A 230,686-nucleotide genomic window follows, 5' to 3' on the forward strand; every position below is an offset into this window, starting at 1 on the left:
ATTTTGTCGGCGACTTCTTTGGGGTTGGCGGTCATGATTTCGAGGTGCTCAGGTGCAAACGTGTTAGCTAGCTCCGCCATCTCTTGTGGCGTCGTGCATTTGATGATGAAACCGTACGTTTCCAATGATGTTCTAACGATGTCTTCCCGATTTGATTGCGCAACCAGTTTCTCTATCCACAGCTGAACCTCCTCAGCCAGCTTTGCAGAGGTTGCGATTAAGCCGCTTGTGCTATCAGGCGTGTGCTCAGCTTGGCTAATCATGTCCGCCGCAATCGCCTGTGGGTTCGCGGTTTGGTCAGCCAAGACCAACACTTCGCTAGGTCCAGCAGGCATGTCAATGGCTACATCTTGGGAAACCTGCATCTTTGCCATCATCACGTACTTGTTTCCGGGACCCGCAATTTTACGCACTTTGCCTATGGTTTCTGTGCCGTAGGCTAATGCCGCGATTGCCTGTGCCCCGCCCACTTTGTAGATTTCTGTCACCCCACAAAGGTCTGCAGCTACCAACACCAACGGGTTTATGGGGGCTCCTTCTCGGACAGGAGAGCAAACCACAACTCTGGAAACCCCCGCAGCTTTAGCTGGTGTGGCAGTCATAATCACCGAACTTGGGTATGCTGCAAGACCTCCTGGAACGTAGCAGCCGACGCTTTCCAGCGGACAGAGTACCGTCTTAACCGAAATGCCCTCTTGAACCGTTACAAGTTGCTGTTCCCGTTCCCGCGCAATAACCTGCTTTTCTCTCGCTTCCAGCCGCTCCTTCATAACCTTCAACGCGGCAACCTGCTCCTCCGTAACCGCAGTGTAAGCGGCTTGAATTTCCTTGGGAGATACCCGCAAGGTCTGCGCCGTAAGGTTAGCCTTGTCAAATCGCTCCGCGTATTCAAGCAACGCAGCGTCGCCCCGTTTCTGCACTTCAGCAACTATGCCTTTGACCGTGCTCTCCACTGAGGCGGTGTCGCTGTCCGTTGCGGTGTTAGCTCGCTTAAACCAGTCCGCAGGGAGCTCAGCGGGGGAATTGTAGATTACTCGGAGTTGTTTTTGCATCTGTTTTCTTTTCTCCGAGTGATCTCATCCAACGCCAGCACCTGCCGTGGCTCATAAACCACTACGCCCTGCGCGATTTTGCGGATTTTTGGCAGCAACTGGATAAGCAGGTCCTTTTCGATAACGGTGTTTACACCAACCCACGCCTCGTCAGCCAGCGGTGAAATTGTCGGGTTCTTGAGGGCAGGCAATTCGCTGAGCAGCTTTTGCAGGTTCGCCTTTTCCACATTTACAAAAATGTGTATCCGTTTGGAGCCGTCCACAACGCCTTTGAGCAGTGAGAGGATGTCAAAGATTTTCTCCTCTTTTTCGGGGTCTTCAAGCGCTTTCTTGTTCGCGATTAGGGCAGCGGAGGAGGTCATGACGGTGTCGATGATTTTCAGGTTGTTTGCCTCTATGGTGGAGCCTGTTTCAGTTACATCGATGATGCAGTCGCTGTTTTCTGGCGGCTTAGCTTCCGTGGCGCCAAAGCTGAGGAATATCTTCGCGCGTGGATTATCGCCTTTGCGCCACCAAGGCGTCACAATCATCGGGTCAACATCGCCAAAACGCTTCTGATAAGCGGGGATGCCTTTGAGGTACTCTGTGGCTATGTTGAGGTATTCGGTGCTTACACGGAAGTTTTTACCTTGGCTCCAAATTTCCTCCATGAATTCGCCCATGCTTTTGGTTTCGCCGATGACTTTGGGTACCGCCACGACAAGGCGGATTTTGCCGTACTCCAAGTTCTGCAAAATTTCAACGTCAGCGCGGTTTTCCCGCACCCAATCCTGTCCTGTAATGCCAAGGTCTTGTAGGCCTTCGCTGACAAACACGGGGATTTCTTGGGGACGCAGAACCTTCATTTCGATTTGGGGGTCGTTTATTTTTGGGCGGTAGGTGCGGTCGGTGCCCGAGATTTTGTATCCTGAACGGGCAAAGAATTCGGAGGTTGCTTTGGCTAAGGAGCCTGCGGGTATTGCAAATTTCACTTTATCCAATTTTGGTCACCTAAATTTTTCATTAACTTAACCTTTAGCCTGTTGGCTACACGATTTTTTGTTGCGTTTAAAAGTTCAGTGGCTTTAAGGGTGAGGGAGATGCGGACGGTGAAATAGCTTTTTGGTCTTAAACGGGTGGGGTTTTGGCTGTATTTACGTTGGATGAACGCAATCGCCTTTGATGAACGCAATCCCTCATCTTGGGTCACTCACCGCACCATAACCTAGTCAATCTTATAAACATATCTTAGCAGTTGAATCACGATTTAAGGCTTAACCCCTCAAGCCCGTTTATGGTTGCGGGTTAGGCGCTTTGCGTACTTCAAAAACCAGCGGCGGAACCGAATTCTTCAAGTCCAACTCCACCCCTAAAAGCCCCTCCAAGACACCCGCCAAAATTTCCGCCTCATTAATGAAGGGGGTTTTTGCCAAAAGGTACTTGTCTTTGGTGTAGAAGTCTCCAAAGCCTTGAACCCGAAGCCGTTTAAACACGCTTTCCCAGTTCTCGCGGGTTATTTGAGGCAAGTCCAAGGTGGTCTCCATGGACACCTTTAACCCGCAGCCCATTTGCCTGCCGATTTCACGCCACTTCTCTTGAGGGATGTTGTGGATAAGTATGTTAAGTAGTTCTACGTTGATGAAGGCGATTCGACTGATGCCGCAGTAGTATTCTCCTGGGAAGCGCCAGTCGTAGATCATCATGCTGCGGTAGACGTCCAGCATTTTGCTGATGAGCGGTTTGATGCCGGGTTCTTTACCTTCCCGAATGAGGCTGTCGATGTATTCGCGTTCGTCTTTTTCTAGAATGATGGTTGTGCGTTTTGCTCCGGTTTCGTCTTTTGGTAAGCTTTCTCGGGGGTTTCTTTTTCCGCCGCTCTGCATACCGAGTATGTTTGCAAGCATACGTTATATGCTTTGTTGATTAAACATCCTGTGGCGCAATCTGTATACAGAACCTCCATGCTTGATGGAGCATCTAAAAACCCTGTTGAAGTGAACAAATTTAAAAGCTGCCCTGCAACTTTAAAGTTGCCGATGACGAATCTTTAAAAGCTGATTGGTGATGCACCCTGGGGTATCCGAGGCAAAAGGTTAGGTGACTGCTTTCTTTTGCACCAAATACCGCATCATAACCAACCCCACAGCAAAGAGAACAAACCCAACCGCAAAGGAGGCGGCAAGATCCACCTTTATGACCACGGCAAGTCCATAGACAATGTAGGTTGGACCTGCAAAAATCAGGAAAACCGACACTATAGTGAGCAGTAATTTACCGAACTTTGAGCTGACAAAACTGTTATCCATGGTTTGGGTTTCTTCGGTTTGGGTCATGCAGTTCCTTCCGCTGTTTTGCTTTCGGCTAAAGTGTTTCTGGTAATCCTTCTTTTATCTCTTTTCCTAACGCCTTCATCAGAAACTTGAACGCAAGCAAACCAGCATTCTTATCTGACTTAAACCCTGTGGTTGCCCCTAACAGGCAGATGCCCGGCAAACCGCGCTCTTTAGCCAACGCCAGTGTTAAGCCTGTGCCGCCCACGATTTTGCCTCGGCTGTATAGTGCGGCGCCTTTGTTTTTGAATTCGTCGGCGAGTTTGGGGTTAGTTGCGGCGACGTAGACTTGGGCTTTTTCTTCGGTTTGGGGGACGCCGCCGATGGTTATGAGGAATTGGCAGCCGAGAGTTTGAGTGTAGTTGAGGATTTCGCCGCAGACGCTATAGTGTGCTAAGGTGTCGTCGAAACTGGGTTGGGTTTCGCCAGTCATGATAACTAAGTTTGTGTCTTCAAGTGAGGCCGTGTAGAATTGGTAGTGAGGGAGGCTGGCGGTGCCTTTGGTGTTCACGGCGACGTAGTCGGGGAAGGTGGGGGAGTAGAGTTGGGCGAAGGGTTTGGCGTTGACGTATTTGATGAGGAGTTGGGCGGCAATTTTGCCGACGTTGCCAAACCCAGGCAGTCCCTGAACGAAAATCGGGTCTTGCAGGGTAGGAGTTGTGGTTTGGCGTAAGATTGGTTTGTCCATGGTTGTGCCCGTGCTTGTATTGTCGAGGGGGTAATTAATGGTTTTGTGTTTTGAAAAAAGAAACTATTAATAATCGGCAGACAGGTAGTATCAAGAATCCCCTAAGCAAAGGCACACGCTTAGGCACAGGCTGTAGCGGGGTGGGGTAGCCAGGATTAACCCGCTGGGCTCATAACCCAGAGATCGGTAGTTCAAATCTACTCCCCGCTACCACACACAACTTCTCCCGTTTTGTGGCTTACACGTAGGTCAGCTAAGTTTTGACCGACCCCTACCCCTCTATAGGTTCTGCAATGAATTTCTAATAGCATCCAAATAGACCCCATAGTTTCGCAGTTTACCAGTTGCCCTTGGTACTTTCCCCAAATATCCAAAACAAACTATCACCAAGAAACAGCAAAAACCATCTACATCAAAAAGAGGGACGCCCTTTTGAAGCCTTTTCTCTTTTGAAGTGTTTTGGGTAAAAGGTAATATGTTCAGTGTGGGTTAGTGTTTTGTTGGTGGGTGCCCTTTGAAGCTTGAGGTGTTTAAGGTTAAATTGGCGTCTCTTAAGCCTGTTCTTGCTGAAAAGTACAATGTGGCAACTATTGGTTTCTTTGGGTCTTATGTGAGGGGGGAACAGAAGAGGGAAAGTGATTTGGATGTGCTGGTTGAGTTTTCTGAGCCCATTAGCCTGTTCAAATTCATCGAGTTGGAAGATTTTCTTAGCAGTAATCTCGGCGTAAAGGTAGATTTGGTGATGCGTGCTTCTTTAAAGCCCAGGATTAAAGACCGAATTTTGAATGAGGCGATTTACGTTTGAAGAAAGATTGCAGACTTTACATTGATGATATTCTGGAAGCCTCTAACAAAATAGGAGAGTACACCAAACGGTTGAATTTTAGCGCGTTTTCTAATGATTCCAAAACTGTGGATGCTGTGGTTAGGAATTTTGAGATTATCGGCGAAGCAACAAAACGACTGCCTGCTGAAGTTAAAGCCCGAAATCCTCAGGTGCCTTGGCGCATGATGACGGGAACCCGCGATAAACTCATCCATGACTACTCTGGAGTCAATCTGGATGTTCTTTGGAAAGCGGTCAAAGAAGATATCCCTGCACTGAAACCTGTTTATCGAGCAATTGCTGGCAAAGATGGATCAAGAATCGGCAGAAACTTGCTAAGTAGCCGAAGCTAAACTTAAAATTAAAATAAGAAAAAATTGTTGGTTTAGGCTTTGCCTTTTTCTTCTTTTCCGAAGTAGGTAGTCCACTTCAGCTTACGTGCGTCACGTTTGAACTTGAGCGAGCTTTTCTTGCATTTGTTTGAGTCAAACCACAAGATGGTGCCGTCGTTCTTAACGTACATCATGCCAGTGCCAGCGGGAAATTCGGCACCGCAAAATGAACATTTTCTTGGTTTCGGCATAGTTCAGGACTCCCCTTTTATCGGTTGATTTTCTTGGCTTCACGTTCAGTCTCGCGCAGCATCAAGATATCCTGAGCACGCACCGGACCCTTCACGTTGCGGGTGATGATGCGGCCCTTGTCGCGGCCATCCAAGATGCGCACCCGCGCCTGCGTAATTTCACCCGTCACGCCTGTACGGGCGATGACTTGGATGACTTCCGCCGGCGTAAGCTGATCGGATGCCTGCGTTTTCTCTTCTTTGCTCATTTTACTGCGAGCCTCTTATCTGCTCAAGACGTGAAATTATTTCCTTAATTAAACCTGTGGCTTCGCCTTCTTTAAGTATGCATGCCGACGCAGCGGGAACATCGATGCCGATGGCTTTGCCGATTTCTTCTTTGCTGGGCACAAACACGTACGGAATTTTGCGTTCGTCACACAGCAAGGGCAGATGTGCGATGACCTCTGGGGGCTCCACATCTTCCGCGATGACAACCAGTTTAGCTATGGCACGTTCCACAGCTTTGGTGGCTTCGTTGGTTCCTTTTCGGACTACGCCTGATTTTGAAGCTATGTTGAGGGCTTCATAGGCTGCATCTACTACTTCTTTTGGTGCTTCATATTTTACATAGAATGGTTTGGACATTTTCTTGGCCTCACCCTATTAAGGCACAAACTAAACGCTGCTTCTCAAATATGAACGTTTCTGCTGGAAAAACGTTCAACTAAACAAGCTGCCCTCGGTTTTTGTCGAAAGCTTTATAAGGCGTATCACGTTGACGTTGTTGTTTTTCGAGAGGGGAACGTGTTGCAAAGATTAGGAAAAGTTCTCAACGTGACGCCGTCACAAAACCTTGTCGTGAAAACCGAAAACCCCCCCAAACTAGGCGCCGCAGTAGTTGATGAGAATCTAAACCTTGTCGGAAAAATCTTCGACATCATTGGCCCAGTGTCTTCTCCGTACGTCGTGGTTAAACCCTCCCTTAAGAACCCTGAAAAAATGGCAAACAAGCAACTGTATGTTTCTCCCCCAAAGAAAAACCGGAGATAGATGAATGAGTGGGAATAATGGGTTGCATGAGAAAACCGATGTGTCCTCGTCGCCACAAAAAACCGCCGTGAAAGTTCAATCCTGCCCCGAATGTGGCAGCACCCGGCTAATGCGCGACTACGAATGCGCCGAAATCGTCTGCATGGACTGCGGCTTTGTGGTCGCCGCCAAAATCGCCGACCGCGGCCCCGAATGGCGCGCATTTGACGAAGACCAACGGTCAAAACGCACAAGGGTTGGTGCCCCTTTAACTTACACCATCCACGACAAAGGTTTATCCACAACCATCGACTGGCATGACCGGGACGTCTACGGCAAAAGCCTCAGCCCTGGCCAGAAGGCGCAAGTTTACCGCCTGCGCAAATGGCAGCGCCGCATCCGCGTTAGCGACGCCACCGAACGCAACCTCGCCTTTGCCCTTTCCGAAATCACAAAGATTTCCAACAACCTCAACTTGCCCAAAAACATCTTGGAAACCGCCTCCGTTATTTACCGCAAAGCCGTCAAGGAACGGCTTATCCGCGGACGCAGTATCCAAGGCGTCACCTCCGCTGCCCTCTACTTGGCGTGTAGGCAGTGTGGGCTTCCTCGAACGCTTGACGAGATTGCCCAAGCCTCCAACGTGAACAAGAAAGAGGTCGGACGCAGCTACCGCTTCTTGATTAAGGAGTTGAATTATTCGATTCCGCCGCTTCGCCCAGGACAATACATAACTAAATTCAGCAACCAACTTACAATGCAGGGCAAAGTGGAGGAAATCGCCCACAAAATCCTCGCCTCAGCCAAAGAACTCAAGCTCACTTCAGGGCGTGGTCCAACAGGCATCGCAGCCGCCGCCAGCTACATCGCCTCCGTCCTCACCGGAGAACGTAAGACGCAGCGGGAAATCGCCGAAATCGCGCAAGTCACCGAAGTCACCATCCGCAACCGCTACAAAGAACTTGTTGAGCGACTCATGTTCCAAATCAGCATCTAAAAGCTCTTTCTTTTTTGTATCCTTTGTTAGCGGGTTCTTGTTGAGATTAAGCTTAATAGTTGGTCTTGTGTAATCCCTTAGGAAAAGGTGCAGACTTATGGACGGATATGGAATTCAAACTCCCTCACAGTCACAAGCCCAAGGCACGACATGGGTGCCTGGAGCCACCACTTTAGGTCTCGTATGCAAAGACGGCGTGATTCTGGCTTCTGAAAAACGCGTCTCCTACGGCTACTTCATCGCCAGCAAAGGCGGCAAAAAAGTCTTCAAAATCACCGATAAAATCGGCGCCGCCTGTGCCGGCTTAGTCAGTGACATGCAGGTCTTAGTCCGTGATGTAGCGGCGAACGCGAACCTGTTTAGCATGGACGTAGGCAGAGCCATCAGCGTGCGCGCCGCTGCTAAACTCATGAGCAACATCCTCTTTAACCGTCGTATGGCACCGCTTATCACGCAGACCATCGTGGGCGGCATTGACGACGAAGGACCCAGCCTGTGGGTGCTGGACGTGTTGGGCTCTGTTTTGCCCGACGACTATGCGGTGGTGGGTTCAGGAACCGAAATCGCTATGGCAGTCATCGAAGAAGGCTACAACAAGGATTTGACGGTTGCCGAAGCCAAACCGTTGGTTGCCCGCGCCATAAAGTCCGCCATCAGCCGAGACGCCATGAGCGGCGACGGCATCGACCTCTTGGTCATCACCAAGGAAGGCGTAACTGAAGAAACCACAAAATTCTAACCTCCCTTCTTTTCAACTAACCTGCGAGCCAGCGTGTAGCTGTGCCATTGGAGATGAACCCTGTGCCGTTTGAACTGACCGATGCCGAAGGAAAATTCTTAATTGCGCTTGCCCGAAACACCGCGAAGACCTTTCTGGACACAGGTGAAACCCTAAAGCCGCCCGCGGACACGCCTAAGAAACTTTTTGAGAACTGTGGCGTCTTTGTCACCATAAACAAGGTGCAGCGTGGCGGGAACGCCCTGCGTGGCTGCATCGGTTACCCCTACCCCACGAGCCCCCTTGTCAACGCGGTAATTGACAACGCCATACATGCAGCAACACAAGACCCCCGATTTGAACCGATGCACAAAGAGGAGCTTGACCATGTGGTCTTTGAAGTCAGCGTGCTCACGCCGCCTGAGTCTGTGCAGGTGGATAAGCCTGAGGAATATGTGAAGCAAATCAAGGTGGGCGAACACGGGTTAATCATGGAGCGAGGTTTCTATCGGGGGCTGCTGTTGCCGCAGGTGCCTGTGGAGTGGGGTTGGTGCGAAGAAGAATTCCTGTGTCAATGCTGTGTGAAAGCGGGGTTGCCGCCTGACAGTTGGCTAACCAAAGGCACAAAGGTCTACCGTTTTGGCGCTATCGTTTTCGAAGAAGAAACCCCCAACGGAGAAGTCAAACGCAAAAGCCTAACCGACGCCTAATGGCGCGGGACTTTTTCGATGATTTCGACGGCTCGAGTTAAACCGCTGTATTGGTTCGAAGCCCTGTTTAGAGTTTGCATGTTTGTTTTGTATTTGCTGTAGTTGTCTTCGATGCTTCGAACTGCCGCTGCCAGTTGCGTCTTATTTTTTGCCACTATTGAACACTGCATATTCTGTAGTTTTGCGGCGTTTGCCAACTGTTCCGGTTGTGTAGGAACGCATATAGTGGGTTTAGTGTATTTGACAGCTTCAAAGCAGGTTATGTGTCCCCCACTGAAAACCACAATGGATGCATTTTGCATTGCTTCGGCGCGTTCCTGAGCCGAAAGCCACGAATGAATTTCACAGTTACCCCGTTTGACCACTTTTCTCTCCTCCCCCATGGCGCCTAAGCTGACGATGCTTTTAGCTTCTAGACGTTCAAACGTGGGAACCAGTATGTTTAGAAGTCGGGCGCGGGTTCCAAACGGTCCGCTTACAGGGGCAAAGATATGTTGCTCCGATACTTTGGTTGGTTTGGTGTCGAAGAAGCTGCCCACAAATTCGGTTTTGTCCCCGATTCCGACACTTCCGAGGTTGCCAATGTTGTATTCGCAGATGGTGTGGGGCGGTTTATTGTCGGGGATTATGATGCGTTTGCAGCTTTTGACATATCGCTCGATTATTCTTTCGCCGGGGCTAAGCAGGGAGGAGAAGCCTTGGCTTGGTCTGACAAGGTTGGTTATGTAAACGTCGGGGATTTTCCACCGTTGCGCCATGCGCAGCGCGTTGAGGTCGCCGTCGGCTATGAGGACGTCGGGGGCGATTTCGTAAATGAGCCTGCGCAGGTCGTAGTAGCGGTGGATGATTTCCATGGCGATAGACGATTTGATTTCGTATTTGTCGGTTTCAGCGTTGTAAACAGGCAGCGAAAAAAGGATGTTGATGAGTGATGCCGACATAATTATGCCGCTGCTGTTCTCATACCACGCTACGGGCGTGACGGGATAGACGTGTTTGAATTCTTTTTTGAGCAGCTGGTATGCTCTTGCGCCTGAAAAAAAGAAAACCTCATGCCCGCGTTGCTCCAGCTGTTTACCCAGCGTCGCTGTGCGGGCGGCGTGTCCTAAACCTAGCTCGGAGCAAGCATACAACAGTCTCATAAAAGACATTGTGGGATAGCTTTATTTTAATTCTCCCCCAAATCGCGCCCAGCATGCCGAAGAAATCACAAGAAGGGATTTAAAGTCTAAACGTCAAAATACCAGTTATGTTTGTTCCCCGCAAGATTCTGGAAGAGAAACTGGCAAAACTCCTCGCTGAAGACGTCGGTCAAGGCGACGTAACCAGCGCTGCAATCCTCCCCGTTGAAACCACGGCGGAAGCCCAAGTCATAGCCAAAGCCGAAGGCACCCTTGCAGGCATCGAGGAAGCGGCGGTTTTAGCGGAGTCACTGGGGCTGCAGGTCGAAGTGAATGTTGACGACGGAAACCAAGTCCAGAAAGGGCAGGTTTTGATGAGTCTTTGGGGGGACGCAGCCACCATCCTCTCCGTGGAGCGGACACTTCTGAATTTGCTCTCACGCATGAGCGGCATAGCCACAGCCACACACAACCTAACCCAGAAAATCGAGAAAGCAAACTTGAAGACACGCATCACGGCAACCCGCAAATCTGCGCCGGGCTTGCTGTATTTTGATAAGAAAGCGGTCATAGTTGGCGGCGGAGAACCCCACAGGCTTCACTTAGACGACATGCTTCTGATTAAAGACAACCATCTCGCGTTGGCGGGCGGCCTCCAAGAAGCCCTCAAGCTTGCCAAGCAGTATGCGTCGTTTAGCAAGAAAATCGAGGTCGAAGTCACTAACGCCGTAGACGCTGTGAAGGCTGCTGAGTTGGGCGCTGACATTGTGATGCTGGACAACTTTACGCCTGCCCAAATTGTTGAAGCGGTTGCCCAATTCAAGAAGGCGGGCTATTTTGGGCGGGTGCTGCTGGAGGCAAGTGGAAGAATCTCAGCTGAGAACTTGCTGGATTACGCACAGACGGGTGTGAATTTGATTAGTTTGGGAGAGTTGACTCACAGCGTCAAAGCCTTAGACATTAGCTTAGAAGTCGTTTCCCTCTCCTGACCCGACTATGCGACAATACAACTTACCACAAAACTTGACAACATGCACTGCAAGAGGCATATCCCTAAACGGCAAAAGCCTCTTTCTGAAAGAGCCTACCCTTTGGGTTTGTTAAATAAAAGGGGCTGAAGTTTAGTTTGTGGGTTTTTTGCGTTTTCTAATCGCCACCGTAGCTGCCAGTGCCGCTATGCATGCAGTAGTGCGCCCATAGCCCCAAACGGGTACTCAGGCAAAACAAACCCACCAAACCCAAACAGCGGGTCAGGAGCGGTCTTGGTCAACCAAAAATCGCCAAAACCAGCACCAAAAGATTCCGTGGTGCCTGACAGTGCGTATCCTCCATCATTAGTTTGAATCAAACACTCTGCCCGATCATTGCCTGTTCCGCCGTAGGTTTGACTCCACTGTACTGTACCTGCCTCATCCGTCTTAACCAACAAAAAATCACTTCCGTCACCCAAATATCTGTGGCCTGCTATTGCGTATCCGTCGTCGCTAGTCTGAATCACGCATTTTGCGCCGTCATAGCCTGTGTTCCTCCGTAGGTCTGATTCCATTGGGTCGTCGGTGCATCTGATGCGGCGGCGAACCCAAAACCAGCCGCAGCCAAAAGCAAGCCCGAAAAAAGCAGCCCAACCAAAACAGCAGCCCTAAACAGCCTTCTCCATGGCGGTAAATCATTCAGTTTAGCTCTTAAAAAATGTTGATTCATGCCTTTTCCTCTCTCCTTTCTCACATTACAATCATGAAGACCTGTCCTGCTTAATAAAATTGGGGGGTGACCTGATTCGTGTTATATGCCCAGCATGAGAAGAGCCAAGACAATGAGGTTCATGCCGCCATGCGCCGTCGCAGAAGCCACATAACCCCAACGATGGTAAATGTAGCCTAAGGCAAGTCCACTAACGAAGGCGGCAATTGTGTACACTCCTGCGGGGTCAAAATGGAACAGCCCAAACACCACAGCCGAAACCGTAACTGCCACGGCAAAGGCGTATTTGGGGTTTGTGCGGTTTAGGTTTTTGAAGAGTGAGTTCTGTAGAAAACCCCGAAACGCAAATTCCTCGCAGACGCCCGCTAAACCCAGCGACAGAGCCACGGCAATTAGCCCTGTTGGGGTGGCGCTGAGCCCTGTGAGCAGCTCATTGGACTGCTGGACGGCTGCGCTTTCACCAAAAACGGCGGTTAACACGTTGGTGGATGCAACGTCGATTAGGAGCAGGATAAGTGCACAGCCCAAACCTATGGTTAGCAGTTTTGGGTTGAAGTGTATACGAGCGTAGCTTTTGATGTCTATCCGCTTCATCAGCAGATACGTGAGGGGCACGGCAAGAATGGCCAACTCACCAACAATGAGGGCGATTTCGGAGCCCACCGTAAGTTGAAGTGCAGCACTCAAAAACACAGAAACAAAAAAGGTCGCAAAAATAACTAAAGCAGCCTCAAAGTTGGGCACGGCGGTAAGTTTTTGGGTTTCCACAGAGCTACCTCTCATAAGTCTGCTTGTTTGCAAACTAAAAGGGTTTCCCCAACTCCCCTTCCAACAGCCGCCTATGCTTGTTTAAGATACCACTGTGCAAATTTGCTGACGGCTTGCGCACGATGCGAAACTGCATTCTTCTCTTCAGGAGTCATCTCGGCAAATGTTTTGCTGCTTGCGTTGGGCTGAAAAATGGGGTCAAACCCAAACGCCGACTTAACATCCACTGCCCGTTCTTGTGTGGTTATTTCTCCTTGAGCTTCACCAGTAAAACATGTTATCTGACCTGTTTCGCTGTCACAATACGCGATGGCGGAGCGGAAAGTGGCTTTTCTGTCCTGCACGTTTTCCAGAAGTTTTAGTAGTCCCCGGTTTCCGACGGTTTTGTACACGTACGCTGCGTATGGTCCTGGGAACCCCTTCAGGGCGTCCACAAACAGCCCTGCATCCTCAACAATTATGGGCAGATGGCAACGTTTGTAGGCGTCTATGGCGCTTGCAGTGGCAATTTCTGTTAAGCTGTCACTTTGAATTTCAACTGCTTTGGCTCGAAGCATGCCTGCGGCTAAGCCGTGTTTTGCCAGCACGACTCGTGCTTCGTTAAATTTGTGTATGTTTCCTGTGGCAAAGAAAACCACTTTTCCTTTTAATTTAAAACTCACATTCCCACCTGCTCTGCCTCTTGTTGCCTGTCAGCTATATAGCGGCCTCTTTTTTCTATTTCCCTTATCTTATCTAAAACCCTTGCTGTTCCATCCGCCCCCAACACAGCTTCATAGCCTTCAAGAACCGCCCAAAAGCAAGCATCCGCGACTTGGAAGTGGGTGCTCTGCAGCGCCCGCCTAAACAGATGCAAATCCACCCCGCGAGCTTCCAACTCCACGTTTTTTTCGCCTAACCCAAAGTCCACCAAGAAAACCCTGCCTGCCTCGGTTAAAATCATGTTGGAGGTTGTTAGGTCGCCGTGAATTACGCCGTGGCTGTGGAGTTTGCCGATTAACGTGCCGATGTCCACGCACAACTGGTGCCTGCTGGCGTCTGAAGTCGTGTCCAGCATCTGCTTGACCTGCTGCCCCGCAACGTACTCCATCACTACCGTCGCGTTCTCTACATCAACCAAGAAAATCGTCGGTGTTGAGACTCCTGCGCGTTTTGCCTCATGCATCAACTGCGGTTCATGGACGGTGCGGTAGCGGCGAATCGTCAAATCCAACTGTTCGGGACGGTACTGTTTGGGTAGCCGCATTTTGATGACCACTTGCCTGCCGTGCCAGTTGGCGAGGTAGAGGCTGGCTTCGGCGCCCTTCTTGATAAGCTGCTTCTGCTGGGTCATGGCTGCTTCACCCATGGAACATCCACCTTGTCAACTCGCCAACGCACCCGCACAAAACTCTCCTCCACCGGAACCGACAAACCATGCGTATAAGCCAGCACCCCAGCCCAAGCAATCATGGCACCATTGTCAGAGGCAAACCTCTGCGGAACCACACTAAACGAAGCATCATGCTCCCCCGCGATGATGTCGAGCATAGCCTGCAGGCGCCTGTTCGCGGCAACCCCGCCCGTCAACAGAACCTCCCGTTTTTCGGTGTGCGCCAGCGCCCGCTCCGTAACCTCAGTCACCATCGAAAATGCGTGCTCCTGCAGGCTATAACAGACATCCTCAAGGCTAAAGGCTCCCTTTTGCAAGGCAGTCACGGCAGCCGTCAATAATCCACTTAGCGACAAATCCATCCCCTTCACCACGTAGGGCAGCGGAACCAGCCGTTTGCCTTTTGCGGCAAGCTGCTCCACCGCGGCACCCAAAGGCAGCCCTTTCTGGTTTTTGAGCCCGGCTTCCCGCGCAAAAACATCCAAGCAGTTGCCCAACGCAATGTCGAGGGTTTCGCCGAAAACGCGGTACCTGCCCGACGCAAAGGCGGTGACCATGGTGTTGCCTCCTGAAACATAAAGCGTCAGCGGGTCTTTTGCGCCGGTTTGGAGTTTGCCGATTTCGATGTGCCCCACCGAATGGTTAACCCCCACCAACGGAACCCCCAGATACGACGCCAACGCCCGTGCCACCGTAGCTCCTGTTCGCAGGCAAGGCCCCAACCCGGGTCCCTGAGCGAAAGCTATAGCGGTGAGGTCTTTGGGTTTCATTTTGGCTTGGCTAAGGGCTTGCGCGAGGACACTGTCGGCGACTTCTGCGTGGTGCCGTGCGGCTTCTCGTGGGTGAATTCCGCCTGTTTCCGGTATGTAGCCGTCTGAAACGTTGGCGAGGATGTCGCCTTGAAAGGTTGCGATGCCCACGCCAAAGTCGTCTGCTGTGGATTCGATGCCTAAACAGAAGCCTTCCCTGCTTTTGCCTGCGGTCATGTTTGTCTTTTCCTTATGTTAATTTGCCGTGTTTTTGGGGTACTCTTTTTATCTGGCAACTAGTGCTTATATAGTGTATTCACTGGATTGACCAAGATGCCAAAACGTAACGACTTAGAGCAGAAAGCCCTCCATTTTGTCATGAACACTGGCTACCAAGGCGTGTTGCAGTCTGAGCTGTGGCGAGAGTTGGGCGCCAGCAGCCGCGAGGGCAGTCGCGTCGCCATCAAACTGGAGGAGAAGGGGCTTATCCGCCGCGAAAAAGAACTTGAAGGCGGCAGATGGACCTACAGGCTTTTCCCCAAACGCATGCCCGCCAGCATCGAAACCATCGTGGACTGCCCCTGCCTTATGTGTCCTGACAACGCACGATGCGACCCTACCACGACGATTTCACCAAAAAGCTGCGAGCGGCTAACCGACTGGATTATACGGTTAGACCAACCTCCCGAAGTAGACCCCGCTTAACAACTAATTGAGGCTTTTTCTGTGGGCAAGACCAAGACCTGGATTAAAGAGCGTAAACAAGAATACTACTACAAAAAAGCCAAAGCCGAAAACTACCGCAGCCGCGCCACCTACAAACTTGCCCAAACCATCCAAAAATACCACTTCATAAAATACGGCGACATCGTCGTCGATTTGGGTGCGGCGCCAGGCGGCTGGATTCAGGCAGCCCGCAAAGTCGCAGGCAAGAAGGGCTTTGTTTTAGGCGTCGACTTAAAGCCTATTGAGCCTTTTGAGCAGCCCTACATTCGTACCATCGTTTTGGACATGACCGAACCCGACGCCGTAAATCAGATTCTGAGTTTCTTACCAACCAAAGCCGACGTGGTCATTTCCGACATGTCGCCCAACATTTCGGGCGTTTGGGAAGTGGACCAAGCACGCCAAATTGACCTTGCAACCAAGGCGCTTCATGTTGCCCAACAAATTTTGGGTGCCCACGGGAACTTTTTCACCAAAGTTTTTGAAGGCGACCTCTTCAAGGAGTACATGGATAAAGTCAAGGAGAGTTTTGAGGAGGTTAAGCTGATTAAGCCTAAGGCAAGCCGCGCTAAAAGCAGCGAAATGTACATCTTAGGGTTAGGCTTAAAATCTCCCGAAGCCCCAGAAGAAGGGTAAACCTAAATTCTTTAACACTCTTTCCTTGGTGGTGCTTGCTTTGAGGATTGTTGCAGCCGACTCCGCAGCCGCCTTACTGGACGAAAAATTCAACCCCACCCATCTGGTTGCTTCGGTGGCGGTGCTCGTTGAAGAGCCCTACAGGGAAGCCCACAACCGTCTATCCCAGCCCCTCTTCAAAGAAGTCGACGAAACCTACGACGTAATCGTAACCGAGGCGCATCTTTGCCAAGCTCTGCTCGAAACCACCAAAGCCGACGTGGTGCATTTGGATTCGACGTTGGGCGGCGTTCCCGTGGACGAGTTGTCCCCCGTGGAGCTGATAAACATGCGGCTCTCCAACAAGGCGCGGGCAAACCTGCTCAAAATCCTGCCCAAACTGCGGCGCACGGCAGGAGAAATCCGCCGAAAACACAACATTGAAACACTGGCTATAGGCAAAGAAAGCGTGGCGGTTCGAGTTGCAGAACTGACAGCAGGCTCCGAAGCCATCCTATATGCCGCCACAAAATCTGTGGAAGAGAAAAAGTCGCTATTGCTTGGGTTGCCTATCAAATGTACTCACAGCATCGCAGATGGCAAAGTTTACCTCCACTCCCTCATCGAGGCAGAGCATGATGTTAGAGGGTATGCGAACGATTTGGCTGGTGTTTTGGAGGAAGTGACGTTGATAGAGATGCTTAATCCAGTCGCAAGAGGCTTTCGAACATTAAAAATCAAACCCAAAACGTAAGACCCTATCCAGTTAGTTGTGGTCTTCAGTTGAATTTGCTCCCAAAAGCCATCAATAAACGAAAATGTTATTCGTTCCTGTTTCCAATTTGTTTCTGTAACCTTGCAATCCGAGTAGTTTTCTCGGGTTGGGTACAGTTATTCTTAAATATGCGTTTTATGTGGGTTAAGGTGCGATAAGTAAGGTAATTGACATGCCAAAGCAGGAAAAAGGAAAGTCACACAGTATTCGCCCAGTAAGCCGCAGACCGCCAAGCTGGTGCAAATACGAGCCAGAAGAAGTAGAAGCCTTCATCATTAAACTGGCAAAAGAAGGTCACAGCCTAAGCAGCATAGGCACCGTCCTGCGGGATCAATATGCCATTCCGCTGGTTAAACCCATCACGGGCAAAAGCATAAGCCAAACCCTCAAAGAAGCAGGTTTAGCTCCCGCAATGCCCGAGGACCTTAGCAACTTGGTCAAGAAAGCTCAACGTATGGCAGTTCACATGGAACGCAACAAAAAGGACTCCCACAACAAACGCAGCATGGTTATGATTGAAGCCAAAATCCACAAGCTCAGCCGCTACTACAAACGCAAAGGCGTGGTCCAAAAGAACTGGAAATACGTGGCAAAAATCGCCTCCATCGCCTAAACATATCCCTTTTCCCACGCGTAAAGCATATTTGCCGCCGCGCAAACTTCTCTTTTCCAAACTCAAAACCCGTAAGTGTGAACCATGCAGCAAAACCCTCACGCAGTTGAAGCCTTTTTGGCAGACGCCCAAGCAGCAGCCGAAGTCATTCGCCAAACTATCCAAAACGACGGCTTCATACACGTTTTTAGCCATCTGGACGCTGACGGCATCGCCGCAGCAGGCGTAATCGGCAGAGCACTTTTCAGGTTTGATGCACGGTTCCGCATCCGCATTACACAGTGGGTAGACGAAAAAATCATAAACGAAATCGTCGCCGACAAACCCGAACTGGTCATCCTCACCGATTTTGGCAGCGGCTACCTTGACCTGCTTAACGAAAAAATCCCCAACTTCAAAGTCGTCATCCTAGACCATCACCAAGCCGCAGGAACCAACCAAAACCCAAACTTCACCCAAGTCAACCCCCACATGCACGGCATGGACGGCGCAACCGAAGTAAGCGGCTCAGGCGTGGCATACTTTGCGGCACGGGCGCTGGATAAACGCAACACCGACTTAGCCCCCATTGCGTTGGTGGGCGCGTTGGGGGACATGCAAGACCGTTATGGACAGCGTGAGTTGGGCAGTTTGAACGCGCTCATCGTGGAAGATGCTTTAGCTGCCAAGCTGATAAAAGTCGAGAAAGACCTCACCTTCTTTGGCAGAGAAACCCGTCCCATCCACAGAACCTTAGCTTCCACAACCAACCCGTTTCTGCCCGGCATAAGCGGCGAAGAAGACAAAAGCCTTGCTTTCCTGTCAGCCCTCAAAATCCCCCTCAAGAACGGCGAACGCTGGCGCGCCCTAAGGGATTTAACGGAGGAGGAAAAGAAACGGCTCTGCTCAGCACTGGCAGAGTACTTGTTGTCTAAGGGGTTGCATTACGAAATTACTAACTTGATTGGTAACATTTACGTTTTAAGCACAGAGGAGCCCTGGACGCCTTTGCGGGATGCCCGCGAATTCGCCGTTCTCCTCAACTCCACTGGACGCATGGAAAGACCCAGCTTGGGCATTGCGGTTTGTATGGGTGACCGTGGGGCAGGCTTGGAGGAAGCCAACAAGGCGTTGGAGGATTACCGCAAAAGCATCAACAAATACCTGATTTGGGTTTGGGAAAAACCTGAAAGGCTGCGGGAACTCGAAAACATCTACGTGGTTAACGGTGAGGACTTTGTTAGCGAAAAAATCATCGGCACCATCTCCTCCATCCTTGTTAGCGGCTTGCCCAACGTGGAAAAACCCCTCATAGCCTACGCCAACGTGCCCGGCGAGGGACTGGCAAAGCTTTCTTCCCGAACCACCGACGTCGCCGTCCACAAAGGCGTCAACTTGGGCGTGGTGATGCGGCTGGCAGCGGAACCGCTGGAGGGCAAAGGCGGCGGACACAACATCGCAGCAGGCGGACAGGTGCCTTTGGAGAAGGCTGAGGAGTTTGTGAAAGCCGCCAACGAGTTGGTTGGGCGGCAGTTGCGGGGCGAAAACGTTGAAGGCGACAATTCGGCTTAACTACGCGGACGCAAAGTTGGCTTTGGCGGTTGCTGACGCGGTTGGTCCTGACAACTATGTGTCGCCCCCGGGGCTGACGGTGCAAACTCAACTTGACGGGGCAAGCGTGGTCACGGAGATTTGTTTGAAGGGCAAGCTCTCAACGTTACTATCCACCATTGATGATTTGCTGGAGAGTGCGTCTACCGCAGAGAAAACTTTGCGGACAGTACGAAAGGAGAGTTAGCCGTCTCTTTTTGTTTTTTGTGTTGTTTTTTTGTTTCTGGGGGTGCTTTGGGTTTTGCTTACGTCTTTTGCTGTGGCTAAATGTTTCTGTTTGACATGTTTGGTCATGGATTTGCTGGGAAAGGTATATCAGAAAACGCCCCTATTTTGCAGAAGGGTTTCATTATGCAGTTGAAGGTTTTGGAAGAGAAGTACCTGCTGCGCACAAGCGTCAACGAATCCGCCGAGCTCATCGAGAAAGCCCTAACCGAAGTTGGCTTACAAAACGTCACCGTCAAAAAGTTTGTGCCTCCCCGTTACCTGCTAATTCAGTACAGCCCCAGCTGGGTCGGCAAATCACTGGAAGTTGAGTTCCTGTTTACCCCAATTGAAGGTGGAACTGAATTGGCAATCAAATGGCCCTACACGCGTGATCTTCCTGAAACCGACGAAGCACCTTATGCGTTTCTCAAAGAGCAAGAGCAGGCTCGGCAAAAAATCGAGCAGTTGCTTGCGGATTTTAAGAAAAAAATCGGCGCCGAAGACCTGCCACGTCAAAACCAAAATTAAACCACAGCAAACTCCAACTGACCCTTCTTCCAGAAAGGGGGGCGGTGGACAACAGGCGCTGCACATCTCGCTCATCAGTCGCTTTCAAGGTTCGTGTCCTCAGGCATCCACTCTGGCCAGCCCTTAAGCCACTCTGGGATGTGAGCTTCCTTTACCCTGTCACAGACTGGAAAATACGCTTTCAGGTCCAACACCGGTGTTCCGTTGTAGGCGTCCATCCATGGCACTTTAATTATTCCTTTCTTTTCGTCTACTTCGAGAATTCTGCAGGTTGTTAGCGCGATGGGGTTGGGGCGGTATTCGGCTCGGCAAGCAAACACGCCTGTTAGTTTGTCGGCGTATGGGGGTGTGGTTGTGGTTTTGCTGCGGCTTTCTTTGTTGTCGTGTTTGTCTGCCCACCAAACTACGATTAGGTGGCTGAAGTGTTCGAGTTGGCGGAGTGCTGGGCGGAAGGGTTCGTTGACTTGGATGTTGAAGCCTTCTTTGGTTTTGCGTACTGACCCGATTGGGTTGACTTCGTATTTGGGTGTTTTTTCGGTCATTTTTATTCCTCAGTCGGGCTAGGTTTGGCACCATATTTAAATATACCTAAAAATATAGGTTTTATTCCTAATAAAAGTGAATAACCATGGAGCTTCAAGTCACAATCACCCCCGAACTAACCCTACAACTACTAGGATGCGTATACTACGGCGACCCCTTCCACCAAGCAAAAGAATGGGCAATCGAAAACGAAATCGGCAAACTCTGGCAACGATTCATGAACCTATGCCAAAAATACTCAAACCTCCTTGCTGGAATAAGCAGCCAACCCAACATCGGCTACGAAGTCCACATAGAACCAGAGGAATACTTAGCAACCCGAAAGTACTACGTGTTTGCAGGCGTCCAAGTCACAAGCATCCAAGAAATCCCTCTGGAAATGTTTGTCAAAGTCCTCCCCAAAACACGATACGCCACCTTCACCACCAAAGTCGCTGATGAAAAAACAGGGCTCTACGTGCTAAAAGAATGGCTGCCTCAAAACGGGCTGGAGCAAGCTTACCCCTACATCATCGAAGCATACAACGCAGAACGGTTTAGAGGCGTTGATGACCCGCAATCCGAAGTTGACTGGTACATACCCGTAAAGGAGAAGCCGCAACATGTCTTATGAAAAATCATCAACTGCGTTGGTGGAGTCCCTCAAAGCCTCCTTTTACGACATACTAAATATAACCAAAGCTCTGGGTAACGACAAACGCCTGCAAATCATAATATCCTTACTGCTGGGACCCAAATCGTTTGAAGCGCTCAAAGACGAAACCCTGCTGGAGAAAACCGCACTATCCAACCATCTGACCCTGCTGCTTAGGCACGGTCTTATTGAGAAACCTGAACACGGCAAATACCAAACCACCGCAGACGGGAAACTGTTTGTTAGAGCCATCGACATGGCTTACCTACAATCGGGGCATTGGAAGACGAAGCAATTGCAGACTTCGCAGGAGGGGCACTTCTCGGACCTGTTCATGGACACATTCTTTAACAGACGACGCTAACTGCAGCCAACCCCTATAGCTGATTACAATGCGGCTCTCGCCTTGGCTGGAAAGTCAACTTCTTTGGCTATCCAAAACCGCGACGTTTTTAACCCAGAAAGGTTAATTAGCCAAAATAATGTGTATTGTTGCGGCGCTTAAGCCATAAGCGACAAAAGCTTGCCCAGGTAGTATAGTTCGGTCTAGTATATGCGGCTGTCGCCCGCAGGACCCGGGTCCGAATCCCGGCCTGGGCGCCACTTCTCTTTATCTTGTCTTTAATGATTTTCGTTTCAATTGGAATTCCACGTAGTTGTCCTTTAATTTCCGTCAATTCCTTAAGGAAACTGAAAGCATCGCTTCACGGAGGCGTCTAAGTCACTTGAAGTACTTGTTGTATCTATTTTCACAGAACTGCCGATAATCCCCATATTTTTGGAAATGAGCGTAGTCGATGCTCTTTGTTGTGTCTCTTAGGTTTTTGAAGTTGTCGTTGGTTTCAAGCTGTTGACCAACCATTTTTGACTGCGCGTGCGTTATTTCTGATATAACCGACGCGAAGTGTATCGCATAAATGGTGTCTTCTTCGATTTCCATGTCCTGTGGGGTGAAAACGTTGAATAGTTGTAGTTTGAAACCTGAACCCGAGTATTCAGCATGAACCGAATCGTTTTCTTTTTTCAGTTTCACTGGAAGAAGCATGTGCCCCACAAACCACGATGCTGCATCAGTGATGGGTGTGCTTACTCCTTTTGGGCAGGCTGCCATCGTGTCGGCATTGAATTTCCAGTGAAAACCGCTACAAAAGTGCCTGATGACATCTTCTTTGTTTATTATCATTTCATCCAAATCGGTTTTATAATAAAAACAACAGTCTCGCAGCCTTCGAAATGCTGTGTCTAGCTTTGCCCCGCCAGCAAGGTCAATCATTTTCTGAAAATTCAGCGAGGGGCGGCGTTGCTGAGATGCGAAGTAGTGTGTTATCTTTTCTTCAGCTTCTTTGGTGATTGGGCATTGACAGCTGAGAAGTATTCGTAGTAATGCTTTGGCTGCTTCGGTTTCAATTTCTAAGGTCAACTTGCCAACAATCCTCCTAAACGTTTTTGCCGCAAACCCATATATAGGTGTTACTTTTTTTAAAAAAAGTAACACTGGGGATGTGTGGGCTATGACAAACAACGTTAAAGAACAATTCCATCTCAAACCCTTTGACTTAGCGCTAACTGCAATTATGGCAGCAACCAACTTTGTAATCTGTGCAACCGTTGCCCCTGCACTAAAAGTTGTAATACCCCAAGTCTTTCTTGGAGCATTAATCATGGTTCCTTTGGACCTCTTTTTCGCCTACACTACGTGGGCAATCACGCGCAAGAACATTTTCGTCCTGTACTTTCTCATCTTCGGCTTGCTCACTGTACCCACCACAATCTGGGGCAACACCCCCGGTATATTCAAACCCTTTCTCGGTTTAGCCATTGGATTATTACTGGACTTGCTGATAATGCGGCTAAACCCCCAAACTAGGCTGGCAAAGGTTACCCTGGCGGTCGTGTTTCCCTGCATTTTTTGGAGTTTAACCGCCATCGTTTGGTCGATTGCGGGGTTGCCCATCGTGCAGATTTTTCAAACTATGGTCACAAGTGCGCCCTTTCTTAATTCAATCGTGCCAGCAGGGTTCATTTCAACCTTTTTGACTCTGGCTTTGTTAACTATGCCTTCTTCTTTTGTTGCAATTACGGCAGCCGTTTCTACATCAAAAAGAGTTGAAAAGATTGTTCCCGTATCCACAAAACAGAGTTAGGGTTCGCCCTGCAGTTTTTCTGGTCAAGTGGGGCTGTTTTGTTGTGTGTTGCTGTTTTTGGGGTTTTGTGTTGATTTAGCGCAGCAACGCTAAAATAGTGCTACTAATTTTAAAAATAGTAACACCATGGCGAGTGAGTGCATGCAGGTAACTATCAACAAAAAAATAGTTCAAGTATCTAGTAACCTTTCAATCTTTGAAGCCATTCAATCTGCAAACGAAACTGTTTTAACGCCGCAGTTGGGCGACGCAAAAGACTGGATACCTAACAAGTCCTGCCCTTTGCTTGGACTTGCTGAAGTCGATGGGCAACTTGTTTCTTTATCTGCCCTGAAGAAACGTACCGCTCAGGACGGAATGTCAATCAATACCAATACGCCGCTAATCCAGCAGGAACTTGCAGGTCGGGCAGATTTACTTACTGACCAGCATGAATGCTTTTTCATGCGGGAATGGCAAAAAAAGATAGCCGTTGAAGGCATCAACGCTGGGTTAATCACTCAAGAAGAGTATGACGGTTTTTCTTTCTCGACGCGAGGCGCTACCCCCTCGATTGTTCATGACCCCAATCGATGCATCCGTTGTAAATCCTGCGTGCAAACCTGCAGGCTACAAGGTGTAGAAGCGTTAACATTTGATGAAGAAAAAGGCGTAATAGTCGACGAAGAACGTTGCGTTAGATGCGGACAATGCATCCTTCACTGCCCCATGGGCGCATTAGCCACCAGAAACGTACTGGCTGACTTCTTACAATGCGAAAACTGCGCCTTCACTGAACCACTAAGTGCCATGCGCGAGTCCGATGACACCTTTGAAGCGTGGACCCTGCTGAAAAATCCCCAAACCTTCTGTGTTGCACAATTTGCACCCGCCATCCGCGCTTCTCTCGGGGAAGAGTTTGATTTTCCTCCAGGAGAATTGGTTACTGGAAAAATTTATGCGGCTCTTCGCCGATTAGGTTTCAAAAAAATCTGGGATACAAACTTCGCTGCAGATTTAACCATCATGGAGGAAGGCAGCGAATTCATTGACCGTTTAACCAACGGAGGCGTCCTGCCGCTTTTCACCTCTTGTTGTCCAGCGTGGATTCGGTTTGCCGAAAGATTCTATCCAGAATTATTGCCTCATTTGTCTACTGCAAAAAGCCCACAGCAGATGTTTGGCGCGGTAGCTAAATCATTTGGCGCAAAAACACTGGGCGTCAATCCCCAAGACATGAGGGTAGTTTCCATTATGCCCTGCACTTCAAAGAAGACTGAAGCAAAGCGCCAAGAAATGACTGACGCCTCAGGGTATTGGAACGAGCACGGGGAACAAAGCGTTGAAGAAACATTCCAAGATGTCGATTTGGTGCTTACGGCAAGAGAATTGGCGCGTCTCCTCAAGATAGCGGGAATTGATTTGCGTCAGATGCCTGAAGAAAACGCTGATTCCCTTTTGGGTAGCTACACCGGTGCCGCTCCAATCTTTGGCAGAACCGGCGGCGTTATGGAAGCAGCACTTAGAACCGCCCTTACTTTGCTTACCGGAAAAACCCCCGCTGCTCTTGAGTTTGATGATTTAGCCACCATGGATGGGATAAAGCGCGGTGAACTTTCGGTCGGCGGCAAAGTTGTGAAAGTTGCGGTTGCTCATGGTCTGGAGAATGTGCGCAAAGTTTGTGAATCAGTTCTTTCGGGCGGAGAGTTCTCGAAGTATCACTTTATTGAGTTCATGGCGTGTCCTGGGGGATGCATCGGCGGCGGAGGGCAACCGTTACCCACAAATGTATGCACCCGAAAAGCGCGTACAGCTGGATTGAACCGCGATGACAGAGAAGTGTGCGAGTTGCGGATGAGCCATGAGAACCCCGAGATTAAAGCGTTATATCAGACATTTCTAAGAAAGCCTCTCAGCCACACTGCACATCATCTGCTGCACACAAGTTACTCTGCGGTCAAACTAGCACCAAAGACAAATAACAGTTAACCAAGACCCGAAGGAAAACCTTTTCACCCTTTTTTTGACCGAAAGACTTAACAAACTCCCAAAAACCCCCGTTCTTGTTTGGCGGTTAAATGACGGATACCCACAGTGCTGTTACATGCGACAACTTGGTTAAGGTTTACAAAGATAGCAAAACCCGTGCGCTGGACTCCGTGAGCTTTTCTGTTCCTTCCAAGGGTATATTTGTTCTCATCGGCAGGAACGGTTCAGGCAAAACCACCTTGGTGCGGATTTTAGCCACCGAACTTGAACCCACCTCAGGAGCAGCCTTTGTCAACGGCATTGATGTCATGAAACAGGCGCAGCAGCTTCGAGAGAAAATCGCCATCGTACCCCAAGAGGCACGCCCCGTGCCTTGGATGACCCCCTACCAGACGGTGCTTTCCTACCTGCTTTGGCGCGGATTTGGGTATGGCGAGGCAAAACAGCGGGCACGGGAATGGTTGCAGCGGCTGGGGCTTGGCGAGTGCAGCAACACTTTGAGCCGTTCGCTTTCGGGTGGAATGAAGAGAAAGGTTTCGGTTGCGACGGTTCTTGCTTCTGAGGCAGAAATTGTTTTCCTTGACGAGCCAACTACGGGGCTTGACCCGATTTCCCGAAGAGCCCTCTGGGACCTCCTCAAAGAAACCGGAAAAGAGCGTTTTACCTTTCTTACCACGCATTATCTTGAGGAAGCCGAGGCACTTGCCGACTACATTGGCGTGTTAGACAAGGGCAGGCTCATCCGCATCGGAACTTTAGAGCAGCTTAGGCAAAGCGTGAAGTACAATTACAGCATAAAACTCCTCTTTCAGCCCCCGCAAGGTTTTCTTGGGCAATTCAGCGGAGAAATGTTAACCGAAGATGGGTTTGTGCGAATTCTAACCCACGAAGAAGAAGCGTTCCGCATCGCACGGGCACTCTCCAAAGGCACAGGCAAATTCACCATCAACCCGATTTCGCTTGATGACATCTTCTTTTATCTAATCAGCCAACAAGAAGGAGAAGAATAACAGGTGCCAAACACCGCGCAGGGTTCAACGCAGAAGCGAAGCAAGTTCAGTCAGATTCTTGCAGGCGTGCTTGTAAACTCCATTTATGAAATGAAAAATTACCCCGTGGTTTTGATTAACACGGTTTTGGCTCCCTTCTCGTTTCTGTTTTTAATTGTGCTGGTGAGCCGCGGAAGCCTGATTGGACCAGCAGTGCAAGGCGCATTCATCATGACCGTTTTCCAGAGCGGCATGTCAATCCAAACCGACTTGGCACATCTAAAAAACGACTTCAAACTTCAGGACATGGTGGTTAGCTCTCCGACTTCTTGGGTTACTTACATGTTTGGAATTGCCTTGGCAGAAATCGTCTACTCACTTCCCGCTTTAATCGTGCTGAGTGTGCTGGCGTATTTCTTTCTAACCCTGAGTTTGGCGGGAATTCTGCAGTTCGTCGCGGTGCTGGGTTTGATGTTTCTGGTTTCCATCGCAATCGGCTACACGCTCTCCACCTTCTCCAGCGACATCGTGCAAAGCTTTGCCTTCTCAAGGCTTATCTCTACGCTTTTCTCAACAATACCCCCAGTGTATTACCCCATCACCTACATTCCGCTGCCCTTCCGGTACCTTGCATACTTTTCCCCCACGACGTATGTCGCTGAGATTGCTCAAAACGCCGCGGGGTTTTTGCAGGTGCCTTCTTGGAACATTATTTTGGACTGGATAGTGCTGGTTGTTTTGGCGGTGACGCTTTTTTTGGTTGCCAAAACTAAGGCGCGGTGGAGAGAAATCTGACACGAAAAACCATAAAGGCAATTCTTGCTGATTGTTACTTGTGGTGACAAAAATGAGTGAAGTAGTTAAAGTTGTGGGTTTAACTCCTGAAAACTATCGTGAACTCGGGTGCCCTTGTTTTTTAAATCCAAAACATCCCGCGCATCTAACTAAGCTGGAGTGGCTTAAAGACCGTTTTGCGGAAGGCTTCACCATCAAGTCGCTTTACGCCGAAAACCAAAAGCGTCCCATAGGCTTCATTGAGTATGTTCCGGGCGAGTTTGCGTGGCGCGCCGTTGACGCCCCAGACTACCTGTTTATTCACTGCATTTGGATTAGTCCCAACAAGTACAAAGAACAAGGCAACGGTTCACTGCTGGTTCAGGAATGCATCAACGATGCCGCGGCACAGGGAAAAGCAGGCGTTGCTGTGGTGACAAGTGAAGGACCGTTTATGGCGTCTAAGGCTTTGTTTTTGAAAAACGGCTTTGAACAGGTGGCACAAGATGACCATTTCGAGTTGATGGCAAAAAACTTGAAAGCTGATTGTGGTTTGCCCAAGTTTAAGGATTGGCGAACAGAGCTAGCCAAGTACATGGGATTAAATATCGTATACTCCAACCAATGCCCTTGGGTAGCAAGGTCAATAGATGAAACAGTTGAGATTGCAAAAGAAAAACGCTTGGACCTCAAAGTAACCGAGCTTAAAACCGCCCAAGACGCTCAAAATGCGCCCTCCATTTACGCCACCTTCACCTTGATTTATGACGGAAAAATCTTAGCCGACCACTACATTTCCAGCACACGTCTCTTAAGCGTCCTAAAGAAAGAGCTGAAACTGATTTAGCAGCCTTGAAAAATTGTTGACGAAAAGAAAAGAAGAGTGGGTTAGTGGATTTTCTGCTTTTTCCCTTTAGTGTAGATTACGAAGGCTGCGGCGAAGGCTGTGACTGCGCTGAGGGCACCCAGAATGGATTCTGGAACCACGGTTATGTATCCGAGTATGCAAATGTTGGTGGATGTTGTCAGCTGGAAGCATGGTGTAACTGCTATTAGGTCTTGGTTGTTTTCACTGGTTAGATCTAAGAATTTTTGAACCCAGACGCCCTGTGTTGAGGCTTTGACTTCGATGGTTGAACCTAGTTGAGTGTCTGCGGGGACGGTGACGGCTACCTGAACTCTGCCTTGGCTGTCAGTGAAGGCTTCTGCGGGTGTGACGTAGGTTGAGTTTAGCTCTGTGTTTGATGCTCCATTGTTGAGTGTGACTGTGAACTGCATCTTAACGTTGGGGCGTGGGACACCTGTTGAGTCTTCAAGCTGCGCTGTGAACACTATGGTTTGTCCTGCATTGCCCTGAACGGACCCGCCGTCAGTGGGTATCGGGGAGATCCAGTTGAGTACGTCGCCTTGTCTTACCCCATCTTTGCCTGTGGCGGCGGTTGCTTGAGCTTCACCTGCGCTGTATATGCTTAAGTCCATCCATGATGGTGGCGTGTAGCTTGGGTCAAGTAGTTTCCAGATGGAAATCTGATTTGTGGCGGCGGCGTTGTCGGTTGAGGGAGTGTTCCATGAGAGTATGTAGCTGATTGCCCTCCATGTTGCCGTGTCTGGTGCCATTGTTGCCGTGGCAGAGTAGGTGCTGCCTATATCGACCGTCCGGTCAGGGTGCATGCAGTATGACATGGTTGACTCGGTTTGAGCGCCTAATGTCACGTCGATTGGGATTTGGCCTACCCAGTGACCACTAGATGAAACGCCCAATGCGCCGTTTGCACTGTTATTTGGGTCTTTTATGTGGACTGAATATGGTGCAACGGCGAAGGCGAAGGTGCTCATCATCAAGACAAGCAACCCCAACAATAATGCTGAAAGCATTACTTTATTTTTCATTTTAATACATCTACCTGCGGTTTGGAATCACAAGTCTCAAAAATTGATATAAGTAAAACTTCCAAATTCACAATGCGTCCAACCTCGACATATCCACATATGCACAACGGTAATTGGCATGGTTGGTTTTGGTTTTTTGTGCGGAAAGAATATGAGAACACACCCAACTATCATTTGTAGGCATGACTTTGCTTCAGAAACCCCGTAGTGCATCCGCTTCTTCGAACGCAAACAATTGGTTACTGGATGTCATACGGCAAGTTAATCACTCCGCGTTGGATAACAACCAAATCGCCACATCAACCCGCCAAAGCAGCCTATGCGTCTTGTGCAAAGGCGCACGGAACCTATGCGGCAAAAGCCGATGCCCCCTCATGGTCAAAGTTAACTCTTACCTCAAAAGCGTCCCCCTGCTGGGCAGCGAAGACATCGACGGCGCCTCCCCACCCAGCGTATTCATTGGCAGAATCGGCTACCCCAACGTCTACGTCGGACCCCTCGTGCCCCCCATTCACGAAGACACCCGCCTCTTTGACTTGCCAGAGCATTGGTTTGGCAAATCCATAGACGAAATCGTCGGGTTCCGCAGCCTGCTGGTCCGCGGCAAACACCGCGTCCACGTACAAGAATTCTCCACGGCGGGCAAAATCATGGAGCAGACCCGCGAGTTGGCGTTAGCCGACAACAGTGTCGATTTGGAGCTTAACCTCACCAAGAAACCGCGCGGCAACATTACCTTGGATGATGATGTGCAGCCGTTTGGTCCCTCCGCGCCCATCCGCGACCTGCATGTGGGCAACTCCCGTTTCAATCAACATGTGGAAAAAGCCTTCTACGACACCGACCTGAAATCCACAACGGCAGTACAGGAACTTTACCGCCGCGGCGTGTTGGTGAGCCAAATCCAAAAAGCCTTCAGCGTCGGCGCATTTGGGGTGGAGAAGAACCGGCGGTTGGTGCCTACCCGATGGAGCATAACTGCCGTAGACGACATCATTGGTAAGAGCCTTGTGGCGCAGGTGAAGACTTTCCCCGAAATCAACGAGTACCGCGTCTACGAATCCGTCTATTTGGATAATGTGTTTGAGATTTTGATGTTGCCTGCCGCTTGGAGCTACGAATCCATGGAGGCATGGTACCCTGGAACCACTTGGAACCCTAACGGCGCCAACGTGGTTGTCTACAGCGACGCGGAAGGCAACAACGGACGAACCACCTATGCGCAGATTGGCGGATGCTACTACAGCGCGCGGCTAGCCACCTGCGAGCAACTCATCAAGGAACGCCGCCAAGCCACCGTCGTGGTCCTGCGGGAAGCCCGCCCCGGCTACATCATGCCCATGGGAGTGTGGCAAGTCCGCGAAAACGTGCGAAATGCTATGCGGCAAAAACCCCTCAAATTCAACACCCTTGCGCAGTCGCTTCAACATGTTAGTGGCAAGTTGGAGATTCCGATGCAGCAGTGGATTGCTCAGGGCAAGCTGCTGCGGCAGGAGCTGTTTCAGAAGCGCATAAGTGACTTCTTCGGCAGCAACTGATGGTCAGCTTGTTTGGCTGAAAAAGGTTTTTCGACCTCCCCTCTATAGGTTCTGCATAGATATGCTATTAGCATCCAAATAGGTCGATGGCGGTACTTCTCTATAGCGTAATTCTGGTTCTTTGGCAGCAACTGAAAGGGCTTAACAAACGTACACACAACCTTTTTTTAAAAAAGGAGGGTGTTCCCTCATGTAGCCACATAGCCTTAAATGCCAAGGGGAGTCACCTAGCGTAGGTTTTAGAGGCTGTGCTTCTTTGAGTGGATGTTTTTGAGGCTAGGTGACCATGGAATAATTGGAAATCTCAACACTTGTGCGATAATAAATCGAGACGGGAATGTTGATTGGTGCTGTTTTCCCAACCTTGAATCGCCCAGTGTTTTCGCTGGAATTCTTGACAGCGAGAAGGGTGGGCGCTTTGTTATTCAGCCCAATCATATGTTTCAGTCAGCCCAGAAATATCTGAAGAATAGCAATGTTTTGCAAACCTACTTTTTTTCGTGGTTTGGAAACGCAAAACTAACCGATTTCATGCCCATCCAGACTGCAAGGGCTGAGAAACACCTGCGTCAAGCGATATATAGAAAGTTGGAGTGCCTTTCAGGGGGCACGGTTTTCAAAGTAGAGTTTTCACCCAAATTTGATTACGGCAGGGGACAAACAAATCTGAGATTACTTGAAAATGGCGCTGAAGCCTCTTACAACTCGCACGATGAACATATCTTCCTTTATTCGCCATACCGTTTGTCGTTATTTGGGGATATGGCGGTTACTCAATTTCGTCTTAAACGTGGGGAAAGCGTCTGGTTCTTGCTCAGATACAATTTTGACCACAGAGACGACGATGCTGAATGCGCTCAGGCGTTTGATGAAACTCTTACCTACTGGCGAACTTGGGCGCGTGAACGTGAAAGTTCTGCTGAGGTTCTTTTTCATGGCAGATGGCGGCAGGCGGCTATTCGTTCTGGCTTGATTTTGAAATTGTTAATGAATGATGAAACGGGGTCTATTGCTGCAGCGGCAACCACCTCTATTCCTGAAGAGATTGGCGGGACTCGTAATTGGGACTACCGATTCAATTGGGTCCGAGATGCATCTTTCACGATTCAAGCTCTTTACCATCTGGGGCATCCAGAAGAGGCAAAAAAACACCTATTATGGTTCACTAACGTCTGTAAACAGCATGAAGACCCTGCTGATATTCAGCCCTTGTATGCACTAAACAATCAAAAAGGTCTAACGGAAGAGGAAATCTACTCTTTAGCTGGGTATAGAAACTCCCGTCCAGTGCGTGTTGGCAACAAAGCCTCACACCAGATACAACTGGACGTATACGGAGAGTTAGTCAACGCTTTCTATGAAACTACCCGTTACGGAATGACCCTGTCAGAAGACGATTGGGCTTTCGTAAAAAAGATAGTTGAACATGTACGCAAAAACTGGAACACAAAAGACTCAGGCATATGGGAAGCTAGATCTGAGCCCAGACACTACGTTTACTCCAAGGTGATGTGTTGGGTAGCTTTGGATAGAGGCGTACGCATAGCTGTGGCACACAATTTTGAAGCTCCACTTGACGATTGGAGAGCAACAATGGATGAAATAAAAACGGCGGTTCTGCAGAATGGCTTTAGTGAACAATTGAACAGTTTTGTTCAATCGTTTGGCTCACAAGACCTTGATGCAACTGGGTTGCTTTTGCCAATAGTGGGTTTTCTGCCAATTGATGATCCAAAAATTCAAGGAACCATAAAAACAATCATCGAAAAATTAGGGGGAACAGACAACTTGCTTTACCGATATCTCAACGATGACGGGTTACATGGTAGGGAAGGTAAATTCTTTTTATGCTCTTTTTGGCTGGTGCAAGCGTTGTCTCTTTCTGGCAGAGAATTAGAAGCTGAGAAAGTCCTCTTCAGCATGCTAAAGTACGTGAGCCCAACTGGCTTGATATCTGAAGAAGTTGAAACCGACACAGGAGAACTTCTCGGAAACTTTCCTCAAGCGTTTAGCCATATTGGCCTGATTAACAGTTTAATCTATTTGTACCGAGCCCAAGGGGCGTCGCATAAATTAAGCCTCATCGGCACAGAAGAATTTAACACTCTGCTAATTTAGTGAATGTTTCCGAAGTACTCTAAGAAACTTGTACGCTTCAGAATTTATCATCGTATCCGCAGCGTGTTATTTGACCTGCTTTTCGGGGGCTTGTATGTTTCGTTCGCGGTACTTCTCCATGGCGTAATTGACGATTTCCTTGGCTTCTTTGGCGTTTTTCCAGTCCCGCGTTTTTGCCCACTTGTGCGGTTCCAGCCGCTTGTAGGTTTCAAAGAACTCCTGAATCTCCACCAACTGATGCTGGTGCACATCGTCGATGTCGTGGTAACCTTCAAATCGTCGGTCGCTAACCAGCACTGACAGAATCTTGGCGTCTAAGCCTGCTTCATCCTCGATTATAAGCGCGCCGATAACCCGCACCTTCACAACACAACCCACGTTAAGCGACGCGAAGCTGAGCACCATGATGTCGAGGGGGTCGCCGTCGTCAAACCATGTCTGGGGCACAAACCCGTATTCCACGGGGAAAACCACCGACGACGGAATAATCCTGTCCAAAACAAAGGCTTCCCATTCTTTGCTGTATTCGTATTTGTCTCTGCTTCCGCTGGTTACTTCGATGACCATGTTTAGCAGTTCGGGCGGTTTGTCGCCGGCTGGCAAATCCTTCCAGAAGTTCATATGTATCCTCTGAAGGAAAAAGAGGCGACAGGGTAATTAAATTTTCTCGGCTGAAACCTGCGGCTTTTTAGGCGCAAAAAAGCTTTCCAGCTTGGTTGTGCCTGTTTTTTTGAGAACTTCCGCACAGGTTTTGGGGTCCAATGGTTTGTACTCGAGCCCCAATGTGACCAGCATGCGTTGCACATCTTTGCCCAGACTGGGCGCAACCAGCACAGCACGCACTTCACGGTTCACCTTCGCCTTGATGGGTTCAATGTACTTTGCGAGTTGCAGGGCGGCGTCTTTAGAGGCGTTTTTACGTTTAACTTCCACGATGACGAGTTTACCGTTTTTGTCCTCGCCATAGATGTCCACAAACCCTGGCTCCACATGTTTTTCCCAGCTAATCGGCTTAAACCCCTCCTCAAACAATTCAGGCTTAAGCAGGATGGCGCGGTGCATGTCGTCTTCGGTTGCGTGCAGCAAGAAATCTCCTGCGTCCTCCAAGTTGAGGGCGGAAACCATGAAGATGGAGGTGAATTTTACGCGGACGTTTTCGCGGGGTTTTTGGCGTACACCGTGAACTTCGAGTTCGCCGTCTTTTTGTTGGACGTGAAAGACGCTGCCGGCGGGTTGCCAGTTGACGGGTTCGTAGCCGACGGGGCGATGCACCAGCAGGGAACCATCTGATTTGATAATGACAAGACGCTCGCCGGGTTCCAGTGTGGATTTGGCGCGTCCACTGTAATGTACATTGCAGTTGCCTGCAACCACGAGGGTACGCCTCTGGGCAAGTGCCTTCTCGATTGTGGCTGAAGCTTCGGCAAGGGTGGGGTTTACTTGTACGTCTGCGTTGGAGGGTTGCATTTGTTTGACCAAACAGTTTTAGAAGCGGCTATTGTACATAAGACTTCTGAAGGTTTCGCTGTGAACAGTTGGAGACAGAAACGTTCGGTCATGCGGCGCTACAACCTCACTATCCAGATGTACGATGACCGCTACCGCCAAGAGCAAGAAGCCAAATACCACGCCGCCCTTCAAGACCTAACCCTCCAAAGCGATAGTTGGTTTCTGGATGTCGGTTGCGGCTCAGGCCTATTTTTCCGTTATGTTGCTGGCTTCGCTAAAGAAGTGGTTGGGGTGGATATTTCCCGTCAACTGCTGCTTCAAGCCCAACAACGCGCCAAACCCTACGGAAACGTTGCCGTGGTTTTGGCTGACGCAGACCATTTGCCTTTCAAGGCGGACGTTTTTGGTTTCGTGTTTGCGTTTACGGTTCTCCAAAACATGCCTAAACCTGTGAATACGCTTAAGCATCTGCAGTCTGTGGCGGCAAAAGGTGCCTGTTATGTGGTCACGGGGCTTAAGGGGGCGATGTCTTTGGAGGTTTTTGGGGGTTTTTTGGAGGCGGCAGGTTTAACAGCCGTCGGTCTTCGGGACGATGATGTGCTTCGTTGTCATGTGGTTAGATGCGTCCAACGTTCTGTTTGAGCCGTTCTGTTTTTCTGTGCATCTTCCTTTTTTCCTGATGTATCGTGCGAATGCGGTTGTTTTTCAAGCAATATTTATATCATCAGACCCCCACTCAAGCCTTCTAATAGACAGCTTAGAGCGTAGAACAAGCTCTGTTCGGGCGCATCTCGTCTATGATGGTGGAACAAGATATATGCCGTTCAAAACTCAAAAACTCGACACGGCAGATGCTCTTACGCTAGAGTGGATTTTGCAAGTTAAAAACTACAAATTAACCCTTGACAAGAACCTCTGTGTAGGCTGCCAAATCTGCAGTTTAGCCTGCCCAAAGGGCGCTATAACCGTCACCAAACAGCCCAAGGTTGCAGGCGAAGCGGCAAAGAAAGCTAAAGTGGACATTGACCTTTCTAAATGTAACTTCTGCGGCATATGCGCTGTAACTTGCCCCTACGGAGCCATAAATGTCACTTTAAACGGCAACTCCAATCTCCCCGTCGTGGACAAAGAAGGTTATCCAGAGCTTATTCGCGACATCAAAATTGGCAATCACAACTGCCCCAAAGACTGCGTTGCATGTGTCGAAGCGTGTCCACTGGGGCAAATCAAAGTTTCCAAAGTTACCTACGACGGAAAACCCGTGGAAAACTTAGATGACCTCCCCCCCAACCAAAGACGCCACGTGCAGGTAATTGTTGACCTCCCCAAAGATAAATGCCCAACCTGCCGCGTCTGCGAGTACAAGTGCCCCGAGGGCGTCATCAAGATGCGAAAAACTTTCGAAGGCAAAATCGCCATCGACACAGAAAAATGCCCTGAAGGCTGCCACGACTGTGTGGACGTCTGCCCAATAACAGGCACTCTGACGGTTGGAGACGACGGCAAAGTCATAGTCAACGAAGCCACCTGCACCTACTGTGGTGCCTGCAAGGTGGTTTGCCCAGTGGATGAAGCATTGTCGCTTAAACGCACCAAAGTTTTACACAAACCCATTCACTCAGGGGCTTGGAACAAAGCGCTTGAACGCCTCACCTCACCCGTGGACTGCGTCAAAGAACTCAAGGCAACTAGCGGAAGAAACGCCCAAAAAATGATATGCAGACGTTTCACTACCGAAGAGGTCATCAGATAAGCAAACAAAAACCCCCCACCCCAAGTGCCTGCGTAGCCGCCCTCGTGCACTGGTGCTACGGCGGTTTACATCGCTGGTACTACGCATGTTCCTACTGTTATTGAATGTCCAAAACCGTCGTCTTTCTCAAGGAAAACCGCTACAATAATGCTTTCCATGTTTTTTATGCAGCATTTTTCCATTAAGTTTTAATTTCAAACTGGTGCACTTTTCAAGCAATGCTTTTATATATCGCACGACGCTAAAGCCATTGTTTCCCAGATAAGGGAAGAGTATAAACAAGAATGGTTATCGAGAAGGTTGTATAATGAGCAATCCAGAAACACAAAAACCATCTGAAGCCTCCAAACTTGCGGAAACCCCGCGTGTGGGAGTCTTCGTCTGCCACTGCGGTTTAAACATCGCTGGAACGGTAGACGTTAAACAGGTAGTTGAATACGCTAAAACAATACCTGACGTTGTCCTCGTAAAAGAGAGCCGATACACCTGCGCTGACCCCGGACAAGAAGAAATCAGAAAATCCATAAAAGAACACAACTTGAACCGCGTGGTTGTTGCCGCTTGCAGCCCAAGGATGCATGAGCCGACATTTCGGAAAACCGTAAGTGAAGCAGGGTTAAACCCCTTTGTGTTCGAAATGGCGAACATACGTGAGTTCGCTTCGTGGTGCCATCCTAATACTCCCGAAGAAGCCACAGCAAAAGCAAAAGATACGGTGCGAATGGCTGTGGCAAAAGCGCGGTTACTTAAGCCTCTCGCAACCATGGAGGTTCCTGTAACTAAAAACGCCTTGGTTATCGGCGGAGGCATCGCCGGCATCAACTCCGCTTTAGATTTGGCAAATATGGGTTTCAAAGTTTACCTTGTCGAGAAGAACTCAAGCATAGGAGGTCACATGGCTCAACTCGACAAGACTTTCCCAACTCTGGATTGCAGCATATGAATTGAAGGCCCTAGGATGGTCGAGGTATTACGCCATCCTAAGGTCGAAGTAATCTCAAACGCTGACGTCCTCAGCGTAGAAGGTTTCGTAGGCAACTTCAGAGTTAAAGTTCGCAAGAATCCACGATACGTCATTGAAGACAGATGCACCGGCTGCGGAGAATGCAAAGACGTCTGCCCAATCGAGTACCCCAACGAGTGGGACCTCAACTTAGGTGTCAGAAAAGCCATTTCCATTCCGTTTGACCAAGCAGTGCCTCTTGTCTACTCGATAAACAAGGATTACTGCATCGAGTGCTTCAAATGTATAGATGCCTGCGGTACACGCCGAGCCATTAACTTTGACCAAGAACCCGAAGAAATCGACTTGGACATTGGGGCAATCATTGTAACAACTGGTTGCGATATTTATCAGCCTGTGGAGGACGCTAGGTACGGCTATGGAAGATACGATAACGTACTTACAGCTTTAGAGTTTGAGCGCCTCATCACCGCTGGCGGTCCAACAACTGGTCACGTAGTCCGCACATCTGATGGGAAAAGACCCAAAAGCGTTGCCCTCATTCAATGCGTTGGTTCAAGGGACGTAAACAAGTTCGAGTACTGTTCTGGTTTCTGCTGCATGTATGGGCTAAAAGAAGCCATCCTCCTGAAAGAACACTACCATGATGACGTGGACGTCTACATTTTCTACATGGACATACGCACTCCCTCCAAAGGCTACGAAGAATTTTACCGAAAGGCTCGCGAAATGGGCATCACTTTCATCAGAGGAAAGCCGTCCCAAATACTGGAAGACCCCAAGACCAAAAACTTGGTTATACGCGCAGAAGACACAGAGCTGGGACAACCCATCGAAGTCGAAACGGAAATGGTCGTGCTTAGCACTGCAGCCATACCTAGCAAGGGCGCTGGAGAGTTGGCTAACATCCTTCACATAACGCGAGGACCCGACGGCTTCTTCATGGAGAGCCACCCCAAACTCAAACCAATGGATACACCCATGGACGGCGTGTTCCTAGCGGGTGCCTGCCAAGGGCCAAAGGACATACCTTACAGCGTAGCGCAAGGAAGCGGCGCGGCAGCAAGAGCGGCAACAATCCTTTCTCAACCGAAATGGATGATTGAACCGATTGTCGCGATAGTTGACCCCGCCAAATGCAGAAACGTGAAAGCAAAATGTGGAGTTTGCGTTAAAAGCTGTCCCTTTGGAGCCATAACTGCAGCTGAAGGGCAAGCAGCCCAAGTTAACGCTGCCCAGTGCCATGGATGCGGAACATGCGTTGCAGACTGCCCACAAGACGCCATAACCCAGATGCACTTCACAGACGAACAGATCTTCTCCCAAATCCGAGCGGCTCTAGAAAAAGACCCTGGGGAGAAGATACTAACGTTTATGTGTAATTGGTGAGGCTACGCCGGCGCGGACCGAGCGGGGACGAGCCGGCTTGAATACCCTCCAACGACACGAGCCATAAGGGTGATGTGTACTGGACGAGTAGATCGGGACTTCGTTATTGAAGCATTTAGGCTGGGCGCTGGAGGAGTGCTGATTACCGCCTGCCATCTTCCCAGTGACTGCCACTACATCTCTGGAAACGCAAAGATGAAAGTGCGTATGGATGCCTTGGCTGGTATGCTTCAGAAGCTTGGATTGAGTCCCGAAAGACTCAGGGTTGATTACGTGTCGTCAGCTGAAGGAGAAAAATTCGTCAATATCGTGAAGGAAATGACTGACCAACTGAAGACGATAGGAAAAGAGAAGATATTAGCAGAGAACGCAAAGCTTTATCCAACCTTGGATAACATGCTGAAACGCAAAGCTGCAGCAAAACCTTCAGCTTCAGAAGCCAAAGCAACTGCCGACGCAAAAACAACCAAATAACAACCCTTTCATTTTTGTTTTTTTGCATTTTTGTTGTTAGTGCTATTGTGCACCAGTAAGATTCGTGTTTTTTGAAGAATGTTAGCGTAAAAAACTGAACAGGTGACTGAATTTTTTTTCCGTGAGAATTGTTGGTTGCTGCAAGTAATGTTTATATTTCCATCAAAAAAGCTAATATGTCTAATTAAAAAAACTGATGCCGCTGCCGCCCAAGAACGGGACAGGGTTGAAAGAAGAATGGTCTTTGAGGTTGTATAATGAGCAATCCACAAACACAGAAACCAAACGAAGGCGATAAACAACTCGAACCTTTACGGATTGGAGTTTTTGTTTGCCACTGCGGTTTAAACATCGCTGGAACCGTAGACATTAAGCAAGTAGTTGAATACGCCAAGACCATCCCCGATGTGGTCTTCGTTAAAGAAAACCGATACACCTGCGCTGACCCCGGACAAGAAGAAATCAGAAAAGCCATCAGAGAACAGAAACTCAACCGAGTAGTCATCGCAGCGTGCTCTCCAAGAATGCATGAACCCACTTTTAGACGTACCGTCAACGAAGCAGGTCTAAACCCCTTCTATTACGAGATGGCTAACATTCGAGAGTTCGCTTCATGGTGCCACCAAAACACACCACAGGAAGCAACGGAGCGGGCAAAAGACACCGTTCGTATGGCAGTTGCAAAAGCACGCTTTTTGATGCCGCTTCAAACAATAGAAGTTCCCGTAACCAAAAAGGCACTTGTCATCGGCGGAGGCATTGCAGGTATGAACGCCGCCTTAGACCTTGCAGAAATGGACTTCAAAGTGTATATGCTTGAGAACACCCAAAGCATCGGCGGGCACATGGCGGCTTTAGACAAAACCTTCCCAACCCTTGACTGCAGCATCTGCATTGAAGGACCAAAAATGGTGGATTGCGTCAGGCACCCTAACATCACGATTTTCGCTTATTCCGACTTGGTTAAAGTTGACGGTTACATAGGTAACTTTAAAGTGAAACTTCGTAAGAGAGCCCGATACATTCTTGATGACCGCTGCACGGGATGTGGACAATGCAAAGACGTCTGCCCAATCGAGTACCCCAACGAGTGGGACCTGAACCTTGGCACCCGAAAAGCAATTTCAGTTCCCCTTGACCAAGCAGTGCCCCTAATTTACGCCATCAACAAGGATTACTGCGTGGAATGCTTCAAATGTGTAGACGCTTGTGGACCACGAGAGGCTATAGATTTCACTCAAAAGGATGAAGAAGTAGAAATCGATGTAGGCGCAATCATAGTCTCCACCGGCTTTGACGTTTATGAACCATACGACATGCCCCTCTTAGGCTACGGGAAATACCCCAACGTCATCACCTCCATGGAGTTTGAACGACTCATCCTTGCTGCGGGACCCACTGGTGGCAAAGTCATCAGGCAATCTGACGGACAAAAACCCCACAAAATCGCCTTCATCCAATGCGTAGGCAGCCGAGACAAAAACAAGTATCCCTACTGCAGCAACTTCTGCTGCATGTACACGCTTAAGCATGTTGTACAGTTAAAGGAGAAGTACAAAGAAGACATAGAAGTCTACGTCTTCTACATGGACATTCGAAGCCCAAGCAAAGGCTACGAAGAGTTCTATGACCGCGCAAGAGACCGCGGCGTGAACTTTATCCGTGGGCGCGTCAGCCGAATCGATGAAGACCCAAAAACCCACAACATGGTCATTCACTCTGAAGATTCTAACCTTGGGGCACCTATCGAAGTGGAAGCTGACATAGTGGTCTTAGCAACTGCCGCTATCCCCAAGAAAGGCTCAGCGGACATTGCACGCATAATTAACCTGTCCCGAGGCGCGGACGGCTTCTTCATGGAGAGCCACCCCAAACTCAAACCCATGGATGCACCCACTGACGGGGTCTTCTACGCGGGCGCCTGCCAAGGCTTAAAAGATATTCCCTCAAGCGTCTCCCAAGGAAGCGGCGCAGCAGCCCGCGCAGCAACCGTGCTCTCCAAATCCAAATGGAAGATTGAACCCATCATCTCCGTTGTCGACGAAACTAAGTGCAAGAAATGCGGCATCTGCGTTGACAAATGCCCCTATGGCGCCATCAAAATCGAAAAAGGCAAGACCCCCGCTCGAATCATCACCGCCAGCTGCCACGGATGCGGAACCTGCGTTGCAGAATGTCCCCAGCACGCAATTACTCAAATGCACTTTACCGACGCCCAAATTTTGGCTCAAGTTCGGGCTGCGCTTGAAGAAAAACCTGAAGAAAAAATCATGGCTTTTCTGTGCAACTGGTGCAGTTATGCAGGTGCAGATTTGGCTGGCATCAGCCGATGTGAGTACCCTGCAAGCGTAAGAGTTGTTCGTGTCATGTGCTCTGGAAGAGTTGACAAAAACTTCATCCTGGAAGCGCTCAGGTTGGGGGCGGGTATGGTGCTGGTTGGTGCTTGCCACTTACCCTACGACTGCCACTACATAAGCGGCAACTATAAGATGAAAGCACGAACCGACGCACTCAAAACAATGCTAATCAAGCTAGGCATGACTCCAGAACGGTTCCGGGTAGAATACGTTTCAGCCGCCGAAGGAATACGCTACGCCGAAGTCATCAAGGAAATAGACACCGACATGAAGACGCTGGGTAAAGAGAAAATTCTGGCAGAAACTGAGAAGCTGCGACCAACCCTGGAAAAAATGCTCAAACGCAACCCCTAAGCCCCAGTGGGACTTCAACTAAACCTGTGAACCAGCAGCGACAAAGAAACAAGCTTTTTTCTTGAGGCTTGTGGTAAGGCAGTTCCGAGTGATTTAGGGTTAACTCTGTTTCTGTGCTGCTTCTGGTTTGGCTCATGAGGCGATTTCTATATTCATAAAACAAATTATATATCTCCCAACACGAGAGCAATCAATGTATGGCGTCCTACAGCAAGGTGGTCCTGGCACCGGACTTCAAATCCGGGGAGTCCGATAAGGACTCGGGGTTCAATTCCCCTTGGACGCCGCCACTACGCTACTGTCCTCAAAACAGTGTCTAACCTCTCAGTTGCCCACCTGATTTCTTTCTTTTGTATTCCTATGCTGGCGTCAAAGTTGATGTACGATGAGACATACTGGGGGCAGCACACTCCAAAATCAGTTTTTTCTAACGCTCTTGCCCCACAGACCCTTGCCGTGTACAAGGCTTTACCTATTTTTTTGGCGTTTCTTTCCTCCAGTGTCATAGCCACGGAAATGGGGTTGTAAGTATCCAGTATTCTTTGTGAATGCTTCTCTGCAACCTCCTTTAAGGATGATTCAAGAAACTTTCGGTTTTCCTCTTGCTGGTTTCTTAGCTCCTCGTAGCCTCCTACGCCTATCGAAAGTATCGCCGCAAGGAACTGCACTATGGGCGCCGCTGTTGCCCTCCCTGCATACGCTTCAGACACGTTGTTGAGGAATTCTTCGTTGGGTGAAGCAACTATTGCTCCTCCGACTGGGGTGAGAAAATTCTTGTCGGTGCTCTGGATTATTGCGTCCACGCGTCCTGCGTCGACAGCCCCTCTTACGAGCTTCATGATTTCGCGGCTCTGTACCCCAAAAGAGTTGTTGATGATGTGCGGTACATTTTTTTCCTGTGCGATTCTTGCGATGTCTTTGATTTTGTCGGGTTCTCTGGGCTGGAAGAATGTGGTTGTTGACAGAATCGCGGCGGTGTTTTCATTGACTGCTTTTTCAATTTCCTCCGCGGGAACGTTCACTGCGTCTCCGTAGACTTGGCCTTCAATTATTTTTTCTTGCAGACCTGCAAGCTGAATCGCCTTCAACGGTGTTTTGTGGTCAAGCTGTGGGTAAACAACCTCTTTTCCTTTGGTGAGGTTTCTTGCGGCGCACAAGGCAAGCGCAAGCGTCATTCCCGTTGCCATAGGAAACACCACTGCCTTCTTGATGTTGGGAACTCCGAACCTTTTCATGGCGTCATTTGCCAATTTGTTGGCGAAGAAGTACATAAGCGACCCGCCTGCTGCCTTGGGTTGGGCTTTGGTTAGGTCACCTGAACGTCCTACTCCATGGTGAAATCCCGCTGCCAGCTTTGAAACCGCTGGAGAGGCAACCCTGCCCTCTCTTTCGCCTACCCACGCTGCTTTACTGTCCTTGTCCAAATCCATTGTCGACAGCAAATCCAGCAATGTTTCAATTTGGCGGTCTTTCCAGCCTTCTTGGGGTACTCTTCTTTGCTCAAAAAGCAGTTTTATCGGTCGGGACTCGGTGCCTAACACTGTCAGGCCTCTATCCAGTATGTTTTTGGGGATTGTATCATTTAATTTATCAAGGGGTAACATGAACTGTGCCTCTAGTGTTCTGGGGCTTCTTGGCTGCTGCCCGTCTGCAAGTTTTGAGTGCTGCCCTTAACGTGTTACGATATTGATTTCATGCCTGCGAACTTATGAGCGGTCTTGATTTGTTTGTTGTCTTCAGTGCTTAACTGCTTAGCTGTTCTTTTATTGCTTTGTATGCGTGTTTGTTTCTTTTGATAGGCAGATTGTTGCGGTAACCTGTTATTATGGAATCAGTCAAAGTTTTCGGAAATATATATAGCCTATTAGAATAACTAAACGGCTGAACTCAAAGTCTGATGTTTGACAGACAGAATTATAAACCGAAGACAGTAAAGACAACAGGGGAACATGGTGTCGCAGAATTATCCTTATCTACTTATACTATGCGGGTTGCCTGCTTCAGGAAAAACCACCATCAGCAAAACCGTTGCCTCCGTGCTTGAGGACAAGCATGGCGTATCCACCATGGTGGTTAGCTCTGACGATTTTCGAGACATGCTCTCGTATTCCTCCAACGGGTTCAAACCTGAGCGAGAAACATCAGTGAAGACTCTTTATGAGAAGGCAATTGCAACTGGTCTAGAGCAGGGTTTTCTGGTCATCAGTGACGACCTAAACTACTACAAGTCCATGAGAAGCGACCTACGGCATATTGCTAAACGGTTAGACTCTGACTATGACCTAATCTTTGTTGACACCCCCGTTGAACAAGCCCTTAAATGGAACCAAAACCGCGAATCGCCCCTCCCGCAAGCTCTTATTGAGGAACTTAATCAGAAACTTGACCCACCAAAGGGCGATTACAAATGGGACACCCCCCTTGTAACGGTTGACCCCAGTAAACAAAGCTCCGAAGAAATCGCCAACCTCATTGTAGCCGCGGTTCTCAAAAGGCTGGAAAATCCCAAACGGTCCAAGCCCAAAAAGATGGTGGAAAACGAGAAGGCACTAAGAGCCCGAGGTATCGAAAGGGAAACCCGCAAGTCCATGATGGAGGTTATGACGCGGTACAAGAATCCGGACTTGGGCATTTCGCTTTCAAAAATAAGAAAAGCTGTGGTTAAGAAGGCGCTGGCAGACGGCTCCAAACCCTTGGACGCGGTTGAATTATTCCTCAGAGAAGCCAACGCGGTCGCTAAAAGCTACAGCTTGGCTGAGGGTGCGGGTCTTATTCCCGTGCATGTCGGTCTCTTTGGGCATGTTGACCACGGCAAGACCATGATAGCAAAACAGCTAACTGAAAAGCCTTCGACGGCTTCGCTGGACAAGGCACCCGACTCCGTCAGGCGAGGAATGACCCTAGACATGGGTTTCTCCGCTTTCACCTTGGGTCAGTATTTGGTTACTCTGGTCGATTTGCCGGGGCACTTCAGTTTGGTTAGACATGCGGTGGCGGGTGCCAACATAATTGACGCTGCAGTGCTAATTGTCGCCGCTGATCTTGGTCTTCAGGTTCAGAGTGTGGAGCATTTCTCGATAATTAAAAACCTTGGAATAAAGGATCTTGTGGTCGCGTTAAACAAGGTTGATTTGGCTTCTCCCCAGAGAATTGCTGAAGTCAAAAACAAAATTATGCTTCTCCTGAACGGAACTCCCTATGAGCAGGCAAAGATTGTGGAGGTCTCAGGCTTAACGGGCAAAGGAATTGACGAACTTAAAAACACCCTGCAGGATTCGCTTAGTCCACCTATTCGTCAATGGAATGGTCCGTTTAAGATGCCCATAGACCACGCCTTCACCATAGCCGGCGTGGGAACTGTCTTAACTGGCACGATCCACCGTGGGAAAGTGAAAGTGAAAGACCTTGTTGAAATAAAACCTGTCGACAAGAAAGGTCAAGTGCGTTCGCTGCGGTCCTTTGGCGAAGATAAGGAGGAGGCTATAGCTGGAGACAGGGTGGGGGTCGCGGTCAAAGACATAAAACCTGATGACGCTCACAGGGGTTACATCGCTGTTTCTCCTGGCTCCATCACTTCCACTTGCCGTGTAATAGCCGAATTGGAAGTAGACAAATACTACCGACGTTCGTTGACGCCGTATAGTTATGTGGACGTGTTTGTGGGCTCTTATGAAGTGCTGGGGAATGTTGTGCCCGGCGTCATCGAAGACGGTAGGTTTGTTGTGAAATCCTCGGTTACGGCTGCTGAAAAATGTATAGTTTACATTGAACTCAGACAGCAAGTCATGGCGGAAAGGGGTGACCATGTTCTTTTGATGAACCCTGGGCTCCAAGCCCGCGAATTCCGAATAATCGGAGGAGGAAGAATCACCGAAACAGACAGCAAATTAGATTTCTTCTCAAAAAAGACAAAAGAAGGCACGGTAAGCCAAAAAAGAGAAGCCAACGAGTACTCAGTGACTGGCTTCTTCAACTCATCGGAAGCTGCCTCAAAATTTGTGGGACAACAAGTTGTCACTACATCCGGAATTAGAGGCGAAATCAGGGTTGCGCTGTCATCGGGCGAAGTCTTAGTCAAGTTCAAAGAGGCAGTGCCTGAAGGCGAAAAAGCATTTCTTTACGCCTACAAAAAGTTAAGAAGCAACTAGTTTGGTTTCAAGCAGAAAACACTCAACCTATGTCTGCGCAGACTTTGTCGGAGGATTTTTGGGCAAAATGTGCATAGGTATGTTTCTAGTCGAGAAAGAATAGAAGGAAAATGGTTGGCAATTAGAAGCCGAACATGGTTTTTTGTTCTGCGCCTGTGTTTTCATTGCCGTGGCTGTGTTCATGTTCGTTTTCTTCGGAGATGTGATGTGCTACGTGGAACCCTAGACCTGTTGCGGCGCCTGCGGAGAGTCCCAGCAGAAGGTTGGTGAGCCAGGTGAATTGTGAAGCGCCCACAAGCGCTATGATGAAAAGTACGTCAAAGCCAACCGCTATGGCGAGGTAGCCGGCGCACCAGGTTTTCATGCTCATGCCTCTTGGCTTGTTTATGCCTATGCCTACCAGAATGCCAAACATTATTGCGAAGCCAATTACAGCGTAAATCCAGTCGTAGGTCAAATTCATTACCCCTTCGGTACCTTATTTCTTGTTAACCCGCTTTTATACGTTATCTGCCTGTTATGAATTAATTTCACGGTAAAACCCAGTTTAACTCGCATTTTATTCACCGTTAACCTTTTTTACCCAACCTGTTATGTATTTAACTCATTGGCTGGTGGACTAGGTCATACAAACAAACTTTGACGAAAAACAATGCCACAAATGGGCATCACTCCTACTTTTAAGGCACCAAAAACTCCTCAACATCCAAACCAAAATCGCCCAACAAGACTACCCGGGCGCAACAGCGCTTTTTCAAGAAATCTTTTACGGCGTACCCAAAGGCAAAGCCGCCGAACCCGGCATGGCAGGCTCCCTGCTTTACCACATGGCAATGGTCACCAAAATGGAGACCGAAACCAGCATCCTGCTCCAAGAACTCAAAGCGCCGCCACCAGAAGTGCAAAAGCAACTCATGCGATTCTACAAAGAATTCGCCTCCGACGCACAGACCCTATTGGAACCCACCATCCCCCTGGGCATCGACGTCCAAAAAGCCGCGTCTAACCCCAGCTTAACCACTGACCAAAAAATCCGTCTCTTCATGAACCTGCAAAAGAAAACCCAAACCACAGCTGCTATGCTCCGCAACAAAAACCCCCAAGCTTCCCAACCCCTCAACGAGCTCTTCCAAGATTGGTCGCGGCACGTGACGGAAATCCGCCTCATGCAGGAGTACCACACAATCAAAGGGCTGCTGACCTTAGCGGCGTTGACAAAACAGTTTGGCATTGAACGATTAAGTGCGGCTATGCAGCAGGTTCAGGCAGAGTTTGGCAAACAAACCGTCAACATCGCCCTTGAAGTCACCTTGAAGGTGGGCATGCGCCGCGAAAAGCTGCAGTCCATCATGCTCAGCGACCACTTCATCAACTACACCATGAATATGGGCACTTTAGATGGGAACATGCAGTTTCTTAACTGCCCCATCTACGGCGGACACAAACACCTCGGTGAACAACTCGGAATACCCGACGAGGTTGCCTCGCTTTTCTGTAATCATTTCTGTTTTGCCCACGCCAAGGCCATGTTGGAAACCGTGATGCCCTTCACCTTTGATTTGACTCAGCCTGAACGCATGGCAACCCATGGCAAATGTGATTTTTACATGCGCTTGGGGCATTCTCCTGGCTCAAAGGTTCCCGACAAGCATATTCCCCTTGTTGTATCCTATAATGTGACCCGTAAATGCAACCTCAAATGCGGTCACTGCTACATCAACGCCACCACCGAGGAACTCAAAGGGCAACTAACAACCGAGGAATCCAAACAGCTTATTGACCAAATTGCCGAAGTCAGCCGACCCCTCCTTATCTTAAGCGGCGGGGAACCTCTTCTCCGCGAAGACATCTATGAACTGATTCGTTACGGCACCCAGAAAGGGCTACGTATGGGGCTGGGAAGCAACGGCTGCCTAATCGACTCCACAGCAGCACGGAAACTCAAAGAAGCAGGTATAAAAACCGTATCAATCAGCTTAGATTCACCCATCCCCCAGCAGCATGACGAGTTCCGTGGCGTAGCAGGGTCTTGGCAAAAAGCTGTAGACGCCATAAAACTGCTGCGGCAAAACGATGTTTTGGTTCAAGTGAACACAACCCTCACGCAAGAGAACTATGACCAAATTGACGACATCATGACCCTCTCAGAACAAATCGGTGTAGAAAACTTCCATCTCTTCTTCTTGGTGCCGACTGGACGAGGCGCCAAAATCGCCGACATATCCCCCCAAATGTACGAAGACATGATAACCAACACCTTCGCCAAAACCTCCCGCCACAAACTCAACGTGCGACCCTCATGTGCACCTCAGTTCATGCGCATAGCCAAAGACATGAACCTTGACATGCGGCAGTGGATACGCGGCTGCATCGCAGGCTTATACTACTGCCGAATCTATCCTAACGGCGACGTAACCCCCTGCCCCTATCTGCCCATCAAGTTGGGTAACATCCGAGAGACAACCTTCAAAGACATCTGGTTCAATTCCCCCCTCTTTAAGGCGCTACGCAACCCTGACTCGCTAAAAGGTAAATGCGGCGCCTGCGAATACAAAGTCATCTGCGGCGGATGTCGAGCCCGCGCTTACGGATTATCCAGCGACTTCATTGATTACTGCGGGGACCTTCGTGAACCAACCGCGTTAAACGGTGACTACCTTGCAGAGGACCCTTGGTGCGTCTATCAACCCCCGAAAAAACCTAACTAAGCAAGCTTTGATGTTTGTTTAACAAAAACGGAAATCGGCGTTAATCTGTTAATTTAACGCCAACATTTTGTTTTTCATTTTAGAAACCTATTTAAACAATGTCCATCCACCAGAATAGAATTCAAGGCGTCCATTAGTGGCGCTTCGTAAAAGGGCACGAACATCAATGCGTAACAAACCAAAACCGTCGCTCTCCAAGGAGGCAAAAAGGAATGTCACACGCAGGCCACTTAGGTTTCTCAAAAGCCTTACAAGAGACTTTCATAGCGTACGCATTCGACCTTCTCGGTTTGGCAGCCGGCTTTTTGCTTGCATACCAACTTGGCGTGTTCAGGTTCACCCCTTGGGCTATAGCGCTTTACCCCGCCGTTTTGGGCGCTAAAGGCGTAATCGAAGGTTTACTTAGTGGACGTTTAAGCACCGCCTTGCACTTGGGCACTGTTCATCCACGCTTCTCTAAAAACACCCCAAGCTTCTACAACCTAATTGAAGCCGTAATCATTTTAACTTTAATAACCAGCGTCGCCATGAGCGCCATATCCTTGGTTTTCGGGAACCTGTTTTGGGGCATAACTTTCTTTGATTTCCCCGCCATTCTCGGAGTTGTCACTGCCACCATGACTTTAGGTCTTGGTCTTCTGGTTGTAACCGCCAAAATTGCTTTTTTCTCCTTCAAACGCGGTTTAGACCCTGACATAATGGTTTACCCCGTTATGTCCGCTTTTGCGGCAATCTTTATCACACTTTGCTACTTTGTCACCCTACACTTGTTTTCCAGCAGTTGGGGCATCTGGGTAATCGCGGCTTTAGGCGTGGCTGACCTGCTTGCCGTCTTGTACATTTTCCCCAAGAAAATGCACGAACCCGAATTCATCAAAACCATAAAACAATCCCTAGCAGCACTCATGATTGTCGCCATAATTGTAAACATAACTGGAACCCTGCTCAAAGGCATCGACGACCGCTTTGTTCGAACAACTGGACGCATCGATGTATTCCTTGTTTACCCAGCAGCAATTGGGCTAATTAGCGATGTGGGCTCCGTTGTCGGTTCAACAGCAACCACCAAACTAGCCTTAGGTCTACTTAGACCCAAACTTTCCTCCATCCTTAAACATGCCAAAAGCATTTTCACATCTTGGATTGTTTCCGTCGTGATGTTTACTGTTTTAGCTACAATTGCTTTTCTCATGCATGGGGTAACCACTGGAACGTTCACTTTAGAATTCTTCTTGAGCAGGCTATCTTTGCTGCTTACCGCCAACCTCATTGCCGTCACGCTGATTGTGATTCTATCCTTTGCAGTTTCAATCGTAACCTTCCAAAAAGGACTTGACCCCGGAAACTTTGTTATTCCCATCACCAACTCCTTTGCCGCAAGCATAACAACCATGGCTTTCCTGACTGCTTTGATATTGTTGAAATTCGCTGCGATTATATAGCATGATTAAAATATTCCTAGACTAATACTTATCGACGGAGCGCTTCTAACCGTATGCCCCGCTTTGATCGAATAGAGTATAAACCTATACCTGTCCGAGACCTTCTTATAGAAATGAAAAACCTTTCCCAACTCATGATTGATTTAGCCTATTCAGCAGCGTTGTTTAACGACAAAGAACTGGCTGAAGACGTTTTGACCTTGGAAAGCCACGTTGACACCATGAGCTACCTGCTGGATATGGAGATTATGGTGGCTGCCCGCGGCGACCCAAGCGACGCCGAAGACCTCATCGGAGTCTCCACCGTCGCGGCTGCTGCAGACAAGATTTCTGACGCCGCCGCTGATATTGCTGGAATTGTGACCCGCGATATTGGCATTCATCCAATTGTGGGCGAAATATTTGAAAACGTTCAAGAACGCCTCATGAAGGCAACCGTAAATGAAAAGTCGGTTATCGTGGGAAAACAGCTAGACGAGCTGGATTTAGCCGCCCGCATGGGCGTGGACGTGATTGCCATCCGCAGAAACAAGGATTGGCTAATTAACCCCGAAGACACCGAGCGCATCCTGTCGGGGGACACGCTGATTACCCGAGGAGCACCTCAAGGTACCAAAGAATTCAAGGGCCTTGCTGAAGGAACACTCACAACACTTGAGGACTAACCATGAACCAACAACAGAGATTTGAGGAAATCGTTGACCAATTCGTGGAGCTCAAAGACACCTCTGAACTGATGGTTGAACTTGCTTACTCGGCATTGTTTTTGAACAGTAAAGAACTAGCCGAAGAAGTAGCAAGTCTGGAACACACCATAGATAAACTTCACACCGACTTCGAGCTGCTGGCTTTAACCAGCGATTTCACCGAGGAAGAAGCCTCCGGTTTTCTGGGCTTAATCAGATTAGGGTTAGCAACAGAAAAAATTGCCGATGCCGCTTTGGAGATGGCTGAAGTCGTCCTGCGAGGCATTGAGCCTCATCCAGTGCTCAAACTCAGCATCAAAGAAGCCGAAGAAACAGTTATGCAAACCTGTGTAACTGAGAATTCGCCTCTTATCAACAAAACTTTGAAGGAAGCGCGGGTTCCTGAAGAAACAGGTATGTCTATTCTGGCCATCAAACGTGCCAATAAAACGTTGCGCCCTAAGGCGGATTCAACAATTCAGTTAGGCGATATCTTGATTGCTTCAGGTTACGCTGAAGGGGCTGAGGACTTACAGAAATTGGCTTCGCCTCAAAAAAACTGTGACTTAGCCTAAGCTAAGCAGCCTGTAAGGGTTATGAATTTAGAATTCATCACCACTATAAACCCCTGTTATATTTTCCCCGTGGAGGCTTGCTTATTTCAGCCGAACAAGAATCAACAACTAAGCGCGGCTTTATCTGCCCAAATGCTTCCTGCGGCAGAATCTTTACTCACCCCTGCGGGCAATCCATGAAGGCGTCTCAATGGAACCTTGCAATGCCTGCCCCTGCTACCTGTCCAAGCTTCCAAGCGATGCTGCCCCAACCGAGTTAGTCCAACCCAAAACAGAACAAACAGAAACCGAACGTCCACATACCGAAGAACAATCCTCCCTGAACAAATCGTCCCACTGCAAAACCTATTTGGGCTTTCTTAGCCAAAGACCCCCAAAAGCCCCATCGCCGATGAGTACCTTTCCTGCAAAGTCGTGCAATGTATACTTAATGAAGAGCCGTTTTCTATCCGTAGTTAATTAGACACACATTTTCTTTTAAGCCAACAACGAATTATAGATTCAGATAGGCGATGCACAGTTGTCGGAAAACGTCCAAGAGAACGTTTCAGGCGTTCTCACTTCTGCCGTTCCCGAAATGAAGGAGTTGAACGCTGAAGCAGTGACCGCTATGTCCGCGATTTTTCTTAAACGCATCGGACACAAAGATGGCTTAAAACCTAAACGTGTCTCCTTAGAAGGCGACCTGTTCACTGTTGAAGTGGAGCTGAAAAAATTCACTGCAACCGTCAAAGTGGACTCGGCGACGCGGAAAATAACCGAATACGACGTGCAGCCCAAAAGTGAAGAGAGCGCTTTATCTTCGTTTTCTCCTAAAACCCTGCTCATAATGGTGGTGGTTTCCTCAATTGTTAACGTGGGGCTATTTTTTGCTTTCAAGCTCTTCGGGTTTTAGCTAAAAACAAGTTCTTCCTTGAAGATTTTGTGGCGGAAAGAAATGCGGAAAAGAAAAACTGTGAAATGATAGAAATGGAAAAGAGGTTAATTAGTTGGTCTTTTTCTTCTTTTCTGAAGCTGCACTTGTAGAGTCTGCTGCTGGTTCCTCTCTCTTTTCTTCCATCTCGGTTGTGATTTCTTCAATCGGTTTTGGCGGAGGAGTTGTTGCCATTGTCCAGCCTATCCATGCGCCAATCAACAGAATAGCAACGAACGCTACAAGCACTGGAACTGCAATAAGCCAGTATCTGACCGCTTCTAAGGAGCCTATGTTCAGCCATGGCTGGATAAGTTGTTCATAACCGAAGAGTGCGACTAAGTAACCTACTGCTACGACTGCGCAGACGACGAGTATAGCTCCACCTATTGCTTGGTCTTTACTCATTTGTGATTCACCACTATAGGAGCATGTTTATGCTCATTGTCCTTTTAAAGTTTGTCGTGAAAATCGACTGGTGCTCTTTCAATTTATGTCGTTCCCATTTCCCACGTTGACAGGTATTTCTGTTGCTCCTCAGTTAAAGTGTCGATGTTGATGCCCATTGATTTTAGTTTAAGCTCCGCCACGTTTTCATCAATCTGTTTAGGCACAGTGTAAACTTTGGGTTCCATCTTGCCCGTTTTGACAATGTTTTCAGCGCACAAAGCTTGGTTAGCAAATGACAAATCCATAACTTCAGAGGGGTGCCCTTCTGCAGCGGACAAATTAACTAATCTTCCTTCAGCCAGCAAGTAAAGTCTTCTGCCATCTTGCAGCGTGTATTCTTCCATGTTGGGGCGGATGGTTCTTTTAGCTTTAGAAAGCGCCTCCAAGTCTTTGATGCATATCTCCACGTTAAAATGCCCACTGTTCGCAATAATGGCGCCGTCCTTCATTTTTTGCATGTGCTCGCCTCGAATGACGCTTATGTCGCCTGTTGCCGTCACAAATATGTCCCCTATTTCAGCTGCTTGGCTCATGGGCATAACCCGCAGACCCTCCATGGCTGCTTCCAACGCTTTTGTGGGGATAACTTCAGTCACGATGACGTTGGCCCCTAAGCCGCGTGCGCGCATGGCGATGCCCCTGCTGCACCAACCGTAGCCTCCAACCACAAAGTTTTTGCCTGCCAACAGGACGCTGGTGGCTCTCAGAACGCCGTCTATGGTGCTTTGTCCAGTGCCGTAGCGGTTGTCAAACAGGTACTTAGTGTACGCGTCGTTAACGGCTATGATGGCGTATTTGAGGCTGCCATCGTTCTCCATGGCTCGGAGCCTCACCACGCCTGTGGTTGTCTCTTCCGTGCCCCCCTTCACCTTGCTAATCTGCTGGGGCCGTTTGCTGTGCAATGTGCCGACAAGGTCTGCGCCGTCGTCTAACGTTATTTCTGGCTGGTAGTCAAGTACTTTGTCAATGCAGTCATAATATTCTTGGGTGTTTTGTCCTCGCCAAGCAAAAACATGCACACCTTCATCTGCAAGAGCGGCTGCAACGTCGTCTTGGGTGGAGAGAGGGTTTGACCCGCAAAGAACTACGTTGGCTCCGCCTGCAAGTAGGGTTTCCATGAGCACGGCAGTTTCCTTAGTTACGTGCAGGCACGCTCCTAAAGTGAGTCCGGTGAATGGTTTTTCTTTTAGGAACCGAGCTTTAATTTGGCTAAGCACCGGCATGTGCGCTGCTGCCCACTCAATTTGCAGTTTACCTTGAGGCGCTAATGATTTATCTTTAACTTTGAATTCTTCCATTTTGTTGCCCTTCTTTACACACAAATCGTGAAACACCCTATTTAGAATTTACTTCAGGACCTGAAGACGCCAAGCAAGCTCCAATTCTTTGCTGATGACTATTTGGCTTTGAAAACGCCCGCTTGGAAAAACTTAATTATACAGCCTTCTCATAGCCAGATGGGGTTAAGAATTGAAGGAAACTTTCGCTGAATACGTCAAATTCCACCTTGACCCAAACACGTTACTTATCACATGCGGTTTGCCTGCAAGCGGCAAAACCGTAGTCGCTCAGGATATCGCCAAAATCAAGGGTTACACTGTTCTGCGTAGTGACCTGATTAGGTTGGAAGTTCTAAAAAACCAAGACATAATGGACACCAAAGTCGCAGGCGACATGAACAAACGACTATCCGTCTACGATGAACTTTTCCGACGCGCTGATACACTTGCCAAAAAACATGAGAGCGGAATCATTTTGGACGCCACGTTTGTGACACAGGAGCTACGGCGGCGAGCAGCGGAGATTGCAGCAAAAAACAATTTGAACTTCGTCATCATGCACACCACCTGTTCGCAAGAGATTTCTCTTTGCCGGATTGGAAAACGAACTGCAGAAAAATATGAATCCAACGCCCTCACTGAAGAGGCTTATCTCGCCAACAAGAACACGTTTGAACCCGTAGATTTGGATGACCTGAAAAACCTGTACCACCTGCTGCAGGTAACGCATGTGCTGGTTGATACTTGCTGCGACAAAAAAGACCAATGGGTCATCATCAGGGTAGATAAACGATAATTGGGCGCACGCGTATGATAATTGACTTGCATGTTCACTCCAAATGTTCCGACGGCAAATTCAGCGTAAACGAAATCATGGCTGAAGCCAAACGACTGGGCATCGGGTTTTTGTCGATTACAGACCACGACTCGATTGCCTGCCAAGCCCACGCCGTAAACGCCGCCAAAAACGTTGGCATCCGCTACATGTGTGGCGTCGAGTTAAACGTGACGTTTTCGCATCCCAAATTCCGCGAAGGCAAATCCGTTTCACTGGACTTCTTAGGCTACAACTGTGACCTCAACGACGAAGCCTTAACGGGCAAGCTGGCTTTGATGGCTAAGTATCGGCAGGAACGCGCCTCCAAAATCCTGAAAAACCTAAATGATGAATTCGAAAAAGAAGGCACCGCGAAGCTAACTGAGGGGGATTTTGCGGAGATTGAGGCTTCGGTTGACGGCGTTTTGGGGCGGCCTCATATTGCCGATTATTTAGTGACAAAGCGGGTTGTTCAGTCTCGGCAGGAAGCCTTCGATAAGTACCTTGTGAAGTGCGATGTTCCCAAGTACCCTTTGTATCTTGAGGATGCTTCCAAGTTGGTGCGGGATGCTGGTGGCAGGCTGGTTTTGGCACACCCCAACGACCCCCATGGCACTTCACTGACGGCTTTGACCAAGCAGCTGCCTGAACAGACCGCCATAATCGCCGACTCACTGCTGCCCTTCCTTGATGGCGTGGAGTGCTGGCACTCTCGAAACGAACCCTCTACAACAAAACACTACGTCGAATTTGCTAAGGCGCATGGTTTATTGATGACGGGGGGAAGTGACTGCCACCAAGAACCCCTAGTCATGGGGACGGTTCAGATTCCTGATTGGGTTGCTACTCAATTCCCTGAGTAACTACATTTTTTGGGCGTAGCGGACGGCTAGTTGGAAGTAGGCTTGGGCTTCTTTTGTAGCTTGCTGTTTTTCTTTTTCGCCTATGTTGGGGTCGCTAAGGCGGAAACCCACGACCTTACCGCGCACATATGCCCTGTAGCATTTGTAGAACGCCAAAAGCTCAAGCAGTTCTTCATCGCCCGAGTACTCCACGTACTTCTGAACGAAAAAGTCCGAAAGGTCACTTCTCCCCTTAAAATCCAGATCCATAGCCAAAAACGCCATGTCCGTCGCTACATCACTGTACCTGAAGCGTTCATTAAACTCTATGGCGTCAAAAATGTAGATGCGGTCAGCCACGAAAATGTTTCCCGAATGCAAATCCCCATGACAATCCCGAACTTTGCCTTCCCGGCTTCTTTTTTCAAACAGCCCTCTCTTTCCCTGTATGAACTGCTCCACTTTACTGCGAATCAACCCAAAATCTGCAGACGAAATGGTTTTGCCTATGACGTTTTGGGTTTGTTCAAAGTTTTCGTCCCAGTTGACTTTCACGGTCGCCACGGAGCCGATTTCGCTAATTTTTGGGTTGGTTTCTGCGTTTACGTGGAATTGGGCGATTATTTTTGCGATGTTGTCGATGAGTTGGGTGTCAACTTGGTTTTCTTCGAGGAGTTTGGTCATGATTTTTTCTTGAGGAATCCGCTTCATTTTCAACGCGTACTCCACGGTTTCGCCGTCGCCCTTGATTTTGATGGCGCCTGAGGAAGATTTGGTTATTGGGGCAACTTCGATGTACATGTCTTGGCAGAGGCGCCTGTTCAGCTGCAGTTCCTTTTCGCAGAAGAAACGCCTTTTCTCCAAAGTCTCAAAATCCAAAAACCCAAAGTTTACTGGTTTTTTTATTTTGTAGGCGAAGTTTTCGGTTAAGAACACGTAGGATATGTGGGTTTGGATTAGTTGGATCTGATGGGGGTTTTCTGGGTAGGCTTGGGGGTTTTGTAGCGCTTCGATAACTTGTTTTTGGGGGTTTGCTTGCATGTTTTCTGCTTCCTTGGCGTTATTTTGTGTTTCACATACGTTTTTGGCGAATATAGGGTTATCTGAAACGGTGTTTGCCTTTTTTTGGGTGGGATTTTAATCGAGTAAACTGTTAAATACCCTTCAGGGTTTAAGTATTGGTTGCTGGGAGAACTGGATGGAACCCGAAGAAATCGCCAAATTGAAAACGCTTCTTGAAGAATCAGGCTACTCTTCAAAAATAGCGGACTTAATCATCGCATATTACCTAAAACCCGCTATCGCCTAATGTAGGCAGAAACTGACTCCGCCTGCGCTGGCGTGATGTACCCGGATTTTCCCAGTGCGTTGACAACTTCAGAGATTTTCGCTAACGCATGCACCTCAAAACCCCGCTTCTCCAAATTTTCTTTCCCGCCCTGCTCACGGTTCACCACCACAAGCAGATGCTTCACGGTTGCACCCAACTCCTGCAGCGGCTTCACACCCTCGATTTTGGACAAGCCCTCGCTGACCACGTCGTCGAAAAACAGAATGTTATCTTTTTCTGTCACGTCGGCGCCTGCGGTTCTGCCCGTGACGCCGTAGGCTTTGACTTCTTTTCGGACGATGACGCAAGGCAAGTCCAGTTTGCAGGCGATGCTGGGTACAATCAACGCGCCCTTCAGCTCGATGGAGGCAAGCTTGTTTATCTGCTCAGAGGCGAGGAGGGGTCGGATTTTTTCTGCCGCAGACTCCGCAATGATGCAGAGGTCTTTGGGTGACGCCAGCAGGCGTGCCATGTCAATGTAGTAGGGGCTAATTGCTCCGGACTTGATTTTGAATTCGCCAAACTTTATGCACCCTGAACGGAAAAGGGCACCCGCAACTTTCTCTGCCACTGCATTCATGCTGTTCCCAGAGTGGAATATGCCCCCACAGATTTAACCATTTACCGCGCTTTTCAAAATACATATTTTGACTATAGCGAAACAGTTTCTCTAATTTCGATATAAGCAAAACATCAAACGCCCTCTATGCCCTGCTCAAAATCTCTCTACGCTTCTCCCAACACCGCAGCCAGCTTCGAAAGATAGCTCTTCATCTTCAGTATCTGAAGTTCCAACGTGGGTGATTCTTTCCCTAATCTTGAAGTAACATAAGTGGCAACGATGATGCTTAACCAGAGGCGTGATAGTTGGAACCTTTCCGCACCCAACATACCCTCACCTCTAAAAATCGCTGGTCGAATCAGGAAATAGGTCGTGAAATTATTCAACTCCTTTTTTTACTTATCTAAAGAAATTATGTTTGTTGTTGTGCGTCGGAGCATTTTTCTTTACACAAGTTTTCTTTACAAACACTTTTTTTAGGAAAGTTCAATCCATACTTATGTGATTGCCATGAATCGCCAAAACTTCTTGGCAGTAATCGCAATCTTGATGCTTGGTGTGTCATTTTTAACTGTGGAGCTGTCTGTTAAGAGGGTAGACTCGAACTTTTTTCCCACAGACCTGACAATAACAATCACGTCTCCAGAAAACAAAACCTACACCTCCCCTTCACTTTTCTTCGACCTATCCTCCAGCGCTCTTGACCCCCTCTGGAATGACAAGACCTCGTGGATTGGCTACAGTTTGGATGGACAAGCAAACCAGTCAACCACCCACTCTTTTTTCCAGAAAATTGTGGCTGTTTCTGAGGGGTATCACAAGCTGGAAGTTTATGCCCAAACCAACTATACTGACCCCAATCATGGCATCGTGACTCTAAATGCGTACTCCATTGTCTACTTCACCATAGATACGGCTTTCCCAAATATCCACCTCAATTCACCCAGCAACGACACCTATAATTCAAACAGCGTACCGTTGAGCTTTTTTATAGATAAACCAGCGTCAAATTTCTCATACAGCCTAGACTCCCCGACAAAACAAACCATACCTGGCAACGTGACATTAACAGATTTAGCCGAGGGCTCGCATTGCATAACTGTTTACGCTGACACTGACACAGGAAAAACAGGCGCCTCAAAAACAGTATACTTTAGCATAAAAAACACGTCTCCGTCACCGACGCCGACGGCGGTTAGCACGGGTGTTCCGCTTGAAGTGGTTGCCGCGATTGAGATGGGGCCTTCTCCTACGGGTGTGGTTTATGATTCTGGCAAAGGCGAAATTTTTGTAGCCAACGGCGGCGGCAGGGTTTCAGTCATCTCCGAGGAAAACAACAGGATTGTAGTAAACATAAGCGTCGGAGTCAACCCTACGGGGATGGCTTACGATTCAGTTCACGGAAGAGTCTTCGTGTCCAACACAGGAGACAACACCGTCTCAGTCATATCCGACAGTAACTACTTTGTGGTTGCCACCGTGCCTGTATTAGGGTTACAACCCAAAGGCCTAGCCTACGACCCCGTCAGGGACTTGCTGTTTGTGGCAAATTATGGCTCCAACACAGTTTCAGTCATATCCGGCTTCAACAACACCGTGATTGCCACCATAACTGTAGGAGACAAACCGGTAGGTGTAGCCTACGATTCTGGCAAAGACCTAATTTTTGTCGCTAACTCTCATTCCCCTGCTGGCGACAGTGGTCCAGGCACAGTCACGGTTATCTCCTGTAGCAAGGTGGTTGCGTCTAATCCAGAAACGCCCACCGATGTCCCTGTGGTTGAAACCATAGCTGTTCAGGGGCGCCCCACAGAAATCGCGTACGATTCGGGGCGAGGTGAAATTTTTGCGGGTGGACTCGTTATATCAGACGAAAACAACAGCGTTGTTGCCTCCCTTTTTGCACCTCACGTCAGCCCACACAGTGTGGCTTATGCTTCTGGTAAGGGTACCGTTTTCTTTGCTGTACCTGGTGATGGGCTTAATCTTACGGTTTGGGCAGTGTCAGACGAAACCCACGAGGTCACTGCAACCTTAAACTTGGGTTATCGAGGGGGCTCCAGCGGAATGGCATACAGCCCTACAACGGAAGTGTTGTACGTAGCCCGAGGGTGGCAACCTTTAGGCTCTCCTGGTGTTGTGTTTGCGATATCGGCTTCTTCTTTTCACTCCGTGTCCCCTACCCCAACCCCAACGGCGTCTGCCCCGCTGGTCTCCGCTTCTCCGTCGGATTCGTTGCCAAATCTGTCGCCGTCGGTGCCTGAACTCGCGCCATTAGCCTTGTTAGTTTTGATGGCGGCAGTTAGCTTTGCCGTTATTGCCCGAGGTAAACGTTGCAAGGTGGCTTCAGGATGAAAAAAACCCTTTTTCTCACAATTGCCGGGAACAAATTCCCATGTAAGACTGAATTGGGTTCATCACAGCTAAAGGCAGGAGGCTAACCATGAAAATTTTAGCTTGGCTTTTTGTAGCTTTATCCTTGGTTTTGGTTGCTGGATTGCCAGTAGTCAGCATGGTCAAACCGCTAAAGCCGTGCCGTCGATTGTTTGGAGCCAATCCTATTCGGGTTTTGGCGCTAGAGCGCTTGACGTTATCCAAACCACTGACGGAGGATATCTCTTGCTCTGCTTAGATTGGACCCCTCACAATGTAGATTATAGTGGCGTTTTTTACCTTGTTAAAGTCAACTCCGAGGGAACTGAGCTTTGGAACCAAAGCTACTCTGGAACAATATTTAGCATTGATAGTGGGCAATACCTCGTTCAAGCCTCAGACGGGGGCTATGCGTTTGCGGCTGAGTATCATCATAAGCTTCTTCTCATAAAGACTGATCAGTTGGGTAATGTGGTTTGGAACCAAACTTATGCTGGAGAGGGGACATGTGCAGCATGCGCCCTTATTCAAACTAGCGACGGAGGTTACGCGCTTGTCGCACGCTCAAATTATGACCCAAAATATGGAAAGAACAATAAAGTTTGGCTTGTCAAAACTGACTCGGATGGCAATGCTCAGTGGAACCAAACTTACGGTGGAGGTAATGCAAATTCGCTCATTCAAACCGCAGACGGCGGCTTTGCAATCGCAGGGCAAACTTTAGGTCCCAACTCTGACTATATGCTATTCAAAGTGGACTCAGAGGGAGAACTGCAGTGGGACAAATACTTTTATCATCAGGATAAGAATTTTCTTTGTTCTGTTGTTCAAACCTCTGATGGCGGTTACGCCTTGGGAGGATGGATATGGCTGCGCTCTAATGGCGGGGGACCAAACATTGCCATAATAAAGACGGATGCAAATGGCACTGAGCTATGGACTCAATATTATGGCGCCAGTATCGCTCGCGAGATGGTCAAGACAAGCGACGGTGGCTTCGCAATAGCCACTTCCTCTGGCATAGTAAAGGTGGATGATACTGGCAGTGAGCAATGGACAATAAGCAATTTCCCCGCGAGCATCACATGCTTAACTCAAATGCAAGATGGCGGATATGCAGTTGCCGGGAACGGGCTATCGTTAAACAAAATCGACGTTGTCAACCCAGAGCAGACAGCTCAGCCTTCTGGGACGCGGTCATCCCCACCAACTATGACGACCGCGTCTCCCTCTCCAACAGTGCCTGAATTTCCTCCTGTAGTGGGTTTTGCTTTGATGGTTGTAGTTTGTGTGTTGATGCTTGTTTTTAGGAAGAGCTGTTTGAACTCTGCCTGAGTGGTTAGTTTGAAAATTTTTCTTTACACAGTTTTTCTTTACAAACACCCTTTTTACGCGGGCTAAACCAAGGTTACCTGATGGTGGCGATGGGTGACCAAAAATTTATAGCAACAATTTTGCCCCTGACCGTTTTAACCTCCAAAGTCGGCAAACTCCTCGGTTTGGCGGTGGTTGTATTTGCTTTGACAGGAGGATTGGGTGAATGAAAAAACGGTTACTCTTCTGTGGTCTATTGCTATGGTTGCTGGTTTTTTCGTGTTCCCTTAGTGCAGTTAAGGCGCTTAATAACCCTCAAATACCAAATTTTACCCTTAGTCTTGTAGATCGCTCCTTTGATGTGCCTCCAGTGTACGACGTGAACTCCTTCACTGGCCAAAACGAAACCATACAACCCGGATATCACGTTGAGAAAAAACTCATAGAAGTAAAAATAGAAAACCAGTACTCTTACTCTGATTATGGCTTCATAAACAGTAGCCAAGTCAAAGTGTACTACGACGTCCGCTACAAAGGACACTTTGATAACACGTGGATAGAGTCCAGCTCCATAAGCAACCTTGCTCCCTCAGAAGGCTACTACACAACCGTAGACTTTGGTTACGGAAGCAACAATCCTGGCGGCTTCCTTATTTGGCTCGGTTACGTTCCTCCAGATGGGCAAGTGGATTTTCAAGTTCAAGCCTTCTTAGGCTACTACAGAACAACCACGGTTCAAACGGGTAGTGCGGGCTGTTGGCGAAACGAAACCACATCAGTTTTTGAAAAGACTGGACTAAGCGGATGGAGTGCAACGCAAACAATCACCGTTGACCCTGCATCCACAAGCCAAACTAATGAAACTCTGCCTCCTACTTCGCCCGCCCCAACCGCAGGCATCGTAAACAACACCACCCCGGTTCCTACCCAAAACTGGACCCCGACACAAACAAACCTCCCAACGCAAACTATTATACCCGCTGCCGATACTTCCCCCGCAGAAACCCCCACTCCGTCCGTACCTCTAATCCTTCAAGTGGTCATCGGCTTTGCAGCAATCTCCATTATCGCTGTTATCGCATTACTCATAGCTAGCAGAAGAGCCCAGAAAAAATCTGCCCCCAAAGGCAACCTGACCAAAACGGACACATAACACGTTATTGACGAAAAAGGCAGTTCATGGCTACCTCCCCTACATCTTTTTCAAGGTAACAACAACGTTCCCGATTTGAAAACCCTTACTTACTGCACGACACCAAAGAAACATAGTTGCCTTTTTTACCCGAAACCACCGAAAAAGGCTATCGCGGTTTTTTGTCTGACCAAAACAAACGTTTTTCATAGGCAGATTTAGGTTTGAAGCCCTTACCTGAACTGTACCCTGCGTTACGTTGCCGCTCTGCATTCAAAATCCGCGCATACAATTTGGAAACTTTCGTTTTGGATGGCAGGTTCTTTTTGGTGGAACGGACAGGAACAGGCGTGAAGGGTCTGGTTATTTCATTTGAAACCTTTTTTTTGCGTCCTCGAGGCGGTCGAGGGAGCTGGCGGACTTTCCTAAAAACCACCGTGCCCTCTTGCAAGTTAACTTTCTGCACTTCCCAACCCGCATCCAGCCAGCCTTTAGCATGGGCGCTGGATTTAGCGTTACTCCACCATGACTCGTTACGGTAAGCCGCCATAGGCAGATTAGTGCCGATTAAGCCGTCAATACGCGCAAAGCTGAGTGTGACTATGCTTGTGAAGGCGGCGCGGAACTTCAGATGCTTTGTTAAGCCTTCATATTTTGAGGTCGTTCGGGGTGAGACAACTCGGCGGGCGCAGTTTAGGCAAAGAAGGGCGGTGGGGTCGCCTGTGGATACGTCGGCAACCATGCAGTCACGGCAGTACAGCTTCTTGCAACGTTCACACTTATGCAGTCGACTGTAAGAAAGAACCCTTTTGCAGATGCCGCATTCATCTTTCACGGCGCCAACCTCAAACAGCACTTCTGCCGCTTTGTTACCTACCAATTGGCTCGGTATTAACTTAATCCAAAAAACAAACAAAACCGATGAAGAATCTGCCTACAGTGTCAACTCACGGCTTTTTATCCTTCGTAGCAGAAAGTTTGCGATTAGCCATACAGCAGCAACGCCGATTATCCACTCCAAAAAATCAATGATTCTGAAGAACAGAAGCAAAAACAGCACTACGATAAGTGCTATGGAAACCACGCCGATTGTTCTTTTGCTTCCTCGTGAGGGGTCATTTTGGGAGGCGTTTTGTTGCGTCATGTCCAATCTATCCTTTGACTACGGCTAGGGGAATCATCCGTGCCACTTTGGTTGCGATGCCTGCCCCGTCGCTAACTTCTGCGACGACATCTACGTTCTTGTAGGCGGGGTCAGCTTCTTCAGCCAGAACCATCGCGCTTGCACTACGCACGACGATGCCGCGTTTCTCCAAACTCGTTTTGATGTCGCCGCCCCAGAACTTTCGCTTCGCTGCTGCTCTGCTCATCATTCTTCCTGCGCCGTGGGCGGTGCTGCCAAAACTCAAATCCAAAGCTTTCTCCGTGCCAACAAGCACCCACGAGCTGGTGCCCATGCTGCCTGGGATAAGCACTGGTTGGCCGTAGGTGCGGTAGTCTTGGGGGATTTCTTCGCGCCCCGCGGGGAAGGCTCGGGTGGCGCCTTTGCGGTGAACCCAGACCTTCTTGGTTTTGCCTTTGTCGTTTATTTTGTGGTTTTCAGCTTTGGCGATGTTGTGGGCTACGTCGTAGACGAGTTTTAGTCCGAACTTTTCGGGGTCTTGTTTGTAGACTTGTTGAAAACTTTGCCGTACCCAATGCATGATTGCTTGGCGGTTACAGAAGGCGTAGTTTACGGCGCAAGCCATCGTTTGCACGTAATCGGTTGCTTCTTTGCTGTTGCCTGGCGCACAGGCAAGTTCTCGGTCAGGCAATGTTATGTGATACTTCTGCACGGCGTGTTCCATGACGCGTAGGTAGTCGCTGCAGACCTGATGCCCGTAGCCTCGGCTACCGCAGTGAATCATAACGGTAACTTGTCCTTCTTCGTTGATGCCAAACGCTTTGGCGGTTTGGGGGTTGTAGATTTTGTCGACTTTTTGGATTTCTAGAAAGTGGTTGCCTGAGCCCAAGGTGCCCATTTGGCTTAGTCCTCGGCTTTTCGCTGTGGAGGAGACTTTGTCAGGGTTGGCGTTTTGCATTTGTCCCTGCTCTTCACAGTGTTGGGTATCTTCGGTCCAACCCAAGCCCTTGTTTATGAGCCACTGAACGCCTTCGGTGACGAGTTGGTCTAAGTCGCGGGAGCTAACGCTGAAATCCTTTCGGCGACTTCCCAGCCCAGAGGGAACATTGTCAAATATTGTGCCTGCTAACTCCACCAGTTTGGGGCGGACGTCTTGTTCGGTTAGGTTGGTGCTCAGTAAGCGGACGCCGCAGTTTATGTCGTAGCCTACGCCGCCGGGGCTTATGACGCCTTCTTCGTAGTCGGTTGCAGCCACGCCGCCTATGGGGAACCCGTAGCCTTCGTGGCCGTCGGGAAGGGTGATTGCGTTTTTATAGATGCCTGGGAGGTGGGCGACGTTAGCACACTGTTCTAAAGTGCGGTCGGTCTTCATTTTTTCCATGAGGGCGTCGTTGGCGAAAACTAAGCCTGGAACTTGCATGCCTTCTTTGTATTTGGGGATACGCCATGTGTAGGCGTCAATTTTTTCCACGGGGATTTTGGTGTGTGACCGACTTGAATCTGCGCCCATTGTTGTTCACCTACAGGTTAAAGAGGCTCTTGGATATAAAACGGTTATCCACTTTGGGTTTATTGCTGTTTGGAATGGGTGGTTTGTGTGGTTTTAGTTGTGTTTTTGTGTAGTACACTAAGGCAATAGTGTTTATTAATACGTAATATACAAGACGATTGTTGGGGGAAAACATTGGCTATTAAAAATCAATCAGCCACGAAAAAGAAACCTTTACTTATTGTAGCGTCGTTGGCTACAGTTGCCATAGTGTTAACTTTAGTCACGTCTGCAGCCATAAATGTAACTAGCACTTTTCGTGCGATACCCTCGGCGGGGTCTATTACTGCGGTTTCGTCAGGGGGCGGTGGTGGAGGAACCCCTGTTGGTGAAAACGTTACTGTTGCAGAGTTAGGCATCTACGTTGACAGTGACTGCACCTTGAACTTGACTTCGATTGATTGGGGTGACATTGAGCCCGGAGAAGAAGTGAGCTATATTGCTTACATTAAGAACTTGGGTAATGCCAGCGTCACCTTGAACTTAACCACAACTAACTGGATTCCTCAAGAAGCCTCTTCGTCCTTTGATTTAAGTTGGGACATCGACAGCAGCTATGTCTTAGCACCCGACCAAACCGTCCAAGCACTGCTCACCTTAGCTGTAGCCGAAGGCATCGACCCTGAAATAACAAGCTTCAACTTCGACATACAAGTGCTCTACACCACCGTGGACAGCTAAACAACCCTCCTCTTCTTTTTGTTTCATTCCCTTCTTTTAAAAAAATAACAAAAAAGACCACACTTGGCGTTTTCAAGCTTGCACTTTTCTGGCAAAGTTCACAAACCCTGCCAAGCTGTTTTCAATGAGCGTTTTTTTGTGAACCGGATTTGCCTTAAGCGCCAAAACAACTTCCTCTCGGATTGTCGAGTCCTTTTTCAGTACTGTTTCCCTGATGTCCTCCTCCGACTTGCCCTGCCCCAGTTCTTGCTGCACAATGCTTAGCCACCGCGTTATCTGCTTCTGATAGTCCCTCAGACGCCTAACCGCATCAGAAGCACTTCCGAAATGGCTATAGTACAAAACTTTGGGGTCAAGGCTGACAAGTTTATCCAGCGAAACCAAGGCGATGTCAGGACGAAACGGCGGCGGCGTAGTTGGAACCACAGTGTCAAATTCCGCCAGATATGCCCCCGCAGAGTCGCCAGCAAAAACTCCTCCACTTATAGGTTCATAAAAGCTCAAGTTATGAGCGGCATGACCTGCCGTCTCCAACGCCTGCACCGTGACGCCTTCTCCGATGTCAAAGGTTTGGGATTCAGAAGCCACAATTATGCGGTCTTGGGGTACAGGTTGAGGTTCGCCAAACATCTCCGCTACTTGACCCAGTGTTTGTTTGGAGGCTGCCCAAAGTTTGGCGGGGTCTTGAAGGTGGGGTACGCCTTTGCGGTGAACGATGACTTTGGCGTTGGGCAAAGTCTGCAGTAGACTGCCTGCGCCTCCTCCGTGGTCAATGTGGATGTGGGTGAGCGCAACATACGCAACAGATTCTGGTTCCACTTGTATCTCTTTAAGTCCAGAAAGTAAATTGGGAATAGACGAGGTTGGTCCAGTTTCTACTATGAGCGTTTTTTCTCCTTTAAGAACGTAGCTTGCTATGAGGTTTCTGAACCCGCCCGTCTGCAGGTCTACTTGGAACAGGTTGTTCCCAATTTGTTTTGTGTGAATTTTTTGCATCCCCTTTTGATTCTGCGTTTTTTAGGGTTCAAGGTGGCGACTTATAAGTCTCTTTTCAGAATAAGTAAGGTAAACACATAAGACTTAATTACACCAGTTTTCTCCTCATAGGAGAAGACCTTTAGAGGCTGCTATGCAAAAAATGAATGCAATCATTTTCGGCGCCCCCGGCTCTGGAAAAGGAACATACTCCGCAAGACTTCGAGACCGACTTGGGATCGAAGTGATTTCAATGGGCGACATCTTTCGGGGTATGATGCAGGAAAACAGCATTCTCGGCAGGATAATCAAACGTTACGTTGAGGCAGGGCTTTTGGTGCCTGACCCCATCGTTATAGAGGTGCTGGCAGACCGTATCTCAAACATGCAACAAGGAAGCGGCTTTATTTTAGATGGGTTTCCTCGTACCTTGGCGCAGGCAGAAGTTCTGGAGAAAACTGCTAAAATTGATGTTGTTATTGAATTGGCTGTGCCTGACTGGATAATTATCGAACGGTTGTCCTCGCGTCGGATATGCAAAAACTGCGGTGCCGCCTATAACCTGCGTTTCATGAAGCCAAAAGTGGAAGGGGTCTGTGACCGATGCGGTGGCCAACTGTATCAGCGGTCCGATGATAACCCCGCAGTGATTAAAATGCGGCTTGAGCTTTATGAATGTGAAACCAGCCCAATACTGAGGTTCTACCAAACTTCCAATGTTCCTGTAATAAAACACACAACAGACGTTTTAGAGGCACCGCCAGAAAAAGTGGTTGACTACATCGTAAGCGAACTCAAAAAACTCAAGCTTGCCTAAATATCCAGCAAAAACATCAACGTAACTTTTTCTTCTTCCTTAATGAACTCCATCTGATGGTAAGTTGCCGCTTTGACGCCGACTTTCTGCGGGTGCTTTTGGGGGTTAAAGTTTTCTCCGTAAATTGCGGCTTTAAGCTTGAATCCGTCGTTGCTCTGCTCAATGCTGTGGACATCGAATTTTGAAAAAACCTTGCCTTCTACTTCAAATTTTACCAGCAATGCTTCCAACCAGTTGTAGAGCAGAGCGTATTCGTCTTCTGCTTCAACTTCAACTTCCTCTCTTGTTGCGGGGCTGATTTTTTGTGTGTCAGTCATGACTTCAAACATGGCAAGAGCAGCGTTTCCCATGGCTTCCTCCATGGTTGCTCCATAAGCGGCGATGTAGGCGTCTGCTGTGTGCTCCAGAAACTCAAATTTGCCTTCTTTTCCGTCTGTTTTTTCCAAGCTTAACCCCACTGGTAGCATTGGTGAATGCGGTATAAACAGTTTCGCTAAACAAAGAGAAGGAAAAGTTAGAATTGTTCTTGGATTTTTTGTACTGCAGCTGCGGTCAGTTTTGCACAGTTTTCTACGTCCGCGAGGTTGACTATGCCAACGGGACTGTGGATGTAGCGTGCGGGAACGGATATGGTTCCGCTTGGTACTCCTTGTCGGGTTAACGCGATGCGGGCGGCGTCGGTGGTGCCCATAAGCCCCGTTTCAAGTTGGTAGCTGATGTTGTTTGCGGTTGCGGTGTCGATGAGCCAACGCAGAATTTTGGGGTGAACAATCAAGCCTGAATCCGTTACGGTCAAGGCGGGTCCTTTGCCCATTTTCACGGAGGTGTCAAATTCTCTCACCCCCGGCGTGTCGCCCGCGATGGTCACGTCTAAAGCTAAGCCTGCGTCAGGGTCAACGCCGAACGCGGCTGTAGCTACGCCCCTCAACCCTACTTCTTCCTGAATGGTGCCCACCGCGTAAACAGTGCATTCTAATTCGGTTATCTGTTTGAGGGCTTCCACCATGACCGCACAGCCCGCCCTGTTGTCAAATGCCTTTCCCATCGCGTTATCGTTGCCTAACTTTTCAAACTGCACATCAAAGGCCACGGGGTCGCCTACCCTAACACCCATGGCTTTGGCGTCGTCGCGGTTCTGGGCGCCTATGTCAAGAAACATTTCGTCGTAGGGCACGATTTTTTTGCGTTCCTCCTCTTTTTGGATGTGTGGCGGTTTAGAGCCAACTACAGCGGGTAGGGTTCCTTTTTCGGTGAGGACTTTGACTTTTTGCCCCAGAAGAATGCGGTCGTCTATGCCTCCCATCTTAGTGAATTTGAGAAAGCCATCCTTGGTTATGTTTTTTACCAGTAACCCGACCTCGTCCATGTGGGCGGCAAGCATGATTTTGGGCGCGTCTGTTTTGCCTTTTTTTATGGCGATGACGTTCTCCATGCGGTCCACAGTGACTTGGTCTGTGTAGGGCTTAAGCAGGTCAATCATGAGGTTTCTGACTTCATTTTCTCTGCCCGCGACACCGCAGGCGTTGGAAAGCTTTTCTAAATTCTCAACAAGCGACATACAAGCGACTTCCCGAGTTAGAGAGAATTGGTTGGCAAACTAATAAACCAATTGTGGCATTCCAATCACGTCCTGAACCCCTCATTTTCTGGTCAATGCTTCTCTTTTTTATTTTGGTTTGAGCTTAGTTTCGCCCTGTGTAACGTCGCTGTAGCGATTAATGCTACAATTAAAAAAGATACAATTATTGTAGTGGGGAACTCGGGGATTGTAGGCGAAGGACTAGGTGTTGCTGTTGGTTGTTGCATCGGTGAATTAGTTTCTGTTGTGAAGTGCCAGGTTCTAGTGGTTGTTGGTTTAGAGCCTTCTGGAGCAGTTTCTTGTCCATAAGTCGCTGTTACAGTGTATGTTGTTTTTGGCTGTAGTTGTTCAGATAAATAAAAAATGAATGTTGCATCAATGCCTTCCGCTCTGAAAACTCTCTCCTTTATGGCTATATTTGGTGATATGGACATGTTACAAATTGAGGGGCGTCTACTAAATGAAATAGAAATTGTTGTGTTAAGAGAAACATTTGTAGAGTTAGGCAATGGGTAAAAGTTTCCTGCAGCATAGGGCAATTCCATTAGGCTTTGAGTGGGACTAGGAGTAGGTAGTTTAGACGGTTTAGCTGTTGGAGCTATATTTGTAGTTGGCTTTGCTGTTTCTACTAAGAATGTGACTGAAGCGTTAAATTTTTTGTCGAATGTTGTTTCTCCCTGGATACGTAAACTGTGATTCCCCTCAGATAAGCTCCATAGTGTGCCATTTCCAGTTACAAGACAACTTGGACTTACCGGACCCTTCGTGTATGTTTCAGTCTGTATTGGTACTGCTTCTTGTTTGTCTAAGCTATAATTTAGCCACTTGAGCTGTTCCACATCTATGAAGGTCCAATCGAATAACTCAACTTTAACATCAAAAGGAACATCGCTTGTGTTATATTTGCCCAATTGAATCGGAGAAAAAATTGTTACCTCAGGTGGAAGAGGCGGACCCATAAAATTAGCTCTAGTTTCCTCAACAGTTAGTATGTCTTGCATTCCTGCTAGTATTGAGATGAGAATGAGTGAGGTTGTGATTGCTGCTATGAATGCCTTTTTGCTCATAGCCATCAGCAGGTAATTATGGGTTCAACTTAGCTAAAAGAGTGTTTGTAAAGGTTTGTTGTGTAAAGAAAAACTGTCTGTTGCAAAGTTTCTTGCGGGACCTCAAAGGTGGCTATTACCGGAATTTGAGTCCAAAACCTTGTTAAAACCAGAAAGCATAGATGGGATAGGGCTATCAAAAAGGTAGTCACCCTACTAACCCAGAGCAACCTAAGGCAAAACAAGTAGATGACCCATAAGCGACTTTTGCATGTTTCCAGTTACCGATGCTGCGGGGGTTCGGGGGCTGGTGGTAATTCTTAAATGCGTCAACCGCTTCACTCTGCTTATTCAGGTGTGAACTTAAAATGGCACAACCAAGTTTCAAAACAGTTTTCGTTTTCCTAGACACAGACAAATACTGCAGCCCCTTTGACATGCTCGTCGCCATCGACGCTTTTCCCGACTCCATGATTTTCAAGTACGAAAACGTCAATGACCAAGAAGCACCAAAAATCGTCTACGACCTGCTTTTCCCCCGTGGACCCATGGGTGCGGCACACACAAAAATCTTCATCAACGGCAGCAACTTTGACATGGTGGAAAAAGTTGTTGAAGCCACCCAGAAATGCATGGCTTCCGCGCCGTGGGGCAACAGCATCATCGTAGACCCCCGAGGCGGCTACTCAACCGCCGCTGCAGCCGTAGCAAAAACCCTTGGCGCATCCCTCGAGAAAGGGTTTGGTACGCTGGAAGGCAAAAACGTCACCGTCCTCGCAGGCACAGGCCCTGTCGGACAAACCGCAGCCCGAATCTACGCCGCCGAGAAAGCCAACGTAACAATCACTTCTCGCACGATGGCGAAAGGTCAAGCGGTCGCGGAAAAAATCAACAAAGAAGCAGGCGCGGAACGTGTCAAAGTAATCGAAGTTAGCAAACCTGAGCAGACAGCTGAGGCAGTGAAGGACGCCGAAATTATTCTGGCGGCAGGTGCCGGAGGTATCCAGCTGCTTAGCGCCGCTGACCTCAAGAGCGCAACAAAATGCAAGATAGTTGCTGACATTAACGCGATTAAGCCTTTGGGCGTTGAAGGCTTAGGCTCAAACGACGACAGCAAAGAGATTGCTGCTGGCGTGTTTGGTATTGGTGCACTTGCCATTGGTAAGCTTAAAATCAAAATCGAAACCAACATGATTAAACGCGCCACTGAAGCCGCATCGGGACTGTTTGACTACTCCATCGCCTACGACATCGGCAAAGCCCAGATTCTTAAAAAGCTCGAGAAAGACAAAGCCGCCAAACAGTAAACTCCAAAATTGAGTCTCACTCAATTCTTTTTTTATTTGTAGGTTTGATGGTGAACTGTATACGGTGCTTTTAGAGTAACCTGCCAAGTTGCGTTTAATTCCATAAAATTAATTGAAACTCCTGAGCCCTCAACATGCCCTCTAATTTCTTGGCTTTCACTTGCAATAAGCGTTGGAAGCTGAACAACACCCCTGATTAATTGACCGTTACTGATCATCAAGTTAACTTCAAGAATTCCATTGCTTACATTATTTTTACCGTAGTTCTCAATTTGGGCGGTGTAATCCCATGCTGTCCAACCAAAAACAACAGAGATTGGACCACTATGCGAGAATGATGTAATTTTCAGTTCCGCAGTGCTCTGTATATCACTTATTGATTTGTTAAGCTCGTCAAGTTGGTTTTTGAGTTCAGAATTATAACTTAAGAGGGCAGCATTCTGGCTTTGAAGAGCACTGTTTTGTTTTTGAATTTCTATGTTCTGATTAAAAGAAAACCACGTAACAATGAAAATGTGGTGGCACCTATCAAAAAGACAATCAATAGACCCTTCGTGGCTGCTGAAAGCTTGACCATACTCATCAAATACATGAAACGCCCGCCATCTAATAGCTCTCCCCCGAGAACACCTTGTTCTCCAAAAAGAACAGCGACTGCCTGCTCTTTTCGCAAAAATCAAGCGAAATTTGTTGTTAGAGGGCTTTGGCTTGCTTTTCCAACTCTATCAAGTTAGCGGGGTCACCAAAAACCAGCAACGTGTCGTCTTCCTGAATCCTGAAGTTCGGGTCAAACAAGTTCTGAATAACGTCCCCCCGACGCAGAACCCCAATAATGGTGGCTGCTTTAGAAATTTCCTGCATGCCCTTTCCGATAAGCTTTGAGGATTTGAAAACCGAAAACTCGGCAATCTCGTGTGCCCCAATTCTTTCAGAGAAAACCACGCCCACAATGTTTTTGGTCACCGCGGAAAGCGCCAGCAGATGCCCCACTGTTACCGAGGAGGGGATGACCATGTCGGCGCCTGCGTTTTTGGCGGTTTCGGTGAGGCTGGGGTTGTGAATGACGCTGACTATTCGGATGTCGTGACGCATTTTTCTGGCGCTGAGAATGGAGAGCATATTGTCGGGGTCTTTTTCGTGAGCCACGACAATCATGGAGGCCTGTTTTATCCCCGCTGTGGTTAATGCTTCCAAGGGTTGATTTTCTGATTCTAGCACAGCAAAAAAGTTGCGTTTTACCATCTCGTCGTATTTGGTTGGGTTCTTGGTTATCACAACGTAGTCTAAGCCTATTTCATCCAGCTTATCCGTAACGTATCTGCCCAGATGGGTGTATCCGAAAACGATAACGTGCCCCTTAAGTTTCTTCATCAACCGTTTTCCAACCTGCCCCTTAGCTAAGTCCCCTTTCGCAAGCGTGTTCACGCTACTTTGGAGTATCGACGCCACTGAACCTACAGAAATCACAATCATAGTAATTAAGAGCGCGGATTCCGTTGGGTCCATCGTGTACAGGTTTCCTCCGTTTGGCGAATAGAACCCCAGCGTAGTCACCGTGGAAACCGCCGCAAGAATTGCCCCCATAAGCGGAAGCTGCTCATAATAAGAGTAAATCACTGCGCCCCCAACAATCATCAACGCCAAAAGAATGAGTTGGCGGTAGATGGCTCGGAAAAACACGAAGGGCCCGTAGAGCGCTTGATAAAAAACAAACGTGAATCTGCGGCTCTGCTTTTTTAGTCTCCGCTTCATCGGTATACGACTGAAAATTTCTTTTCGGCTCATCGGAAGCGCTCGAAGAACTGCAACAAAAAAAGCTTTTATAGGTTTCGGAGCCGTATTTCAGCGTTTCAAGCAAAAAACGTGAATTCAACACAAACTTTGGTTCTTGCCTAATTTATCAAAAGAAAAAAGAAAAAGTTACTTGAAAAGCCCGCGGATTCTTTCGCAGGCTTCCCGTATGCGTTCAGCTGGCTGCGTAAACGTAATTCGAACGTAGCCTTCTCCGTGTTCGCCAAACCCAACGCCCGGGGTTACAGCTACTCCTGCGTCGAGCAGTTTGGCGGCAAACTTCATGGAGTCGCCCTTGCAGTTGGCCCAGACATAGAAGGTTGCCTTAGGTTTTTCGCATTCAAAGCCTATGTCGTGGAGGTTTTTCACCAGCAGGTCGCGGCGTTCTTGCAGAATCTGGTTTGTTTGGCGCAGAAACTCTGGCTGCTCTGGACCGTTGTAGGTGTTGAGGGCTTTGACGGCGACTTTTTGAGTGTACACCGGTGGACCTGAATCAATTTGTGCTTTCACTTTCGCTAAGCCTGCCACCAAGTCTTTGTTGCCTACTGCAAAGCCGATGCGATCTCCCGTCACGTTGAAGGTTTTGGAGAGCGAGTTGAATTCGATGGCGCATTCCATGGCGCCGTCAATTTCCAAAATGCTAGGCGCACGGTAGTCGTCGTAGGTTATTTCTGAGTATGCGTTGTCGTAGCAGAGGATGATGTTGTTGTCTTTGGCAAAATCAACCGCCTCCTTCAGAAACGCCTTGTCTACGGTGGCGGCTGTGGGGTTGTTGGGGTAATTGAGAAACATCATTTTAACCCCCTCGGTTGGCAACGTTTCAAAGTTTGGTTTGAATCCGTTTTCTTCCATCAACGGCATCGCCACTGGGGTTCCGTCGCAGAGGATGGTGCTGCCGTTGGCGTACACGGGGTACGCGGGGTCAGGACACAAAACCTTGTCGTCTGGGTTCACAAACGCCCTTGCGACGTTGGCTATGCCTTCTTTGCTGCCCAAAAGCGCAACCACTTGTTCCTGAGCAACGTCAACGCCGAAACGCTTCTTGTACCATGATTTGACGGCGGCGCGAAAATCAGTTTCGCCTTGGCTGAAGCTGTAGTTGTGGTTTTTGGGGTTGGCTGCCTCTTCTTGCAGGGCGTCAATGACGACCTGTGGCGGGGGAAGGTCGGGGTCGCCTATGCTCAGAGAAATAAGGTCCACGCCTGCGGCTTTCTTGTCTTTGATTTGTTTTTCGATTTCTGCAAATAGGTAAGGGGGAAGTCTCTTAATTCGGTCAGCGAACTCTACATTCATTTCGGTCACGTGCCTACTTAGAAGAGTCTTCCTTCAAAAACCTTCTCCGCGGCTCCCTTCAAAAACAGAGTTTTCCCTACTTCTACCTGCAGGTCGCCGCCCAACACGTGTACGGTAACTTTGTCTTTGACTTTTCCCAGCTTGTTTGCTGCTGCAACCGCCGCGCAGGTTCCCGTGCCGCATGCAAGGGTTTCGCCGCAGCCTCGCTCCCAAACCCGCACGTTCAACTCGTTCTTGCCCACTACTTGGACAAAGCCGACGTTGGTTCGTTTGGGAAATGCTTTGTGGGTTTCAATCATGGGTCCAATGTATTCGACGGGAAACTCGTCGGTGTTTTCGACGAATATGACGCAGTGGGGGTTGCCCATGGAAAGACAGGTTACGCTGTAGGTTTCATCGTCTACCAGTAGGTCATCGTTTATGCATGTGCCCTCACCCATCATCGGCAGGGTTTGGCGATTCCAATCAGGTGCACCCATATCCACCTTAACCAACTTGACCTCCCCGTCTTGAAGGGTTAACCAGACAGGCTTCACACCCGCCAAAGTTTCTACTTCAAACTCGGTTTTCGTGACGATGTTGTTTTCGTAGCAGAATTTGGCAAAGCATCGGATGCCGTTGCCGCACATTTCAGCTTCACTGCCGTCCGCGTTAAAGATACGCATCCGCACGTCCGCCTTGGTTGAGGGGTAAACGAGCAAAAGTCCGTCGGCGCCGACGTTGAATCGGCGTTCACAAAGCTTCTTGGCAAAGACGGATGTGTCTTTGTCGGCGATTTTTCCGTCGCGGTTATCGATGACGACGTAGTCGTTGCCTAACCCATGCATCTTCCAAAAGTTCATCCTTTCCACTCCGTCGTCTGATACTGTCCCCGCATGAGGTCATCTAGCTGTTCCCGTTCCCGAATCAGGCGGTACTTGCCTTCCTTGACCAGGACTTCAGCGGCTCGGGGACGCGAGTTGTATTGGCTGCTCATGCTGTATCCGTATGCTCCAGCGTTCTGCACCGCTAGCAGGTCGCCTTCTTCAACTCTGGGCAGACTTCGGTCTTTAGCAAGCAGGTCGCCTGACTCACATATGGGTCCAGCTACGTCGTATTTGTCTTCGTCGGTAGCAACCAGCTTGTTGGCTACCAAGACATGGTGATAGCTTCCGTACATTGCAGGGCGAACCAACGTGTTGAAGCCTGCATCTACGCCTACAAACTTGCGGTAAGGCGTAACCTTGACGGTGTTCACCGAGGTTAACAGGACACACGCATCCGCGACCAAATACCTGCCTGGTTCTACGTGTAAATATGGTTCCCCAAGCTCGTACTGGCTGGTCTTCGCTTTGAATAGGGTGAGAACATTGTCAGAGAACACCTGCAAATCCAGCGTCTTATCTTCAGGCTTGTACGGTATGCCTAAGCCTCCGCCGATGTCTATGAACTCAAAATCCATGCCTACCTGTTCGTGAACTCGCTTTGCTACAGAGAGAAACTTGTCCAGCGCCCCCAGAAACGGCTTCACATCAAGAATACCTGAGCCAATGTGCATGTGGATGCCGAAACGCTCCACACCTGCTTCTTTTGCGGTTGTGTAGGCGCGGACGGCGTCTTGCTCCCAAACTCCAAATTTGGATTGCTTGCCCGCGGTTATGCAGTGGTCGTGGTGTCCTGCACCGATTTCGGGGTTCACTCGAACTGACAAGATTTTTGGAACCGTGATTTTCAGCAGCCTGTCCAGTTGGGATTGGCTGTCGATGTTTATGGTGACGTTAGCGTCTGCCAAAAACTTGAGCTCGTCGGTGCGTACGCTTGTTCCCGTGAACAGAATGCGGTCTGGGGTAAAGCCGCTGGTCAAAGCCGTGAAGACTTCGCCTGGACTAACCGCATCCAAGTTGGCGCCTTCCGTTTCCAGAATCTTTAACACCGAAAGATTCGAGTTTGCCTTCATTGCATAGAAAATCTTTGTCTTCTTATAATTCTGAGTCAACGCTTCCTGCAGGCGGTGATAGTTGTTTCGGATTCGGCATTCGCTAACAACGTAAAGGGGAGTGTCAAACTTTTCAGCAAGCGTCTTCGCTTGGACCCCGTCGATGAAAAGCTGCCCATTTCGGTTCTCTAAGGGTTCGTTAAGAGTATTCACTCAATCTCACCAGTATCGTCTCTCTTCAGATAATGATATGGAATTAGCTTTTAAGCTAATCCTTTGGCGACTGCAAGCTCCGCGCTTAGTATTCCTGCGCCAGCGCCGCCCCTAATGGTGTTATGACCCAGACACATATACTTGAGGGTCATGATGGGGTCTTTTCGGATTCTGCCCACTGAAACCGACATGCCTTTGCCTGCGTCTCGGTCAAATCTGGGTTGGGGACGATTCGCCTCTTCTCTGACAATGATGGGGTTTTCGGGGGCTGAAGGCAACTTGAGCGCTTGAGGTTCGCCTTTGAAGCTCCGAAATGCCTCGGCAACTTCCTCTGCAGCCGGGCTTTTGTCCAGCTTCACAAAAACCGACTCCAAGTGGCCGTCTATAACTTGGACGCGGTTACAGCTGGAGCTCACCACGAATTGGGCGTTTTGTACTGCTTTGCCGTTGAAGGTGCCCAGTATCTTGTTGGACTCGGACTCCATTTTGTCTTCTTCTTTGCCGATGTAGGGCACCACGTTGTCGATGATGTCCAATGAGGGAACACCTGGGTAGCCTGCGCCGCTAAGCGCCTGCATAGTTGTAACCATAACTTGCTGAAGCCCAAACTGCATAAGCGGCTTAAGCGTCAAAGCCATCTGGATGGTGCTACAGTTAGGGTCAGTGGTTATGAAGCCCTTCCAGCCACGGTTCTTCTGCTGAACAGCAACAAGAGCAAGGTGCTCAGGATTCACTTCAGGAATCAACAGGGGAACATCGGTTTCCATACGGTGCGCAGATGCCTTGCTAAACACAGGGTACTGCGCCGCGAATTCTTCCTCGACGGGTCCAGCAGGGTCTCCAGGCAACGAACTGAAGACCAAGTCTACTTTGCCTGCCTTTTGTACGGCTTCAAGGTTAGCGTCAGCGACGGTTAAGTTTGCGATTTCTTTGGGTAATTCGGATTCCATTGTCCAGTTGCAGGCGTTGCGGTATTTTTTGCCTGCTGACCGCTCTGAGGCTGCTAAAACTTCAATTTGGAACCATGGGTGCCCTTGGAGAAGTTGGATGTATCTTTGACCGATGGCTCCAGTGGCGCCCAATATTGCTACTTTACGTTTTGAGGACATTTCTATCGATTCCTCTGTTTTGTGGGGTTTTCTTGGATAAAAACTTTGGTGGTTAAAGCCCCAACACGGTTGCCATGCTGTAGATGCCGGGGGTTTGTTGTTTGCTTATCCACTCTGCCGCAACAACCGCACCCTGCGACAGCACGTTTCGGTTAAAGGCTGTGTGTTCGATGCGAAGCATCTCGTTGGGTCCCGCCACAATCAGGTCATGGATGCCTGGAACGCCGCCTGCACGCATCGCCACCACTTCAAGTTCCTCTGGTTTTCGGACGCTGATGCCTTCTCTGCCGTGGACGGTTGTGGTGTAGCCTCGTATGCCTGAAACAATTTCGGCGAGTTTTACGGCGGTTCCGCTGGGGGCGTCCTTTTTGGCGGTGTGGTGAATTTCGCTTATGCTAAAGGTGTAGTCGGGGGGTAATGCCTTGAGCACTTCGGCTAACTTGAAGAGTATGTTAATGCCTACGCTGTAGTTGGGAGAGAACACGGCGGGAACCTTGGTTTCGACGGCAGCACGGATTATCTGGTTCTGCTCCGCAGTCAAGCCCGTGGTGCCTAAAACTATTCTTTTGCCCATCTTTGCGACGGCGGGCAGGTTGAGCACTTCTGCGGCGGGCGACGTGAAGGTTATGTAGACGTCGGCGTCGGCGACGGCGTCGCAGAGGTTGTCGGGTCCCATGAGGGAGGTGTCTGAGTTGACGATGCCCAGTTCTCTAAGGCTTTTGCCTATGGCTGGGTGATTTGCGGCTTCGACGGCCCCCACAATCTGGTGTCCCTTTGCCGTGGCTTCCCCAATAATTGCCTGACCCATTCTGCCGGCGGCGCCTGCGATACAGAGCTTAAGCATAGAATAAGCCCTCCAAGTAACGTTCATTGTTGAGTCTGTCGGAGAGGTCAACGCCAAAGAACTGTTCTATGGGTGTGAAAACTTCGGGGTGTTCTTGGTGGACTTTGCGTGCGGTGGATAGCACAACTTCCAGTCCTGTATGGGTCATCTTGCCTATCGGTTGCCTGCAGGGGCCTGAAGGTATGCCTAAAATGTTCATGAGGGTCTTTGCTGGAAGAGGATTGCGTGCCCTAACAGTGACGGGGCCGTAGGGGGTTGGTTCTTGGGTCTTAACGGTGACTAGACTGAAGAGGGGTTGCAGCGTTTCGTAGAGTTGCTTTGCCTGCTCCAAGTTTCCGTCTAAGATGTGGCGCATCATGTCGCTGACTGCCTTGGGGGCGTAGTTGCTGGTCACGGAGATGGCTCCTGTCGCTGCCATATCTGGGGACGACATCATGGCAAAGGTTTTGTCGTCGTCGCCTGAGAGAATGTCAAAGTCGCTTCCGCAGACTTGGCGGGTTAAGCGGGCATTGTCCAAGTTGCCTGTGGCTTCCTTGACGCAACGCACGTTGGGGTAGGTAGCGTGGAGTATGGCGAGGTCTTGGGGAAGAAGCTGGGTGCCTGTTCTCCCAGGGATGACGTAGGGGATGACTTGCATGTCGGGGAACTGCTTGGCGACGGGTTCGATGTATTCGCGGCGAATTTCGAGGCTGCTGGGGCCGTTGTAGTAGGGGTCAACGAGGAGCACGGCGGGGATGCCTAGGTGTTGGGCGTGGACGGTGCCTTCGATGGCTTCTTGGGTGCTGTTGCTGCCTGCGCCTGCGATGGTTGTGCCTTTTTGGTGGGTGTATTCGTGGATGCGTTCTGTGACTTTGTTATGTTCATTCCAGTCTAGGGTGGCGCTTTCGCCTGTGGTGCCGCAAGCTAGGATGCCGCTGACACCGTTTGCTAGTTGGAATTCTACAATTCTTTGTAACCCTTCGTAGTCTACTTCGCGGTTTGCGCGGAAGGGGGTGATGAGGGCGGTGTAACAACCGCTAAATAGCGTCATGTGTTTTAACCTCTTGCGGAGAATTATTCTTGCAGGGGCTTATTTAAGCCTTTCCGAATTCAATACTTTATTTACGTAATCCGTATCTTTAAGGCAATTAAAATGCATACAACACAAAAAAATGACGATTTCCGCACTCAGCAGTAGAAAAACGGTTGCCCGAAAACAGCCCCGAACCCCTAACCCGCGCCTAGTAAGACACATAAATACCATAAACGTTTTGGAAGACGAACAACCGTGCCCCACAAACCCCAACCCCCCCGCCAACCAACCCTAAAAGCAGGCGCCCCCATCTGCCCCATATGTCTCGTAGAACTCCTCGAGGCTGAAGTGGACGTAGAAATCAACGGCACCATACTACGCAAACTCAAAGTGCTCCGATGCCCCATCTGCCTAGAAGAACAATTCACCGAGCAACAGCAAAAAGCCCTCGAACAACAACTCCGCCAAACTGAAACCAAACCTTAACCTGCCAACTGCCCTTTTACACGGAAACCTTTAACCTCTTCTCTTCCCTCATGTCCTGAAGATGAATCCATGGCTCCCTTAAGCCAAACCCGCAAAGCCGACCTCACAACCCTTGCCTTCGCCGTAATCTACATTGCCGTAGGAGCCTTGCTAATCTACTGGAACTTCACCGGCGCCATCTCAAGCACCTTTTTTGCCATAGGCATCTTTTTGCTCATCGCCGTAAGCTTACTTTTCAAGTTTGCAACAGATTTTTCCCGAAAAAGAAAACGCCCCTTATTATAATCAATTGTTTAACTTCGGAAGGCTTTTAAGAACAAGCCCTCTAACCTAAAGAAAGCACCTTGGTGGTTTAAATGGCACGATTAATCGTAACCGCTATAACTGAAGACACGGTAGCCGCGCCCGGAAACCGGCTGTCAAACTATATCTGCGTTTCAGTCACCGACACTGAAGGCAACCCCCTCTCAGGGTTAACGCAAGATGACGTGAAGGTTGACCCCATGATTTCCGCGCCCGGCGGCGTACCCGTTTACATAGCAACATTCTTTGAAGGCAGACTGCCCGGCTTCTACTACATCAACGTTATCCCAACCGAAATGCACACCTGGAAACACGGCGTCTACATCTTTGCAATAACAGTACAGAAGGGCGATGACAAAGGGCAGACGCTAGCGTCAGTGCTGATGGACTAGTCATAAACTAATGTATCATTTTTTTAACCAAGCCTTTTTCCTACAGCTGACAAACCTGTAGTGTCCACGACCGTGCTTGGTCAAGAAACCTTGACCTGACATTAGGCAGCAGCGGGGTGTTTTTAGTCAAGAAACCCTGACAAAAACCCTCTTAGGCAATCAAACCTGTGCTTTTCTAGATGGTAATGTCCCAAAAGCCTCTCGTGTTGACCGTTTCATTGGCAGCCTTTGTGCTGTTAGGCTTTGTCCAAATCCAAATGGTCAAGGAGGCTGACGCTAACCCCGTAATACCCTACCGATTCTCTGTCCAGTCCCCCGTCAACGGAACCGAGTATGCCTCGGCTTGTGTTCCTTTGGATGTGGTAATAAAAACTCCTGACTCCCACTTCTACAACAAATCCATCTCCGCCGCAGTCTACAGCTTAGACGGAAACGCCAACGTTTCCCTTGTAGGCGTAGGCGAAGGCTTAGATGACGAGAAATGGTTTGTCACCTCCGCAAACACAATCCTCCATAATCTGTCCGAGGGTACCCACGAGCTAAAAGTAACCACCAACGACAGCTGGACAAACCATGTCTCAAGCACCGTTTTCTTCACCGTAAACACCCCGTCAAGTTCCTCCTCAAGTTCCACGGTTTTCCCTACTGTTCGAGTTTCCTTCGTTGATGCTTCTGCCTTTGGGGGCTGCGGTTTTTGCGTTTTTCTTGGTTTTAAAACGTGGAGGGCAACCCGATGAATAAACCTGCTTCTGTGGTTTTGTCTGTGGCTTGTTTGGTTGCGTCATGTTTCTTTCTTGTGCCTTTGGGTGCAGGCGCCACGATAATTGTTGTGCCCGACGATTACGCTTCCCTTCAGGCTGCCCTTGACCACGCCGCTTCAGGCGACACGGTGCTCATCAAAGAGGGCGTCTACACCGAGCAGACTTTGCAGGTAAGCAAGCCTCTTACCCTCATAAGCTCAACCATTGGTGGCGCTACGGTGAATCTCCATCCGCCCCAACACCAAGTGAACTATTTCGGCTCAATCCTGATGGTCTACAACCACTCCATCCAAATCAACGCTGACAACGTCAACCTCATCGGCTTGAACATAGTCAGCGACGGCGGCGACATCTCTGCAAACGGCAACAACCTCAAAATCGCCGACAACAGCTTTCAAACTCAAACAGCCCAACTCGGATTCTACTTCACAGGTAACGCAAGCAAAATAATCAACAACACACTAAGCTCCCTTGCTGTCGTGGGCTCCAACAACACCCTAACAGGCAACCGCGCCACTTCCATGTCTGTTACGGGCACCTTCAACTTCATCAATCAAAACGGCGCTGGCGGCATCACGTTAACGGGCTCCAAAAACGCCGTGACAGGAAACTCTTTCATCGGCGGGGAAGGCGTGGGTATTCATCTGCTTGGAGCCGACTACAACATAGTCACTAACAACAAAGAAAGCGGCAGTGGCGTAGGCATTGCCATCGGCTACACAGGAACTGGTGGTTCCTGCAACCTGTTTGCGGGTAACACTGTGGAGGACGCGGGTTTGTGGGGGATTCTGTTGGGCAACGGCTCCTACAACGTGTTTTACGGTAACCAAATCGCCAACAATCTCGGGTATGGTCATGATGGGTATGGGTTGGCGATGGGTGGAACCCACAGTCAAGTAGATAACAACCTGTTTTTTGGTAACCTTTTTGAGAACAACGCCAAAAACTTTGGCACTAACTGGGAGGTGCTTGGCTCTAACTCGTTTGACAACTGCACAGTGGGCAACTACTGGGACGACTACTTGACGCTGTATCCTAACGCCAGCGAATTAGCGGATTTGGGCACGGGGGATACGCCCTACTTGGTTTACCCTAACCACACAGACAACCATCCCTTAATGAGCAAGCCTCCAGTTTCCAGCGTAATTCCCCCTTTACCCAACCCCTGGGCAGAACTCATACCCCTAACCTCCCCTGAAGACCTCCTCCCAAACGTTTTTCCAACGCCGCCTCCAACGCTACCTCCCATTCCAATGCCTTCCCCAACCCCCAGCCCCATCCCCTACATCTGGTCCACTGGACCCGATTCATGGGCTGCGATGACGCCGTTGCAACCCAAATTCTACGGCACCTTAGGCGCGGCAGTGGTTGATGGTAAAATCTACTTTGTGGGCAGCAACGTTAACATGCAATATGACCCGCAGACAGACACTTGGATTGAGAAAACGCCCAGCCCCTCCTTTGTCTATGGCGGGAACGGTGGAGTCGCTGAATGCGGCGGAAAAATCTATGTGATAGGCAGCAAAACCACCGAAATGTACAGCCCCTCAACAGACACTTGGGAAAACCGAACCGCCATGCCAACCGAGCGGGCTGGATTTACCCCTTGTGTGGTTGACGGCAAAATCTATGTCATAGGTGGAGCAAAACCCGCCCCTTACGGCGTGACAGCCACCACTGACGTGAATGAGGTTTACGACCCCAAAACCGATTCTTGGACGCAAATGGCTCTGTTGCCCTCAGCAGTCACAGGTTACTCTTCTGTGGTTTTAGACGGCAAAATCTACATAATGGGCGGATACGCTGGTGACCTTCACCAGTCTGCCCTTACGCAAGTACAGGTTTATGACCTCCAGACTAACCAGTGGACGCAGGGCACGCCTCTCCAGGAGGCTGTCAGAGGAGGCGCCGCAGCCATAACCACAGGAGCTATAGCGCCTAAACGCATATACGTCATCGGCGGAAACATCGTGAGCGCGGGATGGTATATCCGCTTCTGCGACCACGTCCAAATCTACAACCCCGAAACGGACAGTTGGTCGTTTGGGCGTCAAATGCCTACAGGGCGTTCCGATTTAGCCTTAGTCAACATCAACGACACGCTGTATGCTCTTGGCGGAACCAATTCAAGCGTAACCGTTACCGTCCCCGGTGGAGCGTCTCAAGAAGAGTGGGATGCTGCATGGGACAAAATTGCATCCATGCGGTGCCACGCAAACGAAAAATACTTGCCACTTGGACACGGCACATTGCCAACCACAACTGCTACGCCTTCACCCACGCAGACGCAAACTCTACCCAGTCCAACTTCATCCGTCCCAGAGTTTCCCATCGAAATTATCCCTTTGGTTATGGTTGTGATGTTTGCGTTTGCCGTTGTTTACAGACGGAGAGTGAATGTTAAATGATAAAGTGTCCGGTCATTGTAGTTTTGCTGGTTACTTTTGCTGCTTTTGGGTTAATTGAGGTTGCGCCTGCCTTGGCGCAGATTCATTGGGCATCCACACCACCAATAAGCATCAATATCCTGTCAGACGGTAGCGTCGAAGGAACAGCCAACATCAAGCAGGAAGGCAACTTGTACACGTTAACGGCTGACATTGACATTTCACGGGATGAAACCAACTTTTTTGCGGGAATCGCTGTGCAAAAAGACAACGTCGTAATTGACGGTGCAGGTCACCGTATTCGAGCTTACGGCTATATCGACAGAGGCGTAGACCTTACCGAAAGGAAAAACGTCACCGTCAAAAACCTAATCATCGACGGCTTTGTCCACAGCATCTATCTGCAGGACTCCAAAAGCAACACCATACTAAACAACACGCTGGTGGCTCCAAGCGACGAAGGCTACCAGACTGGGTTTTGGGTCAGCAATTCCCAACACAACCGCATAGAGGGCAACAGTGTAACGGGCTTTAACGAGTACGGCATGCTCTTCCAATCCTCCTCAACCAACAACCAAATCATCCACAACACCTTCACCGACAACAAAATCGACCTCTACCTCGGCTACTGCGGAAGCAACGTCCTCACGGGAAACCAACTCAGCAGCCCAAGCAACAACTTGGAAATCCGCTACCACTCCTACGATGATTTTTTCCAAGAAATCGACACCTCCAACACAATCCGCGGCAAACCCATCTACTACTGGATTGGCATGCACGACAGGGCTGTTCCTTTGGATGCGGGGTTTGTGGGGCTGGGGAACTGCACCAACATCACCGTGCAAAACCTCAAAATCTCGGGCAACAGCGAGGCGATAATTCTGCACTCAACAAGCAATGTCACAATCACAAAAAACCTGTTGAGCAATAACTCTGAAGGCGTTTCCTTGAATGCCTGCACAGACGTCACCATAACCGAAAACGCAGTTATAAGCAACAGTGGCAGCTGCGTAACCCTTGTGGGGTCAAGTAACGTGTCTGTTACCCGAAACCTTCTTTCAGGCTTTACCTCCCCAGATTTACCCTCCATGGGCCTTAGCTTATCCTCCGCCAACAACTGCCTGGTTAAAGCTAATAACATCACCCGCCTCGACCAAGGGATAAGCCTTGCAACCTCCACGGACAACCTTGTTGTAGACAACTACCTTGCCCAAAACGGTTTAGGCATCTACATCTACATGGGCGGCAAAAACATCATCTTCCAAAACACCCTCAAACAAAACAGCATGTGGGCTATGCAGCTTAGCAGTTCCCCCGCCCAAACAAACAACAACCTGATTTACTGCAACAGCTTCCTCGACAACACTTCTGTGGAAGGGGGCACTGAGGGGAACTTGCAGGTTTCTAACCCGTGGTATTTTGGTCCAGAAACCAACCGTTGGGACAACGGCACAGTGGGCAACTACTGGAGCGACTACCACACACGGTACCCCAACGCCTCCGAAATCGGCAACTCCGGCATAGGCGACACCTACTTTGAAGTAAACCCCAACAGCATCGACCACCACCCCCTCCTCAACCCTGTACCCCTTCCAGAAGTTCCCGCCTCGCATACTTCTTCTCAACCCACCCAAACACCCACCACAACCACAGAGCCTTCCCTAAGCCCAACGCCCTCCCCTTCCATCCCCGAATTTCCCACATGGGCGATTCTCGGAGTGCTTTTGGTCGCCGCCGTGGTGTTGCTTGTTAGAAAAAGGCGACGTTGCTTCTATTTGCCAAGAAAAAGGAACGCATTAACGGCAGGGTAACCCGAAAACTACACGTTCGCTTCGCCACTCCGCAACGTTCAAAAATTCCAGAAACGCGGAAAGCACCCAAGAATGCCCTTTAAGCTGCATGGTCTGTCACGAAAACTCTTAAATCATACCAGACACAACACAATTCAAGGTCTCACTCATGTCAAGCGACAATATCAAGCTGGAAATTCTCGGTTACGACGACAAAGAGAAAGTCTTCAATGTTAAATCGCCCGCAGGAAACACGGTGAAAATCCAAGACACTTTCGCCGAAATGTTTGGTCTTTGGGCGGGAAGAGTTCTCATAACCGCTCAAAACGAGAAATGGGCGCAAATCGCCGCAAGCCTGACCACAGGTTTTGCCACAAGCGTAATTGAGGCTACTGCGGAAGCCGCAATCGAACGAGCCGTTCCAGCAGACCAGACACCTGACAAGCGTCCAGGTGTGCTTATTCAAATTTATAACCGTGACCGATTCGAACTTAAAGAGCAACTTATGCAGCGTATCGGTCAATGTACCCTAACTTGCCCCACGACCGCAGCCTTCAACGGGCTTGTAGGCAAACGCACCCTCACTGTTGGTAGCAGTCTCCGATACTTTGGTGACGGCTTCCAAAAGAAAGCTATGGTCGGCGGTAGAAGATGCTGGAAAATCCCCGTTATGGAAGGCAACTTTATCGTCGAAGAAGGTTTTGGCGCCACCCAAGCAGTTGCAGGCGGTAACTTTATGATTTTTGCCCAAACCCAAGAGGCAGGACTCAAAGCCGCAGAAGCAGCCGCCGACGCCATCCGTGCAAATGCGCCTGACGTAATCATGCAGTTCCCCGGCGGAGTTTGTCGCGCAGGCAGCAAAGCAGGCAGCCTTAAATACAAACTGAAAGCTTCAACCAACCATCCCTACTGCCCCACGCTGCGAACGTTGGTTCCCGACACGGTGGTTCCTGAAGGTGTGCAGTGCGTCTACGAAATCGTCATGAACGGCTTAACCCTTGATGCAGTGAAGAACGGCATGAAGCAAGGCGTAACCGCCGCTGCGTGTCAGCCTGGTGTGGTAAAAATCAGTTCAGGCAACTACGGTGGAAAGCTGGGTCCCTTCAAGGCTTTCCTCAAAGACGCCATCGGCGCCACCTAACTTTCCCTTCTTTTCTCAACGGAACTTTTAGTTTAACCGCAAGTACTTTATGGACTTTAAACAGAAAAATTGTGAAAAAATTTGAGCACCGCAAAAAAATCCTCCCTTGAACTGTTTCGCCTACGCAAGACTCTGAGTGTGTTAGCCAACAAGGAAGGCAGCCACACCGAGCTCATTACCCTTTATCTGCCCCCGGGCAAACAAATCAGCGACGCCGTCAACATGCTGCGCGACGAATACGGAACCGCAAGCAACATCAAATCCAACGTTACCCGTAAAAACGTCCTAGACGCCATCATTAAAGTTCAACAAAAACTCAAACTCTTCAAAGACCCCGGCGAAAAAGGCATCGTGATTTTTGCAGGTGCACTCCCTCAAGAAGGCGGCGGACCAGGAACCGAACGTATGGAAACCTACGTTATTACCCCGCCTGAACCCATCAAGATTTTCCTTTACCGATGCGACAGCCGCTTCCACACTGAGCACCTGCAGGAGATGCTGCGGGAAAAAGAAACCTACGGCATCCTGCTGGTGGACGCAACCGACGCCACCATTGCGACGTTGCAGGGTAAAAGCCTCAACATCGTGATGCAGATGTACTCAGGGGTTACCGGCAAGACCCGCGCTGGAGGGCAGTCTTCGCGCCGTTACGAACGACTGCGGGACATGCAGCTTAACGAGTACTTCCATCGTGTCGCTGACCACGCAGACGAGGTTTTCTTGCCAATCGAAACTTTGAAGGGCATAATTTTGGCTGGTCCCGGACCCACCAAATACGACTTCCAAAAAGGCGAATACCTCAACTACCAACTCAAAAACAAAATCCTTGAAGTAGTCGACACCGCCTACGTGGAGGAGCAAGGCGTCAAAGAAGTGGTCGACAAAGCCCCTGAAATCATGCGCAAAGTCCGCTACATCGAAGAAAAAGAGCTCATGCAGAAATTCCTCTACGAAGTCGGCCACGACACAGGCCTGATAACCTACGGCGAAATGGAAGTCCGCCAAGCTCTGCAAGCAGGCGCAGTAAAAACGCTGTTGCTTTCCGAAAGCTTGGATCTTTCTCGGGTCACAATCAAATGTAGCGCCTGCGGCTACACCGAGCAGCAAACCGTCAAAAACGTGCAAATGGCAACTTTTGAGCAAGAGCTCTCGGAAAAGCCGTGTCCAAAATGTGAAGCGCCTTCTTTGGGCGTAGCCGAGAAGGTTGACATCGTGGATGACCTTGCCCAGCTTGCTGAGTACTCCAACACGGATGTGGAGGTTATTTCGGCTGAGACTGAGGAGGGGCAGATGCTGAAGAACGCGTTTGGTGGAATCGGCGCGGTGTTGCGGTTCAAACAGCAAAGCTAACCGCCCGCAGAGCAAGCATCAACATGTCGTACGCCTAATCCGAATTAGACCTGGCTGCTGCTTACCGGGCTTGGCAAAACCTTTTTACACATTTTTCAGTATTTTACTTGATGGCTGAGATGAAGAAACCGTTCCAGCTCTCACCTTTTCCGCTTATCCTACTCTTGGTGTTGTCCAGTTTTTTGCCGTCAGCCGTCGCAGCTACTTTTGAGGTGACTGGCACGCTTTTTTTGGAAAATCCCGGCGGCTACTATGGTTTGGCTTATGATTCTGCTGACGGCGAGGTATACATAACCAACGTGGATTTCGATTCAGTGGTTGTGATATCTGACAGCACCAACACAGCGGTTGCCGACATACCCGTCGGAAGCCAGCCGGTGGGAATAGCTTACGATTCTGCCACGGAGGAATTATTTGTGACCAACCACGCTTCTGACGCCGTCGCCGTGATATCTGCCCGGACTCATGTGGTGGTTGCAGAGATTCCTGTGGGGCGTCAGCCCTTTGGTGTAGTTTACGATTCAGGAATGGGCGAAGTCTACGTAGCCAACTACAATTCCAGTTCCGTCTCGGTGATTTCCGACGCCTCCAAAGCGGTGGTTGCCACAGTCCCTGTAGGAAGCCAACCCTGCGCCTTAGCCTACGATTCGGATAAGGGTGAAGTTTATGTGGGGCACGCTAACTGCAGTCAAGTCCTGGTGATTTCTGACCTTACCCACACCGTGGTTGCAAATATAACTGTGGAAGGTGAACCGTTGAGTTTGGTTTACGCTTGGGGCAGAGACATGGTTTTTGTGGCTAACTACAACGCCAGCTCCGTCTCAGTCATATCCAGTGCCACACACAGCGTTGTAGCAACCATCAACGTAGGCGTCAACCCTTTTGGTCTTGCGTATGACCCGAATGTTGGTCAAGTTTTTGTGGCGAACTATAATTCAAGCTCAATTTCCGTAATATCCGACGCAACCCACACCGTGACCCAAACTGTCCCCATCGAAAACCAGCCCCAAGGTATAACATACGCATCAGGTGCAAAAAAGGTCTTTGTGACCTATTCCGAAAGCAGGCGGGTTTCCGTGATTTCCGACCCCTCCGACACCCACGACTCGCCAAATCCGTCTGCTGTCCTGCCTTCGCCTTCTGTTCCAGAATTACCCCTCTGGGTAGCTATCACGTTTGCTGCCGTGGGAACAGCTGCATCAATAATGGTTGTCACAATAAGCATTAAACGGCGAAAACAGGCATCCGCAACTTAAGGCAGAATCAAAACGAACTCTCCTCTCCAAACAAACACTGTTAGGTTGTTTGGTTTGGTAGTTCAGCTATGCGGGGGACGACCTCTATCCCTCTACCTGTTTTTTGGTTTTGGCTACTACCCCAAATTTTTCGCCTTATCCAGTTTTAGGATAATCCTGTTTCTGGATAATCTGCAGAAAAAACAGCTAAGTGCTTTGTTCACGCAGGATGCGTTCCACGTCGTCACTTTTGGCATTCTTTATCAGGAGCTTTTTTTGCCTTGAAGTTGCCCCCGACGCCAACTCAACTTCTGCGTGGAACATTTTAGAAAACGCCTTCAGCAGCTTCTTGTTCACTTTGCCCCTCTCTGGCTCCTCGGTGCATCGAACCACAACTTCCTCTTCCTCACCCTCCACGGTGATGACGAACTTAGGGGAGTTGGGCTTCACAAACACCTCCATCAGTGTGCCCTCTTTGGTTTGGGTGAGTTTCATACTGTGACGCACTCGGAGTCCGCCGACGATTTCCTGCTGCTGTTTAGCGCCCAACTGAACTTTTTCTGCAGCGTCGTGGGGTAGAATTTGTTTATGTCAAATTTGACTTTTTTCGCCCACTTCGCATACGCCGTCGGGTCAATGTAGGATTTTAGTGAGGTGCCTAAGTTGTACTCTTTGGCTTCTCGGGTGAGTTTGAGGTCCAGTTCGGCTTTTTTGATGCGTTTCTCAAGGGATTCGGTTTTTTTGCCCTCCGTCTTCTTTGCCTCCAACTGCGTCCGCATCTCTTTGAGCCGTTCCTCCTTTTTCGATAGCCGGTCCTCAAACGTGGCGGGAACTTTACGTTTGTGGTTAGCAACTTCAGCGACTTTTAGGTTCGCTCTTTTAGCTGCATATTTTTTGAGGTATTCAGGGTCATCTTTGGTTACGCCGCTGTTTTCCAGTTCTTCCCTCACGGTTTTTGTGCATCGCCACGTACGGAAAACCTTCGCTGTCAGCTTGGGCATTTTTTCCGAGAGGAAACGGGACACTTTTTTGCTGTCGATTCCCTCGAAAAGGTATTCTTTGCTGTTGTTGCCGAAGTATTCGATGTTACGGATAACGGCAGGGGGCGCTTGTACTTCTTTGACCCACCGCACCGAGTCCTTGCCCAAAAAGTCAAAATGCAAGCTGTCGCCTTGGATAGTTATGTGCTCTTTTCGGAGCGTTATGGCGCCCACGGTGTCGGCTTCATCAGGGTCTTTTTCGTCACCTACCCTCATGTTCGGACGCAAAATCAGCCAGCAAACCGTGGCAACTTTGCGGCGGTTCTCATCTTTCGCGTCCAGATTGCGCATGATGTGGTCTTCAATTTTCTTAATCTGCTTACCCAAGGTTTCGGCTTTTAGGAATTTCTCTTTCTCACGGTTTTGCTTCAGAAACGCGGTGTCGCTAAACCACACGTACTTGATTTTGCCCGTCAGTTTGTCTTCCCACTTCGCCACATACATCTTCTGTGGCTCCCAAACCACGGCTTTCCAATTCCCCGGCGGCACGGGAACATCTTTGGGCAAATTCAGTATGATGTCTTCTTCACTTGGGCCATCCTTCCACCTGCCCCGCTGCGGATGGTCTCCACGTCCAGCAAACAGGCACGAAGGCTCGGCGGTCCAGTTGGCAATTTCCAGCTTCTGCCCATCCACTTCCGCCACGGCGTACTTGGCTTTGAGCTCTTCACGTTTGACTTTGCGTTCCGCCGCCAACTGCTTCTTCTCTTCTTTGGTCATTTCTTCTTTTTTCTGTTTTTCCGCAGCCACAAAGTCAGCTACCTGCGAGAAATCAATTTCTGCATGAATTGCGGCATCGGGGATGCCGATGTCGTCTGCCGTGTTTTCTATCTTCTGGAGGTATTCCTCACTGAAGGCGTCGAGGAAACCTACGGTTGGATTATTCTCCTTTTTTAGCTGTTCGAGAAATTCGCGCATGAAATTCTTCATGAAAACCTTGTCAGGCGGAGACGCGGCGGACTGCCGCTTTTTTATCCACGCGACCGCCATCTGCTCACTTTTTGGGGTCAGCTTGAGTGGTGTGCCTCGAATTTTGATGGTGAAGCCTTTGAAGTCGTATTGGGGGACATATATGCCGTTGTGTTGGAGGGTTTGCAGAACGTGCTTCATGTTTGCCACACTTCTCTATAGTTGCTTGTTAGAGCGGAAACTTTGCCGATTTTCCATTAAACCCTATGGAATCTGGCTTATTAACTTTCACTAAATCTCGGCGCCTTCGTTTATAAGGGCAACTTGGACTTTTTCGCCGCCCGCGCCTTCTTCAACTTAGCATAAACTTCGTCCACCATCTTTCGTTCTACGTAGCCTTTGTGGGGTCGGAAGCCGCCGCCGAAGCCGCCGGGGATGTGCATGAGTTCGTGGACTAAGGTTTTTTCTTGGTCTTCGGGGGGCATTTTGTCATAGATTTCGGAGACGACTTCGATGGTGTAGGCGGGGGGCATGTTTAGGACGCCTTGCCAGAGTTTGCCTAAGCCGTGGATGCGGGCGATGGTGCGTTTGGCTTTGCTGCCTCTGCTGCGGACGCAGTAGACGAATTGGGGGACGACGTGGAAGAATTCGCATTCGGCGGCTAGTTGGTCGACTTGTTTTTTGATTTCGGGGGCGTCGTAGTATTTGATTGGCATGTTGTGTCCTTCTTCTGGTTAGGCATGTATAGTGTGTTTGGGTTTAAACTTTTTTCGTTGTGTTTGTTTTTTGTGGTGGTTGTTCAACCTTGAGTTAAGTTTGGGTTAAGATAGGTTTATATTATTTTGTTGGTTGGATAATCCAACCATAAAGGAGATTGCGAACCGTGCATCCAAAAACCCAATTCTCTCCCCAATCACCAAACCCCCAATCCACTCAAAGACTTTGGGAGGCACCTAACTTTTGAAAACAGACGTCAAAGTACTCGCATTAATTTTAGCCATAATAATTGTTGCCCTCTCCGCATACGGCGCTTACAAATGGCTTAGCATTTCCCCCTCAGAAGAGACCTCTCCCCCATCACCCTCCCCGACACCAACCACCACACCTTCAACCCCTCCTCCAACCTCCGCACCAGCCTCCCCCAGTCCCACCTTGCAACCCACCTCTTCCCCAACCGCTTCACCCATGCAAACATCAAACCCCTCTGCTTCACCAACCCAAACCCCTACCCAAACACCAGCCTCCACAAACACCCCCACCCCGACCTCTTCCCCAACTGCGTCTCCCACTGCTGAACCAGAAAACCGTACCCTAACGGTTGTGGATGGAACAGGCGCCGAAGTGACAGTTAATCTTCCTGTAACACGCATTGTTAGCCTTAATCCCGGCTTAACTGAGCTTCTTTACGCGTTGGACTGCGGAGACCAAATTGTGGGCCGCGACGAAAGCTCCTTTTTCCCTGAAGATGTCCTCTCTGCACCTATAGTGGCTTCCAGTTCCTACAACCCCAACTTGGAACTGGTGCTGGAGCAGAAACCCGACTTACTCATAGCCGACACCATGCTCTCTTACGCCAAAGATTCCCTAACTGCACTTCAAAATGCAGGTATACCCGTCATGATTGAATTAACCAACAACCTCACCCAAATAAGGCAATGCGTCACCAGCTTTGGCGAAATTTTCGACAAACAAGCAAAAGCCGCAGAAATAGTTGACTACATAACCTCCTACGAAAACCTCGTAAACGAACGTGTCGCAACTTTGTCCGACTCCGAAAAGCCCCTTGTGTATATCGAGTGGGACACTGTGTGGCGCAGTTTCGGCTCAGGCAGCGGCGCGGACCTTAACATCATCAGTGCAGGCGGCGTAAACATCGCTGCAGGCGTTTCAGGGTCTTCGCCCACTTTAAGTCCAGAGTATGTTGTGGAGCAGAATCCTGAGGTTGCGGTTCTGATGATAAATAAGGAAGCAAAAGGCAACTTGACTGCCTTTAAGGCTACTCGCGATGAATTCATGAGCCGAAGCGTACTGCAGGATGTTTCTGCCATCCAGAACAACCGCGTCTACACCTATGACTCGGTGGTTTTCCAGGGGTTGCGGTATCCTGTGGGTTTGCTGTACTGGGCGAAATGGTTCCATCCGGACTTGTTTGCCGACATTGACCCCTCTGCCGTGAATCAGGAGTTGCTTGAAAAGTACTTCAGTGTAACCACCGAAGGAGTTTACGCCTACCCTGACATAGTTACGGTAGTTGATGGTTTAGGGAACAACGTAACCGTCACTTTGCCCGTTAACCGAATCGTCAGCATCAACTATGGCATCACCGAGATGCTTTGCGGCTTAGGCGCACAAGACTTGCTTGTTGGACGGGATGAGTTGTCCATCTCGCCCCCATCGGTTCAGGACATACCCATCGTGGCAGGCACCTCTTATTCGCCAAACATGGAGCTGCTGCTGGGAGCCAAACCCGATTTGGTGGTTGCTGACACCATGTTAAGGTCCAAAACGCAGGAAATCGCCGCCATGAAAGCTTCCGGCATCGCCGTTTACATCGAAAGCACAGGAAACTTCACCCGCATTAAAGAATGCATAACCAACATGGGTAAAGTGTTAGATGAAGAGCAGACCGCTGAATCGTTACGTGACTTTCTCACTGGATACCAGAATCTTGCCGCTGAACGTGTAGCCAACCTGACGGACAGCCAAAAACCCGCCGTCTACTTGGAGTGGACGGACGACTGGCAGACCGCCATCACTTCCTCAATTGCGGGAACACTGGTTGCGGCTGGCGGAATCAACATCGCAGAGCAGGCAGGGCTATCCTCCAGCATGGGCTACATAAGCCCTGAGTTTGTGGTGGAACAAAACCCCGACATCATCATTCGAGTGGTAGCAGGCACAAATGAGGGTCTTGAGCCGCTTCAAGCCCAACGAAACGCAATGCTTAACCGCGCCGTGCTAGGTGACACAACCGCAGTCCAAGAAGGCAGAGTCTACACCTACTACAACATAATCACGCAGGGCATACGCTACCCAATAGGTTTACTGTACTACGAGACGTGGCTTCACCCCGACCTGTTTGCCGACATTGACCCCGCCGCAGTGCAAGCTGAAATGTACCAGAAATTCTTCGGAATAACCGTAGACAACGTGTTCGCATACCCCTAAACGACCGCCGCAACTCTCTGGAAGCAACACATATGCAACGAGCAAAAAGCGATCTTCCCTCGCTTTCCTTCCTTTTTTTATTAACTCTTCCACCCGAAGCGTTTTGTTCCACGCCTAACTGGGCTTCTCCACTGTTTGTGCCCGTGGGCTACCCTGTTTCTTCACACCGCTTTGAACAATCCCTGAGGCAAGAATAATGAAACCACTTAAAATCGCCTTCACCTCTACAACCCAAGTAGATACCCTGCCGTTTCTCTCCGCACTCAAATCGGTCAACGCCCGCTTCGGCGAAGTTGTTACCGCTCGGTTCTGGTTTGACACTGACTTTGATAAGAGAAATCCTGACAACACTGGCTTTGACGGGTTTCTGCATTTCGCCAAAACCTCCCACGTAACCATAGTGCACCTAATGGGAGAACCCCAAAAATTCAATGAACTCGTGGTTTCGCTAAAAACCGCGGGGGTTCCCCTTTTTGTTGCGGGGTCTTTTTTTGAGCAGAACCCCAACTACCGCAGCCTCTCAACAGTGGAGCCTGAGGATTTTGAGAAGATTTTTGTTTACCTTAACCACGGAGGCAAAACTAACTTTGAAAATTTGCTACTGTTTTTGGCGAACCGTTTTGTGGGCGCCAACTTTGAAGTCCATGCACCTGTGCCTGCGAAGTGGGAAGGCATCTACCACCCCGACTTCGACTACGTTCCCAGTTTAGAGGAGTACCTGGAAAAGAAAGTTGACCCTTCCAGGCCAACTGTGGGCGTCTGGTTTCACCACGGCTACTGGCAAGGCAGCAACACCGCCTTCATTGACTGTTTAGTGCGGGAAATTGAACGGCAAGGCGCTAACGCTCTGCCAGTGTTTGTGAGCGGAAAAAAAGACCCCACCATAGACATCCATGGCTTTGACTGGATGCTTGAACACTGCTTCACAAAAGACGGCAAACCGCGAGTTGACGTAGTTATCAGCACTTTGGCGTTTTCATGGTTTGCATCCGCGCCTACTGGACTAGAAAATTTGGCTGCCCTGAAAAAAATCGGAGTCCCCGTAATCAAAGCCCTTTTGACGTTTAACACGTTTGAAGAGTGGCACAACTCCCCACACGGATTAGGCGTGGTGGATATACCTTTACATGTGGCTCTGCCCGAGTTCGACGGCTTCTTAATCTCCGTGCCCATCGCCACAACCGACTTTGCAGTTGACCCTGAAACAGGAACCCAAGTAACCACGTACAACCCCATTGCTGAACGGGTCACAAAACTGGTTCGTTCAAGCTTAAAATGGGGCAACCTGCGCCGAATTCCAAACAGCCAAAAACGGGTGGCAGTGATTTTTCACAGTTACCCACCCCGAAACGACACCGTCGGCAAAGCTTTTGGGCTGGACAGTTCCGCTTCAGTCATGAACATCCTGCAAGGGCTCAAAGCGCAAGGCTACACCGTGGATTCTCTGCCTCAAACCAGCAAGGACTTGATGGATACCGTCTTAAACGGGTTAACAAATGACCGCCGATGGCTAAGCACCCAAGAACTTGCCAGCCGCGCGTTAGCCAAAACCCCCAACAAACAATACGCCCAATGGTTTAACGAGTTGCCCAGCGAGGTGTCTGCCAAAGTTGCAAAAGACTGGGGCGTGCCGCCGGGCAAGTTGTTTAGCTACAATGGGCGTCTGCTTGTGGGCGGGGTGGTTTATGGTAATGTGTTTGTTGGGTTGCAGCCTCCGCGTGGGTTTTTGGAGAACCCTGCCGCCATCTATCACAGTCCCGACCTGTCCGTGCCTCACCATTACTACGCGTATTATCGTTGGATACGGGACGTTTTCAAGGCGGATGTTATTTTGCATATTGGCAAGCATGGCACGTTGGAGTGGTTGCCGGGCAAGTCGGTGGGGCTTTCGGCGTCTTGTTTTCCTGACATAATGATTTCGGATTTGCCCAACATCTACCCCTACATCATTAACAACCCCGGCGAAGGCACGCAGGCCAAGCGGCGAGGCTACTGTTGCATCATCGACCATCTGGTTCCCGTCATGACCAACGCTGACGCTTACGAGGATTTAGCCAGCATCGAAGTTCAATTGCAAGAGTACTACCATGCTAAAACCTCTGACCCCAAAAAACTTAAAGTTCTGCAGAAGCTAATCTGGGAAACGGTTGTCCAAGCGAACCTTGACCGCGACCTCGAAGTTACCGAGGAAGGCGCGTTGTCGGATTTTGACGCGTTTCTGGAACGCCTACACGGCTACCTAAGCGAGCTTTCAGACACGCAGATTCGAGACGGGCTTCACATTTTCGGCGAGCCCCCACAAAATTCGCGTCTGGATGAATTTCTGGTCACCTTAACGCGGCTAAACAATGGCAGTGTGCCTTCTTTGCGGCAGTCTCTGGCAGAATGGAAGGGCTACAATTTTGAGGAGTTGTTGGCGAATCGGGGCAAACTGCGTTCGGACGGCAAAACCAACGGGGATGTAATTAACGAGTTGAACGGTGTTGCGTTGGAGTTGATGCAGCGATTCCATGAGCAAAGCTTCAACGCCGTTTATATCGAGGAGTTGATGCAGACCGTGTTGGGCACAAGTAACTCCAACGTTAGGCGATGCTTAACTTACGTTTCAAGTTTTCTGGTTCCAGCCCTGCAGGCAACCACCGACGAGTTAACCAACACCTTCGCTGCTTGTGGGGGCAACTACGTTTCGGCGGGTCCTTCAGGTCCCCCCACGCGGGGCATGGCGGACATTTTGCCTACTGGGCGCAACTTTTACTCAGTGGACCCGCGGTCGGTGCCCTCCGCTGCAGCATGGCGAGTGGGGGTCGCGTTGGGCGACTCGTTGCTGGAACGCTACCTTGAGCAGGAAGGCAAATACCCCCAGAGCATCGGGATTGTGGTTTGGGCAACGGACTGCATGCGCACAAAAGGGGACGATGTGGCGGAGATTTTGTATTTGATGGGTGTGAAGCCCGTGTGGGAACAATCCACCGGACGCGTCGCGGGCGTGGAAGCGATTCCGCTTGACGAGCTTAAGCATCCCCGCATTGATGTGACGCTTCGGATTAGTGGGCTTTTCCGTGACACCTTCCCAAACCTTGTTCACCTCATCGACGACGCCGTCGCCTTGGTAGCAAGTCTTAAGGAGCGTTCTGAAGACAACTATTTAGCCGCGCATGTAGAAGCCGAAGTTGCCAGCCGCGTTGCTGCAGGAGGAGACGCCCAGAGCGCCCAGGAAGAAGCCTGCTACAGGGTTTTTGGTGACCAACCCGGAAGCTACGGGGCAGGCGTAAGCCAAGCCATAGACTCCAAAAACTGGAAAGACCAATCCGACTTAGGCGCCCTCTACGTCACTTGGGGCGGGTACGCTTACAGCCGCAAAACCTACGGACGCGCAGTGCCCGAACAGTTCAAATTGCGGCTTAGCCAAATCAACCTAACCGTGAAAAACGGCGATTCCCGTGAATGCGACATACTTTGCTGTGATGACTGGTACGATTTTCACGGCGGCATGATTGTCGCAGTCAAAACCCTAAGCGGCAAGGCACCCGCGTCATTCTGCGGCGACAGCTCCGACCCTGACCGCGTCAAAGTCCGAAGCACCCAAGAAGAAACCTGCCACGTTTTCCGCAGCCGCCTCCTCAACCCTAAATACATTCAGGGGCTGCAGCGTCACGGCTACCATGGCGCCGCGGAGCTGTCACGGGCAATTGACTACATTTTTGGCTGGGACGCCACAGTTGAAGCGGTTGAGGACTGGATGTATGAGGATTTAGCGGAGAAGTACGTGTTGGACCCCAAGATGCAGCAGTGGCTCAAAGAGGTCAATCCGCACGCGTTGCAGAACATGACTGAGCGGCTGCTGGAAGCCATAGCGCGGGGGATGTGGCAGGCAACCGACGAACTGAAAAAGACCCTGCAAAAACTCTACCTGACTGTTGAGGGCATCTTGGAGGGCGCCGAAAAAAAGCCCTCGGCTTAGCTGTAGCTGGTTTTTCTTTCCAGCAGTTTCTTGGCTTCCATCCAGAACGTTGCCACAAACGCCACCACAACCACAACCGCCCAGTTTTCCCAGCTTAAGCTGGTGATTTTCAGGGCGTCATGTATAAACGACAGGCTGGTTCCCGCAACCAACGTGACGGCAACCACAAGCCCCCACAGCAGCATAAGCTTGTTAGAAAGCAACCCCAGCTTCACAAGTGGTTCGTGGTCAGAGCGTAAGTTCAGGGCAAGGAATATGTGGCCAATCATCCATGCGGCAAACGCCATCGTCTGCGCCAGCAACAGGTCGCCCGTTGTGTACCACGTGTAGAGGTAACTGGTGGAGACCGCCGCGAACAGGCTCAGGGCACCCAAAGCCATCGAGGTCATCATGGGGTTGTTAAGGAACTTCTCTTTGGGGTCTAGCGGGGGTTTTTGCATGGCGCCTGCTTCTTGAGGCTCTGCCACAAATGTTGCCGACGCTGCCAAATCCATGAATAACTCCAATACGATAATCTGGATGGGCGCAAACGGCAAAGGCACCCCCAACGTGAGGGGTAGCAGGAAGCTGGCGACGAGGGCGATTTTGCAGGCGAGGTAGTAGCGGACGCCTTTTTTGAGGTTAGCAAAGATTTTTCGTCCCTCCTTAACTGACGTTGTTATCGTCGCAAAGTTGTCATCCGCTAAAACCATGTCGGCAGCTTCCTTGGCGACGTCGGTTCCGCGGATACCCATCGCTATGCCAATATGCGCTTCCTTTAGGGCAGGGGCATCGTTGACGCCATCGCCAGTGACTGCGACGATTTCGCCGTTTTGCCGCAGCATTCGCACCAGCCGCAGCTTATCCTCAGGCGTGGTGCGCGCGAAAACAAACGTTCCCCGAAGCTCGCCGCGTAGTTCGTCGTCGGTTAGTTTGGCGAGGTCGTTTCCGGTTAGAACGCGGGCGTTGTGTATGCCGACTTGCATGGCTATGGCTCGGGCGGTGTCAGGGTGGTCGCCTGTAATCATGACTACTCTTATGCCTGCCTGCTGGCACTGCAAAATCGCCTCACGCACTTCCTTACGTGGCGGGTCTACAAAGCCCACGACGCCCACAAACACGAGGTTCTCCTCTAATCCCTGCATTTCTTGCCGCTGGGTGGGAGTTATTCGGTGGTAGCTAAACGCCAGCAGCCGTTGGCCCTGCTTTGCCATATCGGAAACCGCCGCGGCGACCCTGCTGCGTAGCTCGTCAGTCAAGGGGGTTTCTTGTCCTCGGAGGAGCAGTTTGGCGGAGTTGGCGAGGATGTTTTCGGGTGCACCGCTGGAGAGCACGATGAAGGCGTTGCCGACTTGGTAAATGTAGGAGGCGAGTTTGCGGTTGTTGTCAAAGCTGACTTCGTCTTTGAGAACCCATATTTTCTGCAGCGCCGACACATCCGCGCCGAATTGTTTGTTTGCCTCCAGAATTGCCCTAGACATCGGATTAGCTATCAGGGCGTTGTCTGAGAGGTCTGGGGCGGCGTCGGCGGCTAGCAGGGCGGTTTTGAGGGCTTCTTTCTGGTTTAACCCAAACTCCTGTCTGCGGCTTATTTGTCCGTCGTAGTAGAGGGCTTCAAGACGCATGTGGTTTTCGGTTAGGGTGCCGGTTTTGTCGGTGGCGATGACGGTGGTGCTGCCCAGTGTTTCTGCGGCGCGTAGCCGTTTGACGATGGCGTTTTTCTTGCTTAGCGAGTAGGCTCCAACGCCCAGAACCATGGTGATTATGATGGGTAACTCTTCGGGTATGGTGGCAAAGGACAGGGAAAGCCCGTAGAGGATGGCGTCGGGTGCGGATAAGCCCTGCAGAAAAGCCACGATGGGGATGACTATGCTAAAGAAGAGGGCAATCCAAATGAGTGTTTTGGCAAGCTGCTTCATGGCTAACTGCAGGGGGGTTTTGGGTTCTTTGGCGGCTTGAGTTATCCCTGCAACCCTACCCAACTCGGTGGAGGCGCCTGTGGCTGTGACCTCAGCTTTGGCGTGTCCCTTGGTGATGATGGTTCCCGCGAAAACCATGTTCGGCTTAAACCGTGTCTCCTCCAGCGCATGGGCGTTGGGGTCTTTGGCGACAGGGAACGACTCACCCGTTAAAGTGGACTCATCCACCTCCAACCCAACTGACTCAAGCAGGACTGCGTCTGCAGGGACACGTTCGCCCTGACGAAGAAGCAGAATGTCGCCTGGAACCACCTGCTCGGCAGGCACCTGCACCGCCTTTCCGTCTCGCAGAACCGTGGTTGTGGGCGCGGCGAGCTTGCGCAGGGCAGTTATGGATTTTTTGGCGCGAAACTCATTCCAAACCTCCACCAAAACCAAAACCACCACAACGGAAACTATGGTGAGGGCGTCGGTGAGGTTGCCTTGGTTGATGAAGCCGTAGAGCACGCCGATGGCGATAAGCAGCAGAATCATGGGTTCGGTGATTTCTTCGCGCAGAATCGCCCAGAAACGGGTTTCATGCTCCTCCACCAGCCTGTTCGCGCCGTATTTGGCTTGGCGCGCTTTGGCTTCGCTGCTGGACAGACCCTTCTCTGGGTTTGAAGAGGCGGAAGCTTGAGGCTGGTCTGGGTTTAGACTCATTTCTGTGTGCACCTAAAGTGTTAGTTACTTCATTAGGGTACGGATGGCTTTAGAGTTTTGCTCTACTTGCTGTTGGTCAAACTGCCTATATAGGTGCACATGAGGCGGCGATTTTTGGCAAAAGCATGGAAACTTTAGGCTCGTAGGGTTCTCAAAATTTTGGCGGGACAGCTTATTCTGTAACTCAAACTGTTATGCACCGCAACAGTTGGGCCTATGGCGATTTTTAGGGTGCCGCCCAAATCGTCAACTATCGCTGGGTCGAGGGGGGTTTGGGTTTTGAGGGTGAAGAAGCTGCGGCTAAACTCCGAAACTTCAAACTTCCAGCCGCGGGCATCAAAGTATGAAGCCAGTTCGGCAAGGGAAAGCTTCCAGTTCTTGCCAGAAATAAAGCAGTAAACATTCTCTTGTGGGGAGGACATAGTTTTCAAGGTTAAAAGTTGAGTCGAAGCATTTGACTGTAACGGTTCAAGATTAATCAAGACAAGGCGGCTACTGCCGTAACCAACGTTACCTTGTGCTAGGCTGTCCTCATGACTTGTGAGTTCAGGGTCGTTAAATTATGAAAATATGTTCCCAAAAATAACGCCTTGACTACTCGAAGGTCCGTGTGGTATGTAAGCCCAAAATGCAAACTGCGAACCAGACGGATCAGATAGCCAGTAATAAACAGTGTCTGTGTTTGTTGGAATGCCCCAAAGACGTATCCATTCTTGGAAATCACTAAACGAAGAGAAAATAGCAAAGTTACCTTGATTGGTGTAAGCTATGCCAGAATCAATAGTTTCAACTGTTAGTTGGGTCCTGATAAGCTTAAACGGCCAAGGCGTGGTATTTCTTTGTAGACTATCCATGTCAGAAGAGAATTCTTTGGAGCTGGAGAATGGCGGGATGGGCGATGAATTGCCGTAGTGTAAGTGATAGGAACTAAAGGGGTATTCAGTGTCAGGATTCGTACCCACGACACTTGCCCATTCGCCAAAAGTCTGTAAAGTGGAAAACTCAAAGGTTAACATAAAACTAACATTCGCGTTACTTTCATTCGCACTTATGGTTCCATTTTCTAAAGGAACAGCTTCCCCTGTGAACCCGCAATAGTACTTTGCTGCTGCATCGGGATGATCAATGTCTATCAGAGTTATTATGTCCATGTAAAATGAGTTGTAGTTCAGAGTCAATGGGGAAGCTGAAATGTTTGTGGCATTTATTGATATTTCAATTCTTGTATCATTACCGATATTTTCTCTGCTTTCTTCATAATAAGTCATTGAAACCGCACCATCCTGTATTGAGGGAGTTGGTTGTGGAGTAGTCGAAGGTGGAGTAGATAGTGAGGGTTGGGTTGTTGTGGGTATTGGTGGAGTTTGTGTCGGGCTATGATTTTGGGTTGTTTGTCCAGTTGGTTGAGGCGAAGGAGAAATCTGTGGACTAAAAGGTGGCTCACCAACAAGGTAATACCCAAAGATACCTCCAATAACAATTAAGAGGACAGCAAAAACTGCTGCTATGAACGCTTTCTTACTCATAGCCCATCATTTAACCATTGGTCCAACTTGCCTAAAAACTTGCTTGTAAAGATTTCTTATGTCAAGAAAAACTTACAAATCGAGCAGAAAGGAAAAAGATGCAACCAGTATAAAAAGGGGGAGATGTTTGAGTATATGGATTAAGTCCCTATGGGTGCGCAGTGGGCTGGAACAAATTTGTTTGCAGCAGTTTATCCGAGGACACAAGGTCATTATAGAGAAAACCGCTTCCATAACTGCTAAGCTGCACCATATCTTTGGGAGTACTGTTTAATGGGTCTGCAAAGACGAAAACCGAACCGTTTGTTATCGTTACGTAACCAATTCTGTAGATAGTAATTGAGACGGCATTTGGTTCTCCTGCACTGAGCAGCCCCAAGGCACTGCTGGACGAACCGATATATGACGTAATTGAACCAAGAGTGTTAGTTAAAAGCGGAGTTTCGTCGCTCCAATTCAATTTGAAGTTGCCTGCAACGGTGCTATATAGACTAAAGTTGACTAAGTCGGCTACAGATTGAACTAACGTCGATTGGGAAGTATTTGAAAAAGAAGGACTGTAGTTGGTTCCTACAAAGTATGCATGATGTTCTGTAGGGCCTTTGTCTGTGGCAATTTTAATTCCGTAAACCTCGACAGCAGCATCGCATCCACCGATTTGAATGCCTGAAATGGAGTTGATATTTAATCGTATCACAGATGGATACTGGCTGGCTAAATGCATTGCCGTATTAGTTGCGCTGTCGACGTATACGCTTACGTTAGAAGGAGTTGGTCCAACATACGCGTATGCTACGTGAATTTGAAACTGTGTATTGGAAGATGCAAGCCCAATAGGCGCAGCGATCGGCAAATCGGTCTGAGCAGAAAACTGGACAGAAGTCATGGCGAAAGCGAGTGTGATTGGAACAGCAAGCAGGACTGTTGCAATCAAGCATAGTGCAATCCTTCGGCCGTTCTTATTGAGAAAGGGAGAGCTACTTAGCAAATTCTTTCGTTTTGACATTACCAATCCCCACCATTGGCATAATTGTGTGCCGTTAAGAAAGCAAATGGATCTATACCGCCTGGAATATAGCGACCTGGAGGAAGCTGAGTGTAGGCCCAATAATAATAGTAGGTTGTAGATGCGTCGTTATAGTAGAATTGTCCTTCCGTTATTCCTGCGATGGAAGTCCGATCATCAAGATTGGAGTTGTATACCTGCATGCTGACAACACTGCAATAGCCATTCAAAGATTCCCATGTTGCAGTATCTTCATGTGGTAAATAGTAATAGTAACCATTTGTCCACGTTGGGCCAGAATAAATGTTGTAGTTGTTGTAATACTGACTGCCAAGGCCGTAATCAAGACAGTAAGTACCAATCAGCGGTAGCTGTATTGACACTGGGGCGTCGTAGGACGTACTAGTGGAATTTCCAGCAAATCCCATGAAATGCCAGTTTCCGTAATTGTACACAGGGGTTTGACTATTAGTGTCGTAGTAAGCATAAGCACCAAGAGTGACACACATATCTTCGTTGGTGTTGAGGTTAGAATGCACACACTGGGAATATGCGGGAGTATTGCTAGTATCGCTTATATAAGACTCCCTGCTCCAACTGCGACCATAGATGTGGCTTACATCTGCTACTGCAACATGAAATGTCATTGGCAAAGCCATCATCAACATTATGAACGCAACCGCAAATACTGTTATAGTGAATTTCTGCATTTTTTATCACCCGTTTTATTGTTCTTCGGTTCTCTTTCTGTCCTTCGATTAGGGCAAGGCGGTGACACGCCTCCGAACAGTATAGTTCGGGCTGGTTGGCGTGTATGGGCAGAATTCGATTATAGGGTTTCTTGTGTAATAATATTATTAATAATATTATTACTTTTATTCTGAAACCGAACAGTTAAGTTGTGTTTGTGTTAAACAAATGCTTCAAAAGATAATTTCTGCAAAAGGCTTTAATCATTCAACCAACAATTAAATTCAAATCAGCCAAATCAATTTGGAACGCTGGGGGTGTTATTGAATAGAATCTAAAAGCGATATTTTGGAGCGGAGCCTTAAAGCCTTCTTAGATCTGGTCATTTTACGCCTTTTATCTCAACATTGTATGAGTAGCTACGAAATAAACAAAGCACTCACAAAAGAATTCCACGTCATGATTGGCCCAAGCACCATCTACTCCAAACTGTACACACTAGAAAAACAGGGACAAATCCAACGCGTTGAGGGCAGGGTAGGGAAGGTCTACGAGTTAACCGAGCAAGGACAACAAACCATAAGCAACATGCCCCTGATAATTGAGGAAATCTGCGATTCCGCCCAAATACTACTAACCAACCAAACCATCGCATACAGAAAAAACAAAAAGGCAGAAAGTTTAATCCTCTGGGAACGGCGCAGCCTTCTCAAGCTGCAGCAACAGGAAAGTGAGTTTTCAACTTCACATGCCTAACCCTGGCGACTTTGAAAGGAGCGGTGAAACAGAGAAATGCAATACTTTTTCGTGGTGCAACGTTTTTACGCAAAACTTTATTATGTCGCCCAACGTTTTGCATGGTAAATAAGGTGCAAAAGATGAAATTAGGCACATACGTGTTCCTACCCGAGAAGGCTGAAGGTTTTGACTTTCACCTATTCCGCGTTAAACCCGAAGTGGGCAGGCGCATGCCGCCAATGGAAGACATGTACAGTAACATTGCCATCTTCGGAGACAACGTTACCGCACGCAACCACCCCGACTGGATCAGCCAGTCTCCCTTAGGTCCTGCGTGGCGCACAAACAACAACTTTAACGTCCGCTGGGACATCCTCTGCCACACACAACCTGAACACCGCGCTGAACAACTTGACTACATCGAAGATGTCGCACGCCACAGCCCCGGTGTTTGGCTTAACAGCATCCACTTTGCTGAACACGGACACTGCACATGCCCCCGATGCAACGAACTTTGGAAGAAAAGCGGTTTAAGCTGGCTGGAATGGCGACGCAAAGAAGTCACCGATTACATGGCTCAAGTCAGCGAACGCGTCCGCGACCGCGCCAAAAAGAAATTCGTCATCGGCGTTCTGCCCGACCCCGTCACTAGCTACGAACGTTTCGGCATAAACTTTGACGACCTCGCACCCCTAACCGACGAGTTCCTCGTGGTCATGTTCAGCAAGAACTACGCCACTCCATGGTACTGGGAAATGCTCACCCGCTCCTTCAAGAAACTGTTCAGGGAAGTGCCCCTTAACATTTCACTGTACGTTTTCGGTCCAGGCGACGACCCACGCGAAGTAGCTACCCCAAGCGAGTTGCTCACGGTTTCCACCCGCATGACCCGCGCCGGCGTAGACAACATACTCTACCTCACCGAGAAAGCCTCCCAAATGCAGGACTTCCAAAAGGCAGCAGTCGGACTGAAGGACCTTCGCGAACGACTCCGAAGCTACGGCGGTCAACGCGTCCAAGAGTACCAAGACTTGGTTCAGGGCTGGGAAAAAGTAGTCTCGTAAACCCGCAGCACCAAAAAGAAAAACAGGCAGCCCCCTGCCTTTATTTTTTTGTTCTCATTATTGTTTGACCGTTAATGTGGGCGTTGAGCCCTGCAAAACAATTTCCGTGTTATCCAACTTTAACTGCGGCGCAGGTAAATCGGTAAAGGTAGCCTTTGCGTTTTCCGCTTTCAGAGTGTAGGTCAACAAATAGCTTCCGCCAAAACCCTTTTGCTCTTGAAGACTGTTGCTTCCGTCCACCAGCACAAAAGCCTCGGGAATGGGGTCCACAATTTTGACTTCCCGCCCAAACTCCGGAACCACATACCCATGCCAATAAACCATAACCTGCACCTCGACTGTGTCGCCGACGTTTAGTTTGGTGCTGTTGGTTGTTTTCTGGAAGTAGCAGGTAGTCACGTCCGATGCTGGGTTGCTGTAGCGCAGGTAAGTTCTGGCTGCAAAGAAGCTGGCTCCTGCAAGAAGAACCACAACTGCGACGGCTGCAAACGCTTTCAGGTACGGCTTAGGCTTTGGCTTTGGCGTTTGATGTTGGTATGCGTTGCTGGGTTTTTTGGGTAACCAACCCCGAAGGTGCTTAGTTAATCTTTGTTTTGTGTTAATGAGTTAACTCTCCACGTTTTCTTTTGCCTTAAAATGCCTATACAGCAGAAAATTGACCAACACAACTGTGGGAATAAAGACTGCCCAGAAAACCGCCGACACTTCCGAGCTTCTGGTGTACCGGTCCACTAGCCAATGCGCCCCCAAGAAAGTGCCAACCATAACCGCATTTACCACGGCGGTTAGTTGGACAGCTTTGATTTCCTTTTCGGTTCGAGCTTTGGGCGTGAACCAGTCTCCGCGGTACCTTAGCCACTTGGAGCCCTCAACGTTAAGCCTTAAACCCCACAGAGTAAAAACAAAAAGAGACGCCACAATGAGTGCCAACGCCGCCGCCAACATAACCCCGCCTTCAACCGTGATTGGCGACGTGTAACCCCAAACTGGGTTGGCTTTAGGCGAGTAGAACTGGGGAAAAACGTAGTACGGAACCACCAACAAAAGCAATCCTGCAAAAAGGGTTCCAAACGCGGAGGCGCCCAGAACCTGTGTGGGTACGGCTCGGGGTTTGGGCTTGGGGTTAACTTGGGTGGCACGGGTTTTTTGTATTTCTGGGCGGGTCGGCTCTTTGGGCAGCCAACCTCTGAGTCGATTCTTTAAGCGATTCTTTGACTTCACCTACACTCCTCCATACCTGTTTGCTTCTTGAATTCCCTCAACAGTAAATTGTTAACCAAAAACAGTGCCAACAAAAGAATAATCCACAAGCCCAGCTTTACCTCGCCGCTTTTGATGATTGGGTTAATCAGGAAATATGTTCCCAAGAGAACGCTCACCATAGCTACGTTAGCCCCCGCAATTATTCCGGCTGCTCTTCTTCCCTTTTCCGTCAAAGGTTTGTTTTGAATAGGCTTTCTGAACAATACATTAACAACAATTGCTGTCAAAACTCCAATCGGCGCCGCCACAAGAGTAACGTAATCATTCCCCAACCCTAAACCATACATCACGGCAACGGCAGCAAACACTGCGACGAAACTAGCCATGAAAAGGATGTAGCCTCTTTTTGGCTGCTGGCTTGCTTGGGCGAGGACAGGTTTTGCGCGCGCAGGCTCTTGGGGAAGCCAGCTACGACAGAACTCTTCCAACCGTTTCCTCAAACTTCTACCCCTCCAACCTCAAGCTGATCCCTCCACAGGTTCCCAAAAACGGGGTCCGCAAATCCCGCTTCCACCGCGACGTTTATGGCGAAATGGGCGTCTTGGGGGACCCACAAGTCAGTTGAGAACGTTTCGGCTTTTTGGGGGTTAAGCGTTGACTCTGCCCAGCTGATGTTAGTTTTTGTATCATAATTTGTTTGTATTGTTTCAGGGTTTCCAATGTACAGGGTTGCTATGCCTAACCCTATCGCAAACGGGGATGCAGGATTGGAGTGTGGTAGCCACCCGTTTGTCGTGGATTCATTTGGGGCATTTGTCGATACGTTTACGGCTGCGTAGTTGAAGTTTGTTTCTGGACAGCGCAGGGTTATTTCTAGATAGTAGTAGTCTTTTTTGGGGTCAAGGTCACTGTACTGGTACACTTTGGTAGTGACGACAAATCCGTCGTTGTTGCTTGTTTGGGTGTGGTTTTGCATTAACGTTTTGGAGGGGTTGATTGTCTGGGCATTCACGATGGCGATTGCTGGCGCAAAGGTGGCAACACACAAAACCACCAGCAGTAGCGCTGCTGGAACCGCCTTAACTGCTTGGGGCGTTTTGCCTTCGCGAAGAATAACCAAGTACGCAATTAACACAACCTCCAGTGGCCACGCTGCTCTTAGCGGAAGCACATAGAACACAACAAGCGACGCTGCCAAGAACACAATGGCTATGTTTATCCACCGTTTTTGGTTGGTAAGCAAGCCTGCGCCCACCACAAACAAGCCCGCCCCGTCAACGACCGCAACTGCAGCCATCACAAACCTCAAGTCAAACGGCAAATATCCCAACTGCGCGGTCTGCTGGCTTAGGGCGAGTATGGCGCCAACCCCGAATACCCAAAGCAGACCCACAACAATTTTCAAACCCAACGGCGTTTGAGTGAACAAAGTGCGAGGCGTTTTCTTGTTTGGTGAGTTTGGGGAACTCGCTTTTCGGGGCAACGCGGGTTCTTGGGGCAGCCACCCTCGAACACGCGCCTCTACACGTTTTTTATTGTCCCTGTTTTCACACGTTTTCTTCAAAGTGTTTTTTCCCCAGTTTTTTTAAGACTTGGTCGCTTGCAAATGCTCCGATGGCAAAAAGCAGAATGAGCGATACCCAGACGTAAACGGACAGCAATGGACCAAAAAGCAATCTGAATGTGACTCCAACTGCCAATGCAGTGACCAGCCCCGAACAAATTATAATCCTTATTCTGTGCTCTTTTGGATGCCGCCTGTAGTACTCTCGACCGAAGGCAAAATACAAGGCGATGGCTACTCCCGCGTAGACTATTGTCAGAACATGGCGGTACCCAGAGTTTTCTGCGATAAACGGTACATAGAACAAGATTACTGCGGCAACAATAAGCGTTAAAACTGTAATCACTCCTACGTACCGCAAACCTTTCATCACTTTGCTTGGCGCTTCAGCCACATTTACATTATCCTTTCGCTGTTTTCGTCCTTCTCTTAGCCAGTTACGGTTAACGTTTCGTCGCGCCTTTAACGTACCCCTGTTCCTGTCATCTTCTGCTGCTTTTCTTTGTGTACCGCCCAACCTTAAACCCCTACCATATTCCAAATTACTCCACAAACAGCCACAGGCCAAATGTAAACGCCAATCCCGTTGGTCCCGCTTTCTTGTCTTCATTTCCTCACTCTAAGCCCCTTTTTTTAATTCTTTCCTCTGTTAACCAACCAACGGAAAAACTAGCAGTAAACAGCAAGGCCTCAAAGATGTGCGTGTAAACATACGTCATGCCTGAATGGATTCCACTGGGTCCACTGTAACCGATAAGAAAGTAACTAAGCGCCCTTAAAGAAACAAAAACGGTGCCGCCCGCTCCTAAGCCAGCTAAGGCGGCGTAACTTCTGCGTTGGGTGTTGAGTTGGTGTGGGTTTTGTTGTCCTTTGGGGAACCATCCGTGGATTCGGTTTTTCAAGTTAACCTTTAAGGTTCCCACAGTTTTGCCTCCTTCTGTTTTTCCCTTTGGTATATCCAGGTGAAAATCAGGGCGCCTCCAATGCCGACAGCCATGCTGGTAATTAAATTCCAGTAAACGCCATACTGCGAGGTCAAATTCAGAAAACTTCCCAGCATCCAGAGCAGACCCCCAGCGAGGGCGCCTCCTAAAATGAGTGCGATGTATGCCGCCATAGCTTTGCGGGTGGGGAAAAACCTGTAATGCACCTTTTGCTGGGTGATTGATACGTTAGCCTCTTTAGGAAGCCAGCCACGTACTTGTCTTTTCACGTTTTCTAAGTGTTTGAGTTGCTTCATGGGAGCAACCTCGGGTCTGTTGTATTTTGGTTCCTCTTGGGGTATCTGTAGAGCAGAAAATTTACTGAACTCAAAGACACCAAGAAAACACTCCACGAACCAGCGGCGTATTCCATGTTTTTGTTATGGGGGTCAATCAGCAAGTGGGCAAGCAAGAACAGGTTCACAATGACTGCGTTAGCCACTGTGCTGCGTTTGAAGATTTTTCTCTGTGCATCGCTCTCGGTTGCAGTTTTTTGACCTTTCATGACTGTTTTCGATTCTTGTCCGTCACACAGAGAAGGTGCCTTAGGCAGCCAGCCTTGAATGCGGTTTTGCAGACTTTTCAACAGGCTCATGTTTGTTTTCTCCTTTGGTGCTCTTCTTTGCGTTTAACCAGAAACGGAACTGTCGCCACTACACCCCAGACTGAGCCTTCCACAGTTGCATACCAGAGATAGGAGCCTATGCCGTGGGTTAAACCTGCGATGTCTCCGAAGACTAAAAGCGTTGCACTTACCCCCGCACCTGCAACAATCGCTCTCGCGGTCCATCGAATCATGGCGGGATACTTTTCTGCGGGGTTTTGGGGTGGTGATGCGACATACTCTTTGGGGAGCCAACCTTGGATTCGACTCTGAAGATGCTTTTTTTGGTTCATTTTATTCTCCCTTTTGGGCTTGTTTTTTGAAGTGCCAGTACACTACTAAGTTAACAAAAAACAGCGACGGTATGAAAATTGCCCAGAAGACCGCTGAAACCTCAGAGCTCCGAGTGTACGCATCCGCCGTCCAATGAGCAGCCAAGAAGGTTCCCAGCATGGCTCCGTCTGCGACCATGGTGATTTTGAAGGCGCGCCTTTCCCACGACGGCATCTCTTTACGCGTTGGTTCCGCGGCTTTGCGTTGGGGACTGGGCAAACAGGGCTCTTTGGGGAGCCAGCCTCTAAGGCGGTTTTCGAGGGCTTTTAGAGCATTCATTTTTAGTGCTCCTTTTTAGTGTGCCTCAAAACTGCCGTAAACGCCGCAGCCGCTACACAGGCAACCACGATGAATAGTGAAACGTACCCTCCGAGCCCTGAAAAAAGACCTAACCCCAAAGCGGCATCCGCTGCACCTAAAAAGGCGCCTGCAAAGCCTAGTCCCAGAATCGAAGTCCCCAATCGAATGTTTGCTGTTGATGTCTTGTGGCTGTTTGTCTGCTGGAGGCTGGGTATTTTTTGCTCTTTAGGAAGCCAACCGCGGAGCAAACTCTCAATACGGCGTAGGTCCTTTCGAGCAGTCATGTTTTCAACTCCGGTATTAGTTGACCAAAGATTTGGGTTGCCAGCTTGGCGGGGTGCATTTCTTGGGCGCCCTCGATTTGGATGCCTCTTTCTTTGGCTACCTGTAGCAGGTATTCGCGGGTTTGCTGTAGAAAGTCTTCGCTGAGGGTTTCTTCTTCGGGGTTGTCGTGCCAGTACCAGACTTTGATGCCGTGGCTGGTGGTGTAGGTGACGACGGCTTTGCGGTTGAGGGCGGGGTGGTAGCCGAGGAGCACGGCGTTTTGGGCGTTTAGGCGGGTGACTTGGAGTTCGTTGACTTGGGCAACTTCGAGGAGGGCTTTGCTGATTTTTGCTTCTGCCGCCAGCCTTGTTTGGTTGATGTATTGGCGGCTGGTTTTGAGTTTTTCTGCTATGGCGGCGATGGAGTTCCCTGCGCTGGTTAGCGACCAGACTGCCATCTGTTTGGGGCTGAGGGGTGAGGCGAAGGAGTAATTGGGCTTCATAACCAACACACTGTAAATAGTCAAATGTTTACAATTATTTAAGGTTACCGAAACAAACTCCACAAACCCAAACAAACCCGAATCTATTTGCCGCCTATTAGCATCCAAATAACAATTCTATGCAGAACCTATAGAGGGGAGGGTCGACACAGACATTTTCCCAGCCAACCATGTCAAAAACGAAAAGCATAGAGGGATAGGGGTACGTAAAGGTAGCTAACCTACCTGTATACCTTGAAGGATGAAGCAGGCAATAACGGGAGACGCAACGGCAAGCAACTGAACCTTAACCTTTTCGCCCGCCTCTAGCTGGCAAAGACCATCAAACAAGACCTTTGCTGCCCCCGGCGATTTGGATACATTAAATTTATTAGTGTACACCCCAATGCATATGCTAAAGGCGAACACAAGTGCAAGTTGCATCAAAGCTCAAAACCCAACCAAAAACCACACTGGCAAGCATAGCATTCTACGGCATCGCAGGCATAATCCTGCTTATCCTGTTGCCCCTCAGCGGTTTCCCACCCCACATCGGCTTAACTGGCATCGCAAGCCTCGCAGCCGCATACGGACTCTTCATGGACCGCAAATGGGCAAAATGGCTTGTTGTAATCCTGTTCTTTGTCGCAACAACCTTCACCTTCTACACGCTATACTACATCATAGCCATAGACACCGTTGCATCCGCAGGCATGATTGCCTACACCGCACTAACCTGGATATTTACGGTTCTGGTGCTCAGAAAACAACCCCAATTCTAACTTTTCAGGTTCTTTCCTTAAACAACCAAACCCGAACTTCCTCATCAGCATCAATAAACTGCTGATTATCCGGAATCTCCAAAAAACCATCCGCCTTCGTCAACGTCGTTATTGCACCAGAACCACCTGACTCCACAGGCTTAGCCACCCAACCCTTTACGCCGTCCGAAACAAGCGAAACCGTAACAAACGTGCGTCTACCCTTCGCTGCAAACATTCGCCGCCAAGCAACCGCCCTCACCGAAGGCACATCACCCGGCAACCTGCCGCACATAACCTGCAGAATTGGTCTAGCTAACAAATGGAAAACCAGCAACGCCGAAGTCGGATGACCCGGAAAAGAAAACACTGGCTTATCCCCAATTAACGCCACCGTCACTGGCTTGCCTGGCTTAATTGCAACGCCCGAAAGAAAAACCCCCGGTTCCCCCAACGAATCCACCATCGACGGAACAAGGTCTTTAGGACCCACCGAAACACCACCCGACGTCAAAACCATATCCGCCAACAACAAAGCCTTCTTCAAACCCCGACGCAAAGGCATCTTCTCGTCAGGAACCACACCCGCATAAACCGCATCGGCGCCACATTCCCGAACCGCCGTGCACAAACTGTAAGCGTTTATGTCGTAGATTTTGGCTGGCGGCAACGGCTTTCCCGGTTCGGTGACTTCTCCGCCTGTGGAAAGAACCGCCACTGTGGGAACCTTAAAAACTCTGACTTTAGCGTTGCCTAAAGCCGCTAACGCGCCGATTTCGCGGCTGCCCAAAACCACCCCTGCCCCAAGCACGGTTGCACCCTGTTTTATGTCGGAGCCTTTTTTCATAACATTCTCGTTTGGGGTTACACTGCGAAAAACCAAAAGCGTATCCTTTTCTTTTTGGGTTTCTTCAACCATGACCACCGCATCGGCGCCTTCAGGGATGGGCGCGCCCGTGACGATTTCGGCGGCTTCACCCTCTGAAACCTTAACTTGAGGTGGTTCGCCGATGCCCACAAAACCGCACACCTTAAGCTGCACAGGCTGGTTTTCGTCTGCACCAAACGTGTTTTGGGCTTTAACCGCGTAGCCGTCAACGGTTGAACGGTTAAACGGCGGAATATCCAGCTTGCTGGTCATGTCTTCGGCTAACACGCGGCTGTAAGCTTGCAGCAGCGAAATTTTTTGGGTGCCCAACGGTTTAGGCTGCAGCTTCTGCCAGAGAATCTGTTTTGCTTCGTTGAAGGTGACCAGTTTCCTAAACATGCCGCTTCACCTATACCTCGTCAAACAAGTGCACCGTGACTTTTTCGCCTTCCGCCAAGCCCTCACGGTTTTCGGAAACAATCACGTAGCCGTTGGCTTTGGTCATGGTGCTCAGGTTTCCTGAACCCTTCGCGCTGACGGGCTCCGCAACATAGTCCCCGTTTTGCGTAACGACATGAACCCGCACAAAACTTTTCCTGCCCAAGGCAGTGGCGATTCTTCGGGTCATGACCGCTTTCAGGGTTGGTCGGGGCTCTTCCTTCTTCAAACCTGACAACTTGCAAATTAGTGGCCTAGCAAACACTTCAAAGCCTGTGATTGCCGCAACGGGGTTGCCGCTGAGAACCATCACGGGTTTGCCCTCCAAGATAGCAAGGGCGGTGGGCATTGCGGGACGCATGGCAACTCCATGAACCACTATGCCTGGCGCGCCTACTTTGTTCACGGCTTCGGGCACCAGGTCTAATCCGCCAACGCTGGTTCCGCCCGTGGTTATGACGGCATCCGCGATTTTGAGCCCAATGGTTATGGCTTGTGCGATTTCGTCCACGTTGTCTTTTGATAAACCTAAATCGAGAGGTTCAGCATCTAATTCGTAGCACATGCTTGTGAGCATGATGCGGTTGGATTCCCAAACCTGTTTTGCGCCGCGTTTGTCCCCGCTTTTGGCAAGTTCGTTTCCTGTGGCTACGATGGCGATTTTGGGTTTTTCAATCACTTTAACTTCACTATTCCCCAGCGCGGCAAGAAACGCCAAATGATAAGGTCTGAGTCTGGTGCCTGCTTCCACGGCAACTTTGCCTTTTTTGATGTCTTCGCCTTGACGCATAACATTGTCAAAAGGGGCTGCTTGAGTCCACACCTCGATTTTAGCGTTCACAGGCTTGGTTTTCTCCACCATGACCACTGCGTTAGCGCCTTTTGGAAGGGGGTTTCCTGTCCAAACCTGCTTGCCCTGACGATGCGCAGTGTCGGTTAATGCGTCTTCTTCAGTTAAACGGAAAAGAAGCGGTTTGGTTTCGGATGCGCCAGTGGTGTCTTCAGCTCGAACTGCGTAGCCGTCAACAGCTGAACGGTTAAATCTGGGCAGGTCTTCGGCTGCAATTATGTCTTCGGCTAACACGCGGTTGTAGGCTTCAGTTAAGGGAATGGTGGTTTCTCTGCAGGGTTTGGGCTGCAAGGCGTCAAACCACGTTTGTAACGCTTCATAGGTAAATGTAAGTTTTTGGAATCCCTTCGTTTTCGACAAACCAGCTCACACACAAGCCATTAGCAAGTTTCACATAAAAAAGTGTATCGCAACAAAACCGAATCCCCATAGCCGCTTAGACGTTGTCCCCCCTAATGCTTGAAAAAGGCTACATGCCCCCTTTATGTAGAGACGGTGTTACTGTCTGGTTTGAGGCGACTTCTTTGTTTTCGATGTTTGCCAAGATTCTTTTCATTTTGGCGGCATCAGCATCCTGCACGGCAGTTTCACAAATCACCACAGGACGCAGCTTAAACTCCGAGATAACCTCAGCGAGATTTTCAAATTCAGGTCCGTATCCCGATTCGTCAAGAATGTGATGACGCTTTTCGCCTGACTTGTAAGTGAACTCTATTTTACTAAAGTGACAATGCATGTTCCGCACCACCTCGGTGCCCAGCTTCTCCTCGGCTTCGACAACAATTTTGCGGAAATCCTCCACCGACCGCAATCCGCCGCCCGTCCGAGCATGCAAATGTGACCAGTCAATCACCAACTGCGTCCCCTCGACCTGCTGGCAGACCGCCAAAATTTCGTCTAAGCTGCCAAACTGGCTGTGGCGCCCCATCGTTTCAGGACCCAACTTCACCTTCGTGATGCCCCTGCTTTTGAGGGTTTCCGAAACCTCCGTCACTGCTTGGACACATTTCTTGAGCGATTCCGCTTTGCCGTTGTTGCCGTAGTAACCCGCATGAAAAACCACCACGTACGCGTCCATCCATTGGGCTGCTTGGGCACACGCGATTAGCCGCCGTTTGCTGGCTTCTGCAACATCCTTTTCGCCCAGCAGGTTGATGAAGTAGGACCCATGCAAACTTAGCTGTACATCATACCGTTTTGCCTCTTCGCCTAAGGCTTGGGCGTCTTGCTGTTTCATCTGCGGCACTTGCCCCCACCGCACCGCGGCGTACTCAAAAGCATCCAGTTCTTCAACACTCAGCAGCTTAGGTACGTCGACGAGTTTGGCACCCATCTCCCTGAAAATGCGGGGTACACCTGCGGGTCCAAAACGGGTGTGGTCAGCCATGCCGGTTCCTTCTTGAGTGTTAGCCCAAGAATGGTTTGCCTCCTAAAAGATGTATTCCCCATTGATTTTCCAAAACTTTGCTTGGTTGACTTTCTATGTTCTTCTTTTCACGGGCTTTTTTGCGTAATATTGATTTAAACACAGTTAAAATTAAAAGTAACGTTATCGTGAAACATAGTTGAATGGGGATCGGTTCGGGGAAAATGGGCAAAGCTGAGACAAAGGGCTCCAGTAAACCAAACGAAGACTACGATGAGCAAGCTTTGTTAAGTAAATTTTTAAGTGGCGACCTCAAAACCCTTGACCCCACCTACGACCCAAGCACGGGATATCATTATCCGCCTGTGGAAGCTGCCGTCGGTGATTCTGCTAAAGTGCAGTCTCTTTTAGAAAAATTAACAGAAGAGGGGACGCTTGAGCGGAAACTCTTTGACAAAGTCATCTTCTGCCCTCATTGTGGGTCTTCAGGTATAAACTTCCGTTACTGCTGTCCCTTCTGCAAGTCTTTTAATATCAAAAAGAGCAGCCTTATCGAGCACGTCAAATGTGGCTACATGGACTTAGAAGAGAACTTCCTCAAAGATACCAACAAAATGATTTGCCCCAAATGCGGCGAAGAACTTGTTAAGTTGGATGTCGATTTCCGAAAAGCTGGCATGTGGTGTGCTTGTAAGGAATGTGGCAAAAACTTTGACATACCCGTTCCTGAGCATTACTGTACTACTTGCCATTCGACCAGTAATTTTGAGCAGTCACCCATAAAAGACGTTTACTCATACACCCTAAGTGCGGCGGCGAAGGAAAAAATGTCTTCAGACATGTTTCTGGTTGCCCCCACACGGGACTTGCTCATAAAAGAAGGCTTCCAAGTTGAAAGCCCCGCGTACCTAACGGGAAAATCAGGTGCCAAACACAGCTTCAATTTGGCGGCGTACAGCCAAGACAAATCCAAAATCATAGTGGTTGACTTGGCTTTTTCGGATGGAGGCTTAGTTTCCGAGCAGCCAGTCATTGCTTTGTTTGCAAAAACCTTTGATGTTTCCCCAACCAAGGCTTTTCTGCTGGCAATTCCCAAACTCAACGAAAACGCCCGAAAAATGGCTGACCTCTACAGCATCCAAGCCATCGACGCAAGCAGCCAAGCTGAAGCCGTTGCCGCCCTAAAACAGAAACTTGAAAACTAGTTTCCGGCGTAAACGAATACGTTTCCTCTTTCTGTAACCAATTTCACCACAAACTTCTCGGAAGGCAACGCTATATCCTCCAGCAAATTGGTCATTGCTTCTCCCGAATTGAAGTAAACATTTCTTGCGTACCGTGTGTGAACGGTCGCGGTGTCTACCCATAAGGCTACTACGTGCACGGTTTGTGGGCTGGTGTTTATTATTTCAAGTTGAAACTCGCTGCTCAAAACTGTGGTTACAGCGAAATAATCTATCGAACAGTCTGTTTGATCCGTGCCTAAGCCGCCACTGAAAAACCTGACTTGGACCTCGCCTGTGGCTGAGTGCACATAAGTGGTTGGCACCTCCAAAACGTAGTCATTCCACGCTCCAGCGGTGGCAGGCTCATTTCCGTTTGCGTTGTCAAAGCCGCTGCTGCTCCATGTTGAAGTAGCCCAATCGTAGGCTTGGATGTACCATGTTTCGCCGACGCTGGACACGTTGTATCTGAGTTGGATTTGAATTGTTTCCATCTGGCTTAACGGGTACGTTTGTAAATCCACAAGGAAACTGTTCCTTATGTCAAGCGAGTACAAACTTGCAACGGAGTATGTGGCTTCAATTCGTATCCAATCAACTTTCACGGCGCCACTGGCGCTATGTACATGGGTCAATCTGGCTGCGATGTCATTTACCTCCTCAGAAGTCCATGTAGTCCATGCCGTAACGTCCACTGTATATGTTGTTTCTTCTTGTGTTAACGAAAACACTTCCGCTTGACCGATAAAGCTGGAGCCTCCGTTGATAGAAACTTCAACTTGCATGTCATCGTTTTTTGTCTGATTCGCATCCACCAATATCAACACTTGAGTTACTGTAACTCCAGTAGGTAACGTGAAGCCGAATCCGCCGTAGACCTGCTGCTCGTCTTTGTCGGTAGAGCTAGTGTAGCCGCCTCCATCTGTGTACGCTTCAGTGGGGCTAACCCATGTTCCTGAAGTTGAACTTGGACTCTTAACGTTCGTTACTTCTTGACTGCCCGTTCCCGATTCCTGCCTGAACGTTTCAAATCCTGCACCCAACGACTGAGTATCCGAGTAATCTCCACTTTGAACTTCACCAGCCATAAGCGTAAAATCCTTTTGAACTGTGAACGGCGAAGACGTTTGAGTGGTTTCTTGAACTCTGCTCAGAGTGAGTGTTTCCCGCATTCTCTCCATGTCCAGTTGGTTCATCTGAAAACTTGCCAAAAAAACGTTACCAACAATAATAATTATCAGGACAAGGCTAAGCATGACTGTAATGACCGTGCTGATTGCCCGCTTGTCTTTTCGGAAGCGGTTTAACCGGTTAAGGTGCTTGGTAATAGTCTGCAATGTGCAGCCCCCTTGATGTAACTATATCTATGTAGTAGAGTTCTCCCGGCGTCCAATTGTACTCGATGGTTAATGCATAACTTCGGTCTACTTCCAGTGCAGGCAACTCCTCAAAATCGGTGTTGGCGTTGTTAATGTAAACTCGGGCAAAGTTCACGTCTACTTTGCCCACGTTGTGCACGTAAACCGAAATTGAGGTTGCAGAGTTAAACCAAACATCCTCGGTTATGACGCGTTCACTCATGTTTTCCCGCATGCTAGAGGTAATCACGTAAGTTGCTGAGGTTGCGATGGACATGGCTGAGACCGCAATAACCACCAACAGCAGTTCGCTTAGAATCGGCGTGATGCCCCGTTTATCGTGAAGAAACCTTCTGAGCGTTTTTCTCGTCTTAGGTTCCTCCCATAAACATCCGCAACGCCAAGTAGCCCAACAGCATCATAATCAGGCTGTGCTTTAACCCTGCGCCTATGGAGCCTTCCCCCATTTTTCCCGCTGCCAACCCTCCAAAGAAGCCCTGAACAAGCGTCATGTGCAGGAAAATCCGCGCCATCTCGTCAGGTGAACCTGTGGGCGCCGACATTAGGGCCATGCCTTGGGTTGTGGCAAAGAACGTGTTGAAAAGCAGAATAATGGTGAAGAGGAACACGAACAGCGCGACGTAGATGATGAGGATGTAGGGTCGGGTTTGGGTTCGGCGCTCCTTCTCCATCAGGTTGTTGGTGTTTATGAATTTGCCCATGGGGTCAAAGACTTTTTCGGCGTTTCCTCCTGAATGGCTGGCTTCGATAATAAGCGGCAAGATACGCTGCACAAGGGTGGTGCCGACGCGTTTTCCGAATGCTGTTAGGGCTTCTTCAAAACTGTAGCCCCATGACATTTGTACGGTCATCTTCTTTAGCTCCGCCGTCAGTGGACCATAATTGCGTTGAGACGCTTGCTCCACTGCCTGAGGCAAAGTCATGCCCACTTCTTGCGCCTGCACGATGCTGCTAAACAGGTTTGGCAACTGCTGGTCGATGCCGTTTTGCCATTGTGCATTAATAAAATGTACAACTGCCAGCGGCGCCATAGCTGCCATTAACCCAAAAATGACGAAGTCATCCAACGCTGCGTTAAAGCCCACCATGAAGAAACCAAACAGGATTATGGCTCCCGCTGCTAAACCTGAACCTGCCGCGATTATCTTTTGGGTTTTCTTTTCAATTTTGGGCATGTTGTGTTACCATTTTGGAGCGGTTGAATCCACGATGATTAGGAAGATGACTGCCGCAAAGGGGAGGACGATGTAAGTGATTAGTTTGAGCAGCATATCTGAGTCAAATCCGCCTAAGGCTCCTCCGCCCATGACAGAAACCACCGACAGCATAATAACAAACAGCAACGGGCCAGTCAACAGTATCGTCACGTAAACCTCCGCCAGCATTGACAATGTGTCCCCGTACTTTTTCAGACCCAGCTTTCTCACTCTTATGTATGTTCTGAATTGGGTTCTTAGATAAACCTCCAGCGAGCCGCCGCTGTGAATGGTGGATATGATGCCTTCAAGGATTTCCTTAAGCTTCTCGGAGGCGGTCTGGTTAGCCGTTTTTTCCAAAGCTGAGATTATGTCCATGCCGAACAGGTTGATGCTTCGAATGATGGCTTTTGCTTCTTTGGATGCGGCTAAGGGCTGTTTTAGGGTGGCGATGGAGGTGAAGATTTTTTCTGGAGAAACCCCTGCACTTGCCAGAATTGACATGTAGCCTGTGGTGAAGGGGAGTTCATCGTCTACTTCGCGTTTGTGTTTGTCGGCAAGGTAAACGGGGTAAAAGTAGAACCCGATGACGGTGCCTGCCCCCGCCAGCAACGCAGAGCTTAACCCAAACAGCAACAGCGCCAGCGTGGATACGTCAAGGAGGACCATCAGAATCATGGGCAGGGCGACTCCTGCGGCGACGGTTGCGACCAAAGCGGTGAAAACCGTTAAGCTTACGTAAGCGCGAAAGCTTATCTTGACTTCTGCCTTCTGGAGGTTCGCATCTAAATCCCGGAAAATTGGCAAGTACCGCCCGATTCTACCGCTTAGCAGACGGTATGCGGTTCTGTTAAGTTTCTCAAATTCTGTCTCAGACTCCTTTTGCGCCTTGTCCTTTTTGGGTTTTTTTTGTTTGTCAACGCGTCGCAGTTTGTTTTTGAGTTTTTCTGAGACTTTTATTTTAATCCCACCTTGGCTTTCTGCACAACTCGGGTTGGATTAGCGTAGAATTCTCTGATGACCTGCGCTACGTCGGTGTATCGGCGGATGTTCTGCTGCACCATCCACTCCAAGACGGCTTTGCGGTACTGGATTTCTCGGCTGACTTCTTCAGGCTCCATCCCCATCTTTACCATGTGCTTATGCAAAAAGGGGCTGTGTTGTCGCATGATGAATTTGTCAAACTTGGGGTTCCACTGAAAAACTGTCTCTGTTTCCACTTCTTTGGAGTCTGCCGTGAAGTCTTTAAGTTCGGAAAGGATGGTTGCTCGACGGGCAGGTTTACCGTTAACTTCAGTTCGCGCCATCACTAAGATGACGTTGGTCATAGCGACGAGGGTTTTGGGGATGTTCATAGGTTCTGATTCAAGGCGGTTGATGACACTTTCCACCGATTCAGCGTGAAAGGTGCACATACCCAAGTGTCCCGTTGCCATAGCTTGAAATAGGGTGTAGGCTTCTTCACCGCGGACTTCCCCCACAATGATGTAGTCGGGGCGTTGCCGCATAGCCGCCTTGAGCAGGTCAAAGAGGGTTATGCTGTTAGCGCTTTTGGTGCCTCCCTTAAAGTCTGAACGGACAACTGAGGGAATCCAGTTTTCATGCGCCAAATTCAACTCCTGCGTGTCTTCGACGCTGATGATTTTCATTTCGGGCTTGATGAACATGGATAAGCAGTTGAGTATGGTTGTTTTTCCGCAGGCGACTCCACCTGCAACCAGCACTGACGCGCGGTTCTCGATGATGTACCACAGGTAAGCCGCCATTTCAGAGCTTAACGTGTTAAATGCAATTAGGTCGGAGATGGTTAAGGGGTCGGCTTTGAAGCGTCGGATGGTGAAGGTTGAGCCTCGGCGCGTGATTTCCTTGCCAAACGTCAGCTGAATTCGGCTGCCTTCAGGGAGGGATGCGTCTAAAATGGGTTGGGCGACGGAAACATTTTTTCCCGCCAAGTACGCCAGTCGAACTATGAAGGAGTCAAGTTCTGTGGCGTCAGCGAATTTTATGTTGGTTGGTATGGATTCGTATTGTCGATGCCAAACGTATAGGGGAACGTTGATGCCGTCGGCGGATATGTCTTCAATAAGGTGGTCCCGCATGAGGGCGTCAATTTTGCCGTACCCAATGAAGTCTCGCACAATGTAGTACGCCAGTTTATCGACGGCTTCAGGCAAAATTTTTAGGCGGTAACGCTTCACCGTTTCCGCAATTTTCCGTTTAAGGTACTGTTCAGCTTTTTCTTGGCTTTCAATTTCTTTAAAGTTGACATCCAATTCATCCATCAAAAACGTTTTCAACTCTGAAAGCCGCGCTGTTTCCTCCTCAGACAAGGTGGGCTCGATGACTTTGTAGCTGGTTTTCTGAGTTTCAGGGTCCTTTGCGATGGCGGCGTAAACGTACGGTTCCTGAATAGGGTAAACTTCTTTAAACGTAACCGGCTTGGCAGACTCGTTGATGCTCACCGCTGCAACGGGCTGCTCTATAACATCCATTGGCTTGACGGTTCGCTTGTTTGACGTTTGGCACTTCCCCTTTCGTCAGGTGGCGCTTCTTGTTAAGAATTTGGTGTGTAGTGAATATTAATAAACTGAATGAATTAGTACTATTGAATCAGAATTCATCAAACAACCCTAAAAGAAAGGTTTAACCGTTTTTTCCTTACGAAAACAAGCCCAACTACGGTAGCCACAATTACGCCGACAATTGCTGCATAAAGGTAGTTTGAGGGTGTCATGCTGTCTGCTGCCGGCTTAGTTGTAGACGTGGGCTGCTCTGATGGGGCGGGCGTGGTGGTTGGCTGCTTGGTGGGCGATGGGCTTGGGCTGTGGTTTGGGGTTGATGTTGGTTGAGGCGTTGCTGTTGGCGTAGGCGTTGATGATGGGGTTATGGGTACTTGTGGCCAGTCAGGCGGTATGAGGCGTGAGTCGTCCCAATGGACAACGGTGCCGTATCCAAGTGAATCAAGGGGATACTGCTGGTCGGGGTAAATAATATCTAAGTCATTTCCGCAGACCTGCAATAGGCTGCTGACGCTCATGCTGATGTCGGTTGCAACTGCGTCGGCTTCCCAGAGCCCCCAGATTTTGTCTTCTGGTCCCCTAAACCCGTATGCGTAATCTTCAGGAAGAACATATGCGGTTCTTTCGCTGACTGGGCTGATGGTCCGGGGGTTCTCTTGAACGTACTGCCAAAACTGTTGCATCGCATCAAAGTGTTCCTGTTGCAGGATGCTTTCGGTGTAGTTTTCGTTGGTGTCAAACACGATTATGTATTTGGCGCCGCTTTCGTAGGCTGTAACCATGTCTTTGAAAAGTTCAGGGCCTGACTCGATGTAGGGCGGCTGGAGGTATGTCCATGTTATCATAGCGCCCCAATCTCTGTTCTGGGCTGTGGCTGCGCCTCTGCAGAGTGCCACGTTTATCTGTCGACTGTAGTTCCATCCGAACTCTGCAAAAACTGCGTCATACCCTGCTTTATAGTCGTACCAGTAAAGCGCATAGTCTGAGGTGAACATTTGGAATTCATTAGGGTGTTCAAAGTTAATTTTAAATGCCCCCTGCAGCCACCAACTCGTGTAGTTGATATACTTGTTTGCAGCGTCGCTGTAGTTTTCGGCGCTTCGAACTGACATGAAAATTTCAGATTGGTCTAACTGTCTTCCGCCGGTTTCGTCTGCAACATACAATCCTAAGAAACTATTGCCCCACTGGCTTCTGGCAAGGTTAAACCATTCCTTGGAGGGATATCGTGGGTCATCTGTGTAAACAATGAAGCACATATTTTTGTCGTACACGTACTGACTGATACTGGTAAGCCTTGTTTCATTTCTATCACCCAAACACCCTACAACAAAAAGGTTGGTGTAGCTGCTAACTGTGTCAATTAGCTGTTTTGTGGCTGTCAAGTCTTCGTAGGCGACATCTACTCCCACATATAAGTCGAGGGGTGTTTTAGTATCCGAAGACTGCGCTTGTGCTTCAACAAAAGTACCGAGCGTCAGAAGTGGCTGAAAAACCAGAAGCGCAACGAATAAAACCACCGCTACCTTGATTCGCATTAATAAATAGTAGGAAAACCGACGGTTTATAACAATTTCCCAGAATTCATTCCAGAAAACAAAAACCCTTTGAGGGCAAATTGTTGTTTTCTAAGCGAATCCTATGAGGCTTCGAATGGTCGGTATGGGCACGTAGATGAAGGCGTAAGCCGTCACCGCTAACATTCCGATGATTATAGCCAGCAACACGTAGTCGCCCCTACGCAGCTTTAACTCGTAGAGGTTGGTGCGTTTTTTGGCGGCGCCCCACGCTCGGCTCTCCATGGCTTCTGCCAGTTCTAAACTGCGGCGGATGGCACTCACGATAAGCGGGATAAGCACAGGTACATAGTTGCGGATACGCTTCAGAATGTTTCCTTTCTCCAGTTCTAAGCCTCGAGCTTTCTGTGCGTCCATGATGGTTTGGGCTTCCTCAGCCAAGACTGGGACGAAGCGGACAGCGGTTGTGAAGGCGAAGCTGAACTCGTAGGGCACGTGGCTTTGTTCCAGCGCTAACCCCAAATGGTCAGGCGATGTGGTGAGGAAGAACACGCTAAACGACTCAACCAGCACGACGAAACGTAAGGTCATGGCGAAGGCGTTTTCCAAGTCTGCAGGCGTTACCGTGAAGCCGTGGGTGAAAAAGTTGCCCGCGATGTTCACCACAAAGATGAAGACCGCCAAGAAAAGGGCACCTCGAAGCGAGCGGAGCCACTGCTTTTGCACTTTTGCTAGCAGCACAAACGGTATCTGCAACAGGAAAAGAATTGTTAACGGTATTACTGAGCCGAAAAGGATGGCCGCTAAAAAGACCGCGATTACGTAGATGAATTTCATGCGGGGGTCAAGACTGTGAATGGGAGAGTAGACCTTACGGAACTTTAAGCCGTCAAAAACACTCATGGTAGCCGCCTCTTTTGAAGCGCATCAAGCAGCAGCGCTTTTGCCTCGTATATATCGATGACGTTTTTAGGTAAATCAGGAATTTTCAGGCTCATGAAGACCTGAGCAATCTGCGGCAGAACAATCGAGCTCTGCTCCAGCGCCTCAGGGTCAGTGAGTATGTCGTTGCCTTTACCGTCAGCAACAACTTTGCCTTCCCGCATCAGCACCACGCGGGGATTGCATTCCGCCACAAACTCCACATCATGCGTGACGGTGACTATGGTTCTGCCCTGCGTCTGCATCTGCATGATGAACTGGCGCAGGTTCTCCTTCTGCTGATGGTCTTGCCCGATGGTGGGTTCATCTAAAACCAGCACCTGCGGGTCCCACGCTAACACGCTGGCTAAAGCGACCCGTTTGCGTTCGCCGCCGCTAAGCATGAACGGTGAGGTTTTGCGGTATTGGTTAACCCCCAGTAGGTTAACCGCCCATGTGACACGGGACTCTATGGTTTCGGCGGTGTAGCCGAAGTTTTTGAGGGCAAACGAAATCTCATCCTCCACCGTTTCGCTGAAAAGCTGGTGGTCGGGGTTCTGGAAGACAAAGCCGACTTTGCGCGCCAGCGCCGCCACACTGGACTTGGTTGTGTCCACATCGTCAACAAGGACTCGGCCGCTGGTAGGTTTAAGCAGCCCATTGAATTGTTTAACGAGGGTGGTTTTGCCTGCGCCGTTTTGTCCCATGATTGCCACGAACTCGCCGTCTTTGACGGTTAAGGAGACGCCTTTGAGGGCTTCAACTCCGCTGGCATAGCTGAAATGAACATCTTCCACGGTTAACATTAGTTGCCCATTGCCTCCGTAATCATTTTAGCTAACTCAGCTGAGGACAAGGGGGTGACGCCGCTAAGGTTTGCGCCTTCTTTTTGTAGCAGCTCGTAGAGTAGGGTGGCTTTGGGGATGCCTACGCCGATGAGGCGGGTTTCTTCGCTGCTAAGAATGCTGCGGGTTTCGCCATCAAAGCGCACCTTGCCTTGATCCATGATTATGATGTGGTTAGCGTACTTTGCTGTGAGGTCAAGGCGGTGTTCGACCAGAACGACGGTTAAGCCCAACTTTTGGTTAAGGTCATAAATAACTTCAAAAATCTTCTCGGCGCTCAACGGGTCCAAAAAGCTCGTTGGTTCATCAAGCACGATGATTTCGGGCTGCATCGCCAGTACCGCCGCTAAAGCGACGCGTTGTTGCTGTCCACCTGACATTTCGTGGGGAGAACGCTCCCGCAGGTCATAGATGCCCGTCAAGTCTAGTGCCCAGTTAACTCGTTGCTGCATCTCTTTTCTGTCAAACCCCAAATTCTCCAAACCAAATGCGACATCTTTTTCGACGCTTAACGCGAACAGCTGGTTTTCGGGGTTTTGGAAGACTAATCCGACAGATTTTGCCATCTCGTAGGTAGGGTGCTTGTCGGCTTCTAAACCGGCAACTTGGATTTCGCCGGTGAGTTCGCCTTGGTAAAATTGTGGAATTAAGCCATTGAAGGTTCGGCACAAAGTGGTTTTTCCGCAGCCGCTGGGTCCAGTGATGAGAACGAATTCGCCTTTCTCCACTTTCACAGAGACATCACTAATGGAAGGCTTGGTGGCGCCTGGGTACGTGTAAGTTAAGCCTTGGGTTTGGATGACAGCCATGTTTTGTGCCCGCCTAATTACGCACACTGTTGTCTCATTTAAGAGTAACTACTCGGTTTTGGCTAAGTTTACCGAAGTTTCAATCAAATCCTTGGCTGTTGTTCAGAACCATCGGCACATCTTCTTTTCTTGCCAAAGAGTGCGCCGAGAAGTTTGTTATCTTCCTCTATTTCCTGTTGCGTATTTTCTTTCGTTTTCGTTGCATAATCTCTGCCTTTCGCAATTAACGTCTGAGTTTTTTGTGTGTAGCCTTGACCTGGTTACGGGGCTTATTCAGTTGTGGATTTGAGGTTTTCTTTCAAAAGTCGCAAGCAACGCTTCAACCCCGTTTTCACGTCGCCTTTCGCGTTGACGCCTGCCGCCATCGCGTGCCCTCCACCTTGCCCCTGCATTGATGCCCCCAACGGCTTAGCAATATCCCTGCCTAAGTGGATTCCAGTTTTCTCCGTGAACTCTCGACTGCATCGCATGCTGATTTCGACGCTTTCCCCTTTTTCCCCTGCAACCGCCGCCATATGCACCCCCAAATCGGTCAAGGCTCGGGCGGCAGACGCTTGGAAGGCGCTGACGTGGCTGAGGGCAATTATCCAGTTGTCAATGCGGAAAATTTTGGCTCGGCGGCAAGCTTTGACTCGGGCAACCCGCTCGGAAAAATCCATGGGTATGGCAAGCATGGCGAGGGCTTCTTGCGCGTTTACGCCGCTGTCCACCAAATCTGCAACTGCCTTAAACGTGGAGGAATTAGCTAAAACAAAGTGTCGCGTGTCAAATGCCATGCCCAGAAAGAGTGCTTTGGCGTAGTCTGGTTTGGGTTTGAGGTTTTGTTGTTTGTAGAAGTCGTAGACTATGTCGCAGGTGCTGGCGGCGTCTTCGTTGGTTATGCAGAGCCTGCAGAGTTTCTGTGTTTCAGGATGTGCAATGTGATGGTCAATGAGGATGATGGGCGCCGTGGAACCTGTAACTTTTTCTGCCAAGTTGTCAAGTTGCTGTACGGTGTTTGTGTCCAGCAGGAAGATGGCTTGGGCTTTCTCCACGTTCGGCGCTAAATTCACTTTTATGGGCAAGTAACGGAACAAGTTTTTGGTGAGCTTGCTTACGCCTCCTCCTGAACCGATGACAACCGTCAAGTTTGGTCGGACACTTTTAAGCAGCCCCATAAAAGCGTAGGCGCTGCAAACGGCATCAGGGTCGCTGTTGTGGTGACATAACAAAAGCACATTCTCAGCGCCCGTTTCGTCCAACAGTTTGACTACGTCGTTGAAGGAGGTCATGTTAGTTTTCTCAGGCTGCTTTCTATCGCTTCAAAGGCTTTCTTTAGAGCTTCATCCGCCAACGCCTTCTCCCCTACGTCTTTGGCTTCAGGCGCCAAAACCAAGTTGATTTCGACGGCGAAATTTACGGGTTTAATGCCTTCCGCCTCAACGCTAATGTCTAAGGTGTTGACAAGTTTTTGGGTTACTTTGGAAAAAATGTATTTTCTGGCGGCGTTCTCGGCAGCCTCGCTGACGACTTCAACCTGCTCGTCCGTCAATTCAGGTATACCAAGGTCCACCAGACTTCTCACCACACGCGGCTCAGTTTAGGCTGGCGGCGGCGAAGAAGCAGGGCTAAGGTCCGACTGCAACTGCGTCTGGATGTCTTTAAGTTGGCTGCGCATGCGTTCTTCTTGGCGTGCCAGCACCGTTTGCCTCGTAGCGAGGAGGTCTTTGCGTTCATTTAGGTCGGTGTTGACTTTAGCTTTCTCAGATTTGACCAGGATGCTGCCAGCGGCTTTGTAGATTACAGCGTCGTCAGCGGTTTTGCCTAGTTCGGCGAGAGTTTGGTCAATTTCGGCAACTTCCATGTCAACTTGCTGTTTCTGTTGCAAAATGGTTTGTAAGGTTTGCTGGAGCTGCTGGAGCCTCATAAGACGTTCTTGGACTTGAGGAGGTAACTTGGATAGTTCATCACTCATAACTTGATTCCTTCCGTTTTCTGTCAAGGAAAAGCGTAACCAATTAAATAAGCCTTATCCACCTGCCCCCCATTTTGTTCTTTTCAACAGCGGAGTTTTTTCATCTGTTTGGTACAATTATGGTCGATATGTTTTTATGTTCACGTCGAAGACTCTTCCCGCAGGCGAACGTTTAATGTCTCATAAAATACTGGATAGAAAAGCTGTAAGCAAACTACAAGCCATAATTTTAATCCTTGTTGTAGCAGTTTGCGCAGTCGGCGGCACAGCTGCCTACTACTTAACCCTCCCCGAATCCGATACGTCTACCCCCACTCCCTCTCCGACCTCTACGCCAACCCCAACTGCTGCTCCGACTCCAACTGCGTCTCCCAGCTTAACGGTCGTTGACTATGCTGGGCGAACCGTAACCTTTGATGGACCCATCGAAAGCATCGCTTCCAACTACCCCATCTCCACTGAAGCAATCCTGTTCTTAGGCGGCGAAGACAAAATCATCGGCTGCGACGGGTCTAACTACGCTAACGCGTTCATGACTTCTCTTTACCCCAAAATTGCTCAGGCAACGGACATCGGCTACCCTTGGAACCTTAACATGGAACAAGTTGTCGCTTTGGAACCCAGCGTCTTCGTAACCGCGGGCAACAACAAAGACGCCGCTGACCAACTGGCTACCCTGGGTGTGCCAACAGTTTGCTTAAGCTTTGAAACCCCCGAAGACTTCAATAACGCTTTGACCATAATAGGCGAACTCTTAGGCAACGAAGAAGAAGCTGCAACCGCTGTCCAGTACTTCACCTCCATGACCCAGTCAATCACCGACCAAACCCAAAACTTAGCCGACTCAAGCAAACCCACCGTGATGTTTGCCAGCTACGGCGCTCAAAAGAAGTACGCGCTTCAAACCCCTGGTGAAGGCATGCTGCAAAATAACATGATAGAAATGAGCGGCGGAATCTCTGTTTCAGCCGACCAACCCGGCGGATGGAACCAGATATCCATGGAGCAAGTTGCCGCTTGGAACCCCGACATCGTAATTGTCACCAGCTACGCCTCCAACGTCTCCACAACCGACCTCAAAAGCCAGATAATGTCTGATGATGCATGGAACGTCACCAACGCCAAACTTGACGGGAAAGTTTACGCCTTCGCGCAAGACTGGGAAGCCTGGGATTCCCCAACACCGAAATGGATCCTTGGTTTATGCTGGCTTGGTACGCACATTCAGCCTGACTTGTTTGCTTCAATGGACCTCACCAACGCAGCAAGCAGCTTCTATCAGAATTTCTACGGCATCAGCTACGCAGACGCAGGAGTCCAAGGAGACGTATAGATGAAGAACCTTAAAGCCGCAATTCTGCTGGCTTCCTTGCCCTTCATCTTTTTTTTATCATGACCTTTACGGGAAGGTACTTCATAAACCCGCTAAGCATCATGACAGGAAATTTCCCCCAAAAAGAATGGATAATAATAACCTCAATTCGACTCCCAAGAATCATCGTGGTCATGTTCGCAGGCGCCGCGCTGTCAATCTCGGGGGCAACACTGCAGGGCGTATCCCGTAACCCCCTTGTGGGACCGGAAACTTTGGCGGTTTGTTCAGGCGCTGGATTCGGTGCGGCTTTTGCCATTATCTTTCTGGACGGAACAGGCGTAATTCAAGCATGCTCCTTTCTGTTTGGCTTAGCCGCAGTACTTGTAACCTACCTAATCAGCGCCTCATTCAAAAACTACGGCAACTCCATTCTAACCCTGATTTTAGCTGGCATTTCCGTCTCAGCAATTTTCTCCGCCTTAATCGGCATACTGAAGTACATGGCTGACCCATACGAAAAGTTGCCCTCCATTGTTTTCTGGTTGCTGGGCAGTTTCTCGGCAATCACCTGGTCCGATGTGCCCAACTTGATTCCCATGTTTCTTGGCATCTTCATCATAGTGCTGCTACGCTGGCGCGTGAACATAATGTCTCTTGGTGAAGAAGAAGCAAAAACCTTAGGCGTCAACTACGGCTTAACCCGCGCTGTTCTGATTTTAGCTGCAACTTTGGCGACTGCATCCGCCGTTGCCATAAGCGGCATAATCGCTTGGGTAGGCCTGATTGTCCCCCACATCACCAGAAGAATCGTAGGAACAGACCACAAAATCCTCCTACCCGCCACGATTTCAGTTGGCGCCATCTTTATGGTTGTCTGTGATACTCTTGCACGGACGCTCTACTCATTTGAAGTCCCCATAGGCATTGTCACTTCGCTTGTGGGCGCGCCTCTTTTCATTCTTCTACTTCGGGTTGGTGCAAAGAAAAAATGGTGACCCTCCAAGTAAAAGACGTGAACTTCTCGTACGAAAACGGCTTCTGCTTAAAAGATATCTCGTTTTCGGCAGATGCTGGTCAACTTTGCGCATTTTTTGGCCCCAACGCTTGCGGAAAAACAACTTTGCTTAAATGTTTGTGCGGTGTTTTCAGACTGAAACATGGCGCCATCCTTTTCAACAACGTTGATTTAACCACATTGAAGTCCACAGCTGTTTCCAAGATTCTTTCGTATGTGCCTCAAATTCATGAAGCCTCTTTCTCCTACAGCGTCATGGAAATGGTGCTCATGGGAAGAAACCCCTACGTGAACCATTTTTCCACTCCCCGCAAGGCAGACGTAACCAAAAGCTTGAATGCACTTGCCGCCTTAAACCTGCATCACCTGCGAAATGAGTCCTTCACCGAAATTAGCGGTGGACAACAAAAGCTGGTTTTGATTGCCCGCGCCTTAGCACAGGAAACGCCCATTATGCTGCTTGACGAACCCACAGCCCATTTGGACTTTAAAAATAAGCTTTTGGTGCTCAAAGGCATCAAGAAACTGGTTAAAGAACAAGAGCTGATTGTTCTGATGTCTTTGCATGACCCTAACGAAGTTCTGTTGGTCGCCGACCAAGTCATCATGATGAATGATGGAAAAATCCTTTTACAGGGAACCACCGATGAAGTCCTCACAGTTGATGCTATAAGAACAATTTATGGCGTGGACACCGAAATCTGGAGTTCTGGCACCCAAAAAGTGTTTGTGCCTTCTATGAATTTCCAAACAGGTGACTTTACTTGAAAACCACAAAAAACCTTCTAACTTTAGCAAACCAAGCCTGCACTTTTCAGGCTGTCAAAAAAACCCGTGGAGTAAGAATAACCAACAAATGCGCCCGCGTCCCAATATGCTATTACTGTAACTACATGAATGAACCCGTCTACACCATGACCATCCAAGAAACCATAGACCGCGTAACGGAGCTTAGAAAAGTGGGCGTAAACAGAATCACTTTGGTTTCAGGCTGGCTGGGCTACCAAAACACCATGTCGGTTCCTTACCTAAAAGCGCTAAGAAACGAATTTGCCGATTTAGAAATCAGCGCCGCCGCGGGCCCCATTTCAAAAAGCAGCCTGAAAGCACTAAAAGACGCTGGATTAAACCAGTATGGATGCAACCTTGAAGCAACCCCTGAGATTCTTGTTAAAATCAAAGGCTTTAACGACATTCCCGAACGGATTGAAACCCTCAGATACGCCAAGGATGTTGGCTTAAAAGTGTCCTCAGGCTACATCATCGGGATAGGCGAAACCCCCGAGCAGCTCACCCGACTGCTTGAAATAATCGGAACCGTTGACCCTGACAATGTTTTCATGACCCCCTTTGAACCCTACCCAGACACGCCCATGAGCGACGCATCCGCCCCCACCATTAAGCAAATAGCGGAAACTGTAGCCAAAACCCGGTTGATGTTTAAAGAAAAAGTGTTGGGGCTTAGGATAATCCGTCAAGGTAACTTTATTCCTGTGGAGTTTTTGAGTTTGATGGTGTACGCGGGGATTAACTTGGTGGCGCCCGCACCAGAAATCAAAGACATGTCGGTTGAGCATTTCCGAAATGAACTCAAAGCCAGCATCCAAGACCCCGCAAGAACCGAGCAAAACCTGCGTAGCAAGGGCATAAGCCAAAACGAAATAACGGAGTTCAACGAAATTGCCGCTTCCTTGAATTTATGAGCTTAGTGCCCAATTTTTTATAGCACCTGTACGTAACATAGCTTCAAACATCTTAAAAAGTAGCCAGAGGTTGCCACAGGTTACACGTTTTGTTTATGTTGCAAACTTTTGTTCAATATGAACTAACGTTTACTACATGTTCAGCGGTGCCGTTCCTGTTCGTATTTAAAAGGAAAGGTTTTTAGTGTGGCTTACCCATCTGATTTTGCGAATAGCGAAAAGAGTTAAACGAGGTTAAAATTATGTCCGTATTTGCAGCACCAGGAGCATACGACCGCGCGATTACAGTTTTTTCACCTGACGGAAGGCTTTTCCAAGTTGAGTACGCCATGGAACTCGTCAACCGGGGCGCAACCATCCTCGGCATCCAAAGCCCAGAAGGCACCGTCCTTGGCGCAGAAGAATCAATCGAACCCCTCGAAGAAGCAGGGTACAGCTGGAAAATCTTCCGCGTCGATGAACACATCGGCGCCGCCATCGTGGGCCTCGCAAGTGACGCCCGCATACTCATCGACCAAGCCCGCATATATGCACAAAGCAACAAACTAACCTACGACGAACCCATCGACACCGAAATCGTCACCAAACGCATCGTCGACATCCAACAAATGTACACCCAACACGCAGGTGTCCGACCCTTCGGCGTCAGTCTAATCTTTGGCGGAGTTGACAAAACAGGACCGCGCGTCTTCGGAACTCACCCAAGCGGAACCTACCGCGGCTACAAAGCCACAGCCTTAGGTGCAGGTCGCGAAACCGTCCTAAACATTTTCAAAGAAGAATACAAAGATGGGCTTTCACTGGAAGATACCAAAAAGCTCGCCGTGAAATGCTTAGTCAAAGCTCTCGAAGCCCGAACCCTGCCGCCCAGAATCAAACTTGCCGTCATCTCAAACGAAACCAAAAAGCTAGAAATGCTCTCGGACGAAGCTGTGGACGTATACATCAAACAGTTCAGTTCGGGCAAGTGAAACCCTGATGAGCGGAAAGTTCACCATCGCTAGGTACACAAAAGACAACACCCACTTTGAAGTCTTGGTGAAACCCGAAAAAGCCCTTGACTACCGCAACGGCAAAATTTCAGGCATCACTGAGGTTTTAGCAGCTGAAACTATATTCAGTGACGCAAACAAAGGCACCCGCATACCCGACGATGACTTAAAGAAAGCCTTCGGCACAACCGACCCTCTTAAAATCGCCGACAGCATCATCAAAAAAGGTCAACTGCAGCTTACCACCGAGCAGCGGCGAAAGATGGTGGAGGAAAAACGCCGGCAAGTCATCGACTACATCAGCCGCCAAGCCGTTGACCCTAAAACTAACCTGCCGCATCCGCCGATGCGTATTGAAAACGCGATGGAACAAATCCGCTATCCTATTGACCCATACAAAAGTATTGAAGAACAAGCTCGTGACATAATTAAGCTTCTCAGACCAATTTTGCCGCTTAAAGTTGAGCAAATCTCAGTTGGCACCCGCATACCTGCACAGTACGCCCAACGCGCCTACGGAGCTATCAAAGCTTTTGGTCCCATCAAAAAGGAGGAATGGCGCAGTGACGGTTCCTGGTTTGGCGTAATCGAAATGCCCGCGGGCAGCTATGCTTCTTTTCTCAACAAGTTAGGCGACATGACCAAAGGTAGCGGAGAAGCAAAAATAATCAGTTAACAAACTTGACTACAAGTAATGGAGGAAAAAATCATGCCAACCTATTTTGAAGCAAAACAGCTGGTCACGCCCGGAGAATTCTTGGCGGAAGGCGAATACCAGACTGGGGAAAACACGTATCTTGAGGCAGGAAAAATATACGCCTCGCGAATCGGACTCGTAGACTTAGACAACAAAAAAGTGAATGTCGTTGCCCTGCGCTCTTTTTATGTTCCTAAAGTGGGCGACATAATTATAGGATCAGTCAAAGAAGTCGGATTCAACGGCTGGACCATCGACATAAAAGCTCCCTACGACGCGCTTCTACGCGCTTCTGATGTGCTCAGTCGACCGTTTAAACCCCAAAACGATGAACTTTGCCAGTTCCTTGACCAAGGCGACTTAATTGTCGCAAAAATTGCATCCTACGACCGAGCCCACGACCCACAACTCACTGTAGGTGAACCTGGGTTAGGGAAAATCACTCGGGGTCAACTTATGCATGTAACCCCCACCAAAATTCCGCGGGTTATCGGCAGAAAAGGCTCCATGATTTCCATGATAAAGCAGGAAACCAACTGTCAAATCATTTTGGGCTTAAATGGCGTAATTTTGGTCACTGGAAAGACCATTGAAGATGAAGAGCTCGCCATGAGAGCAATTAAGAAAATCGAGGATGAATCCCACACAACTGGTTTGACTGACCGAATCACCCAGCTGCTTAAAGAAGAGAAAGCTAATCGGGAGGAAAACAAACATGAGTGAAAAACACGAAAAACTAATCGACAAAAAAGGTATCCGCCTCGACGGTCGAAAAGCTGACGAATTGAGGTCGCTGAAACTTGAAGTTGGCGTCATACCCAATGCTGACGGCTCAGCATACATTGAGCACGGAAAAAACAAGATTTTAGTTGGAGTTTTTGGCCCCCGCGAAGTCCATCCTAAACATTTGTCGCGTCCTGACCGAATGGTCCTAAAATGCCGATATCACATGGCTCCTTTCAGTGTTCAGGAGCGGAAATCTCCAGCACCCTCACGTCGGGAAGTTGAACTTAGCAAAGTTATCCGTGAATCTTTGGAACCCGCCTTGTTTCTGGAACTTTACCCCCGCACAGGCATAGACGTGTTCGTGGAGGTTTTGCAGGCTGACGGCGGAACCCGTTGTGCTAGCATCACCGCTGCGGCACTTGCACTTGCAGACTCGGGAATTCCGATGCGTGACTTGGTGGTTGCGTGTGCTGCAGGTAAAGTGGAAGACACCGTTGTTTTGGACCTCTACGACGCTGAGGACAAATTAGGTTCAGCAGATGTTCCAGTGGCGTACATGCCCAATCTTAACGCGGTCACTTTGTTGCAGATGGATGGCATTTTGTCCCCTGACGAATTTGAAAAAGCCGTAAATATGGCTATGGACGGCTGCAAGCATATTTATGCTTTGCAGAAAGAAGCCTTAAAGAACAAGTACATGAAAATCAAAGACGAAAACAAAGAGGAGGCCGAAGAGTAATGTCAAGTCTAATAACCAAAGTCCGACAAAGACAAATCTCACAGATGATTGACGAGGCAAAACGCGTTGATGGCAGAGGGCTCACTGAATTCCGCGAATTCAAAGTTGAACAAGGTGTAATTGAGAAAGCTGAAGGTTCCGCCCGTGTCTGGCTGGGCAACAGCGATGTTCTGGTGGGTGTCAAGGTTGAAACAGGCGAGCCGTTTTCCGATACACCCAACGAAGGTGTAATGACGGTTAACGCGGAACTTGTACCGTTAGCTTCCCCAACGTTTGAGCCTGGACCACCCGATGAAAGCAGCATTGAATTAGCCCGCATAGTTGACCGTGGCATCCGCGAATCTAAAGCTATCGACAATCAAAAACTGTGCATTGAGGCAGGCAAAAAAGTGTTTGTGGTCTTTGTGGACGTTTACGTACTCAACCACAGTGGGAATTTAATTGATACTTCTGCTTTAGCCGCTATGTCTGCTTTGTTGAACACCAAGATGCCCAACTACGAGGTCAAAGACGGTGAAGTTACGCTTAAGCAGGGTTACACACAGTTGCCGATTAAGAGCCGCCCAATCACTGTCACCGTGGCTAAGATCAATGATAAACTGTTGGTGGATCCAAGCTTGGAAGAAGAACAGGTTATGGACGCAAGGATTACTTTTGCCGTTAACGAGGAAGGTAACATTTGTGCCATACAGAAGGGTTTAGCAGGTTACTTTACACCGCAACAGATAATAGAAGCTTCGAAGCTTGCTCAAGAAAAAGCAGCAGAGTTGCGCAAGAAACTTAAGTGGTGAAAATAGTTGCCTAAAACAAAGAAAGTTGGTCCAACTCGCGGTTTCGGAACACGTTACGGTTCCACCGTTCGCAAGCGATACATCAAAGTCATTGAGGGACTTAAGAAAGCACACAGGTGTCCCCAATGCGGTTTCGTCAGAGTTAAACGCAAGAGTGTCGGCATTTGGCAATGTAGCAAATGTAACTTCACTTTTACCGGTGGAGCGTACATGCCCACAACGAAGCTGGGTACAATTGCGAAACGTGCCTCCAAGCGTGAAAGCGACTTTGTAGCTGCTCCAGCAAAACCCGCTGGAACTAGCGCATAACCTTTTCTTTCTTAGTTCCTTTTTTGTTAATCAAACCTTTTTAGGTTGCAGTACGGTTTTTTCGTTGGGATTTGCGTGAATGCTACTGCCGTGATTCATCTTCCTTTTGAATCAGAAAAACAACTGAAAGCCTTGTTGGACGCGTTAACTCCTGAAGTTCATCGACAAATTGGGGGTCGTTCCAAAACCAAAGTGGTAGCAGAAGCACAAACCCTTGTTCTTGAAGTTGAAGCTGAGGACACTGTTGCATTGCGGGCGGCGTTGAATGCCTATTTAAGGTGGATTAACTCAATGGCAAATGTGCTTGACGCGATTGCTTTGAGCTCTTAGTTCCAGTGTGTGTTCCCTGTAGGTAAACATCCACCTTAGGGGCGCCGTCTTTCTGTGTGTCTTTTTATTCTTTTGCTGTGGCTTCTCTGAGCTTTGCGTGGTCACCCGTTAGGTTACGGTGTGGTTGTACATCCCATTTATTATGTACACACAGCTATAGGTGAACCTTTGAGTTTGTAGTCCACAACAAAGCTCAACAAACTGAACGGAAGAAAACCTTACCCTAAGAGGCAGAAAACCGCATGAACGTTGTCGCTTTCATATCACTCGTTTCAAGCATGATCTGCGCTTTCTTAGGGTTATTTGTTTTTTTCATGAACCGCAAATCCCTTTTGAATAAGCTTTTCATGCTTGTTCTTTTTGCAAACGCCTACTGGGCATTTTCTGAATCCATGATTTGTCAAGCTCCAAACCTTGAAACCGCCGTTCTATGGAACAAAATTCTCTCCTTTTGGCCTTTAATCGTGCCTTTGATGTTTCATGCTTCGCTGGTTTTTGTAGAAAGCGACTTGGCAAAGAAAAAGGTCACTTACCTGCTTTTGTATGTTCCCGCTTTGGCTTTCTCTGTAATTGATTTGACAACCGACCTTATCTCTACAGATCCAGTACCGCAATTTTGGGGGTACGCGGGGTCTATGAGTCTTGGGTCCTGGCTGAGTTATTTGGATGCGGTTTGGGCAGCCACCCTTTCACTGCTGGCTGTTTTCCTGTTAGTAGTCTACTACAACAGGGTTTCGGACACAACCAGAAGACAGCAAACAAAATATGTCTGCATGGGCATGGCAACTGCAGTTTTTCTTTCGATAATTACAGATTCCTTTTTCCCTCTTCTGGGAATCAACTTTCCCGGGTTAGGCAGCATATCCGGGGCTGCCCTAAGCATCTTTGTTGTCTATGCCATCTTGAAATACGACCTTTTCACTGTAAATCCCGCCATCGCGGCGCAAACCGTTTTCTCCACCATGCATGACTCGTTGGTTTTGGCAGACCAGCAAGGCAAAATTCTAAGTGTCAATAAACCTCTTTTAGACTTTTTTGGCTACACAGAAAACGAGTTAATAGGTAAATCGCTCACCGAGATTCAATTTGAAAAGGACACTTATGCAAAAATTCACCTTCAGCTCCGAGAAAAAGACGAGGTTGAAAACCTTGAAACAAAATGTTTCACCAAGGCGGGTGTTGAGAAAACTGTGATCCTTTCAGGTTCGAAAATTAAGAACAAGAGCGGGCAGGATGTTGGGTTCAACTGCATTTTTCGTGACATCACTCATCAGAAACAGATGGAAAAGCAACTGATTGAGGCACAAAAATACGCTGCCATTGGTGAGTTAGCTGGGATGGTGGGTCATGACCTGCGTAATCCGCTGACTAGCATGCGTGGTGCAGTTTACTACCTGAAGGCTAAGCATAACTCCCAGCTTGATGATAAAGACAAACTTATGTTTGAAACCATCGAGAAAAGCATTGACTACTCCAACAAAATCATAAACGACCTGCTTGACTACTCCCGTGAGATCAAACTTAACCCTGAATCTGCCACCCCAAAATCTCTTATAGCAAACACTTTGCTTCTGGTTCAGAACTCACAGAACGTAAACATCATTGATTCCTCCGAAGACACCTACATGGTGCGGGTGGACAAAACCCACATGGTTAGGGTGTTTGTGAACCTTGTGACTAACGCGTTTGACGCCATGCCCAACGGCGGCACACTTACAATTAAAAGCCAGAATCTGGGCGATAAGGTTTCCTTAAGCTTTGAAGACACTGGCTCGGGAATGACCACCGAGACCCTCAGTAAACTTTGGATTCCGCTTTTCACAACCAAAGCCAAGGGCATGGGATTTGGTATGGCAATTTGCAAACGCATTGTGGAAGCTCACGGCGGCAGAATCTGGGCAAAAAGCGCCGTGGGTGAAGGAACCACAATCAACATAGACCTTCCTTCATGCACAAAATCCACCCTACAATAATGGTTCCTTAGGTTGATAGTAAAAATCTAAAAAGTGGGATAGTAACTATTTTTCCCTTAACGCTTTGGGTATGTATGCGCATTGGGGGTCGGGTCCCAGTATGTCTCCTGTGAGGAAATACGCTGAGGTTCGGCAGCCACCGCAGATGTCTTTGTATTCACAGACGCCGCATTTGCCCTTCAGGTTGAGTTTGTTGCGGGCTTTTTCAAAGAACTCGCTGTTTTGCATGCCGTCCCAGATGCTTTGGAGACTCTGGGTTTGGACGTTGCCAAAGCGGTACACGTCGTTGTAGCTGCAGGGGATGGCGTCGCCGTTTTCGGCTATGCTCATGAATTTGCCAAAGAAGCATCGTCCAAGGAAGAAGTGATTAAACCAGTGGTCCCAGTCTGCGATGCCCCGCTGCTTGGCAACCCGCGCAAACGACGGATAATACACGTTAATGTCTGGTTTGCCCTTGTACTCAACCCGCAGGTCATAGAGTTTGTTCCATGCCCACTCGTTCTGCTCGGCGGAGGGACACGCTTTGAGGGTCTGGGGGTCTTTGCTGTAGGGAATCATGCCGTGATAGATGACCCATCTGGCGCCGTATTGCTCGGCTAAATCCAGAACGGCTCGGAAGTCGGCTTCGTTAACATTGGTGACGGTGTCAGATACGTTGGCGAGGGTATAGACGAGGCAGTTGAGCAGTTTTTCTTGTGAGAGCCGCTTGGTGGCTTTGACGGATGCTGTGTAGGCGTCTTTGCCCCGGACAAGGTCGTTGGTGACTGGTCCGCCGTCAATGCTGACGGAGACTTTGACTTCGTTTTTGACGATTTGGTCAAACGCCTTGTCGTCCATGAGGCGTCCGTCGGTTATGATGCTGGCACTCATGCCGACCTTCCGCGCGTAGGCTATCACTTCAAAGAGGTCTTTGCGCAAAAGCGCCTCGCCGCCTGTTACGCCAAAAAAGGTTGCCCCAAACTCGTAAGCTTGGTCAACTAGCCGTTTTGCAGCGTCGGTGCTGATTTCGTCGGGCACGGGAGGTTTGCCTGCGGAGGTGCAGTGGACACAGTTAAAGTTGCAGCCAAAAGTGCATCGCCAAGGCAGAATGTAAAGAGGTCCCTTTCGTTGCATTTTTAATCAAGGCTCCAAATGTTATTTTTTAACTTTTCATAAAAACGCTTCATTTCATGTCATACCTCGTATAGGTTTCCTACGCTGTTCCAGACAAACGCTTCAGGCAACGCGTCGGCGATGGTGCACATGGCTCTCCACCCTGTGCAGTGGCAAGGCACAATCAGTTTGGGGTTTATCTGCTTGAGCTCGCTGATGGTGGGTTGGATACGTTTTTCGTTTTCTTTTCCCGCCAAATGAAAACCCCCCAAAACCGCGTAAACCTCGCCTACGCCCGTGATTTGTTTAGCGTAGTTTATGGTGTTGATTATGCCTGCGTGGGCGCAGCCTGAAACCACCACCAACCCCTTGCCTTTGACGTTGATGACAACGGCGCGTTCATCCACAATCAGCGGGTCAGGCTTCCATGTGCCCTCTTTTAAGCAGCGGTGCTGCAGGTAGCCTTGCTCAAAGCTGGTTTCCCGCGGGATTTCCCCTGTGACCAAAACTTCGTCATCCACAATGGCAAACGGCTGCTTGGTCTCAATTAATTGGGCATCGTTTAGTTGCTCTTTGGAGGGAAACGACGCGTACTTTCGGACGGAGCCGTCGGGGTTGGCTGACCCGCGGGTGGTGAACATTTCTTCATGAATAACTATGGGTAGGTTTTTTTTGCTGATTGCTTTCAAAGCTGTCCGCAATCCACCAGTGTGGTCCCAGTGTCCATGAGACAAAACAATACATTCAATCTCGGTTAAATCAACGCCCATCCGAGACGCATTCTCAACAATCCCCTCTCCACTACAGCCCGTGTCAAAAAGAACGCTGTGGCGCCTTCCCTTGTTTAGGGTATGTATAAGCATTGAGAATCCGTGTTCCCCTTTGGGCAGTCGGGGGTGGGTGTGCATCCAGTCTTCACCATAACGTTTTTTGGTCCACTGCCTTAATGGGTACGCTCCATCTTTGTAGGTGGGGGACAGAAAATCCACAGAATTGTCGACCATGCTGAATATTTCTACAGCATCCACTTCTTTGAATACGAGGTTTTCCTGTTTAGTTGACTCCATACGTCACTTCTCCTAAAGGGGTCCTCTGTACTTGGTTGTGGTTGGGCAACCTACACATTTTTCTTTTACGTAGCGGACGCAGGGGTTGCAGTCCACTTTGCAAGGCGAGAGTTTTCTCTCTTTGTGCGCCATGTTCTCGCGGATTTGTAGAAACGGCGAGAAATAGATGTCACTTATGGGGTAGAATTCTGAACGGCGGATTCCTTTGCTGCATCGCAGCGAACATTTCTCCATCGATATGCTTTCGAGGGTTTCAGGAGTTTCCGCTACGACCACCGCGATGAGGTTGAAGCCGCCGACGGTTTTGAATATCTGGATTACTCGGGGGCATTCTTCGAATCGGTCAAGCAGGTTCTGCATGGCTTCGGCGCTTTCCATTTCAAGCATGACGATTGCGGGGTGAAGCTTGAGGGCGCTGGGGTTGATGAGGGCTGAAACTTTGATGGTGCCGTTTTTGAATAGGCGTTCGACCCGTTTTTTGGTGCCCATGCTGGTGAACCCGATGGTTTTGGAGAGTTCTTCTAGGGTTGCTCTGCCGTTTTCTTGAAGGTGTGCTACTATTTTTTTGTCGATTGCATCCAACCTGCTTCACCGTTTATTTTATCAACATAAATTATTAATAAAGTTTATCTGCTAAACTCCTTCTACAGGGGGCGGATGGTTTTCTTGTAAAAACAGCCTAACAACACAAGAACCAAAAACAAAGTCACCCCTCAGCCGCCCAAACATCCAGTCTCAAAACAGAAAACCTCAATTCAAGCCCAATAATGCCGTTTTATTTCACTATTAGCACAGGGCAGTTGGCTTCGTCGGCGACTGAAGCACTAACGCTCCCCAGACCATACCCTCTGTGACCTAACCCCCGGCTCCCCATCACAATGAGGTCAAAACATCCATTTTTTGCCTCTTCCAAAATTTTCTGGTCGGGGTCCCCTTTCTCAAGTATAGTTGATATCTTCACGTTTTTTAGCTTCCCTTTTTTCTCAGCGTTGCAAAGAGTCTCTCTAAAAATGTCTTCTAATTGCAGGTTGGCGTTAACCATTGCCTCTGTCTTCACCACATTAAACGAGTGTGCAGGTAGGAAAACAGGTGGAACGACAGTTAACAGGTGAATTTCTGCTGAGTAATGTTGTGCTAAGTCAAGAGCAAAGTTTAACGCGTGTTCCGCAGGTTCAGATCCGTCTGTTGCCAAAAGAATTTTTCGGATCAAACTTAACCCATTAGAAACAAGGGGTTTGCAAAGATTTAGCTCTTCAGGTTCTCATATTTCTGGTGCGCCGCAAAGTTTGTTGGCGCACTGAGTGAGGCGTAAACAATTTTATTGCGTTCGCCCATATAATACATGCGTTCTAAGCGCGTGAGGAGTTGCTCTTCTTGGCTACGGGTTGTACTGAAACCAAAGACCCCCTGCGTGTTGTACCAAACAATGAGGGCTTCCATTTTTACACCGCCATAGGGCATCCTTGCGGAATATCCTGCACCAGTTTAGGCGAGTTCGCAAATGCTTTGCAATATTTATGTTCGGAAGCCATAATTTTCCATTTCACCCGCGGCGATTTCCAAAAGTGGATACACGAAGTAATCGGTGACGAGGAACTGGCTCGGCGATTGGATGAGATAAGGCTTTGTTCGCGTCAGTTGGAGGCAGACTGCTGCCGAAAGGAGCTTGTGGAGACAATACGGATTCGGATTCTCCAGTTGGAAGTGGACCGTGGTCCACCTTGTTTTGGGGCAGAAACAAAATAACAACTTGCACGCCTCCGAGTTTTGGGGCGCCTTTGATGTTGCTCAACAAAACGGGGAAAGGAATCTGGTTTTTTTGATTTTGGGCTGCATTTATCATGGCTTTACTTGTTGGCGTAGCGAAAAATCAATATTAGCGGGTTATCTTTGATGTCCCTTCAAGTTTGCGGTTGAGTGCGATGGTCTGCAAGTTGTTCATTTTCAGGCATGCCGAAACATTAGACAACAGTCATGGTGTGTTCTCGGGCTGGCGTGATTCAAACCTCACTCCCAAAGGAGTTGGGCAAGCGCAAGAAATCGCTAAACAACTAAACCCCTACCCAATTGATTATGCTTTTACTTCTCATTTGATGCGCGCCCGAAAAACCCTTGAAATTGTCCTTGAAGGGCGGGCTTCTACTTCCGTCTTTGTTGATGACAGGCTTATTGAGCGCTGTTACGGTTTGTTTCAGGGAAAAGATAAATGGCAAATGGAGCGTGATGACCCTGAATGGTATGCTAAGATTCATCGGGGTTATAGCTTTGTTCCGCCGGGTGGTGAAAGTTTGGAAATGGTGGAACGAAGGGTTACTTCTTTTTTGGAGCAGCTTCGAGAGTGGCTTAAGGTTAACCCGGGTAACGTGGCGATTTCTTGCCATAATAATTCTATTCGTCCTCTTAGGCGAGTTTTTGATAATTTGAGTGTTGCCCAGATGTGTAGTCTTGAGAGTTCGCAGGACTGTGCCCTTGTTTATGAGGTTGAAGGCGGAGATTTTGCGGTTCGGGGTATGGGTGAGGCGGTTGGCAAGCCTTCTTGGAAGGGGGTTTTGGTGCCTGAAGCGGTTGAGTTGGCTTGGGATGTTTTGAATCCATTGCGTGTCTATTATAAGTAGGCTGCCAAACGGTAGTTTGTTTATTATGTAAACATAAAGTATTAATATGGTTTATCTATTAAACTGCCGCTGGGAACGGTGAAAAAAATGGTCAACCCACCACAAACCAACGCATCCCAAGACTGCAGTGGAACATGCGACTCCTGCTCCACCTCCGACGGATGCAACGACCAAAAGAAACAACAATACGAACTAAACCTCAAACTAACCAAAATCAAGCATAAAATTGCCGTCATGAGCGGCAAAGGCGGCGTAGGCAAAAGCACAGTAACTGCGAACCTTGCTGCGGCGTTTGCCCTGAACGGTCACAAAGGAAAAGTTGGCGTACTGGACGCAGATATCCACGGTCCATGTATCCCCAAAATGCTTGGTCTGAAAGGAAACGTCCTGAAGGGTGGAGCCGACGGCAAAATCGTGCCCGTAAGCGGCAGCCTCGGCGTGAAAGTGGCTTCAGTGGACTTTCTGCTCCCCAACGATGATGCCCCTGTCATCTGGCGTGGCCCATTAAAAATGCAGCTTATCCGCCAGTTCCTTTCCGACATTGCATGGGGCGAGCTTGATTACTTGTTTATTGATTTGCCTCCGGGCACAGGTGACGAACCACTAAGCGTTGTGCAGTTAATTCCTGACTTGGATGGTGTTGTGATTGTGACTATGCCCTCCGAGGTTTCCGAAGCAGTTGTCAAAAAATCCGTTTCATTTGCCAAACAAGCAAACCTCCCCATAATTGGCATCGTGGAAAACATGAGCGGCTTTGTTTGTCCTGACTGTGGAGCTAAAATTGACATATTCAAAACTGGCGCTGGACAGCGAATCGCCCGCGACCCCTCAGTGCCGTTCTTAGGCAGCATACCCCTTGACCCCCAGATATGCATGGACTCTGACAGCGGCGAATCATTCCTTAAAAATTCCTCCTCCGCGTCGGCAACGGTGTTCAAAGAAATTGTCCACAAACTCGAACAGTTCACCGAAAACAACAAACCCCGAGGCGCACAGCAATGAAGGTCTGTGTCTCCGCAGTCTCCGACAGCTTAGATGCACAACTGGACCCCCGTTTCGGCAGATGCGCCTACTTCATAATCCTTGACGCCGAAACCTCACAGTTTGAAGCCGTCCCCAACGTCTCCCAAGGGGCTTCAGGCGGCGCAGGAATTCAAGCCTCTCAAACAATCGCAAACAAAGGCGCAAAGGTTCTAATCACAGGCAATGTTGGTCCAAACGCTTTTGAGGCTTTATCCGCCGCGGGCATACAAATCATAACGGGCGCCTCGGGAACCGTTCGTGAGGTTGTGGAGCAGTTCAAGAAGGGCGAATTCAAGACCACCGATGCACCCACCGTCGGCGAGTTTTCAGGCAAAACCCCCAACTAAACCCAAGCATGCGAAGGGGCATTTGCCCTTTGCGTGCCGTTTAAGCGTCTGATGTAATTGCGAGGTAACTGTATGATTGTAACTGTAGCAAGCGGAAAAGGTGGAACAGGCAAAACCTCTGTAGCCGTGAACATGGCTCTTTCATTGGAGAACGTTCAGCTTTTAGACTGCGATGTTGAGGAACCCAACGCTTATCTGTTTCTGGATGCGGATTTGCAGCACACCGAACCCGTTTACACTTCTATCCCGCTTGTGGACCAGCAAAAATGCGTTTACTGCGGCGAATGCTCCCGTGCCTGCCAATTTAACGCCTTGTTTGTTGCCCCTCAGAAACTTCTTGTTTTTCCCGAATTATGCCACAGCTGCGGCGGATGCGCCATGGTTTGTCCGCAAGCGGCGATTTCTTGGGAAAAACACCGCATAGGCGCAGTTAAAGTTGGGTTTGCGGATGATTTGCAGCTTGTTTATGGGGAATTAGAGGTTGGCAAGCCACTGGCAGTTCCGATAATCAAAGCCGTTAAAAACAAAATGGTGGCTAGCAAAAACGTGATTCTGGACTCTCCGCCAGGAGCATCTTGTCCTTTTGTGGAGACGGTGCGGGGAAGTGACTTTTGCGTTCTTGTCACGGAACCAACCCCGTTTGGTTTACATGACCTCAAAATCGCCGTCCAAGCCCTTGAGAAACTCAAGGTTCCGTTAGGTGTAGTGGTTAACCGCGCGGGGATAGGCGACCGCCAAGTCTACGATTACTGCCAAACCCAAAACATCCCCCTACTCCTAGAGATCCCCTACCAAAGACGCATCGCCGAACTATACTCCAAAGGCATCCCCTTCAGCACAGAGATGCCCGAATGGAGGGAAAAATTCCAAACTCTTTTCAGCAAAATTGAGGAGTTGACTAAAAAATGAAGCAGCTGACAATTTTAAGCGGCAAAGGCGGCACCGGAAAAACAAGCATAACCGCCTCGTTAGCGGTTCTGGCAAAAAAAGCAGTTGTCGCCGACTGCGATGTGGACGCACCCGACCTTCACATGCTTCTGCAACCTGAGGTTTTGGAGAAACGCGAGTTTTCCGCCTCAAAAGTTGCCGCCATCGACAAAACAAAATGTACCCAATGCGGTTTGTGCAAAGAAAACTGCGCTTTCGACGCCATAAGTGACGATTTGACTGTTGAGGCTGCCACTTGTGAAGGCTGCGGCGTATGCAAACTGGTCTGCCCCTCAGAAGCAGTCACCTTGGTCACTCGCGTTTCAGGAGAAACTTATCTCTCAAAAACCGCCTACGGCTTCATGTCTCACGCTCAACTCTACCCTGGTGAGGCAAACTCGGGTAAGCTTGTCACGTTGGTTCGGCAGAATGCTAAAATCTTGGCGGGCAAAGAGCATCTGGACTTAATTCTCATTGACGGCTCTCCGGGCATTGGTTGCCCAGTTATCGCTTCCATCACAGGCGCCGACGCTGCATTGGTTGTTACCGAACCCACCCTCTCGGGGATTCATGACCTCGAACGGGTGCTCAAACTGCTAGACCACTTTCATGTTGCATCCTTTGTCTGCATAAACATGTACGACATAAATACGGCTAACACAAACAAGCTTTTGGACTTCTGCAAAGCAAACAGCGCTGAGGTTGTGGGTATTCTTCCTTACGCACCGGAAGTGACCCAAGCAATGATTAAAGGCAAAACCGTGGTTGAATACGCCCCTGAAAGTGGAATCGCCCAAGAAATCAGCTCTATGTGGAGCAAAATTTCCGCCTCCCTTTGAGGTATCGCGTGGATTTTGTGAGTTTGCCCTTGAAAATTTGGGTTGGATGGAAAAACCCTTTAAACCTGCGGAGCTAACTTTAAGTTACAATTAGGAGTCGATGTGTTTGCTGTCAAAAATCCCCATAAACTTGGAAAAAATAGCCAAAGAAAACCTTGACAAAGAAATTCTGCGAGCCGCAATAATCGCTGAACTCGATGCAATCAACCTCTACGAACAAATGGCTGCCTTAGCTCAAAATAACGACATTAAATTAATTCTGCTGGACGTAGCCAAAGAGGAAAAAACCCACGTGGGCGAATTCCAAGCTCTGCTGTTAGCAAATGACGCCGAGCAAGTGAAGGAACTTGAAGCTGGCAAAGAAGAAGTCGAAGAAGAACTGAAAAAATAAGCAACAAAAAGCCTGCTGGCTTTCTTCTTTTCTTTACTATCAGCCGCTTGAAAAAGCTGAAAAAAGATTTTTAAAAAAAGAGTTGGTTACTGGATTGCGTTTTCTCCAGTTTTGGAAAGCTTGTACTTGTCCCCTGCTTCCTCAACGAACCCTGCGTTTTTAAGTTCTCGAAGTCCGCTTCTAACGCGGAACAGGGGCTGACCGGTTTTGCCTGCCACTTCTTCAGGGGTTAGCTCGCCATCTTTTAGCGACTTCAGTGTAACCATGCCTGTTGAGGTGGGTTTTCCATCAGCGGAAATGCACGGCATGCGCTCAACTCTCAGGGAGTTTCTTTCTGCAGAGATACCAGTCTTTGCATTCGTAGCCTTCTTTGAGTCTCTCTTCGGCTCCTTCGATGGTGGCTGGTGGTGGAACAACAACTGGTTCGCCTGGCTTCCAGTTTGCGGGGGTGGCGACTTTGTATTTGTCAGTTGTTTGCAGGGCATCAATTATTCGGAGGATTTCTTGCATGTTTCTGCCTGTGGTCAGGGGGTAGTAGAGCATGGTGCGGATTTTGCTTTCAGGGTCTATGATGAAGACGCATCGGACGGTTTCGGTTTTGCTCTGCTCTGGGTGTATCATGCCGTAGGCTTTGGCGACTTCTTTGTTGAGGTCGGCGATTATGGGGAAGGGGATTTTGACGCCCATTTTTTCTTCGCAGTTTCTTATCCAGGCGATGTGTGACGACACGCTGTCAACACTTAAACCTAGAAGCTCTACGTTTCTTTTTTTGAGTTCTTCGTAAATTTCTGTGAACCCTATGAATTCGGTTGTGCACACGGGCGTGAAATCTGCGGGGTGCGAGAATAGGATGAGCCATGTTCCTTTGTAATCTGAGAGTCTGAGTGTTCCTTGTGTTGTCACTGCTTCAAAATCTGGTGCTTTTTGCCCCAACACGGGGAAAGTTGGTTCTTGTTTTTCAATTTCTGTCATTTGTTTTCACCTTAGTTTTCCTAAAAAGAACAGTATGTGTTATACTGTGTGTTTCATAAAAATATTTTTGTTTTTGAGTTTAGGAACTAAACTCGCTGTTTTTGGGGTTTCATGTCGGTTTTTGATATAAAAAAAGTGTGGGTTTATTTGTTGAGTTCTTTTAGCCGCTCTTGGATTTGGTCGAGCCTTTCTTGCATGGCTTTGAGTTGCTCTTCGATGAGTATTTTTTGTTCCTTCAGTATGGCGACTTCGTTTTCGGGTAGGGTGGCTGAAGTGGCTGGTTGTGTTTGTGGTCCGTATAGGTACCAGCAGGCGCCTCTGCCGTAGTTCCATCCGGGGCGTTGCCATGGTGGCAGGTTGCTGTATGGTCCGGCTCCTGGCCAGTTTCCGCGGTTTCTGTATCCCCAAGGCATGTGTTTTTCACCTCTTGATTAATTTTGTGCGTATGCACATATTCAATTATGGGAATAAGCACAAAAATATATAAAAGTTGCGCCGCCAAACAATACCTGATCACTATGGGCTGGCGACATAGATGCAGGCGAGGGCAAAGAGGCCGTTTCCCAAAACCAATAACCGTACAACAACCCACAATAATCAGCTCATTCACTCCCAATCCGCAAACAAACTCAGCCCCAATCTTCATTGAACCCGCCGAAATAGAAGCAATGCGGCTTGTAGATTTGGAAGGGCTCTCGCAGGAAGAAGCCGGCGAAATTGTGGGTGTCTCTAGGGGAACTATCTGGCGGCTGTTGCAGGAGGCGCGAAAAAAAACTGCCCAGGCTTTAACGGAAGGGCGGCCCTTGTTGGTTTCGGGTTCTTTGGATGCTTCTGAGGAGTCTAAGCCAAGTTAGGATGTTTGTTTTATAAACGCAAAGTATTAATATTGTTTAGTACTTAAACTGTGCCGTTGCAATCAACATAAAAGCAAAAGGTTATGAAACCATGACTCAAAGAATCGTAATCCCCACAGAAGAAAACACTGGTTTAGACGCAACATTAGCACAACACTTTGGAAAAGCTCCATACTTCACCGTCGTCGACCTTGACGACAACCGAACCATTTTAGGTCTAAAAACCGAATTAAACCACGGCGAACACGTCGGCGGCACAGGTCTTCCCCACGAACATCTGCTGTCTCTCAAACCAGACGTGTTCATCGTGCAAGGCATGGGTCCAGGCTGCCTGAGAAGTCTACAAGACTCCGGAGTCACCGTCCTGAAAGCTTCTGGAAACACAGTCAAAGAAATAACTGACTTGTTTAAAGAAGGCAAACTGGGCGTATTGACTGGCGGATGCGAACACGCTCATCACCACTAAACTCCCTTCAACATAGCGGGCAGAAACAGCAATCTTAAATCCGAAACCACCAGCTAGTAAACTGGTGAATATTTTGCCCAAAGTTAAAGCAAAAGCAACATGGGTCGAAAATGTCTGTTCCATAACAGACAACCAACGAACCCACAGTGTAGTCTGTGACTTGTCAACAGCCGCAGGTGGAACCGACAGCGGACCAACCGCGTTGGAGCTTTCCTTGATGGCCTTGGCAGATTGTGCCGTAACAATATTTGCCGATGTCTGCAAAAAAAGCAATATAGAACTTAGCAAAGCTGAAGTCACGGCGGAAGCAGAAAAGTCCCCAGACTCCCCCAAACTAACGGGGGTCTCCATGAAAGTTCAAGTGTCTTCAAAAGCTCGTCCGGAACTTGTTGGTGCTGCTTGGTGCCGAACCGAAGCCAACTGCCCCGTGCTGCTAGTGTTCAAAGAACCGACGCCAGTTACCGTTGAGTTCGAGAGCAAAACTGAGTAGCAAAACAGTCTGGTCAAACCAGCAGACCTTAAGGTAATGAAGGTGAATGATGTGAAAACAGCTTTAGTCCTTTACTCTTCAAACACTGGAAACACCGAGAAAGTAGCCCAAGCCATAACTGCAGGGCTCAAGGAAGCCGGGCTTCAAGTGACTGTGAAAAAGCCTCAAGAAGCCGCCGACGTGGACTACTTCGACTACGACCTTGTATGTGTTGGTTCGCCCGCTATCCAGTGGCATCCAACCAAGCAGATGGATGATTTGCTGAAAAGCAAAATGTCTGCCTACCGCAAAGACGGAAAAATTAAGCCCACCGCGCCTCGCGTAGAAGGCAAAAACGTTCTGGTGTTTGTCACCTACAGTGGACCCCACACCGGGTTAGATGAAGCAACTCCTGCAGGCAAATACATGGCGCAGTTTTTTGCGCACGTAGGCTTTAGCGTCCTTGACGAATGGTATGTACTCAGTGAATTCTGCGGCAACGAAGAACACAGCACCAAAGGCAGAATGGGTGACATCCGAGGGAAACCCACCGCTGAAGAGTTAGCTAAAATCCAAAGTGATGCAAAAACGTTAGCACGCAGCCTCTAACCTTTTTTTCACTCCATTTTATTTAAGAAAACAGGTTCATTGTGTTTTTCTCTATCAACAACTAATCTGCCGTTTGTTATAACTTTGTCAACCAAGTTTACGCCCAGACTGTAACCTAAGAACCGGTAGTTGGGCGCGTTCAGGACGGCCACGTCGGCTCTTTTTCCAACCTCTATGCTTCCCACTTCTTTTGCGCGGTGTACTGCGTGGGCGGCGTTTATTGTGGCGGCGGTTATGGCTTCCGCGGGGGTCATACGCATGAAGTGGCATGCCATGGCTATAACTAACTGCTGATTTAGCGTCCAGTTTCCTGCGTTAAAGTCAGTGCCTAACGCCACTGGAACCCCTATGTCAATCATCTGTCGGGCGTTGGCAAACTGTGTCATCATCATGCTAAAAGTTGCTGCTGGAAGCAGAACAGCCACCACTCCTTTTTCCGCCATCCTCTTCATGCCTTCTGCCGAAGCGAAATTCAGATGTTCCGCCGAAACTACTCCTATGTCCGCGCCAACTTCGGTTCCGCCAAGCATGCTCAGGTGGTCGGCGTGGATTTTAGTTTTTAACCCTACGCTTTTTGCTTTCACCAAGATGCGTTTGGTTTGCTCCAGATTGAAAATGCCCCTTTCGCAGAAGACATCGCAAAATTCCGCCATCCCTGACTGCGCCACTTTGGGTAATGCTTCTTCGATGAGTATGTCAACGTATTCCTCGGTGTTGTTTTTAAATTCAAACGGAACCACGTGGGCGCCCATGAATGTGGCTGTGATGCCCATGCTGTGAAGCCTGTTTATACGTCGGATGACTTGTAAGATGCGGAGTTCATCTTCGGTGTTTAATCCGTAGCCGCTTTTGATTTCCACTGTGGTTGTGCCGTGGGTAAGCATGGTGTCCATTCTTTCGATGCCCAACTCCACTAGCTTTTCAAATCTTGTTCGGCGTGTGTCCTTTGCCGTTTTATAGACCGCCTCTCCCCTGTCAAGTAATTGGGTAAAGGAGGTGCCTTCGAGAAGCATTTGAAATTCGTCTTCACGGGAGCCTGAAAAAACTAGGTGCGTGTGGGGGTCAACAAAGCCTGGGAGAACTGTTTTGCCTTTGGCGTTGAGTATGTATTCTCCTCGGAAGGCTTTGGTCACCTCGTTTGTTTTTCCTACTGCCACGATTCTGCCTTCGTGGATGGCTACGGCTCCATCATGGATGATTCCCAACTCCCGCATCCACTTGCCCGTGCGGGGTGTTTGGCTGCTTCCCTGTAAGGTAAGCATTTCTTGGGCGTTTATGATGAGTATGTCGACGACTTCTCGTTTTCTGATTTTAGGTGTTTTATGTAAAACCATCCTTTTTTCCTCGTTTTTTGTGGCATGCTGTTGAGGTTGGTTTTTTCGTCGTTGAGGTGGAGCCGATTTGGTTGTGTGCCCGTTGCCGTTATAACTTGAGTTTTCAGCTCCTGAAAACATGAAGTATAGCTCTACATCTTACATAGTAATATACGTTACCTATTTCCACGGTAACGAGAAACGCACGCTACGCCAACCTTAAACCATAAGTTCCCCATACTTATCCCGCATTGTAGTGAAGTGAAACCTTTGACTGGCAAAGTCTGCTTTGAGGCGCCAACTTGGAACCACATCTATCGTTTACTGCTCCAGCAAAGCCGGGCAATTTGCAGAAGCGATTTTCAACCTGACCTTCTTGTGGGGGTTTCGCGGGGCGGATGGGTTTCTGCCCGCATCCTTTCAGATTTGCTCGAAAACGCCAACTTGGTGAACGTAAAAGTTGAATGCTACTTGGGCATAGGTGAAACGTTGGCTGCTCCCCGTTTGACACAGTGCCTCTCCGCGGATGTGGCGGGTAAACGGGTGCTTATCGTTGATGAGGTTGCTGATTCAGGCAAAAGCCTTCAGCTTGTTGTTGGTCACGTCCGTGAAAAAGGCGCCCAGCAAATCAAGACCGCCGTTTTGTACTTGAAACCCTGCTGCTCTTTTAAGCCTGACTTTTGGGCGGCAACAACGGCGTGCTGGCTGGTGTTTCCGTGGGAAATTAAGGAAACGCTGCGCAAAATCACGCAAGCCCACAAAACCGACGCTTCTCAGGCTGAGGCAGAGCTTGCCGAGTTAGTCAAAGCGGGTGTTTCCAAAAGCCTAATTGCCCGGTTTTTGAGAGAGTTTTCTGAGGCTAAATCATGCTAAACGCTATTGTGGAGTTTGGGAAGTGGGTTGCGGTTGGAGGTTTTAAAGGCGCCAAGATTTCCGACGCCAAAGCCTTCGCAGATAGCATTCGTGGGTGTTTGCCTTCTGGGGTGGAGGTGCAGTTGTTTGATGCGGATTTGGTGGCTTCTTGGCGGCACCTCTACTTTGCAGCATTGAATGCGCTCATGGCTTTCCAAAACCGCTGCAACCTCTCCAAAAGTCTTGCCGTTGAAACCGCCTTGTATGCTTCGGCGCAGCGGCAAATCAAAAAAGCCCTGCCCCTAATCGGGCTAAAACCCGCCTGCTCCCACGTCGCAGTCTTGGTTGTCGGCGATGATGCGGATGCGGTTGAGGCGGGCTTTTCTGCGGTTGCAGCCCAAATCCAAGCTGAACGTGACGACGCGGTGTTGGAGCTTTCCGCCGCCAAAATCAAGCGGATTCGGGAGGCGTTTGACGTTTCTGACGCGGAGCTGACCGCGGTGTCTTCCTCTGGAGGCGCGGCTGAGGCTTTGGTGGCTCTTGTTTTGGAGCGGGTGGCGCTGCTTTCCACACGCCTCTAACTGGCGTTAGAGCATTTTTTCTTTAAGCACCGAGATGGCATCGGTGGGTTTTATCAGTGAGATGCCAGTGTAGCCGCCCAAAACCTCGATGAGCAGGATTTTGTCGGGGTTTTCGAGGTCCACACGGTTTTTGATGTTGGGGGCGACTGCATCGATGATTTCGCGGCTGTGCGTGCTGGTGAAGCGTTTCTCCACGGTCATGCGAAAAGACTCCCCCTCCGCCAAACCCGACGCCAACTCCAACGCCGCCGCCTTAATCTCTTCAATGTCGGTGTGGACCACTTTTTGGATGGGTAAAATCCGCAGGGCGTAGCGGAACTCAAAGGGACGCTCCTGCAGCAGGGTGTGGAGTTTTTGGAGGGCTTCGATGGGGTCCAACGCGGTTTTCGCCACCACCAAGCCCCTGATGCCTGCCTTGTCAGTTTTGGGTTCAGGGTCGCCGGCTTCTTTGAGCAGGAAGGCAAGTTCGTAGCGCATTTGGCGTTCGTTTCCCCGCATGGTTGAAGCTAACAGGTTAAAGTCTGAGAGCAAAGTGTAAATCTCCGTTTAGGTGTGGTGCAGCGCGGCTTATTTCTATTTTTTCCCCGCCGCGGGTGGGCTTGTGTTGTTTGTTTGCTGCTTTGGGTAGGTAGCCTACTTTAGATAGACCTCTATCCCCTCTACGTTTTCTGGTTCTGATGCTCCGACCCCCTCCCCTCTATAGGTTCTGCATCGATATGCTAATAGCATCCAAATAGACGCCAAACAGGCTGGTCTCTGCCAAGTTTTGCCAGTTGCAATGTGCACTCTCCCAGAAAAGCCCAACCAAACGCTCCGCTACACCAACAACACCAACCACGCAGCATATGTGCCAACACCAAACTACACAACGTAAAACTCCGATGGCGCCCCAAGCAACTGCCTTATCCCTTAAGAGAACTTAGCGGAACAACGAACGTCTTTTCATGTTTAAAAGTTTTTAGAAAAAAAATCGTTCAAGTGGTAACCTTCATGGGCGTTAAACTTTTAACAAATTCTGATTTGGTGCTAAACAAATTGTTTAAAAGTTCGAAAAGAAACAATTTTCGCAGAAAACTCACTTCTTAAATGTTTCTTCCAAAGTCTGTTCTATAGTCGCTTTCAGACCTTCTCCTAGGTCTGATGCGCCCACAATCGAATTCTTGTAAACAACGCATCTGTAATGCTTTAAATCGAAGGGCGCATCCTCTATTTTTTGTGTTATCAGAATTACTTTTTTATATAGAGCATGTGCCAAGCCTAGCTCGTAGAAGACATTTGCGTTTCTATCTGTAAGGTCCGCAATGAGAAAACGTGCTTTTTTGATGTATTCTATTATGTCGTCCATAATTGGTCTTGTTCCAAAAATTTCATTAGCCCTTTTACAGTTCAGGTGAACTTCATTTGCTGTCTTCTTGATAACATCTTTGTAAATAGCGTCAAAATTTTCATTAAATGGCATCAAAACAAAGCAAAGTTTATCATCAATGGAGATCATGGCTGTTTTTTCAACTTTTCTCTGCTCAGCTTTTGAGATGACCTTTTCTGAAGTATACGACAAAAACTCAAGCTCTTCTTCCTTAAAACCCAAATCAAGAAGCGATTTTTTAATTAAAGTTAGGTCCTTTTCTTCTTTGCTCCAATGAATAAAATCAACGATTATTTTGCTAAGTATTTCAATGAACACTTCCCGCCCTTTGTTATAGATTGTATTAAGTAACAGTCCTAATGCGTCTTCTGCATACCCAGTAAACCCTGGAACAATAATCAAGCCACTGCTCTGATTCACGACGTACCGTATGTAGTCTTTCCACAACTCGTCCATATTCAACTCAATACTGAGATGGCTGAAGCTATTCGAAATTAGGTATTGCCCAAAATCGACTCTAAGCAAGTTTGAGTATAAGGGCTTCAGCAAAGGCATTGTTTTCTGACTCATGAGTGGGGTTTTATGCTCTCTATATATAAAAGATTTTACAACCCCATCCAAAGGTGTGTACGCTTAGTTTTTTTAGGAAAAGCTGGCTTTCGGGTCAGTTGTTGGTTTGGCTTATTTTCACTGCCCGTGTGGGCTCCTAGCCGTCGCCTCACATCATCCCTAATGGAGGGGGTGCGCAGGGGATTTAATCATTTGGGTGTTTGTGGAATTGTTTTGGAGAAGAACCTGCGCCGAAAACCTTTCTGTTCCGTACCGACGTTTCGGAATTTACGTCATTTGACGAATAATAACGTTTAAACCAGCGCTGGGCAAGGTAACGTATGCCGCAGAAAAGCGGAGGTGAAAAGACTCATGATATTCTACTACGATGAAGATGAAGAATGGGAAGAAGGCGAAGAAGAAGAATGGGAAGAAGAAGAATGGTAACCTAGCCCACGCGTTTTGTGTCCCATAACGTCTTTTCTTTATTACTTTCCGTTTTGCGCTTCTTAACTCACTTCTTGGAGTACTTTCAAAAATTGCGGTTTCAACTAACCAGCGTCTGCGTTGTTTTCCAAATGGCGTCCACGTTTCTGCTAAAATATTCATGGGTAAGGTCAGTTCGCATATCCGCAAGTGACGTGTAGGGAATGTGGAAACGGTAAAACAGTTCTTTGATGTTTCGGTGTTTAGCTAAGATTCTAACCGCCTCGCCTTTGTTTCGTATGTTAGCGTCCACAGCATCAATGGTTCGTGCATCTTTGACGAAATCATCATACGCCATGCCTTTAGTGTAGTTTTGGATTATTCCTATGAACTCTACAATTTCATTCAGGTAAAGCTTGGGGCTTCGATTTATATGGTTCTTTTTCAAACTGGAATGGCTTCCTCTAAAACTTGCTCCTTGATGTGTTTGTTCAAGAATTTTTTAGAGACAACATCTACTTTCCTGCCCAGCTTTCGTCTAAGGTACCTTCTCAAAGATGCTATCATAAGCAAGTCAACCATGTCCGAATAAGTGACCAAAAGGTCCAAATCGCTTTTCTCCGTTTGTTCTCCCCGCGCAAAGGACCCAAATATTTCTATAGTCTCCACTTTGAAACGTTTTTTCAGGGTCGGCTTCATTTCCTGAAGCTGCACTCTTACTTCTTCAAGCGAACTCTGCATACAGAACGCTCCAAAAGCAGTGTACCTTATATTCGGTAGCTTTCTTAAGCTTTTCACCTGCTTCCATCCTTTTCTTGGTTGCGTGGTTAAAGAACAACACATCTTGATAAACAGTGTTTCAAATGGCTCCCTGCAATTGTGGGTTATGATTTATTACGTACCTTTAGCCTTTCATACGGCGAACAGTTATGACCCGTATTGCCGTTATGGACTACGACCGCTGCAAACCCAAAAAATGCAACCAGCTGTGCATAAAATTCTGCCCCATGGTTCGCAGCCGAGTAGAAGCCGTCCGATTCGAAGACAACAAAATCACAATCAGCGAGAAGCTTTGCAGCGGATGCGGCATATGCGTCAAAAAATGCCCCTTCAAAGCCATAAGCATCGTTAACCTGCCCGACGAGCTGGACAAGGACTGCAGCCACCGCTTCGGCGCCAACGCCTTCAAACTCTTCCGCCTCCCCATGCCCTCCCCCGGAACCGTACTAGGGTTACTGGGGCAAAACGGCATCGGCAAAAGCACCACCCTCAAAGTACTCTCAGGCGAAATCAAACCCAACCTCGGAAACTTCCAAAAACCCCCAGAATGGGAAACCATCATCCAATTTTACCGCGGCTCCTCACTGCAGGAATACTTCCAGAAAGTCAGCGCAGGCAACCTCAAAGTCAGCCACAAACCCCAATACGTCGACCGCATCCCCAAAGCCATCCACGGCAAAGTCAGCGAACTCCTCGAAAAGGTCGACCAACGCAAAGTTCTTGACGGCTTGGTTGAGGAGTTGGAGTTGAAGAAAATTTGGGACCGCAACCTTGATGTGCTTAGCGGCGGGGAACTGCAGCGGGTTGCTGTGACGGCGGCGTTGTGCCGTGAGGCAGATGTTTACCTTTTTGATGAGCCCAGCAGCTACCTTGACGTGAAGCAGCGATTGGAGGTTGCTAAAGCCATCCGAGGGCTTAAAGAGCAGCAGAAAACAGTGGTGGTTGCCGAGCATGACTTGGCAATTATCGATTACTTGTCTGACCAGATTTGCGTGTTCTACGGGGAACCCAGCGTCTACGGTGTGGTTAGCCACGTGCATGGCGTCCGCACGGGCATTAACATTTACTTGCAGGGCTACATCCCCGACGAGAACATCATGTTCCGCAAAGAAGCCATCATATTCCACGAAAAACCCCCCTCCGCCACGGTGCTTAGCGAAGAGGTTCCGCTCCGATGGGGCGCCCTGGACAAAACGTTTAAGGGCTTTAAGCTCTCCGCCCAGGCAGGCGAAATTCACAAAGGCGAAATCATCGGCATCCTTGGCCCCAACGGCATCGGCAAAACCACCTTCGTGAAAATCTTGGCGGGGCTCGAAAAGGCGGATGTTGACCAAGGCTTTGACAAGTTAACGGTCAGCTATAAACCTCAATACATCGCCCCCGACTACCCCGGCTCAGTCATGGAGCTGCTCATGAACGTGGCGAAAGAAAACTACACCAGCAGCTGGTACAAAACCGAAATCCTACAGCCCCTGCACGTAGAGCCCCTTCTGGACCACAACGTCATGGAACTCAGCGGTGGGGAACTGCAGAAAGTCGCCATAGCAGCCGCCTTAAGCCGCAAAGCAGACCTGCTGCTGCTTGACGAGCCCAGCGCGTATTTGGACGTGGAAGAACGCCTCAACACCGCCAAAGCCCTGCGACGCGTGGTGGAAGCTCACGGTATCCCAGCGTTTGTGGTGGAACACGATGTGGTCACCCAAGACTTCATCGCGGACAGGGTTATGGTTTTCAGCGGTGAACCCGGCGTGCAAGGCACGGCGAATCCGCCCACGAAGCTGCGCAGAGGAATGAACATGTTCCTCAAAGAGATGGATGTCACTTTCCGACGTGACTCCGTTACCCGCCGACCCCGAGTCAACAAGGAAGGCAGCCGCCTTGATGTTATGCAAAAGGAACTGGGCGAGTACTACTATACGCGGGTGCGTTCCCAAAGTGAACCTGAAAAGAAGGGCAAATCCCATTCCTGATAACAACCGCTCTTCCTTTTTTAAGCGACAAAACTGTGGTTCTTGGCGTCTAGGTTAAACCAGAGGTGCCTTTTTGGTTTTCTACCAAATCCAAATCAAAGTTATCGTGGCAAAAGTGCAAGGGAATAACTTGCTGTTTGTCATTGTATGAGTTAAAACTTTGAGGCTGCTTGTGCGGTTCCTAACGAAACTTGGCTTATTTTTGCTTTAAAAGTGTAGGTAACTTAAATTATGGGCACTAACACATTTTATGGAAATTGACTCCCACAAGGACTATTGGTGGCGCTAGTGGCACAAACATTCGAAGAGATTTCGTCTTCTGACTTTTTCTACCGCAACCGAGACATCGCTGGATTTTCCAACCCATCCCGCGCCATCTTTGTTGCCATCCGCGAAATCGTGGAGAACTCACTTGACGCAGCGGAAAGCCTAAAAATTCCCCCAGACATTTTTGTGCGCTTAAGCTTCGAATCCCAAGCCACCAAAGAAACCCAAGTCTACAAGCTCCGCGTCGAAGACAACGGATGCGGCATCCCCCCAAGATTTATCCCGTCCGCGTTTGGGCAGATTCTCTACGGCTCAAAATACAAGCTTAAACAGACCCGCGGCACTTTCGGGCTCGGCGGCAAAATGTCGCTGCTTTATGGGCAAATCACCACCCACCAAGCAGCCAGCGTCACCTCAAGCACCGGCGAAACCAACAAGATTTACTCGTTTAAGCTGATGATTGACATACAGCGCAACCGCCCCATCATTTTAGACCGCAAAGTCACGATAAACAAGGACAATTGGCGGGGCACTATCGTGGAGTTTTCGTTGGAAGGCGACTACTTGCGGTCTATGCCAAAAATTTTGGAGTACTTTAAGCAGACCGCTATGGTGAACCCTTACGCCAACTTGACCTTCATCGACCCCAAAGGTAGGCTCTACAAGTTTTCGCGGGTCACCACCGAAATGCCTGAACCCCCCAAAGAAACCCTACCTCACCCCTACGGCGTTGACGTAGAACTTCTCCAAAGATTAATCACCCTAACCGACTGCGCTAACCTGCAGGAATTTCTCAAACATCACTTTCTGCGTGTCGGCGACATCACAGCCCAAAAGTTTCTTGTTTCCAGCGGCTTAAGTTATGTTTCTTGTCCTGAGCATGGTAAATTGCTGCCTGAAAAAGTCAACTGGGTGGACGGCAAAGTTCGCTGTTCCCTGTGTGGGCAAGAAGCTAAATTTGCAAAACTTAAAAACCCCAAAAAGCTGACCCATGAGGAAATTGTCAAGTTAACCCAGAACCTTAAGAAATTCAAAGATTTCCTCCCCCCAGATGCCAACTGCCTTTCCCCTCTGGGCGAAGACTTGCTCCGTGCAGGAGTCCAGAAGGAGCTGAACCCAGAGTATTTGGTTGTTCATCAACGTAAACCTTCCACCTACGCGGGGCACCCCTTCATTGTGGAGTTAGGCATAGCCTACGGCGGTGGGGTTCCCAAAACAGGCGGCTTTGGGCTCTACCGCTTCGCTAACCGTATTCCCCTGCTTTACGACGAAGCCAGCGACGTTTCGTTCCGCGTAATCAACAGCATGAACTGGCGACGATACAAAGTCAGCACTGACATGCCCATCGCCATCGTGGTGCACCTTTGCAGTACCAAAGTTCCCTACAAAACCGTGGGCAAAGAATTCATAGCCGACCGCGCTGAAGTCCGCCGCGAAATCGCAAACGCCCTGCGTGAAGTCGCACGTCAACTCGGCCACTTCTTAACCCGTAAGGAGCACGTGAACACCGAGAAAAAACGGTTATCCGTTTTCTCAAAGTATCTGCCCAAAATTGCCCAGTTCTCAGCTAAACTGGCGGGGCAGGAGCGGGTTCCTGAAATAGACAGATTATTGAAGAGTGTTCAAAAGTATGGCACAGAAGAAACCTAAGATAACTGAAAAAAAGCAAGAGGTCCTTAACGGACTTAAAGCCTTTGGCGCTTCGGTTTGCCGCCAACTCGACGAAGGCGTCTTCCCAACAGTTAACATGCCCAGCCGTTCAACCGAAAACATAACCTACGACCCCAACGTGCGCCAATACATCTTAGGCGAGAAATGTGTGGGCAGAAGCACCCGAAACATCCGTCACATTAAACCGTTTACTCAACTTGCGTGGGTCGCATTGTTTAGCAATGAACTCACCAGTCAACGTAAAACCTCCACGTTAAGAGATGTCTACTACTCCGCGCAAGCCTACGAGATGACTTTTTCAGACCAGCAAGAGTCAAACAACATCATCACCGACCTAGAAACCCTCACAGGGTTTGCACGAGAAGACTTTAGCATATTTCCTGAAGAACGCAGCGCAATTTTTGGCGACTTAGACATCGGCTACACCGTGCCCGGCTATGAAGGAAAAACGGTGAATTTAACCAGCCACCCAGACGGCGTACTTATTGGACCCGCAGTCACTTCTTCAGAGTTCATAAAAACCAGCGCTGACAAAGTTATAGCCATCGAAAAAGGTGCGCTTTTCACGCGTTTCATCGAAGAAAACGTCCACAACAAACACAAATCCCTCCTGATTTCTTGCGGAGGACAAGCACCAAGACAAACCCGTAGCTTCATTCGCCGCCTCCACACCGAACTCGGCTTGCCCGTTTTTATATTAACCGACGGTGACCCTTGGGGTATGCACATCGCTCAGGTTATCATCTCAGGCTCCGCCAACGCTGCCCATCTGCGTGAGCTTAATACGCCTGACGCGGTTTGGAGTGGCGTGTGGGCAAGTGACATCATCGATTACAAGCTGCCTACTGATCCGCTGGATGAAGTAGACGTTAAACGCCTCTATGAACTGCAAAAGGACCCGCGATACCAAAATGACCCCATCTGGCAACGTGAAATCAAGACGTTTCTTAAGATTAGGCGTAAGACGGAACTTGAAGCTTTCAGCCGCTATGGGTTAACTTACATTGTGGATGAGTATTTGCCTGCAAAACTGGATGGCAAGAAATAAACTTTTTAAAACAAATGCAGTGAATTAAAAGATTCATCTTCTCTTTATAATTGAGGTGTGCCTGTTGAAGATTGGTGTAACCGTTCATAAAGAAGGAAAATGGTATGTTGCAGTAGATTCAGTAATGGGAGTTGCGAGCCAAGGCAAGAGTTGTGATGAAGCCTTAAAGAATTTCCAAGAAGCCTTCGAGCTTTGGTTTGAGTGTGCTGAAGACTGGGAGAAAGAACGTGCAGTTAAAGGCGAACCAGTCGCTACACTGGTTTTGGACATACCTGTTTAACTCTTTTCTAGTACTCTGTCAAATTCTTCAATAGTTATCCCTTGCCCCAATATGCTCATTAGGGTGCCTACGGCGATTTCTCCGTGTTTTGGAACAACAACCGTTCTTTCTCTTCCATTGGTAAAGCCTTTGAAAATCATATGACTGCCCCGTTGCCTATCCATTTGAAAACCTATTTTCCAAAGCCTTGGCTACTTTTCGATATGAGTATGGGCTTATGTGTTTTGGCATTTCTGATTCGTGTTATCTGTCTCAGCTTATAAAATACGTGCAATGAACTGTATAATCGCATTACATAAAAAACTCGAAAATTATAAAAAAACTAATTTTGTTTGGTGAACCTGAGGATGCTGTATTTTTTGTAAGGCTGCATCTCCACAAGCCTAAACCCTGCCGCTTCAATTTCAGCCTTCAACTTTTCAGGGTCCTGCACGGGTGCCCCATGAACAGAGCCCTCCTTGATGACCTCAACAATAATCAATTTGCCGTCAGGTTTGAGAATTCGGCGGAATTGCCTCAAAACCGTCTCGTTATCCCCCACCTCATGATACACTGTCACCAACAAAATCAGATCCACCTTGCCGTTCTCCAGCTGAAAGCTTGTGCCGTTGCTCTGCAGAAACCTGATGTTTTGAGCTCCTGCCTTGGCGGCTTTGTTTTTGGCTTTCTGAAGCATCTTGGCTGAGAGGTCTATGGCGATTACAGTTTGGGCTCTGCGGGCAAGTTCCAGTGTGAAGAAGCCTGGTCCACAGCCATAATCGACCACAACATCAGTGGGGTGAATTGCAAGTTTTCCTATGAGTTCCAAGGGTGGCTGTCTCCACCTTCTGATTGGGTTGTCTAAGAAAAAAGCCTTTGAAGCCGAGTGCGCTTCCCCTTTATGTGACACGTCCTGTATTCCCCTTGTTTGTTTAACGGAAGGCTTCTTGAAATTATGTTTTGCTGTTCGAGGCACACAGGGTTTGTGAAACCGCAATTCATAAACTCCTCCCAACGCATGGTTCCTTGGGGATGAGATGAAGAAGCCTGCTTCGGTTGCGCTCTTTTTAGTCCTGACGGTTTATTTTTTCGTCTCCGCCGCTTCCGTTAATTTTGTCTCTGCCCAAAATCTTTCGGTTCCCCATTCCCCTTCCGTGATAGCGGACACAAATTCGGTCTACAGCTTGGAGCTTGTGCATCAAGCCGTCACGCAGTTACCCAACGGAACCTTAGCAGCCGCTTTTTCAACCAATCTGCAGGGCGAAAACAACTACGCGGTTTATGTGGCTTCCAGTTGCGACGGAGGCTCTAGTTGGGGAACTCCCGTTAAGGTTTCTACGGGGCAGGGCATGGACGGCTGGGCTTGCGGTCAAGGCATTTACGGCTGCGTAATTGCCGCTGACTCCCAAAACCGCGTCTATGTGGCGTGGACAGGGGTCAATGATAGCTCCACGTATTTTCAGGTTTGGTGTGCTCGATGGAACGGGTTAGTGTGGGAAACTCCCCTGCAGGTTAGTCAAGGCGCCGAGGCTGGGGTGCAGGCGTTTTACACCAGCATAGCCGTGGACGGAAACGACAAGGTGCATTTGGTTTGGCAAGCCAACATGGACGGCTATGGCAGCTCAAAAATCTTCTATTCCCAATTCGATGGTGTCTGGTCTTCTCCTGTGGTGGTGTCGTCTGTGGGGGTCTTTGACCGGTATCCTTCAATAGCCATCGATTCCCACAACAACCTGCATGTGGTCTACACTAGCGGTTCAGGGTCCTACGGCACTTCAGGCGGCATCTATTACGCCAAATTCAACGGCACATGGCAGTATTCTCTTCTCGTCTCAAGTGGGCCTGACTACACAAATCTTGGCGGTTCCTGCATCGCCATAGACGGAAACAATAATCTGCACGTTGTCTGGGAAGGCACAAGAAGCGACGTTTCCTCAAACCAGCAAATCTGGTATGCCCGCTTCACTGATTCTTGGAGTACGCCCGTTCGAATCAGCACCACAGCAAGCATGACGTCCTCTACCCAATCCAACCCCTCTGTGGCTGTTGACTCCAACAACAGAATCCACGCAGCATGGACCAGCGAAAAAGAAAACGCAGTCTTCTACGCAGAATGCACAACAAATTGGAGCTTGCCCGTCCAGCTGGAAAATGCCCCTTCTGCTTGCCCCGTGTTCCGGTGGAGTTTTTATCCATCCAGCAACGCGATAACAAATAAACTGGACTACCTTTTCCTAAAAAAATCAGTGCTGACGTTCAACAGTGGGTTGCCGTCGATGATGAAAAATGTTTCCACATCAATCACTCCGCTTCAGTTGTCCGCTAGCGTTGGGCAATCTGTAATGTTTTCGTCAGAAGCAATGGGCGGTGTTTCTCCCTACACTTATCAGTGGTACCTGAACGGGGCACCAGCTGCAGGCGCCACCTTGCCCTACTGGTTTTTTAAGCCTACCGCGTCAGGAACCTACCGTGTGTGGGTGGCGGTTACTGACTCTTCAGGCTTCACGGTACAATCTGAAACTGCAACCCTGCAGGCTGCTTCGCAGGGGACGTCGGGAATTTTTGGTTACTCGTCTCCCAGTAGCCAAGCAGGCGGCAGCGGCGCATTATATGACGCACACGGAGCACGATTCACCTTGGACGTTGAAGCCAACGTAGCCTCTATCTCCTGCTTAATGGAAGCATTCACAGACTCCAATCAACCCTATGCCAGCTACAACTTCTGCTTCGCCATCTACAGCGACAACAACGGTGCCGTGGGAAACTTGGTTGCCCAAACCGCGACAGGAAAAATTTCCCCTAACCAAACAATATTCACCTCCAACTCCACCTCGTCTGCCCTTCCCTCTGGCGGTGCTTGGGAAACCCTCAACTTCTCCTCGCCCGTACACTTGATTCCTGGCGCGTATTGGCTTATGGCAGTTCATGACGGCAGACAATTTGTCCTCATACACAACGACGTTCCAAACGACAGCAATAAATCAGCTTCCAGCGTCATCGGCAGCCTAAATTTCCCCAGCTACCTGAACACTCCGATTTACACTTATGGCTACGTGTACTGCATTTACGCTTCATGGTCTTACGAATCTAACCCTTCATCGCCGTCGCCGACTCCAACGTTGACTCCCACCCCCTCATCCTCTCTCACACTCCAACCAATCCCTTCCCCGTCCGTTACACCTCCACCAACTTTAACACACCCTTCTCCGAGCCCAACCGCTTCTTCTCTCCCAATAGCAAGCCCCACCCCAACGCCAACCGCTAGCCTTTATCCCCTAAATCCAACCCCGACCCCAACAATTGAACAAATCACCTCTGGGCAAGATTCAGGCAAGAACAACATTCCAACTGTAACGTTGGTTGTGGCTGGGGTTGCTTTGGCGTGCGCGTTTTTCGCTTTGGTTATGCTTTATAAGCTTCGGCAAAAGGGTGACGCATAAGATTCAGTAGAGTTCATAGGCTAAAAAACAGTTGACTGGAGAGCAACAGGTTTAGCAAAGAAAAAGGTAGGTTAGTTTTTTGTGTTGAGGCTAGCGCGAGGTTATGGCGTGTAGGTCCAAACTGGCGTGATTGTCCAGCTTCCTAGTCCGTCAGCGGAATACGCGACGTACGTGTCCACTTTTGCTGAGCCGCCTGGGTATATGACTCCGCCGTTGCCGATGTCGACGTACGTGTCCATTGCTTCGCCTCCAGTTGTGTACACCCCAACCACATGAATTTGTGTGCGGTAGGCTGTTTCTACGCCGACGTTGCACACGTAGCCGCTGATGTGTAGGGTATGCTGGTTTGGCAGGTCGTAGCCGCCCATGCCTACGTTTACCAGTCTTGCTGGTCGATTGCTATTCATCGTCGGAATGACGTTGGTTGCCAACAGAATCACGAGAACCGCCAGAACAATACATAAAATTCCCAATGCACCGGCAATTTTTTTTGTTCCTGACTTGTTTTCACTCATGTCCTGAACCCTGCCTTTTTTGTGGTTCAATTAGGATATATTCCTTTCTGAATCGTAGTTTAGTCAAAAAAAGCCTTTTTCGCGTTGATTACAAATCAATCTCTGTATGCGGCAGCAACAGTTGTTCCCAAAGTGGCGGTGTCTCTTTTTTCTGTGCAGCACGTACAAACGGGTGATACAAGCTTTGGTAAGCGAAATTTAAAATACTCTGTTGTTTAATGTAGCATTGCAACAGTGCAAGAGGACAGGTTGACATGAGCGAAGAAGGAATCTCGTTCTGGGCTACGTTAGTCGAGAAAGCAGTAGGCATAACCCTTGTTATCCTTAGCATCATATTGTTCTATTTCACATCAATCAGCACCGCCACCCTCAACCAGTTTGCTGGGCTCTTTGTTTTTGTGGGTGTGGTGGTTCTGATTGGCGGCGGTTTCTTGATTATAACAAAACCGCGCGAGTAACCACTGTTACTCTCTTCTTTCAACCTCTATACGACAGTTTGTTGCTAAAGCCGCGACCACACCCAAAGCCGCCAGCCACGGTGCAATAACCGTGCCAATAACCCCCACTGTGGCAGGAATCTCAAGCAAAATGCCGCCTTTTTCGTCTTTCACAATAACTCTTGTGACGTTTCCTTCATGTAGAAGTTCTTTCACTCGTTCAGTGACGTTGCTGGCTGACACAGTGTACTCTTCGCGGGTTACCTTGGCGGTAGCCTCGCCGCATACTAGACAAAACTTGTCCCCTTCTTTGAGGGGTGCTCCACATTTAGTGCAGTAAACCAAATTTTCCACTCTGCCTCTCTGAAAACGGAGAGTGCTGGCTGCTTAAAAGCGTTCTCCGCAGCCGATATTTTTAAGTTATTTGTCACGACTTTTTTGCATGTCTTTTCTAGTGCAAATCCTTAAAACTCCTTGGCAACAACAACGATAGTTAAACAGAGGCTTGGTTGATGTTTAGAACAGGCGTTGACACTATTGCACTTGAAAAAGAGTATACCCCTTTAGAAGCTTTCGCAAATAATTTTAAGGAAACTGGCGAAAAGAAAAATAATATCAATGACGGAACAGAAGTTTCAACAGTAAACGCTAGCGTACCTCAAACGATTGTTGCAAAAGCCTTACTAGGAGCATCCGTTACAACTCACGATCCAGACTTTGATAGAAAATACAAAGAGGCAATAAAAGAGAGTCTAGAGAAGTACGGCATAAGGCAAACTAAGCAAATATACAAGGCAGCGCATCTCTTAAAACAGGCTACAGCCAAGTTTGACGATATTTTTACAGAAATCCTTAACGTTATGGAACCATCCATAGACCATATTGACCTTTACCACGCAACCTATCATCATGATAACCCTTTGGAAGATTATGTTTCCGTATTTGGAAAAGCTCAAGGGCAGAGATTATCCCCTCATGAATATATTGAAAAAAATAGGAACGGTTTCGACCAAGCATGTACATGGTGGCATTGGCGAATGCATTCAAAACAAGAACCTGACCATCAATACTGCATTGATAAGTTTGATAGTAAAATGACTCCTTCATGGGGGCAACTGGAAAGCAACATGGTATCTATGAAAGTTTACTATAGTGGATGTGAATGTAATTGTTTAATTTCTTTTGCAGACTTAATATTAAAAGAGATAGAATCATATCATTTTGGACCTATCGATTATATGAGTATTGTTCAACCGATTCATCGAAGAGCAAAGACTTACTGGTTAGGTAAAAAAATAAAGAGTTATAATCTATCAATGACTGACAAAATAATAAGAGAAACAGTCCCTGATTCACCTTTTGATATTCACCTTACGCCCTACATAAAGCACCCTATTTATTTCATAGCATGGACACCAAAAAATGATTTACCAAGAAAAACAGTGAAACCTGCCTTTGAATGGAGTAAGTTTTACAATTCAATTATTAAAAAAGCTCTTGAAATGGACGGTTGCGTTAAGTTTCTCGACTTCGATAGAGATAATAATTTATGGGAAGAATGTGACTTCATCGTTCCGTGGGAAAGCGAAGACTTGGAACATGTCAGGCAATTACAAGCTATGGGGTTTGATTATATGCCAAAAGTACTTAACGCTACCGACCTAACAACTTAACACTTTCAATGCGCCACATTATTGCGCCATGGAGCATTACCCTTTGGACTTAGAGTACGCCAATAATTACCGAATACAGAAGTTGTATATATAATTTGTTACAAAAAAATTCACAGTGCTAAAGAAGCCCTATATGGATACTTTAGATGTTAACGTGTCCTTTGAAAACTTCTTTCCCATTCCGCTTGTGAAGGGAGGGTAAAACTTGTGGGCGTAAGGTGTCTTGACTGCCCCAGCCTCAAACATCCAAAAATAAACGAACGCTACTGGAACCAATGCGAGATTTCAGGGAAGATTCTAACAATTAATGAATTATGCGCATGGAGAAAGTGCGATTGCCACCCTTCCCAGTTTCTCTCTACCAAGCTGTGACAAATAACTTAACAGTATCCGTAGAACTCTTGGATTTCCTTTAATTACTTCGCTGTGCATTGACGATGTAATTTAAACGTGAACCTTATGTATGCAATTGGACACTTTGCAGTGGGCTACCTCATCGGCAAAGGCTCCTCGAAGCTGCTGAAGACCAAAATAAGTCTGCCGTTGGTGTTGATGGCTTCCATTCTGCCCGACATAGACCTGCTTTTGCAGCAAATAAATGAAGGAGTGTTCATGCATCGAGGGGCAACGCATTCAATAATCACTATGACCGTGCTTATGATTCCTTTTTTTGTGTATTACCGAAAAAAGGCAATCCCTTACTATGCTGTATTGCTTTCGCATTCCCTTATCGGGGACCTACTCACAGGCGGCATGGAAATGCTCTGGCCTCTTTCTAACGCGTGGTTTGTCGCCTTAGACCTTTCCGTTAACGGCATAATCAATGTCTCGGCGGAGCTTACCTTATTCTTCATTTCCTTGGCAATAATGTACAAGGCAAAAGACCTCCAAACCTTGATGCAGCCTAACCACCAAAACTACGCCCTGATAATTGCCGGGGGTGCAGCTTTAGGTCCTCTGCTTTCCACAAACGGCGGATTTGAATCTATGCTTCCTCTGCCCTTGGTGTTTCCCAGCGTGTTTTGGATTGCTCTGTTTGTTTACTCTTTGTATATTCAGGTGCGTTTTGACGTTCGAAAACATCTGTTAGGTGGGGTTCCTGAGAAACCTGCAATCAAAGGCGCTGGAAGGCAGAAAAGAATATTTAGCCGCAACCGACACTGATGCTTGGTGTTTTCATGAGCAAATCTGGTTACCAGATTTTTCAAGAAGAATCCCCCGAAGTAGCCGCTGCCTTCAACAAGCTTATTGAGGCAGTCGCCAAGCCCTCTGCGCTTGACGCAAAAACCAAACACCTGCTTTACATCGCCATGAAAATCGTAACTGACGATGTGGGCGCCGCCTTGATGCATGTGCCCTTTGCCAAGAAGCTTGGGGCAAGCCGCGAGGAAATTCGTGAAACGGTTCTTTTAACGTTGACGGTTGTGGGGCTAAAAGGTGTCAATGTGGCTTTGGCGGCTGCGTTGGAAGCCTACGATAAAGTCTAATGGTTGCTTTGCCGGGTTGCAGGTGCGTGTTTATTAACCGTTACCCTTATTATTTTTAGAACACTCACCCCTTGTTCATTCACTTAGCAAACGGAAACTAGGAGCCTATTCAATATGCCCATTCGTCAACCCATCGTATGCGTTTTAGGTCACGTGGACAGCGGCAAAACTTTGTTGCTGGACCGCATCCGCAAAACCAGCGTGCAAGCTCGAGAAGCCGGAGGCATCACTCAGCACATTGGAGCCAGCTTCTTTCCTGTAGAAACCCTTCAGACGCTCATTGGTCCTCAGCTTTCAGCCACCATGAAGAGCGGTATACAAATTCCTGGGTTGCTGGTTATTGACACGCCGGGGCATGAGGCTTTCACGAATCTGCGTCGCAGAGGCGGAAGCGTCGCCGACATAGCCATCCTAGTTATTGACGCGTTGCGAGGGTTTGAAGCGCAAACTTACGAGTGCATAGAAATTCTCAAAGCACGCAAAACTCCCTTCATTGTGGCGGTTAACAAAATTGACCGCATTGCAGGCTGGAAGTCGCAGCCTTCCTCGCCTTTTCTTAAGGTTTACGCTAAGCAGGATGCTTACGTGCGGGAAGAGTTAGATAACAAGCTTTACGAAATAATGGGCACCTTCTCCCGTGAGAAACTCAACACCGACCGCTTTGACCGCATCCGCGACTTCACCTCCACTGTTGCGCTTGTGCCGGTCAGCGCTAAAACCGGCGAAGGTATCCCTGAACTGCTTATGGTTCTTATCGGTTTGACGCAGCAGTACCTCAAAAAGCAGCTGCAGACAACGGAGGGCGCAGCAAAGGGCTCTGTGCTGGAGATTAAAGAGGAGCCTGGGTTAGGCTTAACTCTTAACGCCATCATATACGATGGTACCCTAAACAAAGACGACATAATCGTCATCGGCGGCAAACAAGCCCCAATCACTACACGCATCCGCGCGATTCTGGTGCCCAAACCGCTGGACGAAATGCGTGACCCCCGAGACAAATTCTCGTCGGTGGAAAACGTATTTGCCGCCGCAGGAGTAAAAATCGTGGCCTCCGATTTGGAAGGTGCCCTCGCCGGAGCGCCCCTTTACGCGGTGGCTCCCGGTGAAACCCCTGAAACGTATATGAAGATAATTGCGGATGAAATCAAGAAAATCCGCATTGACACGCAGGTGGATGGCGTGATTCTTAAGGCGGACACGTTGGGTTCTTTGGAGGCAACCGCCGAGATGCTTAAACAAAATAACATGCAAATCCGCATCGCCGACGTAGGAGACGTGTCAAAACGGGATGTGATTGAAGCTTCTGCAGTGAAAAGCCACAACCCGCTACAGGGCGTTATTCTGGCGTTTGGCGTGCGAATCCTGCCTGACGCGGAAGAAGAAGCCACAATGCGTGGGGTTAGAATTTTCAAAGAACAAATCGTCTACCACATGATTGAAAACTACGTGGACTGGGTGAAATCCAAAAACGAAGCTAAACTGGAAGCGGAGCTGGAAAAACTTGTTCGCCCCGCCAAAATCTCGGTCATTCCGGGGTACGTTTTTCGCCGAGCCAAACCCGCAATCTTCGGCGTGGATGTAGCAGTGGGGATTCTTAAACCTAAAACTAACCTTGTTCGGGCTGACGACGGTGAAGATGTGGGTGAGCTTCAGCAGATTCAAGACAAAGGCAAAGCGGTTTCTCAAGCCACACAGGGCATGCAGGTTGCGGTTTCCATGGATAAACCCACAGTGGGCAGGCACATTTTCGAGAAGGATGTGCTGTTTGTGAAGGTTCCCGAACCTGATGTGCGAGCTTTTCAGGGTGCATTTGCAGACCAGCTTAACGAGGAAGAACAGGAAGTCCTAAAGCAGTATGTGGTGGCTATGCGCAAGAAGTCGCCCTTCTTTGCCTTCTAATCTTCTTTGCAACATAACGTGAGCAAGCCGTCAATGCACAGAACCGAGAGTTTGCCCTCCGTTTTCTCTTGGACGCAGAGGTTTTTTAGGTCGCATTTTGGGCAAATCTTCGCAGTTACCTGCTTGATGTCCATGTCTAAGAGGTTTTGCTCTTCTAAAACTTCATACGCGAACTTTAGGTATTTGCCTTCGGCGATGCGTGGGACTTCGTTTTTGCCTTTTTTTAAGCCGCGTTGAATGACCCAGTATTCATAGAGCCTTTTGGAGCCCTTCTTGGAGTTGCATGTCCTGCACACCCAAACCACATTTTTTTCGCTGTTGGGTCCATTGAAACAGCGTGGTAGCAGATGCTCCAATGTTAAACCCGTTTTGGCGCCGCAGTAGATGCATTCGCCGTTTAGGTCTTTCTCTTTGATGTACTCGCGGATTTCGTTCCACTCAATTTCCCCCGTGCGTAGCTGCTTGAGCTTCTTGGTCACGAATCCGTAGTCGTCTTTGCAGAAGCCTGCTGAAACCGCAATTATTTTTGCGTACTGCCAAAAAAGTAGGTCTCGAACATTCTTCACAGTTGCCGGAGGCAAACTCGTTTATCCCCCAAATGAGGATTCGATGTTTGAGCTTAAAGAACTTCGGGTCGAAACATCCTATCCGCCGCCGACGGGGGGCACAATCGCCAAAACATCCTCCTCATGCAACTTGCTGTCTAAGCCTTTCACGGCTGCGGTGCTTTGTCCGTTTATGAAAAACTGTAGGAACCCTTTGACTTTGCCGTTTTGGTCGTAGACGTATTCGGTGAAAGGTTCTCCGTAGCGTTGGGCTAAGGTTTGGAGGGCGGTGTCGATGGTGGCATCTTGGGGGAGTTGGAGGGTTTCTTCTTTTTTGTCGGTGATTTCTCTGAGTACGGTGAAGAAGCGGACTGAGATTTGCACGTTTTTCGCCGGTGGATTATGGGTTGTTGGGTGGATTAATTTGTTGTGGGCTGGTTTGTGGTTTTGTGGTTTTGTGGTGGGTTTTGTTTTTTGAAATCGGAATGCCTATAAGAAAGATGGAATATATATTCTAATATTAGAATATTGGTGTGACGGAATTTGGTAACCCAAAAAACACCCAAACTAACCATCACCCTAACACAAACCTCAACCAACCCACACCAACCAAGAGCACATTGGAGGTGAAAAAATGAAAACATGGAAACTCATAACCGTCCTCGCATTAACCCTAACCATCGCGGGAGTCGCAGGGGCTTCCGCTTACGCATTCTGCTGGTGGGGCACACCAACCCCCAACACCAACGGCGTAACCACCCCAACCACAGCCCTGCCAACCCCCGAAACCACAAACACCCCACCAACCCTCTACACACCCCAAACCCAAACATACGCAGACGGATACGGCGGACGCTGCTGGGGCGGCTGCAGAGGTAACTGGGGCTACGGATACGGCTCAGCAACCAACACCGCAACAACCCCAATAACAATAGAGGAAGCAACCCAAATTGCCCAAACCTACATAGCCTCCCTCAACAACCCCGACTTAGAAGTCACACACGTAGAACAGTACACCGCCAACTTTTACGTCCAAGTAAGCGAGAAAAGCACAGGGTATGGCGCCTTTGAACTGCTCATAAACCCAACCACCGGCGTAGTAACCGCGGAACCTGGACCCAACATGATGTGGAACACCAAATACAGCTTCAAGGCAGGCTTCTGCAGCTGGATAGACGCCGCAAATGCCAATGGTCAACCCACAGTCACAGTTGAGCAAGCCCAAGCCAACGCACAGCAATACCTCGACACCTACCTACAAGGCACAACAACCGGTGACATAACAGCATTCTACGGCTACTACACCGTTGAAGTCCTCAACGGCGGCACTCATTACGGTATGCTCAGCGTAAACGCATACACAGGTCAGGTTTGGTACCACACATGGCATGGCACCTTCGTTGAAGAAGCCACAACAGCCTAAACCCAAAACCCCTTTCTTTTCTTTTTGTTTTTGATAAACCTTAAGAGTTGTAGCAATGTTAGAATATTAAGGAACAACCATGTCTAACGCGAAACTCGACATGACAATCTACGAGCTGCAAGCAGAAATCTCAAAAACCCTCTCCCATCCCGTTCGGCTGGCAATTCTCCACTTCCTCAAGGAAGGTGAAAAAACAGTCAACGAAATCGCCGAACACGTCGGGGTCAGCCAATCCAACGTCTCCCAGCATCTGGCGTTTATGCGGCAGCGGCAAATCGTGAAAACCCGCAAAACTGGGACCAACATCTACTACAGAGTAACCAACCCAAAAATAAGCGATGCCTGCGACTTGATGCGCGAGGTTCTGCTGGAGCAACTTCGAAGCAAACAGAAATTGGCGGAAAACTACTCGGGAGCAAGCAGCGATTAAACCTGTTTGGTTGCCTGAAGTTCTTCGAGTTTTTTGTTTGTCTTCATGATGGCTTTGCGCAGGGACCGAACTGAAATCCCTGAAAGAATCAAAAGCACTCCAAACCCTGCAACTCCTGCAGTGGCGGCAAGCAACGCCGTTTTGGCTTGGTTGAAGTAGCCGGGAATTACGTCGTTGGTTTCCTCGATTGTCCTTTTGATTTCGTCGAGGCGCACACGTAGCGCCGAAAGCTGAGTGTTTAGGTTCTCAAGGTCTTGGGGCAAATTGGTTACCCGCTGAGTGATGTTGGTTATGCTGTTGCTGATTTCCCGTATGTCGCTGCTTGCGTTTTCTATGGGCGTCTGAATTGACCTCAACATGTCCGCTAAACCTTCAAACGGGTACCAGTCCAGCGCCTCAATTCCTATGCCTGAAAGCGTGTCCGCCATGCCCGAGATGGTGGGTCCAATTCCCTCAGCTGCTTCCGCTATATCCTCCGCCAGTCCAGCGCCCCTCTCCAAAGCAGGCGAAGCCTGCCCCACCGCGTCGCTTGCATCCGCCACGGTTCCCTGAGCGTCACCAACAATTTCTTGGGCATCGGACAAGGCAGCGCTTACTTGCGTAAGCGAATTTGAAACCCTCACTTGAACATCATCAAGAGTTGCCGTCAAAAACGGAAAAACCACAACCGCACCTATACTAACAAGTAACCCTGCGATAATCAAGAAAACGCTTGTAACCACAACAATCTTGAGTGGTCTTCCTTGGTGCCTTGCCTTGACGGTGGTTTGGGGCTGTTTCTCAGCTGGTTGCAAAGATGCCTCAGGGTCAAACGCTGCTGGTTGAGCGCCGCCTTGACTGGTCCTCCGCTTAAGAAGTTGTTTAGCAAAAGTAGTTTGCAAAGTGGTCACCCCTAAAAAACTGTTAACGGGTGTTCTTTTGTGTGTTGAAGCTCTGTTTTACCTTTAAACCCTTGTGACTGCCTCGGGGCTACAACAATGCAAAGTCTACGCTTTTTGTTTGGTCTTTGTGGTGTTCTTAATTTTTCTCAAAATTGTGGCTACAGCCTCCTTGTTGAAAACCCTAAAATACCTAAACTCCGCTTTGTAGAGTGGAGGCAAACCATTTTGCTAAAAAAACATTTTTTGCTTCTGTCAAGTGCTTCTCCAAATCCATCACAGGCAAACTCGAAGGGTCAGTCTTACAAGAAACTCTACTTCACCGTAGCAGGTACCTTAACCGTTTTAATTCTAATAGCTGCACTTTTCATTCCCCCAAGCTCCGCCGTAATCCCCCTCGAAGTTAACTACACGGTTGGCGAGCAAATGGTCTACGACGTGAATCTGGCGGTTTCCATGGAGGCTCCCGACATAGACCTGTCCCCGATTTTGGGGGCTGACTCGGGCAACGTAACCGTAAACGGAACCCTCACCACGGACGTGCTTGATTTTGACGGCGAATTCTACACCTTAAACCAAACCATGCAAATAACCTTGGACGATGAGCCCTACAGTTTCTCTTACCTTGAAAAGATGAACAAAACCGGGTACTCCACGGGCTTTTTGAACATGGAGCAGCAGCTAACTTCTTTGAATGCAAGCATGGGCAGTCCATATTTGGCTCAGCTTCTAAACCAAACTGAAGTCCAAGTGGGCGACAAAATCAGCGTACCCATCGGCGAAGTCTTGGGCAGCATGGGCGACAGCCTCATAGAGTACTTCCCAGACGCAAACTTTACGGGCAACATGACCCTCACGTTTGGAGGCGAACAGGAACTCACAGTGCCTGCAGGAACCTACAATGTGTTCCAAATTGACATGGCAACCGACAACGTCACCTACCACATGGAAACACCCAGCATAGGCAACTACAGCTTGATTATCGATTTGGGGCTTGACATGACCGGGCAAACCTACATCGAATACGGAACCATGCGGCCAATCCAGTACACCATGCAAGAAACCCTCACCATGCAATCCATGGGCATGGAATATACGATGAGCATGGACATGAACATGACACTGGTAGAACACAACATGCCGTAGCGAACCTGCAATTCTCCTTTTTTCTATTTTTAACCACAGGCTTCAAATTTTAAGCGGTTTGTTTTCTTTTTTTAAGGAGTACGCCTGCTGTGGTGTTGCCGCGATTATTGTGGTTAGGCGGCTAGGAGTGTTGTTTCTGAAGGACGAAGTTTATGCGATTAGACGGCGCATTTGTGCCTAGGGTCCAGCTGTCACTTTTGGGGTTGTATCTTCTGTTAGGCATTGTTTCTTGGTCTTTGTAGTATTTTAACCCTAAAACGTAGCTTCGTATAGGTGCAAATGCGCCACTTGTCGCGATTAAAGGCATCCTAAAATGGGCGTTACTTGTCGCACAGTTTTTTAAGTCATTCTGAGCCGAATTTTGCCTTCTTGCGCCCTTTCCCGCCATATTACGCCGCAACAAAACCCCAAAAAGGACGCAGAATCAAAAAAACAACCAAAAATAAGACCTTCCGAAAGAGAGGGAGTATATTGGATTTTAAGCAACAAGGTGCCCGCAAAGGCAAGCGCCAAAGTATCCGAAAGGACAACTTTCCTTTACTCAAAACCAAAAAAGTCGCCGCCTTAACCGTCGAAGCTTCGCCGTTAAGGTTAAAGTTTATATTGCCGTTTGGTTTTTGCATAAATCCGATAAAACAGGTTCTATACAGGAAAAAGAGAGGTTAATGGTATGGCATACTTGACAACAACAGGTTCAGGGCAACCAGTCCTGGTCCTCAAAGAAGGCACAACAAGAAGCAGAGGCAAAGAAGCCCAACGAAACAACATCATGGCAGCACGCGTAGTCGGAGAAGTCCTCAAAACAACCCTTGGACCACGCGGCATGGACAAAATGCTCATCGACAACCTCGGCGACATCACAATAACAAACGACGGCGCAACCATCCTCAACGAAATCGAAGTTGAGCATCCAGCAGCAAAAATGATGGTTGAAATCGCCAAAACCCAAGACGATATGGTTGGAGACGGAACAACCACTGCAGTCGTATTGGCAAGCGAATTACTCAAAAAAGCCGAAGAACTCCTTGACCAAAACATTCACCCAACCATTCTGGTCAGCGGCTACCGCAAAGCCGCCCAAAAAGCCATTGAGGTAGTCGGTCAAAACGGTGTCCCCATTGACGTGAAAGACAAACAAGCCATGCTTAAAGTTGCCTTAACATCCATGGGCAGCAAAGCCGTAGGCAGCGCCAAAGAGCACCTCGCCGAAATCGCCATCGACGCAGTCACCGAAGTAGCCGAAAAACGCGGAGAAAAAACCATCGCCGACATCGACAACATCCAAATCATCAAGAAAACAGGCAAAAGTCTGCTTGAAACCCAACTCGTCCAAGGCATCATCGTGGACAAAGAAATCGTTCACCCCGGCATGCCCCGCAAAAAAGAAAACGCAAAAATCGCCCTCATCGACTCTGCACTGGAAATCGAAAAAACCGAAATAAGCGCCGAAATCCGCATCCGTGACCCCACCCAAATGAAAGCTTTTCTTGACCAAGAAAACGACATGCTGGAAAAGATGGCAAACAACATTAAAGCCTCAGGCGCAGACGTGGTTTTCTGCCAAAAAGGCATCGACGACATGGTCCAGCACTACCTCGCTAAAGCAGGCATCTTGGCAGCACGCCGCGTAAAAGAATCTGACATGCAAAAACTCGCACGCGCCACAGGCGGCAAAGTCACCAGCAACATCGAAGACATCAAACCCGAAGACCTCGGCACCGCAGGCATGGTGGACGAACGCAAAATCGGCGACGACAAAATGATTTTCGTCGAAAAATGCAAAGACCCCCACAGCGTAGCCATTCTCGTCCGCGCGGGACTTGAACGCATGGTCGACGAAGCTGAACGCGCCATGACAGACTCCCTTTCAGTCGTCTCAGACGTGGTTGAAAACAGCAAAATCGTCGCAGGCGGCGGCGCAATTGAAATCGAGGTCGCCAAAGAACTGCGCAACTTCGCCAACAAAGTCGGCGGCAGAGAACAACTCGCCATTGAAGCCTTCGCCGACGCCATGGAAGTTATCCCCCGCTCACTCGCGGAAAACGCGGGACTTGAACCCATCGACATCCTCGTCTCCCTCAGGTCAGCTCACGACAACGCCGACTCCAAATACCAAGGCATCAACGTATTCACCGGCAAAATCCAAAACAGCATCGACAACGGCGTCATCGAACCCATCGTCGTTAAAGAACAAGCCATCAAATCCGCAGCTGAATCCGCAAGCATGATTCTACGCATCGACGACGTTATTTCCAGCTCCAAACCAAAAGGCGGAGCCCCTGGCGGTCCAGGCGGCATGCCTGGCGGCATGGACATGGAGTAAACTTCCACCCTTTTCCTTTTTGTAAACGCTATTTTTATTAAACCAGGCACATACTTTACCCTCCGCTTCAGGCTCCGGTAGTATAGTTCGGTCAAGTATGGTGGCCTCTCGAGCCACAGACCCGGGTTCGAATCCCGGCCGGAGCACCAAACTCCTTGTTACTCCTTAATCCATCCTCATGAAAAGAATGAGCCTGTCCTTGTTGGTGTGTACTCTCATGGTTTGTTCAACTTGGATTTAACGTATGTTAACAGAGAGTTTATATAGCATCTGGATGGATAATCCATCCGTCTGGGATGTGGGAAGTTGCAACCAAGAAAAAACCCTTTAAACCGTTTGGCGCCCCCGCTCTATCCAAACAGGATAAAACAAGCGCTACTTTATCAAGTTTTAGAATATCCCGTTACCTTTCGTTTTACCGCTGGGGGTGTATTAGGCTGAAGCACAATTACACAATTATAGCTGTCGTTCTCGCTGTATTGATTATCGGGGCTTCGGCTTACGGAGCCTACAACGTACTTTACTCTGCCTCGCCGTCACCCTCCCCTTCGCCCTCTCCAACAACACCCCAAACGCCGCCCCCCTCTTCTACACCAACTTCAAGCCCAAGCCCCACGTCAACCTCTACAGCTTCGCTGTCCCCTTCTGCGTCTGCGTCTCCGACTCCAACTGAAACTCCAAGTTCCAGCCCTGCCCAAACTTCAACACCTGCCCCTACCGCTTCACTCAAACCAACACCTTCACTGGCACCTACCCCCACTTCTGAACCCCCGAAGACCGTCACAATTGTGGACGACAGAGGCGATGAAGTGGTTGTGGCTGTTCCTGCAACACGTGTTGTCAGCTTGGCAAATGGTTTAACAGAAATTATTTGTGCTTTAGGCTGCGATGACTCGATTGTGGGACGTGATTCGTACACCATTTTCCCTCCTTCAGTTTTAGATGTGCCTGTTGTGGCTGAAAGCACCCTCAACTTGGAGTTGCTGCTAGAGTTAGAGCCCACTTTGGTTGTGGCTGATACGCGTCATTCTGTTGAAACGGTTCAGAAAATCAGGGATGCCGGAATAGCCGTTATTATCGGCAGTCCTTCTAAATCGGAACGGGTTAAGGATATTATAACGAATTTTGGCTTAATTTTCGAAAAAGATGCTGAGGCTATCGAGCTTGTTGATTACATGGCGCACTATGAGAATCTTGTCCAAGAGCGCCTCGCGAACGTGACTGAAGCTGAGAAGCCTGTAGTTTATTATGAGTGGACTAAGGCTTGGTACAGTTGCTCAAATGGAAGTTTACCTCATCAGATGATGCTTGACGCTGGTGCAATAAACGCCGCTGATGGGTCATCTGTTCTTTATCCTTCGTTGAGCGCTGAGTTCGTAGTGGAACAGAACCCTGACATCATTGTTAGGGTGATAGGGCAATACGATGGTAATGTGTCAGCTTTTCAAAGTATGCGTGAAGAGATAATGAGCAGAGTCGGTTTAAGCGAGGTGAAGGCAGTTCAAAACGGCAAAGTTTACGTTATGGACGGCGTGTTCCGAACTGGTATTCGCCAGCCTTTAGGGCTGCTTTGTTTGGCAAAGTGGTTCCATCCCGCCTTATTTACCGACATCGACATTGATGCTGTGCATTCGGAACTTCTCGAAAAATTCTTCGGAATGGCATTGAGCGGAACTTACTCGTATCCCCCAGTCGTAACAGTAGTTGATACGACTAATCTGCCCGTCACTTTGAATCTTCCTATAAACCGTGTTGTTTGCCTTAACGATGGCATAACTGGAGTGATATGTGCCCTAGACTGCGAGGACAAAATCGTGGGGCGCCCCGATTCATATGAAGGTGCTTACCCACGTTCCGTTTTAGAAGCAACCGACGTAGGAAATTCACTGACTCCCAACCTAGAACTAATCTTTGAGTTGAAGCCTGACTTGGTAATCGTTGACACCGCCATATACTATTATGGGGATGAAACACTCAACAAAATCAAAGACGCTGGTTTACAGGTGATGGTGCAAGACTCCGGTACCCCATCGCGATTAACCACAATCATATCCAATTTCGGTCAAATACTAAACAAAACCGAAAGAGCCACAGAAATCATCGATACCCTCGACCAATACACCTCTATTATCACAACGCGCCTTGAGAATTTAACTGACAACGAGAGACCAACTTTCTACTTAGCAATCATGGACTACGGTTGGCTTACAATGACTAACGGAAGTAACGCAAATGACAGGCTGTACGTTTGTGGAGGAATAAACATCGCCGCTGACTCTACAGTTATGTATCCTGAACTGAGCGCTGAATTCGTCATCGAAGCGAATCCCGACGTAATAATCGTCAATGCCTATGGCGGAAGCGACCTGCAAACCCATCAGTACGCACGAAACCAGATAATGGACAATCCAGTATTGAGTGGTGTCAAAGCTGTCCAAGATGGACGTGTCTACACCTACAATGACTGTATTGCCACGGGCGTGCAGTATCCCGCAGGGTATCTCTATTTTGCGAAATGCTTCCACCCAGACTTATTCGCGGATATAGACCCTGCTGCAGTACATGCAGAGTTGATTCAGGATTTCTTTGGCGAAGAAGTCGAAGGAGTGTTTACGTACCCATGAGTACAGCTCAGTGGGAACCTTCCTCCCCTTTAAGGGCGCGGCATGAACTTTGTGTTCTGCTTTTTCTTTTTTTACATCAAGAACTCTCAACATCGGTTCTTTTAGGTGGCGATTAGTGTTCACAGGACACTTTTTGCATTTACCAATTTTGACGATAAGGAGGATTATTGATGAAACAGCTTAGAATAGCCTTTGCTACAACAAACCCTGCAGAGTCAGCTCCTTTCTCTTTTGCCTTCACATCGGTAAACGACCGCTTCGGCAAAATAGTAAATGCCTATCTTTGGTCAGGTAAAGACTTTGAAGACGGCAGCCGTGAAGATTTTGAAAACCTATCCCAGTTCGTAAAGTTTGCGATTACCTCTCACGTGACAATCATACGGTTATTGAATAAATGTTCTGAATTTGATGATGTCATAGCTGACTTGCAAAACGCGGGGGTTCCTGTTTTTGTTATCCGTTCAGATAAAGACGATTTCCAGTCTCTTTCTACGGTGGAACAAGAAGATTACCGAAAAATTTTTGATTACCTTAGGTATGGGGACAAAAAGAACTTTGAAAATCTCCTATTGTACTTAGCAAACCGTTTCACGGGTTCCTGCTACGAGTTCGGAGCTCCAGTGAAGCCTCAATACGAAGGCATCTATCACCCAGATTTTGAATATGCTCCCACATTAGAAGAGTATGTGGAAACGAAGTTGCAGCCAGACAGGGTTACTGTTGGCATATGGTTTCATCATAATCATGTGCATAGCGGCGACACTGCTTTTGTTGACCGTTTGATTAAGGAAATAGAGGTTCACGACGCGAACGTTCTGCCCGTGTTTTTCAGCGGCTTAGTCGATGCAACTTTGAGCACGCACGGCTTAGAGTGGATTGTGGATACATACTTCTTGAAGGAGGGGAAGCCTTTGGTTGATGTAGTCATCAGCGGCTTGATGCTTTCTGTATGCATGTCCCCGACTGGTTCTGAAGCCTTAGACGCCCTCAAACGGCTAAATGTTCCAGTTATAAAAGCAGTTTTAACCTGTAACTCTTATGAAAACTGGCGAAACACCGTCTTGGGGCTTAGTGTGGTGGACATACCTATGCAGGTTGCCCTACCCGAGTTCGACGGGTCCCTAATCACGGTGCCCATTGCTACGATGGATACCACCCAAATTAACCCGTTGACAGGAAACCAAATAATCAAATACGAACCTATCCCCGAAAGAATCAACAAAGTCGTCCGTCTGAGCTTAAACTGGGGTAAACTGCATCGTCTTCCTCACAGTCAAAGAAAAGTCGCCATAATTCTTCACAATTATCCTCCCCGAAATGACACCATCGGCTACGCTTTTGGGCTTGACACTTCCATTGCAGCAATAAGCATCTTAGAGAGCATGAAAGAACAAGGCTACACGATAGATTTTATTCCCGAAAGCGGCCAGAAGCTGATTGAAGACGTAATTAATGGTTTAACAAACGACCGCCGCTGGTTAAGCCCAAAAGAGCTTGTGGAACGGGCAGTTACCAAGATTCCTAAAAAACAGTACAAAAAATGGTTTGACGACCTTACGGTCACTTCCCAGAACCTTATGATTAAAGACTGGGGCAAGCCGCCAGGCAAACTGTTCTACTACAACGGTGAATTACTGGTGGCGGGAATACTCAACGCCAACGTTTTCATTGCGCTGCAGCCAACCCGCGGTTTTATGGAGAACCCCGCTGCAATCTATCACAGCCCCGACTTAGCCATGTCCCACCACTACTATGCCTATTACCGTTGGCTTCGGGACGTGTTTAAGGCAGATGTCGTGATTCACCTTGGAGCGCATGGCAGTTTAGAGTGGATGCCGGGAAAATCTGTGGGGCTCACTGAGTCATGTTTTCCTGACATAGCCATTTCTGATTTGCCCAACGTTTACCCCTACATCATTACGAATCCGGCAGAGGGTGCGCAAGCAAAAAGACGCAGTTACTGCTGCATTATCGACCATTTGATTCCTGTTATGCATAACGCGGACACGTATGAAGAGATGGCTGAGCTGGAAGTGCAGTTGCAGGAGTATTACCACGCGAAAATTGGTGACGCCAATAAGCTTCCAGTTATGCAAAAGATGATTTGGGAAAACGTAACTCAAGCCAAACTGGGCTGTGACCTTAAAGTCACCGAAGCGGAGGCGTTGTCTGATTTTGACGGGTTCTTGGAAAAACTGCATGCTTATCTGCATGAAGTGTCTGACACGCAGATTCGCGACGGGCTTCATTTATTTGGGGTGCCTCCGTCGGGTTCACGTCTAGAAGAATTCTTGTTCACTTTGACGAGGCTCAATAACGGCTCAGTGCCTTCGCTGCGTGAGTCGCTTGCAGAGTTGGAAGGGTATGATTATGAAGACCTGCTTGCGAATAGGGGCAAACTGCGGTCTGAAGGCATAACCAACGGCGACGTAATTAAGAATCTGAATGAAACTTCTCGCGAATTAATGAGGCATCTGAACGCGGTGCATTTTGATGAACAACATATTGAACCGATATTACGGGAGGTAGTTAATGGTGGTAGCCCTAAGGTCGCGGCGTGTTTGTCGTATGTGTGCAGTTTTCTTGTTCCCGCTTTGGAGGCTTCAACTGACGAGTTAACAAACACGTTGTCCGCATGCAGAGGCGCCTTCGTCCCTCCTGGGCCTTCGGGTTCTATGACGCGGGGAATGGCTGATATTCTGCCGACGGGCAGGAACTTTTACTCGGTTGACCCCCGTGCCATACCCACGCCTGCTGCTTGGAAAGTAGGCGTTTCTTTGGGTGACGCTCTGCTGAAGCGGTATTTAATTGAAGAAGGGAAGTACCCCGAGAATATCGGTATTATCCTGTGGGCTCTCCCAACCATGAAGACCAAAGGCGACGACGTAGCTGAGATACTCTATTTGATGGGCGTCAAACCTGTATGGGAGGAAAGCAGCGGACGCGTAACTGGACTTGAAGTTATCCCGGTTGAAACGCTTAAACGCCCCCGGATAGACGTAACCACCAGAATTAGCGGAATGTTCCGTGATGCTTTTCCAAATATTGTTCACCTGATTGATGACGCTGTGGCTTTGGTTGCCTCCCTTAAAGAATCGGGCGAAGAAAACTATCTTGCCAAGCATGTGGAATCTGAAATCGATGAACGTACTGCGCAAGGCATTGATGCAGAAAAAGCACGTGACGAAGCTTTGTATAGGATTTTTGGTGATTTCCCGGGCGCTTACGGCTGCGGCGTCAGTGACGCGGTGGACACGAAGAACTGGAAGGACCAAAAAGACCTTTGCGACATCTATCTCCTGTGGGGCAGCTTCGTTTATAGCAAAAAAATCTACGGCGTTGCAGTTCCTGAGCAGTTCAAACGCCGCCTAAGCAAAATCAACCTGACAGTGAAGAATGAGGATGCCCGCGAAATTGACATTTTAGACGGCGACGACTGCTACGATTATCACGGCGGCATGATTACTTCTGTGAAAATTCTGGGCGGAAAAATTCCGCGGTCGTATTGTGGTGACACCTCAGATCCTGACAGGGTGAAGATTAAGAGCACCGCAGAGGAAACCTGCCACGTTTTCCGTGCACGCATCCTAAATCCTAAATATATTCAGGGCTTAAAGCGCCACGGCTATCAAGGCGCTGCGGAGCTTTCCCGAGTGATGGACTACGTTTTAGGCTGGGACGCCACTGTGGAAGTCGTTGAAGACTGGATGTATGAAAAACTTGCAGAAAAATATGTTTTAGACGCTGAAATGCAGCAGTGGCTCAAAGAAGTCAGTCCCTTTGCACTGCAGAACATTACTGAACGGTTACTGGAGACCATCCAGCGTGGTTTTTGGGAGCCAACTGAGGAAATGAAGAAAGAATTAGAGCGAATATACCTTGACATTGAAGGGTTTTTGGAAGGTGCAAGTGAAAAAAGCAAGGAGGCATCAAATGAAACAAAATAAACCAAAGAAAAAACTAGGCAAAGAGATAATTCAAAAACGAATAAACCTGACGTTAGAAGGGGTCAACGCTAAGGTGATGTACCTTAACTTTGACGGGTTTGACCTCAACACGTTACTTGTGTCGTTTAACCGGAAACATCGGATTCTTTCAACATGGGATGGCTTCCGAAAAGTCAAGTATGTAGCCAACAATTACATTCCAACTAAACTTTCCGCGCTAACTATGGAGCGTTATGAAGATTTTGAAAAACGATTCCCTTTAACGTTTGGGGTGAAACCTGAAGAAATCTCTTTGCTGAGTACCGGCGTAAACATGGATAATCTTGCCTTCTGCGAGAAATCCTGCGAAGAACTAAACGTGTGCTGTTTTGCTACTGCTGGAGCAAAAGGAAACGCTCAAAGAAGCGGCGTGGATGTGGGCAACTATTTTGAGCGTGACGGAAAATTCGTGCTCGCCTCTGGAACTATCAACATAATTATTTTAACCAATGCAGTTCTCAGTGACGGCGCCATGGCTCGGGCTATAGTTACAGCTACGGAAGCTAAAACTGCGGCTATGGAGGATTTGAAAGTTAAAAGCAGTTACACGCCTCAAAACCAAGCCACAGGCACCGGCAGCGACAACATCGTTATTGTTTCCGGAAATGGGTCTGGGATACCTTTGCGGGTGACCAGTGGGCACACAAAGATTGGTGAACTGATTGGGTTTTTGACAAAGTCGGCAGTTACTGAGGCGCTGAAGAAAAACGACGGTTAATTCCGTCTATTTCCAAAATGGGGGCACGGAAGGGTTGCAGCATAAGGATTCAATTGTTTCGGTGATGTGGATTATTGCAATAGCTGTACAGGTTCTGCTTCCCGTAGTTTTCTTTAATTCTCTTGGGCTTTCTGTGCTTCTGTATCTGGGCTGCTTCTGCATAGCCGCATTTTTTGTTACGAGTTTGATAGCCCGAAACGAGTTCAACAAACATGGGGGCATACCTGAGGGCAAGAACTGCATGTACACCACAAACCTGGTAAACGGAGGCATTTATTCGGTTGTGCGGCATCCGATGTATGCAAGCTGGATTTTGCTGGTTCTCACGCTTCCCTTGTTTTCACAGCATTGGCTTGGTGTACTTCTTGGGGTGACCACTGCCGCATTAATTTACAACTATGCTGTGAATGAGGATAAACGGCTTATCCGAAAATTCGGAGACACTTACCGCGAATACATGAAAACTGTTCCCAGAGTAAACATGGTAAGAGGCATCTATGGTTACCTTCGCAAAAGGAATCACAACGCAGTTTCTAAAACCTCTCATAAACGAGTTCTGGAGGGGTCTCATGCACCTGCCGATTTCACAAACAGGTGACCGCTAATGTTAACTGTTCTAGGTGATGCTTACTCGGTTTTGTGGGCGGATTTGCAGGATTTAAGGCATCGGTGGCGTTCAATCATTGCCACTAGTGTTGTTCAGCCGTTGCTGTATCTGGTGGCTTTCGGTTACGGTTTGGGACGCGGCGTCAGTTTTGGTGGTGTAAGTTACTTGGAGTTTGTCATTCCCGGCATCGTGGCGGTAGCGTCGTTTTCTAACAGTTTTAATGGTGTTGCGTCAAAGCTTCAGGTGGACCGGTTTTTTTATAAAAGCTTTGATGAATTGCTGCTTTCACCCGTAAGTTTGTTTTCAATTGTTTTTGGGAAAGCTTTGGTTGGTGCCCTGCGGGGTCTGATTAGCTCTGTTGCAATAGTGTTAGTTGGAGTAGTTCTTTCGCCTTCCCTTATTGTGAGCCCTTTGTTTATGCTGACTTTGGTTGTCTCCTGTTTTGTGTTTGCCCTGTTTGGCGTGCTGATTGCATTCGTAATAACTTCACATGAGGACACGAACACTTTCAACGGGTTTGTTATGCTGCCCATGACGTTTTTGTGTGGCACTTTCTTTTCTCTGGGTGCTCTGCCTGATGTGGCGAAGGCGGTGCTGTTTGCTTTGCCCCTCACGCATTCTAGTCAGGCGTTGCGTGCGGCGGCTTTAGGCGAGGTTTTTCCGTGGCTATCTTTGTTGGCGTTATTGGGTTTTGGCGTGGCTTTTTTTGTTGCAAGCATACTCGTCCTTAAAAGAACCAGCCTATGAAGTTCATGCAACAGAAGCACTTGCGGAGAGCGGTCAATTTAACGCGTTAAAAGTTGGAGAATTGCCTTAAAGGATTGGAAAGCTTAAAAAGCGGCTTCTGTGACACCTTCTCCAATATCGTGCTTGGGGGTTAACCTTTGGACGACTTCGCTTTTCTGGTTTTAGCAATCACCTCAATCCTGTCAGTTATGGAACCTTTCAGCACAATCGCAGTTTACGCAACACTAACCAAAAACATGCCCCTTAAGGAAAAACGGGCTACTATAACAAAAGCCATGAAGATATCTTTTATAGTCTTATCTTTCTTTGCTGTAAGCGGTCAAGTCATATTTCAGGTTTTTAACATAACCGCTTCTGCGTTTCAGATTGCTGGAGGCATCTTGCTGATTATCGTTGCTTTGCAGATGCTTTACCCTGAAAGAATCACCTCCCAAAAAGAGGCCAGCGATGATATTGCCATTGTTCCTTTGGCTTTTCCACTAACTGCCGGTCCGGGCACAATTACCGCCGTAATCTTGCTGGCGTCCAAATCGCAAAGCTTCTTCCAAATTTTCTCGGTGTTTATAGGCATATTTTTGGGTGTGTTTGTTTCGTTTATCAGCATGCGGTATTCTTCTCGCTTTTTTAAGTATTTAGGCGACGAAGGGCTCCGAGTTGTGACTGCCATAATGGCGATTTTGGTTTTGGCAATTGCAGTTCAGTTTATAATTGACGGCGTCGGGACTGCATTTCCGAATCTGTGACTTTCCCTATGCCCCTTTCTTAAAAGAATAGCTGACACGGCAGCAAGCAGGGACAAGAGGGTCCATGCGGGGAACTCTGGCACTTCAGCCGAAGCTGTACCCGTCGGAGTTGGGTTGGCTGTTTGCGTCGGCGTGGGTTGGGCTATAGGTAACTCCAATTGAAAAGGAGCCCTGAGTGGAAAGTGGTCAACGGCTGTTCCCAAAACTGCAATACCCGTTTCGACGGTGCCGTTGGCGTCTTCAATTTCGTATGGTATTGTGTCTTGGATAAAGTAAGGTGTGTTCCAAACTTTTGAATCGCCAAGTTGCGAAGCGTTAGGATAAATCTGCTGGTAGTTACTCCAGTAGTTGCCTATGGTGCCGTTGTCCCAGTATCCTGCGGGGAAAATTTCTGGTCCCTTGCCTCCGAATATAGGTGTTGGTACGTGGAGAGCTTCGGTGTTGCTTACAAAATTGTTTTGATAGAACGTGTGGTTTCCGCTTTCGCGCCCTTGGAGGGTTATGACGCCTAACGTAAGGATGACAGAGTTGTTTGTTACGTTGTTTTGGGTGAGGATGGTTCCGTTGCTGCCCGTGATGTCAAAAGCCGCCTGGTTCTCCACGATTTGGTTTCTGGTGATGAGGTTGTTGTTGCCTTGGGGTCGGGCTGCGCCGGTGTGGATGAACACCGCATTGGTGCTTTGAGTTATGTTATTTTGGCTCACCACGTAGTCGTAGGCGTATATGGCGATGGCGTGGTAGTTGCCGATGAAGGCGTTGTTTGTTATGGTGTTATTGTCGTAGGCTCCGTAGACGCCTGCCTTCCAGCCTGTTATCTGCATGTTTTGAATGGTAACGTTGCTTGCCATGATTGTTATGGCAATTCGGTTTTGGTCAGTGCCTGATTCACGCAGGGTATAGCTGGCGCCATCAACTACGATGTTTCCTCTTTGGATAGTTATGGCTGAATTGTTCAGGTTAGCGGTTAAGCGGTAGACCTCGCCCTGCCTTTGTATGAGGACGTTTGGCGGGTCAATTGTGCCATTGGGTTGTATGGTTATGTCTTGAGTTTGGTTCTGTTGGGATTCTGCTTTTGTTGCTTGTGTTCCGAAAAACGTCGTTGCTGACAAGGCTAACACGAGCACTATGCTAAGTGCAAGGATTTTTTGCATTGATGAGCCTCATTAGCACTAACGGTGGAAATTACTTATTTTTCGCTGAGGAACAAAACGTTCCACCAGTGGAACAGTAAAGACGGGGTCGGACTGCAAAAACGTAGAGGGGATAGGGGTAGCTCAAAAAGTAGCCTACCTACCCCGATAGCAGTTAGTAAATCCAGTTTTCGTCTGCCCGCTTATAACTCAAAATCTCCTCGGGCGCAAAGAAAATTCCCATTTCACACTTGGCGTTCTCAACTGAATCCGATGCATGGACAGCGTTTTTCTGGTTGCTCAACGCCAAGTCGCCTCTGACGGTTCCCGGTTCAGCTTCTTTGGCGTTGGTTGCACCGATGAGTTTACGCATAACCCGCACTGCGTCGTCGCCTTCAACAACCATGGCAACAATCGGTCCCGAAGTGATGAACGCCACCAAAGCATCATAGAAGGGTTTTCCCTTGTGAACCGCGTAGAGTGTTGCGGCTTTTTCCTGCGTAATCCATGTCAGTTTCATGGCAACAATTTTGAGTCCTTTGTCTTCAATTCTACCGATGACCCTTCCCGCCATTGCTCTGGCAACGGTTGAGGGTTTAAGCATAACAAACGTTTTTTCCAAACCCATCTTTATCTGCCTTCACCGTTTTTCTTGCGGCTTAGACTTAATAGGTTCTTCTCTGAATAACCCCGCAACCTCTATCGAATCAGCAATTTACTCCGCGAGTATTGGCTGTTTTTTTAGAAACCGTTTTAAGAACGATACACGTATGCTTGATAGTTCAGAGCGCAGATGCATGATGCAAGAAGGCGAAACCATCCATGTCAAACGGCAACGGCTACACCAGTGGTTCTGGCGAAAACGCCCCCAAAACGCAGCCGATGCTAAGCGTCGAAGAACTCCTCACCCTGCCCGCTGAGCAACTCTATACCCGTCTAGAAACCTCACAGGCTGGTCTTTCTGCAGAAGAAGCCGAAGAACGCTTGGAGCTTTATGGACCAAACGAGCTTGCCCACGGACAAAAACACTCAGCGATTAAGCAGTTTTTTTTGAACTTCAAAAGTCCCCTTGTCATCATTTTGATGGTTGCAGGCGCAATTTCTGGGCTCCTGCAGATTTTGGGGTTAACCTCGGATGGGTTAGCCAACTTCGTTATCATTTACATAATTGTGTTCATCAGCGTAATCTTGGATTTCTATCAAGAATCCAAGGCTGAACACGCAGCGGAAACGCTTAAAGAAAAAGTAACCACCACCGCTACCGCCTTAAGAAACGGCATCCGCACTGAAGTGAAACTTCACGACGTTGTTCCCGGGGATGTTATTTATCTTTCTGCTGGTGACATAACCCCCGCGGACGCCCGAGTCATAACCGCCAAAGACCTCTTCGTCAACCAGTCGTCGTTGACTGGCGAATCTTTTCCCGTAGAAAAAACTCCCACCTTGGTTACCATTAAGGACGCTTCCCTCAGCGAATGGAACAACTACCTTTTCATGGGAACCTCCATCGTAAGCGGCACCGCAACTGCCGTGGTTGTCCGCACAGGTACAACAACCGAATACGGCAGAATCGCCAAAAAACTCGTGGAACGACCCCCAGAAACAGAGTTTGAACGAGGCGTCAAAAGCTTTGGCTTTCTCATCATGCAGGTAACTCTGCTTCTGGTTCTGTTTGTGTTCCTAATTAACGCGTTGCTTCACCCTGACACAAACGGCATCCTTAACGCCTTGCTCTTCTCCGTCGCCCTCGCAGTTGGGTTGACCCCTGAGCTTTTACCCATGATTATCACGGTGAATCTTTCCCGCGGCGCATTAGCCATGTCAAAAAAAGGCGTCATCGTGAAGCGTCTTGCCTCAATCGAGAACTTTGGCAGCATGAACGTGCTTTGTACTGACAAAACAGGCACCCTCACTGAAAACAAGATAACGCTTGTGCTGCATGTTGATCCTGAGGGCAAAGACGATGACAAAGTTCTGTTGTACTCTTACCTTAACAGTTTCTACCAGACCGGCTTAAAAAGCCCTCTTGACGAAGCCATATTGGTCCACGAAGAACACAACTTAGCAGGTTACCAAAAAATCGATGAAGTCCCCTTCGACTTTGTCCGTCGCCGCGTAAGCGTAGTTGTCGAAAAAGACCGCCAACGCTTCTTCATAGCTAAAGGCGCCCCCGAAGAAATCCTCAAAGTCTGCGCCTTCTGCGAAACCAGCGAACTGGTGACGGATCTTGCTGAGGAAATTCGCAAGAAAGCTGAGCAGAAATATTTAGATTTAAGCTCGGAAGGTTTCCGCGTTTTAGGTGTGGCTTACAAGAAACTCAAAGAGGAAAAAGCCACCTACTCAGTCAACGACGAAAGCAACATGGTCTTCTTAGGGTTTGTGGCTTTTCTTGACCCGCCCAAAGAAACCGCCAAACAATCCTTGAAGCTGTTAAGCGACGCAGGAATTGAACTTAAAATTTTGACTGGCGACAACGAGTTGGTTGCCCGAAAAACCTGCGAGCAGCTTGGTTTTGAAGTTAAAGGGGTTGCTTTGGGAAGCGAAATTGTGCAGATGCATGATGACGCTTTGGCCCGCGTAGTGGAAGACGCCAACGTTTTTGCACGAGTGACTCCCGTTCAGAAAGACCGCATAATTAACCTGCTCAAAGGCAACGGTCACGTTGTCGGCTTTATGGGAGACGGCATAAACGACGCGCCCTCGCTGAAAACCTCTGACGTGGGGGTTTCGGTTGACAACGCCGTCGACGTAGCCAAAGAATCCGCCGACATCATCCTTCTCAAAAACGATTTAACCGTGCTAGCCAAAGGAGTGCTGGAGGGCAGAAAAACCTTCGGCAACACCATGAAATACGTCATGATGGGCGTCAGCAGCAACTTTGGCAACATGTTCAGCGTCGCGGGGGCTTCCCTTATTTTGCCGCTTTTGGGCTTCGATTTTTTGCCCATGCTCCCCATTCAGATTCTTCTCAACAACCTGCTCTATGACCTATCGCAGTCCACCATAACCACCGACAACGTGGACCCCGAGTACGTGGAGAAACCCAAACGTTGGGACATCGGTTTCATACGCAACTTCATGTTATACCTTGGACCCGTAAGCTCCGTCTTTGACTTCTTAACCTTCTTCGTAATGCTGTTCATATTCTTCCCCTTGTTCCCCGGCATGCCTCAGGAACCCCTGTTCCAGACAGCTTGGTTCCTCGAATCCTTGGCTACCCAGACCTTCATTATCTTTGCAATTCGCACTCGAAAATCGCCTTTCTGGACCAGCAAACCAGGCAAGTTTATGGTTCTGAGCAGCATAGTCATCGTTGCGTTTGCCATTGCAATTCCCTACACGGCTCTTGGTGACCAGTACTTCAGCTTCGTGCCTCCTCCCCCGCTCTTCTACGGCTTTTTAGTACTGCTCATAGGCGCATATCTGGGTCTCGCTGAAGTTGTTAAACGATGGTTCTACAAACGGCATTCCTACCGCATTGAACAAGTGCTGATTCCCAAACGCAGAATCGCCTACCTGAGCCGAAACGCCCGTTTAGTGCAGGATATTGCAGCCGCAATATGCCTCCATGCCGAACACGAAATAACTTTCGACGACCTCCTTGAGGACTTATCCAGCAGCGTCAGCTTCCCTGTCGACTCCGACCAAATGCTTCAGAACTTGCAGCATCTGCGCCGCGGCGGCTTAATTAGCGTGGACTGGCATAAACGTATCATCAAACGGGAAGGGCCAATGAAAGAATATGTGGCGAAGCGGGTTGTAGCCAGCGATATGTGGCCCATCCTTCTTGAAGACTGGCTTAAGATAAATCAAACGCTCAAAGAGAAACACGGGGAAGTAAACCCTGACTTCCAAGAGTTTCTGTTGCCCAGACAGCGGCGCTAAGCCCTTTGTTGTTCTTTTTCGATTTTCTCATAGGCTTCTTTTTTCTTCTCAGAGATGCGTCCATTAATGGCTTTAAGTTTATCTTGCAAGCTATGAATCATGTTTTTAACTTCTTTTTGTTGCTTTTCCAGGCTTGCTATGTCCTTTTCTATTGTTGATTCTTCAAGGAAAAGTGAGAACGGTGTATGCATGGCTGGTAAATTAACGGTGGGTTCTACGTTGAGTATGGTTCGGGAAAACTCTTCAAAAAGAATATTCATGTTGTTGGCAATTTCCGTCTGCTTAATTAGAATCTGCCTCAACATTTGCTGCCCAGCAAGCGTGATTTTGTAGCTTTTCAGTTTGCGGTTATTGACACTTTGCCATGTGCCTTCAATGTATTTGTCTTTCTCCAGATTCCTGAGGATAGGGTAAACTCCACCTGCAGTGGGTTTCCAGTAACCTTGGGTTTTGCCCCTAATTTCCTTCATAATTTCGTAGCCGTGAGACGGCTTTCGATTAAGGAGAATAAGTATAGCGACGCGTATGTAGCCTTTTTGGGCTTCTTTCATCCAACTCTCCGCCGTTTGCTTGTGCACTTCTGAGGACATATGCATCTTTCAATAGTAAATGAAGTTGGGTAATACTTATATTTTGCCACGATATATTGCAACGCGTTATATTCAGATGGTGCCAAGAATGCAAAACGACCCAATAATCGAAGTCAAGAACCTAACAAAAACGTTCAACAAATTCACCGCGGTTGACAATATAAGCTTTGACGTCAAGAAAGGCGAAATCTTTGGGTTACTAGGCCCCAACGGCGCAGGAAAAAGCACAACCCTACGCATGCTCTCCACCTTGGCAAAACCCACAAGTGGAACTGCCCTAATCGGCGGCTACGATATAGTCAAGAACGACAACGAAGTGCGCAAACTCATCGGCATCGTTTCAGAAAAGATGATTATGTACAACCGTTTAACCGCCAAAGAAAACCTCTGGTTTTTCGGTAACCTCTTCAACATCCCCAAAGGCGAGCTCAAAGAACGCATCGACGAATTGCTTGAGCTTGTTAACCTAACCAAATTCAAGGACGCCCAAGTCGGAACTTTCTCTACGGGCATGCGGCAACGAATAAACGTGGTTCGGGCGTTGCTGAACAGACCCAAGGTGTTGTATTTAGATGAACCCACACTTGGATTAGACCCCCAATCGTCAGTGGAGATTAGGGAGTTTGTTAAAAAACTCAACCGCGAAAACGGAACAACAGTCATCGTAACCACACACATGATGGTAGACGCGGATTTAATGTGTGACCGAATAGCCATCGTTGACCACGGAAAAATCGTGGCGCTTGACACTTCCCAAAACTTGAAAAAACAAATTTCAGGAGCGAATACAACCATAATAAAACTAGAAATCGGAAACCTTACACCCGAGATTTTAACGGCAATTACAAAGCTTCACTGTTCCGATTCCGTAATTCAGGAAGACGCAACACACTTGAAGATGATTGTTCACGGCGAAGAAGCGTTTGATTCTATAATCGACGTCATAAGAGCCAAGGGCGGAAAAATAAACTCCATGGTAAACCTTCAACCAACCCTTGAAGACGTGTTCCTGCACATAACTGGGCATCAAGTTCGCGACAGCGCTGACCAAAAGATGTCATCGACGCGGCGTCATGGACCGATTGCTCGTCCACAGGAAAGGATAAGATGAGGTGATAAACATGGGCGTAAAAACTCTTCTCTCCCACAGCTTCCGCATCGCTAAGAAAGACCTAACTGAACTGTTCCGAAATCGACTGGGGCTAGTCATGCTGATAGTGATGCCTCTGTTCATGATGGCCATGATTGGCTTCATTTACCCCTCCAACGGCGCAACCGTTACCGACCTGCCTGTTGCCTTGGTAAATGAGGATGCAGGTTTTGGTAACTCAACAATTCCCAGCCAAGCATTCCTGATGGGTTTGCAGCAGATTAACGACCAAACCCACATGCTAAAGCTCTCAGACGCAGCAAGCATTGACGAAATTCGCGATAAAGTGCAGAAAGGAGAGCTAAACGGGGGAATTGTGGTACCTAGCAATTTCTCTACATGTATCATGACGGGTGAACAGGGAACCATAATCATAATAACCGATCAGTCCAACCCAACAATCTCCGCTACAATGCAAGCGGCGTTGACAGCAACCTTTGACCAAATGGGAACCTTGCTTGCTCAGCAAAAAGTTCAACTGCTAAACTCCACAGTCACCGCTGATAACTCCCTTGCAGTCGTGAAACCCTACAACGTCCAAACCGAAGGCGTGGTTCCAGGAAACCCCAGCTACTTTGACTTCATAGCCCCTGGTATCATGGCAATGACTGTTATGATGAGTGTCATGACTGGGCTGCCCGTTGCCATTTCTCAAGAAAAAGAAATCGGAACAATGGACGGCATGATGGTTGCCCCAATTAGCCGCCTTTCCATAATCTTGGGCAAAACTTTAGCTCAGACTGCTCGCGGCTTGCTGCAAGGCGCCATTATTTTAGCATTAGCTGTAGGCTTATTCGGGGTCACTATACACGGGAACATTTTCCTAGTGTTTGGCTTGCTCCTGTTGGGAGTGTTTGCCTTCGTAGGCTTAGGCGTTGTAATCACCTCCTTTGCTAAGGACCAAGAAACCGCGCAGATGATGATGACAACGTTAATGTTCCCAATGATGTTCCTCAGCGGAGTGCTCTTCCCCATACAGCAGATGCCCTGGTACATGCAGACCATTTCACATTTCCTACCGCTCACATACGCCGCAGATGCTCTCAGAAAAGTAATGGTGCTCGGCGCAGGCATACCTGCAATCGCAAACGAACTGATAATCCTAATCGCATTCGGAGTAGTCATGACTTCCATAGCAGTACCCGTGTTCAGGCGACTGATGACAAGATAGAAATACCACATCAAACGAAATAAGACAAAGTCGTGGTCGTATTGACAAACCCCTCCATCGAAGCCGTGAACCTTTCCAAAACCTTCGGCCCTTTCCCCGCCGTAACAAATCTAAACCTGAAAATTGAGGGCTCAAAATGCGTTGGCTTTCTGGGCCCCAACGGCGCGGGAAAAACGACCACGCTTAAAATGTTCACCGACCTAATTCAGCCTTCAGCGGGGCAAACTCTGATAAACGGGTTTAACGTGCGTCTCAACAAAAAAGAGGCGTTGGCTTCCGTTGGTACTTTGATTGAAACCCCTGAGGTTTACCCTTCTTTGACGCCTCGAGAAGCGCTTATGATGATTGCTGAGCTCAGAGGTGTACCCGCAAGCGAACGCAGCCAGAAAATTGAAACTGCCCTTTCAGAAGTTCACATGGAAGAGTGGATTGACAAACGGGTCGGCAAGTTCTCCAAAGGCATGAAACAACGCATATGCATCGCCTCGGCGCTTCTCAGCAACCCTACTATCCTGTTGTTAGATGAACCGACCACTGGGTTGGACCCGCGTGGAATGAGTGAAGTTAGAGAAATCGTGAAATCCCTCAAAAGCAAAAGACGCCTCATTTTCATGAGTTCTCACCTCTTAAGCGAAGTCTCGGAGGTCTGTGACGAAGTTGCCATGATTGACCACGGGAAACTAATCATCTACGACACAATCCCCAATGTGGCAGCCAAGTTTGCTGGAGGAGGCAACGTCGTTGAAGTTGAGTTGCAGCGTTCGATTGACCAAAATGTGCTGGACCAGACTATCGCTGGTTTTCCCGATGTTATGGGCGTCGATAAAAAAGATGACACAACGCTTCGAATAAAGTTCAGCGGTGGCTTAGCGGTTCAAGAGCGGCTTCTTGCGGATTTAGTCAAGCTGAACATTGGTGTTATCAGCTACAAGCCTTCTTCGTCGGAGCTTGAAGACGCCTACCTTAAACTGATAAAGAATACGGTGTGATAAACATGAGCAACCTAAATGGAGTTGCAGAAAACGTGGTGCCCAGTAGCATCAAACAAGTCGGCATAATCACCAAATACACTTTTCTGGATTACTTCCGCTCACGCAGGTTCCTCATACTCGCTGTCATCACGTTGCTGATTGGTTTCTTGCTCACTTTCGCAGTAGGCTACTACGACCCTCCTATCTTCAAGTCGAGTGCACTTAATTTTTACTCCAACTGGTGGGGCAGTGTAACCACCTTCGTTGTTATCCTCTCTGGCATCTTTTTTGGAGGAGACGCCATCTCAGGCGAGTTCCAAAACAAAACAGGCTACTTCAGCATTCCCAACCCCATCAGACGCTCCTCAATTTACATCGGAAAATGGTTAGCGGCTTTCACTGCTTCCTCAGTCATTTTGGGCATATTTACCGTGATAACCCTTGGCAACGGGTTGTTCTATTTCGGATTTGATATTCCAGTTCAGTTCTGGGAGTCTCTTCTCTTCACGTGGATATACTTAGTGTCTGTTCTTGGCTTCACCTTCTTCTTTAGCGCTTTATTCAAAAGCAGCTCCATTGCGATTTTAACAACCGTTATTCTGTTTCTTTTCGCCTTCAACATCATCGAATTAGTCGTAACCGTCTTTGCCCAAGTAGAACCCTGGTTCATACTTACTTATGGCGCCGGGATAATCTCAAACGTGTTCTCAGTGCCCTACCCTCCGCACATCACCGTAATCGACGCTGGTCCTCTGAATATAACCACGTTTGTCGCAACAATACCCGAAGGAATTGCAATCATGTCGGCGTATTTCCTCGTCACCTTCATACTGGGGTTGCTGCTGTTCCAGAGAAAGGAATTTACATAAGGATAACTCAGAGACATAAGAGCACCGGCTGTTTCATCAAAACCCAAAATTTATGGGAGTGAACCTGTGCAGTATCGAACCGTTACAACCACTGTTTCTAATTTTCTGAGGAATCGAGGCGAAGTAAAATTTGCCTTTATCCAAGTGACAACTAGGTGTAATGCTCGTTGCTTGGACCGCTGTAACATTTGGGCTCAAGAACCCTACGACATGCCCTTGGAAGATATAAAGTTCGCCATAGACGTTTTGGCGCAAAACAAGTTTACTGTACTGTACTTGACCGGTGGAGAAACTGGTTTATACCCCCACCTTGCTGAAGCATTGGAGTACGCGAAAAGTAAGGGCATGATAACCTCCCTAACCTCCAACGGCAGCATCTCCACCATAGACATCAAGCGGCTCAGCAAAAGCCTAGATTTCCTGTCACTCTCTGTGGACCACTACGACGAAAGCCGCTGGGATAACGCTAAACACATCCCCGGGATATCTAACAAAGTGAAAAACGTAATCCGCACGGCAAAGGCTTGCGGGATGAATCTTTACGCCATCACTTTTCTTAATCCTGCATGGAGCATTGACGACGTGAAACGTGTTGTGCATTACGTTAACGACGAACTTGGCGTGTCTTTTGCCTTGTCTTACCCATATGTTTCCTCCAACGACAGCACTTTTGTGGTTGGTGGAGACATGCGTGAAGATCAACGCAAGACTGCCCGGCATGTTAGAAACATGGTGGCTCAGGTTCTGCAGCTGAAGCTTGAAGGCTCCGATGTGGCTAATGTTTCAGGCTACATGAAAGATGTGCTAAGAACTCACGACGGAGCAGCAATGAAGTACCCGTGCAAAGCCGGCAGGTCCATAATCACAATTGACTGCAACTTGAACGTTTACCCCTGCTATCGGCAGCGAAAACTCTTCAACCTCAAAGACCGGCAAGACCTAAACTTGCCGGCTGTGGACAACTCGGTATGCGACGGCAAAAACTGCCTCATCAACTGTTTCAAAGAGGCTTCTCTTGCTTCCTCGCGTAGTGTTTTGCTGGCTGCAGCAGCTGAAGAATTAGCCTCTAACCCAAAATTCTACCTCAAAATTATCCGTTGAGCTTGAATCATTAGCGGTAACGGCTGGTGCCGAGAATGCGTGGTGAAAGGTTAAGGGGTAGGTAGGTATGGTTAGAAAAAACAGTGGAGCTGTTTTTCTTGATGCCGCATTTTCCATGTTGAAGTCAAAGTTTTTTACGCATACGCCGTTTTTCTTGGCTCATGCAATAACCTATGGGTGTAACTCCAAATGTAAGACCTGTTCTTATTGGCGGATGTCGAAAAGAACAAAGGAGGATATGTCAACAGAGGCGGTGTTTAGGCTTCTTGACCAAGCCTACGCTTGTGGAATGCGAGGCTACTACCTTTTCGGCGGTGAACCCACCACCCGCAGCGACATCGGGCAAGTGGTGGATTACGCCAAGGCAAAAGGTTACGTGACAACCATGAACACTAACGGGTCCCTTTTGGCAGAAAAAGCGGGGGCCCTTCAGAACCTTGACTTCGTTTTTATCTCTTTAGACTACTTCAATGATTACCACGATTTCATCAGAGGCAGACGCGGCTCCTTCAAAGAAGTCCTCGACAGTATTGACCAACTTCGCAGAGTCGCAAATACAAGAGTCACCTTAGTTACGACCATAAGTAACCTAAATTTTGACGCCATCGAACCCATGGCTAAGCTTGCCCGTGACCTGCGGGTGGGCATCTCCTACAACTCGGTTGAACCTACAGTGCAGTCAAGTTTTGAGGCGGGCAGAACATCAATGCCGATAAGGGATTACGGGTTAACACCGGCTCAACTGCAACTTTTTTACAAGAAACTGCTCTGGCTCAAACGGGAAGGCTACCCGCTGATGGAAACTGATTACGTTCTTAAGCATTTTATTGAGGGCAGACGTTGGAAATGTATTTTTCCACAAATGTTTGTTTACGTGTCGGCTGACAACAAAATCTTTAGCTGTACCTATGACCACACCTACGATTTGACCTGTGGTTCCTTTAAGGACTACTTTTCAAGTAGCCTCTACCAAAATCAAGTGAAAAAAGCCGAAAAATGTAACATTTGCATCCGAACATGCGTGCGAGGTTACTCTTACGCTTACGATTTGGTACCCTTAAATTCCCTGAATCTTCTTCAGGACGCCCGCATTTTGATGCGACAAAATAGGCGCTGAGCCCTCCAAAAAAGGGGGCGTGTTCATCTTTGTTCGATGGGAACAAAGGGTTTGCCAAATTCTCCCACATACTTTGATGAAGGCCGTAGCAGCACCGCATCTTCATACTGCTCAAGTATATGCGCTGTCCACCCTGAGATTCTGCTTGAAGCAAAGAAGGGCGTGAAGAACTGGGAGGGAACCCCCAAAGCATCCAGCGTCACTGCAGCATAGAAGTCTACATTGGGGAAAATGCTCTTTTTCTCGTAAACTACCGACTCGATCTTGAGGCACAAATTGAGTTTAGCGACGTTTTTGCTCTGGCAAAGTTTTTCAGCTATTCCTCTAAGGTGCTTAGTTCTTGGGTCTTCGGTTTTGTATATTCTGTGTCCAAAACCCATTATCTTTTTGTTGTTGCTTAACATGCCTTGGATGTAGTCTTCAACTTCTTCTTCGGTGTTTATGTCATCCAACATGTACATGACTCTTTCACTTGCGCCGCCATGCAAAGGGCCTTTGAGGGTTCCGATTGCCGAGGTGACTGCTGAGTAAACATCAGAGTTGGTGCTTGCTGTTATGCGTGCAGCAAAAGTTGATGCATTAAACCCGTGGTCAGCATGGAGCGTCATGAATCTGGCGATTGCTTTTTTCTCTTCGTCATCTGGGTCGGTTCCGCGGAACATGTAGAGAAAGTTTTCTGCAAAACAGACCTCTTCGTTTGAGGCTATTGGCTGTTTATTATTGCGTAACCGGTATAGAGCAGCTACAACCGCTGGAACTTTCGCTATTAATTGAATCGCTCTCTTTTTGTTTGCTTCTTCTGAGTTGTCTCTGCAGTCAGCGTCGTATTGGCTGAGATGCGACACTTCGGTGCGCAGAACCTCCATGGGGTGCGCTTGTTTTGGAGTGCATTTTAGGCTTTTGATGATTTCGTCGGGCAAAGTCATTTCCGACACGAGAAGAGCTTTGAATTCTTTCAATTCTTTTTTTGTTGGAAGTTTCTTGTTTATCAGTAAATACGCTACTTCTTCGTAGCAGACATTTTCCACAAGGTCGTCTATGTTGTACCCTAAATAGTAAAGTGTGCCCATGGGGTCTACAAAGCTGATTTTGGTTTCAGCGGCGTGAACGTTCTTTAATCCGCGGACGACGGTCCTTTCGGTGTTTTCTGTCATTTAATTTTCTTCTCCTGAATGCCAATCGTGATTTAAGATCAGCTTATGATTATCTCTTTCACGCGTGAATCGTATTTTAGCCTAACGGTAACTTTCTGGTTTTTCTACATTTTTAATTAAAAATTTGGTGTTTGCTTTCAAATACTTGCCTGAAAAACCTAAACAAACGCTTCTGGTTCAGAACAAAATTTGGCAAACTTGCCAAAAATTGGCTAAGAACCCCGTGAACCTAAAAATTTATTAAAATTTGTGTTGACAAAGAAAAAAAAGTTAAGGAGTTATGCCTTTTGCTTTTTTCGAACGCTGTAGACAGCAAAAGCACCAATGCATGCTCCTATTCCCATGAGTCCGCCGAAGGCGTATTCGGGAAGAACAAACAGGGTGCCGCCGCTAAAGGGTGTTTTTATTGTTGTTCCGCCGTTGTCTGTGCCGTAGACAAGGAAGTAAACCTTAGAGTTTTCGTCGGCTGTGGACGCAAATGTGATGTCTACTTGCAGTGGGTATCCTGGACCATTGTTCTTGTCTGCTTCTGCTTGTGTCAAGGTTGGGATGACGTAGTCTCGGTTGTAGCCGTAGTAATCTGCGAGCGTGAATGGTCCGCCGGCAGCTCCGTAGTCAAATACTCCCATTGTGAAGTCGTCAGGGCTAGAGGTTGTTAAGGTGTCTGGTTCTGTTTTTTCGGTGTCGAGGGTGATTTGTGTTAGTCCGCCTTCATGTGCAGCGTTGTTTATGAGAACAACCACGTGGACATCGTTTATTGGGTAGTTAGCTCCGTGTGTGGCAGAGATGTAAAGCGTGTATGTGTTGGTTCCGGGGCTACCGTTTATGTAGTAACCGCAGTACCATGTTCCTGCCATGTCTGCTTGGGTTGAGCCGTCGCCAATTATGAACATGCTGCCTCCGGCAGCAAAAGCGCTTTGAACCGTAAGGGCACCTATAGCCAAAACTACAAGGCTCATCAAAACGGCTGATCTTTTCTTATTCATTTCTTCTCCTTCCTTTCCTCACACACATCTTTTTATCCACTTATAAGCCTAATGGTGTTTTATTCTAGAAGTAAATTAAAGAAAATAAAACCGTCATGTTACTTAACTTATGAAATTTTTTTCGGCTAAAATGTTGTTTTTTCTTTCTTCTGAGCGATTTTTGTTGTTTGTTCTGATCGGGTTCCAACACCCTTAAGAGCGGTCCACAGAAAACACTGCCGTCGTGTTGGTCTCAAATTTTTTGGTCAATAACTGGCATTTTTGAGGTTCTACCCCCATTATTTGTCAAGTTGAGTGTCCTCATAATCAAAGCAGATGTCACGAATGCCTGTTGTAGGGGGTTTCAATGGTTGCTGCACGCGCATCGAAGGCGTAGCTTGTGACTTGAACTTGCATGTGTTGGTAACGGTGTGGTTTGTACTGTACTGTAGGTGCGGGGCTTCCCTCTTCAGTTTCCGCAGAGGTTTGTACCACGATTTTCTACAACAGTGGGGAACGCTTCTTTACGCCTACGCTTACTGCCGAGCATTGCCGTATTATCATCATGAAGTCTGCTTTTGGTTTGGGATGGGCCGTTTTCTTGAGTAACTTTGATGTTTTTTGCTTTTTAGTCGAGAAGATTCAAATAGCCTGCCCGCCAAAAGTTATATTCAATGAGCCTAGAAAATTTTACAATTAAATCCCAAGAAGCAATTCAAAAAGCCATCGAAATAGCTTCTTCAAAACAAAACCAAGCCATCGAACCCGTGCACCTTCTAAAAGGCATGTTGCTGGTTGACGAGAACGTAGTTCCTTACCTGCTAAAGAAACTGGGCGTGAACATGACTGTTTTTTCGGCTTCCCTTGACGGTCTTATTGATTCTCTGCCTAAGGTTAGCGGTGGACAAAACTACCTGTCTTCTAACTCTGACAAAGCCTTAAAAAAAGCCCAAAAGTTGGCGTCGGAAAGCCAAGACAAATTTGTTTCCATTGAACAGTTGCTTTTAGCAATCTTGCCTTTGGGTGATTCGGCTGCTCGGCTCCTTCAGAGCAGTGGCGTTTCAGAAAAAGAACTTAAAGAAGCAATTAAGCAATTGAGAAAGGGATCAACTGTGAATTCCCAAACTACAGATGAAACCTACAATGCCCTCAACAGGTTTGCAATTAACCTTAACGAGCGGGCAAGAACTGGAAAACTGGACCCCGTAATCGGCAGAGACGAAGAAATCCGCCGTGTCCTACAAATCCTCTCTCGAAGAACAAAAAACAACCCTATCCTAATCGGCGAACCAGGAGTGGGCAAAACAGCCATCGCAGAAGGCATAGCCCACCGCATAGTCAACGGCGATGTTCCCGAAAACCTCAAGTCAAAACAGATTTACTCGCTTGACATGGGTGCATTGATTGCAGGCGCAAAATATAAGGGCGAATTTGAGGAGCGCCTAAAAAGCGTCGTGAAAGAGGTGGTTTCCTCAGAAGGCGAAATTGTACTTTTCATTGACGAAATTCATACGTTGGTCGGAGCAGGAGCTGGCGAGGGAGCCATGGACGCCGCCAACATCTTAAAACCTGCCTTGGCGAGAGGTGACTTGCGTGCAATCGGCGCGACCACTCTTAAAGAGTACCAGAAATATTTTGAAAAAGACAAGGCGCTGGAAAGACGCTTCCAACCTGTCATGGTCACCGAACCCGACACGTTATCCGCCATCTCAATTCTTCGCGGTCTTAAGGAACGTTACGAAGTGTTTCATCATGTCAGAATTAAGGATGAAGCCATAATTGCCGCCGTAGAGCTTTCTCAGCGGTACATTTCGGAGCGGTTTCTGCCCGATAAAGCCATTGACCTGATTGACGAGGCAGCCTCAAAGCTCCGCTTAGAAATCAACTCGGCACCTGAAGAGCTGGAAACCATCGAGCGCAAGATTCGCCAGTTGGAAATTGAGCGTGAAGCCATAAAACGGGAAAAAGACGAAGCAAAACTCAAAGCGTTAAATCAGGAAATCGCTAACCTGAGCGAAGAGCGTAATAAACTGAAAGCGCGGTGGCAAGCTGAAAAGGACATCGTGGAGCAAATCCAAGTCAAGAAAAACGAAATTGAACAGCTAAAATTTGAAGACGAAGACGCCAACCGCAGGGGCGACTTGGAGAAAGTTGCGGAAATACGATACGGCAAAATCCCCAAAGCCACCCAAACCATTGAGGATTTGAAGCAGAAACTTTCCGGGGTTCAGAAAGACTCTCCTTTAATTAACGAAGAGGTGGATGCCGAAGAGATTGCGGAGGTGGTTTCCCACTGGACTGGCATACCTGTTAGTCGGATGCTGCAAAGTGAGAAGCAGAAACTGCTCAGCCTCGAAACAGAGCTTCATATTCGTGTTGTTGGGCAAGAGGATGCAGTCCAAGCAGTTTCCGATGCGATTCGGCGAAGCCGCGCAGGGTTGCAGGATCCAAAGCGTCCTATCGGCTCCTTCATTTTCCTTGGCACCACAGGCGTAGGCAAAACAGAGCTCGCAAAGGCACTGGCGGATTTCCTTTTCAACAACGAAAACAACATGGTCCGCATTGACATGTCCGAGTATCAGGAAAGGCACACGGTTTCCCGACTGGTTGGTGCCCCTCCAGGTTATGTTGGTTACGAGGAAAGCGGGCAGTTAACCGAGGCTGTACGGCGAAAACCTTACGCGGTTGTGCTTTTGGATGAAATCGAAAAGGCGCACCCCGACGTCTTTAATATCCTGCTGCAGGTCTTAGATGACGGCAGATTAACCGATAACAAAGGCCGCACAGTGGACTTTAAGAACACAATAATAATCATGACCTCAAACGTCGGCTCCCACATCATCCAAGAAAATCTAGAAAAAGCAACCGCTGATAACCGGGAACTAATCTGGAACCAGACCAAAGATCAAGTTTTCAATCTGCTCAAAAAAACCATAAAACCAGAGTTTCTCAACCGCGTTGACGAAATAATCATGTTCCAGCCACTTAGCGAAGCGGAAGTCAAAAAAATCGTTGAGAATCAACTCAAAGCAGTCCAGCAGATGCTTGAGAAGAACAACGTTAACGTTGAATTCACAGAAAAAGCTGTTGACTATGTTGCCAAGGTAGGGTTTGACCCCCAGTTTGGCGCCCGACCCATCAAGCGGGTTATTCAAAGAAGCGTTCTTAACGAGTTGTCCAAGATTATCTTGGAGGAGAAGGTTAGCAGGGATTCGGTTATTGTGGTTGACGAGCAGAACGGTGCATTAGTCTTCAAAAACAAACCATAGAATCATTATTTGACAAAAGCTCCGCTAATGTTTCATTAGGCAACATAAAACCTCGCAACCTTTTTACTTCACCGCTAATGCACTGTGTATGTTTGGCGCGTGAAGTTACTGGCTTTTTTGATGCGCTACTACAACCTTTGCAAGTCTTTCTCCTAGCTTCACCGCTTGACGTTTGTCCATGTCGGAAGTGCCGCCTTCTACGGTTACACCTGGTTTTACAAATATCGGGTTGAACACACCTATTGTTCGTTCGATGCTTGCGAGAGCGTCGACTTGACCTCCTGCACCCGTGGTGAACACCGCGATGGGTTTACCTGCCATCTTGTCACGTAGCGGGTAAAGTCGCGTCAGCAACGATAGTGTACCTCCAGACATCATGCTGAAATGGGTGGGTGAACCAAAAGCGTAGCCGTCGGCGGATATGACGCTTTGTGAATCCACTGTGTTCGCTTTCTGTACTTCAACAGTGACGCCTTCTACATTTCGGACTCCTTCTGCGACAGAATTGGCGAGTTTCTCGGTGTTGCCTGTCATTGAATCGTACATGATTAAAATGTTGGGACTCATGTTAATCCCACACATAATATAATATGTGCAACGGATAAAAAAACTTGGCGAAAAATGAGGCGTATCATTTCAGGCTCACTTTCTTTGTTAAGCAAAACTTTTGTGGATGCTTGCGCGGCTGGCTTTGGGGAAGGTGTTACTTTTTTGTTTTGTTCTTTTCTGTTTGTGTTGAAGAGTTCAGCAAATCCGCGTTTGTAGTTTCTAGTTTCCAGTTATTCAACTTTGACTTAACTTATGTTAAATCAATATTTATATGCTGGATAGTTAATCCAGCCATAGTAAGGGAAGTATTTGTAGTGGCGAAAAAACCCCTCTCTGTGTCCAGCGCCCTTGTCAATCCAGAAAAGATGCCTCCTACGCTGATTCTTCGCGTTACAAACCCCGAGCTTAATGAGTTGTTTTTATCGGAGACTGAAAAAGCATGACGCAACTTAGGCTTGCTTTTGTAGCCACAATGATAACCGACACGTTACCGCTTGTTTCAGCGGTCAAATCCATAAACCAACGATTCGGCGACATAGTCAACGTCCGTCTTCAAACAGGCGTGATGCCTGAAGACTTCGTAAACCGGGACGAATTCATTCAGTTTGCCAAAACCTCCCACTTAGCAATTGCACATTTGATGGGTACCTTCCCCGACTACGATACCTTTGTTTCAGCACTGCACAGCTCCAACGTGCCAACGCTAATTATTTCTCCAAACAGAGACCAGCCAAGCGTATGCACTGTTGAACCAGAGGACAAACAGAAAATCATGAAGTATCTCCGTTACGGCGGAAAAACGAACTTTGAAAATCTTGTGTTATATCTAGCTAATCGTTTCACCGGGTCCAATTACGACTTTTCTCCCCCTGAAGAGATACGGTGGGAAGGCATTTATCACCCTGACTTTGACCGACTCGTCACCTTGGATGAATATACCGAAAAAAAACTTGTACCCGGAAAACCAACAGTTGGCGTTTTATTTCATACCTCTCAGTTTCAAGGTGAGAACACTAGTTTTGTGGACAGTTTGATTAGAGCGATTGAGGGTCACGACGCCAACGTTATCGCCCTCTCTTTCGGCAGTAAGTTAAACTCGGCTTTTGACACCTTTTTCATGAAAGATGGTAAACCCGTAATCGATGCCTTAGTGAGTGCTTTGTGTTTTTCTTTAACTTCGTCAGACAATGCAGCTTTGGATGCCTTGAAAGTTTTAGGTGTGCCCGTCATTAAGGCGATTTTGACCGTTAACTCTTTTGAAAACTGGCGCGACACCGAGCAGGGACTCAACTTCATTGATATACCCTCCAGTGTGGTTATGCCTGAGTTTGACGGTTTCCTTATTACGGTGCCAATGGCTGCAATGGATTCCGCCGAAATTAATCCACTAACGGGAACTAGAATACTTAAATTCGAGCCGATTCCTGAGCGGGTCGACAAAGTGGCTCGCTTAAGCATCAACTGGGCAAAACTGAGACAGACACCTAATAAAGAACGCAGGGTCGCAATAATTTTCCACAATTATCCTCCGCGAAATGACACCATAGGCAAAGCCTTCGCAATCGATACGCCTCTCTCAGTTTTAAACCTGCTAAACGACATGAAAAACGCCGGTTACCACATAGAAACTTTGCCTGAAAATAGTCAACAACTGATCGATGGCATAATCAACGGATTAACCAACGATTTGCGGTGGTTAAGTTCTGAAGACCTTGCCAAGAGAGCAGTGGGTAAAACTTCCCGCAAACAATACACCGCATGGTTTAACGAGTTACCGTCTGATGCTAAAGCGAAAATGGAGGAGAAATGGGGAAAGCCCCCAGGCAAACCTTTCAGTTATAAAGGCGAACTGTTGGTGCCTGGAATCCTCAATGGGGACATTTTCATGGGGCTTCAGCCGCCGCGTGGTTCTCTGGGCGAAGCGGACTCCGCTAGCTACCATAGCCCTGACCTTTCTTTATCCCACCATTACTATGCGTATTACCGGTGGGTGCGAGATGTTTTCAAGGCAGACGTAGTTATTCATGTAGGTACGCATGGTAGTTTGGAGTGGTTACCTGGAAAGTCTGTGGGGCTTTCAGCATCCTGCTTCCCTGATGCGGCAATCTCTGATTTGCCCAACGTGTACCCTTACGTTATCACAAACCCTGGAGAGGGCACACAAGCTAAACGACGTAGTTACTGCTGCATCATTGACTACTTAATTCCCGTTATGCACAACGCTGACAGCTACGAGGAAACAGCACAACTTGAGGTTCACCTGCAAGAGTACTATCACGCTAAACTTGCTGACGAAGGAAAACTGACTGTTCTGCAGAAGGTAATCTGGGAGACTGTCGTTTCTGGTAAACTAGACCAAGACCTTGAAGTTACTCAAGAAGCGGCTTTTGCTGATTTTGACGGATTTTTGGAGAAACTGCATGCTTACTTGCATGAACTCTCTGATGCTCAACTTCGTGACGGGTTACACACTTTAGGTCAACCTCCTGTTGAGGAACGGCTAGAAGAGTTTCTGGTGACTTTGACCCGATTAAGCAACGGGTCTGTGCCCTCCTTAAGGCAGTCTCTTGCCGAACTCAACGGTTATGACTATGAATATTTGCTTGCGAACAAGGGAAAAATGCGTCCTGATGGAAGGACAAATGGTGACGTAATCAAAGAATTGAACACTACTGCCCTGCAGTTAATGAAGGCTTTCAATGCAAAAGGATTTACAGAAACTAACGTTGATGAAGTAATGCAGACGGTGCTTGGTAAGAGTAGTTCAAAGGTGAAGCAGTGTCTCTCGTACGTATCGACCTTCCTTGTGCCTGCTTTGGAGAAAACCACTGATGAATTGACCAACATTATGGCGTCGTGTGAAGGCGGCTACGTTCCATCTGGGCCTTCGGGCTCCATAACGCGGGGCATGGCGGACATTTTGCCAACGGGACGCAACTTTTACTCCGTAGACCCACGCGCTGTGCCTTCAACTGCCTCTTGGCAGGTCGGTGTTGCTTTAGCCAATAACCTGCTGGAGCGTTATTTAAAAGAAGAGGGGAACTATCCCGAGAGTGTAGGCACTATTCTTTGGGCAACCGACGCCATGAAAACAAAAGGTGATGATGTCGCCGAGGTCCTATACCTGATGGGCGTTAGACCCGTCTGGGAACCCTCCAATGGCCGTGTTGTCGGAGTTGAAGCCATTCCACTGGAGGAGCTAAAACGTCCCCGAATTGATGTTACCGCCCGTATTAGTGGGCTGTTCAGGGACACTTTCCCCAATATTGTTCACCTGATTGATGAGGCGGTGGCTTTAGTTGCTGGTCTTAAAGAGCCTTTGGATAAAAACTACGTGCGAAAACATGTAGAAAAAGAGGTCACTGAACGGGTGGCTCAAGGATGTGATGCTGAAACAGCCCGCGAAGAAGCGCACTATCGAGTTTTCGGCGACCGTCCTGGCACTTATGGTTGCGGGGTCAGTGAACTGGTTAGTTCTCAAAACTGGGAGACCCAAAAGGATTTGAGCGATATCTACATCGCTTGGGGCAGCTACGCCTACAGCAGAAAAGTCTATGGTCAATCGGTCCCTGAACGGTTCAAGCTCCGCCTCATCCAGATTCAGGCTACCGTCAAGAACCAAGATTCACGCGAATACGACATACTTGACTGTGACGACTGGTACGATGTCCATGGCGGCATGATTGTTTCAGTAAAAACATTGAGCGGTAAGGCTCCACGGTCTTATTGTGGTGACAGTTCGGATCCTGACCGCGTGAAAGTCAGAAGCACCGCTGAAGAAACCTGCCACGTTTTCCGTACCCGCCTCCTCAATCCTAAGTATATCAGCAGCATGGTACGTCACGGCTATGCGGGGGCTGGTGACCTCTCGAAAACAATTGATGACGTTTTGGGTTGGGATGCTACGGTTGAGGTTGTGGAGGATTGGATGTGGGAGGGTTTGGCGAACAAGTATGCTTTAGACCCGAAGATGCAGCAGTGGCTAAGGGAAGTGAATCCTTACGCGTTGCAGAACATGACTGAACGCCTTTTGGAGGCAATTGAGCGTGGGTTATGGCAAGCGTCGGATGAGATGAAGGCGAAGCTGCAGCAGCTTTACTTGCAGGTTGAAGGGTGGCTCGAAGGCGAAACTGAAAAAAGGTAACCTGGAGCTGAAATGCGTCTTGAAGACATTAAGTAAAGCGGACTTAATTCCAGTAGGTTTTTCTCCTTTTGTTGTTCAAGAAAAGTTCCTTTTGACCTACTTGGGCGGAGTTGAACAAAATTAAACCGGCATTACTTGTAATTGACGCGCAAAACGGTTGGCTGGAGCTTTCTGCGGGTTTGAAGAAGTCAGTGGATGAGCATGTTGTTAATATGAGTAATGCGATTTCGATATTTCGCATGGCGGGGGCACCGATAATTTTCACCTATCACGCCTACGAGGACAGGGGAATTGTTGCAGGAACCAAAGCATTCGAGCTTTTCTCTGCAGTCGAAGCCAAGACAAACGACGATGTGGTGGTGAAGACCCATCAGAACGCATTTAACAAGACTGAACTCGAAAGCTTGATTCGAGATAAGGGATGTGACACCGTGATTCTTGTTGGACTTAGCGCCCTGCACTGTGTGATAGCCACATATTTTGGCGCGTATGACCACAATCTTGCTCCTTATCTTGCGCGGGGCGCAGTGGCTGCACCTGACGAGGAGTCAGTTCAGATAGCGGAAAAAATCTGTGACACCTTGAGTCTGCGGGCGATAGCGCAAATTTTGAATCAGGACCCAAAAATTATGCGAATGGGCTAAAACCCTTTTTACATCTGAAAAGGAAGTGGTTTGGTTCTTGTCTGCTCGTTATGGTGTGTTCTTTTTCTGAATCCTTCTTTATTTAACTTTGAGTCAATTCCTGTTAACCTATTGTTTCTATAATCAAGCATTCGGCGAAAAATGGATTTCAACAAATTGCCCTTGTCAATATGTGACTTTATTTCTGCCGGCTTTGAGAATTTTTGCCCTCCTGATGTTAGCGCTCTACGGTTTTGGTATAATGGTCTAAGTGTACGCTTGCTTTTAAAAGAGGGGTGGGTTGTCTACGAGGTTATGTACTGCGTCCTGTTGATTCTTTCTCCTATAACCTGCCCCTTAACGGTGCTTCTCACATTAGCCCAACAGGCAAGTGCCATCTTTCCTATCGCGCCTGCCATGATTGGAATGTGAACCTGCCTGATGCCCAACAATCAACCCGAAGTTGCGAGTAATGTCTTTTTGCACCTTTTGGTTTTGGCTGGGCTGTGGATTCTTTTCAAGGTCTTGCGTTCAACTTGATGGATAAATACATGCTAAGTTGGGATTGCTTGAAAAATTCTAGCCAACAAAAACGCTGCTGAGCGTCAATTTGCCTTCTTTCCATGTCTCTGTCGAAATGGATGCAGCTGTTGCTTGTGCAACGATTTGCCTGAATGTTCTCCTGACCTTTTTCCTTTAACCTCTACCTTTTTCATGTTTCCCTCGAAGCTATTTGGGATTTGCTATCGAAGCGGCACCTGAAAGAAGGAAGGAAAGTATCCCAAAAGTGTCGGTAACCCTGCGTTTAGGGGTCGCATGTGTAACATCTTTTTGTTTGTGCACAGATTACTCCGCCGCAGGTGGGGCATTTCCATTTTTCTTCCTCGCTCTTCAGAAATTCCTCCATTCCGTTGGCTTTGATGTATGTGAAACTTTCGATTAAGCTTGTTCCATATTTTTGGCTGTAGTATTTGTCAATTTTTTTTAGTTCTGTACATGGAAAATCTTGGCATTCAAAGCAGTATTCAATTTTTTCTCTGGTTGCTTGGTTTTTGCAGTGTTTCTTAAAGAATGTGCATGTGTCTTGTCTTGTTTGGCAGCCGCCGCAGGGGTCGGTCTTTTCGCCATTTAGTTTATAGCCGAAGAAGCCTACGCATGTTCGGCAATTTATTCCGCATTTAGCAAATAGTGATGCTTCCCTTTTTGTATTCATTTTACATGCTGTCCTTGGCTGTTTCTTTGCTTAACTTTGAGTTAACTTTGCTTTAACTAATGTTTATATGTTTGGATGGATAATCCATCCGATTGACGTGGAGGAATTAAACTTAAGAAAACACGGTAACATCAACGCTTACCATGATGAAGCGGACGTTACCCCATACAGTTTCCAAATTCAAAAACAGCCTCCACCTAACAGCATCAGGAAGCTTCTGCTGTTGAAGAGGTTTTGTGTTCCCTTGACTTTATTTTCTGTCACAACAACCCCGCTTGGTCCTGATGATAATTGTTCCCTTCGCCTTTCTTCAACGTTGACCCCTGATTGCTGCCTTAAATCTGAGCTTATAAATGGAGCGAATAACCTTTGAAAGTTGCCTTTGTAATCCTTTCCCACGAAATAGAAACTGTAACCTTAGCAGTTAAAGCCATACAAAAAGAAAAAGGCTTAACCATCAACATTTGTCCACGAACGGCAGAGGAATTAGCGGACCCAACCTGTTTAGAAGATTTCATCCAGTTTGCTCAAGGCTCCCATGTGTTGGTTATGCATTTAATGGGCGGCAAGAAGGGCTTTGCTGGCTTTGACCGCGTCGTATCCACCATGCGTGATATGCGCATTCCTGTTTTTGCTTCAGATGTACAAAATGACCCCGAAGTTGTGACGGCGTCAACCCTGGACAAAGCCGACTACCAAAAGATTTACAAGTACATTGCCTACGGCGGACTGAAAAACTATGAGAACTTGTTGCTTTTTTTGGCAAATCGCTTTACATGTGGCACATACGAAATCAATCCACCCAAGCAGATGCCGCTTGAGGGCATCTATCATCCTCAACTAGGTCAAGTTTTAACGTTAACTGAATACATGGAAAAGAAGTATTCGCCTGAAAAACCCACGGTTGGTGTTCTTTTCCATCATGACCCTGTGAAAAGTGGCGATGTGACCCTTGCAAACAGCCTGATTGACTCGATTGAGCGTCAGGGGGCGAATGCTATTTTGCTGTTCTTTTCTGTCAATAACGTTGCAGCCAAGAACTTGCGTTGGGTTGTCAACAACTTTTTTATGCTGGATGGAAAGCCTCTGGTTGATGTTGTCATCAGTACACTGGCGCATTCTTTAGCGGCGTTTATGCCCAGTTCTGAACCTGTAGATAACTTGTTTAAGGAGTTGGGTGTGCCTGTCCTGAAAGCGATTGCGACCTACAACACTTTTGAAGAGTGGCGTGACAGTTTGCTGGGGCTAAACTTCAGTGAAGTTGCTTGGAATGTGGCTATGCCTGAATTTGACGGCATGATAATAACCGTCCCGATTGCTGCCCGATGGATATCTGAGACGGACCCGATGACAGGTGCAAAAATAACCTCGTATAAGCCTATTCCTGAACGTCTTGACAAAATGGTTCGGTTAAGCATAAACTGGGCCAAGCTAAGGCACATTCCCAACGGGGAAAAGAAAGTTGCCTTAATTTTCCATAATTATCCTCCACGAAATGACCACATCGGAAGTGCTGCTGGCCTTGACTCTGCTGCTTCGGCGATAAACCTGCTGAGGACTCTGCAGGAAAACGGTTACAAACTGGATTATATTCCTGAAAACGGGCAGAAACTGATGGAAGCCGTTCTTGACGGGTTAACTAATGACCAGCGGTGGTCAAGCCCTGATGAACTTGCACAGAAAGCGGTCGCCAAAATCTCCAATGCACAGTATCTTCAATGGTTAAACGAGTTGCCCGTTGATGTTAAAGAAAAACTGGCAAAGCATTGGGGGCAGCCTCCTGGCAAACTCTTCAACTACAAAGGCGACCTGCTGGTTCCAGGTATCATGAACGGCAACTTATTCATCGGGCTCCAGCCTCCTCGAGGCTACACAACTGACCCCGCGTCTATTTACCACAGTCCAGACCTGCCTATCCCATATCACTATCATGGCTATTACCGGTGGATTCGGGATGTGTTTAAAGCTGACGTTATCATCCATTTCGGTAAGCATGGAACCATGGAGTGGACGCCTGGGAAATCTGTTGGGTTATCGGCTTCATGTTTTCCTGACATAATAATCTCTGATTTGCCCAACGTGTACCCCTACCTCATCGATGACCCCGGAGAAGGAACAGGAGCAAAGAGGCGCAGCTACGCTTGCCTTGTTGACTATTTGATTCCTGTGATGCATAACGCGGATTCCTACGAGGATCTAGCGAAAATCTGCGTGCAGTTAAAAGAATACTATCGTGCTAAAACTTCTGACCCCGGAAAACTCAAAATCCTGCAGAAGCTGATTTGGGATACAGTAGTCAACGCTAACCTTAACAGCGACCTTAACGTTACGCAGGAAGATGCCTTTGCTGGGTTTGACGCGTTTTTAGAGCGGCTACATGCTTACCTGAATGAACTGTCAGATACTCAGATTCGAGATGGACTTCACATCATGGGTGAACCACCAACTGGTTTTCCGCTGGAGGAGTTCTTGGTTGCATTGACCCGATTGAACAACGGAAATGTGCCTTCTCTGCGTGAGTCTCTGGCTGCGTTGAAAGGTTATGATTATGAAGCGTTGCTGGCGAATCGCGGTTTATTGCGTCCTGAAGGGAGAACCAACGGCGACGTAATTGATGAGTTAACTGCCCTTGCCCTTGAACTGATCCAACAATTTCACGCCTTAGCCTTCAAAGAAGAATGCATTGACGAGTTAATGCAGGAAGTGCTTGGTTCACGTCAGGCACAAGTTAGACAGTGCTTGACGTACATCTCGACTTTTCTTGTACCTGCATTAGCTGCCACCACTAACGAATTAACCAACACCTTAGGCTCCTGTAGTGGAACTTATGTTCCAACGGGGCCATCGGGGGCTCCTACGCGTGGCATGGCTGACATTTTGCCGACGGGACGAAACTTTTACTCCATCGACCCTCGTTGTGTTCCTTCCGTTGCTGCTTGGAAAGTCGGCATAGATTTGGGCGATTCCTTACTTAAACGGTACATGGAAGAAGAAGGAAAGTACCCTGAGACTGTTGCTATTGTTGTTTGGGCAACTGACTGCATGAGAACCAACGGGGATGACGTCGCTGAAATCTTGTACTTGATGGGTATTAAGCCAGTGTGGGAAGCATCCAGTGGACGGGTGACGGGCTTGGAGCCGATTCCTTTGGAAACGTTAAGGCGCCCACGCATTGACGTTACGGTTCGAATAAGCGGTTTGTTTCGTGATAATTTTCCTAACATTGTGCATCTTATTGATGAGGCAGTGGCTATGGTCGCTGATCTCAAAGAAACTTCCGATAAAAACTACATCCGAAAGCATGTTGAAAAAGAGGTTGCTGAACGTATAGCCCAAGGCGTTAGTCCTACGGAAGCTCGAGAAGAGGTTTGCTACCGAATTTTCGGCGACATACCTGGCGGTTACGGTTCAGGCGTAAACGAGGCAATTGATTCGAAAAACTGGAAGGACCAAAACGATTTAGCCGATATCTACATCACGTGGGGCTGTTACGTTTACGGTAGGAAACACTTTGGGTTAACGGCGCCCGAGTTGTTTAGGCGTCGGCTGGGGCAGGTTCAGTTAACGGTGAAGAACTGGGACACCCGCGAATATGATACTCTGCAAATAGACGACAGCTACTCCTACCATGCAGGCATGGATGTTGCCATTAAAACAATTACAGGAAAGGCTCCCCACTCATATTACGGTGACAGCACCGACCCCAAACGGGTTAAAATCAGAAGCACAGCCGAGGAAATAAAATACTGCTTTAGGGCTCGCCTTGTTAACCCGAAATGGATTGAAAGTCTAAAGAAGCATGGTTACCATGGTGCCGCGGAGTTTTCTCGGCAAATGGATTACGTGTTGGGTTGGGACGCAACCGAGGAAGTTATCGAGGACTGGATGTATGAGGATTTGGCGGAAAAGTTTGTTCTTGACAAGGCAATGCAGGACTGGTTAAAGGACGTTAACCCATTTGCCCTGCAGAACATGGCGGAGCGACTGCTGGAAGCTATCGAACGCGACATGTGGCAGGCAACCGAGGAGATGAAGAAGCAACTTCAAGATGTCTACTTGGACATTGAGGGGGTTCTGGAAGGAACAACTGAAAAAAAGGGTAAGTGAGGACAACTGCGTTTTGAAGGCGAGAAATGACTCGTATATTTTCAACGTTATTTATGTTGTGAAAATCTGTAGAACAGTAACCAATACCTCAATAAAGTACGGTGGTTAAGTGAATTTCCCGTGTATACGAAAAATATAAAAAATCAATGTGATAGTGTTGAGTGGGAGAGAGGTCTCTTGGACAAGAAAAACGAGCAGAAACTGCAGCTTTTGTTAACTTTGATAAAAGGTGCCCGAAGAAGTGACAAGGAGTTGTCCAAACTCACTGGGAACACCCGTGCCACCGTGACTCGCCGACGAAGGCAGTTGGAGGCTGAAGGCTACATCCGAGAGTATACAGTTTTGCCTGAATTCACAAAAATTGGCTACAACATCTTGGCTTTCACCTTCCTAACCTTGAAGGTCTTACCAAAAGGCGAACGCGGGGGAAAACTGCTTGATGAGTGGTTTGAAAGGCACCCCTTTATACTATTTGCTGCGGGTGGCGAAGGTCTAGCCACAAATACCATTATGTCGTTGCATAGGGACTACACAGACTTTTCTGAATACATCAGCACTTTGAGAGAGGACACACAGGACTTCTACGAAAACTTACAGTTCTTTATAGTGGACTTAGCTAGGAAAGAAAGCATCTTGGAGCCTTTTTCTTTAGCACGACTCGACCCCAAAGCCGATATTTCCCAGAAAGACTACCGTCTGTTCACATCCAAAAAAGCTAAACCTTTAGGGAAAGAGCAACCAAAAAAAATGGCCACTAACCTTAAAAGTTCAAATCAACCCGCCTATGGCTAATGTTGGAAAAGTTACAGACAACCTCTTTACTCAATTAGCTATAAATGCGCATTTTTTTGCTTTGTTCTCATAAGTCCTGCTTTTATTTGTTGAAACAGTGTTTTTTGCAAATTTTTTCCTGAAAAACGGAGTGAACTTCAACGTGTACTTTTTGTACAAAAAATCATGAAAATATGCGCAATTTTTGTAGAAAAATGAGTGAAAAAGGCTGTTGGGGTCAGAACACGGTTTTTTTCCTATGCACATCGTTAAATGTTCTGAATTTAAAATCATGTCAAAAATCAAGCAAAGCATAGGAGAATTAATGGTGAGAAAAAAATGACTCAAAAATATTTGAAACCTTTTGTAGTTACTCTGACTCTGATGCTGATGGTGATGCTCGCAGTTTCAATGATTGCGCCAGCCCAAGCCTCTAGCCAAAACAGTGACTCTGCGACGTACTCGTGGCTTCAAACTCCGACGGCGTTCTCTGGTCAGATGACACATGGACCTGGTGAAACACAGTATCCCTGGAGTTATGTCGGGTGCGACCTAGCCGCTACAGGCTATACGCCAAGTTCTGGTCCTCAATCGTCGCACTTATTATGGAAAACAGCCACTGGAACTTCTAATGCGCCTTTTTCCTTTGCAGTAAATGATGGCATGGTTTTCTCAAGAAGCGTGTTTGATGGTGTCCTTTTTGCTCTAGACGCAGAGACTGGTGAATTCGTATGGCAAACCCAAGTAGGTCGAGCTAAGAGTCCCGAAGCTGTAATCTATCATGATGGCCACATATACACTGATGCTGAAAATTACAGCCTTGTTCGCGTAGATGCCGCCACTGGTGCCCTGAATTGGAAGTACTGCTTCCCTCCAGAGCTTGTCTTAGCCACCGATAATAACACGGAGTACCGCGTCAACATGCCCCTCGTTTGCGGCAACGACATAATCTATGTCGGAGTTGGAGATACTCTGTTTTGCCTACAAGACCAATACGACCATTGCTGCTGGGCAGATATGATTGAGCCCTTCGAAAACGTAAAGGTACTCTGGACCTACACTTTGACTGAACAATCTTCTTGCGGCTGGGGCGGTTTCCACAGTCCTATAATATCTGGTGACAAACTCTACAATGCTGCCTTTACTGGAGAGGTATTCTGCTTCAATGCTACCACTGGAGATATAATCTGGAAATCTAATGTTCCTGAAACTCCTATTATGAGGTTAGAGCAGATGAGTCTATCAGATGGCCTTGTCGTTGTAGCTTCATCTGATCGTCTATTCTGCTTTAATGCAGAAACAGGCGCAGTAGAATGGGAGGCATTGAATGGAACATTCCCATCGTCACCATCAATCCATGATGGAAAGGTCTTTGTTTATGACGTTCCCGGGAAGTTCTGCTGCTTAGACTTAAAGACCGGCGCCGACATCTGGCAATTCACACCGAAAAATAACTCCGCCTCTTACTATTACCCCACAATCGCTGATGGCAACGTCTACATAACCGCCTCGTCAGCCGGCATAGTTGACGGTGCACCTACCTATTATTGCTGGGTTCAATGCTTAGATGAGCAAACAGGAACACTGAAGTGGGAAGCCCAACTGGACCCTGGTCCTTATAAGAAGGGATACGGAGCATGTGTTGGCGCTACATCCGTCGCAGACGGCAACTGGTACATACACAACGGCGCTAATGGCTACATGTACTGTTTCGGTGCGGGACCAACTGAAATTTCGTTATCCGTTACTGCTTCATCTCTAGACCTTGGAAGAAACAGCATCCTTTACGGGCGCCTCTTAGATCAGTCTCCTGCTAGTCCAGATGCCCCCGTTGTTGGTGCCTCCGTAGACTTGTATGCAGGTACAACAAAAATTGCTACCGTTACCACAGACGATGACGGTATGTTCTCTACTGCTTGGACTCCATCCACTGAAGGCGTGTACGACCTCTACGCTTGCTTCACTGGAAACAACTCATATGAAGCATCAAATAGCGACACAACCCTAATTCAAGTTGGGCCAACAGCTCAACCCAGTATCTCAACACCATCACCAACGCAGCAAACAAGTTCGCCCTCTCCAAGCGTAGCTCCTCCGCCAACCAGTGACACGCCAACAACCACCTACATCGCAATCACAGCAGCAGTCGTCGTCATTATCGCGGTTGCAGCAGCAGTCCTGCTGAGAAGACGCAATCAAGGCAATTAAAAAATGAACTTTCTTCCTTTCCCTTCTTTTCTTTTTTTGAGTACGTGTCAAACCTCCAGAAGCCCATAAATTAAGAGGTGTTTGAAATGCTTGGTAGTTACGCATTAAAAGAAATCAAGCGGCGTAAGCTTCGCAGTACTGCTTCCGTAATGGGTTATGTGATTGCAGTTGCCTTTTTGATAATACTGGTCACGTTTGCTCAAAGCTACAATGTTGAGGCTACCGCACAGTTAAATCAAGTCGGGACTCATTTCGTGGTTTACACTCCTGATTCAATCATCTGTCCCTGCTCTCTTATAGCAGAAGTGGGGCCTTTCTTCAAGTCCACATACACATCCACTTTTGGCTCGGGTATAGTCGACACAGTGGCTGCTTTGCCGGGAGTTGCTGATGCTGCACCTTGTTTGATGTTTAGACTTGGCAATCTCACCATCTGTGGAGTAGACTATGATTCTTTAGCAACACAAGCCAACGTTGTAGCTCCAAAAACGATAGTGGCAGGGGACTATTCAAAAGCCAATGGTCCCGATGCGATTCTTATCGATTCAGTTTACGCAGATGTAACAGGACTTGATGTGGGCGATGATTTAACGGCGTTCGACAGAACTTTTACTGTTGTTGGCATCGTTAATCCCAGTCTTTACAGTAAACCTGCAGGAACGGCTAACCTGTATGCGCCTCTGCCTGTGGTTCAAGAAATCGCCCGATATTATGGAAGTCTCTACCTTTTTGAAATGGACGACATTAACGTCATACTCGTCGAGATTTCTCCTGAAGGCAATTCAACCTACATCAATACCGTTGAGAAGGAAGTCTTGGGCGTCTTAAACGAGTACTCGGGAGAAGTTGGTGCCGTAGTTGGCTACCAGTGCAGTTTAGCTGCCCGAAAAGTTATCTCCGTTACCGACGAAAGCGCTTGGGCAATCTCCATCGTTCTTCTGATTTGTATGACGCTGTTTGCACTTAAGTCTCAATTCGGTTCGGTTGTGGAACGAACAAAAGAAATTGGTATTCTCAAAGCAATAGGCTGGACCGATTCTGACGTTACAAAACAGGTGTTTCTTGAATCCCTACTCCAAGGACTTGCAGGTGGAATCATCGGGGTTGGCTTAGGCTACTTAGTCACATTGCTAATTCCAAGTCTTGGTTTAGTGTCAACTCAGGGTCTCGTTTTGCAAGTTTCTCCCATTCTACCCCTGATTGGTATGGTTTTCTCAATCAGCGGAGGCGTATTAGCCGGCATCTTACCAGCTTGGCGCGCGGCAAAACTGCAACCCGCCGAAGCCCTTAGACGTTTGTGAGGTGAAAAAAATGAAAAACAATCTGCTAATAGAAACAAGGAACTTAGTGCAAAGCTATTCCCGAAAGAATGGTTCACAAGTCAAAGCGTTGGATGGCGTTAACCTTGCGGTTTTCAAAGGTGAATTTTTGGCAGTGGTGGGGCGTTCCGGCAGCGGAAAAACCACGCTGCTAAACCTCATTGGCGCCCTAAGTCGACCCACCTCCGGCGAAGTGTTGTTTGAAGGTAAGAACCTAAGTGGCTTCTCAAATCAAGATTTAGCGCTGCTGAGAAGAGAAAAAATAGGTTTCATTTTTCAGACCTTCAATCTTTTGCCCGCGTTGACTGTGTTTGAAAATGTGGAGTCCGCTTTGGTTCATTCGTCGATGTCCAAGGAGAAAATTGCTGAAAAAATCTCTGCTTTGTTGGCGTTTCTTGATTTAACTGACAAGTCTGGTATGTTGCCTCTTGAGTTAAGCGTTGGGCAACAGCAGAAGGTGGCTATTGCACGGGCTCTGGTTAAGGACCCAACAATAATAATTGCCGATGAACCCACTGGCGAAATGGACCCCATATCTGGGAAAGAGATTGTGGCAAAACTCTTGGAGCTTAATCGCGAATCAAAAATAACGATTATTGTTGCAAGCCACGGCACATTTCCCTACGCTGAAGCTGACCGCACAGTATTCCTCAAGGATGGCAAACTTGTCATGCAATATTAAAGCTCTAAGCAAAGCTGGAACGCGGCATCGTTCCTTTTTCTTTTTTGTAAATCAGATTGGGCTAGGCTGGCGCTTTCTTGGTGGTTAAGTTTTTTGGAATTGTAGTTTTGGGTGCTGAGAGGGCTCTGGGGGAACTCACAACTTGCTTGTTGAGGTTTTCATTTGTTCTCTCCTATTTTCGTTCCAGAGCCCCAGCAAAACCTTTTCCATTGGTTAGCGATTGGCTTCTTTTCTACTGTAATCCAAACATATATTTCTTAAAATGATGTCTGCATAGTCAAGATGATTAGTGTTAAGGTTGCAACGGCTGTTGGGCTTGGGGCTATAATTGGGGCGGGAATTTTTGTTCTTAGCGGAACAGCCATAGCTTTAGCTGGTTCAGCTGCGCTTATCGCTTTTGTCATTGTAGGTGTTATCGCTTTGATTGTGGCGCTTGAGCTGGGCGAGTTAGGTTCCATTATGCCCAAAGCTGAGGGCGGCTCTTACTCTTATGCCTACGAAGCCTTTGGCAGCGAATTAGGCTTCATCACAGGCATTATGCTCTATTTTGCCTATGCCTCCTCTATTGCGCCCATCGCGTTAGGTTTTGGCTCCTATCTAACTAGCCTTTTAGGTTTAAGCGGCGGCAACTACCCCACAATATTTGCCATACTGCTAATTCTGGCACTTGCAGTAGTTAACATACTGGGCGTAAGCAAAGCGGCAAAAGCCGACTTCGGATTGGTCATCATCAAAATCTCCATACTCATAATCTTCATAGTTTTCGCTCTTCTCTTCACCTTGGGAAACAGCAGCCTTGGGGAAGCCACTTTCACCTCGGGCTTTGCAAACGCCAACATAAGCTCCATCTTTGCGGCTAGTGTTGTTATTTTCTTTGCTTACTCGGGTTTTCAGGCAATTTCCACCATAACCAAAGACGTTGAAGGCGGAGGGGCAGGTGCGGCAAAAGCCATCATACTCTCCGTTGTTGTAAGCATGGTGCTTTATGTGTTGGTGGTGATTTCCCTTCTGTTTTTGATGCCTGCAAGCCAGTACACCATCTCCTCTGACCCGCTGTCGGTTGCGTTGAGGTCGGCTGGTGCCCCCAATTGGCTCTTCACTTTGGTTTCTGTGGGTGCCCTGATAGCCACCACTTCGGCTGCGCTCGCCATGATTCTAAGTGCCTCGCGGGTTCTCTACCAGATAGGCACCGACAAGCTGCTTCCAAAAATTGTGCGCAAATACAACGAAAAACGTGACGTCGCCGTGAACGGGGTTTTGATTTCCTCTGCTATTGGCATTGTGATGCTTTTCGCGGGCAACATTTACGTTATGGCATCCATCAGCAACTTTGGCATTTTGTTCTGCTACCTGATGGCAAGCTTTGCCTTAATTCACTTCAGACGCAAAAAAGCGCCTGCCAGCTTCCGCGTTCCTCTCTATCCGTTTCTTTGCATAGCGGGTATTGTGGGGTTGATTGCGCTTCTGATTGGTATGCCCAAAGAAGCTTTGATTGTTGGGGTGGCGTTGATTTTGGCTTTGATGTTCATCTACTACATGCTGGTTGAAGCGGAATCTCGACCGGTCGAGCGGATAGAACTTTTTGATTAACCTAACGTGTCTGGGGATGATTGTAAGCGCAGGGGCTGCATCACTTTGCCAAACGACGCTGCAGGCGTTTCTAAAGAAACCAATAAATCATTTCCTGCCCTGTCTGAAGACGTGGTGTGAATTTGGGTTCTGACAAAGTAACGCGCATCTACGCGTGTCAACTCGCTACCAGCAATTCTGTCAAGCAGCATAAACTCAGAAAAACGATTGCCTGGCTGTCAGACAAAGAAGGCTTAGGCAAAGAATTCCTGTCCCTCTACCTGCCCCCTACGGCATCAATCACACAAACAATAGCGACCCTTAAGAGCCAATCTAAGTCTGATACCCGCAGGAACGGGGAAGTTTGGGGTCGATTTCAAGATTCCTCAAAAAATTTGATTCGGCACTTAAACCTTAAGAAGGAGCTGCCTGAGACTGGTCTTGCAGTGTTTGCTGGAACTTTTACTGTAAAAGGCGAAGGTGAGGTTTCTACTGTTGAGGAATTAGTTCCGCCGCAACCTGTTGCCGCCTATCTTCTCGAAGTTGACAACCATTTCCATTTAGAACCGCTTAGGGAAATGCTGCGAAACCCCCAAGTTGTGGGGCTGCTCGCCATGGATTCAAAGCAGGCTAGCTTTGGTTTGCTCAACGGGGAAAGCCTCGAATTCCTCAAGGACATCACGTCAGGTGTTTCAGGTAAGTCAGGCAAAGGCGGGCAGAGCCAGAGACGCTACGAAAGAGAACGAGACATGGAGCTCTCGCACTTTTTCCACCGAGTTGCCGAGCACGCGGCTAAGGCGTTTCTTGAAGACCACGAGGTTACGGCTTTGATAGTTGGCGGACCAGGTACAACAAAAGCCGACTTCTTAAAGGGCGATTACCTCCACTATGAGTTACAAAACGCCCTCGTGAACACAGTGGACATCCAGTCCGCAGACCGGGCAGGCGTGAGGGAAGTGTTTGAGCGGTCAGCTGAGCTTTTAAAGAATCTGTGCACGCCTGAAGAGCGGATGGCTGTTCACCGACTTTTGGCGGAACTGGCTAAGCAGACGGGGTTGGCGACTTATGGGCTAGGTTCCGTTTTGGATGCACTTAGAAACGGTGAAGCCGAAGTGGCGCTGGTCACAGACAGCACAGGCTTTGTTGAGGTTGGGGTGTTGTGCAAGAAATGTGGGCTGTCAAAGACGCAGATAATGGATAGCCAAGAGAAAGCTCAAAAGGTACAGGAAATGTTGTCGGGTCACTGCGAAAGGTGCAAGGCTGCTGACTTTGAGGTGAAGGAGAAAGATATCGTGGATGTATTGGAGGATGCGGCTTCACAGACAGACGCACGGGTCGAAGTGATTGCTACGGAGTCAGATGAGAAAATGCAGCTCACAGCTTTGGGGGGCATTGCTGCCCTCTTACGATATAGAACTTAGATAGACTGCCGAAAAATATGTTTCAAATAGTCTTCCGGGTGCCTGTGGTTTTAGTAAAACTGTTTAAGTGGTCTCTCTGAGATTTGAACTCTGAGCCTCTTGAGTGTAATCAAAGGTTTATGCGGTTATGTTATGTTTGCAGGTTTTGTCCTGAATGCGGTGAATATCCTATTTGTTATTTGTAGTAGGAAATTCTTTTATGGTAGTACATGCTTATGCTAACGTTGGCTACAACTATGGAAAACATTGTTAAAGTTACACGAAGGGGGCAAACCACAATTCCGGCGGAATTCAGGCAAAAGCTCGGAATCAAAGAAGGTGACCAGTTGGTCGTTGAAGCTACAGATAACGGAGTCCTGTTTACGCCTATTCCTAAGCTGGAAGAGTTGGCTGGCGTTGACTCTCAATACGGGACTCCTGAAGAGCTAAAGAAGGCGTTAGATAAACTTAGGGAAGAGTACTAAGCTTGAAGGAAGTTCTTGATACAAGATTCCTGTTTGAATACTTCTACTCCTCCAACCTCGAAACCAAAAACAAAGTAACCAGAAAAATGAACGATATGCTATCAAAAAACCTTGGTATATTACCTACAATGGTTCTGGCAGAAATCACCAAAGTCACCTGTGAAAGAAGAGGCAAAGACGTTGCCGAGAGCCGCTATCATGCCCTAGTCCAAAGCGGACTGCAAATCCAAGATTTGACGCCGCAAATTGCAAAACATGCAGGTCTGCTTAAAAACCAACACAGAAGCGTGCCCATGGGCGACTGCATCATAGCAGCAACAGCCATCGTAAATCACGCTCGGGTACTTTCAGACGACCCGCATTTTGACAACATAAAAGACGCCAAACGCGGCTGGATCTAAGCTCAGAGCTTAACACTTGTTTGATAGTGGAAAGGAGATTTGAGCTTTCGACAATAGAGTGCCCTTCTATCGTTTCGTATTCTCTGGTCTTAGGTTTTGACGTATTTGTTGTCAATGTATTGTTCCCAAAACTCTTTGAAGCATTTCCGGTATTTTGGCAGTCGGGCTCTGCCTCTCCACGTGGCTTTATCAGCAAACCTCTTAATCTCCTTGGAGGGCTTAAAGTAGGCGACCGCGTTGTCTGGGCTTAACACAAACGGCGGACGCCCATAATACATGCTTATCCAGTTCGCAATCAAATTCCCTGTCCGGTGGTTGCCTTCAATGAATAACTGGGGAAAACCCAGCACAGCAACATACACCTCAGCTGCAACCTTTAGCGGGCGTGGGGTGCCTTTCATGTGTTTTCGGTACCATTTCTCAATCGGTAAAATGTTTTCAGTGAATTTCTCGGAGTTCGCCTCAATTGCACTGTTAAACTCCAATCTTAATGTCGTGTCAAACCCGTAATGTACAATATTGTTGAGTTCTAAGATTTCCGAGGCGCCTTCTTTGGAGAACGGTTCAATGCCTTCCTCAAGAAGCCCGTCCAGATATATGTATGCGTCCATCATGTGCCCTCTTATAACGTTGTTGAAGGTGTCGCGTTTGCCTAGTTTTTCGTGGTCGAGTTGGGTGTTGATTTTTTCCCAGTTTTCCTGAACTTTGAAAAGGGCTTTGTCGACGTTTGCAAGGTCGAATCGCAGAATTTTTGGTTGCTTCATCCTCTTCAATGCAGACATTACAGTGCATGATTTTATCACTTAGCAATATAAACTATGTAGACGACCATAATGAAAATAGATAAAACAGCAACGAGGGTACCTGAATGTTGTTGGTGGCTTGGTTTTCAAAGCTCTCGAGTCCCCTTAAGTGTACATCCAGACTTCGTTTTGCAATAATCTTGTTCGTAAGCGCTAAAGTTTAGTAAGACTCATTTTTTCTTTGCTGAGTTCTTCTTTTGGCTTTTTACGACCGCTACTGCCCCTACAACCACCACAATCGCTAATGCGCTGGCAATTACGAGGGTCCATGGAAATTCAGGTTCTGATTGTACAAGCGCTGGTTGTTGGTCGAAAACTATTGAAACCTCATGTGTGCTAAAATGCGTACTAAACCAGACGTAAAAGTTGTCTGCGTCTTGAGTGCATTCTTGTTTTCCCGCTTTCTGCCCATCAATGTAAATAACTGGGCTTTCATCGCTTGAAACCGCGTTTTTAGGGATGGTCAAGTTACCAAAGCCTTCTGTCCCCTCTTGTCCTGTAACCTTTAAAGCCAATGTCACTGTGCCCGCAGCTGCATCGTTTGAGATTGTAACATCCGAGACCTGCGATGCTGCTATGGTTCCAGTGATGGGAACTAAAACGACTTCGCCTGAAAGTCCAGTAGCAGTTAGCTTGCTCGTTTGGATTGTGGGCGTTATGACTGGAGTAGGCGAGGTTGCTGAGGCGGTTTGTGTTGGCGTCGGCGTTGCTTCTGTTGAAGACGGCGAGGGCGCATTTGTGGTTGATGAGCTAGGCGTTATGGTTATTTATGGAGTAGGCGAAGGCGTTATTGTTGTCAGGGTATAGTAGAAGAGACCCGATTCAACGCTCAACAACCCTGCACAGCTTATGTGTGCTGTTCCGTTGTTGTCAAAAACCAGCGATGAATCTCCATTTGCGGAAGCTACCTTCTGGGCACTCCATGAAGTGCCGTCCCAACTCGCATACTTTAGGGTGATGTCGGTGATTTCGACGGGGCTGATTGTAGTGTAGTTCAAGTAGCTGATGTGGGGGTTGCCTGCGGGGTCAAAAGCTAATGAGGAACCTACCCCCATATACCCTGAATCTACCGTTTGAGTACTCCACGCTGCACCGTCCCAACTCGCATACTTTAAGTCGCCATTGAGCGCCGTGTAGCATATATGAGGGTCGTCGTTTGGGTCTAAAGCTAATGTGCAATCAGTGTTCATGGGCGAGCAGGCTAAATAGCCGTAAATAAACACGTTGGCGTGAATTTGTGGTGGACTACACTCTGGAACCTGCGTCAGTAGATTTTTTTCCTTCTCATTTTCTTTCTTAAACTGTGTTGATTTAAGCTTATGATTCCCACATTGTTATTTGGTCTTTAGATTGGTCGAAAATGGCGCAATTTTTCTGTAGCGTACCTACATTGAGTAAAATATAAATAATAGGTCGATTAAATCGCATTCCACCCTAAAAGGAGAGAGATGTTGAAAATGACCCTAAATGAAAATAGGTTAAAAATTTTCGTGATATCTCTGCTGCTAATAGCTACCCTTGCCTTACCGATGCTTACGACAACAGTCAACGCTCATACTCCAGCTTGGACTATTCCTAGATATGCTTACTGCACTGCAGCCCCCAATCCCGCAAATCCTGGTGAAACAGTGGCCATAGTGGTTTGGACTGATATCCCGCCGCCTACTGCAACTGGAGGAGCCGGTGACCGGTGGACTGGGTTCACAGTTGACGTTACAAAGCCTGACGGAACAGTGGTTCACGCCCTTACAAATGGTGTTTCTGACCCTGTGGGCTCAAGCTACTGTTTGTTCACTCCAGACGCAGTCGGCATATACACTATTACCTTCAGCTTCCCGGACCAAACCGCTGAGCTAGCCGGATATACAGGCTTAAACGGTTCTAGCAGCCAGTACATAGGCGACCTCTATACAGGCGCGAGCACAACAACCACCTTAACGGTGAGCCACGCAGAAGTGGAACCCTTCGTCGAAGCGCAACTACCAGTCAGCTACTGGACTAGGCCAATAAACGAGAATAACCAGCAGTGGAGCCAAATAGCTTCAGCATGGTTAGGTCAACGTCTGTACGGCGCAACTTACGACAAGTTCAATGCATATGGTTGGGCACCTAGCACAGCACACGTTTCGGTAACTTACCCACTTTCGTGGGGCGGTATCACTGGCGGAGACAACGCAATCTACAACAACATGGCCTTCTATTCTGGAACACAGTATAACTTGAAATTCAGCAACCCAATCATCATGTACGGCAACGTCTACTTCAGTTTACCCGCAACACCCGCGAATAGCGGCAACGGCATCGCATGCATGGACCTGCGCACAGGTGAGATTTTATGGACACGCCCAGACGTCAGGTCAGTTACAATAGGCCAACTCTATGACGGTGAGACTCCAAACCAGCACGGAACTTCAGGAATGTACCTGTGGTACAGCGGAACCGTACCTGCAGGCTCCTCAATAACAAATCCCAGCACCGCAGCACAAGACCTTATTAAAGGCACCTATACTGCAGGCGATGTGTACACGACACAGCAATCCAGTATTAGAGGAGGAACTTCAGCATCTGCAACAAGTGCATGGTGTGCAATTGATCCTCGTACAGGTCTGAACGCTTTCAATGAAACCAATCCCCCAACAACTCAGATGGGTGTCTCGTCTGGCAGCGCGCCTAGTGCTCTTTGTTACGGACCACAAGGTGAATGGCTAATCTACGGTTTAGGCGGTCGAACAGATAACAACGATCCTTTCACTACACTTTGGCAATGGAATAACACAAAGATACCCGGTGTAGAAACTGGAGGAGCCGGATCATGGGGACCAGGAATAAGCAACTACAACATGAGCACAGCTTACGACTGGAACGTGACAATAACAAACCCAAACGGTACGCCACATCCACTAGCTAACACGATTTCTCCAATCGGTGCAGTTGGTGGCTTTGCTGCGGGTGGTTCATACAACGCAACCACGGACCTCTACACTCTGTACCCCCAAATCCTCTCTGTTGCGCCCGGTGACTTCATCTTTGGTCAGAGCTCGGGTTTGCAGACTATTCCAGGCACTTCTGCCGGCATCTTTGGTACACCAGACCCCTATACACTGTGGGCAATTAACTTGAATGCTTCGCGTGCACCAATCGGTCAAATACTCTTTGAAAAAACCTACCAGGCTCCCGATGGCAATAAGACTGTCCAAGTAGGTCCAATCGACGCAGAAAACGAGGTCTTCACTATTTACTTCCGAGAAACAATGCAATGGAGCGGCTACAGCGCAATTACAGGCGAAAAGTTATGGGGTCCACTTGAACCACAAAACGACTGGAACTACTTTAGCGGAACAACTGGTTTGACTAACCCGATTGGCGTGGCATATGGTCACCTCTACACAGCAGGATACGGCGGGGTCCTCTACGCAATTGACTGCAAGACTGGCAACATAGACTTCACATGGGGCAACGACATTAACGACCCTAACAACAGCACTTTCACTGCAGAAACAGTTTACGGCGTGTACCCCACTCAGGTTGCAGCTATTGCTAATGGCAAAATCTACATGGTTGAAGAAGAGCACTCTTTGAATGCTCCCGCTTACCATGGTGCAATGACCCGATGCATTGACGCATTCACTGGTAAACTGCTTTGGCAAGTCTACGGCATTTGTTCATGGCAAAGCGTTGCAGTGGCCGACGGTTACTTCACATGGCTCAATTATAATGACGGACAAATCTATGTTATGGGTCCCGGACCAAGCGCAACCACTGTTGATGTCAAAGACAATCTTGTCTCGCTGGGTAGTAGCATCTTAATAACTGGAACGGTAACCGACCAATCCGCGCAGTCCCAACTCAAAGGAACCGCTGCAGTAGCTGACGCAGACCAATCGGTACAGATAGAGTTCCTTATCCAGCACAGCATTGACCAGCCAAACGTTCACGGCGTACCCGTAACGATCTCAGCAATCGACAGCAATGAAAAAGTTATCCCGATAGAACAGACAGTCAGTGACGGTCTAAGTGGAACGTTTAAGACCATCTGGACTCCACCAGCAACTGGCACATACACAATCGTCGCAAACTTCACAGGCACTCAATCATACGGGCCATCATATGCATCTACAGCAGTCGGCGTTGTCGCAGCAGCTTCACCCCAGCCAGGACAAACCTCACCGCCTGCTTCAACAGTGCCAACTTCTAGTCCACTGCAGTCTGTTTCGCCCTCCCCTAGTGAAGCTCCACAGCCAGCTACTACCGCAGCCACGCCAACCCTGACCTACATTGCTATCGGTGCAGCAGTTGTCATTGTGGTCGCCGTCGCAACAGTGCTTGTCCTAAGAAGACGAAAATAAGCAACAAAAATCAAATCAATTCCCTTTTCCTTTTTTGTTTAGGAAAAACATTGGCGAAAATAAGGGGCTGAGTGGGCTTTGGAAGGTGAATTTCCAACTTTGCTCGTTGGTTTTCATCTCGTTCTCTCTCCTAATTTGCGTTCCGTAGCCCCAGCAAACCCTTTGAATAATTTATCAAGATTTAGTTTCCGCTTATTATTTTGAGAAGGTTTTTTATTTTGGTGGACTGGGGGGGATTTGAACCCCCGACCTCTTGAGTGCAAGTCAAGCGTTCATGCCAACTGAACTACCAGCCCGCATGCATGGAAGCATTTCAGAGAATATTGGGTTCTTTGATATTTAGGTTTTGTTTGCTTCTGCCCCGACGGCAAGTCCACAACAAGCTGCGAGCCTATTTGGCGTCTATTTGGATGCTATTAGAAAATCGATGCAGAACCTATAGAGGGGATAGGGTAGGCTAAAACGTAGCTTACCTACCTGAACCGCAAAACCCATAAACCCAACCTGCAATAATCAACACAGGGAAACCCATGCTCAACTTCACCACAGTCAAAATCACCCCGCCCCCTGATGTCAACCTCATTTTGGGGCAAGCGCATTTTATAAAAACCGCTGAAGACCTCTACGAAGCCCTCACAAACGCCGTTCCCAACGCGAAATTTGGCTTAGCCTTCTGCGAAAGCAGCGGTCCATGTCTTATCCGCGCTGAAGGAAACGACCCTGAACTCAAGGGGGCAGTTGCAGAGAAAGCCCTTGAACTCGCTTGCGGACACAGTTTTCTTATTTACCTGCGCGGTGCTTACCCCATAAATGTGCTTGACAAAGTCAAGGCGGTCCCCGAAGTCTGCGGCATCTACGCAGCAACTGCAAACCCGCTGGAGGTCGTGGTGGCGGAAACCGAGCAGGGCAGAGGCGTCATGGGCGTCATCGACGGCTACAAAAGCAGAGCCATCGAAACTGGTGCGGACGTGGAGGCGCGGCGGGGTTTTCTGCGCAAAATCGGCTACAAACTCTAACCCGAAACCCTTTTTAGTCCACCCCACCTTCAAAGGGGCAAGTTAGCTTGGTGGTTTTTGTGAGTGCACCTGACCAGAACCAGAATTTGATGGAAGCCCGACGGCAAAGGCTTCTGCAGCAAAAAGAACAACTTGAACAACTCCGCATACGCATGGGCAAAATCAAGCACAAAATCGCGGTCATCAGCGGCAAGGGCGGCGTGGGTAAAAGCACGGTGACTGTGAACTTGGCGGCAGCTTTTGCCAAAAAAGGCTACGCGGTGGGCATTTTGGATGCAGACATTCATGGTCCGAGTGTGCCGCGGCTTTTGGGGTTGACGGGGCAGCGGGTGAAAACTGGTCCGCCAGGCGCCTTCCCAGTTTTTGGACCCATGGGCATCAAGGTTATCTCCATCGACTTTTTCTTGGATGAAGAGGTGCCAACAATTTGGCGGGGTCCCCTGAAGATGGGTGCTATTCGCCAGTTTCTGCAAGAAATCGTCTGGGGCGACTTGGATGTTTTGCTGATTGATTTGCCCCCCGGCACAGGCGATGAACCCTTAACCATCGCCCAGTTTCTGCCCGAAATGGACGGCGTGGTCATTGTCACTATGCCCAACGAGCTCTCAAGTACCATCGTCAAAAAAGCCATAACCTTCGCCCGCAGACTAAACATGCCCATCATCGGCGTGGTGGAAAACATGAGCGGCTTTGTTTGCCCCCACTGCGGCGAAAAAACCGACATCTTCCCTGCGGGCGGCGGCAGAAAAATGGCTGACGAAGAAGGCGTCGCGTTCTTGGGCAGCATACCCATTGACCCGAAAGTAGGCGTCGACACCGACAAAGGTAAGCCTTTTGTGGTTGAGCATCCTGATTCAGCTGCCGCAAACGCCTTCGCCGAAGTGGTAACACAAGTTGACGTTTACCTGCAGAAGCGAGCGCAACCAAAAACTGATTGAAGTGCGTTTGCGCAAAACTAAACTCTTT

The 230,686-nt window shown here is 48.4% G+C and carries 234 protein-coding genes, 5 tRNA genes and 2 pseudogenes (1 of these 241 only partly in view); 131 read left to right on the plus strand and 110 right to left on the minus strand.

The window, feature by feature from the left end:
* The 6 genes from hisD to ACBZ72_12760 form a co-directional block, all read right to left on the minus strand.
* Window positions 1-1,052, minus strand: partial view of a histidinol dehydrogenase gene (gene hisD / locus ACBZ72_12735; protein XES77024.1) — the 5' portion only. Its footprint begins 265 nt before the window's first position; only the first 1,052 of its 1,317 coding nucleotides appear in the window; its start codon is at window positions 1,050-1,052; its stop codon lies off the left edge, out of view.
* Window positions 1,031-2,023 (minus strand): ATP phosphoribosyltransferase, encoded by a 993-nt coding sequence (gene hisG, locus ACBZ72_12740; GenBank protein XES78690.1) that lies wholly within the window; start codon window positions 2,021-2,023, stop codon window positions 1,031-1,033. Before hisG ends, hisD begins: the two co-directional genes overlap by 22 nt.
* Window positions 2,020-2,241, minus strand: a complete 222-nt coding sequence (locus ACBZ72_12745) for a hypothetical protein (protein ID XES77025.1) — start codon at window positions 2,239-2,241, stop codon at window positions 2,020-2,022. The genes hisG and ACBZ72_12745 overlap by 4 nt, the downstream gene beginning before the upstream one ends.
* 82 nt (window positions 2,242-2,323) lie before the next feature.
* Entirely contained in the window at window positions 2,324-2,935 is a 612-nt protein-coding gene (locus ACBZ72_12750; protein XES77026.1) for a hypothetical protein, read from the minus strand.
* 189 nt (window positions 2,936-3,124) lie between these two features.
* Window positions 3,125-3,364: a hypothetical protein gene (locus ACBZ72_12755; GenBank protein ID XES77027.1), complete on the minus strand. Its 240-nt coding sequence runs from the start codon at window positions 3,362-3,364 to the stop codon at window positions 3,125-3,127.
* A gap of 28 nt (window positions 3,365-3,392) precedes the next feature.
* Window positions 3,393-4,049, minus strand: coding sequence for a PAC2 family protein (locus ACBZ72_12760; GenBank protein XES77028.1), 657 nt, complete (start codon window positions 4,047-4,049; stop codon window positions 3,393-3,395).
* A gap of 134 nt (window positions 4,050-4,183) precedes the next feature.
* On the opposite strand from ACBZ72_12760, the gene ACBZ72_12765 reads away from it, so the two are divergent.
* The 3 genes from ACBZ72_12765 (at window position 4,184) to ACBZ72_12775 (ending at window position 5,228) form a co-directional block, all read left to right on the plus strand.
* Window positions 4,184-4,262 (plus strand) — tRNA-Met (locus ACBZ72_12765).
* Window positions 4,263-4,563: 301 nt separating this feature from the next.
* The gene (locus tag ACBZ72_12770; GenBank protein XES77029.1) at window positions 4,564-4,854 is read left to right on the plus strand and encodes a nucleotidyltransferase family protein; all 291 of its coding nucleotides are present in this window, start codon (window positions 4,564-4,566) and stop codon (window positions 4,852-4,854) included.
* Window positions 4,851-5,228 carry a DUF86 domain-containing protein gene (locus tag ACBZ72_12775; GenBank protein ID XES77030.1) on the plus strand — a complete coding sequence of 126 codons (378 nt, stop codon included), beginning with the start codon at window positions 4,851-4,853 and terminating at the stop codon, window positions 5,226-5,228. Before ACBZ72_12770 ends, ACBZ72_12775 begins: the two co-directional genes overlap by 4 nt.
* Window positions 5,229-5,260: 32 nt before the next feature.
* Here ACBZ72_12775 and ACBZ72_12780 read toward each other — a convergent pair whose 3' ends face one another.
* The 3 genes from ACBZ72_12780 to rpl7ae are packed head-to-tail and all read right to left on the minus strand — an operon-like array spanning window position 5,261 to window position 6,085.
* A complete protein-coding gene (locus ACBZ72_12780; GenBank protein XES77031.1) occupies window positions 5,261-5,458 on the minus strand; it encodes a 50S ribosomal protein L24e in 198 nt (65 codons plus the stop codon).
* Between the two features lie 17 nt (window positions 5,459-5,475).
* Window positions 5,476-5,706 (minus strand): 30S ribosomal protein S28e, encoded by a 231-nt coding sequence (locus tag ACBZ72_12785; protein XES77032.1) that lies wholly within the window; start codon window positions 5,704-5,706, stop codon window positions 5,476-5,478.
* Window position 5,707: 1 nt separating this feature from the next.
* Window positions 5,708-6,085, minus strand: coding sequence for a 50S ribosomal protein L7Ae (gene rpl7ae / locus ACBZ72_12790; protein XES77033.1), 378 nt, complete (start codon window positions 6,083-6,085; stop codon window positions 5,708-5,710).
* A 162-nt stretch (window positions 6,086-6,247) separates the two neighbouring features.
* On the opposite strand from rpl7ae, the gene ACBZ72_12795 reads away from it, so the two are divergent.
* From ACBZ72_12795 to ACBZ72_12810, 4 genes are all read left to right on the plus strand, one after another.
* The gene (locus tag ACBZ72_12795) at window positions 6,248-6,490 is read left to right on the plus strand and encodes an H/ACA ribonucleoprotein complex subunit GAR1 (protein ID XES77034.1); all 243 of its coding nucleotides are present in this window, start codon (window positions 6,248-6,250) and stop codon (window positions 6,488-6,490) included.
* A 4-nt stretch (window positions 6,491-6,494) separates the two neighbouring features.
* On the plus strand, window positions 6,495-7,466 hold the full coding sequence (locus tag ACBZ72_12800) for a transcription initiation factor IIB (protein ID XES77035.1): 972 nt from the start codon (window positions 6,495-6,497) through the stop codon (window positions 7,464-7,466).
* Between the two features lie 97 nt (window positions 7,467-7,563).
* Window positions 7,564-8,205 carry an archaeal proteasome endopeptidase complex subunit beta gene (psmB, locus tag ACBZ72_12805; protein ID XES77036.1) on the plus strand — a complete coding sequence of 214 codons (642 nt, stop codon included), beginning with the start codon at window positions 7,564-7,566 and terminating at the stop codon, window positions 8,203-8,205.
* A 62-nt stretch (window positions 8,206-8,267) separates the two neighbouring features.
* Window positions 8,268-8,894, plus strand: coding sequence for a TIGR00296 family protein (locus tag ACBZ72_12810; GenBank protein ID XES77037.1), 627 nt, complete (start codon window positions 8,268-8,270; stop codon window positions 8,892-8,894).
* Here the strand turns inward: ACBZ72_12810 and ACBZ72_12815 are convergent.
* Complete coding sequence (locus ACBZ72_12815; protein ID XES77038.1) at window positions 8,891-10,045, minus strand: glycosyltransferase; 1,155 nt, start codon at window positions 10,043-10,045, stop codon at window positions 8,891-8,893. The genes ACBZ72_12810 and ACBZ72_12815 overlap by 4 nt on opposite strands.
* A gap of 98 nt (window positions 10,046-10,143) precedes the next feature.
* Here ACBZ72_12815 and nadC point away from each other — a divergent pair, with 98 nt between their 5' ends.
* Window positions 10,144-11,004: a carboxylating nicotinate-nucleotide diphosphorylase gene (nadC, locus tag ACBZ72_12820; GenBank protein XES77039.1), complete on the plus strand. Its 861-nt coding sequence runs from the start codon at window positions 10,144-10,146 to the stop codon at window positions 11,002-11,004.
* A gap of 185 nt (window positions 11,005-11,189) precedes the next feature.
* On the opposite strand, the gene ACBZ72_12825 is transcribed toward nadC, so the two are convergent.
* From ACBZ72_12825 to kae1, 6 genes are all read right to left on the minus strand, one after another.
* Complete coding sequence (locus ACBZ72_12825) at window positions 11,190-11,513, minus strand: hypothetical protein (protein XES77040.1); 324 nt, start codon at window positions 11,511-11,513, stop codon at window positions 11,190-11,192.
* Entirely contained in the window at window positions 11,510-11,716 is a 207-nt protein-coding gene (locus ACBZ72_12830) for a hypothetical protein (GenBank protein XES77041.1), read from the minus strand. The genes ACBZ72_12825 and ACBZ72_12830 overlap by 4 nt, the downstream gene beginning before the upstream one ends.
* An 81-nt stretch (window positions 11,717-11,797) precedes the next feature.
* A complete protein-coding gene (locus tag ACBZ72_12835; protein ID XES77042.1) occupies window positions 11,798-12,484 on the minus strand; it encodes a type II CAAX prenyl endopeptidase Rce1 family protein in 687 nt (228 codons plus the stop codon).
* A 71-nt stretch (window positions 12,485-12,555) separates the two neighbouring features.
* On the minus strand, window positions 12,556-13,146 hold the full coding sequence (locus tag ACBZ72_12840) for an XTP/dITP diphosphatase (protein XES77043.1): 591 nt from the start codon (window positions 13,144-13,146) through the stop codon (window positions 12,556-12,558).
* Window positions 13,143-13,832 (minus strand): Kae1-associated kinase Bud32, encoded by a 690-nt coding sequence (locus ACBZ72_12845; protein ID XES77044.1) that lies wholly within the window; start codon window positions 13,830-13,832, stop codon window positions 13,143-13,145. Before ACBZ72_12845 ends, ACBZ72_12840 begins: the two co-directional genes overlap by 4 nt.
* A complete protein-coding gene (gene kae1 / locus ACBZ72_12850) occupies window positions 13,814-14,842 on the minus strand; it encodes a KEOPS complex N(6)-L-threonylcarbamoyladenine synthase Kae1 (protein ID XES77045.1) in 1,029 nt (342 codons plus the stop codon). Before kae1 ends, ACBZ72_12845 begins: the two co-directional genes overlap by 19 nt.
* A gap of 96 nt (window positions 14,843-14,938) precedes the next feature.
* Here kae1 and ACBZ72_12855 point away from each other — a divergent pair, with 96 nt between their 5' ends.
* The 7 genes from ACBZ72_12855 to ACBZ72_12885 all read left to right on the plus strand — a co-directional run bounded on the left by ACBZ72_12855 (window position 14,939) and on the right by ACBZ72_12885 (window position 19,659).
* On the plus strand, window positions 14,939-15,310 hold the full coding sequence (locus ACBZ72_12855; GenBank protein ID XES77046.1) for a helix-turn-helix transcriptional regulator: 372 nt from the start codon (window positions 14,939-14,941) through the stop codon (window positions 15,308-15,310).
* Between the two features lie 21 nt (window positions 15,311-15,331).
* A complete protein-coding gene (locus tag ACBZ72_12860; GenBank protein XES77047.1) occupies window positions 15,332-15,967 on the plus strand; it encodes an RlmE family RNA methyltransferase in 636 nt (211 codons plus the stop codon).
* Between the two features lie 40 nt (window positions 15,968-16,007).
* Window positions 16,008-16,700, plus strand: a complete 693-nt coding sequence (locus tag ACBZ72_12865; protein ID XES77048.1) for a DUF4152 family protein — start codon at window positions 16,008-16,010, stop codon at window positions 16,698-16,700.
* Window positions 16,701-16,893: 193 nt separating this feature from the next.
* Entirely contained in the window at window positions 16,894-17,334 is a 441-nt protein-coding gene (locus ACBZ72_12870; GenBank protein ID XES77049.1) for a 30S ribosomal protein S15, read from the plus strand.
* 84 nt (window positions 17,335-17,418) lie between these two features.
* Window positions 17,419-18,885 (plus strand): DHH family phosphoesterase, encoded by a 1,467-nt coding sequence (locus ACBZ72_12875; GenBank protein ID XES77050.1) that lies wholly within the window; start codon window positions 17,419-17,421, stop codon window positions 18,883-18,885.
* Entirely contained in the window at window positions 18,863-19,111 is a 249-nt protein-coding gene (locus ACBZ72_12880; GenBank protein XES77051.1) for a KEOPS complex subunit Pcc1, read from the plus strand. The genes ACBZ72_12875 and ACBZ72_12880 overlap by 23 nt, the downstream gene beginning before the upstream one ends.
* A gap of 164 nt (window positions 19,112-19,275) precedes the next feature.
* Entirely contained in the window at window positions 19,276-19,659 is a 384-nt protein-coding gene (locus ACBZ72_12885) for a hypothetical protein (protein ID XES77052.1), read from the plus strand.
* 74 nt (window positions 19,660-19,733) lie between these two features.
* Here ACBZ72_12885 and tsaA read toward each other — a convergent pair whose 3' ends face one another.
* A complete protein-coding gene (gene tsaA / locus ACBZ72_12890) occupies window positions 19,734-20,201 on the minus strand; it encodes a tRNA (N6-threonylcarbamoyladenosine(37)-N6)-methyltransferase TrmO (GenBank protein XES77053.1) in 468 nt (155 codons plus the stop codon).
* Window positions 20,202-20,287: 86 nt separating this feature from the next.
* Here tsaA and ACBZ72_12895 point away from each other — a divergent pair, with 86 nt between their 5' ends.
* The 3 genes from ACBZ72_12895 (at window position 20,288) to ACBZ72_12905 (ending at window position 21,439) form a co-directional block, all read left to right on the plus strand.
* The gene (locus tag ACBZ72_12895) at window positions 20,288-20,815 is read left to right on the plus strand and encodes a GyrI-like domain-containing protein (GenBank protein ID XES77054.1); all 528 of its coding nucleotides are present in this window, start codon (window positions 20,288-20,290) and stop codon (window positions 20,813-20,815) included.
* Entirely contained in the window at window positions 20,805-21,200 is a 396-nt protein-coding gene (locus ACBZ72_12900; GenBank protein XES77055.1) for a winged helix-turn-helix domain-containing protein, read from the plus strand. Before ACBZ72_12895 ends, ACBZ72_12900 begins: the two co-directional genes overlap by 11 nt.
* A gap of 161 nt (window positions 21,201-21,361) precedes the next feature.
* Window positions 21,362-21,439: transfer RNA gene (locus tag ACBZ72_12905), tRNA-Asp, on the plus strand.
* A 118-nt stretch (window positions 21,440-21,557) separates the two neighbouring features.
* Here ACBZ72_12905 and ACBZ72_12910 read toward each other — a convergent pair.
* A complete protein-coding gene (locus ACBZ72_12910) occupies window positions 21,558-22,256 on the minus strand; it encodes a hypothetical protein (GenBank protein ID XES77056.1) in 699 nt (232 codons plus the stop codon).
* Between the two features lie 91 nt (window positions 22,257-22,347).
* On the opposite strand from ACBZ72_12910, the gene ACBZ72_12915 reads away from it, so the two are divergent.
* The 5 genes from ACBZ72_12915 (at window position 22,348) to ACBZ72_12935 (ending at window position 27,558) form a co-directional block, all read left to right on the plus strand.
* The gene (locus tag ACBZ72_12915; protein XES77057.1) at window positions 22,348-22,980 is read left to right on the plus strand and encodes a hypothetical protein; all 633 of its coding nucleotides are present in this window, start codon (window positions 22,348-22,350) and stop codon (window positions 22,978-22,980) included.
* 141 nt (window positions 22,981-23,121) lie between these two features.
* Window positions 23,122-24,948, plus strand: coding sequence for a [FeFe] hydrogenase, group A (locus ACBZ72_12920; GenBank protein XES77058.1), 1,827 nt, complete (start codon window positions 23,122-23,124; stop codon window positions 24,946-24,948).
* 89 nt (window positions 24,949-25,037) lie between these two features.
* Window positions 25,038-25,958: an ABC transporter ATP-binding protein gene (locus tag ACBZ72_12925; protein XES77059.1), complete on the plus strand. Its 921-nt coding sequence runs from the start codon at window positions 25,038-25,040 to the stop codon at window positions 25,956-25,958.
* Between the two features lie 3 nt (window positions 25,959-25,961).
* Entirely contained in the window at window positions 25,962-26,732 is a 771-nt protein-coding gene (locus ACBZ72_12930) for an ABC transporter permease (protein XES77060.1), read from the plus strand.
* Window positions 26,733-26,784: 52 nt separating this feature from the next.
* A complete protein-coding gene (locus ACBZ72_12935) occupies window positions 26,785-27,558 on the plus strand; it encodes a GNAT family N-acetyltransferase (protein ID XES77061.1) in 774 nt (257 codons plus the stop codon).
* A 41-nt stretch (window positions 27,559-27,599) separates the two neighbouring features.
* On the opposite strand, the gene ACBZ72_12940 is transcribed toward ACBZ72_12935, so the two are convergent.
* Complete coding sequence (locus tag ACBZ72_12940) at window positions 27,600-28,601, minus strand: hypothetical protein (protein XES77062.1); 1,002 nt, start codon at window positions 28,599-28,601, stop codon at window positions 27,600-27,602.
* A gap of 188 nt (window positions 28,602-28,789) precedes the next feature.
* On the opposite strand from ACBZ72_12940, the gene ACBZ72_12945 reads away from it, so the two are divergent.
* The gene (locus ACBZ72_12945; GenBank protein ID XES77063.1) at window positions 28,790-30,139 is read left to right on the plus strand and encodes an Nre family DNA repair protein; all 1,350 of its coding nucleotides are present in this window, start codon (window positions 28,790-28,792) and stop codon (window positions 30,137-30,139) included.
* A 264-nt stretch (window positions 30,140-30,403) separates the two neighbouring features.
* Complete coding sequence (locus ACBZ72_12950) at window positions 30,404-32,257, plus strand: glycoside hydrolase family 15 protein (GenBank protein ID XES77064.1); 1,854 nt, start codon at window positions 30,404-30,406, stop codon at window positions 32,255-32,257.
* Between the two features lie 66 nt (window positions 32,258-32,323).
* Here the strand turns inward: ACBZ72_12950 and ACBZ72_12955 are convergent, their stop codons facing one another.
* Complete coding sequence (locus tag ACBZ72_12955; GenBank protein XES77065.1) at window positions 32,324-32,878, minus strand: inorganic diphosphatase; 555 nt, start codon at window positions 32,876-32,878, stop codon at window positions 32,324-32,326.
* A 36-nt stretch (window positions 32,879-32,914) separates the two neighbouring features.
* The gene (gene nucS / locus ACBZ72_12960) at window positions 32,915-33,724 is read right to left on the minus strand and encodes an endonuclease NucS (GenBank protein XES77066.1); all 810 of its coding nucleotides are present in this window, start codon (window positions 33,722-33,724) and stop codon (window positions 32,915-32,917) included.
* Between nucS and ACBZ72_12965 the strand changes: the two genes are divergently transcribed.
* From ACBZ72_12965 to ACBZ72_12990, 6 genes and pseudogenes are all read left to right on the plus strand, one after another.
* Window positions 33,725-34,348, plus strand: coding sequence for a class I SAM-dependent methyltransferase (locus ACBZ72_12965; GenBank protein ID XES77067.1), 624 nt, complete (start codon window positions 33,725-33,727; stop codon window positions 34,346-34,348).
* Between the two features lie 175 nt (window positions 34,349-34,523).
* Window positions 34,524-35,459 carry a 4Fe-4S dicluster domain-containing protein gene (locus tag ACBZ72_12970; protein ID XES77068.1) on the plus strand — a complete coding sequence of 312 codons (936 nt, stop codon included), beginning with the start codon at window positions 34,524-34,526 and terminating at the stop codon, window positions 35,457-35,459.
* Between the two features lie 307 nt (window positions 35,460-35,766).
* Window positions 35,767-37,812, plus strand: coding sequence for a 4Fe-4S binding protein (locus ACBZ72_12975; protein ID XES77069.1), 2,046 nt, complete (start codon window positions 35,767-35,769; stop codon window positions 37,810-37,812).
* Window positions 37,813-37,827: 15 nt separating this feature from the next.
* A pseudogene (locus ACBZ72_12980) lies at window positions 37,828-38,286 on the plus strand (hydrogenase iron-sulfur subunit).
* Window positions 38,287-38,543: 257 nt separating this feature from the next.
* On the plus strand, window positions 38,544-40,997 hold the full coding sequence (locus tag ACBZ72_12985) for a hydrogenase iron-sulfur subunit (GenBank protein ID XES77070.1): 2,454 nt from the start codon (window positions 38,544-38,546) through the stop codon (window positions 40,995-40,997).
* Between the two features lie 199 nt (window positions 40,998-41,196).
* Window positions 41,197-41,287, plus strand: a tRNA-Sec gene (locus tag ACBZ72_12990).
* On the opposite strand, the gene spcS is transcribed toward ACBZ72_12990, so the two are convergent.
* Window positions 41,288-42,601, minus strand: coding sequence for an O-phosphoseryl-tRNA(Sec) selenium transferase (spcS, locus tag ACBZ72_12995; GenBank protein ID XES77071.1), 1,314 nt, complete (start codon window positions 42,599-42,601; stop codon window positions 41,288-41,290).
* 348 nt (window positions 42,602-42,949) lie between these two features.
* On the opposite strand from spcS, the gene selB reads away from it, so the two are divergent.
* Entirely contained in the window at window positions 42,950-45,145 is a 2,196-nt protein-coding gene (gene selB, locus ACBZ72_13000) for a selenocysteine-specific translation elongation factor (protein ID XES77072.1), read from the plus strand.
* A 121-nt stretch (window positions 45,146-45,266) separates the two neighbouring features.
* Here selB and ACBZ72_13005 read toward each other — a convergent pair whose 3' ends face one another.
* Complete coding sequence (locus tag ACBZ72_13005; protein XES77073.1) at window positions 45,267-45,608, minus strand: hypothetical protein; 342 nt, start codon at window positions 45,606-45,608, stop codon at window positions 45,267-45,269.
* A gap of 340 nt (window positions 45,609-45,948) precedes the next feature.
* Between ACBZ72_13005 and ACBZ72_13010 the strand changes: the two genes are divergently transcribed.
* The 5 genes from ACBZ72_13010 (at window position 45,949) to ACBZ72_13030 (ending at window position 51,451) form a co-directional block, all read left to right on the plus strand.
* On the plus strand, window positions 45,949-47,853 hold the full coding sequence (locus tag ACBZ72_13010) for a radical SAM protein (protein XES77074.1): 1,905 nt from the start codon (window positions 45,949-45,951) through the stop codon (window positions 47,851-47,853).
* A gap of 212 nt (window positions 47,854-48,065) precedes the next feature.
* Window positions 48,066-49,295, plus strand: coding sequence for a magnesium transporter (locus ACBZ72_13015; GenBank protein ID XES77075.1), 1,230 nt, complete (start codon window positions 48,066-48,068; stop codon window positions 49,293-49,295).
* A 53-nt stretch (window positions 49,296-49,348) separates the two neighbouring features.
* Complete coding sequence (locus ACBZ72_13020; protein ID XES77076.1) at window positions 49,349-49,960, plus strand: potassium channel family protein; 612 nt, start codon at window positions 49,349-49,351, stop codon at window positions 49,958-49,960.
* A gap of 2 nt (window positions 49,961-49,962) precedes the next feature.
* The gene (locus tag ACBZ72_13025) at window positions 49,963-50,556 is read left to right on the plus strand and encodes a potassium channel family protein (protein ID XES77077.1); all 594 of its coding nucleotides are present in this window, start codon (window positions 49,963-49,965) and stop codon (window positions 50,554-50,556) included.
* Between the two features lie 520 nt (window positions 50,557-51,076).
* Window positions 51,077-51,451, plus strand: coding sequence for a hypothetical protein (locus ACBZ72_13030; protein ID XES77078.1), 375 nt, complete (start codon window positions 51,077-51,079; stop codon window positions 51,449-51,451).
* 90 nt (window positions 51,452-51,541) lie between these two features.
* Here ACBZ72_13030 and ACBZ72_13035 read toward each other — a convergent pair whose 3' ends face one another.
* Both ACBZ72_13035 and ACBZ72_13040 read right to left on the minus strand, forming a co-directional pair.
* A complete protein-coding gene (locus ACBZ72_13035) occupies window positions 51,542-51,877 on the minus strand; it encodes a hypothetical protein (GenBank protein ID XES77079.1) in 336 nt (111 codons plus the stop codon).
* Between the two features lie 83 nt (window positions 51,878-51,960).
* Window positions 51,961-53,217 carry an adenosylhomocysteinase gene (locus ACBZ72_13040; protein XES77080.1) on the minus strand — a complete coding sequence of 419 codons (1,257 nt, stop codon included), beginning with the start codon at window positions 53,215-53,217 and terminating at the stop codon, window positions 51,961-51,963.
* Window positions 53,218-53,389: 172 nt separating this feature from the next.
* Between ACBZ72_13040 and ACBZ72_13045 the strand changes: the two genes are divergently transcribed.
* Entirely contained in the window at window positions 53,390-53,995 is a 606-nt protein-coding gene (locus ACBZ72_13045; protein ID XES77081.1) for an AAA family ATPase, read from the plus strand.
* Window positions 53,996-54,009: 14 nt separating this feature from the next.
* Window positions 54,010-54,879, plus strand: a complete 870-nt coding sequence (locus tag ACBZ72_13050) for a PHP domain-containing protein (protein ID XES77082.1) — start codon at window positions 54,010-54,012, stop codon at window positions 54,877-54,879.
* Here ACBZ72_13050 and ACBZ72_13055 read toward each other — a convergent pair whose 3' ends face one another.
* Both ACBZ72_13055 and ACBZ72_13060 read right to left on the minus strand, forming a co-directional pair.
* The gene (locus ACBZ72_13055) at window positions 54,880-55,899 is read right to left on the minus strand and encodes a hypothetical protein (GenBank protein ID XES77083.1); all 1,020 of its coding nucleotides are present in this window, start codon (window positions 55,897-55,899) and stop codon (window positions 54,880-54,882) included.
* A 257-nt stretch (window positions 55,900-56,156) separates the two neighbouring features.
* Entirely contained in the window at window positions 56,157-56,768 is a 612-nt protein-coding gene (locus ACBZ72_13060; GenBank protein XES77084.1) for an orotate phosphoribosyltransferase, read from the minus strand.
* Window positions 56,769-57,260: 492 nt separating this feature from the next.
* On the opposite strand from ACBZ72_13060, the gene ACBZ72_13065 reads away from it, so the two are divergent.
* The 3 genes from ACBZ72_13065 (at window position 57,261) to ACBZ72_13075 (ending at window position 61,590) form a co-directional block, all read left to right on the plus strand.
* Window positions 57,261-59,105 (plus strand): YncE family protein, encoded by a 1,845-nt coding sequence (locus tag ACBZ72_13065; GenBank protein XES77085.1) that lies wholly within the window; start codon window positions 57,261-57,263, stop codon window positions 59,103-59,105.
* Window positions 59,106-59,207: 102 nt separating this feature from the next.
* On the plus strand, window positions 59,208-60,458 hold the full coding sequence (locus tag ACBZ72_13070; GenBank protein XES77086.1) for a hypothetical protein: 1,251 nt from the start codon (window positions 59,208-59,210) through the stop codon (window positions 60,456-60,458).
* Window positions 60,459-60,807: 349 nt separating this feature from the next.
* Window positions 60,808-61,590: a hypothetical protein gene (locus tag ACBZ72_13075; GenBank protein ID XES77087.1), complete on the plus strand. Its 783-nt coding sequence runs from the start codon at window positions 60,808-60,810 to the stop codon at window positions 61,588-61,590.
* Window positions 61,591-61,738: 148 nt separating this feature from the next.
* Here the strand turns inward: ACBZ72_13075 and ACBZ72_13080 are convergent, their stop codons facing one another.
* The 3 genes from ACBZ72_13080 to ACBZ72_13090 are packed head-to-tail and all read right to left on the minus strand — an operon-like array spanning window position 61,739 to window position 64,202.
* A complete protein-coding gene (locus ACBZ72_13080; GenBank protein ID XES77088.1) occupies window positions 61,739-62,449 on the minus strand; it encodes a hypothetical protein in 711 nt (236 codons plus the stop codon).
* Between the two features lie 54 nt (window positions 62,450-62,503).
* Window positions 62,504-62,713, minus strand: a complete 210-nt coding sequence (locus ACBZ72_13085; protein ID XES77089.1) for a hypothetical protein — start codon at window positions 62,711-62,713, stop codon at window positions 62,504-62,506.
* 7 nt (window positions 62,714-62,720) lie between these two features.
* On the minus strand, window positions 62,721-64,202 hold the full coding sequence (locus ACBZ72_13090; protein ID XES77090.1) for an RtcB family protein: 1,482 nt from the start codon (window positions 64,200-64,202) through the stop codon (window positions 62,721-62,723).
* A 174-nt stretch (window positions 64,203-64,376) separates the two neighbouring features.
* Between ACBZ72_13090 and ACBZ72_13095 the strand changes: the two genes are divergently transcribed.
* A complete protein-coding gene (locus tag ACBZ72_13095; GenBank protein ID XES77091.1) occupies window positions 64,377-64,922 on the plus strand; it encodes a hypothetical protein in 546 nt (181 codons plus the stop codon).
* A gap of 72 nt (window positions 64,923-64,994) precedes the next feature.
* Here the strand turns inward: ACBZ72_13095 and ACBZ72_13100 are convergent, their stop codons facing one another.
* Window positions 64,995-65,918 carry an MBL fold metallo-hydrolase gene (locus tag ACBZ72_13100; GenBank protein ID XES77092.1) on the minus strand — a complete coding sequence of 308 codons (924 nt, stop codon included), beginning with the start codon at window positions 65,916-65,918 and terminating at the stop codon, window positions 64,995-64,997.
* Between the two features lie 133 nt (window positions 65,919-66,051).
* On the opposite strand from ACBZ72_13100, the gene ACBZ72_13105 reads away from it, so the two are divergent.
* Window positions 66,052-66,714 (plus strand): adenylate kinase family protein, encoded by a 663-nt coding sequence (locus ACBZ72_13105; protein ID XES77093.1) that lies wholly within the window; start codon window positions 66,052-66,054, stop codon window positions 66,712-66,714.
* Here the strand turns inward: ACBZ72_13105 and ACBZ72_13110 are convergent.
* From ACBZ72_13110 to ACBZ72_13120, 3 genes are all read right to left on the minus strand, one after another.
* On the minus strand, window positions 66,711-67,160 hold the full coding sequence (locus ACBZ72_13110; protein ID XES77094.1) for an archease: 450 nt from the start codon (window positions 67,158-67,160) through the stop codon (window positions 66,711-66,713). The two genes, ACBZ72_13105 and ACBZ72_13110, sit on opposite strands and share 4 nt — an antisense overlap.
* A 68-nt stretch (window positions 67,161-67,228) precedes the next feature.
* A complete protein-coding gene (locus ACBZ72_13115) occupies window positions 67,229-68,272 on the minus strand; it encodes a M42 family metallopeptidase (GenBank protein XES77095.1) in 1,044 nt (347 codons plus the stop codon).
* A gap of 92 nt (window positions 68,273-68,364) precedes the next feature.
* Entirely contained in the window at window positions 68,365-69,360 is a 996-nt protein-coding gene (locus ACBZ72_13120; protein XES77096.1) for an Ig-like domain-containing protein, read from the minus strand.
* Between the two features lie 347 nt (window positions 69,361-69,707).
* Between ACBZ72_13120 and ACBZ72_13125 the strand changes: the two genes are divergently transcribed.
* Entirely contained in the window at window positions 69,708-70,646 is a 939-nt protein-coding gene (locus ACBZ72_13125; GenBank protein ID XES77097.1) for a methylene-tetrahydromethanopterin dehydrogenase N-terminal domain-containing protein, read from the plus strand.
* Window positions 70,647-70,678: 32 nt separating this feature from the next.
* Here the strand turns inward: ACBZ72_13125 and ACBZ72_13130 are convergent, their stop codons facing one another.
* The 8 genes from ACBZ72_13130 to dapA form a co-directional block, all read right to left on the minus strand.
* Entirely contained in the window at window positions 70,679-71,326 is a 648-nt protein-coding gene (locus ACBZ72_13130; GenBank protein ID XES77098.1) for a hypothetical protein, read from the minus strand.
* Between the two features lie 13 nt (window positions 71,327-71,339).
* The gene (locus ACBZ72_13135) at window positions 71,340-72,431 is read right to left on the minus strand and encodes a TrkA family potassium uptake protein (protein ID XES77099.1); all 1,092 of its coding nucleotides are present in this window, start codon (window positions 72,429-72,431) and stop codon (window positions 71,340-71,342) included.
* 135 nt (window positions 72,432-72,566) lie between these two features.
* Window positions 72,567-73,730: an aminotransferase class I/II-fold pyridoxal phosphate-dependent enzyme gene (locus tag ACBZ72_13140; GenBank protein ID XES77100.1), complete on the minus strand. Its 1,164-nt coding sequence runs from the start codon at window positions 73,728-73,730 to the stop codon at window positions 72,567-72,569.
* A gap of 17 nt (window positions 73,731-73,747) precedes the next feature.
* A complete protein-coding gene (dapF, locus tag ACBZ72_13145; GenBank protein ID XES77101.1) occupies window positions 73,748-74,572 on the minus strand; it encodes a diaminopimelate epimerase in 825 nt (274 codons plus the stop codon).
* Complete coding sequence (gene lysA, locus ACBZ72_13150) at window positions 74,569-75,858, minus strand: diaminopimelate decarboxylase (protein XES77102.1); 1,290 nt, start codon at window positions 75,856-75,858, stop codon at window positions 74,569-74,571. The genes dapF and lysA overlap by 4 nt, the downstream gene beginning before the upstream one ends.
* Before the next feature lie 50 nt (window positions 75,859-75,908).
* Window positions 75,909-76,967 carry an aspartate-semialdehyde dehydrogenase gene (gene asd / locus ACBZ72_13155; protein ID XES77103.1) on the minus strand — a complete coding sequence of 353 codons (1,059 nt, stop codon included), beginning with the start codon at window positions 76,965-76,967 and terminating at the stop codon, window positions 75,909-75,911.
* Window positions 76,968-77,019: 52 nt separating this feature from the next.
* Window positions 77,020-77,811 (minus strand): 4-hydroxy-tetrahydrodipicolinate reductase, encoded by a 792-nt coding sequence (gene dapB, locus ACBZ72_13160; GenBank protein XES77104.1) that lies wholly within the window; start codon window positions 77,809-77,811, stop codon window positions 77,020-77,022.
* Entirely contained in the window at window positions 77,804-78,841 is a 1,038-nt protein-coding gene (dapA, locus tag ACBZ72_13165; GenBank protein ID XES77105.1) for a 4-hydroxy-tetrahydrodipicolinate synthase, read from the minus strand. The genes dapB and dapA overlap by 8 nt, the downstream gene beginning before the upstream one ends.
* A gap of 237 nt (window positions 78,842-79,078) precedes the next feature.
* Here dapA and ACBZ72_13170 point away from each other — a divergent pair, with 237 nt between their 5' ends.
* From ACBZ72_13170 to ACBZ72_13210, 9 genes are all read left to right on the plus strand, one after another.
* Complete coding sequence (locus ACBZ72_13170; GenBank protein XES77106.1) at window positions 79,079-79,309, plus strand: hypothetical protein; 231 nt, start codon at window positions 79,079-79,081, stop codon at window positions 79,307-79,309.
* Window positions 79,310-79,378: 69 nt separating this feature from the next.
* Complete coding sequence (locus ACBZ72_13175; GenBank protein XES77107.1) at window positions 79,379-79,594, plus strand: hypothetical protein; 216 nt, start codon at window positions 79,379-79,381, stop codon at window positions 79,592-79,594.
* A gap of 71 nt (window positions 79,595-79,665) precedes the next feature.
* Window positions 79,666-80,004: a hypothetical protein gene (locus ACBZ72_13180; GenBank protein XES77108.1), complete on the plus strand. Its 339-nt coding sequence runs from the start codon at window positions 79,666-79,668 to the stop codon at window positions 80,002-80,004.
* A 179-nt stretch (window positions 80,005-80,183) separates the two neighbouring features.
* Entirely contained in the window at window positions 80,184-80,741 is a 558-nt protein-coding gene (locus ACBZ72_13185; GenBank protein ID XES77109.1) for a hypothetical protein, read from the plus strand.
* On the plus strand, window positions 80,738-83,173 hold the full coding sequence (locus tag ACBZ72_13190) for a kelch repeat-containing protein (GenBank protein ID XES77110.1): 2,436 nt from the start codon (window positions 80,738-80,740) through the stop codon (window positions 83,171-83,173). The genes ACBZ72_13185 and ACBZ72_13190 overlap by 4 nt, the downstream gene beginning before the upstream one ends.
* Entirely contained in the window at window positions 83,170-84,963 is a 1,794-nt protein-coding gene (locus ACBZ72_13195; GenBank protein ID XES77111.1) for a nitrous oxide reductase family maturation protein NosD, read from the plus strand. Before ACBZ72_13190 ends, ACBZ72_13195 begins: the two co-directional genes overlap by 4 nt.
* 148 nt (window positions 84,964-85,111) lie before the next feature.
* A complete protein-coding gene (gene fhcD, locus ACBZ72_13200) occupies window positions 85,112-86,083 on the plus strand; it encodes a formylmethanofuran--tetrahydromethanopterin N-formyltransferase (GenBank protein ID XES77112.1) in 972 nt (323 codons plus the stop codon).
* Window positions 86,084-86,164: 81 nt separating this feature from the next.
* Window positions 86,165-87,433 carry a peptide chain release factor aRF-1 gene (gene prf1 / locus ACBZ72_13205; protein ID XES77113.1) on the plus strand — a complete coding sequence of 423 codons (1,269 nt, stop codon included), beginning with the start codon at window positions 86,165-86,167 and terminating at the stop codon, window positions 87,431-87,433.
* 119 nt (window positions 87,434-87,552) lie between these two features.
* On the plus strand, window positions 87,553-88,689 hold the full coding sequence (locus ACBZ72_13210; GenBank protein XES77114.1) for a YncE family protein: 1,137 nt from the start codon (window positions 87,553-87,555) through the stop codon (window positions 88,687-88,689).
* Window positions 88,690-88,875: 186 nt separating this feature from the next.
* Here the strand turns inward: ACBZ72_13210 and ACBZ72_13215 are convergent, their stop codons facing one another.
* The 3 genes from ACBZ72_13215 to ACBZ72_13225 form a co-directional block, all read right to left on the minus strand.
* Complete coding sequence (locus tag ACBZ72_13215) at window positions 88,876-89,217, minus strand: DUF167 family protein (GenBank protein XES77115.1); 342 nt, start codon at window positions 89,215-89,217, stop codon at window positions 88,876-88,878.
* The gene (locus tag ACBZ72_13220; GenBank protein XES77116.1) at window positions 89,160-90,818 is read right to left on the minus strand and encodes a DNA topoisomerase I; all 1,659 of its coding nucleotides are present in this window, start codon (window positions 90,816-90,818) and stop codon (window positions 89,160-89,162) included. The genes ACBZ72_13215 and ACBZ72_13220 overlap by 58 nt, the downstream gene beginning before the upstream one ends.
* A gap of 110 nt (window positions 90,819-90,928) precedes the next feature.
* Complete coding sequence (locus tag ACBZ72_13225) at window positions 90,929-91,333, minus strand: putative metallopeptidase (protein ID XES77117.1); 405 nt, start codon at window positions 91,331-91,333, stop codon at window positions 90,929-90,931.
* Window positions 91,334-91,577: 244 nt separating this feature from the next.
* Here ACBZ72_13225 and ACBZ72_13230 point away from each other — a divergent pair, with 244 nt between their 5' ends.
* Both ACBZ72_13230 and cobN (ACBZ72_13235) read left to right on the plus strand, forming a co-directional pair.
* Window positions 91,578-93,785, plus strand: a complete 2,208-nt coding sequence (locus ACBZ72_13230) for a helical backbone metal receptor (protein XES77118.1) — start codon at window positions 91,578-91,580, stop codon at window positions 93,783-93,785.
* Between the two features lie 196 nt (window positions 93,786-93,981).
* Entirely contained in the window at window positions 93,982-97,746 is a 3,765-nt protein-coding gene (cobN, locus tag ACBZ72_13235) for a cobaltochelatase subunit CobN (GenBank protein XES77119.1), read from the plus strand.
* Here the strand turns inward: cobN (ACBZ72_13235) and ACBZ72_13240 are convergent.
* The 5 genes from ACBZ72_13240 to ACBZ72_13260 all read right to left on the minus strand — a co-directional run bounded on the left by ACBZ72_13240 (window position 97,743) and on the right by ACBZ72_13260 (window position 103,588).
* On the minus strand, window positions 97,743-100,346 hold the full coding sequence (locus ACBZ72_13240; GenBank protein ID XES77120.1) for a cation-translocating P-type ATPase: 2,604 nt from the start codon (window positions 100,344-100,346) through the stop codon (window positions 97,743-97,745). The two genes, cobN (ACBZ72_13235) and ACBZ72_13240, sit on opposite strands and share 4 nt — an antisense overlap.
* A 134-nt stretch (window positions 100,347-100,480) precedes the next feature.
* Window positions 100,481-100,768: a hypothetical protein gene (locus ACBZ72_13245; protein ID XES77121.1), complete on the minus strand. Its 288-nt coding sequence runs from the start codon at window positions 100,766-100,768 to the stop codon at window positions 100,481-100,483.
* 138 nt (window positions 100,769-100,906) lie between these two features.
* A complete protein-coding gene (locus ACBZ72_13250; GenBank protein ID XES77122.1) occupies window positions 100,907-101,872 on the minus strand; it encodes a hypothetical protein in 966 nt (321 codons plus the stop codon).
* Between the two features lie 148 nt (window positions 101,873-102,020).
* Window positions 102,021-102,806, minus strand: coding sequence for a hypothetical protein (locus ACBZ72_13255; protein XES77123.1), 786 nt, complete (start codon window positions 102,804-102,806; stop codon window positions 102,021-102,023).
* Between the two features lie 71 nt (window positions 102,807-102,877).
* A complete protein-coding gene (locus ACBZ72_13260; protein XES77124.1) occupies window positions 102,878-103,588 on the minus strand; it encodes a hypothetical protein in 711 nt (236 codons plus the stop codon).
* A gap of 328 nt (window positions 103,589-103,916) precedes the next feature.
* On the opposite strand from ACBZ72_13260, the gene ACBZ72_13265 reads away from it, so the two are divergent.
* Both ACBZ72_13265 and ACBZ72_13270 read left to right on the plus strand, forming a co-directional pair.
* Complete coding sequence (locus tag ACBZ72_13265) at window positions 103,917-104,324, plus strand: PadR family transcriptional regulator (protein ID XES77125.1); 408 nt, start codon at window positions 103,917-103,919, stop codon at window positions 104,322-104,324.
* A 122-nt stretch (window positions 104,325-104,446) separates the two neighbouring features.
* Window positions 104,447-105,370, plus strand: coding sequence for a hypothetical protein (locus ACBZ72_13270; protein XES77126.1), 924 nt, complete (start codon window positions 104,447-104,449; stop codon window positions 105,368-105,370).
* A 57-nt stretch (window positions 105,371-105,427) separates the two neighbouring features.
* On the opposite strand, the gene ACBZ72_13275 is transcribed toward ACBZ72_13270, so the two are convergent.
* The 12 genes from ACBZ72_13275 to ACBZ72_13330 all read right to left on the minus strand — a co-directional run bounded on the left by ACBZ72_13275 (window position 105,428) and on the right by ACBZ72_13330 (window position 111,123).
* On the minus strand, window positions 105,428-105,841 hold the full coding sequence (locus ACBZ72_13275) for a hypothetical protein (protein ID XES77127.1): 414 nt from the start codon (window positions 105,839-105,841) through the stop codon (window positions 105,428-105,430).
* A gap of 135 nt (window positions 105,842-105,976) precedes the next feature.
* Entirely contained in the window at window positions 105,977-106,591 is a 615-nt protein-coding gene (locus ACBZ72_13280) for a hypothetical protein (protein ID XES77128.1), read from the minus strand.
* A complete protein-coding gene (locus tag ACBZ72_13285) occupies window positions 106,588-107,073 on the minus strand; it encodes a hypothetical protein (protein ID XES77129.1) in 486 nt (161 codons plus the stop codon). The genes ACBZ72_13280 and ACBZ72_13285 overlap by 4 nt, the downstream gene beginning before the upstream one ends.
* On the minus strand, window positions 107,070-108,137 hold the full coding sequence (locus ACBZ72_13290) for a hypothetical protein (protein ID XES77130.1): 1,068 nt from the start codon (window positions 108,135-108,137) through the stop codon (window positions 107,070-107,072). The genes ACBZ72_13285 and ACBZ72_13290 overlap by 4 nt, the downstream gene beginning before the upstream one ends.
* A complete protein-coding gene (locus tag ACBZ72_13295; protein ID XES77131.1) occupies window positions 108,121-108,654 on the minus strand; it encodes a hypothetical protein in 534 nt (177 codons plus the stop codon). The genes ACBZ72_13290 and ACBZ72_13295 overlap by 17 nt, the downstream gene beginning before the upstream one ends.
* A gap of 97 nt (window positions 108,655-108,751) precedes the next feature.
* The gene (locus ACBZ72_13300) at window positions 108,752-109,060 is read right to left on the minus strand and encodes a hypothetical protein (GenBank protein XES77132.1); all 309 of its coding nucleotides are present in this window, start codon (window positions 109,058-109,060) and stop codon (window positions 108,752-108,754) included.
* Window positions 109,048-109,377 carry a hypothetical protein gene (locus tag ACBZ72_13305; protein ID XES77133.1) on the minus strand — a complete coding sequence of 110 codons (330 nt, stop codon included), beginning with the start codon at window positions 109,375-109,377 and terminating at the stop codon, window positions 109,048-109,050. The genes ACBZ72_13300 and ACBZ72_13305 overlap by 13 nt, the downstream gene beginning before the upstream one ends.
* Complete coding sequence (locus tag ACBZ72_13310) at window positions 109,374-109,715, minus strand: hypothetical protein (protein ID XES77134.1); 342 nt, start codon at window positions 109,713-109,715, stop codon at window positions 109,374-109,376. Before ACBZ72_13310 ends, ACBZ72_13305 begins: the two co-directional genes overlap by 4 nt.
* Window positions 109,712-110,017 carry a hypothetical protein gene (locus tag ACBZ72_13315; GenBank protein ID XES77135.1) on the minus strand — a complete coding sequence of 102 codons (306 nt, stop codon included), beginning with the start codon at window positions 110,015-110,017 and terminating at the stop codon, window positions 109,712-109,714. Before ACBZ72_13315 ends, ACBZ72_13310 begins: the two co-directional genes overlap by 4 nt.
* A gap of 1 nt (window position 110,018) precedes the next feature.
* The gene (locus tag ACBZ72_13320) at window positions 110,019-110,336 is read right to left on the minus strand and encodes a hypothetical protein (protein ID XES77136.1); all 318 of its coding nucleotides are present in this window, start codon (window positions 110,334-110,336) and stop codon (window positions 110,019-110,021) included.
* Between the two features lie 2 nt (window positions 110,337-110,338).
* Entirely contained in the window at window positions 110,339-110,641 is a 303-nt protein-coding gene (locus ACBZ72_13325) for a hypothetical protein (GenBank protein ID XES77137.1), read from the minus strand.
* Complete coding sequence (locus ACBZ72_13330) at window positions 110,638-111,123, minus strand: hypothetical protein (GenBank protein XES77138.1); 486 nt, start codon at window positions 111,121-111,123, stop codon at window positions 110,638-110,640. The genes ACBZ72_13325 and ACBZ72_13330 overlap by 4 nt, the downstream gene beginning before the upstream one ends.
* 410 nt (window positions 111,124-111,533) lie before the next feature.
* On the opposite strand from ACBZ72_13330, the gene ACBZ72_13335 reads away from it, so the two are divergent.
* Complete coding sequence (locus ACBZ72_13335) at window positions 111,534-111,884, plus strand: hypothetical protein (GenBank protein XES77139.1); 351 nt, start codon at window positions 111,534-111,536, stop codon at window positions 111,882-111,884.
* A gap of 4 nt (window positions 111,885-111,888) precedes the next feature.
* Here the strand turns inward: ACBZ72_13335 and glp (ACBZ72_13340) are convergent, their stop codons facing one another.
* The 3 genes from glp (ACBZ72_13340) to ACBZ72_13350 all read right to left on the minus strand — a co-directional run bounded on the left by glp (ACBZ72_13340) (window position 111,889) and on the right by ACBZ72_13350 (window position 115,406).
* A complete protein-coding gene (gene glp / locus ACBZ72_13340; protein ID XES77140.1) occupies window positions 111,889-113,130 on the minus strand; it encodes a gephyrin-like molybdotransferase Glp in 1,242 nt (413 codons plus the stop codon).
* 10 nt (window positions 113,131-113,140) lie between these two features.
* Window positions 113,141-114,379 carry a gephyrin-like molybdotransferase Glp gene (gene glp / locus ACBZ72_13345; GenBank protein ID XES77141.1) on the minus strand — a complete coding sequence of 413 codons (1,239 nt, stop codon included), beginning with the start codon at window positions 114,377-114,379 and terminating at the stop codon, window positions 113,141-113,143.
* Window positions 114,380-114,488: 109 nt separating this feature from the next.
* Entirely contained in the window at window positions 114,489-115,406 is a 918-nt protein-coding gene (locus tag ACBZ72_13350; protein XES77142.1) for a TIM barrel protein, read from the minus strand.
* A 203-nt stretch (window positions 115,407-115,609) separates the two neighbouring features.
* Here ACBZ72_13350 and ACBZ72_13355 point away from each other — a divergent pair, with 203 nt between their 5' ends.
* Window positions 115,610-116,590 (plus strand): hypothetical protein, encoded by a 981-nt coding sequence (locus ACBZ72_13355; protein ID XES77143.1) that lies wholly within the window; start codon window positions 115,610-115,612, stop codon window positions 116,588-116,590.
* Here ACBZ72_13355 and ACBZ72_13360 read toward each other — a convergent pair.
* The 12 genes from ACBZ72_13360 to ACBZ72_13415 form a co-directional block, all read right to left on the minus strand.
* Window positions 116,587-117,945: a hypothetical protein gene (locus ACBZ72_13360; GenBank protein ID XES77144.1), complete on the minus strand. Its 1,359-nt coding sequence runs from the start codon at window positions 117,943-117,945 to the stop codon at window positions 116,587-116,589. The genes ACBZ72_13355 and ACBZ72_13360 overlap by 4 nt on opposite strands.
* The gene (locus ACBZ72_13365; protein XES77145.1) at window positions 117,920-118,267 is read right to left on the minus strand and encodes a hypothetical protein; all 348 of its coding nucleotides are present in this window, start codon (window positions 118,265-118,267) and stop codon (window positions 117,920-117,922) included. The genes ACBZ72_13360 and ACBZ72_13365 overlap by 26 nt, the downstream gene beginning before the upstream one ends.
* Window positions 118,268-118,337: 70 nt before the next feature.
* A complete protein-coding gene (locus ACBZ72_13370; protein ID XES77146.1) occupies window positions 118,338-119,162 on the minus strand; it encodes a type II secretion system F family protein in 825 nt (274 codons plus the stop codon).
* Between the two features lie 6 nt (window positions 119,163-119,168).
* Window positions 119,169-119,990: a type II secretion system F family protein gene (locus ACBZ72_13375; protein XES77147.1), complete on the minus strand. Its 822-nt coding sequence runs from the start codon at window positions 119,988-119,990 to the stop codon at window positions 119,169-119,171.
* A 149-nt stretch (window positions 119,991-120,139) separates the two neighbouring features.
* A complete protein-coding gene (locus ACBZ72_13380; GenBank protein ID XES77148.1) occupies window positions 120,140-121,675 on the minus strand; it encodes a type II/IV secretion system ATPase subunit in 1,536 nt (511 codons plus the stop codon).
* A gap of 128 nt (window positions 121,676-121,803) precedes the next feature.
* Complete coding sequence (locus ACBZ72_13385; GenBank protein XES77149.1) at window positions 121,804-123,240, minus strand: hypothetical protein; 1,437 nt, start codon at window positions 123,238-123,240, stop codon at window positions 121,804-121,806.
* Window positions 123,241-123,330: 90 nt separating this feature from the next.
* Window positions 123,331-124,122, minus strand: coding sequence for an energy-coupling factor transporter transmembrane protein EcfT (locus tag ACBZ72_13390; GenBank protein ID XES77150.1), 792 nt, complete (start codon window positions 124,120-124,122; stop codon window positions 123,331-123,333).
* Window positions 124,119-124,946 carry an energy-coupling factor ABC transporter ATP-binding protein gene (locus ACBZ72_13395; protein XES77151.1) on the minus strand — a complete coding sequence of 276 codons (828 nt, stop codon included), beginning with the start codon at window positions 124,944-124,946 and terminating at the stop codon, window positions 124,119-124,121. The genes ACBZ72_13390 and ACBZ72_13395 overlap by 4 nt, the downstream gene beginning before the upstream one ends.
* Window positions 124,946-125,794, minus strand: coding sequence for an energy-coupling factor ABC transporter ATP-binding protein (locus ACBZ72_13400; protein XES77152.1), 849 nt, complete (start codon window positions 125,792-125,794; stop codon window positions 124,946-124,948). The genes ACBZ72_13395 and ACBZ72_13400 overlap by 1 nt, the downstream gene beginning before the upstream one ends.
* Window positions 125,795-126,063: 269 nt before the next feature.
* Complete coding sequence (locus ACBZ72_13405) at window positions 126,064-127,065, minus strand: bifunctional oligoribonuclease/PAP phosphatase NrnA (GenBank protein XES77153.1); 1,002 nt, start codon at window positions 127,063-127,065, stop codon at window positions 126,064-126,066.
* Window positions 127,062-127,346, minus strand: a complete 285-nt coding sequence (locus ACBZ72_13410; GenBank protein ID XES77154.1) for a DUF3194 domain-containing protein — start codon at window positions 127,344-127,346, stop codon at window positions 127,062-127,064. The genes ACBZ72_13405 and ACBZ72_13410 overlap by 4 nt, the downstream gene beginning before the upstream one ends.
* Before the next feature lie 27 nt (window positions 127,347-127,373).
* On the minus strand, window positions 127,374-127,748 hold the full coding sequence (locus ACBZ72_13415; protein XES77155.1) for a prefoldin subunit beta: 375 nt from the start codon (window positions 127,746-127,748) through the stop codon (window positions 127,374-127,376).
* Between the two features lie 175 nt (window positions 127,749-127,923).
* On the opposite strand from ACBZ72_13415, the gene ACBZ72_13420 reads away from it, so the two are divergent.
* From ACBZ72_13420 to ACBZ72_13475, 12 genes and pseudogenes are all read left to right on the plus strand, one after another.
* The gene (locus ACBZ72_13420) at window positions 127,924-129,081 is read left to right on the plus strand and encodes an ABC transporter substrate-binding protein (GenBank protein XES77156.1); all 1,158 of its coding nucleotides are present in this window, start codon (window positions 127,924-127,926) and stop codon (window positions 129,079-129,081) included.
* A 53-nt stretch (window positions 129,082-129,134) separates the two neighbouring features.
* Window positions 129,135-130,058 (plus strand): annotated as a pseudogene (locus ACBZ72_13425) (FecCD family ABC transporter permease).
* Window positions 130,052-130,846: an ABC transporter ATP-binding protein gene (locus ACBZ72_13430; protein XES77157.1), complete on the plus strand. Its 795-nt coding sequence runs from the start codon at window positions 130,052-130,054 to the stop codon at window positions 130,844-130,846. The pseudogene ACBZ72_13425 and the gene ACBZ72_13430 overlap by 7 nt, the downstream one beginning before the upstream one ends.
* Window positions 130,843-131,781, plus strand: a complete 939-nt coding sequence (locus ACBZ72_13435; protein ID XES77158.1) for a radical SAM protein — start codon at window positions 130,843-130,845, stop codon at window positions 131,779-131,781. The genes ACBZ72_13430 and ACBZ72_13435 overlap by 4 nt, the downstream gene beginning before the upstream one ends.
* Before the next feature lie 242 nt (window positions 131,782-132,023).
* Entirely contained in the window at window positions 132,024-132,752 is a 729-nt protein-coding gene (locus tag ACBZ72_13440) for an archaeal proteasome endopeptidase complex subunit alpha (protein ID XES77159.1), read from the plus strand.
* 7 nt (window positions 132,753-132,759) lie between these two features.
* Window positions 132,760-133,449 (plus strand): ribosome assembly factor SBDS, encoded by a 690-nt coding sequence (locus ACBZ72_13445; protein XES77160.1) that lies wholly within the window; start codon window positions 132,760-132,762, stop codon window positions 133,447-133,449.
* Window positions 133,450-133,482: 33 nt separating this feature from the next.
* The gene (rrp4, locus tag ACBZ72_13450) at window positions 133,483-134,193 is read left to right on the plus strand and encodes an exosome complex RNA-binding protein Rrp4 (GenBank protein ID XES77161.1); all 711 of its coding nucleotides are present in this window, start codon (window positions 133,483-133,485) and stop codon (window positions 134,191-134,193) included.
* Window positions 134,186-134,935, plus strand: a complete 750-nt coding sequence (gene rrp41, locus ACBZ72_13455) for an exosome complex exonuclease Rrp41 (GenBank protein XES77162.1) — start codon at window positions 134,186-134,188, stop codon at window positions 134,933-134,935. The genes rrp4 and rrp41 overlap by 8 nt, the downstream gene beginning before the upstream one ends.
* Complete coding sequence (gene rrp42 / locus ACBZ72_13460; protein ID XES77163.1) at window positions 134,935-135,726, plus strand: exosome complex protein Rrp42; 792 nt, start codon at window positions 134,935-134,937, stop codon at window positions 135,724-135,726. The genes rrp41 and rrp42 overlap by 1 nt, the downstream gene beginning before the upstream one ends.
* Window positions 135,727-135,732: 6 nt before the next feature.
* Entirely contained in the window at window positions 135,733-136,035 is a 303-nt protein-coding gene (locus tag ACBZ72_13465; GenBank protein ID XES77164.1) for a 50S ribosomal protein L37ae, read from the plus strand.
* Window positions 136,036-136,110: 75 nt separating this feature from the next.
* Complete coding sequence (locus tag ACBZ72_13470; protein ID XES77165.1) at window positions 136,111-136,365, plus strand: KEOPS complex subunit Pcc1; 255 nt, start codon at window positions 136,111-136,113, stop codon at window positions 136,363-136,365.
* A gap of 278 nt (window positions 136,366-136,643) precedes the next feature.
* The gene (locus tag ACBZ72_13475; protein ID XES78691.1) at window positions 136,644-138,338 is read left to right on the plus strand and encodes an ATP-binding protein; all 1,695 of its coding nucleotides are present in this window, start codon (window positions 136,644-136,646) and stop codon (window positions 138,336-138,338) included.
* A 45-nt stretch (window positions 138,339-138,383) separates the two neighbouring features.
* On the opposite strand, the gene ACBZ72_13480 is transcribed toward ACBZ72_13475, so the two are convergent.
* From ACBZ72_13480 to ACBZ72_13500, 5 genes are all read right to left on the minus strand, one after another.
* A complete protein-coding gene (locus ACBZ72_13480) occupies window positions 138,384-139,451 on the minus strand; it encodes a radical SAM protein (GenBank protein ID XES77166.1) in 1,068 nt (355 codons plus the stop codon).
* Window positions 139,452-139,510: 59 nt separating this feature from the next.
* Complete coding sequence (locus tag ACBZ72_13485; protein XES77167.1) at window positions 139,511-140,497, minus strand: MBL fold metallo-hydrolase; 987 nt, start codon at window positions 140,495-140,497, stop codon at window positions 139,511-139,513.
* A 12-nt stretch (window positions 140,498-140,509) separates the two neighbouring features.
* Window positions 140,510-141,079, minus strand: coding sequence for an Lrp/AsnC family transcriptional regulator (locus ACBZ72_13490; GenBank protein ID XES77168.1), 570 nt, complete (start codon window positions 141,077-141,079; stop codon window positions 140,510-140,512).
* A 193-nt stretch (window positions 141,080-141,272) separates the two neighbouring features.
* Window positions 141,273-141,707 carry a universal stress protein gene (locus tag ACBZ72_13495; protein XES77169.1) on the minus strand — a complete coding sequence of 145 codons (435 nt, stop codon included), beginning with the start codon at window positions 141,705-141,707 and terminating at the stop codon, window positions 141,273-141,275.
* 35 nt (window positions 141,708-141,742) lie between these two features.
* Window positions 141,743-141,937, minus strand: coding sequence for a hypothetical protein (locus ACBZ72_13500; protein ID XES78712.1), 195 nt, complete (start codon window positions 141,935-141,937; stop codon window positions 141,743-141,745).
* Here ACBZ72_13500 and ACBZ72_13505 point away from each other — a divergent pair.
* The 7 genes from ACBZ72_13505 (at window position 141,872) to ACBZ72_13535 (ending at window position 146,639) form a co-directional block, all read left to right on the plus strand.
* Window positions 141,872-142,243, plus strand: coding sequence for a DUF5752 family protein (locus ACBZ72_13505; GenBank protein XES77170.1), 372 nt, complete (start codon window positions 141,872-141,874; stop codon window positions 142,241-142,243). The two genes, ACBZ72_13500 and ACBZ72_13505, sit on opposite strands and share 66 nt — an antisense overlap.
* A gap of 176 nt (window positions 142,244-142,419) precedes the next feature.
* On the plus strand, window positions 142,420-143,112 hold the full coding sequence (locus ACBZ72_13510; GenBank protein XES77171.1) for a histidine phosphatase family protein: 693 nt from the start codon (window positions 142,420-142,422) through the stop codon (window positions 143,110-143,112).
* 87 nt (window positions 143,113-143,199) lie between these two features.
* Window positions 143,200-144,114 (plus strand): P-loop NTPase, encoded by a 915-nt coding sequence (locus ACBZ72_13515; protein XES77172.1) that lies wholly within the window; start codon window positions 143,200-143,202, stop codon window positions 144,112-144,114.
* Entirely contained in the window at window positions 144,111-144,482 is a 372-nt protein-coding gene (locus ACBZ72_13520; protein ID XES77173.1) for a NifB/NifX family molybdenum-iron cluster-binding protein, read from the plus strand. Before ACBZ72_13515 ends, ACBZ72_13520 begins: the two co-directional genes overlap by 4 nt.
* A gap of 72 nt (window positions 144,483-144,554) precedes the next feature.
* Window positions 144,555-145,391 carry an ATP-binding protein gene (locus tag ACBZ72_13525; protein XES77174.1) on the plus strand — a complete coding sequence of 279 codons (837 nt, stop codon included), beginning with the start codon at window positions 144,555-144,557 and terminating at the stop codon, window positions 145,389-145,391.
* A complete protein-coding gene (locus ACBZ72_13530; protein XES77175.1) occupies window positions 145,388-146,248 on the plus strand; it encodes a (4Fe-4S)-binding protein in 861 nt (286 codons plus the stop codon). The genes ACBZ72_13525 and ACBZ72_13530 overlap by 4 nt, the downstream gene beginning before the upstream one ends.
* Before the next feature lie 106 nt (window positions 146,249-146,354).
* Window positions 146,355-146,639 carry a ferritin family protein gene (locus tag ACBZ72_13535; GenBank protein ID XES77176.1) on the plus strand — a complete coding sequence of 95 codons (285 nt, stop codon included), beginning with the start codon at window positions 146,355-146,357 and terminating at the stop codon, window positions 146,637-146,639.
* Window positions 146,640-146,725: 86 nt separating this feature from the next.
* Here ACBZ72_13535 and ACBZ72_13540 read toward each other — a convergent pair whose 3' ends face one another.
* The 3 genes from ACBZ72_13540 to ACBZ72_13550 form a co-directional block, all read right to left on the minus strand.
* Window positions 146,726-146,947 (minus strand): hypothetical protein, encoded by a 222-nt coding sequence (locus ACBZ72_13540; GenBank protein XES77177.1) that lies wholly within the window; start codon window positions 146,945-146,947, stop codon window positions 146,726-146,728.
* 4 nt (window positions 146,948-146,951) lie between these two features.
* Window positions 146,952-147,611: a peroxiredoxin gene (locus ACBZ72_13545; GenBank protein ID XES77178.1), complete on the minus strand. Its 660-nt coding sequence runs from the start codon at window positions 147,609-147,611 to the stop codon at window positions 146,952-146,954.
* A 143-nt stretch (window positions 147,612-147,754) separates the two neighbouring features.
* Window positions 147,755-148,024 carry a DUF5320 domain-containing protein gene (locus tag ACBZ72_13550; GenBank protein XES77179.1) on the minus strand — a complete coding sequence of 90 codons (270 nt, stop codon included), beginning with the start codon at window positions 148,022-148,024 and terminating at the stop codon, window positions 147,755-147,757.
* A 105-nt stretch (window positions 148,025-148,129) separates the two neighbouring features.
* On the opposite strand from ACBZ72_13550, the gene ACBZ72_13555 reads away from it, so the two are divergent.
* From ACBZ72_13555 to ACBZ72_13570, 4 genes are all read left to right on the plus strand, one after another.
* The gene (locus ACBZ72_13555; protein ID XES77180.1) at window positions 148,130-148,465 is read left to right on the plus strand and encodes a DUF134 domain-containing protein; all 336 of its coding nucleotides are present in this window, start codon (window positions 148,130-148,132) and stop codon (window positions 148,463-148,465) included.
* A gap of 91 nt (window positions 148,466-148,556) precedes the next feature.
* On the plus strand, window positions 148,557-148,931 hold the full coding sequence (locus ACBZ72_13560; GenBank protein ID XES77181.1) for a NifB/NifX family molybdenum-iron cluster-binding protein: 375 nt from the start codon (window positions 148,557-148,559) through the stop codon (window positions 148,929-148,931).
* A 73-nt stretch (window positions 148,932-149,004) separates the two neighbouring features.
* A complete protein-coding gene (locus ACBZ72_13565; protein ID XES77182.1) occupies window positions 149,005-149,421 on the plus strand; it encodes an OsmC family protein in 417 nt (138 codons plus the stop codon).
* A 51-nt stretch (window positions 149,422-149,472) separates the two neighbouring features.
* A complete protein-coding gene (locus ACBZ72_13570; protein ID XES77183.1) occupies window positions 149,473-150,009 on the plus strand; it encodes a flavodoxin family protein in 537 nt (178 codons plus the stop codon).
* 8 nt (window positions 150,010-150,017) lie between these two features.
* Here ACBZ72_13570 and hutI read toward each other — a convergent pair whose 3' ends face one another.
* The gene (hutI, locus tag ACBZ72_13575) at window positions 150,018-151,343 is read right to left on the minus strand and encodes an imidazolonepropionase (protein ID XES77184.1); all 1,326 of its coding nucleotides are present in this window, start codon (window positions 151,341-151,343) and stop codon (window positions 150,018-150,020) included.
* Window positions 151,344-151,592: 249 nt separating this feature from the next.
* Here hutI and ACBZ72_13580 point away from each other — a divergent pair, with 249 nt between their 5' ends.
* Window positions 151,593-152,195, plus strand: coding sequence for a phosphoribosyltransferase (locus ACBZ72_13580; protein XES77185.1), 603 nt, complete (start codon window positions 151,593-151,595; stop codon window positions 152,193-152,195).
* Window positions 152,189-152,755, plus strand: coding sequence for a KEOPS complex subunit Cgi121 (cgi121, locus tag ACBZ72_13585; protein ID XES77186.1), 567 nt, complete (start codon window positions 152,189-152,191; stop codon window positions 152,753-152,755). The genes ACBZ72_13580 and cgi121 overlap by 7 nt, the downstream gene beginning before the upstream one ends.
* A 6-nt stretch (window positions 152,756-152,761) precedes the next feature.
* On the opposite strand, the gene ACBZ72_13590 is transcribed toward cgi121, so the two are convergent.
* The 4 genes from ACBZ72_13590 to ACBZ72_13605 all read right to left on the minus strand — a co-directional run bounded on the left by ACBZ72_13590 (window position 152,762) and on the right by ACBZ72_13605 (window position 155,837).
* Window positions 152,762-153,286 (minus strand): THUMP domain-containing protein, encoded by a 525-nt coding sequence (locus ACBZ72_13590; protein ID XES77187.1) that lies wholly within the window; start codon window positions 153,284-153,286, stop codon window positions 152,762-152,764.
* Between the two features lie 544 nt (window positions 153,287-153,830).
* Complete coding sequence (locus tag ACBZ72_13595; GenBank protein XES77188.1) at window positions 153,831-154,523, minus strand: hypothetical protein; 693 nt, start codon at window positions 154,521-154,523, stop codon at window positions 153,831-153,833.
* Between the two features lie 694 nt (window positions 154,524-155,217).
* Entirely contained in the window at window positions 155,218-155,544 is a 327-nt protein-coding gene (locus tag ACBZ72_13600) for a DUF86 domain-containing protein (GenBank protein ID XES77189.1), read from the minus strand.
* Window positions 155,541-155,837, minus strand: a complete 297-nt coding sequence (locus ACBZ72_13605) for a nucleotidyltransferase family protein (GenBank protein ID XES77190.1) — start codon at window positions 155,835-155,837, stop codon at window positions 155,541-155,543. Before ACBZ72_13605 ends, ACBZ72_13600 begins: the two co-directional genes overlap by 4 nt.
* A gap of 188 nt (window positions 155,838-156,025) precedes the next feature.
* On the opposite strand from ACBZ72_13605, the gene ACBZ72_13610 reads away from it, so the two are divergent.
* The 4 genes from ACBZ72_13610 to ACBZ72_13625 all read left to right on the plus strand — a co-directional run bounded on the left by ACBZ72_13610 (window position 156,026) and on the right by ACBZ72_13625 (window position 161,112).
* Window positions 156,026-157,846, plus strand: a complete 1,821-nt coding sequence (locus ACBZ72_13610) for a ribosome biogenesis/translation initiation ATPase RLI (protein ID XES77191.1) — start codon at window positions 156,026-156,028, stop codon at window positions 157,844-157,846.
* A 288-nt stretch (window positions 157,847-158,134) separates the two neighbouring features.
* Entirely contained in the window at window positions 158,135-159,763 is a 1,629-nt protein-coding gene (locus tag ACBZ72_13615) for a DNA topoisomerase VI subunit B (protein XES77192.1), read from the plus strand.
* Entirely contained in the window at window positions 159,744-160,832 is a 1,089-nt protein-coding gene (locus ACBZ72_13620; GenBank protein ID XES77193.1) for a DNA topoisomerase IV subunit A, read from the plus strand. The genes ACBZ72_13615 and ACBZ72_13620 overlap by 20 nt, the downstream gene beginning before the upstream one ends.
* 64 nt (window positions 160,833-160,896) lie before the next feature.
* Window positions 160,897-161,112, plus strand: a complete 216-nt coding sequence (locus ACBZ72_13625; GenBank protein ID XES77194.1) for a type II toxin-antitoxin system HicB family antitoxin — start codon at window positions 160,897-160,899, stop codon at window positions 161,110-161,112.
* On the opposite strand, the gene ACBZ72_13630 is transcribed toward ACBZ72_13625, so the two are convergent.
* A complete protein-coding gene (locus ACBZ72_13630; protein ID XES78692.1) occupies window positions 161,109-161,288 on the minus strand; it encodes a type II toxin-antitoxin system HicA family toxin in 180 nt (59 codons plus the stop codon). The two genes, ACBZ72_13625 and ACBZ72_13630, sit on opposite strands and share 4 nt — an antisense overlap.
* Window positions 161,289-161,434: 146 nt before the next feature.
* Window positions 161,435-161,920, minus strand: coding sequence for a class I SAM-dependent methyltransferase (locus tag ACBZ72_13635; protein ID XES77195.1), 486 nt, complete (start codon window positions 161,918-161,920; stop codon window positions 161,435-161,437).
* A 208-nt stretch (window positions 161,921-162,128) separates the two neighbouring features.
* On the opposite strand from ACBZ72_13635, the gene ACBZ72_13640 reads away from it, so the two are divergent.
* Window positions 162,129-164,531, plus strand: a complete 2,403-nt coding sequence (locus tag ACBZ72_13640; GenBank protein ID XES77196.1) for a sialidase family protein — start codon at window positions 162,129-162,131, stop codon at window positions 164,529-164,531.
* 101 nt (window positions 164,532-164,632) lie between these two features.
* On the opposite strand, the gene ACBZ72_13645 is transcribed toward ACBZ72_13640, so the two are convergent.
* Window positions 164,633-165,046 carry a hypothetical protein gene (locus ACBZ72_13645; GenBank protein XES77197.1) on the minus strand — a complete coding sequence of 138 codons (414 nt, stop codon included), beginning with the start codon at window positions 165,044-165,046 and terminating at the stop codon, window positions 164,633-164,635.
* 254 nt (window positions 165,047-165,300) lie between these two features.
* Between ACBZ72_13645 and ACBZ72_13650 the strand changes: the two genes are divergently transcribed.
* Window positions 165,301-165,504 (plus strand): hypothetical protein, encoded by a 204-nt coding sequence (locus ACBZ72_13650; protein ID XES77198.1) that lies wholly within the window; start codon window positions 165,301-165,303, stop codon window positions 165,502-165,504.
* Window positions 165,505-165,510: 6 nt separating this feature from the next.
* Here ACBZ72_13650 and ACBZ72_13655 read toward each other — a convergent pair whose 3' ends face one another.
* Entirely contained in the window at window positions 165,511-165,837 is a 327-nt protein-coding gene (locus ACBZ72_13655) for a DUF4342 domain-containing protein (protein XES77199.1), read from the minus strand.
* Window positions 165,838-165,992: 155 nt separating this feature from the next.
* Here ACBZ72_13655 and ACBZ72_13660 point away from each other — a divergent pair, with 155 nt between their 5' ends.
* From ACBZ72_13660 to infB, 4 genes are all read left to right on the plus strand, one after another.
* Window positions 165,993-167,156, plus strand: a complete 1,164-nt coding sequence (locus ACBZ72_13660; protein XES77200.1) for a hypothetical protein — start codon at window positions 165,993-165,995, stop codon at window positions 167,154-167,156.
* A gap of 459 nt (window positions 167,157-167,615) precedes the next feature.
* Window positions 167,616-168,320, plus strand: coding sequence for a metal-dependent hydrolase (locus ACBZ72_13665; protein ID XES77201.1), 705 nt, complete (start codon window positions 167,616-167,618; stop codon window positions 168,318-168,320).
* Window positions 168,321-168,334: 14 nt separating this feature from the next.
* Window positions 168,335-168,643 (plus strand): carboxymuconolactone decarboxylase family protein, encoded by a 309-nt coding sequence (locus ACBZ72_13670; protein ID XES77202.1) that lies wholly within the window; start codon window positions 168,335-168,337, stop codon window positions 168,641-168,643.
* Window positions 168,644-168,757: 114 nt separating this feature from the next.
* Window positions 168,758-170,542: a translation initiation factor IF-2 gene (gene infB, locus ACBZ72_13675; GenBank protein ID XES77203.1), complete on the plus strand. Its 1,785-nt coding sequence runs from the start codon at window positions 168,758-168,760 to the stop codon at window positions 170,540-170,542.
* On the opposite strand, the gene ACBZ72_13680 is transcribed toward infB, so the two are convergent.
* Window positions 170,539-171,123: an HNH endonuclease gene (locus ACBZ72_13680; protein XES77204.1), complete on the minus strand. Its 585-nt coding sequence runs from the start codon at window positions 171,121-171,123 to the stop codon at window positions 170,539-170,541. The genes infB and ACBZ72_13680 overlap by 4 nt on opposite strands.
* 63 nt (window positions 171,124-171,186) lie before the next feature.
* A complete protein-coding gene (locus ACBZ72_13685) occupies window positions 171,187-171,471 on the minus strand; it encodes a ubiquitin-like small modifier protein 1 (protein ID XES77205.1) in 285 nt (94 codons plus the stop codon).
* 250 nt (window positions 171,472-171,721) lie between these two features.
* Between ACBZ72_13685 and ACBZ72_13690 the strand changes: the two genes are divergently transcribed.
* Together ACBZ72_13690 and ACBZ72_13695 are read left to right on the plus strand one after the other, a co-directional pair.
* Window positions 171,722-172,510, plus strand: coding sequence for a hypothetical protein (locus ACBZ72_13690; GenBank protein XES77206.1), 789 nt, complete (start codon window positions 171,722-171,724; stop codon window positions 172,508-172,510).
* A gap of 79 nt (window positions 172,511-172,589) precedes the next feature.
* On the plus strand, window positions 172,590-172,940 hold the full coding sequence (locus ACBZ72_13695) for an ArsR/SmtB family transcription factor (protein XES77207.1): 351 nt from the start codon (window positions 172,590-172,592) through the stop codon (window positions 172,938-172,940).
* On the opposite strand, the gene ACBZ72_13700 is transcribed toward ACBZ72_13695, so the two are convergent.
* Window positions 172,937-173,821, minus strand: a complete 885-nt coding sequence (locus ACBZ72_13700; GenBank protein ID XES77208.1) for a hypothetical protein — start codon at window positions 173,819-173,821, stop codon at window positions 172,937-172,939. The two genes, ACBZ72_13695 and ACBZ72_13700, sit on opposite strands and share 4 nt — an antisense overlap.
* Before the next feature lie 225 nt (window positions 173,822-174,046).
* Between ACBZ72_13700 and ACBZ72_13705 the strand changes: the two genes are divergently transcribed.
* From ACBZ72_13705 to ACBZ72_13715, 3 genes are all read left to right on the plus strand, one after another.
* Window positions 174,047-174,964, plus strand: coding sequence for a hypothetical protein (locus tag ACBZ72_13705; GenBank protein XES77209.1), 918 nt, complete (start codon window positions 174,047-174,049; stop codon window positions 174,962-174,964).
* Window positions 174,965-175,634: 670 nt separating this feature from the next.
* Entirely contained in the window at window positions 175,635-177,287 is a 1,653-nt protein-coding gene (thsB, locus tag ACBZ72_13710) for a thermosome subunit beta (GenBank protein XES77210.1), read from the plus strand.
* 71 nt (window positions 177,288-177,358) lie between these two features.
* Window positions 177,359-177,436 (plus strand) — tRNA-Glu (locus ACBZ72_13715).
* A 371-nt stretch (window positions 177,437-177,807) separates the two neighbouring features.
* On the opposite strand, the gene ACBZ72_13720 is transcribed toward ACBZ72_13715, so the two are convergent.
* On the minus strand, window positions 177,808-178,209 hold the full coding sequence (locus ACBZ72_13720) for a hypothetical protein (GenBank protein ID XES78713.1): 402 nt from the start codon (window positions 178,207-178,209) through the stop codon (window positions 177,808-177,810).
* On the opposite strand from ACBZ72_13720, the gene ACBZ72_13725 reads away from it, so the two are divergent.
* The 6 genes from ACBZ72_13725 (at window position 178,103) to ACBZ72_13750 (ending at window position 186,712) form a co-directional block, all read left to right on the plus strand.
* On the plus strand, window positions 178,103-179,911 hold the full coding sequence (locus ACBZ72_13725; protein ID XES78693.1) for an ABC transporter substrate-binding protein: 1,809 nt from the start codon (window positions 178,103-178,105) through the stop codon (window positions 179,909-179,911). The two genes, ACBZ72_13720 and ACBZ72_13725, sit on opposite strands and share 107 nt — an antisense overlap.
* Before the next feature lie 170 nt (window positions 179,912-180,081).
* Window positions 180,082-183,858, plus strand: coding sequence for a cobaltochelatase subunit CobN (cobN, locus tag ACBZ72_13730; protein ID XES77211.1), 3,777 nt, complete (start codon window positions 180,082-180,084; stop codon window positions 183,856-183,858).
* Complete coding sequence (locus ACBZ72_13735; protein ID XES77212.1) at window positions 183,845-184,615, plus strand: adenosylcobinamide amidohydrolase; 771 nt, start codon at window positions 183,845-183,847, stop codon at window positions 184,613-184,615. The genes cobN (ACBZ72_13730) and ACBZ72_13735 overlap by 14 nt, the downstream gene beginning before the upstream one ends.
* Before the next feature lie 34 nt (window positions 184,616-184,649).
* Window positions 184,650-185,213, plus strand: a complete 564-nt coding sequence (locus ACBZ72_13740) for an isoprenylcysteine carboxylmethyltransferase family protein (protein XES77213.1) — start codon at window positions 184,650-184,652, stop codon at window positions 185,211-185,213.
* A gap of 6 nt (window positions 185,214-185,219) precedes the next feature.
* Window positions 185,220-185,969 carry an ABC transporter permease gene (locus ACBZ72_13745; GenBank protein XES77214.1) on the plus strand — a complete coding sequence of 250 codons (750 nt, stop codon included), beginning with the start codon at window positions 185,220-185,222 and terminating at the stop codon, window positions 185,967-185,969.
* A gap of 137 nt (window positions 185,970-186,106) precedes the next feature.
* On the plus strand, window positions 186,107-186,712 hold the full coding sequence (locus ACBZ72_13750; GenBank protein XES77215.1) for a MarC family protein: 606 nt from the start codon (window positions 186,107-186,109) through the stop codon (window positions 186,710-186,712).
* Here the strand turns inward: ACBZ72_13750 and ACBZ72_13755 are convergent.
* Window positions 186,667-187,863, minus strand: coding sequence for a NosD domain-containing protein (locus tag ACBZ72_13755; protein ID XES77216.1), 1,197 nt, complete (start codon window positions 187,861-187,863; stop codon window positions 186,667-186,669). The genes ACBZ72_13750 and ACBZ72_13755 overlap by 46 nt on opposite strands.
* A 154-nt stretch (window positions 187,864-188,017) precedes the next feature.
* The gene (gene ndk, locus ACBZ72_13760; protein XES77217.1) at window positions 188,018-188,470 is read right to left on the minus strand and encodes a nucleoside-diphosphate kinase; all 453 of its coding nucleotides are present in this window, start codon (window positions 188,468-188,470) and stop codon (window positions 188,018-188,020) included.
* A gap of 194 nt (window positions 188,471-188,664) precedes the next feature.
* Between ndk and mgtA the strand changes: the two genes are divergently transcribed.
* A complete protein-coding gene (mgtA, locus tag ACBZ72_13765; GenBank protein XES77218.1) occupies window positions 188,665-191,727 on the plus strand; it encodes a magnesium-translocating P-type ATPase in 3,063 nt (1,020 codons plus the stop codon).
* Here the strand turns inward: mgtA and ACBZ72_13770 are convergent.
* The gene (locus ACBZ72_13770; GenBank protein XES77219.1) at window positions 191,724-192,278 is read right to left on the minus strand and encodes a helix-turn-helix transcriptional regulator; all 555 of its coding nucleotides are present in this window, start codon (window positions 192,276-192,278) and stop codon (window positions 191,724-191,726) included. The two genes, mgtA and ACBZ72_13770, sit on opposite strands and share 4 nt — an antisense overlap.
* A 127-nt stretch (window positions 192,279-192,405) precedes the next feature.
* On the opposite strand from ACBZ72_13770, the gene ACBZ72_13775 reads away from it, so the two are divergent.
* The 6 genes from ACBZ72_13775 (at window position 192,406) to ACBZ72_13800 (ending at window position 198,696) form a co-directional block, all read left to right on the plus strand.
* Entirely contained in the window at window positions 192,406-193,428 is a 1,023-nt protein-coding gene (locus ACBZ72_13775) for an ABC transporter ATP-binding protein (protein ID XES77220.1), read from the plus strand.
* Window positions 193,429-193,438: 10 nt separating this feature from the next.
* Window positions 193,439-194,638, plus strand: a complete 1,200-nt coding sequence (locus tag ACBZ72_13780; GenBank protein ID XES77221.1) for an ABC transporter permease — start codon at window positions 193,439-193,441, stop codon at window positions 194,636-194,638.
* A 41-nt stretch (window positions 194,639-194,679) separates the two neighbouring features.
* A complete protein-coding gene (locus ACBZ72_13785; protein ID XES77222.1) occupies window positions 194,680-195,627 on the plus strand; it encodes an ABC transporter ATP-binding protein in 948 nt (315 codons plus the stop codon).
* 5 nt (window positions 195,628-195,632) lie between these two features.
* Window positions 195,633-196,478 carry an ABC transporter permease gene (locus tag ACBZ72_13790; GenBank protein XES77223.1) on the plus strand — a complete coding sequence of 282 codons (846 nt, stop codon included), beginning with the start codon at window positions 195,633-195,635 and terminating at the stop codon, window positions 196,476-196,478.
* A 144-nt stretch (window positions 196,479-196,622) separates the two neighbouring features.
* Window positions 196,623-197,579 (plus strand): radical SAM protein, encoded by a 957-nt coding sequence (locus ACBZ72_13795; protein ID XES78694.1) that lies wholly within the window; start codon window positions 196,623-196,625, stop codon window positions 197,577-197,579.
* A 115-nt stretch (window positions 197,580-197,694) separates the two neighbouring features.
* Complete coding sequence (locus tag ACBZ72_13800; protein ID XES78695.1) at window positions 197,695-198,696, plus strand: radical SAM protein; 1,002 nt, start codon at window positions 197,695-197,697, stop codon at window positions 198,694-198,696.
* A 23-nt stretch (window positions 198,697-198,719) separates the two neighbouring features.
* On the opposite strand, the gene ACBZ72_13805 is transcribed toward ACBZ72_13800, so the two are convergent.
* From ACBZ72_13805 to ACBZ72_13815, 3 genes are all read right to left on the minus strand, one after another.
* The gene (locus ACBZ72_13805) at window positions 198,720-199,850 is read right to left on the minus strand and encodes a citrate/2-methylcitrate synthase (GenBank protein ID XES77224.1); all 1,131 of its coding nucleotides are present in this window, start codon (window positions 199,848-199,850) and stop codon (window positions 198,720-198,722) included.
* A gap of 278 nt (window positions 199,851-200,128) precedes the next feature.
* A complete protein-coding gene (locus tag ACBZ72_13810) occupies window positions 200,129-200,836 on the minus strand; it encodes a hypothetical protein (GenBank protein XES77225.1) in 708 nt (235 codons plus the stop codon).
* Between the two features lie 318 nt (window positions 200,837-201,154).
* Entirely contained in the window at window positions 201,155-201,310 is a 156-nt protein-coding gene (locus ACBZ72_13815) for a hypothetical protein (GenBank protein ID XES77226.1), read from the minus strand.
* A gap of 179 nt (window positions 201,311-201,489) precedes the next feature.
* Between ACBZ72_13815 and clpB the strand changes: the two genes are divergently transcribed.
* Window positions 201,490-204,084, plus strand: a complete 2,595-nt coding sequence (gene clpB / locus ACBZ72_13820) for an ATP-dependent chaperone ClpB (GenBank protein ID XES77227.1) — start codon at window positions 201,490-201,492, stop codon at window positions 204,082-204,084.
* Window positions 204,085-204,189: 105 nt separating this feature from the next.
* Here clpB and ACBZ72_13825 read toward each other — a convergent pair whose 3' ends face one another.
* A complete protein-coding gene (locus ACBZ72_13825; protein ID XES77228.1) occupies window positions 204,190-204,651 on the minus strand; it encodes a flavodoxin family protein in 462 nt (153 codons plus the stop codon).
* Between the two features lie 44 nt (window positions 204,652-204,695).
* Here ACBZ72_13825 and ACBZ72_13830 point away from each other — a divergent pair, with 44 nt between their 5' ends.
* From ACBZ72_13830 to ACBZ72_13845, 4 genes are all read left to right on the plus strand, one after another.
* Window positions 204,696-205,076, plus strand: coding sequence for a hypothetical protein (locus tag ACBZ72_13830; GenBank protein XES77229.1), 381 nt, complete (start codon window positions 204,696-204,698; stop codon window positions 205,074-205,076).
* On the plus strand, window positions 205,073-208,777 hold the full coding sequence (cobN, locus tag ACBZ72_13835; protein ID XES77230.1) for a cobaltochelatase subunit CobN: 3,705 nt from the start codon (window positions 205,073-205,075) through the stop codon (window positions 208,775-208,777). The genes ACBZ72_13830 and cobN (ACBZ72_13835) overlap by 4 nt, the downstream gene beginning before the upstream one ends.
* A gap of 110 nt (window positions 208,778-208,887) precedes the next feature.
* On the plus strand, window positions 208,888-209,421 hold the full coding sequence (locus tag ACBZ72_13840; protein XES77231.1) for a cysteine hydrolase family protein: 534 nt from the start codon (window positions 208,888-208,890) through the stop codon (window positions 209,419-209,421).
* Window positions 209,422-209,679: 258 nt separating this feature from the next.
* Window positions 209,680-209,832: a hypothetical protein gene (locus tag ACBZ72_13845; GenBank protein XES77232.1), complete on the plus strand. Its 153-nt coding sequence runs from the start codon at window positions 209,680-209,682 to the stop codon at window positions 209,830-209,832.
* Between the two features lie 373 nt (window positions 209,833-210,205).
* On the opposite strand, the gene ACBZ72_13850 is transcribed toward ACBZ72_13845, so the two are convergent.
* Window positions 210,206-210,613, minus strand: coding sequence for a DUF3795 domain-containing protein (locus ACBZ72_13850; GenBank protein ID XES77233.1), 408 nt, complete (start codon window positions 210,611-210,613; stop codon window positions 210,206-210,208).
* A 369-nt stretch (window positions 210,614-210,982) separates the two neighbouring features.
* Here ACBZ72_13850 and cobN (ACBZ72_13855) point away from each other — a divergent pair, with 369 nt between their 5' ends.
* The 9 genes from cobN (ACBZ72_13855) to ACBZ72_13895 all read left to right on the plus strand — a co-directional run bounded on the left by cobN (ACBZ72_13855) (window position 210,983) and on the right by ACBZ72_13895 (window position 223,555).
* Entirely contained in the window at window positions 210,983-214,720 is a 3,738-nt protein-coding gene (gene cobN / locus ACBZ72_13855) for a cobaltochelatase subunit CobN (GenBank protein XES77234.1), read from the plus strand.
* A 177-nt stretch (window positions 214,721-214,897) separates the two neighbouring features.
* Entirely contained in the window at window positions 214,898-215,512 is a 615-nt protein-coding gene (locus tag ACBZ72_13860; protein XES77235.1) for a winged helix-turn-helix transcriptional regulator, read from the plus strand.
* 318 nt (window positions 215,513-215,830) lie between these two features.
* The gene (locus ACBZ72_13865; protein XES77236.1) at window positions 215,831-217,699 is read left to right on the plus strand and encodes a PQQ-binding-like beta-propeller repeat protein; all 1,869 of its coding nucleotides are present in this window, start codon (window positions 215,831-215,833) and stop codon (window positions 217,697-217,699) included.
* Window positions 217,700-217,785: 86 nt separating this feature from the next.
* On the plus strand, window positions 217,786-219,000 hold the full coding sequence (locus tag ACBZ72_13870) for an ABC transporter permease (protein XES77237.1): 1,215 nt from the start codon (window positions 217,786-217,788) through the stop codon (window positions 218,998-219,000).
* Between the two features lie 10 nt (window positions 219,001-219,010).
* On the plus strand, window positions 219,011-219,700 hold the full coding sequence (locus ACBZ72_13875) for an ABC transporter ATP-binding protein (protein XES77238.1): 690 nt from the start codon (window positions 219,011-219,013) through the stop codon (window positions 219,698-219,700).
* A gap of 282 nt (window positions 219,701-219,982) precedes the next feature.
* Entirely contained in the window at window positions 219,983-221,290 is a 1,308-nt protein-coding gene (locus ACBZ72_13880) for an APC family permease (GenBank protein XES77239.1), read from the plus strand.
* A 116-nt stretch (window positions 221,291-221,406) separates the two neighbouring features.
* Window positions 221,407-222,690 carry a peptide chain release factor aRF-1 gene (gene prf1, locus ACBZ72_13885; GenBank protein XES77240.1) on the plus strand — a complete coding sequence of 428 codons (1,284 nt, stop codon included), beginning with the start codon at window positions 221,407-221,409 and terminating at the stop codon, window positions 222,688-222,690.
* Window positions 222,691-222,926: 236 nt separating this feature from the next.
* Window positions 222,927-223,154 (plus strand): AbrB/MazE/SpoVT family DNA-binding domain-containing protein, encoded by a 228-nt coding sequence (locus ACBZ72_13890; GenBank protein XES77241.1) that lies wholly within the window; start codon window positions 222,927-222,929, stop codon window positions 223,152-223,154.
* A 2-nt stretch (window positions 223,155-223,156) separates the two neighbouring features.
* Window positions 223,157-223,555 carry a PIN domain-containing protein gene (locus tag ACBZ72_13895; GenBank protein ID XES77242.1) on the plus strand — a complete coding sequence of 133 codons (399 nt, stop codon included), beginning with the start codon at window positions 223,157-223,159 and terminating at the stop codon, window positions 223,553-223,555.
* 89 nt (window positions 223,556-223,644) lie between these two features.
* Here ACBZ72_13895 and ACBZ72_13900 read toward each other — a convergent pair whose 3' ends face one another.
* Window positions 223,645-224,319 carry a hypothetical protein gene (locus ACBZ72_13900; GenBank protein XES77243.1) on the minus strand — a complete coding sequence of 225 codons (675 nt, stop codon included), beginning with the start codon at window positions 224,317-224,319 and terminating at the stop codon, window positions 223,645-223,647.
* 209 nt (window positions 224,320-224,528) lie between these two features.
* Complete coding sequence (locus ACBZ72_13905; protein XES77244.1) at window positions 224,529-224,825, minus strand: hypothetical protein; 297 nt, start codon at window positions 224,823-224,825, stop codon at window positions 224,529-224,531.
* Between ACBZ72_13905 and ACBZ72_13910 the strand changes: the two genes are divergently transcribed.
* Window positions 224,818-225,165, plus strand: coding sequence for a hypothetical protein (locus tag ACBZ72_13910; GenBank protein ID XES77245.1), 348 nt, complete (start codon window positions 224,818-224,820; stop codon window positions 225,163-225,165). The two genes, ACBZ72_13905 and ACBZ72_13910, sit on opposite strands and share 8 nt — an antisense overlap.
* Here the strand turns inward: ACBZ72_13910 and ACBZ72_13915 are convergent.
* A complete protein-coding gene (locus tag ACBZ72_13915; protein ID XES77246.1) occupies window positions 225,126-225,548 on the minus strand; it encodes a hypothetical protein in 423 nt (140 codons plus the stop codon). The two genes, ACBZ72_13910 and ACBZ72_13915, sit on opposite strands and share 40 nt — an antisense overlap.
* A 267-nt stretch (window positions 225,549-225,815) precedes the next feature.
* On the opposite strand from ACBZ72_13915, the gene ACBZ72_13920 reads away from it, so the two are divergent.
* The gene (locus ACBZ72_13920) at window positions 225,816-228,704 is read left to right on the plus strand and encodes a hypothetical protein (GenBank protein XES77247.1); all 2,889 of its coding nucleotides are present in this window, start codon (window positions 225,816-225,818) and stop codon (window positions 228,702-228,704) included.
* Between the two features lie 219 nt (window positions 228,705-228,923).
* On the opposite strand, the gene ACBZ72_13925 is transcribed toward ACBZ72_13920, so the two are convergent.
* Window positions 228,924-229,000, minus strand: a tRNA-Ala gene (locus ACBZ72_13925).
* 234 nt (window positions 229,001-229,234) lie between these two features.
* On the opposite strand from ACBZ72_13925, the gene ACBZ72_13930 reads away from it, so the two are divergent.
* Window positions 229,235-229,720, plus strand: coding sequence for an adenosine-specific kinase (locus ACBZ72_13930; protein XES77248.1), 486 nt, complete (start codon window positions 229,235-229,237; stop codon window positions 229,718-229,720).
* A gap of 89 nt (window positions 229,721-229,809) precedes the next feature.
* Window positions 229,810-230,658 (plus strand): Mrp/NBP35 family ATP-binding protein, encoded by an 849-nt coding sequence (locus ACBZ72_13935; GenBank protein XES78696.1) that lies wholly within the window; start codon window positions 229,810-229,812, stop codon window positions 230,656-230,658.
* Window positions 230,659-230,686 lie beyond the last annotated feature (28 nt).

This window comes from Candidatus Bathyarchaeia archaeon (assembly GCA_041447175.1).
GTDB lineage: Archaea > Thermoproteota > Bathyarchaeia > Bathyarchaeales > Bathycorpusculaceae > JADGNF01.

Coding starts and splice junctions, on each gene's coding strand:
- ACBZ72_13690 (XES77206.1), top strand. CDS start 171,722: ATGAAAACATGGAAACTCATAACCGTCCTCGCATTAACCCTAACCATC.
- ACBZ72_13315 (XES77135.1), bottom strand. CDS start 110,017: ATGAACCAAAAAAAGCATCTTCAGAGTCGAATCCAAGGTTGGCTCCCC.
- ACBZ72_13560 (XES77181.1), top strand. CDS start 148,557: ATGACTCAAAGAATCGTAATCCCCACAGAAGAAAACACTGGTTTAGAC.
- rrp42 (XES77163.1), top strand. CDS start 134,935: ATGTCAAGTCTAATAACCAAAGTCCGACAAAGACAAATCTCACAGATG.
- ACBZ72_13270 (XES77126.1), top strand. CDS start 104,447: ATGAAATTAGGCACATACGTGTTCCTACCCGAGAAGGCTGAAGGTTTT.
- ACBZ72_13515 (XES77172.1), top strand. CDS start 143,200: ATGGTCAACCCACCACAAACCAACGCATCCCAAGACTGCAGTGGAACA.
- ACBZ72_13210 (XES77114.1), top strand. CDS start 87,553: ATGAAGAAACCGTTCCAGCTCTCACCTTTTCCGCTTATCCTACTCTTG.
- ACBZ72_12845 (XES77044.1), bottom strand. CDS start 13,832: ATGGGTGAAGCAGCCATGACCCAGCAGAAGCAGCTTATCAAGAAGGGC.
- ACBZ72_12935 (XES77061.1), top strand. CDS start 26,785: ATGAGTGAAGTAGTTAAAGTTGTGGGTTTAACTCCTGAAAACTATCGT.
- ACBZ72_12895 (XES77054.1), top strand. CDS start 20,288: ATGGAGCTTCAAGTCACAATCACCCCCGAACTAACCCTACAACTACTA.
- tsaA (XES77053.1), bottom strand. CDS start 20,201: ATGACCGAAAAAACACCCAAATACGAAGTCAACCCAATCGGGTCAGTA.
- ACBZ72_13500 (XES78712.1), bottom strand. CDS start 141,937: ATGGAAGCCCTCATTGTTTGGTACAACACGCAGGGGGTCTTTGGTTTC.
- ACBZ72_13640 (XES77196.1), top strand. CDS start 162,129: ATGAAGAAGCCTGCTTCGGTTGCGCTCTTTTTAGTCCTGACGGTTTAT.
- ACBZ72_13225 (XES77117.1), bottom strand. CDS start 91,333: ATGCCAATCAAATACTACGACGCCCCCGAAATCAAAAAACAAGTCGAC.
- ACBZ72_13220 (XES77116.1), bottom strand. CDS start 90,818: ATGAAGCACGTTCTGCAAACCCTCCAACACAACGGCATATATGTCCCC.
- ACBZ72_13245 (XES77121.1), bottom strand. CDS start 100,768: ATGTCCTCCCCACAAGAGAATGTTTACTGCTTTATTTCTGGCAAGAAC.
- ACBZ72_13005 (XES77073.1), bottom strand. CDS start 45,608: ATGAATTTGACCTACGACTGGATTTACGCTGTAATTGGCTTCGCAATA.
- ACBZ72_12750 (XES77026.1), bottom strand. CDS start 2,935: ATGCTTGCAAACATACTCGGTATGCAGAGCGGCGGAAAAAGAAACCCC.
- ACBZ72_13065 (XES77085.1), top strand. CDS start 57,261: ATGAATCGCCAAAACTTCTTGGCAGTAATCGCAATCTTGATGCTTGGT.
- ACBZ72_13545 (XES77178.1), bottom strand. CDS start 147,611: ATGACAGAAATTGAAAAACAAGAACCAACTTTCCCCGTGTTGGGGCAA.
- ACBZ72_13900 (XES77243.1), bottom strand. CDS start 224,319: ATGAAGCAACCAAAAATTCTGCGATTCGACCTTGCAAACGTCGACAAA.
- ACBZ72_12870 (XES77049.1), top strand. CDS start 16,894: ATGCCAAAGCAGGAAAAAGGAAAGTCACACAGTATTCGCCCAGTAAGC.
- ACBZ72_13320 (XES77136.1), bottom strand. CDS start 110,336: ATGAATGCTCTAAAAGCCCTCGAAAACCGCCTTAGAGGCTGGCTCCCC.
- ACBZ72_13480 (XES77166.1), bottom strand. CDS start 139,451: ATGCAACGAAAGGGACCTCTTTACATTCTGCCTTGGCGATGCACTTTT.
- ACBZ72_13520 (XES77173.1), top strand. CDS start 144,111: ATGAAGGTCTGTGTCTCCGCAGTCTCCGACAGCTTAGATGCACAACTG.
- ACBZ72_13550 (XES77179.1), bottom strand. CDS start 148,024: ATGCCTTGGGGATACAGAAACCGCGGAAACTGGCCAGGAGCCGGACCA.
- ACBZ72_13055 (XES77083.1), bottom strand. CDS start 55,899: ATGCAAGCAAACCCCCAAAAACAAGTTATCGAAGCGCTACAAAACCCC.
- ACBZ72_13140 (XES77100.1), bottom strand. CDS start 73,730: ATGAATGTAGAGTTCGCTGACCGAATTAAGAGACTTCCCCCTTACCTA.
- ACBZ72_13405 (XES77153.1), bottom strand. CDS start 127,065: ATGACCTCCTTCAACGACGTAGTCAAACTGTTGGACGAAACGGGCGCT.
- dapF (XES77101.1), bottom strand. CDS start 74,572: ATGAACTTTTGGAAGATGCATGGGTTAGGCAACGACTACGTCGTCATC.
- ACBZ72_13650 (XES77198.1), top strand. CDS start 165,301: ATGAGCGAAGAAGGAATCTCGTTCTGGGCTACGTTAGTCGAGAAAGCA.
- thsB (XES77210.1), top strand. CDS start 175,635: ATGGCATACTTGACAACAACAGGTTCAGGGCAACCAGTCCTGGTCCTC.
- ACBZ72_13770 (XES77219.1), bottom strand. CDS start 192,278: ATGAAAGAAGCCCAAAAAGGCTACATACGCGTCGCTATACTTATTCTC.
- ACBZ72_13050 (XES77082.1), top strand. CDS start 54,010: ATGATAATTGACTTGCATGTTCACTCCAAATGTTCCGACGGCAAATTC.
- cobN (XES77230.1), top strand. CDS start 205,073: ATGACGCAACTTAGGCTTGCTTTTGTAGCCACAATGATAACCGACACG.
- ACBZ72_13035 (XES77079.1), bottom strand. CDS start 51,877: ATGAGTAAAGACCAAGCAATAGGTGGAGCTATACTCGTCGTCTGCGCA.
- ACBZ72_13670 (XES77202.1), top strand. CDS start 168,335: ATGAGCAAATCTGGTTACCAGATTTTTCAAGAAGAATCCCCCGAAGTA.
- dapB (XES77104.1), bottom strand. CDS start 77,811: ATGCTTAAGCTCTGTATCGCAGGCGCCGCCGGCAGAATGGGTCAGGCA.
- ACBZ72_13780 (XES77221.1), top strand. CDS start 193,439: ATGGGCGTAAAAACTCTTCTCTCCCACAGCTTCCGCATCGCTAAGAAA.
- ACBZ72_12900 (XES77055.1), top strand. CDS start 20,805: ATGTCTTATGAAAAATCATCAACTGCGTTGGTGGAGTCCCTCAAAGCC.
- ACBZ72_13915 (XES77246.1), bottom strand. CDS start 225,548: ATGAACACTGATTGCACATTAGCTTTAGACCCAAACGACGACCCTCAT.
- cobN (XES77211.1), top strand. CDS start 180,082: ATGAAACAGCTTAGAATAGCCTTTGCTACAACAAACCCTGCAGAGTCA.
- ACBZ72_13310 (XES77134.1), bottom strand. CDS start 109,715: ATGAGCCTGTTGAAAAGTCTGCAAAACCGCATTCAAGGCTGGCTGCCT.
- ACBZ72_12800 (XES77035.1), top strand. CDS start 6,495: ATGAGTGGGAATAATGGGTTGCATGAGAAAACCGATGTGTCCTCGTCG.
- ACBZ72_13475 (XES78691.1), top strand. CDS start 136,644: ATGATCTGCGCTTTCTTAGGGTTATTTGTTTTTTTCATGAACCGCAAA.
- ACBZ72_13240 (XES77120.1), bottom strand. CDS start 100,346: ATGAGTCTAAACCCAGACCAGCCTCAAGCTTCCGCCTCTTCAAACCCA.
- psmB (XES77036.1), top strand. CDS start 7,564: ATGGACGGATATGGAATTCAAACTCCCTCACAGTCACAAGCCCAAGGC.
- ACBZ72_13920 (XES77247.1), top strand. CDS start 225,816: ATGACCCTAAATGAAAATAGGTTAAAAATTTTCGTGATATCTCTGCTG.
- ACBZ72_13605 (XES77190.1), bottom strand. CDS start 155,837: ATGCAGAGTTCGCTTGAAGAAGTAAGAGTGCAGCTTCAGGAAATGAAG.
- dapA (XES77105.1), bottom strand. CDS start 78,841: ATGACGCTATTTAGCGGTTGTTACACCGCCCTCATCACCCCCTTCCGC.
- ACBZ72_13120 (XES77096.1), bottom strand. CDS start 69,360: ATGAGCAAAAAGGCATTCATAGCAGCAATCACAACCTCACTCATTCTC.
- ACBZ72_12950 (XES77064.1), top strand. CDS start 30,404: ATGTTTTTGAGGCTAGGTGACCATGGAATAATTGGAAATCTCAACACT.
- ACBZ72_13695 (XES77207.1), top strand. CDS start 172,590: ATGTCTAACGCGAAACTCGACATGACAATCTACGAGCTGCAAGCAGAA.
- ACBZ72_13755 (XES77216.1), bottom strand. CDS start 187,863: ATGCAAAAAATCCTTGCACTTAGCATAGTGCTCGTGTTAGCCTTGTCA.
- ACBZ72_13930 (XES77248.1), top strand. CDS start 229,235: ATGCTCAACTTCACCACAGTCAAAATCACCCCGCCCCCTGATGTCAAC.
- ACBZ72_13190 (XES77110.1), top strand. CDS start 80,738: ATGAATAAACCTGCTTCTGTGGTTTTGTCTGTGGCTTGTTTGGTTGCG.
- ACBZ72_13825 (XES77228.1), bottom strand. CDS start 204,651: ATGAGTCCCAACATTTTAATCATGTACGATTCAATGACAGGCAACACC.
- ACBZ72_13805 (XES77224.1), bottom strand. CDS start 199,850: ATGACAGAAAACACCGAAAGGACCGTCGTCCGCGGATTAAAGAACGTT.
- ACBZ72_13420 (XES77156.1), top strand. CDS start 127,924: ATGTCTCATAAAATACTGGATAGAAAAGCTGTAAGCAAACTACAAGCC.
- ACBZ72_13180 (XES77108.1), top strand. CDS start 79,666: ATGGCACGATTAATCGTAACCGCTATAACTGAAGACACGGTAGCCGCG.
- ACBZ72_13665 (XES77201.1), top strand. CDS start 167,616: ATGTATGCAATTGGACACTTTGCAGTGGGCTACCTCATCGGCAAAGGC.
- ACBZ72_13185 (XES77109.1), top strand. CDS start 80,184: ATGGTAATGTCCCAAAAGCCTCTCGTGTTGACCGTTTCATTGGCAGCC.
- ACBZ72_13135 (XES77099.1), bottom strand. CDS start 72,431: ATGAGCCGAAAAGAAATTTTCAGTCGTATACCGATGAAGCGGAGACTA.
- ACBZ72_12855 (XES77046.1), top strand. CDS start 14,939: ATGCCAAAACGTAACGACTTAGAGCAGAAAGCCCTCCATTTTGTCATG.
- ACBZ72_13775 (XES77220.1), top strand. CDS start 192,406: ATGCAAAACGACCCAATAATCGAAGTCAAGAACCTAACAAAAACGTTC.
- glp (XES77140.1), bottom strand. CDS start 113,130: ATGTTTAGGAAACTGGTCACCTTCAACGAAGCAAAACAGATTCTCTGG.
- ACBZ72_13445 (XES77160.1), top strand. CDS start 132,760: ATGAGCGGAAAGTTCACCATCGCTAGGTACACAAAAGACAACACCCAC.
- ACBZ72_13350 (XES77142.1), bottom strand. CDS start 115,406: ATGGCTGACCACACCCGTTTTGGACCCGCAGGTGTACCCCGCATTTTC.
- ACBZ72_13125 (XES77097.1), top strand. CDS start 69,708: ATGGCACAACCAAGTTTCAAAACAGTTTTCGTTTTCCTAGACACAGAC.
- ACBZ72_12885 (XES77052.1), top strand. CDS start 19,276: ATGCAGTTGAAGGTTTTGGAAGAGAAGTACCTGCTGCGCACAAGCGTC.
- ACBZ72_12925 (XES77059.1), top strand. CDS start 25,038: ATGACGGATACCCACAGTGCTGTTACATGCGACAACTTGGTTAAGGTT.
- ACBZ72_13735 (XES77212.1), top strand. CDS start 183,845: ATGAAACAAAATAAACCAAAGAAAAAACTAGGCAAAGAGATAATTCAA.
- ACBZ72_12915 (XES77057.1), top strand. CDS start 22,348: ATGACAAACAACGTTAAAGAACAATTCCATCTCAAACCCTTTGACTTA.
- ACBZ72_13430 (XES77157.1), top strand. CDS start 130,052: ATGGTGACCCTCCAAGTAAAAGACGTGAACTTCTCGTACGAAAACGGC.
- cgi121 (XES77186.1), top strand. CDS start 152,189: ATGCTAAACGCTATTGTGGAGTTTGGGAAGTGGGTTGCGGTTGGAGGT.
- ACBZ72_13865 (XES77236.1), top strand. CDS start 215,831: ATGACTCAAAAATATTTGAAACCTTTTGTAGTTACTCTGACTCTGATG.
- ACBZ72_13790 (XES77223.1), top strand. CDS start 195,633: ATGAGCAACCTAAATGGAGTTGCAGAAAACGTGGTGCCCAGTAGCATC.
- ACBZ72_13100 (XES77092.1), bottom strand. CDS start 65,918: ATGCAAAAAATTCACACAAAACAAATTGGGAACAACCTGTTCCAAGTA.
- ACBZ72_12985 (XES77070.1), top strand. CDS start 38,544: ATGAGCAATCCACAAACACAGAAACCAAACGAAGGCGATAAACAACTC.
- ACBZ72_13720 (XES78713.1), bottom strand. CDS start 178,209: ATGGTGTACGAATCACGTCCCACAATCGAGTCATCGCAGCCTAAAGCA.
- ACBZ72_13800 (XES78695.1), top strand. CDS start 197,695: ATGTTGAAGTCAAAGTTTTTTACGCATACGCCGTTTTTCTTGGCTCAT.
- ACBZ72_13355 (XES77143.1), top strand. CDS start 115,610: ATGGGCAAAGCTGAGACAAAGGGCTCCAGTAAACCAAACGAAGACTAC.
- ACBZ72_12830 (XES77041.1), bottom strand. CDS start 11,716: ATGAATCAACATTTTTTAAGAGCTAAACTGAATGATTTACCGCCATGG.
- ACBZ72_13870 (XES77237.1), top strand. CDS start 217,786: ATGCTTGGTAGTTACGCATTAAAAGAAATCAAGCGGCGTAAGCTTCGC.
- ACBZ72_13880 (XES77239.1), top strand. CDS start 219,983: ATGATTAGTGTTAAGGTTGCAACGGCTGTTGGGCTTGGGGCTATAATT.
- ACBZ72_13090 (XES77090.1), bottom strand. CDS start 64,202: ATGGGCGCAGATTCAAGTCGGTCACACACCAAAATCCCCGTGGAAAAA.
- ACBZ72_13875 (XES77238.1), top strand. CDS start 219,011: ATGAAAAACAATCTGCTAATAGAAACAAGGAACTTAGTGCAAAGCTAT.
- ACBZ72_13390 (XES77150.1), bottom strand. CDS start 124,122: ATGAGTGTTTTTGACGGCTTAAAGTTCCGTAAGGTCTACTCTCCCATT.
- ACBZ72_12755 (XES77027.1), bottom strand. CDS start 3,364: ATGACCCAAACCGAAGAAACCCAAACCATGGATAACAGTTTTGTCAGC.
- ACBZ72_13330 (XES77138.1), bottom strand. CDS start 111,123: ATGAAGCCCAATTACTCCTTCGCCTCACCCCTCAGCCCCAAACAGATG.
- kae1 (XES77045.1), bottom strand. CDS start 14,842: ATGACCGCAGGCAAAAGCAGGGAAGGCTTCTGTTTAGGCATCGAATCC.
- rrp4 (XES77161.1), top strand. CDS start 133,483: ATGCCAACCTATTTTGAAGCAAAACAGCTGGTCACGCCCGGAGAATTC.
- ACBZ72_13250 (XES77122.1), bottom strand. CDS start 101,872: ATGAGTAAGAAAGCGTTCATAGCAGCAGTTTTTGCTGTCCTCTTAATT.
- ACBZ72_13020 (XES77076.1), top strand. CDS start 49,349: ATGCCCCGCTTTGATCGAATAGAGTATAAACCTATACCTGTCCGAGAC.
- ACBZ72_13400 (XES77152.1), bottom strand. CDS start 125,794: ATGGCTGTCATCCAAACCCAAGGCTTAACTTACACGTACCCAGGCGCC.
- ACBZ72_12955 (XES77065.1), bottom strand. CDS start 32,878: ATGAACTTCTGGAAGGATTTGCCAGCCGGCGACAAACCGCCCGAACTG.
- ACBZ72_13260 (XES77124.1), bottom strand. CDS start 103,588: ATGCAGAAATTCACTATAACAGTATTTGCGGTTGCGTTCATAATGTTG.
- cobN (XES77119.1), top strand. CDS start 93,982: ATGAAACCACTTAAAATCGCCTTCACCTCTACAACCCAAGTAGATACC.
- hutI (XES77184.1), bottom strand. CDS start 151,343: ATGGTTTTACATAAAACACCTAAAATCAGAAAACGAGAAGTCGTCGAC.
- spcS (XES77071.1), bottom strand. CDS start 42,601: ATGTTACCCCTTGATAAATTAAATGATACAATCCCCAAAAACATACTG.
- ACBZ72_13010 (XES77074.1), top strand. CDS start 45,949: ATGGCAGGCTCCCTGCTTTACCACATGGCAATGGTCACCAAAATGGAG.
- ACBZ72_13305 (XES77133.1), bottom strand. CDS start 109,377: ATGAAGCAACTCAAACACTTAGAAAACGTGAAAAGACAAGTACGTGGC.
- ACBZ72_13370 (XES77146.1), bottom strand. CDS start 119,162: ATGCCCAAAATTGAAAAGAAAACCCAAAAGATAATCGCGGCAGGTTCA.
- ACBZ72_13530 (XES77175.1), top strand. CDS start 145,388: ATGAAGCAGCTGACAATTTTAAGCGGCAAAGGCGGCACCGGAAAAACA.
- ndk (XES77217.1), bottom strand. CDS start 188,470: ATGGGTTTGGAAAAAACGTTTGTTATGCTTAAACCCTCAACCGTTGCC.
- rrp41 (XES77162.1), top strand. CDS start 134,186: ATGAGTGAAAAACACGAAAAACTAATCGACAAAAAAGGTATCCGCCTC.
- ACBZ72_13175 (XES77107.1), top strand. CDS start 79,379: ATGGCTCCCTTAAGCCAAACCCGCAAAGCCGACCTCACAACCCTTGCC.
- ACBZ72_13195 (XES77111.1), top strand. CDS start 83,170: ATGATAAAGTGTCCGGTCATTGTAGTTTTGCTGGTTACTTTTGCTGCT.
- ACBZ72_12970 (XES77068.1), top strand. CDS start 34,524: ATGCCGTTCAAAACTCAAAAACTCGACACGGCAGATGCTCTTACGCTA.
- ACBZ72_12815 (XES77038.1), bottom strand. CDS start 10,045: ATGTCTTTTATGAGACTGTTGTATGCTTGCTCCGAGCTAGGTTTAGGA.
- ACBZ72_13910 (XES77245.1), top strand. CDS start 224,818: ATGGTCAAGTTACCAAAGCCTTCTGTCCCCTCTTGTCCTGTAACCTTT.
- ACBZ72_13850 (XES77233.1), bottom strand. CDS start 210,613: ATGAATACAAAAAGGGAAGCATCACTATTTGCTAAATGCGGAATAAAT.
- ACBZ72_13040 (XES77080.1), bottom strand. CDS start 53,217: ATGGAAGAATTCAAAGTTAAAGATAAATCATTAGCGCCTCAAGGTAAA.
- ACBZ72_12940 (XES77062.1), bottom strand. CDS start 28,601: ATGAAAAATAAAGTAATGCTTTCAGCATTATTGTTGGGGTTGCTTGTC.
- ACBZ72_13115 (XES77095.1), bottom strand. CDS start 68,272: ATGTCGCTTGTTGAGAATTTAGAAAAGCTTTCCAACGCCTGCGGTGTC.
- ACBZ72_13395 (XES77151.1), bottom strand. CDS start 124,946: ATGTTAACCGTGGAAGATGTTCATTTCAGCTATGCCAGCGGAGTTGAA.
- ACBZ72_13510 (XES77171.1), top strand. CDS start 142,420: ATGGTCTGCAAGTTGTTCATTTTCAGGCATGCCGAAACATTAGACAAC.
- infB (XES77203.1), top strand. CDS start 168,758: ATGCCCATTCGTCAACCCATCGTATGCGTTTTAGGTCACGTGGACAGC.
- mgtA (XES77218.1), top strand. CDS start 188,665: ATGTCAAACGGCAACGGCTACACCAGTGGTTCTGGCGAAAACGCCCCC.
- ACBZ72_13105 (XES77093.1), top strand. CDS start 66,052: ATGCAAAAAATGAATGCAATCATTTTCGGCGCCCCCGGCTCTGGAAAA.
- ACBZ72_13015 (XES77075.1), top strand. CDS start 48,066: ATGTCACACGCAGGCCACTTAGGTTTCTCAAAAGCCTTACAAGAGACT.
- asd (XES77103.1), bottom strand. CDS start 76,967: ATGTCCTCAAAACGTAAAGTAGCAATATTGGGCGCCACTGGAGCCATC.
- fhcD (XES77112.1), top strand. CDS start 85,112: ATGTCAAGCGACAATATCAAGCTGGAAATTCTCGGTTACGACGACAAA.
- ACBZ72_13810 (XES77225.1), bottom strand. CDS start 200,836: ATGAATAAGAAAAGATCAGCCGTTTTGATGAGCCTTGTAGTTTTGGCT.
- ACBZ72_13485 (XES77167.1), bottom strand. CDS start 140,497: ATGGAGTCAACTAAACAGGAAAACCTCGTATTCAAAGAAGTGGATGCT.
- rpl7ae (XES77033.1), bottom strand. CDS start 6,085: ATGTCCAAACCATTCTATGTAAAATATGAAGCACCAAAAGAAGTAGTA.
- ACBZ72_13025 (XES77077.1), top strand. CDS start 49,963: ATGAACCAACAACAGAGATTTGAGGAAATCGTTGACCAATTCGTGGAG.
- ACBZ72_12920 (XES77058.1), top strand. CDS start 23,122: ATGCAGGTAACTATCAACAAAAAAATAGTTCAAGTATCTAGTAACCTT.
- ACBZ72_12780 (XES77031.1), bottom strand. CDS start 5,458: ATGCCGAAACCAAGAAAATGTTCATTTTGCGGTGCCGAATTTCCCGCT.
- ACBZ72_13620 (XES77193.1), top strand. CDS start 159,744: ATGGCACAGAAGAAACCTAAGATAACTGAAAAAAAGCAAGAGGTCCTT.
- ACBZ72_13525 (XES77174.1), top strand. CDS start 144,555: ATGATTGTAACTGTAGCAAGCGGAAAAGGTGGAACAGGCAAAACCTCT.
- ACBZ72_12875 (XES77050.1), top strand. CDS start 17,419: ATGCAGCAAAACCCTCACGCAGTTGAAGCCTTTTTGGCAGACGCCCAA.
- nadC (XES77039.1), top strand. CDS start 10,144: ATGTTTGTTCCCCGCAAGATTCTGGAAGAGAAACTGGCAAAACTCCTC.
- ACBZ72_13745 (XES77214.1), top strand. CDS start 185,220: ATGTTAACTGTTCTAGGTGATGCTTACTCGGTTTTGTGGGCGGATTTG.
- nucS (XES77066.1), bottom strand. CDS start 33,724: ATGCAACCCTCCAACGCAGACGTACAAGTAAACCCCACCCTTGCCGAA.
- ACBZ72_13060 (XES77084.1), bottom strand. CDS start 56,768: ATGAATGCAGTGGCAGAGAAAGTTGCGGGTGCCCTTTTCCGTTCAGGG.
- ACBZ72_13935 (XES78696.1), top strand. CDS start 229,810: ATGGAAGCCCGACGGCAAAGGCTTCTGCAGCAAAAAGAACAACTTGAA.
- ACBZ72_13610 (XES77191.1), top strand. CDS start 156,026: ATGACCCGTATTGCCGTTATGGACTACGACCGCTGCAAACCCAAAAAA.
- ACBZ72_13440 (XES77159.1), top strand. CDS start 132,024: ATGTCCGTATTTGCAGCACCAGGAGCATACGACCGCGCGATTACAGTT.
- ACBZ72_13385 (XES77149.1), bottom strand. CDS start 123,240: ATGCGAATCAAGGTAGCGGTGGTTTTATTCGTTGCGCTTCTGGTTTTT.
- ACBZ72_13540 (XES77177.1), bottom strand. CDS start 146,947: ATGCCGTGCATTTCCGCTGATGGAAAACCCACCTCAACAGGCATGGTT.
- ACBZ72_13085 (XES77089.1), bottom strand. CDS start 62,713: ATGACGCAACAAAACGCCTCCCAAAATGACCCCTCACGAGGAAGCAAA.
- ACBZ72_13325 (XES77137.1), bottom strand. CDS start 110,641: ATGACTGCTCGAAAGGACCTACGCCGTATTGAGAGTTTGCTCCGCGGT.
- ACBZ72_13380 (XES77148.1), bottom strand. CDS start 121,675: ATGGATGTTATAGAGCAGCCCGTTGCAGCGGTGAGCATCAACGAGTCT.
- ACBZ72_12760 (XES77028.1), bottom strand. CDS start 4,049: ATGGACAAACCAATCTTACGCCAAACCACAACTCCTACCCTGCAAGAC.
- ACBZ72_13415 (XES77155.1), bottom strand. CDS start 127,748: ATGAGTGATGAACTATCCAAGTTACCTCCTCAAGTCCAAGAACGTCTT.
- clpB (XES77227.1), top strand. CDS start 201,490: ATGAGCCTAGAAAATTTTACAATTAAATCCCAAGAAGCAATTCAAAAA.
- ACBZ72_13890 (XES77241.1), top strand. CDS start 222,927: ATGGAAAACATTGTTAAAGTTACACGAAGGGGGCAAACCACAATTCCG.
- ACBZ72_13555 (XES77180.1), top strand. CDS start 148,130: ATGGGCTGGCGACATAGATGCAGGCGAGGGCAAAGAGGCCGTTTCCCA.
- ACBZ72_13645 (XES77197.1), bottom strand. CDS start 165,046: ATGAGTGAAAACAAGTCAGGAACAAAAAAAATTGCCGGTGCATTGGGA.
- ACBZ72_12785 (XES77032.1), bottom strand. CDS start 5,706: ATGAGCAAAGAAGAGAAAACGCAGGCATCCGATCAGCTTACGCCGGCG.